Origin of the sequence: Bacillus sp. FSL K6-0138 (genome assembly GCF_037982765.1) — a bacterium.
GTDB classification, from domain to species: domain Bacteria; phylum Bacillota; class Bacilli; order Bacillales; family Bacillaceae; genus Bacillus; species Bacillus glycinifermentans.
Genome location: NZ_CP150286.1, coordinates 2,139,351 through 2,370,036, shown reverse-complemented (window position 1 = coordinate 2,370,036; position 230,686 = coordinate 2,139,351). Strand labels below are relative to the sequence as shown.

The window sequence follows — 230,686 nt, the reverse complement described above, 5'->3', positions numbered from 1 at the left end:
TCGTTTGGTCAAACTTATGCATCACTTCTTCGTAGTCCAGAACGTCTGATGTGACAGGCGGCATTTCCGGTCCGACTTGAATCTTATGCTTTTCGTCTTTTCCGCCGTTAATTGCGTATAGAAGCGCTTTCGCCAAGTTGGCGCGTGCTCCGAAAAACTGCATTTGTTTGCCGATTTCCATCGCCGATACGCAGCATGCGATACCGTAATCATCACCGTATTCGGGACGCATAATGTCATCGTTTTCATACTGGATCGAGCTCGTTTTAATGGACATGCTTGCACAATATTGTTTAAACCGTTCAGGCAGTCTGACAGACCAAAGCACGGTTAGGTTAGGTTCGGGTGCAGGCCCCAGATTATCAAGCGTGTGAAGAAAACGGAAAGAGTTCTTCGTAACAAGAGGACGTCCGTCATGAGCCATTCCGCCGATCGATTCGGTTACCCACGTCGGGTCGCCGCTGAACAATTCGTTGTAATCCGGGGTCCGGGCGAATTTGACTAAGCGCAGCTTCATGACGAAATGGTCGACAAGTTCTTGAGCTTCCTGCTCTGTCAGTACCCCGTTCTGCAAATCCCTGTCAATGTATATATCCAGGAAAGTCGAGACGCGGCCAAGGCTCATCGCCGCTCCGTTTTGTTCTTTGATGGCAGCTAAATATGCAAAGTACAGCCATTGAAACGCTTCCTTTGCGTTTGAAGCCGGCTCTGAAATATCGAAGCCGTAGCGGGCTGCCATATCTTTTAATTCGTGCAGGGCCCGAATCTGCTCGGTCAGCTCTTCACGCAGCCTGATGTTTTCTTCAGTCATCAGCTTGGAAGTGGCGGCTGCATCTTTTTTCTTTTCATTGATTAAGAAATCGACGCCGTAAAGTGCGACCCGCCGGTAGTCTCCGATGATCCGGCCGCGCCCGTATGCATCCGGAAGCCCGGTAATGATGCCGACTTTACGGGCAAGCTTCATTTCATCTGTGTACGCGTCAAATACACCCTGGTTGTGAGTTTTCCGGTAATCCGTAAAAATTCGTTCTACTTCCTGATCTAATTCAAAACCGTAAGACTCACATGCCTGCTTTGCCATGCGGATTCCGCCGAAAGGCTGAAGAGAACGCTTAAACGGCGCATCTGTCTGAACGCCGACGACTTTCTCCAGATCTTGATTCAGATACCCCGGTCCGTGCGAGGTAATCGTTGATACGATTTCCGTATCCATATCGAGAACCCCGCCGTTTTCGCGCTCTTTTTTCGACAATTCCATCACTTGATCCCACAATGCGGTTGTTGCTTCGGTTGGAGGCTGCAGAAACGATTCGTCACCTTCATAAGGCTGAAAGTTGTTCAAAATGAAATCCCGCACGTTTACTTCTTTTTGCCATACATTTGTGGTGAAGCCTTTCCATTGTTCCATGTTATCCACCTCTTTTATCATTCGATTTGTATAACAGATGCTACATTTTTATCTTATGTTGGGTAGAACAGTTTTGAATGTGAAAAAAGTCACACATTATGTGAAGTTATGAACAAAGTTCTTAGAACATACACAAATTGAAGATGGCAAGCTGAGGGCAAGAAATTCAACATTTCATCTGTATTATAATAATAGTTAGATAACGACTATCTGTTATACAAGAGAATTCTTCCGGTGGAAAACAAAAAACCCTCCGACTCTAAAGCGGCGGGCTTATCTCACATTATTCATAAAACGTCACATTCACATATTTTCCAGAGTGGTCTACTACATGACATTCATCGGGAGAAAAGTAGTCACCGACGTATTCGTCTTCATTGCTCCCCGGATCATCTTCATGAAAAAGCCGGCGCTTGACCATAGGCAGACTAAAATCTCCCCCCGGGGGAATAGACCGGCTTGCTGCAGTAAATATACGTATACGTGCCAAACTTTTCGCATTCGCCGGCTCCTTCCTCCTTTTAAATCTATTGGTGTTAAATCATATGAATGTTAATGGTATCTGCCCGGGGACGAAGAAAAATAATGATATCTTTCACTTTTCGTTTTGCGATTCAAAAGGAGGCACGGAATCTTATAAAATGCGAAGATGTTGGCTTTTGAAAAAAATCGGGCCGTCCCGGAACAGCCCGGGAGCAAGGGAAGGTGATGTCATTGGCCGGCCAACCGTTCGGCGATCTTGTCTTCGATCTCTTTTCCTTTTTCTTCGTCCAACAGCTGGTTTAAGATAATTGAGAAAATCAACGTTTTCCCGCTTTTCGTTTCAACATAGCCGGATAAAGAACTGACGGTCGAAAGAGAGCCCGTTTTCGCTTTGACTTTGCCTTTGAGCTCTGGGTTTTTCATCCGGTTGCGCAATGTTCCGCCAACCATTCTGTCGCTTTCGCCGGAAACCGGCAGTGAACGAAGATAAGAGGAAAACCATGGTTCATCCTGTACGGAATACAGCAGGTTTGTAATCTGATGTGCGGTGATGAGATTGATATGGGAGATGCCTGAACCGTCTCTCAGAAGGACGTTGTCCGGATCAATTGAAAAACCGGGAAGCTTTTCATGTAAAACCTCAAGCCCTTTCTCCCAGCTTCCTTCTTTTTTGACCGCCCTCCCCATTTCCTTGACCAGCGTTTCGGCATGGCCGTTGTTGCTGAGCTTCATAAAAGGCACGATCAGTTCCGAAAGCGGCATCGATCGGCGGACTGCGATGCGCCGCGCATTTTTCGGGGTGGTTGCGGTTTTTGCTTTTCCAAGCACTTGAATGCCTTTCCGGTCGAGCGCCTGTTTAAACAAATCAAGCGCATAGCCCGCAGGCTCCCAAACCGAAACCCATTCCCTTGCTCTTGATGCTTCCTTTGGAATCGTTCCTTTGATTTGGATCGTATTTGTGCCGTGTTCCCGTTCGATTGTGATGTCTTTTTCCCCGTTTGCCGGTACGGTTTTTGCATGATTGACGATCTTCACATACCCCGTTTTCGGGGAGACCGTCACCGCCGGTTTGTCGCCGCTTTTTCGGCCGGGTGTGACATCGACGATGACCGTGCCGGCATCATAGTCTTCATTCGGTGACGCGGTAAGAGCGGAAACCTGTGCGCCGTAATATGTATGTTCATCGCTCCAGGATACGTCCGTCGAATAGCGGACATCGTCATACCAGGAATCATCCCCGATCAGATTTCCCCGAATCCGCTTAATGCCTTTTTGGCTGAGAGCTTCGGCCATCTGATCAAAATCGGCCGGGAGCAGCGTAGGGTCGCCTTTCCCTTTTAAATAAAGGTTTCCTTTTAAGGTTCTCCCTTTCACCGCACCGTCAGCCAGCACCTCTGTTGCAAACGTATGATCCCCGCCTAGCACAGAAAGCGCAGCTGCAGCTGTCAGAAGCTTGAGACTCGATGCGGGTCTCAGCCGGACGTCCCCCATATGGCTGTAGACGACTTCTCCGGTTTCGGCGGATCTGACGCTGATTCCGGCAAGCGCCCCCTGCAAGGCGGGCTCTTCTTTTAAAAGCCGGTCAAGCTCAGCGGACAGCCCGTCTTTATTTTCTGCAGCAACGGCGGCGGGCTCTTCCGGATTGAGGCGGGAGAAGAGCGCCAATACGGCAATCATCATGATGCACAAGCTGATCTTAATGGTCTTGTTCATGTATTTTCTCCCCTTTAGGCATGTTTTAATACTTTATTTCAAAAAGGGGCCGGATATACCCTTTTCAAGGGCCTAATTTCAAAATATTTCATTTTCCCGTCAAATTTAGGGCATAAAAAAACGCTACTTATAGTTTACACTATAAGTAGCGCTGGAATTTTATCAGTATGCCAGGCTGAACAGACCTTTAATGTGGCTTAGGTAGCGGACATTGCTCGCTTCTTTCATCAGGGAAGCAGGCAGACCTTTCAAGGCTGTTGAGTTGGCGCCGATGATGGCAACCGCGTCTTTGCGGCCAAGGCTTGCAAGCGTGCCTGAGTTAACAGGGCTGAACGTTTCCAATGATTTGTTTTCTAAGTATGCATACAGGTTGTATCCGATCAGTTCGCCCATTTGCCATGCAATTTGCGCTGTCGGCGGGTATGGACGGCCGTCTGGACCAAAGACAACGGCGCTGTCTCCGGCAACGAACACGTCTTCATGTGATGTAGACTGAAGGAATTCGTTTACAGTCGCGCGTCCGCGGTTGACTTCAAGACCTGATTCGCCGACAAGCGGGTTTCCTTGTACGCCGCCGGTCCAAACAAATGTGTTGGCAACCACTTTTGATCCGTCTTTCAGATCAATGACATTACCTTCTACATTTGTAACAGGTAGACCTGTTAAGAATTCAACGCCGCGTTTTTCAAGGCTTGCAGTAGCGCGTTCGATAAGATCGTCCGGAAGAACAGGAAGGATTTTCGGACCTGCTTCAACCAGTTTCAATTTGATTTCTTTAGGGTCTACGCCGTATTTTCTCGCAAGGTTCGGCATGATGTCAGCAAGCTCGCCTACAAGCTCAACGCCTGTTAAACCGCCGCCGCCGATCAGGATCGTTGCATCAGCTTCATTTTTTGTTTTGGAGTACTCACGCACGCGTTCTTCAACATGCTTAAAGATTTTGTTCGCGTCGTTTGCCGATTTCAGTACCATGCTGTTTTCTTCAAGGCCAGGAATGCCGAAGTAAGCCGTTACAGAACCAAGGCCGACAACGAGTGCATCGTATGTTAACGTTGTGCCGTCTGATAGAGCCACTTCTTTTTTATCAACGGAAAAAGAGTTTACTTTTGCAATTTTAAGGTCGATGTCTTTTCCTTTGAAAAGCTTTGCAAGCGGCATTGCGATCGCTTGTTCTGATACGTTTCCTGCCGCAAGACGATGCAGTTCCGTAATGATTTGGTGAGTCGGGTATTGGTTGACCACCGTAACTTTTGCTTCTTCTTTAGTGTAATGTTTGCGCACTGTTAAAGCAGAAAGTAAACCGCCGTAACCAGCGCCTAGAATGACAATATGTTTTGACATCATGAATCCTCCGTCCTTATTCTAAATATATTCTGAAGGTGGTTATTTTTGTTTTTCGCGTTCTGACATGATTTGCAGGTAGCTTTGGACAAAGCGGAACAGTTTTTGAGCCTGCGGATCTTTCAGCATTCTCAAGAGGCCGAACAGTCCGATCACTTCGTTGCTTTCGTCGGCGCGGTCTTTAGCTTCAATCGCTGTCGCCGCTACTTCTTTCACCGTATCTTTTACCGGCTCAAGAATTTCTGTAATGGCTCCTACAGTATCGCTTTTTAATACTTCATCAGTTGCTACGGATTGTGCGAAATCATAAGACTTCGTCAAAATGTTCACCAGTTCAGTCAGCTTTGGAAGCTGGTCGACTAGGACAGTCAAAGACTCCTGCACTTCAGGCTTTAACAGCTGATCAATAAGATCACGTTGGCTTTGACTAACAGATTCGTTTGTTTGATCGATTGTTTCCGGCATAACCAATTCTCCTTTACAATAAGCAATGTGCTATTTTTTGAAGGCAGTTTTTTGGTTTCGGTTTGTGAATTTATGCACAAACAAATCCGCAAAGAAGAACTGCCAAGTGTGTTTGTCTTGCTTTTTCAGCAATGGAACTGAAAAACTTGCAATCTCAAAACACGATGTATATTTTACTATTAAATAATAACATTTTTTGAACAAAAAATGAACGCGATTGTTTAGGAAATGAGATAAAATCGTCTAAAACTTGTTTTAAGTGACTTTTTTCATCCCTTTCATTTCCTGAATTGTGACTTATTCATCAGTTTTAGTTTACATAATGTTTTTATGGTATGCTAATCCTCGTCCTTTACATCGGGATCTTCCGGGATCGGTTCATTGAGAATCGCTTCGACGAGTTCTTTATATTTTTCCATCTGTTCCAAATGTGTGCTGAATTGTTCTTTGTTGATTAAAAATTGCCGTCCGTCGTGAACGGCTCTGATCTTCTTTTCCCTGATGAGCTGTTCAATATACGCCTCTGACAGCGACAAGTATTCTGCTGTTTCTTTTATCGTTACATACATCTTCCTCTGCTCCTTTTCCGTCCAAATTAGGCGAACAATGAGATTTCTGCCTTCATAAAATAAGGTACATAAGTTTAGATGATGGAGGCACATTTACTATGTATTCAAAATGGAATTCTGAAACGCCTTACCCGCCCGCTGCCTCACAGCTGCCGCCGGGTCAAAGCCCGCAGCAGATGACTGAAAGACTGAAAAACCTGGAGGATCAAATGGCATTGCTGATCAAGCTGATGGAAAGCAACAATCAGCTGCTGCGTTCCATTGAGGAACAGCAAAACCGCGTCTGTACATCGGGCGGCGGCGGATCGGTCATTGTCCGTATGTAGACCTTATCTGTGATCAAAATAAAAGAGGAAGGAATTGATCCTTCTTCTTTTTGTCCTTTTGAAGTATACTACATTTTAAAGACCGGAAAGCCGGGCGATTTCATGGTAGGCTTCAGGGTTTTCAAGCGTCGATAAATCGCCTGAAGGTTCGTTTAAATAAGCCGCCCGAATGAGCCTTCTCATCACTTTTGCATTTCTTGTCTTCGGCAGGTCGCTGACGAAATACACCGCTTTTGGCTTAACCGCCTTACCCAGCGTTTTTCCTGCAAATGTCAATAAATCGGCTTTCAATTTTTCCGAAGGGCGCACATCTCCTCTTAAAACGGCGAAGCAGACGACAGCCTGGCCTTTCAGATTATCAGGAACACCGATCACCCCGGCTTCGGCCACAGCCGGATGGCTGACGAAAACAGTTTCGATTTCCGCCGGTCCGATCCTTTTGCCGGCAACATTGATGACATCATCCGAACGGCCGCTGATCGTCCAGTACCCTTCCCCATCCTTCATTGCCCAGTCGCCGTGCACCCACACATCAGGCCAGCGGCTCCAGTAAGCTTTTTCATATCGGTCAGGCTCCTTCCAAAAGCCGTTTGTCATTCCGACCCAAGGCTTTGTCAGGACAAGCTCCCCGACTTCTCCGACGGTTTCGGCCCCATGTTCATTGTAGACGTTGGCGGCCATCCCCGGAAGAGGCGAGTTAAAGGTCATCGGCGTGATCGGCAAAATCGGTACATTGCCCAAGATCCCGCCGGCGATTTCCGTTCCGCCCGAATAATTAAAAATCGGCAGCTTCCCTTTTCCGGCATGGCGGAAAAGCCACATCCACGGTTCATAGTTCCACGGCTCGCCCGTTGAACCGATGGCTTTCAGGCTGTCCAGATTATACGCTTTCCGAAAATCTTCGCCATATAGCATCATGGTGCGGATCAGGGTCGGGGAGATGCCGAGGTGCGTGACGCGGTGCCGGCTGACGAGCTCCCACAGTCTGTCAGGCTCAGGGAAATCCGGGGCTCCGTCGTATAATAAAACGGCAGCTCCGTTGATGAGACCGCCGAATATTAAAAACGGCCCCATCATCCACCCCATATCCGTATACCAGAAAAAGCGGTCACCATGCTTGACATCCATGCCGAATCCGGCATCAAACGCTGCTTTAATCGGAAAACCGGAATGGGTATGAACGGCGCCTTTCGGCTGCCCTGTCGTACCTGATGTGTAAAGGACCATCAGCGTTTCAGAACTCTCCATCTGTTCTGTCTTTTCATAAGGTTCCTGTTTCATTAATTCGTCCCAATCCACGTCCCTTGTTTCGTTCCAAGGCGAAGCAGTATCGTGGAGACGGCAGACGACGACTTTTTCGACGGAAGGAGAACGGTCTGCGGCCTCATCCGCTTCTTTTTTCATATCGATCACGTTTCCCCTTCTTTTAAACGAGTTGGCGGTGACGAGCATTTTTGCTTCTGCGGCGCGCAATCTCGCAGCTGCGGCATGGGCTCCGTAGCCTGAAAAAATCGGCGAAAATATCGCTCCGATTTTAGCGGCAGCCATCATGGCGATGACAGCCTCGGGGGTCATCGGCATGTAAATTGCGATCACATCCCCTTTCGAGATGCCCTGATGTTTAAAGCCTTGGGCCGCACGCGCGATTTTTTCATGTAATGAGGAAAATGAGAGATGCCCCGTTCTCCCGTCTTCTCTTTCCCAAATGATGGCCGTTTTTTCGGCTGTTTCCTTTTGGCCGGCCCATTTTTCGACTGCATTGTATACGGCATTTAAGCGGCCGCCGGAAAACCATTTCGGCCACTTGATGCCTCCTTCCGTGTTTAATGCCTGATCGTACCTGTGAAACCAGGAGATGCCGAGGGCTTTTTCGGCTTCCTCCCAAAACCAGGCGATATCGTCTGTGCTCGCTTTCAAAAAATCGGCATAGTCTGAAAAACCGAGCGACTTCATCCATTGAAACAGCCGGGTTGATTTGATATATTCCGGATCAGGATGCCAAACCGCTTTTTCAGTCATCATCGTTCTCCTTTCTTCTCCTCAATCAGACAGGATAGACCGGGTGCTTCCGTTGGGTAAACGTCATATATTTTGACATGTAGGCGCTGAGCCGTTTGCCGAGTTCTTCCCGTAAAGATCCGGCAGGCACAATTCCGTCAACGATCATTTCTGAAGCCAAACGGTAAATATCGATGTCTTTTTGATACTCTTCGCGCTTTTTGGCAATGAATGCGGCCCGCTCCTCTTCAGGAAGCGCTGCTATTTTATTGGCATATACTGCATTTACCGCGGCTTCCGGACCCATGACGGCAATTTGCGCCGTCGGCATCGCAAGGCAGCAGTCAGGCTCAAAGGCCGGGCCGGCCATCGCGTATAATCCTGCACCATACGCCTTTCTGACGATGACAGATAACTTCGGAACGGTTGCTTCTGACATCGCCGAAATCATTTTCGCTCCATGCCGGATAATCCCCGCCCGCTCGACTTTTGTTCCGATCATAAATCCCGGTATGTCGGCCAGAAACAGCAGCGGGATGTTAAAGGCGTCGCATAAATTGATAAACTTTGCCGCTTTGTCTGCCGAATCGTGGAAAAGAACGCCGCCTTTCATGCGTGGCTGGTTGGCAATGATGCCGACGGGAAGTCCGTCAAGCCTTGCCAGTCCGGTGATCAGCTCGGATGCAAACCGTTTTTTTATTTCAAAAAACGAATCCTCGTCAACCACCCGGAGAATGAGATCCATCATGTCAAACGGGGAGTTTTGGTTTTGCGGAATGATGTCTTCTAAAGGTTTCTCAAATCGTTTGGCCGGCCTTGCATCGGTAACTGGCGCTTTTTCTGCGTAGTTCGCCGGAAAGTAGGACAGGTAGCGGCGCGCTGAGAGAATCGCTTCTTCTTCCGATTCGGCCAGAATATCACCGCATCCCGATACAGTGCAATGCATTCTCGCTCCGCCCATTTCTTCAAGCGTCACGTTTTCGCCGATCACCATTTCCGCCATTCGGGGCGATCCTAAATACATCGAGGCGTTTCCGTCGACCATGATGACGATATCGCAGAAGGCCGGAATGTAGGCGCCTCCTGCAGCAGAAGGCCCGAACAACAGACAGATTTGCGGAACGCGGCCGGATAATTTGACCTGGTTGTAAAAAATCCGCCCCGCTCCCCTTCTGCCGGGAAACATGTCGACTTGGTCGGTGATCCTCGCTCCGGCGGAGTCGACCAAATAAAAGAGCGGACAATGCAATTTTTCGGCCGTTTCCTGAATGCGGATGATTTTTTCGACGGTTCGGGCTCCCCACGATCCGGCTTTGACGGTCGAATCGTTAGCCATGACGCAAACGGTTTGTCCGCCGATTTTGCCGATTCCTGTGACAACTCCATCCGCAGGAAGCCCTTCAGACAGACAATTGGCGAAAAAAGCGTCCTCGACATCAAGCCCTTCGTCAAGAAGCAGCTTCAGGCGGTCCCTGACAAACATTTTGCCTTTTTTAACGTTTGCGTCATGGTATTTTTGCGCTCCGCCTTCCATGATCTTTTCGATTCGGTCATTCAGTTTTTCATTCGCCATCGGCTTTAATCCCCCGTTTCGTTTATTCTCCCGTGTATTCCGGTCTCCGTTTTTCTGCAAATGCTTTGAGCCCTTCCGTCCGGTCGTTCGTCGGAATCGTCACATCGTACGCCTGTTGCTCGATGGCAAGCCCTGTCTCGATGTCCGTCTCAAGCCCTTTATTAATGGCTAGCTTTGCCTGCCTGACGGCGACGGGACCGTTTGCCGCGATCGTTTGCGCGATGTCTTCGGTTCTTTCTTTCAGCTCTGACAATGGAACGACGTGTTCGACAAGGCCGATGTCACGGGCGGTCTGAGCGCTGATGCGGCGTCCCGTGTAGATCAGTTCTTTCGCTTTTCCCCGGCCGATTAAACGGGGAAGCCGCTGGGTCCCGCCCGCTCCGGGGATAATCGCCAGCGTCGTTTCGGGCAAGCCGGCTTCGATGTGGTCTGCGGCGACTCTAATGTCGCACGCTAAGGCGAGTTCAAGCCCGCCGCCTAAGGCGCTGCCGTTTAGAGAGGCGATGACCGGCTGAGGCAAGGCTTCTATTTCATGGATCACGCTTTGGATCAGGGATACAGCCTGTTTCGCTTCAGTGCGGTTCATTCGCGCCCGTTCCTTTAAATCAGCGCCCGCGCAAAACGTCCTGCCCCCTTTTCCCGTGATGATGACGCAGCGGATGGCCGGATCGGATTTGATATCTTTAAGAAGGCCGCGCAGCTCGCCGAGCAGTGCAAGCGACAGTGAATTTGCGGCATGCGGCCTGTTCAGCGTTAAAACGGCGATCTTGCCTTGCTGAACGGAGGATAAAATATTAGGCTCCACGATCGTCTCCCTCTTTCCTTTATGAAATAACGCCGGTTGATTTGGCAGCCTGCAAATTCCGGCTCGGCAGCTTCGTTTCCGTTTTTTCTTCGATCCATCTCGCTGCCGCAAGGAGCTTACCCAAATCAACCCCGGTCTCGATCCCCATTTGGGCGCACATATAAATGAGGTCGTCTGTTGCCGCATTTCCGGAGGAACCCGGGGCATAGGGACAGCCGCCCAATCCGCCGCACGCCCCGTCAAAGGCTGTAATCCCCATGTTCATGGCAGTCAGCATGTTGGCGAGCGCCATCCCGCGTGTATCATGAAAGTGGAGGGCGATTTTTTCTTTCGGAAAGCGTTTCAGCAGCGCTTCCAGCATGAGCTCCACCTGGACGGGATTGGCGGCGCCGATCGTGTCCCCGAGAGAAAGCTCGCAAATCTCCATGTCGAACAGCGTATCAACGATGCGGATGATTCGGTCGAGCGGAACCGTTTTCTCATAAGGACAGCCAAAGGCAACGGACAGGTAGGCCCTTGCAGTACGCTTGGCTTTGGCGGCTTCCGTTGTGACCTCTTTCAGGACGGGAAGCGTCTCATCGATTGATTTGTTGATATTTTTCATGTTGTGGGTTTCGCTTGCCGACATGAATACGGCCGCTTCGTCGATGTCCCCTTCCAGCGCCCGTTCAAGCCCTTTCGCATTCGGAACGAGCGCCGCATACGTGACGCCCGCCTTCCGTTTAATTCCTTTTGCAACCTCCAGCGCGTCGGCAAGTGAGGGAATCCATTTGGGGTGAACGAACGATGTAATTTCAATATAGGAAAGTCCTGTCTCGGAGAGCATGTCGATCCAGGCGATTTTATCTCCGGCTGAAAGCATGACCTGTTCATTTTGCAGACCGTCCCGCGGTCCGACTTCTTTGATGCGGATGTTTTGCGGAATGTTCATGTCTTTTCCCCCAAACGCTATTGAAGTTCCAATAATACTTCACCTTCATCAGCAAAATCGCCTTCGCTCATTTTGATCTCTTTTACGGTGCCGTCCGTTTCTGCAACAATCGGGATTTCCATTTTCATCGACTCTAAAATGGCGACTTCCTGTCCTTTTTCGACTGCATCGCCCGGCTTGACTAAAATCTTCCATATATTACCCGCCATATTGATGACAACTGTGTTCATAAAAGCGCCTCCTTTTTATTTCAATAGATGCTGCTGGATAAAATCGGTGTGCACCCCGCCTTTTTGAAACGCGGAAGAGCGTACGATGTCCTCAAGCAGCGGAATGTTTGTTTTGATTCCTTTTACTTTGTATTGCGAGAGCGCCCCGGTTAAGATGCGGATGGCTTCGTCCCGGTTTTTTCCTTTCACAATCATCTTCGCGATCATCGGATCGTAATACGGGGTAACCGCAGTGCCTGATGAAACAGCACACTCGTGGCGTACGTTCGGATGCTCCGGCAGTTGAAGGTCTGTAATGCGGCCCGGCGACGGAAAAAACGTTTGCGGGTCTTCCGCGTAAATTCTGACTTCGATGGCGTGGCCGTTCCGTTTAACATCTTCCTGTGAAAACGAAAGAGGGTTGCCTCTCGCGATATGAAGCTGCTCCCTGACAAGGTCGAGCCCGGTAATTTCTTCTGTAACCGGATGTTCAACCTGGAGGCGCGTATTCATTTCCAGAAAATAAAAATCATTCTTTTCATCTACTAAAAACTCGATTGTTCCAGCATTTGCATAGCCGATCGAAAGCGCTGCCTTGACGGCGGCTTCACCGAGCTTCGCCCTCATGCTTTCATCCAATAGCGGGGCCGGGGCTTCTTCGATGATCTTTTGCTGCCGCCTTTGAATCGAACAGTCCCTCTCCCAGAGGTACACGGCATTTCCGTATTCGTCTGTTAAGACTTGAATTTCGATATGGCGGGCGCGTTCGATAAACCTTTCGATATACAAGGTGCCGTCCCCGAAAAAATCGGCTGCCCTCTTTTTGTTTCCTTCATATGCTTTTTTCAAATCGTCTTCATTTCGGATGAGCTGCATTCCGATGCCGCCTCCGCCGAATGAGGCTTTCAGCATGACGGGATAGCCGATCTCCTCCGCTGTGCAGATGGCTTCTTTAAGGCCTGACAGGCTGTTTGTTGTTCCGGGCACGACCGGAACGCGAGCTTTTTCCATCGCTTTCCGCGCCTCGATTTTGTCTCCCATTTTGGCGATGACTTCCGGGGAAGGGCCGATAAACGTGATGTTCTCTTCCCTGCACCTTTCGGCAAACCGGCTGTTTTCCGAAAGCAGGCCGTATCCCGGATGGATGGCGTCCGCTCCTGCCTTCTTTGCCGTTTCGATGATTTTGTCGATATTTAAATAGCTTTCGCTGACCCGCGGTTTGCCGATCAGCCACGCTTCATCGGCGGCTTTCACATGCAAAGACTCCCTATCGGCTTCAGAGTACACGGCAGCCGTTTGGATGCCGAGCCGTTTGCATGTGCGGATGATCCTAAGTGCAATTTCCCCGCGGTTGGCGATCAGCAGTTTTTTAAACAAAAAACCTCCCCCTTTCACGACAATTTAAAAGCTTTCAGCGCCTGTTCTCTCAATCTGAATTTTTGCACCTTCCCCGACGCCGTCATCGGAAATTCATCTACGAACGCAATATAGCGGGGAATTTTATAGCGGGCGATTTTTCCTTTGCAATATTCCCGCAGCTCTTCAGCTGTTGCATGTTCTCCGCTTTTTAGCCTGACCCATGCTGACACTTCTTCACCGAACGTTTCGTCAGGCACCCCGACAACCTGGACGTCGAGAATCTTCGGGTGCCTGTATAAAAACTCTTCGATTTCTCTCGGATAAATGTTTTCGCCGCCTCTGATGATCATATCTTTTAACCGGCCCGTAATCCTGCAGTAGCCGTCATCATCCATGACAGCCAAATCGCCGGTATGGAGAAATCCGTCATCATCGATGACTGCAGCAGTTGCCTGCGGATTTTTATAATAGCCTTTCATGACATGATACCCGCGCGTGCACAGCTCTCCCTGTCTCCCCCTTTCCACCTCTTGCAATGTGTCAGGATCGATGATTTTCACTTCGATGTCCGGAAGGGCTCTGCCTACTGTTTCCACCCTGCGTTGAAGCGAATCATTGACCCTCGTCTGGGTAATGACGGGTGACGATTCTGTCTGACCATAAGCGATCGTGATCTCCGTAATCCCCATGTTATCCATGACCACTTTCATGACTTCAGTCGGACAGTTTGATCCCGCCATGATCCCCGTTCTTAAGGAAGATAGATCATACGATGCAAAATCCTCATCGTTTATCTCGGCTATAAACATCGTCGGAACGCCGTGAAGCGCGGTGCATTTCTCGGCTTGAACAGCCTGAAGCACTTCTTTCGGGCGGAATTCCTGAACGGGAACCATCGTGGCACCGGCGGCAACGCAGGCCAAATTCCCGAGCACACAGCCAAAGCAGTGAAAAAAAGGAACGGGGATGCACATCCGGTCTTGAGCCGTTAAATTCATGCATTCCGCAATATTGGCCGCATTGTTTACCAGGTTGTAATGGGTCAGCATGACTCCTTTCGGAAAACCGGTCGTGCCTGATGTGTACTGCATGTTGATTACATCGTGTTCATCAAGGCTATCCATTCTTTCTTCAAGCTCTTTTTCGCCGACCGATTCCGCTTTTTCTAACATGTCATCCCAAAGGTGCATGCCTGGATGCCTCGCGTTCCCGAGAACGATAATATGTTTTAAAAAAGGCAGTCTGCCAGATGCGAGTCTTCCGGGCTCTGAATCTTTTAATTCAGGAAGCAGTTCGTAAAGAATATCAATATAAGAGGTGTCCCGGTAAGACTCCATTAAAATAAGCGTCGTCGCATCCGATTGTTTGAGCACATATTCGATCTCTGCTGATTGATAATTCGTATTGACTGTGACAAGCACGGCCCCGATTTTTGCGGCGGCAAATTGTGCGGTCAGCCATTCCGGTGTATTCGAAGCCCAGATCGCAATGTGTTCGCCTTTTTGAATGCCGAGAGCCATCAGTCCTTTTGCAGTATGCCGGCACAACCTGTCAAATTCCAGATACGTATAGCGGAGGCCGCGGTCGGGATAGACGACGGCTTCGTGTTCAGGCGCATTTTCCGCCGTTTTCTCCAACAGCTTACCGATCGTCAAATGAATCCGCTCTGCCAATCGATTCCCTCCCCTCCAGTAAGCGTTTTCACTTTAGGCGTTTTTTTGCATGCCGAGCTGTCTGGCGATGACCAGCCGCTGAATCTCTGATGTTCCTTCACCGATTTCCATCAGTTTTGCATCCCGCAGCATGCGCTCCACACCGTACTCTCTCATATAGCCGTATCCGCCGTGGATTTGAATCGCCTGATTGCACACCCTCATCGCCATTTCTGAAGCAAACAGCTTGGCGAAAGCGGCCTCTTTCGTAAACGGACGGCCTTGATCTTTCAGCCACGCAGCCTTCAGCACCATGTTGCGGGCGAGCTCGATTTCCAGCGCCATATCTGCAAGCTTGAACTGAATCGCCTGAAAGGAAGAAAGCGGCCGCCCGAATTGCTTTCGATCGTTGACATATCCCATTGAGGCGTCAAATGCGCCTTGGGCGATTCCGACTGCAAGAGCGCCGATCGAAATCCTTCCTCCGTCAAGCGTTGTGAGGAATTGTTTAAAACCTTTCTCAGGACTGCCCAGCAGGTTTTCCTTCGGAACGCGGACATTTTCTAATATAAGCTGTGACGTATTGGAGCCGCGCACGCCCATTTTGTCGTATTCGCTTTTAATGGTGAGCCCTTCTGTGTCCGTCGGGACAATAATGGCTGAAATGATATTCTTCCCGTTTTTATCTTTGCCTGTCACCGCTGTGACGATGACTGTGCGGGCATATCCCGCATTTGTAATCCAGCATTTTTCGCCGTTGATCACATAGTCGCTGCCGTCCTCGCGCGCTCTTGTCTGTGTGCCTCCGGCATCAGAGCCGGCATTTGGCTCTGTCAGCCCGAACGCTCCAAGCGCTTTGCCTGAGGCAAGCGGTACAAGATATGTTTTCTTTTGTTTCTCCGTGCCGAAGTAATAGATCGGCGAAGCGCCGAGCGACACGGCCGCCGCATAGCTGAGCCCAGTGCTGCCGCAAGCCCTGCCGATTTCTTCGACAGCGAGTGCGTATGAAATCGTATCCCCTCCCGATCCGCCGTATTGTTCCGGAAACGGAATCCCGAAAAGGCCGAGCTCCCCCATTTTCTTGAAGGTTTTAAGCGGGAATTCCCCCGTTTTGTCAACGTGTTCAGCATTCGGCGCAATTTCCTGTTTTGCAAAGTCTCTGACAAGTTCGCGAACCATTTTCTGTTCTCTGGTCAATTCAAAATCCATCAGATGCCCCCCTTTTTTGGATCGTCAAAATCCTTGAACAGCAAAACTTTGTTAACATTATATTAAAAAAGTGCGTCCTTCATGCCAGCTGTTTTCGGACAAGCAAGATTGTCCCTTGAACATTGAGCTTAAAGCCCATTGTACAGGCAATGACTGCTCCTTGATATAAAAGATTCGCGTGGGAACAGGTGCAGCTGGAACCGCTTGATACTTACCTCTATGAAAGTACCTGTACTAAAAGTGCATACTTACACAGTTTCAGTTTGCATTTTATACTCAGGATGAAATCATCCTTTTAGGAGGGAAAGTCTTTGAAAACTCTTATTATCGTTACACACGCAAACATAGAAACATCAGTCATTAATAAGCGCTGGGTAAACGAACTCCAAAAATATCCGGAAAAGTATACAGTCCGAATTGTACAAGGTTTACCCGGATGGAAACATAGACGTGGAAACAGAACAAAAATTGGTTGAATCTCATGGCAACCTTGTTCTGCAGTTCCCTATACATTGGTTTAATTGTCCGCCTCTTCTTAAAAAATGGCTTGATGATGTTTTGGCTTATGGATGGGCTTACGGTTCAAATGGAGGGGATAAATTCAAGAATCGAAAAGTTGCTCTAGGGGTAACTGCCGGAATCAAAAAAGAAGATTATCGTGAAACCGGGAGGTACCGGTATACACTTGGACAAATATTGGTTCCGTTTGAAACGACATTCCTGTATTGCAATGCAGATTATCGTTCGTTCTTTGCATTTTACGGCAAAGAAAATAGTCCAGGCGGAAACGAAGAAGAAGAAAATGAACCGGGTGCAAGCGAATTGGACAAAAGCGCGCAAGATTATTTAGCTTTTATTGACAATCTATAAAAAGTAAACAAGAGGTGTTTCCTTGTTCAGGAAATGCTTCTTTTGGTTTACATAAAAGAAGCACTAAAGATCCGGCTGCCTGTTTTTCTCTCCCCAATCGCACATCATATTCAACAAAGGAACAAGAGAAAGACCGCGTTCAGATAATGAATACTCAACCCTCGGAGGTATTTGGGGAAATTCCTTCCGTATGATAAGGCCGTCTGCCTCCAGCTCTTTTAACATGATGCTCAGCGTTTTGAAGGAAATGGTGCCTATGCTTCGCTTCAGCTCATTATGGCGCATCATCTTATTTTCAGACAGCCAATAAAGAATGATCATTTTATATTTGCCGCTTATTAAGGACAACGTATACCCAAAGCCGGTGCCCTTGAGGTTCACGCCGGTCGGAACACACGTTTTTCCGGTTTCGATTCTCATAACATACACTCTCCTTCGAAAAAACTTCATACATCATTATCTAATCTGAATGAAAGGGTGTAAAGAAAGACCGCTTTTCATCGCGGCTGCTTCCGTAAAAATGAAGTTTGAAGTGCACCTGGCGCTTCCCGCAATCGTTTAATTTGGGAATTTAGCCAGAAGAAAACTGCACCGCCGATTGTTAGATCGGGATGCAGTTCAAATACGCGGGGGCTTCTTCGTTTATGTTCTGATATGGCCGTTGCCTGTCATGATATATTTGAATGTCGTCAGGTCTTTCAGCCCCATCGGGCCGCGGGCATGGAGCTTTTGCGTCGAAATTCCGATTTCAGCGCCGAAGCCGAGGGCTCCGCCGTCAGTGAAGCGGGTCGATGCATTGTGGTACAGCGCCGCGGCATCCACGGCGCCGAAAAAGGCTTTTGCCGTTTCCGGGTTTTCCGTCACGATCGCTTCTGAATGCTTTGTCCCGTATGTCTCAATATGATCGCAGGCTTCATCAAATGTACTTACGACTTTGACAGCGAGATCAAGACTTAAATATTCGTCTCGCCAATCGGCTTCACCGGCGGGTTTGGCGTCCGGTATGAACCGGACGGCTTTTTCGTCCCCGTGAACCCGGATGCCGTGTTCGCTGAAGGCTGTGATCAGCGCATTGCTGTTTTCCTTAAGCCATTTTTCATGAACGATCAATGTTTCGAGTGCATTGCATACAGCCGGCCGGTCTGTTTTCGCATTGATAAGAATGCTGACGGCTTTTGCCGTGTCGGCTTCCCGATCGATATAAAGGTGGCAGTTGCCGACGCCTGTTTCAAGAACCGGAACCGTTGCGTGTTCCAGCGTATCCCGAATTAAAGCGCCGCCTCCCCGGGGAATGAGCACATCGATATGTTCTTTCATCTTAAAAAGCTCTTTTGCGGCGCTCCGGTCCGTGCTCTCGATAAATTGAACGGCATCCTGAGGAATGGCTGTAGAAGCGAGGGTTTCATGCATAACAGAGACGATCGCTTTATTCGAATGGATCGCAGATGAGCCGCCTTTTAAAATGACAGCATTTCCAGATTTGAGAGCAAGGCCCGCCGCATCGACGGTAACGTTGGGCCTTGCCTCGTAGATCATGCCGATGACGCCTAAAGGAACGCGGATTTTCTCCGCTTTTAATCCGTTCTCAAGCAGCCGGCTGGACAGCGTTTCGCCTACGGGATCTTCCAGTTCCGCCACCTCTCTTAGACTTTTCGCAAAGTCCGCCACTCTGTCTTCATCGAGTGACAGCCGGTCGATGTATGCCGCATCATAGCCTTTCTTTTGTCCGGCATCCGTATCCTTCTTATTCTCAACAAGGATCAGATCCATGTTTTTCTCGAGATTCCCGGCTAATGCGTACAGCGCGTCATTTTTTTCTGTTTCCGTGATCACTCTCATGCGTTTTGCCGCTTTCTTTGCTTTGATCGCTTGTTTTTCGATGCGTGATGCAGCGCCTTCATTAATTGCAGCCATGGTCGGGTTCCTCCTTTTCTCATCCTTAAAGCGGAACGGATAGTTCCAAATGGCAGACAAATGCTTCTCTGTCTACGACAGCCTGTGAGGCAGCGGCTGATTCCTCATTTTTCTCCTTCTTCCATTTACGAAGCTGGGATGAAGAAAAGTTGACGACGCCGAGGCCGATTTCTTCCCTTTCCTGGTCAAGGATGCGGACGACGGAGCCGTTATTGAAACGGCCGTTTATTTCGTAAATACTAGAAGGATACAGGCTTTTCTTTCGGTCGATGATCGATTCTTTGCTTTCATTGCTGACGATGATGTCTCCTTCTGGGCCCGAGTTAAAAGCGATCCATTGCTTTTTATGATTGAGGATGCGCGAATCTGCGTTCGGCTTAAAATATGTCCCCCGTGCGGTTCCTTTGAGGGCTTCATGCAGAATATCAGGGCAACCGGCGCTCCCCAAAAACCCTTTTATACCTGAAGCCATTGTGATCTTAAATGCGTCCAGCTTTGACTTCATACCGCCCGTTCCGACATCGCTTCCGGCATCACCGGCCGACGCTTCGATCCCCGGAGTGATTTCATGCACTTCTTTTATGAGGCCGGCATCCGGCGTGTTGCGAGGATTTGCATCATACAGTCCATCAATATCTGACAAAATCGTCAGCAAATCTGCGTCTATCAGTCCGGCGACTTTCGCTGAGAGCGTATCGTTGTCACCGAATTTGAGCCGGTTTACGGTGACTGTGTCATTTTCGTTGATGATCGGGATGATTCCCCGCTTCAATAGGACGTTCATTGTGTTTCTTACATTGTTGTAGCGATGTTCATCAGAGAAATCGCCTCTTGTGATTAAAATTTGCGAGGCGATGTAGCCGTGCGATAAAAAGAGCTTGGAATAGGCTTCTATTAACAATCCTTGGCCGACAGATGCAGACGCCTGCTTTTCGGAGAGAGACACCGGCCTGTTCATCAATCCGAGCTTCCGGTATCCGGCTGCGACTGCTCCCGATGAGACGAGAAGCACTTCATGTCCTTCATCTTTCAGGCGGACGATCTGTTCAACGAGCTTTTCAAGTTTTTTGCTGCTGATTTCGCCGTGAAGGCTTGTTAATGAACTGCTCCCCACTTTGACAACTACCCTCATTTGCTGAGAGGTCATTTTATCACTCCTATAATGGATCCCTATTTTGCTGCGGCGAACTGTTTCAATTCCTGACTGATCGTTTTCGAGCGTTTGGCTGCATGCCTGATCGCCTGCTCGATCGCTTCGCCGCCTCCGTTTTCCTCCAAAGCCTTCAATCCGGCGGCGGTCGTTCCGTTAGGAGAGGTGATGTTGTCTTTGAGAACAGCGGTATCCAGTGGGCTTTCCAACAGCATTTTTGCTGCGCCCAAAAGCGTCTGCGCCCCGATCTCTCTCGTTAATTTGCCGCTTAAACCGGCCTCTGCACCTGCTTTTTCGATATGTTCCATTAAATAATAAAAGTAGGCGGGCCCGCTTCCGGCGATTCCTGTGAAAATGTCCATTTTGCTTTCCTCAATGCAATAGACTTCTCCCATGCATTGCAGCAATTGTTTTGCGGTTTTTGAATGATCGGCAGTCGCTGCCCTTCCTACGGACATCGCGGTTGCCGAGGCGCCGACCGCACTTGACGTATTCGGCATCATTCTGATGACAGGCTGCTTGTCGTACAGCGCTTCTTCAATAAATGAAATCGGAATGCCAGCTAAAACTGACAATATGAGCTGATGGGGTTGAATATGCGGTTTTATGGAATGAAGAGCAGCTTCGGCATCCTTCGGCTTCATCGCCAAAATGAAGCAGTCAATTTTTCCGTAATCGAGCTCTTCTTTTTTGATGCCTTTTATTCCATATTTGTTCTGGAGTTCTTTTAAACGGCGGTGATTCGTATGATTGGTCACATAGATTTGGCCGGCGGGCAGCTTTTTTGACTGGATGATGCCTGAAATCATCCCTTCTGCCATGGAACCGGCACCGATAAAAGCTACGTTTTTTTGCTCAATATTGATCTTTAACATCTCCCTTTGTTCGCATTTTGTTCGTATTTTCCGAACACGGTTAGTATATTAACACGTTAGATATTTATGTCAAGTTTACGCGTTTTGACTGGACGGCAAGCAAATATGCGGAACACGCAAAAATCGTTCTTTCGCTAGTCGCCGATTTTGTCCGTTTGAAGGCCTTTCATCTCAGACAGCGGAAAACCGCGAGTCTTTCTGCACGGTGCAAAAGAATCAATTTATTAAGAAAAAACCGCGGATCTGATCGCTTCTTAGGTCCGCGGTTTTCCTTGCTCAATATTCGGTAATGTAGAGCTTTTCCTCATCGCCCCGCCATTCTGCGTATAACACGTCGCTGTAATTTTGAATGTTGCGGCTCGATAATTGCTGCTTGAGCCAGCTTTTATCAAACCCGGCCTCTTTCAGGTTTTCCTCTTTCAGCTGGCCGTCAAGGATGAACGCAATCGGAAGCAGAACGGATTGGTGCGGGATGTTTAAATCCGATTTTGTCGGCGTCTCATATTTATGTTTCCGAAGAACGCTGATCGAGCCGTCTGTTTCCAATATCGCATATTCGATTTCATGAAGGGAAAAACAGCCTTTTTCACGCGCTAATGTTTGCAGCTGGTTTAAATCGAGTTTGTTTTTTTTCAAGGCGCTGTAATTGATTTTTCCCTTATCGATAATGATATTCGGCTGTCCTTCGAGGAAGCCTCTCATGCTTTGTGCTTTTTGCGATAGAATCTCGATCGAATAGATGAGGATCCCCCACACCATGATGGCAAAGAGAACTTTCGAAATGGTGACGTCATCGTCAAAAATCGCGTTCCCCACCATCTCACCGAGTATAAGAGCGGAAATGAAATCGAACGGGGTGATTTGGGCGAATTGGGTTTTCCCCAGTATTTTCGTCATGATAAATAAAGCGGCAAATCCGATGATCAGTTCAACCGCCAAGTGTAAATAATCCATCAAGGTTCCCTCCCGACTCTCTCTTCATTGTTAACAATCGGGTTGGGGTTTAAACCCGGCGCGTTTGATCATCTGGCATAAAGAATGTGAAAAAAAGCTGATCTGCTTTTTGAGCGGTAAGCTTTTCCGCAATCATTATTCTTTTCAAAAGGAGATGACGATGTCTGCCGATTCGTAGAACGGCCGATTATCAGCTTTGACGCGCGTATTTTGCATGTTCGATCAATTTCAGAGGACAGCGCCTTTATTTAGCCGTCCCCTGGTCCGGCCCTGCTTGACAGCCGCAAACAGCGCCATTGTTCCTACCGGGACTGGTGCAGCCCGCATTCTGTTTTATCGAGATGGGCCCATCTCCCCGCTCTTATATCATCTCCCTCTGTCACAGGAAGTGTGCATACTTCGCATCCGATGCTCGGATAATGCTCGTCATGCAGCTTGTGGTATGTCAGATGATTGAGTTTGATGTAGCTCCACACATCGTCCCAGGTCCAGTGAATAAGGGGACAAATTTTAATCAGTTTGAACTTGTCATCCTTGTTGATGTAGCGGACGTGCCGCCTCGTTTCCGACTGTTCCCGCCTCAGTCCGGTAATCCAGGCATCCGCGCCTGAGAGGTGCTTTTTTAACGGCTCGATTTTGCGGAGGGCGCAGCACATATCGGGCTGACGCTTCCAAAGCTCGCCGCCGTACCTGTCCTCCTGCTCCTCAAGCGTGATATCCGGCTTCAAGAAGCTGATCACAAGGCCCGGATACTTGTCTTTAATCCTCTTGATCAGATCATAGGTTTCCTGAAAATGAAGGCCTGTATCTAAAAAAACGATATTTGCGTCTTTTTTTATTTTCGATATCAAATCGATTAAAACGACTCCCTCGGCTCCAAAGCTGCACGCATAAACGATGTTGTCATACGTGCGGTACGCCCATTTCAAAACATCCATATCACCGCAAAAGCGATCCATGACCTCTTTTGCGGCGTCTTCATTCCATGTGTGATATGTTAAAACGCCGTTCATCTATTCTCCCCCACTTTTCCAGCTTAAGACACATAGGCAGATTATTCAGTTCCTAAAGCAAATGTGCCAGGAAGAAAAACTTCGGCCCATTCCTGTCCATCTTGACGTCTTCATGAAGTATGGAACCTTATAAAAGGAGGGCGAATATAATGCTTTGACTTCGCAAATGGGGAAATACCCATCCTAAAACATATGACCAGTCCTGATTTTTTAACACGCTGCCTACAAGGGGGTGGAAAACGAGATCGCTCCTTGCCGGATAAGCAAAACATCTCCGCTTGAAAAGATGCAAAACCTGTATCCGCACCTTTTTTCGAGACGCTTTAAACATACAGCGGCAAATCCATGAAAGTCAAAGATTGTGAGGGGTAATAGCATGATTTCATCTGAATTGAAACTGCCCGAGAGGCAGCTTAAACCGAGAACAAACGGGATCACCATCCTGATTGATAACGGAGTTCCCGAAAACTTGTTTAAAGACACCATCAGCGGGGCGGCCGACTATATAGATTTTGTGAAATTCGGCTGGGGGACGTCACTGATCACGAAACGCCTTGAAGAGAAGATCGATTGCCTAAAGCAGCATGACGTGCAATATTTTTTCGGGGGAACCTTATTTGAAAAGTTTTTAAGTCAGGATAAGATTGAAGATTATTACCGCTATTGCAAACGGTACGGCTGTAAGTATGTCGAAATATCCAACGGGACGATTCGCCTGTCCAATAGAGAAAAAGCGAGCTTTATCTCCGATTTTTCAAAGGAATTCCGCGTTTTCAGCGAGGTAGGCTCGAAGAACTGCGCGATCAGCAATGAACAGCAGTCATCAGAATGGATCGATTATATTCTTGAAGATCTTGAAGCGGGGGCCGGGAAGGTCATCACAGAAACAAGAGAAGGCGGAACGAGCGGTTTATGCAAAAGCGACGGAGAAATGCGCTCCCAGCTGATTGAAGAAATCCTTGCGTCCGGAGTGCACCCGGACAATCTGATTTTTGAGGCGCCGACAAAAAAATTACAGACGTGTTTTATCGGAAAAATCGGTCCAAATGTGAATTTGGCAAACATTTCGTTTCAAGATGCGATTCCGTTGGAAACGCTGAGGCTTGGACTTCGTTCAGATACATTTTATTTATTCGAATAGGTTCGCCCCTGGGGCGGGTCTATTTTTTGTTGCGATAGCCTGCAATGGGCATAAAAAGCGGGCGCAGGCGAATCTGATAGATCGCATCGATGATCTTTGTTGAAATCCATTGGCAGACGAGCGCTTGAATGACGATCCCCCAGGCGATAACCGATGCTGTCAGCAGAAAGATGAAGGCGTTCATCAAAAACAAAGCGGTTCCCGGCTTTCCCCCGCGGTATATAGAAATCATCAAAGCCAGGGCGCCGAATCCCCCGTTTGAAATGTTGTATTTATATAAAATGCCGACGCCGGTTCCTAACAGAACAGCACCGTAAAATAAATCCAGCCAAATGTTACTGGTCGTCATCGCAGGAAAAAGAGATTCAAAGATCTGCACCGACACGGACGTCATCGTAATCGATGCCATCGTTCCGACGACCGTTACCGGTTCAAGCCATTTGACGGCTGTCAGGAGCAGAGAAAAGTTGACGGCCCAAACCGTTAAACCGTGCGGGACCTGAAACCAAAAATTGAGCAAAACGGCTATTCCCGCCGCCCCTCCCGACGGAATGTGGTTTGGAAACAAAAACATTGCCATGCCCAGCCCCTGCAGAACGCTGCCCAAAAAAATAGCTTGTGCGATTTTAAATTTTCTTCCCATACGGATGTAATCCCCTTTACCTGAACTTGTCCTCTATTCACTATATGAAAGGGGAAAACAAAAATATAACAGATTTTAAGGCTAGCCGTAAGCAGTCCCGTCCCAGAGGTATGCTTTGACTAACTCTGTATCTACCTCAATTCGGTCAGGCACATGAACATAACCGTTCACTGTTCCGTAATGGACGAGCTGTGAAAATGGGTTTTCCATCATGTCCCACTCAACCGGTTCGATGTCTGCTCCGGCCATTTTCGTCCACGGCGATAAACAGGCCTGAGCGAAAACCGCATATAATCTCGAAAGCGCTCCGTCATAACAGTGCGGGGATATACGTCTGCCAAACGTGCGGGCAATCTGCAAGGTGCACCGAAAATCGTCTATTCCCTCACAGTGCATAACATCGGGTTGGATGATATCGACGGCATGTTCCAGCAGCAGCGGCAAAAACTGCCCGGCTCCTTTCATATTCTCCCCTCCGGCAACCGGTACGGAAAGAGCTGAGCGCAGCAGTTTGTACTCCTTTATATCAGCGAACGGCAACGGCTCTTCAAACCATAGAAGATTTGGCCATATCGAAAAGTAACGCTCCCATTTGCGAGCGGCGGCCAAATCGTAGCTTTGGTTGGCATCCATAATAAAGCGGATCTTTTGCTCTGTCATGACTTGGAAATCCTGAATATGTTTCAGGTCCTCGGCAAATGTCCTGCCTCCCGTTTTGATTTTGACTTGTTGAAACCCCTGGCTGACGGCTTGTTCGATCAGACGAAGGGAATGTTCGCGCCAGTCGGTTCTGTCAGAATAGGATTGAAAGGAGGCGTAAACCGGAACCTGTTCTCTCAGCTTTCCTCCCCATACATCACATATCGAAAGACCGGCTTTTTTTGCCGCAATGTCTGTCAAAGCCATGCTGACGGCCGCTGCCGCCCGCTGATGCCATTTCTTGATGACGCTGACAATCTGCATGCGGTCAGTGGCTTGTTTTCCGATTAAAAAAGGGATGATCCGTTTTTGAAATCCGGTTTCCAATAAGGGCAGCCAGTCTGCGCACTCCCCCCAGCCGGTGAGCCCTGACGCCGTTGTGATTCGGATTAAATAGAGTGTTCTGTAATGTTTATAACCGTTCGCGTCCCCATAAGGAGAGGAAAGCTTGTGAAATAGCGGGTACGTTTCAACTTTTTCAATGCGCATATCTTCTCCCATCCTTCGCGTCAAGCCGGCTGCAGTCCTTCAGGCCCCTTTTTTTTCGAGTCTTCTTTTTTGACGTGGATCATTGTGAGAACGAGAATGCCGATGACAAGGGTCAGCCCTGCGATGGACATGAACATTCCGATTTTTGACCATTCCATCAGCCGTCCGAAAATCGGCGGTCCGATGGCCACCCCCAAAAATCGGACCGAACTGTAAAGCGATGTCACAAATCCCCGTCTTTCTTTGCCGACAGCGCCCGTTATGAAGCTGTTGACGCAAGGCAGGACAAAGCCTGTGCCGATACTGCTGACGACGAGAATCGAGATAAACGGAACGAGAGCGGAGAAAAATGACAGCGCCCCGTAGGAAGCCGTTATAAATGCGAGTCCGATCAACATCAACCTTTTCATCAGCCGCTGATTTTGTCCGATTTTACTTCCGGTAATGTATGAAGTCGTACACATGACGAGAAGCGGAATCGCCAAAATCAGCCCTTTTTTCACGCCATCTGTTTGGAATTCTTTCTCAAGCACATCAGATAAATAAAACAAAATGCCAAACAGAGTAAACAGGCAGACCGCACCTGCCAAATAGGCTGTAAAAAGCCATCTGCCCTCATGTTTAAACACGCTCACAAGTCCCTTCACATATTTCCCAAAGGCCGGCGGCTCTTTCTTTTTGTCGTTTTCTTTAATAAAAATCCAGGTGAGCAAGATTGGAGCAATACAAAAAGCCGGAAAGGCAAAAAACACCCAATACCAGGCGATCAATGCGATGAGCGAGCCCAATATCGGCGACAGCACCTTTCCGAAGCCGTTGGAAGCCTCGACAATGCCAAGCACCCTGCTTTCTTCAGAGCCTTTGAACAGGTCTCCCGTCAGCGCCATGGCGAGCGATGCTGTACCTGCTGCTCCGAGTCCCTGCAGCCCCCGGCCGATCAGCACCCATGAATAAGCATTCTCAAATGTCGTGGAGGCGAATCCCGCGAGAATCCCTCCTATACCATAAAGAAACAAACACGGTATAATAATGACTTTTCGCGAAAATCTGTCAGCCAGGTAGCCGAGCAATGGAATAAAAACGGCTGCCGTTATCGAAAAGACAGTAATGATTAGACTGACCTGGAACTGAGACAGATGGAGCTCGGATTTCATTTTGGGCAGAATCGGAATCAGCATTGAATTTCCCAATGTCATAATGACGGGGATCGATCCGATGGCAACAATGGTCAGCCCAGAGGTTTGTTTTTCTTCCATAAGCTTGTACATCCTTCCTTCTGCAAAATAAACTTGACATCCCAATTAGATTTCCCGCAAGCGTCAGTTGCTATTCTCTGCCAACCGCTGTCGTCCCTTGAATGTTCTCGCGGCTGCGCTGTGTTAATCGCTCTGTATACAAATCGATGTCAACCGTATACTTCGGCCGGTTTTTCACCTCGGTAAAAATCGTTCCGATATATTCGCCGATGATGCCGATTCCCATTAATTGCAGGCCTCCCAAAAGCCATATCGAAATGATCAGGGATGTCCAGCCCGCATTCGTATAGCCGAGCATCTTTTGAATGACCGCATAGATGCCGGCAATGCCGCTCAGAAAAAATAAGAAAAAGCCGATAAGCGTAAAAAAGCGGATGGGGGCCACACTGAATGAGGTAATCCCGTGAAAAGCAAAGGACAGCATCTTTTTAAGCGGATATTTCGTCTCTCCTGCAAGCCTTTCCTTTCTGTCATAGAACACCTTTGCCGAACGCAGTCCGATAAGCGGCACGATCCCGCGCAGAAAAACGTTGGCTTCATGGTAGCGCGAAAGCTCTTCAAGCGCTCTTTTGCCGAGCAGGCGGAAATCAGCGTGGTTGTCGACGAGACGGATGCCGAGTTGGTTCATTAGCCTGTAGAACCACTCCGCGGTCGTGCGCTTAAAAAAGGTGTCGGTTTTCCGGCTGCGGCGGACGCCGTAAACAATTTCATATCCTTCATGATACTTTTTTATAAACTCGCGAATCGCGGAGACGTCGTCCTGAAGGTCGGCATCGATCGAAATTACGCAGTCAGATTTTTGCTTCGCTTTATCAAGCCCTGCCAAAAGCGCCTTTTGATGTCCCGTATTCCGGGCCAATTTCAAGCCTGTTACATAATGGTTTTTGGTACTTTCCATGGCGATCAATGACCATGTCCGGTCTTTTGATCCGTCATCAACGAAGAGCAGCTTGCTGTCGGCTGAAATCAATTTTTCCTCCGCCAAATCGCATAACACGGCGGTCAGCCGCCTCGCTGTTTCTGAAAACACTTCCTCTTCGTTATAACACGGAATGACGATCGTTAGTAAAGGCTGCGGTACATTCAATGTGCTTCCTCCTCACTTGGCTTCATATAAATAAATGTTCCAGGCCGATTCGGGATGGCTGAACCGTTTTAAAAACGTCAGTTTGTTTTGCTCGGCATTCATAATCGGTACCGATGAAAAGATATAGCGCCCTCCTATTTCTTTAAAGGCTTCTGCGTTTAACTCCAGGTTGGTGATTTTCTTTTTGGAGTTCTTTTTAAAAGCATAGTGTTTCCCGAGCTCCGCGACGAACAGGTAGCAGCGGCTCCCCCATTCATCAAAGTAGCGCTTTAAGGCGGCGTTTTTATCAAGCTCCTTAGCGATGATTTTCCGGAATTGATATTTGTATTTCAGCGGATAAATATTGGCATACGTATCAAGCGTGTAAAAACCGTTGTACTGGGCAATCGCCGGATGGAGGCCGATGCTTGCCACCCGGTATGAACGCTCTGGCTTCCCGATATATTGTTTGATCTGTTTAAATTGTTCGGATGCGTAAAACTCCCGGAATGACGGGGCATGCCGGTATGCCCCGTACGTCAGCTCCTCATGAAAAGGAACGAGAACGATAAGCTGTGCGGCAAGCGCCGCATACACAAACCGCCGCCACCTTTTTCCGAGCCGCCACAAAATATAGCATGCCGCCGCAAAGCTTACATAGATGATGAGCGGCCGCAAAAAATGAAAGCGGGCGAAGTTAAACGCCGCCAAAAGGCTGAACTTTTCTTTAGGCAATGCCCATAGCTTGTTAAACCATAACGCATACCATAATGAAAGCGCGTAATTGAAGAAGAACAGAAATATAAAGAGTTTTTCTTCGCGGCTGCGCCGTCCCTGTTTTCCGATGGTGATCACCAGAGTAAGCAGGATGACCGGAAGAATGACTGCCGTATGAACCGTCATTACGTGATTGTGGCCAAGGACGAAATTTTTAACCGACAGGCGGAAAGAGTGCCAAAGATCGTGCCTTGATGAGATAAATTCAACGCGGTGCATCGTCTCGCCTGAAGAAAACATCGAATACACAAGGCGGTATTCCACGGCAAGGAAAATCCCCGTCATAAAAGCGATGCTTCCTAAAAACGGAAGGTTCACATCGCGTTTGATGAAGAGGTCATACAGCCAAAGCAGCGATACGGCTGCAAGGAAAAAGAAAAAGCCGAGGACAAAGCTTGAGTAGAGCGGCAAGAGTGCTAGTGTCAGCCACTCTTTCACAGAATAATCGCGCCCCCGAATATTTAAAAAGGCCCAGAGTGCCAGCGGGTGCCCCAGCGTGCTCAGCATTCCGGAGGGCCAAAACGGCGTAAGTGCAAAAGCGAGGGAGACGCCGATTCTGATCAAATAGGCTTTGTCAGCCCGAATGATATGTTTTTTCAAAAGCAGGTACATGCCGATGAAGGCAAACACGCGCGTTATCGTTTGACTAAGCGCATACGCGGTCATCGACGGAAACAAGGCGTGCAGCCAGACAATCCCGCTCCATTCCGTACCGTAGGCGTCGCGGGGCAGCCCGTTGATGATCTGCGGAATGACGGCTTTTACACCCCCGAGCAACTGCCCGCTTTCCGCCAGCACTTTATACCAGGCGATATTCGAGTCCAGGTTGTCGTGAACGCGGATATGGGCGTCTTCGTTAAGTATGTAAAGCGGCAATACATAAAGCAAAATTGCGGTAAAGGCAAGCATGAGACACTTGTTCTCACGGCTGATCTTTTTTGCAAATGACGACATAAAAACAACACATCCATACAGAAATTTGTGGGGCGGCTGTCACTTCTTTGTTATTATTTCTGCAGGTGTTCTGAAAAATTCATCAAAATAAAAAAGGGGCTTTCCGGCAATACGGAAAGCCCCTTTCTTACCGCGGATAGTATGGGTATGGCGGGTAGTATGGGTAATATGGAAAAGGATACGGGTAATAGAAGTACGGGTAAGGATAAAACGGACGAGGCCTTGGGCGCGGACGAGGCCGCGGGTAAGGATACGGATAATATGAATAGGGCTGCTGCCTTTCATCAGTCATATCTTCCAAGTCATCCATGAAATAACCGTTTGCTTCCAACTCAGGTAGCCCTCCTTGTATAGTTTGAATACTTTAGGCTATGATGCTGACTAGAAAATGGAGTACGTACAAATTATTATGTTCTGTAATCCCCCGCGGCAAGCAAAAAGCCCGGCTCACCGACCCGAAAAAACAGGTCATGCTGCCAGGCTGTCATCTATTCATAATCCCCTTTGCTTTACGGTAAAACAGAACTCCCCATTAAATACCGGTCTACTTCGCGGGCTACCTCGCGTCCTTCATGAATGGCCCAAACGATTAAGCTTTGGCCTCTTCTCGCATCCCCGGCTGCGAAGACTCCTTCGACATTTGTTTTAAACTCCCCGTATGGTGCGTCGATTTTATTTCTGACCGCTTTGACCCCGAATTGCTCGAGAAGCGGCTGTTCAGTGCCTTCAAAGCCGATGGCGATGAAAACGAACTGGGCCGGCCAGACTTTTTCCGTTCCCGGAATTTCGTGAAATTCAAACTTCCCTTGCTCGTTTCTCACTTTTTTCATTTGAATCGTGTGCAATTCCTTTAGATTCCCGTTTTTATCTGCGACAAGTTTTTTTGTTTGAATGCAGTACTCTCTCGGGTCTTTTCCGAATTTCGCCTGCGCTTCTTCATAGGCATAATCGAGTGTATAAACGTGCGGCAGTTCCGGCCACATGTTTTCGGCGGTTCTTGTGTCAGGAAGCTTTGGATGTTTGCCGAACTGGACGACGCTCCGCGCCTTTTGGCGCAAAGCCGTGGCAACGCAGTCAGCTCCCGTGTCACCGCCGCCGATGACGATAACGTCTTTGTTTTTCGTATTAATACATTTTTTGTCTTTGAAATTTGAATCGAGCATGCTTTTGATTGTGCCTGTTAAATAGTCCATCGCAAAGTGAACGCCTTTTGCTTCACGTCCTTCAATCTGCAGGTCGCGCTGCTTTTGCGCCCCTGTGCAAAGAATGACCGCATCGTATCGGCTTTTCAGCTCATCTGCCGTAATGTCTTTGCCAATTTCTGTATTGGTGATGAAATCAATGCCTTCCTGTGTCAATAATTTGATGCGGCGCTCTACGACGCTTTTTTCCAGCTTCATATTCGGAATCCCGTATGTCAATAGACCGCCCGGGCGATCGGCACGCTCATAAACGGTGACGGAGTGCCCCGCCTGATTGAGTTGATCGGCGCTTGCAAGGCCTGCCGGACCGGAGCCGACAATCGCAATTTTCTTGCCGGTCCGTTTTTTCGGTATCCGCGGCTTGATCCATCCGTTTTCAAACCCTTTATCAATGATCGTCCGTTCGATGCCTTTGATCGAAACGGCAGGATCGGAAATCGCCACTGTGCAAGAACCTTCACAAGGCGCAGGACAGACTCGCCCCGTAAATTCCGGGAAGTTGTTCGTTTTCAGCAGGCGCTCGAGCGCTTCTTTCCACCTTCCGCGGTAGACAAGATCATTCCATTCCGGAATCAGGTTATGAATCGGACATCCTGACGTATAGCCGCCGATGTCCATGCCGATTTGGCAGAAAGGCGTGCCGCAGTCCATGCAGCGCGCTCCCTGTCTTTTTGAAGCTTCCTCAGAAAATGGAGACGAATATTCGTTCCAGTCGTTTATCCGCGTGAGAGGATCGCGTTCAGCAGGCTTTTCCCGCTTGAACTCCATAAATCCTGTTGCTTTGCCCATTTTCCCCTCCCCTTTCTTACTGTGCCACCGCTTCTTTTGCTGAGGCAGAAGTTTGAATCTTTTGCTTTGTACCGGCTTCAAACGCGTACATCATCGCTTCTTCGTCAGATAAGCCGGCAGCTTTTTGCTCTTTTATCCGCTCTATCATTTGTTTGAAGTCTTTCGGAATCACTTTAATAAACCGGGTGACGGCTGATTCCCAATCTTCAAGAATCGAAGCCGCTTTAGAGCTGCCTGTATAGCGGTAATGGTTATCAATCATCGCTCTCAGCTCCGACATTTCCTCAGGCGCTTCAAGCGTCTCGAATTCGATCATTTCCATGTTGCATTTCCGTTTGAACGCCTTTTTGTCTTCGGCGTACACATAGGCGATTCCGCCTGACATCCCGGCTGCGAAGTTTTTGCCGACATCCCCTAATACAACGACGCGTCCTCCGGTCATATACTCGCAGCCATGGTCTCCGATTCCTTCGACCACAACATTTACCCCGCTGTTTCTGACGGCAAACCGTTCACCGGCGAGCCCGTTAATATAAGCTTCACCGCTTGTTGCCCCGTAAAATGCGACGTTTCCAACGATGACATTGTCGCGGAAAGCCGGATTGAAATCGTCCGGCGCCTTGACGGCGATTTTTCCGCCTGACAAGCCTTTTCCGATATAATCATTGGCATCCCCCGTCAAATAAAGCGACATGCCCTTCGGCACAAATGCCCCGAAGCTTTGCCCGGCAGAGCCCGTAAAGCGCAGCGTGATCGTGTCATCAGGCAGGCCTTCTTCCCCGTACCGTTTTGAGATTTCGCTTCCGGTGACCGCTCCTGTCACACGGTTGATGTTGCGGATCGCAAACGACGCTTCCGCCGGAAGCCCGTTTTCGATCGCAGTGCCTACCGCAGGCAGTATCTCGGTCATGTCAAGCGACTCATCGATTTTATGATTCTGCGGCGTACGGAATGTACGTGCGCCTTCGGGCTGGTGCAGCAGATTTGATAAATCGAGCTGACCGGCTTTCCAATGCGCTTTTGCGCGTTCGCTGACGCGAAGGACATCTGTGCGGCCCACCATTTCGTCAACGGTTCTGAAGCCGAGCTGCGCCATCAGTTCGCGCACTTCCTCTGCGACAAAGCGCATGTAATTTACGATGTGATCCGGGTCACCCATGAACTTTTTGCGAAGCTCAGGGTTTTGCGTCGCGACCCCGACAGGACATGTATCCAAATGGCAGGCTCTCATCATCACACAGCCGAGCACGACGAGCGGGGCTGTGGCGAAGCCGAATTCTTCCGCACCTAAAAGCGCGGCCATCACGACGTCTCTGCCTGTCATTAATTTTCCGTCCGTTTCTAATACAACCCGTTCGCGCAGGCCGTTGAGCATCAATGTTTGGTGCGCTTCTGCAAGGCCAAGTTCCCACGGCAGGCCGGTATGCTTAATGCTCGTTTTCGGAGATGCGCCTGTACCGCCGTCATAGCCGCTGATGACGATGACGTCTGCCGTAGCCTTTGCGACACCGGCCGCAATCGTGCCGACGCCGGCTTTTGCGACGAGCTTCACGCTGATCCGCGCATCGCGGTTGGCGTTTTTCAAATCGTGGATCAATTGCGCCAAGTCTTCGATTGAGTAGATGTCATGGTGCGGCGGCGGTGAAATCAAGCCGACCCCCGGCGTTGATCCCCTGACATTGGCAACCCACGGATAGACTTTATTTCCCGGAAGCTGTCCGCCCTCTCCGGGTTTTGCGCCTTGGGCCATTTTGATCTGCAGTTCGTCAGCGTTGACGAGATAGTGGCTTTTAACGCCAAAGCGGCCTGATGCGATCTGCTTGATGGCGCTGCGGCGGTTGTCGCCGCTTTCGTCCGGAATAAAGCGCGCCGGATCTTCCCCGCCTTCCCCGCTGTTGCTTTTTCCGCCTAAACGGTTCATCGCAATCGCCAGTGCTTCATGAGCTTCCTTGCTCAACGAACCGAATGACATAGCCCCGGTTTTAAAGCGGCGCACGATCGATTCAACAGATTCGACCTCTTCGAGAGGCAGCGGATTCCGCGTGTTGTCAAAGGTAAAGAGATTGCGCAAAAAGCCGATTCTTTCTTCGTCCGCAGCCTTGGAATACTGCTTAAAGAGACTGTAATCTCCTTTGCGGCAGGCCCATTGCAGCGTATGGATCGTTTTTGGGTTAAAGGCGTGATGTTCGCCGCCTTTTCTCCATTGAAAATCGCTGCCTGCATCAAGCGTCTCATTTAACGTATCTGCATATGCTTCCCTGTGGCGGCGCTTCGCTTCTTCAGCGATCGTATCAAGCCCGATGCCGCCGAGCTGTGACGCCGTACCTGTAAAGTAACAGTCGATAACATCCTTGCCGATGCCGACCGCTTCGAAAATTTGCGCCCCCCGATAGCTTTGAACAGTGGAGATTCCCATTTTCGACATTACTTTGACGACGCCTTCGGTTACGCTTTTGCTGTATTTTGTGACAGCTTCCTCGTAGCTGATTGAAAGGGCACCTTCTTCAATCGCTTTTTTATACGTAGCGTACGTGAGATACGGATGGATGGCATCCGCTCCGTAGCCGATCAATGCGGCAAAGTGGTGAACTTCCCTTGCTTCACCCGATTGGGCGATGATGCTGACCTTCGTGCGTTTCCCGGCGCGGACCAAATATTGATGCAGAGCGCTGACGGCAAGAAGTGCAGGAATCGGTGTTTTTTGTCCGTCCATTTTGCGGTCGGATAAGATGAGCAGCGTAACCCCTTCTGCAATTGCTTTGTCCGCTTCCTTGCACATGTCTTCAAGTCCGCTTTTCAAATCGCCGGTAAACAGCGTGTCGATCGTCTTGCTTTTAAAATCCTGATGCACAAGCCCTTTCAGCGAGTTGAACTGTGCGTTCGTTAAAACAGGCGTATACAGTTTGATCCTGCGGCAGCTGTTTTCGTTCGGATGAAGAACGTCTCCTTCGGCTCCGAGCCATGTCAAAGTCGATGTGACGATCTGTTCGCGGATCGCATCAATCGGCGGATTGGTGACTTGGGCAAACAGCTGTTTAAAGTAATTGAACAGCGATTGCGGCCGGTCTGATAAAACGGCAAGCGGAACGTCATTTCCCATCGACCCGAGCGGATCTTTTCCTTCCGTAATAATCGGAATCAAATATTTTTGAATATCCTCATACGTATAGCCGAACGCTTTTTGGCGGGTCAAAAGGTCAGGCACAGGTTTTTCCTCTGTTTCCTCGATGTCATTGCTGACATGAACCAAGCCTTTCTTCAGCCATTCCTGGTATGGAAACTCGCCGGCGATTTCTGATTTCACCTCTTCGTCCGAGATGATCCGCCCTTCTTCGAGATCAACCAGCAGCATTTTTCCAGGATCAAGCCGGTCTTTGTACAAAACATTTTCCTGTTCAACGTCAATGACGCCGACCTCAGAGGAAAAAATAATGTAGTCGTCTTTTGTGACATAATAGCGTGCCGGTCTGAGTCCGTTACGGTCGAGAATCGCACCGATCTGCTTTCCGTTTGTAAACGAAATCGCCGTCGGGCCGTCCCACGGCTCCATTAATGAGCTGTGGTATTCATAGAAGGCTTTCTTTTCCTTTGACATGTATGGATTCTCGTTCCACGGTTCAGGAATCAGCATCATTGCCGCATGCGCCGGCGTTCTTCCTGCGAGCACGAAGAATTCAAAAGCGTTGTCCAGTATGGAGGAATCACTTCCGTTTTCATCCAGGACCGGAAGGACTTTCTTCAGGTCGTCCCCGAACGCTTCGGAAACAAACTGCTGCTCTCTAGCTTTCATCCAGTTCATATTGCCGCGAAGCGTGTTGATCTCCCCGTTATGGATAAGATAGCGGTTCGGGTGCGCCCTTTCCCAGCTCGGAAACGTGTTTGTGCTGAAGCGTGAATGAACAAGCGCAAAAGCCGAAACAAAATCTTCATCCTGCAGGTCTTCATAAAAAGCATCAACCTGCTCAGGCGTAAGCAGCCCTTTGTAGACAATCGTGTTGCTCGAGAGGCTGACGACATAAAACGATTTTTCCCGTTCGCGCGCCCAGTTTTCCGCCTGCTTGCGGATGATGTATAATTTGCGTTCAAACGCCAAGTTGTCTTTAAGCTGTCCGTTCGCCCCGATAAATACCTGCCGGACGACAGGGGCGCTTTTTTGTGCCACTGTTCCGATTTTTCCGACATTAGTCGGTACAGTTCTCCATCCGAGCACAGCCTGACCTTCTTCTTCGATCAGATGATTAATGTGCGCTTCAATTTGCTCGCGTTCGCTGTCAACTTTTGAAAAGAAAATCATGCCGACCCCATATCGCCCTTTTTCAGGCAATTGAAAGCCGGAACAGACTTTTCTGAAAAAAGCATCAGGAATCTGCATCATAATGCCCGCTCCGTCTCCGGTATGCGGGTCACTGCCCTGACCGCCCCGGTGGTCCAATTGACAAAGCATTTGCAATCCTTTTTTGACGATATCATGGGTAGGAAGGCCTTTTAAGTGAGCGTAAAGACCGATTCCGCATGCATCATGTTCAAATTCAGGACGGTAGAGACCTTGCGCTTTCGGTAATTGGTTATAAGTCATAGTTCCTCTCCCCCGTTCATTTTTCCCGTTAATCCCCGGTCATAAAATCTTACAAATTCTAATCCTATTGTAGGTTTTCAAATCTATACAAACAATATATAATTTAGATTAAAACAATCTCATTTTGAGATGAGCAGGTGAAACACGATGGAATTACGCCAGTTGCACTACTTTATGGAAGTAGCAGAAAGGGAACACGTATCAGAGGCCGCCATGCATCTCCACGTCGCCCAGTCGGCGATCAGCAGGCAGATTGCCAACCTCGAAGAAGAGCTCGGCGTTGACCTTTTCGAACGCGAAGGCCGAAATGTTAAACTCACACCGATCGGAAGGCAGTTTTTGGATCACATTAAAACCGCGATGAAAGCGATCGATTTTGCGAAAGAACAAATCGATGAGTATTTGGACCCTCACAGAGGAACCGTCAAAATCGGCTTTCCGACAAGCCTTGCGAGCCAGTTTCTTCCGACCGTCATTTCCGCGTTTAAAGAGGAGTATCCGAACGTCGCTTTTCATTTGAGACAGGGTTCATATAAATTTTTAATTGAAGCGGTGAAAAACAGGGACATCGATTTGGCTTTTCTCGGTCCTGTTCCGACGAACAATGCCGATATTAAAGGAGACATTTTATTTACGGAAAGCATTTTTGCCCTCGTTCCGGTCAACCATCCGCTCGCTGAACAGAAAAGCCTTCATTTAGGCGATCTCAGAAACGACAATTACGTGCTGTTTCCGGACGGGTTCATCTTTCGGAAAATGGCGGTAGACGCTTGTAAACAGGTGGGATATACCCCGAAAATATCGTCGGAGGGCGAAGATTTGGATGCGGTAAAAGGGCTCGTTTCCGCCGGGATAGGAGTAACGCTTTTGCCGGAAAGCGCCTTTAATGAAACAACCCCCCGTTTTACGAAGAGAATCCCGATTGATTATCCTCAGGTCAAACGGACCGTGGGGATTATCACGCCGAAAAACAGGGAGCTTTCCCCATCTGCAAAAGACTTTTACCAGTTTGTGAAGAAGTTTTTCTCGCGCCTTCAGCAATATCAATAAAACCGATCAGTCAGCCGGGTGCTTTCGCCCGGCTGGTTTAATTATTTTATCATAAAAAGAAAATTAATGTCTGAATTTTTAGTCTTTTGTTCTCCGGATGAGTTTCTTCTTTATTAAAATGGCCGCCTTCAAAAAAGGCGGCCGCAGACCGTTGACAAAACAGGTCGGATTTTTAAAATCCGACCTGTTTTTGTCCATTTTATTCTATTATTTCGATCAGAAGGCTGGCGGTTAGGACCTTTCCAGGTCCAATTCGCCAGCTTTTTCAGATTCATGGCAGCGAAAACAAGCATCGCCTGCATGGACAATTTTTTCTTTCCCCGTAGGGTTGTCCAGCGCAGGCCATGCTTATGTTTTAAATCGGCAAAAACTCGTTCGATCGTCTCTTTACGTTTGGCATAGATTTGTTTATTCTCTTCCGTATGCCGAAGATGATCAGCTTCGTCTAAATGATCCTGCCAGATATGTCTGTGAATCATCTTTCGATGATCTCTACTTTCTGTACATGTATGTAGTAATGGACATGGTTTACATCGTTTTGGATCTGAAGCATACTCTCGATAACCTTGCCGATTGGTTGTGCGATAGGAGAGAATATGGTCTTGCGGGCAGATATAGACATCATAAAATTCATCGTAAACATACTCGTGTTTTCTCATGAATCCTTTTTTGGTTTGCGGACGCGTGTAAGGCATAACAGGGCGAACGTTTTCTTCATGAAGAAATTTTGCGATAACCGGTGTTTTGTATCCGGCATCAACTGCGACCGTATGAGGCTTGGCAACGCGCTCTTTTACTTGTTGAAACAGCGACGCGAACACTTGGCTGTCATGGATATTGGCAGGCTCAACAACCGTTCCCAGCACAAATCCGTTCCGATCACAAGCTGTATGAAATCCATAGGCAAAAAGACGTTCTCGTTCGCCTTTGACAAAATATCCGCTCTCAGGATCAGTTGTACTTTCCTTTACTTCTCGTTCCTCTAAGCATCGCCTGGGCTTTAAGGGCTTTTTTCCGTTCGCTTCGCGATCGGCATTAATTTCTTGATCTAGCTGCTCCTGATAAGCTCTTGTTTCTTTTCTTACGATCTTTTTCACAAACTTTTTCTTATTGGCATTCGCTTTGACATGTGTGCTGTCGATGAAGGCGACCGAAGGATCGACGAGGCCGAGATCCATGGCTTGACGTAAAATCTTATAGAAGATTGTTTCAAATAGGTCTGTGTCATGAAAGCGACGTTCATAGTTTTTACTGAAGGTTGAAAAATGAGGGATTTTTTCAGAGAATCCATATCCAATAAACCAGCGATAGGCTACATCAGTTTCGATTCGCTTAATGGTTTCGCGCATGGAGCGATGACCAAACACGTATTGAATGAGCACCATTTTAATCAGTACAACAGGATCAATACTTGGACGCCCTTTTGAAGAATAAAGAGGGGCAACTTTTTCATAAATAAATGAAAAATCAATGGCTTCTTCCATCTTCCTGACCAAATGGTCTTCAGGTACAAGCTCACTTAAGGCAAAGACTTCAAGCTGTTCACGCTGATCTTTAGAGTGTTTGGTCAACATGGTAAAACCTCCAAAAATTAGATTCCACACACATTTTAACAAAAAAAGCTTGTCGATCAAGCCACTTTTTTTGTGACTTTGTCGACAAGCTGTGGCCGCCTTCAAAAAAGGCGGCCGTTCCCTCATTCCTTCGGCATTTGAAGGCTCATTAAATAGTCGATGACTGCTTTTTGTTCCTTTTTAGAAAAACCGCTTTTCGGGTCGATCCAAAATTCGTGTCCCTTCCCCGTGATTCTGACGGCTTTTACATCTGGCGAAGCCGCATTGCTCTTGATCACGCGAGTCCTGAGATCCCTGTCGATCAAAGCGAGCAGGCTGTTATAAGGGTCGGCCGGTTTGCCTTTTGCCAATGTTTCCGTGATGCCTGTTTCCTTGAGTGAGCTTCCGACCGCGGCGCCGCCGTCGTGCAAGTATGGGGCGCTCCAATAAAGACCGATAAGGCTTGGGACTTTATAGCCGCCCGGCGAGCCGTTTTTCGCCCATGCCAGTTCGACTTGCTTTGGATCAAAATGGTTTGTCGGCACCTTGAGCACCTTTGCGCCGCTTTTAACCGGAACCGTCGTACTCGGCGCGTACATCGTGCTTTCGCCAAAGATCTTTTCCGTTTTTTTGAAAGACTGGGCCCTTGTCGGCTCAGTGCCGATTTCTTTCGCTGATATGACCTTGTTATTCGTGAAATAACGGCCGGAATGGCAGGATATGCACCCCGCTTTTGCGAAAACGGCTTTTCCTTGTTCGATTGACTCCCTGGCCGCTTTTTGCGGCGGCTTCGGAGGTTCAAGCGTGTTTTGCCAAGCGGATACGGCGTTGTTTTCTTCGTTTACCTTTTTGTCCGGAGAACCGACGTGAACACCGTCCGGCGCAGCCAGCGTAATCTTCGGAAAGCTTGGCGGCCTGACCATCTGATTGACGCCCGGAACACCCGGGGTCGGATCAGCTTTTGCAAAAAACGCTGAAGGGCTCTCCCCTTTTTCAGGATGATAGCGGTACGACCGATCTGCCGCACGCTGGAGAATCGTTCCGATGTACACGTCAGGACTTATTCCGAAAAGAGCCCTGCTCCCGGGGGCTTGTGAGAGGCTGTCAGAGTTTTGTGCATGAACGTTGTTGCTGAACACGCTTAAGCCTTTAAACGGACCGGCCATGGCGGCTCCGCTCCAGCTGTATGGATGGTCGCCCAATGTATAAGCATCCGGAATTTGCGTCGGATTGCTTTTCATATCGATCGTCGAGTCGAAAAAGCCCCTCGGCCATTTTAGAAAAACTTGATCGACTGCGGTTTCAAGCTTATCCGGATCGGGAAGGCGCTCTTTCTTGCCGTTTGCCGCAGTAATCACAGGGCTGTTGTCGTTGATGAACCGTTTGATGCTTTTGATTTCTGAATGTGTAAAATAAGCGGCCGAATTTGTCGCAAGGGCCAGCAACAATCCGGTGTTCAAATCCGGATTTGTCACCCCTTCCATCACCTGCATCGTCTTCGGATGTGTCGTCGCGTGGCAGGCCGCGCAGCTGATGCCGGCTTTGATTTTACCGTCCGAATATTTAAACGGCATTCCGAGGGGAGCGAAGGCTCCTTTCGGCACATCGATTCCGGTATCGATCACCTCCCCTTTTTTAAACGTCTTTCCGCCAATGTTCGCCGTTTTGGCGAGCTCGACCCGTAAATTTGTCGTTCCTTTCCCTTTGAGCGCGGCAATCGCTTTTGTCATATTCGTAACCGTGATCGGTCCGTCAAGGAGTCCCAGGATATCGGTCAAAAAAACTTCGTTGCCGAATGTCTCCTTATAAAATACGTCCCTTCCCAACTGATGGAGCCGATCATCGACTTTTACCGCACCCTTTTGGCTTGAAACCCGCAGGCGGTCAGCATCTTTGTTTGAAACGAATGTTCCCCACATGTCATATCCGTTCGTCCTGTTTTCTTTTGAGATGACTTTTTCTTTGGGCGGCATATAAGCATATTCGGGTTCAAGACATCTCAGCGTCAAAAAGACGGCGGCGATTAAAACCGCGGCAATTGCAAGGATCGCCGTGAATTTATGTTTTCTCACGTCGTTTTACACTCCTTTCTAAATGATTAGATTTCCCCGTTTTACCAGCTATATATGTCAGACATCCATGGCAAAATATGCTTATCATCCGCCCGATTTGTAAAGGAATGAAGCCATATGAAAAAACTGACCATCATTGCAATCATCCTCTTATGCGCGCTGTTCTCATTTATCATATGGATCAATGCCGGGGAGGAAAGACAGACGCCGGCGGCTGAAAACATTGAAGCGGTCAAAACGGCAGATAAACCCGTCATCGTGCTGATCGTGGATTCTTTAATGGACCGGCCTTTGAAAAAGGCCATCAACGAAGGACGCGCTCCGGCCCTTCGATTCTTTTTGGAAAAGGGCCGCTATCATCCGGGAGTCGTCAACGCGTATCCGACCATGTCTGTTTCGATTGACAGCACCATCATGACGGGAGCTTATCCTGACCGTCACCGCGTAGCAGGACTTGTCTGGTATAACCAGGACGAACATCGGATCGTCAACTACGGGAGCGGCAAAAGCGACATTGCCGCACTCGGGGTGAAACAGCCGATTAAAGACGCCATGTATGCTTTAAATCAAAAACATTTAAGCCCGCAAGTGAAAACGGTTCACGAAGAACTGGAAAAACGGGGAAAGCATTCCGCTTCCATCAACGGCCTCGTGTACCGCGGCGGATATGATCATGACCTGAACATTCCGCCTCCTGTCAAACGCCTTGGCCTGATGCCTGAAAAGATGGCCGTAAAAGGCCCGGCTATCTTTTCATTCGGCCGTTTTGCCCAAGCAGATCCTCATAACCGCTATCAGCGGATTTGGAACGGGTACGGGCTGAATAACAAATTCACTGCACAGGAACTGTCTTATTTGATTAAGAAACACAAGCTTCCTTCCCTGACCGTAGCCTATTTTCCCGATAATGATCACAGCACTCATCATAAAGGACCGGCGGATACAAGCGGATTGGAAAAAACGGATCAGCAGCTTCAGCGCATTCTAAACGCCTACGATTCCTGGGATGCCGCCGCCGAACAAGCGGTATGGATCGTTATGGGAGACAGCGGCCAGACGTCCATCGGCCGCGACAGGCAAAAATCGGTGATTCGGCTCCGCTCTCTTTTTGGCGATTACCGGATTCCGAAAATTGATAAAAGACCCAGTGAGAAAGATCAACTGATGTTTGGCGTAAACGACAGGATGGCATTTATATACATGCTTGATCAAAGCATATCTGTAAATGACGCCGTAAAGCCGCTCAAGCGCGATGAAAGGGTCGGCTTTGCAGCCTGGAAAGACGGCGGCTGGGTATATGCTACCTCAAAACAAGCGGTAAAACCGCTTCGCTTCCGCCCCGGCGGAGGATTTGCCGATCAGTACGGACAAACCTGGACGCTCGACGGGGATTTTTCCGTATTGGATTTGTCGGCTGACGGAACGTCTCTTTTCTACGGCGATTATCCCGATGCCCTCGCCCGGCTTTTCAGCGCCTTTCACTCCCATCCCGGCCGGTATATCATCGCTGATGCGAAGCCCGGTTTCCAATTTGCCGATCACACATCGCCGATACACCCCGGTGGAGGCGGACACGGCTCTCTTTATAAAACGGACAGCCTCGCTCCGATGATCATCACAGGCTCCGAAGAAACGCCCGAACATTTCCGCCATGTCGAATTAAAAGATTTTTTCCTCAAACTCGCCGAGTAGCCTGACACAGTCAGGCTTTTTTATTCAAAGGTTTTTCGTTGACACGATTTTGCTGTTGTATGTAATATAATGATAGCTATTTAGTTTACTTACTTAATTAAATTTGAAGCAGGTGCCATTATGAAACAAAACCAAATCAACCGTGATGCGGCGGTTGAGCAATTAATCTGCGCTTTTAAGCGGCTCCGACGCTCGGAAATGAGCCGGTCGTTCCCTGAGATGGAGTGGAAAAAAAGCGAAGCCAAAGCGTTGATGTTCTTAAATGAAACAACGGGGCGAGAAGGCAAAAAGGTATCGGAGATCAGCCACTTCCTGAATGTCACGTCCCCTTTTGTGACACAGCTTTTAAACAGGCTCGAGCAAAAAGGGCTGATTTTCCGCCGCATGGATCAAGCAGACCGGCGGATCGTCCGCATTTTTTTAACAGAAGTGGGAAGAAGCGCGGCGGACGAAGTGCACAAAAAGCTGAATCAGTGGTTCGGCCAGCTCGTCTCGTATCTTGGCGAGACAGAGAGCAGGCAGTTTGCCGATCTGATTCATAAAATGTCCGACTTTATTGAATGCAAAAAAACTGAAAAGAAGGTTGAAACATGATTTCTCTTTTAAAATACTTAAAACCTTACAGATTGCAAGTTGTCTTTGTAGCGCTTTTTACGCTGCTCGGCAGCATGCTGGAGCTTTATTTGCCGACGTTAATGGCGGATGTCGTCGATATCGGCATTGTGAACTCGGATATTACATATATCCTCAAAATCGGCGTGTGGATGGTGGTTTGCTCGCTCCTCGCGATTTTGTTGACGATGGGAAAAGCATTCTTCGCCTCGAGAACGTCTCTTGCTTTCGGCAGAGACATCCGCAGAGAGCTGTTTGTCAAAGTTGAACATTATTCGCTTGAGGAGTTTGGAAAAGTCGGCGCCTCTTCCCTCATCACCCGGACGACGAACGATGTCAAGCAAGTTCAGGATGTTCTGAATATGATGCTGTCATTGATGACGAGAGCGCCGCTCATGCTGATCGGCGGCATCGTTTTGGCCGTATACAGGGATGCGAAGCTGTCCTTGATCTTTGTGGCGTCACTGCCGATTTTGGCTGGACTGATTTTTCTGATCACAAGAAAAGCCGTTCCCCTTTTCGGCGTCCTGCAAAAAAAGACGGACGGCCTCAATCTTGTCCTCCGTGAAGGGCTGACAGGCGTCCGCGTCATCCGCGCGTTTAACCGCGCAGATCAAGAAAAGGAAAAATTCCGGAAGGCCAATCAGGAATTCCGCGATACCGGCATCGCTGTCAACAGAATTATGGCGTTTTTATTTCCTGTGATGATGATCATGATGAACTTTACCAATATCGCGATCATCTGGTTTGGCGGAATCCGCATTGATCAAGGCGATATGCAGGTCGGAAACTTAATGGCCTTCCTCCAGTATGCATCGATGATTTTGTTCGCTTTGATCATGCTTGCGATGACGTTCGTAATGATCCCGAGGGCTCAGGCTTCCGCCGACCGGATTAACGAAGTGCTGTTGATCAAGCCGAATATCACAGATCCTAAGCAGCCTTCAGAACATACCGGCCTCCGCGGTCATGTTGAATTTAAAGGCGTCACATTCCGCTATGCCGGAGCCGAAAAACCCGTCCTCGAAGATATTTCATTTCATGCAAAACCTGGTGAAATGACCGCGATCATCGGAAGCACGGGTGCGGGGAAAACGACGATTCTGCAACTGATTCCAAGATTTTTCGACGTTGAAAAAGGTTCGGTTCTCGTAGACGGAACGGACGTCAGAAAGATCCCGCAGAAAGAGCTTCGCGAAAAGATCGGTTACGTTCCGCAAAAGGCTTCTTTATTCAGCGGAACAATCAAAGAAAATGTCCTATTCGGCAAAGAAGATGCAACAGACGAGGAAGTGACAGAAGCGCTCGAAACCGCTCAGGCTTCAGAGTTCGTCAAGGAAAAGGAAAACGGCATCGACTCGTATATCGAGCAAGCGGGCGCCAACCTCTCAGGCGGACAGAAGCAGCGCCTTTCGATCGCCCGCGCCCTCGTCAGGAAACCGGAAATCTACCTTTTTGACGACAGCTTTTCAGCGCTTGATTACAAAACAGACCAAAAGCTGAGAAAGGCGCTGAAAGAAACAACTGCTGATGCGGCCGTCATTATCGTCGCCCAAAGGGTAAGCACGATCACTGAAGCAGACCAAATCATCGTGTTAAATGAAGGAAAAATAGCCGGAATCGGCACACACCAACAACTGCTGGAAGAAAACAGCATCTATCAGGAGATCGTCGCATCCCAGCAGACTGAGGAGGAGAGCGCATGAGTAAAAAAGAACATCGGCATCCAGGCTCTATGACTCCTGTTATGCAGCAGCAAAGACCGAAAGAATTTAAGAAAACGATTTTAAGGCTTGCCGGCTATTTGAAGCCGCGGACGTTTCAGCTTGTGCTGGTCATCATTGCGGCGATTTTATCGACATTGTTCAATGTCATCAGTCCAAAGCTTCTTGGAGACGCCACCTCTTCCCTATTCGAAAGCTTTACGAAGGGAACGGGCGTACAGTTTGGATTTCTCGGCCGGATTACGCTGATCCTTGCAGGGCTGTATTTACTTTCTGCTCTATTTACATTTTTGCAGCAGTACTTGATGGCCGGAGTCGCCCAAAAAACCATTTTTGAAATGCGCCAGGAAGTCAATGAAAAACTCTCGCGGCTTCCTTTAAAATATTTTGACAAACATTCGCACGGTGATACGCTGAGCCGCGCGGTCAACGATATTGACAACATCAATACATCGCTTCAGCAGGCGCTCACGCAAATGATCACATCGGTGATCACCATCTTGGGAATCATCATCATGATGCTGTTGATCAGTCCGGTGCTGACGCTTGTCGTGTGCATCACGATTCCGCTCAGCATGCTTGCCGTGAGACTGATTGCCTCTTTCTCGCAAAAGCACTTTGCCGCACAGCAGAAGGAAATCGGCTCCATTAACGGGCATGTTGAGGAAATGTTCACTGGCCATCAGGAAGTGAAAGCGTTCGGCCATGAAGACAAAGCGATTCAGCAGTTTGACGAAATAAATGAGCGTCTGTACCAATCCGGCTGGAAATCGCAGTTTATTTCCGGATTAATGATGCCGATGATGACATTCATCGGAAACCTCGGCTATGTTTTCGTCAGCATTACAGGAGGCATTTTTGTTTTAAACGGAACGATTCTTGTCGGAGGCGTTCAAGCTTTTATTCAATATACCCAGCAGTTTTCCCAGCCGCTTGTCCAAGTCGCCGGCATCGCCAACACGATCCAATCGGCGATCGCTTCCGCGGAACGGGTGTTCAGCATTTTGGATGAGGAAGAGGAAATGAGGGAAACGCCTGCCGATCTCGATCTTGCGACATTAAAAGGCGATGTATCATTTGAACACGTCGCGTTCGGCTATGATGAAAGCGTTCCGGTGATCCGCGATTTAAACATTGATGTCAAAGAAGGCCGGACGATCGCGATTGTCGGACCGACCGGCGCCGGCAAAACGACGATTATCAACCTGCTGATGAGGTTTTATGAAGTAAACAGCGGCAAAATCAAAGTCGGCGGCACGGATCTCACCGATCTGTCGCGCGAACAGGCAAGAAGCATGTTTGCGATGGTTCTTCAGGACACATGGCTGTTTAACGGAACGATCCGCGACAATATCGCATACGGACGCGAAGGCGCGACAGAAGAGGAAATCATTCAGGCGGCCAAAAGCGCCTATGCCGACGATTTTATCCGCACCCTCCCCGACGGCTATGACACGGTATTGACGGAAGATGCGCAAAACATCTCCCAGGGGCAGCGGCAATTGCTGACGATTGCAAGAGCGATTTTGGCAGATCCAAAGATTTTGATTTTGGATGAAGCGACAAGCAGCGTCGACACCCGGACGGAAATGAACATCCAAAAAGCGATGAACAGGCTGATGGAAAACCGCACGAGTTTTGTCATTGCCCATCGTCTTTCTACAATTAAAGATGCGGATCTCATTCTCGTAATGAAAAACGGAGATATTATCGAAAAAGGAAGCCATGAAGAGCTTCTGCGCCTAAAAGGCTTTTATGCAGATTTGTACAACAGCCAGTTTTCACAGGAGGAAGCTGTCAGCTAAAAAGAAAAGACTGTGCCCAAAAGCGCCGACACGCTTTTTAAGGCACAGCCTTTTTTATTTACATATTTTCATAGACGCGGCGGACACCGGGCCGTCCATTCTCGCAAATGAATGAAGCAACGGTTTCGATCGGTGCACCAGGTCTTGATACATACTCGAGAAGCCGGTAATCGGTTCGCCACTGCTGCGGCGTCACCGTGCAGCGTACATAGCCGCGCTGATCGTTAAAAAATTTCAAATGGGGATTTTCTGCATAAAGGATGTCAGGATTTTTGATTGTATTCGCACGATCTCCCCCAGACGTCACGGAGGTTCCGGCAAATTCAGCGCCGACCGTTGTCGAATTTGGGTTATCAAAATCGCTTTTGATGTCAAAAACCCAGTTCGTATGAACGTCCCCTGTCAAAACGATAGGGTTTGAAATATGCTGCTTTTGCAAAAATTCGACAACCTCGTTTCGTTCGGCCGAGTATCCGTCCCACCCATCCATCGGCAATACTTTAACATCACCGTCCTGGTGATCGACCTGCGAAAAAAAGACTTGCTGGGCGAGGACGTTCCAGATCGATTGTGAACGGCGAAGTCCGTCATACAGCCATTTTTTCTGTTCATGTCCTAAGATCGTCCTTGAGGGGTCGGTCGATTCAAAGCTCGGAGGCTTATTGCCGTCTTGATTGGCCTGATCGTCCCGATATTGCCGGGTATCAAGGATATGAAACTCCGCCAAGTCGCCGTATGTGACTTTCCGGTACATCTGCATATCCTCGGCCCTTGGCAGCGACGACCGTCTGAGCGGCATATGTTCATAAAAGGCCTGATATGCGCTTGCCCGCCTGAGGATAAAAGGTTCAGGAGGCTGATTTTTTTCTGGAGTCAGCCCGGCGTAGTTGTTTTCCACGTCATGGTCGTCCCATGTCACGATCCACGGAAAAAGCGAGCGGGCAAGCTTATAGTCGCGATCATACAAGTACTGGGCGTGACGCGTTCTGTAGTCGTCGATGGTCAAGGTTTCCGCACCTTTATGAAGGCGGACATTTTTAGCGTTTGTGCCTGGGCCGTACTCATAAATCGTATCTCCTAAATGCAAAACAAAGTCGAGTTCTTCTTCGGCAATCCGGCGGTATGCGGTGTAATATCCTTCTTCAAAATGCTGGCAAGAGACAAAAGCGAATACAAGCTGATCAACAGAGGCGGTTTGGAGGGGAAGCGTTTTCGTGCGGCCTGTCTGGCTGGTTTCATACCCCGCATGGAAGCGATAATAATAAACGGTGTCAGGTTCAAGCCCCTCGACTTCGGCATGAACAGAATGGGCATACTCCCGTTTGGCTGTCTCTTCTCCTTGCTTGACGATCTCCCGGAATTCAGGATCGCGGGCGACTTCCCATTTCACGGTCACGTCTTCTGGAGGCATCCCTCCCCCATTAAGCGGCTCTGGAGCGAGCCGGGTCCACAGCACTACTCCGCCGGGAAGAGGTTCTCCTGAGGAAACTCCTAACGTAAACGGGTATGCGGTAAACTTCGGCACTTTTTCCGCCGATGTCCTCCCATCTGATTCTGCTGTCAGCAAACGACCGTCTGCGGTTTTCTCGTGAAAAGACTCTGAAACGTTTGTTTTCATATCAAGTCTCCTTTACGATTAAATTGAAAACAGCCAAGAGCTTTCCGGCAGGTTCACTTTTTTGTAAGCGCAATCATTCCTTTCATCTATTAAAATATACTGCTATTTAAAATGTAACAGACAAGCCCTGATATGTAAATGAATCCCATCTGAGAACCGCATATTTTGTCCCTTTTCAAAGCGCAACTTTTGTCCGGTTGACAAATTTTTCAAAATATGTCCGTTGAAACAAATGCAAAAAGGGTGCTAACGTAATGGTATGAACCGGTTCATGGACATCTATTTCGACTGATTCAAAAAAGGAGAGTTACCATGACAAATTCGATTCAAACCAGCAACCGTTACGCGAATTGGATTCCGATGAAAGAAATCAGCTCAAGCAAAGACCGGCTCTTCCCGTTTCCTATTTATAACCGGCTTCGGCAGACAAGCCCTGTGCGCTTCGATGACGATCGAAAGTGCTGGGATATTTTCGCTTATGAAGATGTTCAATATGTATTGAAATCGCCAAAGCTCTTTTCTTCAAAACGCGGCGGGGACATGCAGGGAAAAACCATGCTGACGATGGATCCGCCGCGGCATACAAGCATGAGGGCGATCGTCAATAAGGCTTTTACACCGAAGGCGGTGAAGCAGCTTGAATCGCACATCGGCGAAGTGACAGCCTTTCTGCTTGATGAAACAAGAGACAGGCGGTCGTTTGATTTGGTAGACGATTTGGCAGCTCCCCTCCCTGTGATTATCATTGCTGAGCTGCTCGGTGTTCCGCCTGAAGACCGCAGCATGTTCAAGCACTACTCTGATATATTGGTTTCGGGTGCTTCAGACAGCTCGGATGAAGCCGTCAAACTGATGAGCAAACGGCGCAAAGAAGGCAATGACTATTTAAAAGACTACTTTAAAAGGATTATCAAGGAACGCAAGAAGTCGCCCAAAGAAGATTTGATTTCGCTTTTGATTCAGGCTGAGGTAGAAGGAGAGAAATTAACTGAAGAGGAACTGCTCGGTTTTTGTACGCTTCTTTTGGTGGCCGGCAATGAAACGACAACCAATTTGATCGCGAATGCCGTCCGCTATCTAACAGAGGACGCACACACACAGGAGGCCGTCAGACATGATTTGTCCCTCGTGCCTCATCTCGTTGAAGAAACGCTGCGCTACTATCCGCCCGTGCAGGCGATTGGCCGCGTCGCAGCCCAAGATACCGAGATCAGGGGCGTTTCGATTCCAAAGGGCTCTTCCGTCATCAGCTGGGTGGCATCGGCCAATCGGGATGAAACCAAGTTTGACGATCCTGAATCCTTTAGGCTTGACCGCAAGTCAAATCCACATATGAGTTTCGGCTTTGGCATCCATTTTTGCCTTGGGGCTCCCCTCGCCCGCCTTGAAGCGAACATTGCCCTGTCGCATTTGCTTCGGCATGCATCGGTGGAAAGGGATGACCGGGTGAAGCTTGAAGCGATTCAAAGTCCGTTTGTTTTCGGCGTCCGCCGGCTTCCGGTGCGGCTTTTATATTAAATGACAGAAAAAGGACAAGCCCCCATGGGCGCTCGTCCTTTTTTCTTTTATGGATTTGTTGACCACATACCTGCAGATTTAATGAAAATGCGCGGGTGCAGTTTAAGCTGCGCCACCATGAATTCCGCAAGGTCTTCCGGCTGCATGACGCGCTCAGGGTTTCCGTCGGTCAATTTTGATTCGATTGCCAAATCTGTGGCGACTGTGCTTGGCGTAAGTGCGCTCACCCGGATGTTGTGCTTTCTGACTTCCTGCATTAACGATTCTGTCAGGCCGAGGACCGCAAATTTAGATGCGCTGTAAGCGCTCGTGCCTGCTGCGCCTCTTTGACCCGCTGTTGAAGAAATATTAATAATATCTCCTGCTTTTCTTTCGATCATATCAGGCAGAACAGCGCGGGTTACGTTGTATACGCCCATCAGGTTGACTTGGATGATATTCTCCCATTCCTCCGGAGTCTGTTCAAGAAAACCTGCAAAACCGCCGATTCCGGCATTATTAATGAGAATATCGATGCTGCCGAGCTCTTTTTTTACAGATTCAACTGCGTTTTCCACGGCTTTTAAATCCTTCACATCCGCTTCTGCAATCGACACGTTCACGCCGAAAGCCTTCAGCTCTGCCGCCGTTTTTTCAAGGTTGGCCATCGTACGGCCGACAAGGCCGATATGAACGCCCTCTTTCGCCAGGGCGAATGCGGCTGCACGGCCGATTCCTCTGGCTCCGCCTGTAATCAGGGCCGTTTTGTTTTGTAGAGATTGCATAGCAAAACTTCCTTTCAATATGTATGTACATGAAAAGTATAAAGAAATCCTAAATCGTTAACAAATAAAATGCTCGGGCCGGCGTTTCATCAAAATATCCGACAAGTGTCTTACAACGCAGGCTTTTAAGAAACAACCTAACAAATTTATTGTAAAAATGGCAAAGACCAAGTATACTCATATAGTTGCCAATCGTAAGAAAAAAGTCTATAAAATGGCGGTGGAGACACGTAAACAGATAAAACGAAAATACAGATGATACACGAGAGGATTTGACTCCGGGTCAAGTCTTCATTTTATATGACAGCTAGCTGTCTGAAGCGGAACATGCCCCGGCTTCGGCAAGATGGTTTTTACAGGAGGAATGGTATGGAACAAAAACTAAATTCCAAAGCAATACTGATTACATTTATGATTGGCGCTTTCTTCGCAATATTAAACGAAACATTGCTCAATATTGCCTTAACCGAATTAATGGATGCCTTCAGCATAGATGCTGCGACCGTTCAATGGCTGGCGACCGGCTTCATGCTAGTAATGGGCGTTTTAATGCCCGTTTCGGCCCTTTTCATTCAGTGGTTTACAACAAGGCAGATGTTTATCGGCGTGATGACCGTATTTTTGGTTGGAACGGTTATTGCAGCCTGTTCGGTGAATTTTCCGATGCTGCTGGCCGGACGGATGATTCAGGCTGTCGGCACCGGATTGTTAATTCCCATTATCATGAACGCTTTGCTTTTAATGTACCGCCCGGAAGTCCGCGGAAAGATTATGGGGACGTTCGGCCTGGTCATTATGTTTGCTCCAGCAATCGGTCCTACATTATCGGGGGTTATCGTTGATTTATTAGGCTGGCGCTGGCTGTTTATCATCGTGATTCCGTTTGCTGTTTTTTCGATTCTATTCGCCGCGAAGTATTTGCAGAACGTCGGTGAAGTAACACGCCCCCGTGCAGATGTTTTATCGATCATTTTGTCAACGATCGGTATCGGAGGCATGGTTTACGGCTTCAGCAGCGCCGGTGAGGCTTCGCATGGATTTGCGTCTGCGACAGTCATTACAGTGATCGCTGTCAGCCTGATCAGCCTTGTGCTGTTCGTGCTCCGTCAATTGAAGCTGGAAGAGCCGTTATTGGATATGCGGGTGTTTGCCTATCAAAATTATTCGCGCGGTCTGATTCTTTTTGTGATCGTCATTATGGCGATGTTTGCATCGGAAATTGTGATGCCGATGTATTTGCAGGGCCCTCTCGGCTTATCTGCAAAGACCGCCGGGCTGTTGCTGCTTCCCGGTGCGCTGCTGAACGGCCTTATGTCCCCTGCGATGGGCGGCTTATTCGATAAGCTCGGACCGAGAAAGCTCATCATACCGGGCACCGTCGTATTGGTCGGCGTCATGGTTTTCTTCAGCAACATCGGTCCTTCCATTCCGATATGGTCGTTTATCTTGGTATATATCGTCTTAATGCTGTCGATCTCCGCGATCATGATGCCTGCGCAGACGAATGCGCTCAATGAGCTGCCGAAGAAGCTGTATCCGCATGGAACAGCCGTTGCCAACACTCTCCAGCCTGTAGCAGGGGCTCTTGGTGTTTCGGTTTTTGTAAGCATTATGAGCCAGGGGAAACAAAGCTTCCTGGAAAAACAACAGGCGCCGGCCAGCGAGCAAATCATGAATGAAGCGATGACGCACGGCATCCATCATGCCTACTGGTTTGCGCTGGCATTGACCTGCATCGCTTTTCTGATCTCATTATTCATTAAAAAGGCGGTTGCGCCGGATTTTGACGAAAACTAGGATCCTTCAGGGCCCCCGGCTTTTCCATCAGGAGAATGCCGGGGGTTTTTTATGAAACGTGAAATGCCGGCAAATTCTTAGCCGCTCTTTCCTTCGCCGGTGATTTTGTACAGACAACAGGCAAAATGTCCTGTTGGCGGATTTTTCAGAATTGACGGGATGTTGTGACATGATATAATGCTAGAATCATATTCATTTTTTCATCGGAAAGGAACGGAGTCCATGGAATCTTATGTTCATCAAAAGAACGGCATTTTCAAATCCGTATGTTCACTTGACTGTCCTGATCAATGCGGTCTTCTCGTTCATAAAAAAGACGGCAAGATCGTTAAAATTCAGGGCGACCCGGATCATCCGGTCACACAGGGCAACATATGCAATAAAGTCCGCAACATGACGGAGCGGATTTACGATCCGAAACGGCTGAAAACGCCGCTGAAACGGACGGGCCCGAAAGGATCCGGGACATTCGAACCGATCAGCTGGGATGAAGCGATCGACACCATTCGCACCCGCTGGACGGAGCTGATCGAAAAAGAAGGCCCGGAAAGCATTTTGCCCTATAGTTTTTACGGAAATATGGGGAATTTGACAGCCGAAGGAATGGACAGGCGCTTCTTCCACCGTCTCGGATCAAGCCAGCTTGAACGGGCCATCTGCACCCCTGCAGGCTCAGTTGGATATCAATATACGATGGGCGGAAGCATCGGAACAGATCCCGAAGATACAACAGAGACGAAGCTGTTTATATTCTGGGGAATCAACGCGGTCTCAACGAACATGCACCAAATAACAATCGCCCAAAAGGCGAGAAAAAACGGCGCAAAAATCGTTGTCATCGACGTTCATAAAAATCAGACCGGCAGAATGGCTGACTGGTTTATCCCGATCCTGCCGGGTACAGACAGCGCCCTTGCTCTCGGCATCATGCACGTTTTATTTGCCGAAGGCATGGCCGATGAAGCGTTTCTTAAAAAATATACGGTCGGCCATGAAGAGCTGCGCCGGCATGTTTTGCAGTACGATCCTGATACGGTTGCGGAGATTACCGGCGTTCCCCGTGAGGATATCGTCGAGCTTGCCCGTCTGTACGGAAAGACCTCCCCTTCCCTCATCCGCATCGGGAACGGGCTTCAGCATCATGACAACGGAGGCATGATCGTCCGGACGATCGCCTGTCTGCCTGCCATTACAGGACAATGGACGGTAAAAGGAGGCGGCGCGATTAAAGGCAATACCGCTTTTTTGGCCTATAATACAAAAGCGCTGCAGCGCCCTGACTTGCTGAACGGCAGAACGCCGAGGGTCATCAACATGAATCAGCTCGGCAAGGCCCTCCTGGAAATCGATCCGCCGATCCGCTCTTTATTTGTATACAGCAGCAATCCGGCCGTTGTCGCTCCTGAAGCGAACAAGGTCAGAAAAGGACTCGAGCGCGAAGACCTGTTTACGGTCGTCCACGATTTATTTTTAACGGAAACCGCCCGGTATGCCGATATCGTGCTGCCCGCCTCTTCCGCTTTTGAAAATATGGATTTTTACACATCGTACTGGCACCACTACACGCAATTGCAAAGACCCGTCATCGAAAAGTACGGCATGAGCAAATCCAATACAGAAGTGTTTCGCCTTCTCGCAGAGGCGATGGGCTTTGATGATGAGCCGCTGAAAGATTCGGATGAAGAGATGATCAGGCAGGCCCTTGATTATCCTGCCAATCCGTGGCTTGACGGAATCGATTTTGACAGCCTGTCTGAAAAGCATTTTGTCAAAGCGAAAAGAGAGACCATTTTTCCCGAGCGGCTCCCGACGCCAAGCGGAAAAATCGAATTGTATTCGAAAAAGATGGAACAGGACGGCTATCCCGCCCTGCCGACTCATACTCCCCTTTTGGAGACTGGAGAATACCCGTTTTTATTCGTGCCCGGGCCGAACCATAATTTCTTGAATACGACGTTTTCAAATAACGAAAAACATATCAAATTGGAAAAGGAACCAAAGCTCCATATCAACATAAAAGATGCGGAAGAAAAAGGCATCGAAAACGGCGACTCCGTAAAAATCCGAAATGACCGAGGAGAGTGCATCCTGACCGCCGCAGTCGGAGAAAACGTCCTTCCCGGCGTCGTCGTCAGCCAAGGACTGTGGGCCGACAAAGACGGAAAGAATTATCTCGTCAATGCGCTAACCCCGGACCGCTTATCCGACATGGGAGGAGGAGCAACCTTTTTTTCAGGAAGAGTGCAAATTGAAAAAATGGATTGAAAAGACTGGTGAATATTCACCAGTCTTTTCAGGCTGTCGAGAAAATCGACAGCCTTTTTCATTTTTCCCTTAAATTATCCATTTCACCATTTTATAATAAAGAAAAGCCTTCTAAAAGGACGGTGTCTGTTCATGTTCTACACAAGGAATTCTTCCCAGAACGAAGCTGAATTTGTATTGCTTGATCAGCTTGTTGAAGAGGATCACCTGCTTCGTAAAATTGACAAGTACATCGATTTCTCTTTTATCATTGAAAAGGTTAAACCTTACTACAGCGAAAATAAAGGCCGCCCCTCACTTGATCCGTTGATTTTATTCAAAATGATGTTTATCGGATACCTTTACGGTATCCGTTCAGAAAGACAGCTCGAAAAAGAAATTTACTATAATATGGCTTACCGATGGTTTTTAGGGTTAAACATCAACGATCCAGTTCCTCACCATTCAACCATCAGTTGGAATAGACGTACACGCTTTAAAGATACGACCATTTTTCAAGACATTTTCGATGAGATCGTTCTTCAGGCCATTAATCATGATATGGTAGGAGGCCGTGTCCTTTTCACAGATTCAACTCACCTCAAAGCCAATGCCAATAAGCATAAATATACGCGAAAAACGATTGAGCAGGATACACAAAACTATATAAAGGACTTGGATAAAGCCGTCCAAGAAGATCGGGAAGCACGCGGAAAAAAGCCTTTAAAAGCCAAAGAGGAGGTGAAAACTAAAAAGGAAATTCGTCATAGTACAACTGATCCCGAAAGCGGCTATCTTTACCGTGAAAACAAACCTGAAGGTTTTTTCTATTTAGATCACCGAACAACGGATATGAAATTCAATATCATCACCGATGCCTATGTAACGCCCGGTAATGTCCATGATTCTGCGCCTTATCTCGATCGATTAGACCACCAAATCGCACGATTTGGTTTTCAAGTTGAAGCCGTCGCTCTTGATTCTGGCTATCTGACAACTCCAATCTGTAAAGGACTGTCCGACCGTCGAATTTTTGGCGTTATTGCTCATAGACGCTTTCATCCTACAAAAGGTTTGTTTCCGAAGTGGAAGTTTCATTATGACCGTGAAAAAAATCAGTACATTTGTCCGAACGGACAAACACTCTTATACTCAACAACAGATCGAAAAGGCAACAGATTTTATAAGTCCAACCCTGAAAAGTGTGTCTCATGCCCTCTGCTTGAAAACTGTACAAGATCGAAAAACCACCAGAAGGTCGTCTCAAGACACATATGGGAGGACCATAAAGAAAAGGTCAGGCAAAATCGTTTGTCCGACTCCGGAAAAATCCTCTACAAAAAAAGAAAAGAAAAAATAGAGCGGAGCTTTGCAGATTCAAAACAGCTGCATGGGCTTCGCTACTGCCGGTTGAGGGGAAAACAAAATGTGAGCGAACAAGTTCTCCTCACCGCCGCTTGCCAGAATATGAAGAAGATTGCCACACACTTAGCCAAGCTTGGCTAAGTGTGTGGGAGGGCTTTTTCCTTTTATAAAGATTAAAAAATGAACAAGAAATTTTATGAAATAAAAAAGCTTGTAGGAAAAAACATGTTTTTCTCTACAAGCTGAAAAGACTGGTGAATATTCACCAGTCTTTTTCGTGTTTGCGATCCCCTCTTAAATATGTCCTTTTTTTGAAATATAAGGTTATTTTATTGAATATAGTAACTGGATGCCGATGCAAAATATGTCAGGGCCCGACGGAGATCTTTTTTAGAAGGTCTCAATCTACTTACACGGAGGTAAAGGAACATGAGAATTAACCACAACATTGCAGCGCTTAACACGCTGAACCGGTTGTCTGCAAACAGCAATGCAAGCCAAAAGAACATGGAAAAGCTTTCTTCAGGACTCCGCATCAACCGCGCCGGAGACGATGCAGCAGGACTTGCGATTTCGGAAAAAATGAGAGGACAGATCAGAGGTCTTGAAATGGCTTCTAAAAACGCTCAAGACGGGATATCTCTTATTCAAACGGCTGAAGGGGCGTTAACCGAAACCCACTCCATTCTTCAGCGCATCCGCGAGCTGACCGTTCAGGCCAACAACACCGGCACGCAAGATACGACCGATCTCAGCGCGATCCAGGACGAAATCAGCTCTTTGCTTGAAGAGATCGGCGGGACAGAAGGCGAAAATGCGAGCAAAGGGATTTCCGACCGGACGCAATTCAACGGAAAGAACCTCCTGGACGGCACGTTCAAATCTGACGGAGGAGAAAAACTGCAATTCCAAATCGGAGCGAACAGCGGGCAAACGATCAGCGTCAACATCGAGAACATGTCCGTCACTGCTTTAGGACTTGCAGACGGCACATCAAAGGATGAAGACGGGAAAACGGTGACGACTGCCGGGTTTAAAATCGCCGAAATCGATGTCACGAAATTAACCGGAAAAAATAAGGACGGTACGGATTTAAGCGAAGATGACAAGAAGAAGTACTCTTTTGAAAACCAGCTTGCAGCCATTGACGCTGCGACGAAACAAGTATCTGCACAGCGTTCGAAGCTCGGAGCCGTTCAAAACCGCCTCGAACACACGATTAACAATCTCAGTGCTTCATCTGAGAACTTAACGGCTGCCGAATCCCGGATCCGCGACGTAGACATGGCGAAAGAAATGAGCGAGTTTACAAAAAACAACATTCTTTCTCAAGCATCCCAAGCGATGCTTGCCCAAGCCAATCAGCAGCCGCAAAACGTGCTTCAGCTTCTTCGCTGAATATGAAATAAAGGCTCCGGCTCAGACGCCGGGGCCTTTTTCATTTGTTATGTCCCGATTCCCTCAGCCGTTTTGCATAGTTCGCAGCAAATTCGGCGCTGTTTTTCACAAAATCGGTGATAATGCTCAGCTCTTCATCTGTATATCGCTTGAAGAACTTGACGGAAGCTTCAGTCAGGTTTTCAAATAAATTGTAAATGTCTGTCATGTTTTCCGGGATGAGCTCGATCAAAAGCCGCCTTCTGTCTGCTGAATCTCTCATCCTTTTGACATAGCCCGCCCTTTCAAGACGATCGATGACTCCCGTGATCGCCCCGGTCGTCAAGTTGCTTTTTTCCGCCAGCTCACCGGCTGTTAACTTCCCGCTCCGTGCGATGATTTCCAAGCATTTGTGATCCGTTTCGTTCAGTTCGAATTTTTCGGCGATCGCCTGATGCATGAAAACGGTTGCCGTACTGTTGAATCTCAGCTGCCGGATCAGCTCTTTGATCAGTTCCTCTCTTTTCGTTTGATTTTTTCTTGACATCTGAAACACCCTTCATTAAAATCATAATATCTTAGCAGCTAAGATATTTACCTCCTAATATAAATTAATTATAACAGGATTGATTTTCTTATGCCAAACCTATGCTAAGGCCGAATATTTATTAAAGGAGAAAGATGATTTTGTCACATACACAGCATCAGCGATTAGGGTTCATTATAGCAGGATTGCTGCTGGCCATTCTCATGGCATCGATGGATAACACGATTGTCGTTACCGCAATGGGTACGATTGTCGGCGACCTCGGCGGACTCGACAGCTTTGTCTGGGTCGTATCTGCTTTTATGGTCGCCGAAATGGCAGGTATGCCGATTTTCGGGAAATTGTCGGATATGTACGGCCGAAAACGCTTTTTTCTCTTCGGCAGCCTCTTATTCATGGCCGGCTCTGCGCTCTGCGGTACGGCTGCGAGCATTGAACAGCTCAGCATCTACCGCGCCATTCAGGGAATAGGCGGCGGGGCTCTCATACCGATTGCCTTTACGATTATTTTTGATATCTTTCCGCCTGAAAAACGCGGCAAGATATCGGGCCTGTTCGGTGCCGTCTTCGGGCTGTCAAGCATTTTCGGGCCGCTGATCGGCGCTTATATTACAGATTACATCAGCTGGCATTGGGTGTTTTACATTAACTTGCCGCTCGGCTTTATTTCTTTCATTTTGATACTCTTATTTTATCAAGAAGCAAAGCAGCGCAAAAAGCAAAAGATCGACTGGTTCGGTGCTATTACGCTTGTGGGTGCAGTTGTATGCCTCATGTTCGCGCTTGAGCTCGGCGGTGAAACATACGATTGGAATTCAAACGTCATTCTTCTGCTCTTTGGAAGTTCAGCTTGTTTTTTCATTTGTTTCTTCCTGATTGAACGAAAGGCGGCTGAACCGATCATTTCTCTTGACATGTTTAAAAATCGTTTGTTTGCGGCGAGCACCCTTGTCGCATTATTTTACGGCGCGACCTTCATTTCGGCGACCGTCCAGATTCCGATATTTGTTCAGGGCGTATACGGAGATTCGGCCACAAATTCTGGGCTCATCCTTCTGCCGATGATGCTCGGCTCAGTCATTTCCGCGCAGATCGGCGGTTTTTTAACGACGAAAATGAGCTACAGGAACATCATGCTCATTTCAGGCTTGTTTTTAGTTGCAGGTTTTTCTTTGCTGAGCACGATGAATACCGATACTCCCCGCCTCTTGTTGACGGGGTATATGATCGTCGTCGGCCTGGGGGTTGGTTTTTCCTTCTCCGTCTTAAGCATGGCGGCCATTCACCATTTCGGTCCAAATCAGCGTGGTTCTGCGACTTCAACAAGCAACTTTCTGCGCTCGCTCGGGATGACGGTCGGCGCCAGCATTTTCGGCATGCTGCAGAAAAACAGCTTTTCAGAACAAATGTCAGATCTTTCTCAAGGTGGAGAAGTGCCGGGGGCTGCTGCCCAGCATGACGCAAATCAAATTTTATCAAGCGCGAGAGCTTCGATTCCGCCTGATGTTCTAAAGCAGATAACAGAAGCGCTGTCTAACTCTATTGTCCATACGTTTTCATGGGCGATTTTATCAGCGGCCATCGCCTTGTTTCTGGTGCTCCTTATGCCGAAGGATCGGATGAACATAAGCGCGAAAAGCAAGTAAACAAAGCCGGAGAGTATGATATGCTCCCCTAAAGGTAGACAGATGAAATAAAAAAATCTGTTTGCCTTGGGGGAGTTTTTTCATGGCTGGAAAATGGTTTTCAAAAGAAGAAAAATTGAATATTCTATCAGAATGTGATCAGGGCAATAATTCGGTGAAGGAGATCGCAGAAAAATATGGCATTCATGCCGAAACGATTCGTGAATGGAGAACATCGCATGATATGGCGGGTGTGGAGAGTTTGGAACGTTCAAAGCGCCATAAGTTCTATCCCGCAGAATTAAAATACAATGCCGTGAAAGACTTCTTATCCGGACGCTACTCTCAAAGAGAAATCTCGAGAAAATATAAGATTTCCAGTAAATCCGTACTCATGAAGTGGGTTGAGCTTTATAATGGTCATAAAACGTTAAAAGACAGCGGGAGAGGAAGGAATCGTTTGATGACCAAACGGAAGAACGTTTCATTGGAAGAACGGATTGAGATTGCGAAGGATTGTCTAGCTCATGGAAAGGACTACGCCAGATCAATGGAGATTCATCAAGTCTCCTACCAACAGGTGTATCAATGGGTGAAAAAGTATCAAGAAGGCGGAGAAGAGGCCTTAAAAGACAACCGAGGGAAACGCAAAACCGAAGAAGAATTGACACCTGAAGAAAAAATTCAACGGGAAAACAAACGGCTGGAACAGGAAAATGAGCGTTTGCGCGCAGAGAATGCGTTCTTAAAAAAGTTGGAAGAGATCAAAAGGAGGCGGTTCTAAGTCAGGTTCGGTACGAAGATCGATATCTCGCCATTTTAGAGCTGAATCGAAAAGAAGGCTTTTCTGTCCAAATGTTATGTGAGATTGCCGAAGTTTCGCGCCAGGGGTATTACAAATGGAGGAGCCGAGTACCTTCAGCGAGAGAAAAACAGAATGAAAAGATTATCGCCAAAATGGCGCTACTTCACGAACAAATTGGCGGTATCTACGGATACCGCAGAATGACCTTAAACATGAACCGCCGCTTTAAAGAGCGCCTCAATCATAAGCGCATCTATCGGCTGATGAAAATTGCCAAGCTGGAGTGTGTCATTCGGCGGAAGAAAAAACGTTACGGCAAAGCGACGTCTCAACATGTGTCCGAAAATATCCTGAATCGAGAGTTTAAAGCGGACAAACCAAATCAAAAATGGGTGACCGATGTGACGGAGCTAAAATACGGCCATCGGAAAGCGTACCTCAGTGCCATTCTAGATCTTCATGAGGGAATGGTCGTGTCTTATGTGCTGGGGAAGTCCAATAATAACGCCCTTGTTTTTAAAACCTTTAACCAAGCGCTTGAGGCAGCCCCAAACGCACGTCCTCTTCTCCACAGCGACAGGGGTTTTCAATACACGTCCCACCAGTTTAGAAGGATGATTAAAAACGCAAATATGACACAGAGTATGTCCCGCGTCGGCCTCTGTATTGATAACGGCCCCATCGAGTCGTTTTGGGGGAAATTCAAATGCGAGAAATACAGACGGAATTCATACGAGACGTTCGAGGAGCTTCAACATGATATTGACGAATATATCCACTTTTACAACCACGATCGTCTACAAGAAAAACTAAACGGCCTCAGCCCGGTGGAATACAGGGCTAAAGCCGTCTAGTGTGTTTGAGTTATTTCCACTGTCTACTTGACAGGGTGCAGTTCATTTTCTCCGGCTTTTCTATGTCTTCTATTAAGGTGTGGCAGAGGATTTAGCTCTTTTTTTTCTTATTTTTGAGATCATAAGGAGCGGAATCGGCACCAAGACAAATAAGATAACGGCCAGCCGGCTGATGAAGTCTCCAAATTGAAATATGCCATTCAAATTCTTGGGTGTCATCGCTATTACATACATGACCGGAAGCAAGGCATACATCACCGTGTGGATATTTTTATGAAACAGCTGGGACAGGCCCAGCGATGCCGCGTAATATGAAATGGCAAACGTTGCGAACAGCTGCATAATCCAGATGGTGAGCAGCAAAGATTCAAATCTTTCAAATACCAAACCGGGAATTTCAAAGCTTCGCATCAGATCAAGCGTCGGCCAGGTCCTTGTAACGACACCGTCAACAGAAAGCGCACCGATAACAAATATGACGGTAACCAAGTAAAAAATCAGGGAAATGCTTATCCCCACCACAACGACCTTTACGCCTTTCTGAGGCTTTTTCATAAACGCCAAAAGGAACAGCATCACTTCCGCACTGGTTAAAGAAAGAACGGTTGCTTTGGTTCCTTGCAGCACCGGCATCACTCCTTTTCCTAGCACAGGCCGCAAATTATCCAGTTCAAATATTCCGCTGCTCATCAAAACAACCGTCAAAAAAATAATCACCGTTATAGGAAATATGATTTCAAACAGACGCGCAATCGCTCCCATGCCGGCTTTCACTGAATAAAGGCCGACCCACATCATCGTGATCGTGATCGCCCAGAGCGGGGTTCCTTCAAGCAAAAAAAAGCTGGTAATTTCGTCCATTATCCTTGCTTCAAATGCCGCAATCGTAATGAAATGCTCGATAAAAAACAAGCCGATCAGAATGCCCATCCATTTTCCAACAATATCGCCGCCGTATTCAAAAAATGTTTTTCCAGGGTAGCCCTGGCTTAATTTCGTCATGACTACCCCGGCTGCCATCGTAATCATCCCGCCGAATATGACAGCCAGCCAGACGTCCGGTGTTCCCATCTCTTGCACGGCTGTCCGAGGCAGACTAAGTATACCCGCCGCCAAAATATAATTCACAAAAACAACGATAGCCTGAGAAGTCGTAATTTTGTCAAATGCACTGCTCATTGAGATCAACCGCCTTGTTATCTCTTTTTTTGCGACTAATGCTGTCCAAGGGTGCCGTAGTCCTTTATCGTAAACTGAACATGGATTGTAATCGGAATCTCTGTAAATGTCTCATCCCAGTTATTCTTCAGCTTATCCCAAAGCCGGGGATGTTTGATTCTCAGTTCATTTCCGAATCCTGCAAGGTCTGCTTTGTATACTGTCTGCATTTTTCGAGTCGCTTTCTCCACCAGCTTTTCAACGGTTTGGGCTGACTTTCTTTCTGTTCGCTCCAAAAATTTGTTGTCAAAAGCTTTATCAGCTGCGCTCCATTTTTCGGCAAGGTGCCCTTCAGATGTAATATGAACTTGAAATGAAATACGATTTCCTTTCACAATCGGCTTGATCTCGCTTTTGATCGATTCCACCGAAAAAGCCAGCAGCTTTTTTGTTTTTGGATCATAGCTTTTGACAGTGCCGCCTCTTCCCTGTCCGATAATCCACATCACCCCGTCTAAATCCTGTTCATTCAAAAAACCGATCAGTTTATTCGTTTTTCCGTTGATCGCAGCGGCTCCCGCGTATTTAACTTCTCCTTCTGCACTCGCCACATTTTGGATCATATAGCTTGTTCCCGCCCTCATTTTCCCCATCATTTTGGCAAGTGTCACAGGAGGCAGAATTTTTTTCGCCCGATAGGCATTTTCAACGACTTTGCGCAGATGAAACGCCGGCATTTCGCCTGTCTCCTTTAGTTCAAGCGTATCTCTCGCCCTTCCTCTTGTAACGAGGACAATGCTGCTTGGTCTTATTTCATCATCACGGAGAGGCTGATCAAGCAGTTCATCGAAGGAATAAGTGCGCAGGAGATCAGCGGCGATGACAATTACCTTTAAATGCGAGCCGTATACGGGCCCCTTTCTTAAGGCTATTTCAGTCGTGATTTGCTGGACCGAGTCTCCTGTTTCGTATACATTAATGTAAGATTTTTGTCCCGTACCTCCGCTTCCTCCAGCTGCCTGCTCGTTTACATACTGGTAGGTTATCGTAATCCGGTCTTTTTTCGGATAGTATCCCCCTACTTTATCAAACTTCTTTTCCAGGGAGGTTTCCTTGCCTTTATCAAACCCCATTCCAAATGTTAAACCGCGCTCTTCAATTTCATGGTTGCTCCAGCATCCGGTTAAAAATAGAAGCAAAATAGCGGATAGGAAACGGATTTTTTTAATGATTTGTTTCAACTTTCCTCCTCCTCGCTTTCGAAATCAAAAGAAGCAGCAACGGGACTGTGCCGCATAATGGCGCTGTTGCCGATCACGTCTCCGATTTGAAAGACTTGGTTGACGTTTTTCGGCGCCATCGCGATCAAATAGACAATTGGGAGCAAACCGAACATAATTGGTTTAATGTCTTTTTTAAAGAGCTGTGACAGTCCTAAGGCAGCAGCATAGTAGCTGATAACCAAATTAGAGTAGATCTGCATGATCCAGATGACAAGCAGCAGAGACTCAAACCGTTCAAATATAAGGCCGGGAATTTCAAAGCTTCTCATCAGGTCGATTGTCGGCCATGTCCTTGTCACAACACCGTCGATGGATAGCGCTCCGACCACCATGATGACCGTGATCATGTAAAACATAATCGGGAAAACCGTCCCGATGAGGACTGCTTTAAACGCCTTTTCGGGCTGTGACATAAAAGGGACGATGATCAGCATGATTTCAATACCCGTGTAAGCGAAAGTCGTGGTTTTTATCCCCTGCATAGCAGGGATAATTCCCTTCCCCAGCACAGGGCGGAGATTGTCAATTTCAAATAGCCCTATGCTCATAAAAGCGACAAGCAAAAAAATAATAACCGTAATCGGAAGTATGATTTCAAACAGACGGGCAATCGGGTTGATGCCGCCCAGCAGCAAATAGAAGCCGCACCATAAAAACACCATCGCAGACGCCCAGATCGGGGTGCCTTCAAGCAAAAAGTACTGACTCACCTCTGTTACTGAGCGAATCTGAAATCCCGATATAGTAAGAAAGTAGCAAATCAGCAGCAGACTGATCAACCCGCCCGCCCATTTGCCGACGATTTCCCGGTTGTATTCATAAAACGTCTTATCCGGGTATTCCCTGCTCAATTTCACCATAATATACGACACGAGGATTGCGACCAATCCACCAAACAATACAGTGATCCAAACATCAGGCGTTTTCACTTTTTCCACCGATGTTCGCGGCAATGTCAGAATTCCTGTCCCGAGAAGAAAATTGGTGACAATAATGGCGGTTTGAGCAACGGTAATTCGGTCTTTCGCGTCGACCTTCATAATTGAACACTTCCTTCCAGCCATCTTCCTCTTTCTTTAACCCGTCCGTCTTTTCATTTTCCTCCTGATCTTTGAAATCGCGAGAAGCAGAAGCGGCAGCAAGCCGCCGAAAAAAAATCCGCTATTCCCGATAAAATCTCCGAACTCAAACAGGCCGTTGATATTGTGGGGGGCAGCCGAAATCAAATAGATCACCGGCAGCAAACCGAACATGACAGGCTGAATATTTTTCTGAAAGAGCTGTGATAACCCTAATGCAGCGCCATAATAAGAAATCACAAACGTCGTAAAAAGCTGCATGATCCAGATGACAAGCATCATGGATTCAAAGCGTTCAAAAATCAGCCCCGGCATTTCAAAGCTTCGCATCAGATCGATCGTCGGCCAAGTACGGGCTACCACTCCGTCAATCGATAATCCGCCGATGACCATGACGACGGTTATCATATAGAAGAACAAAGGAATCACGGTTCCCATTGCGACAGCTTTTATCGCCCGATCAGGATGTTTCATAAAGGGCAGCAGGAAGAGCATCACTTCAATTCCCGAAAAAGAAAGAGCCGTTACTTTCACTCCTTTCAATACCGGTAAAATCCCTTTTCCTAAAACAGGCCGCAAATTGTCCGCATCAAATATCCCGATGCTCATAAAAGTCACCAGCAAAAACAGCAACACCGTTATGGGAAGAATGATTTCGAACAAGCGCGCAATCGGATTTAAACCGCCGATGATCAAATACAGTCCCACCCACAAAAAAATCATGGTGATCGCCCAGTCCGGCGTCCCTTGCAGCAAAAAAAACTGCGTAATTTCAAGCATCGAACGAACCTGAAAGCCCGCATGCGCCAAGAAATATAAACTGACAAACAGGCTGAGCAATCCGCCGATCGGTTTTCCCACTATCTCCCCGCAATATTGATAAAACGTTTTTTCAGGAAACTGACAAACAGGCTGAGCAATCCGCCGATCGGTTTTCCCACTATCTCCCCGCAATATTGATAAAACGTTTTTTCAGGAAACTGGCGGCTTAACGCCACGATGATGATTCCCGCCGTGAGCGCAATGAGTCCCCCTAATAAAAGAGCGATCCAAACATCAGGCGTCTTCACTTCAGCCACCGATGTTCTCGGAAGCGTCAAAATTCCGGTTGCAAGCAGGAAGCTGGTGACGATAACGGCTGTTTGTGAAGTGGTTATGCGGTCTTTCGGCCTGATCATCTTAAAGATTCACTCCTTTCCAAGCTAGCTTTTGCGCGACGAATCGTTTGTTTTTATCATCTTTGGCCTGCGCCTCATCATCGAAATCGGCATTCGAATAATGAAATCCTTCCAGTCGTTTAAACGATAGGGCACAGCCGGACTGGCATAAGGAACGCCGAAGCTTTTCAGTTTCACGGCATGGCAGGAAAGCAACAGGAAAAACATGATAACCCCGTATAATCCAAACACAGCTGCGCAGAACATCGCCGTAAACCTCAGCATACGGAGTGAAATTCCGGCACCGTATTGCGGAATCGCAAATGAAGAAATTGCCGTTACCGCAACAACGATGACCATGATGGGACTGACGATCCCGGCCTGCACGGCAGCCTCGCCGATAATGAGACCGCCGACAATCCCTATCGTCTGCCCGATCGGTTTAGGCAGGCGCAGACCGGCTTCCCGCAAAATTTCAATGGCCACTTCCATAATGAGAGCTTCGATCAGGGAAGGAAACGGCACCCCTATCCTCGTCCCTGTTATGGATATCACAAGCTCGCTCGGAATCAGCCCCGGATGAAACGAAATAAAGGAAATATATAAAGCCGGCCCCAACAGTGAAATCATAGCTGCCCCAAACCTCAAGATCCGGATAAATGAACCCGGTATCCAGCGTTCATAATAATCTTCGGGTGATTGCAGCATCATGCTGAATGTAACAGGCACGATTAAAACAAAGGGCGTCCCATCCAGCAAAATCGCCACCCTTCCTTCCATCAAAGCGCTCATCACCCGGTCAGGGCGTTCAGTGCTTTGCACCTGCGGAAAAGGGCTGAGATAATTGTCTTCGATCAGCTGTTCAACATAACCTGACTCAGGGACAAGGTCGATATCAATCTTTAGGATTCTTTTTTTGACCTCTTCCACCAGATCCGGTTCAGCCACCTCTTTGATATAGGCAACAATAAGCTTTTTTGTCGCCCGTTTTCCTACCTCAAATTCAATCAGCGACAGGTTTTCATTTTTCCCCTGCTGTCTTAAAAGTGCGGTGTTTGTACCTATCGTTTCGGTAAAGCCCACCCTGGCTCCCCTGACCAAGGCCTCTGATAAAGGCTCTTCAATATTCCTCGTATTTCCCTTTGTCGTACCCAAAACGAATACTCCAGCAAAACCGTCGATAAAAAGCGCGGTTGAACCCATTAAGACTTCCGGAACCGTTTTGCCGATATGATTTGCTTCTTTTACTTCGCTTATGGGCAAAATTTGAGACTTAATCAGTCCTGGCAGATTGTTTTTTAATGAAGAAAGCTCTATTTTATATTCTTCGGAAAAATCAGCCATCAGCGATTTCATGATGTGCTTATCAATCAAGTCTTTGTCTGACATCACATCGATGAAAACAACCGCTCCTCTGACACCTGTGCGCCCGATGTCAAATTCCCGAAAATGCACATCTGAGTTATGCCCTATTTCTTCCTTGACCATTTTCAGGTCATGATCCAAATCGCCGGTGAAATATCCCGTTGATTCCTGGGACGGTTTTTCAGGGAGCTCATGCTGAACGGGCTGCTTTCGTATCCTCCGTGTTTTTGATTTCCACCATCTCATGTACTTATTCACCCTCTATTGTTGTACGAACCCAAACAAAAAACTTTGAAATGGCGTACGGGATTAAAAAGACAAAAAATGCTTGCATGATTGTCTGCCAGTCCGGAAAAAAAGAAAAGATCGTTTCCCACATGTTGATCACCTTCATTTTTACGTTTTGCTAAGTCCATCTTTTTTATCCTATTATTGCCTTGGATGACTTCTAACAATATGGTAATTTAAACCACGATTGACACAGGCTAACGAAAAAAACAGCCATCTGCGTGAGAAAACACAGATGGCTGTTTGCCTTTTCATTGTTCACTTTTTCGACAGCGATTGTTTCTTTTTCAAAAGCTTGATAAATTCCTGATCCAACTCTTGATATCTCGGGTTCTCCTCTGTGAGCTCTGACAGCTCTCCAAGAATTGCGGTCATGCGCGTTTCGATGCGCAGCCGCTCTGCCTCGTCATGATCGATTTGGGGATCTTCCTTTTTGCTCTGATAGTCCTTCAGCCCCGTTTCGATGCGCCGGATTCGTCCCTTTTCAAATACAAGAAGCTTGTCGCACAATTTTTCCATGAAATACCGGTCGTGCGAAACGATGATAATCGTCCCCTGAAAGTCGAGCAATGTGTCCTCAAGCTGTTCTCTAGTCGGCAAATCAAGGTGATTGGTCGGTTCGTCCAACACGAGGACATCGTAATCCTTGATGATCATGCCCGCCAGCTTAATCCGTGTGCGCTCACCCAGACTGAACGTCCCGATTTTCCGGTCAAACCGGTCTTCCTTTATCCCCATATTGGCCAAAATCGTGCGCGCGTGTGCCATATCGCGCCTGTCAAACAGCTGCAGCGCTTCTGCCGCGGTTTGATTTTCGTTAACATCATTGACATCCTGGCTTAAATAAGCGGTCTTGATTGACCGGCTTTTCCAAAGGGTTCCGTTTGTCGCCGGTTCTTCTTCCAGCATCATTCTGATCAAGGTCGTTTTGCCGCAGCCGTTGCTTCCGACCAGACCGATCCGCTCTCCGTGCTTGATGAAAAAGCTGCTGTCTTCAAAAAGCTTGCGGCCGCCAAACGCCTTCGTGACATTTTTCGCTTCAATAATCCGCTTTCCCCTTTTTTCGCCTGAAGAAAATTGAAACTTGATCGTCTCTTCGCCTTTCGGTTTTTCGGCTTTATTTTTTTCCAGCTCCTGTTCGAGACGCTTCAATTTGGATTTGACCTGGTTGTCGAGCTTTTTTGCTTTTACCCGGTAATATTCCTTATAGCCTTCTTTTTTGGTTGAATCCCGGTGGGCTTTCTGAGACCAATTTTGCAGATTTGCGATTTGCGATTCGATTCTTTCTTTCTGCTTCTGCTGTACTTCATATTGGTGCAGCTGTGCTTCGTATCGCCGTTTTTTCTCGCTGCGGTAAGCGGAGTAGTTTCCTTCATATGCATGCAATAGCCCATCTTCCAGCTCGAAGATTTTTGAAACGGACTGATCCAAAAAGTAGCGGTCGTGCGAAATGATCAAGACAGCCCCCTGAAACGTTTGAAGCTCTTCAATGAGCCAGCTGATTCCGTTTGCATCCAGATGGTTTGTCGGTTCATCCAAGATGAGAACATCAGGCATCGTTTGCCAGACAAAGGCAAGCGCAAGCTTCAGTTTTTCTCCGCCGCTCATATGGTGAAGCCTTTCTGTATTCCAGCTTTGAACCTTTGTGAGCCCCAATTGGCTCGCCAGCTGATACAAACCGCCGCTCTCATCACCGCCTAACATATCGCTGAAATCATTGACCGAATACGCGACAGATTGCTGCAGGTAGCCTATTTTAAGCGCGTGTTCCGTTTGAATGGAGCCCTTGTCAGCTTCCATGCGACCGGCAAGGATGTTGGCAAGCGTCGTTTTTCCAGTTCCGTTATATCCAACCAACCCGATTCGTTCATTGCGTGTCATATCAAATTCGATGTTCTGTAAAACCGTTTGGTCTCCAAAGCTCTTTTTCAAGCCTCTCACTTTCATTAAAAACGTCATAAAAAAACCTCCCGCGGGAAACCCGGAGAGGATAGCATGCCGAATGATGCATTGCCAAAACAGCATCGTCATCAGTACGACAAATAGACATACGGATGCTGAAGGCAATGCAAAAAAGGTATAAAAGGGCAGACTCATCCTATTCTCCAAGTTTCCGTTTTTTCGTATTAAAAAAACGATGGAAAATAAGATTACTGCTTCATGTCCCCTATACCTTTTCCTTTCACTGTATTTACTCAACAGTATATAAATGAAGGGAAACATTGTCAATAGGAAACATTCTTAGATTCGCCATTGTTGAACTCGCAGCGGTTTCTCATGATGAACAACCTTTCCAAATTTTATGCAGCCGGGTTAACCCGATCCTGTCAGATCCGGCAGACCCCCAAGGTCTCCTTTTTTTGTTTTTTTACAGCAACAATAAAAACTCAGAAAAACATCGTTAAGAGGGATTTCATTCTGAATATCGTATATGTATCATAAATTGTTTTGCCAAGTACGAGCTTTTTGTGAAAATCCAATGCAGGAAAGGTGAGATTCTTTTGAAAATAAGCACGGGTATGATAGGAAAAGTTGTGTTCAGTTTGCTACTTGCAGTATCCGTTGTGATGACATCGCTTAATTCTCAAATCATTGCTCAATCTAAAACATCGTCACCAACTCAGATTACCAATCCGGAAAAGACGGTTGTATTAACAAAATTGAATAACAACGTATGGGCGCATACTTCATTCAATGATTGGAATGGAACAACCTATGACCACAATGGGTTAGTTATTTCTACTTCAAAAGGGTTAGTCCTGATTGATACAGCATGGGGGGACGACCAAAAAACTGAAGAATTATTAAGATTAAGCGAAAAGCACTTAAAGAAAAAAGTTGTTCTGGCGCTGATTACTCATGCGCATGATGATAGCATTTCAGGCATCCGGGCGCTGTTGAATCAGGGAATCGATGTTCGCAGTACCCGATTGACTGCAAAGCTTGCTAAAGAATATGGGTATCCTTCGCCCAATCCGGCACTCGATGCAAGGCCCGTGATGAAAGTAGGCAACACCGTAATCGAGGCCTTTTATCCCGGGGAAGGGCATTCGAAAGACAACATTACCGTTTGGCTTCCCCAATCTCAATTATTATTCGGCGGATGCTTCATTAAGTCATTAGAGGCAAAAGATCTGGGGAATCTTTCTGATGCAAATGTAGAACAATGGGATGACTCTGTTCAACAGGTAATCGACAAATATCCGAACGTCAAAACGGTCGTACCCGGGCACGGGAACTGGGGAGATCGGAGCCTGCTCTTCCACACACTTGATCTGATCAAACAACATACCTAATAAAAGCCGAACAAAGCAGCTTGCAGATCATACATTTTCAACCCAATTGATTCTTCTTCCACTTCCTTATTTTAGTCCGGAAGCTTTTGAACGGAGCAACAGAGTTGATGTGAATATACCTTATGGCAGGCCATTTCGGGTTAGTGCCTGTCCATTTTAATGTACCTTGAGTATATAACTCTTCATTCGTAAGCGTATCAATCCAAGACTGAAACTGCGCCTCTGCTTTTTTGAATTCTTGGCGCAGTTCAGTTAACGAAAGGTGGGAATACGTTTTGTAAAAAGATTGATAGAGCGCCCCCAATTGGTTCCATTTATAATGAGGTGAAGGCGTTATCACCGTTTTCCCTAAGCGCTCATCCTTGTCCCAGCTCATCAGAAGGTTTAACCATCCAAGTTGGTAAGCAATGATTTCTCCCGGAGTCCGGTCTATATCGTTGTCGCGCACATCTCTATATTCATCAGGGATACCGTCGAACTCACCGTCTAATAACAAATAACGCTTATGAATTTCCTCTTTTAAATGTTTTTTGGACTCGTACATACTAACCACCCCGATTACGTGATTTAAACTCTATTGTACCCGATTTCAACTATACAAAAGAGGAATGTTAAACGAAAACAGCCTTCTCATTTTTAAGGAGCAAGGATGGATAATTAGCTTCGTTATTTTTCCTGAAGCTTCAGAAGGTACTTCTTAATTCTCACCCATTCGAATACAGAAAAAATGCAAACATGAGAGGACCTGGCCCTTTTCTTTTATTGCGCACTTTTTTTATATTCAATCAACCAGCAATCTTGATATCTGCCTTCATGAAATTCGTGTTTCGGAAGCATTCTCACCTTTTTAAAGCCGCATTTTTCATAGCACCTTAAAGCCCTTTCATTGGTGGCGTGAGGGTCCATCACTACCCGGTCTGCTTGATGATGCTCAATTAAATAGTGAACCATGGAAGTCACAAGCAGTGTTCCAATTCCTTTATTCCAATAATCTGTCTCGCCTATAAACTGGTCTAATCCGTAAACGGTCTCATCACGGTATCCGTATGTTTTTTTCTCTTCCTCATCCAACTGATAAAATTGGATATATCCAATTTCTCTTCCTTTGAACTCTACAATGCATTTTGTTTCATCATCTTCATCATCATAAAACACCTGCTGGACCTTGTTTACGTCAAAGGGATTGTCTCTTCCCTCATAAAATTCAAGAACTGCCGGATCAGAAAGCCATTTGGCTAGAAGGCGCTGATCACCATTTTTTAATTGACGAACCTTTACATCACCATTTTGGAACAGCATCGTATTCTCCGCTCCATTCCCTGTAAATTATTCCATCAATTCACTATACCACAAAATGCTTGCGTTAGAATGAATGACTTCATTCAGCGAGATGCACTTTTGGCTCAAAAAATATAGAGTGTTCGGATTATTTTGTGGAAGAGGGTTAAAAAACCCCCTCTTTCATATCCTTAATCAGTGTGGAAAAATCAGCTCCATAAATTCGTAACCATCTGGAAATTGAGCAGCATTTTCCCGAACAGCCTTGAGTGAACAAAATTTTCGTTAACATAGTTCATTGACTTAATTAATTGGTACAGTTTATAGGCTTTATTGATTGTTTCAGTTTCATAGATGATTAAGAATTGCTCTTTAACCCGGATGCTTGACGAAGTAGCGGAAACTTATCGGTCCATATTTGCAACTTTATTTGCTTATCGAAGAGCTTCCCGCCAATCTAATTTTTCCAGAATTCACTCTGTAAAGGATAACATTCATATACAATTACGCTGATTTTTAAATATATAAATTTGGATCATATCCCTGTCTGCCAAATGCTGAAAAAGCTTGATGCGGGATAAAAGCAAAATGCTTGCGATAATGCAATAAAGCCCCGCTTTTCCTCTCGTCAAAAAACTCAATTTTTTCGTTAATTACTTGTAATCTTTGTATAATTTTTTTATTTCGTCTAAACACTTCATAAACTTTAGAATTAACTCTCTAGGATAGATAATGCGAACTTGATTTCCAAAACTTATAATTTGTGATATAGCTTTATCAATGGTGTAATAATTTTTTTTTACAATAATTGTTCCATCAGGATTATTCGCTATTTCATCTTCCTGAAAGTTATCTAATACTTGTGCCCACATCTCTCGGTTGAATTGGAGGCAAACCTCGAATGGCTTTATGCTGCTTCCCGATTTTTCTTCTTTTATATATAGATCTTGAATGGTATATGGACGCCTGGTAAAAAAGCGATTTGTGTTACATATTTCAATGATCCTTGTTAATTTAAATACTCTGAGTTCATTTCGCAATAAACAATAAGCCCATGTATACCAGTGGTAATCTTTTAAAAAAATGCCCATCGGTTCAATGTCTCGCTCTGTTTCATTTCCTTTTTGATCTACATAGCGAATCTTAATCACACTACAATTTTGAATTGATTTGTATATTGTTTGTATATATTGAGAACTGTTATTCGAATGTGAAATTTGTAATGGAATGTTTTTATCTTGCGTGGGCGAGTCAATTAATTGATTAATTTTCGAAATCAATTCATTGATATCTTCAAACCCGGTAGCCTTTTCAATGCTTTTCAACGCCCACTGTATAGAGAGTAATTCATCTAAAGTTAGATATTTTTTATCCAATTTGAACCCATCCATTAATTCATAACCGCCCTCTTGCCCTGGAAGCGATACGATAGGAATCCCGGCACGATTAAGAGAATCGATATCTCTATATATCGTTCTCTCCGATACTTCAAAGTACCTCGATAAGTCCACAGCTTTCATTCTTTTCCTATGAATCAATAACACAATGATTCCTAATAACCGTTCGATTTTCAAGGTTAGACCCCCTGTATATCATTTCTTAGATATTGTGCGGTTAGGGAGTTACCTCTTGTTACCAAATCACGTGGCGTACCTGCGAACATGATTTCCCCCCCTCTTTTTCCGCCGCTTGGTCCAAGATCAATAATCCAGTCTGCTTGTTTCATCATATCCAGATTGTGTTCAATCACAATAACGGTACTCCCGTTATCAACTAAACGGTTTAGAATCGTTACTAGGCGTCTAACATCAGACATATGCAATCCAGTCGTCGGCTCGTCCAGAACGTAAATGTTGCCAGATCTGTGCAGCTCGCCGGCTAATTTAATTCTTTGACATTCTCCACCCGATAATGTGTTCAGCGGCTGGCCCAGTGTCATATAGTCTAGTCCTACTTCTGATAATGATTTTAAAGTGGAAACCACTTCTTTCTCCTGAAAAAATTGAACTGCCTCAAGTACCGTCATGTCTAATACGTCTGAAATAGATTTCCCGTTTAACTTATATTGAAGAACTTCATCTTTGAATCGTTTCCCATTACATGCTTCACAAGTCGTTCTAATACTCTCAAGAAATGCAAGATCCGTATTAATAAATCCGTTCCCTTGGCATTCTGGGCAAGCACCTTTGGAGTTAAAACTAAAAAGTGACTTACTTACTTTGTTAGCAGATGCAAAGGAATCTCGAATTGCATCCATAATGCCCGTATATGTAGCCGGGGTTGACCGAATCGAGGTGCTCACTGGCTTTTGGTCGATAACAATGGCATCTGGATGCTGTTCTAAAAACTCATCAAAAATCAATGTGCTTTTCCCCGAACCAGCTACGCCGGTAATTACAGTGAGAACACCGCAAGGAATGTAAGCAGTAACGTTCTTTAGGTTGTGTTTTGCGGCTTCGACAATGGAAAGATATCCGTTACATTTACGGGTTTCCTTTTTTAATGATTGTTTAGTCCTCATATATCTTCCTGTTAGTGTATCAGCGTCGTATAATCCAGGAAGATTTCCTTCATAGACAATGCCGCCACCGTTTGTACCTGCCCCCGGTCCAACATCCACAACATGATCGGCGATTTTAATAACATCCTTGATGTTCAACCACTATCACAGTGTTTCCTTTGTCACGGAGTTTTTGCAACATCCGATTGAGTCTTTTCACGTCATGGGGGTGCAGTCCGGTACTCGGTTCGTCAAAAATATACATCATATCCGTCAGGCTGCTATTAAGATGCCGTATCATCTTTACACGCTGCGATTCGCCTCCGGACAAAGTCGATGTTTCACGGTTCAGCGTGAGATAATTTAGCCCCATGTTCACGAGTGATTGCAATCGATTCGCAAGATTTGAAACGATCGGTTTTGCGATTGGATCCTTAATCATTTCTATAAATTTTATCAACTCCGTTACTTCCATAGCAGCCAACTGAGCAATGTTATAACCATTGATTTTACAATTTAATACTTCTTTACATAATCGAGTTCCGTTGCATGCAGAACAATGTTTTAAGGTTATAAAGTTCTTCACGTTGCTTGGTATTTGGCTGATTTCTTTTTTTAAGTATAGACGTTTAAACCGATCGACAACTCCTTCAAAATACTTGACAGGTTCATTTTTCAAGGGCAGTACGATTTTCTTGTTCTTTCCGTATAATAACGTTTCCCACTCTTCATCCGTAAAATTTTTTAAGATTTTATCCGGATCAAAAATGCCTGAAACTAAATGCTTATGCCAATACCAAGTTCCCACACCGAAAGTGGAAAACAAAACGGCTCCTTCATTAAGCGTCTATATTCGGCTCTATTTTTCGTCCAATTCCCTGACACTTCGGACACATTCCTTTCGGATTGTTGAAAGAAAAAACATCAGATTCGCCAATAAAGGGCTTTCCAATACGAGAAAATAGCAATCGTAATAATGAATAAATATCTGTGACCGTACCAAGCGTTGAACGTACATTTCCTCCTAAGCGTCTTTGATCAATCACCACTGCGGGGGAAAGGTTCTCGACGGATAATGCGTCTGGTTGACTGTATGTTGGCAATCGGTTTTGAATATACGCCGTAAAAGTCTGGTTCAACTGGCGTTGAGCTTCCTTACTTATTGTGTCAAATACGATTGATGATTTGCCGGATCCAGAAACACCCGTAAATACAGTGATTTTCCTTTTTGGAATATGTAAGGTTACATTTTTTAAGTTATTTTCCTTTAAGCCAACAAGTTTAATAAATTGATTTTCAATCATATTAATCACTCCTGAAACGCTGACATAATCTAAAGATCATTATACAGAAGTGTCCTGACAACATGATGTCAGGGATGCAAAAAAAAAACATATGAACTCTTATGTGTAAACACGGTTCAATAAATTGGGGCTTGAAGAACAGAGAATGTAAATATTATTGATATTTTCCACACAATAATCCGAATGCCTAAACATAAAAACAAAATTTGGTTGTTTTCAAAATTGATTCAAAATTAAGAAATTTAACCGATATAAATGTCGAAACTAGAACAAAGGAGCTATGACTATGGGAAAAATATGGGGATGGATCAAGCGTCCGTCTATTTCAAAAAGGTTAATCATTTCATTTTTATGTATATTGACAATCCCTGTTTCAGCGCTCGCGTTTAGCTCATACAGCACCGCTGGACATTCGCTTGAAGGCGAAATCATGAGGAGCGCGAACAACAGCGTTGATCAATTAAATAAAATGATCAGCCAAAATGTCGAAAAAAAGGCGGATGCGATCGCTTATTTCAGTGAAACGATTCGCAAAAAAGCATATGAGGAAAAAGGACAGACTTCCCTCAGAGAAAAATTTGAACAATACGCAAAACAAAACAAGGATGTCGAGGCTGTTTTTACCGGTTCAAAAGACAGCGTTTATGTCCAGTATCCTTATACAAAAATGCCGGATGATTATGATCCCGTTAAAAGGGGCTGGTATCAAGAAGCCGTTGAGAAAAAAGGCGAAGTGATTGTAACTGAGCCCTATCAGTCGGCCGCCACAGGCAATACCGTCATCACCATCGCCAAACAAAATGAAGATGGATCAGGAGTTGCCGCGCTCAGCTTAAATATCGACGAGCTGATTAAAGCGACGAAGGCCGTCAAAATCGGAAAAAACGGTTTTGCATTTATTTTAAGCTCGGAAAAGACATACATCGCCCATCCGAAGATCGCCGCAGGCACTGAAGGTGAAGGAGGCTGGGTGAAAGAAGCGTACGGCAAGGAAAAAGGCAAACTGCACTACGTCTCCGAAGGCAAAGACGGACAGATGGTCTTTGCAACAAACAAATTAACCGGTTGGAAAATCGCCGGTACGATCTTTGGGGATGAAATTACAGATGCTTCAAAGCCGGTCCTTCATATGGCCGTCGTCATTCTCGCCGGCGCGATGATTCTCGGAGGCATTGCCGTCTTTTTTATCATACGGGCGATCAGCAAGCCTTTGAGACAGCTTGTTTCATCTGCAAAAAGCATCAGCAGCGGCGATCTGACGCAAACCATCGACGTCCGTTCCAAAGACGAATTCGGGCAGCTCGGCACAAGCTTTAACGAAATGGCTGAATCGCTCCGCACATTGATCGGCACCATCCAAGAATCTGTGGATAATGTCGCTTCCTCCTCCGAGCAGCTGACAGCAAGCGCCGATCAGACGAGCAAGGCGACGGAACACATCACTCTGGCCATCGAGCAGTTCTCAAACGGGGCGGAAAACCAAAATGAAAAAGTGGAAACAAGCTCGAAACAGCTCGGTCAAATGAACAGCAAATTGCTTGAAATGGCGAAAGTGACGGAATCGATTACAGACTCGTCAAGCAAATCAACGAAGATTGCCGAATCTGGAGGAGAGCTCGTTCAAAAGACGGTCGGCCAGATGAATTCAATCGATCGCTCAGTCAAACAGGCTGAAGGCGTCGTCAAAGGGCTTGAAGCCAAATCAAAGGATATTACGGCAATCCTGCGCGTCATCAACGGCATCGCCGATCAGACGAATTTGCTGGCGCTGAACGCAGCGATCGAAGCCGCGCGTGCCGGGGAGTCGGGCCGCGGATTTTCCGTCGTTGCCGAGGAGGTGCGGAAGCTCGCCGCCCAATCGGCAGGCTCGGCAAAGGAGATTGAAGACTTGATTCAGGACATCGTTAAAGAAATCGACAATTCGCTGAAAATGTTTCAGTCGGTCAATGATGAGGTAATGTCAGGGCTGAAAATCACCGAAGAAACCGAGGCCAGCTTCAAACATATTTATGGCATGACAAATGAGATTGCCGGCAAGCTGCAAACGATGAATACAGCGGTCGAACAGCTGTCAAAAGGGTCGCAGGACGTCTCGGAAGCAGTCGGGGATATTGCCGAAGTCTCAAGAGAAAGCACAGCCGGCATTCAGGACATCGCCGCATCTGCGGAGGAACAGCTGGCATCGATGGAAGAAATCAGCTCGTCTGCCGCAACGCTTGAACAAATGGCTGAGGAGCTAAGGGATTTAACGAAAAAATTCAAGCTCTAATCATGCAAAGAGGCTCTCTGGGTATCCCTGAGAGCCTCTTTTTCACCCGATTCTTGTTCCGTTCGGCGCTTCTTCATCAGGCGTTAATAGGATCACATCGCCTTTTTCAGGCACGCCCCCCAGGACGAGCACCTCTGATTTAAACCCGGCAATCCGCCGCGGCGGAAAATTGACAACTGCTACGACCTGCCTCCCCTCCAGCATTTCCGGTGCGTAGCGTTTCGTAATTTGCGCGCTCGACTGCTTGATGCCGACCTCTTCTCCAAAATCGACCTCGAGCTTGATCGCCGGCACCCTCGCCTCCGGAAAATGTTCCGCTTTTACAATCGTTCCGATCCGGATATCAAGCTTTAAAAAGTCTTCGATCACTGCCATTTAGATCACCCCTTGTTTTACCAAATACAAGAACAGAATAGCATGTATTTTGTTCGAATGAAACTTGTAACCGTAGCCGGGCCGTTCCGATCCAAAGGATGCAGAAAGATCATCAATAGTGAACCGGCCCCTTTTCCCTTTCATGTGGACAGCCATCTTTACGGATTCAGCCTCTGATTCATAGATTATAAGAAAGAATAATTGATAATGAGGTGGATGCTGATGTTCGGTTCCTACATGGTTCAAATGGTTCGCAACAACGCCCACAAATTGGACCGGCCGCTGAGAGAAAAGGTGTTAAGGCTCTATAAACCTTTTAAATGGACGCCTTGTTTTTTGCACGGCCTGTTTGAAAAAATGTTGATGAAACGAAAAAAGATGTCGGTGATTATCGAATTTGAAGGAGATTGTCATCATCGTGGCTACCAATTTGTAAACGAGATGACAGGCAAGGAAAGACGAAATAAAATGAAGCATAATTTTCCGAAAATCAATTGCTGCAGCGCCGAAGTCACGCCTGCTGTCCTGAACTCCCTTCTTACAGAGTGCGGAGACATCCGCAAAATTTATTTAAACCGGAAAGTCACAGCTTTGCTTGATGTCGCCGTCGAGTCAAGCCATGCCAAGGAAGTCGTCAGAAACAACCGGACGCTGACGGGAAAAGGCGTCACAGTGGCTGTCGTGGACACAGGAATTTATCCGCATTCTGATCTTGAAGGAAGGATCAGGGCGTTTACCGACTTTGTCAACCAAAGAACAGAACCTTATGATGACAATGGACACGGGACACACTGCGCCGGCGATGTAGCAGGAAACGGACTGGCTTCTTCCGGAAAATACAGCGGCCCGGCGCCCGAGGCTGAGCTGATCGGAGTAAAAGTATTGGACAAAATGGGGGCTGGATCGCTGGAAACCGTGATTCGCGGGATCGACTGGTGCATACAATTTAATGAAGAGAATCCCGATCGCCCGATTGATATCATCTCAATGTCTCTCGGTTCAGATGCGCTTCCATACGAAAATGAACAGGAAGATCCGGTCGTCAAAGCCGTAGATGCAGCGTGGGACGCGGGGATTGTCGTCTGTGTTGCAGCCGGCAACTCTGGACCTGATGCCAAAACGATAGCAAGCCCCGGCGTCAGCGGAAAAGTCATTACCGTCGGCGCGCTCGATGACCGCGATACGGTAAGCAGAGACGATGACGATGTGGCTTCTTTTTCGAGCAGAGGACCGACGATATACGGCAAGGTAAAGCCGGATATTTTAGCGCCGGGAACCAATATCGTTTCGCTTCGTTCACCGGGTTCTTTTCTGGATAAGCTGCAAAAATCAAGCCGCGTCGGCACAGACTATATGACGATGTCCGGTACATCGATGGCCACTCCGATTTGCGCGGGAATCGCCGCACTCGTTCTCCAGCAAACACCGGGTGCCGCACCGGATGAAGTCAAAAGGCTCTTGATGGAAGGTGCCGATCTGTGGAAGGATAGAGACGCCAACATCTACGGCGCAGGCTATATCAATGCCGAAAATTCAATCCCCTCCGCCTAAAAATGAAACATTCGCCCGTTTCGAATATTGAAAACGGGCGAACGCTACATAACACCGACTATGGCGAGTCTTGCTTTTCCTTCCTTGTCAGGATGAGCGGGATCATAAGATACATTGCATAGGCACATACCATCCAAATCGCGAAGGCAATCACCTGGCCTTGTGACAGCTTTGGGAAGATCAGAGAATGGTTCCACAATGAAAACGTGTCAATGAACAATCCGGCCGCCGAACCCCAAATTCCGAGCTTGACCGCCGCATAGCGTGATCTGTCAAGCTTTTGATACAAAGACAAGACCGCGTATAGAATGACAAACGTTCCCGCTTCAAGAAGCAGAAAATTAACGAAAAAACGCTGTTCGCCGGGGTCTGCGAGAACCTGTTCCCCAAACAGTACAAAAAACATCGTCGCCCCCAGCCAGACGAGAAACGAAAAAAGAAGCGCGAGGCCTATTCTTTCCGTAAACATATGTCCCCTCCTATTCCTTTCTATCAGGTTGGCCGGCTTTTTCGGTCAAATGCTGTAAAACAAGCTCAAGTTCCCCATATATTTCTTCAGATGAAAAGCCGGGAGAAATCACTGACTGCAGCGCAAGACCGTCAATCAATGCGTTTAAAAGAATCCCCCATGTCTTGAAAGAAACCCCTTCTACCGGGGAACGCTTCCATATCTCAGAAAGCTGCTCCGTCAGAAACGTATTTTCATCGTCTGTCAGTTTGCTTATTTGGCTGTTCACCTTTTCATTGCGAAACCCAGAAACGACCAGCTCCAAAAATAGCCGATGATAATACGAATCCTCACCCGTTCTTGACTTGGCAGAAAGCAGGCCTTCCTTGACCTTTTCCTCCGCCGGCTTCCGCCCTGTCTTTAACTGTTCCCACGACGTGTAGCACACGTCCTGCACCACCTCGAATACAAGCTGCTCTTTCGTGCGGAAGTGATAATAGACGGTACCCTGCGTCACCTTCGCTTTTTCGGCGACCGCTTTGAGCGTCAAATGTTCCAGCCCTTCATCCGCAATGCACCTTTTGGCAGCATCAATCAGCATTTTTTTTGATGTGACATTAGGTCTTGCCATATCCTCACCTTCTTAGTTATTTAAATAACTAACTCTTATAAGAAAAATATAATATAGAAAGGAATATTTGTCAATTCAAATTGAAGATACTCCCTTTCAGTTTACATAATATTTTTATGGTTTCTTAATTTTATTTGAGCGCCCGGACAGCGGTTTTATCCGAGCGCTTGAACGTCAGTTTACACCTTTTGCAGGATCCCAGCTTTTCTGCTGCTTTCTTATCGTCACGATCTGCCCCAAATGATAGGTGTTATGGAGAATGAGAAGGGATAGAATTTCCGACCAGGTGTGTTTCGGATCATGTTCTGCCGGCTTGGTCAGCTTCGTTTCGTCGCAAGAGGCAAGCGCTTCTATCCATTCGGAATAAATGCGGTCCAGATCCTTTCTGCTCTCTTCCCACCCAAGTCCGCTTTTGTTGATGAACGTATCATCGATGGTATAGTCAAACGCCGGGACGGGAATTCCTTTAAACCGCTTTAAATACCGTTCATTATAAAAAATTAAATGATTGGTGATTTCCATAATCGAATTTTCTGTGCCTTCGCCTTTTTGCTTTGCCTGACTCTCGGTCAGGCCTTCAGCGGCCGTTTGAAAACAAACAAACCAAGTCGTTTCGTTATAGCATGCTTTCAATTGATTCAGAAAAACATTTTTCAGCATAACAACCCTCCTGCCCGTTTTCAGAGCCTTTTTCGCCTTTTCCATCTGCCTGTTGCACCAAGGCTGCTCTGTTTTTTTATTTTCTCTGTCCAAGCCCCGTAATCCTTTTTTTAAAAATTGACGGTTCGGTTACGGCAAAAAAATCCTTGGCTTTCGCCAAGGCAGGAAGGTGGCTGGTTAAGCCATATAATACCTACGACTCAGAAATGCTTCTTGAGTCTTAATCCCATGATACTAAACTTTCAGGAAAAAGTAAACAATTTGGAATTTTCTAAATCCATTTTCTCAGGATGCCTTTCCCCTCATTTGATCCGGCTGGCGTCAAGACCCGCCAAAAAAGCCCGGACCGTCATCTTCAGACTGTCTTCAATATCGTACGGAAGCCCGAAAGCGCGAATTTGCATAAGTGTTGCAAATCCATGCATAATGCTCCTCAAGCCCCTCACTGCATGAATGGCTGACACGTCGTCTAATTGGTAATCCTTTAATACCGAGAGGGCCAGGTTGACGATTCTCTCGCCGGCCTCTTCGATCCGTTTGTCTTCATCCGCCGGTTTCAACAGAGTCGCTTCATACAGCCCGGGGCGGTTTCTGGCGAATGCAACATAAGCTCTGGCCATATTGCAGACAGCCTCGCCTTTTTCGGCATCCTGAACCGCTGTAGCCATTTCCTCATAAAGGCTCCTCAGTCCCAACACAGCCAGCTCTTTACGGATGCCGGCAAGACCTTCAACATGATTATATAAAGACGGCGGTCGCACATTCAGTTTTTTTGAAAGTGATGCCAATGTTACCGCGTGAATCCCTTCCTGGTCTGCCAATGACGCGGCTGTTTCCAATATTGTCTGCATGTTCAGCCCTATTCTCGGAGACATCTTTTTCACCCTTTCCTTTTCAGCGAAGCTTCAGCTTCCCCGATCGCCTTTTTCATGCCTTCCAGTGGATCTATTGCCATGTTGCCGTGGCCTGTGGCAAGCACTTTAGGCTTGATGTCTAATAATTTCTTCGCGCTTTTTAAAGCTTCTTCCTTATTCCAAGTGGCAAGCGCGGGAAAAGGAAAAGAAAGCTTCAAACGTCCCGATACCGTGATCCCGCTTCTTGTGTGGTAAGCATCGCCTGCGATCAGAACCCCGTTTTTTTCATCAAAAAAAGACAGGCTTCCCGGCGTATGCCCCGGTGTTGCAATCACAAGCAATGATCCGACGTGGTCGCTGTCATACAAAAACTGATCCGGCTTTGTCCGGATGTTTTTCGGGACATCTCCCTTTATCGGTGTTTGTGCTTCGCCTTCCAAGAGCGATTTGTCCCCTCTCAACAAGCGCGAATCGCGTTCAGAAATCAAGACCTTTACACCGGGGATCGCTTGTTTGAGCGTATCAAGCGATCCAACATGATCGCCGTGTGCATGAGTCAGCACAATTCTTTTGATCGGTTTGCCAAGACCTTCAGCGGCCTCCATTATTCCTTTTTTGCTTACGGGAAGTCCGGCATCGACAAGCGTTAAACCGTCTTCTTCCTCGGCCAAATAGCAATTGACGGGAAATATAGACGGAAAAAATGTCAGCTGGTAAATCGAATCATAGCGGGTCAGTCTCAAAAGCTCCACCTCTTTAAATAAAATAAAAAACTAATGACGTTAGTTTCATTATAAAACTAATATCATTAGTTTTTCAAGATATTTATTTTTTAACGGCCACATATATGGTAACCTGAGCATTTCCTATATCGGCGGCCCTTTCATCGTAAACCTCGAAATCCCCGGTATACGTACGCAATCCTTTCTCTTTCCATGACCAAATCTCTTGCCACGTTTCAAAAACGACCTCTTCAAACCTTCCCCGCTGCGATGTGAAGACGGCGTATAAGGAAGCCGGGAGAGTGATGACGTCCTGACCGTCCCTGCATTGTTCAGCAAACGTTCCGATGGAATACGAATATGTTCCGTGCTCGTCTGTTTCATACTGTGAATAAAGCGCGATGACCTCAGACTTTGGCGGAATGGCATTTTGCTTGCTGAACAATTCCCACATTGCCGCAATTTTGCCCTTCCCTGACGCTTCCTCCGCGTTGCTCGTTACAGTCGATATCCCGGTGAACCGTTTTTTGTCCAAATATTCAAAATGCGAAAAGCTCATGACCGCCTCTCCTTCCTGTTTATCAATGTTGATTTCCAGCGCTTCAGATGCGGCAATGTGCTTTCTAAGAGCCTCCTCGCTTCCTCCTCTGTCCTGCCTCCCTCTATTAAATGCGGCACGCATATCTTAATCATATCTTCAAGGGTTGCATCAGGCTGTTTAAACTCGCCATTCTTATAGCAATACATACAATAATCGCGGCTTTTACCGCCATCCTTTTCCGTGCCGCCCAGAGCCTCCCCTGCCATCGGCATAGAGCAGCTTTGACATACCAAAGTTTCCATGTTCATTCCTCCTTTACCTAGATCATATAAAATGTAATATGACAGCATTGTGTCAAGTTTTCAGAAATTGAGGTTACATTTTGTTCGATTCCAGCCGCTTAATCAATCGCGGTCTTTTCCCCCTTCTCATTCCTTCAAAATCTCAATTTTAAAAATAGTATTATTCGTAAAACAAACGATTTCATTCCAGACTTCCTGTTTTTGATAAGCTTCCAAATAGCTGATTTACATATTCAAGATACAATTTCTATTACTTGGTTATGAAAGGGCAAGACACTGCAGATGATGGCAACGTTTTTCCTCATGTAAAAATAATGCTTTTTGGAGGATGTAGAGAGATGAAGAAATTAGCAGAATTGATATTGATGGCAGGCTTTCTACCGCAAATGCTTCAGCCGCCGGAAAGAATCATACATATAACGGAAAATCTAAGCATTTCAAGGCTGGTTCGGAAATTGGAGACGGCATCAAAGAGAAGACCAAAAACTGCTGTTTAAGGAGGAAGACGGGGCCGCGTCGTACTTGACGCACCGGCTGCTGACGGTTTACACATTTACGGAAATGTGAATATTAAAACTGTCGTTTGGAATGTGCAGGCGAAAATGGACTGACGGCGGATGTACGCATCTTAAATCAGATAAAATTTTTCAAATCCATCACCCGAGTCCATTTCGGTAAAACACTTCACCGCTGATCAGGGAGGCAAGTTCAGTCGCCCCATCATAAACATGAAAGAAGTCATTTTCAAAACGGGCAGCTTTTCAAGTTCAGTGACGATGACAGACACGAAAATGATGTCGGAAAAAGTGAATGCGAATGCACCCCCGGCTTCTGTGCGGGGTGCTTCACGTCTTATATACATCTACAACCTGCTTCGCCAACTCTTTTACCTTTTGGCGGATGTGAGGAGGATGCAGGACTTCGATATGGGTGCCAAAGTGAAGCAAAAATCGAAATAGCCAGTCATCCTCCGGATATGTTACAGAGACGATGCACGTCCCATTTTTATATGCAAGGGATTCAGCGCCGAACCATTCCCTTGCCAAAGGCTCTCCGGACGGGTTGACGAGAAGCGTGATCTCCGTCATGTTGTCAGGCTGATGCCACGTTCTCTCCCATGGGAGCTCAGAGAGGTTGATTTCCCTTCTTTTATATGAATCAGAAAGAACGGTCACGTCTTTCATTCGAATCAGCTTAAAGAAACGGAACGCTTGCTTTTCCAGGCAAAAAGCATACAAATACCAATGGCCTGCCTTTAACACAAGGGTGTGGGGTTCTGTGAGCCGTTTGCCCGTTTGTCCTTTCTTGTTTGCATATATAAAAGATACGATATTTGAGCTGTCGATCGCTTGATTCAACAGCTGCATCTTTTCCTTTATGATCCTCTTTTCTCCCCATGGAGAAATATCGAAAAACCATTTTTCCGTTTTTTCCCGAAACTCATGCAGTTCTTCCTCTGATACGAGCTGGCGGATCTTCTGCAGGGCCGCCCCTTGATGAAACGATTCATAGGTCGATGAGACGCTTTCGAGCGCCGTCGAGATGGCAAAGAAGCTTGTTTTCCAGACGGAACCGCTCCATTATGCTGATCCCGCCTCCTGCTCCCTGAGACGTAACGATCGGGATGCCGGCCTGATTGATCGTTTCAATATCCCGGTAAATCGTTCTGACAGACACCTCGAACATGTCGGCAAGCTCCTTCGCCTGAACCTGCCTTTTGCCGACGAGCAGAACGACAATCGCCAGAAGGCGGTCAATTTTCATAAGTACATCCTCCCGTTAGCCTCTCTTATTCTTCTACTATAGCACAGAAGCATTTTAGCATTAAATAACAAAAACAAGAACTCATGGCCTATTTTGAACTTGAAAATCGGATTTCACGGTACGATTTTTCAAGTTTGTACATATACTCGGTTAGAAGGGAGGTTGAAAGCATCGCCGTATATTTTGCGCAGTTTTTTGCCATTTGTCTGATCGTTTATATAAAAGTAAAGCGCTCCATCGGTTTTCAGCCATTAAAAAAAGCGCGGATGATATTCAGAATCGTTCTTTTTTCGGGAGTATTCATTACACTGTTGACGATGAGCTCCCTGCATCCGCTGTCATACCTTTACGATTTGATCGGCATTCTGCTCGGGCTATTGCTTACGATCTATGCGCTCAAGCATCTATCTATCGAGAACCGCGAGGGGGTGATCTATTTTCGGACTCATTTATGGGTTGAACTGATTGTCCTTTGCTTATTTTTATACCGTTTTCTATCGCGCCTTATCGAAATCAATCGCCTGCAAACGATTCAAAGCGGAGGATCTGCGTACGGAACGTTTTTCGCGCAGGATCCGGCCACAATGATCGGCTTTTTTGTACTTGCCGTTTATTATGTCGGCTTCTCTTTTTTTATTTTGAAAAAAGGAAAAGTTGCAGAAAACCGTTCAATATAAAAGGCAAACTCTAAAAGATTAGGGTTTGCCTTTTATCCTGTCAGTCATGCTGCGTATGATCGATCATTTGCTGAAGAACATCAAGCACGTGCTGATCCTCAGGCGAATAAAAAATAGAGGTTCCCGCCCTTCTCGATTTCACGAGGCGAAGATTTTTTAAAAATCTCAGCTGATGGGATACGGTTGACTGAAGAAGGCTCAGCTTTTCTGCAATTTCATTCACCGAATGCTCCCCCTGTGACAGCAGATGGAGAATTTTAATTCTCGTAGGATCTGAGAGCGCTTTAAACGTCTGTGAGACGAGAAATAAAGTTTCTTCATCTAATGCAAACAGATCTTGTTCTTCTTGTATATCTTGATTTTGCTCTTTCATATTTTCACCTTTTCCGCACGTCATTTTCCCTTATTTATCATATACCAAAACACAGCGGATTGAAAAGTTTTCAGAACGATTCAGGTTACAGTCTAGCGCTGTATTTAACAGTATCACTTCAGCAGACTCACCGACAGCGGTCGATGGCACTTGCGTCCCGTCCAACATGACGCACTGCTGCAGGTAACCCTCCAGTTAGCAGCGCTCCACCCTCCGAACGGTTTTCTGCGGCAGGATCGCCTCCGTGCCGCCTAAAAAACTCCTTTGTGAAAAGGTCAACCCTAATCCGCTGCCTCCGGTTAAACGACTTCTTGATCCTTCACCGCGATATAAAAGTTCGAAAACGCGTTACAGTTCTTCCGCGGAGAAGCCCGGCCCCGTATCGAGCATTGCCAACTTTTATTGCAGCGATCCGTAATGTTACCTTGGGAGGATGGGTGTCTGGCAGCGTTATCCAATAAATTGTTCATGGTGCGCTCCAATAAGTGCGATTCGCCATTCAGGATGCAATCGTATGCCGGGCCGGCGGGATTGATATACTGTCATTCCCGCCGGCGGCGCCATGGTTTTTATATTGAATACCGCAAGTTGTCCATATATATTTTTTCCAATGGCATAAAAAGAACATCCAGGAAGCCCCGGATGCTAGATGCTTTTCTCCTCATAGACATGTTCCAGCTGTGAAAAAGGAATGTCTCCCGCCGCATAATCAACGGCGGCGCTCACGATTCGGTCAAATGCCTCGGCTGATATGCTCTGCTCTTTCAACAGCCGTTCATACCTTTCGATTTCTTCCTGCTGTCTTCTCAAATCGTCTTCTTTCCCGTCATAATCGGCTGCATTCATCGTTTCCATATTCCTCTTAACGGCTTCTACATATCCTTTTAATTCTTCCATATGTTACATTCTCCTCGCTTTTTGAAGATCAGTCAAAAGCATTTGCCTAACCGTGAGTTTTTATACGAAAAAAAGGCGTTTTATACGGTTGCTAGCATGGCAAAAAACATTTAAAATATGTCTTAATTTACAATTAACATCATAAGGAGTTTTATAAGTCATTGAAAAACGAAACTGCGCTTAAACGAAGCCTTACCCTCCTCCCGCTTGTCGTCATTGGGCTGGCATATATGGACCCGCTCGTCGTATTTGATTCATACGGGGTAGTTGCCCAAATGACAAAGGGACATGTTCCGGCGGCATATATTTTCACGGTTGCCGCTTTACTATTGACCGCATTAAGCTATGGCAAAATGGTCAAAGCCTATCCGAAAGCCGGATCGGCTTATACGTATGCGTTTGAAAGCATCCATCCCCGCGCGGGATTTATCGCGGGCTGGACGATTATGCTCGATTATCTGTTTTTGCCAATGGTTAACTTCGCGATCGGCAGCGCCTATTTGTCAGCAGCCTTTCCAGAGGTTCCCCACGGCTTTTGGGTGATTCTGCTCGCTTCGGCGATCACGGCCGTCAATATTTTGGGCATCAAATTGACAGCGAGCATTACAGCCTTGTTTGTCACCTTCCAAGTGATCGTCGCTTTAACATTTGCGGGTTTTATGATCACAGGGCTTTCAAGCGGCCTCGGTTCAGGCGAACTTGTATCAGCGGCCCCGTTTTATCAGCCGGATATGGAGCCTTCTCTTATCGTCTCGGGGGCGACGATTTTATGTTTTTCCTTTTTGGGATTTGACGCAATTTCGACGATGTCAGAAGAGACGATTCAGCCGAAAAAGAATATTCCTCTGGCTATCTTCTTAACGGTAGCGATCGGAGGAATGCTGTTTACCGCCATCAGTTATTTGATGCAGCAAATCTATCCGCATTATGAAAGGTTCCGCCATGCCGATTCGGCATCGCTGGAAATTGCTTATTATGCGGGAGGCGCTTTTTTGCGTTCTTTCTTTTTGGCGGGCACTATGGTAGCGGTCATTTCTTCCTCCCTTTCGTCGCATGCGAGCGCTTCAAGGCTTTTGTACGCGATGGGCCGCGACAGCTCTTTGCCGAAGCGTTTCTTCGGATATATTCATCCGACACTGAAAACCCCGGTTTTTAATATCGTCTTTATCGGGCTGATTTCGCTGACGGCCATGATAGGAGAATTGGAGGTTATTTATTCGTTCATCAGTTTTGGCGCTTTGATCGGCTTTATATTTGTTCACCTGTCTGTCATTGCCCATTACTATATCCGCCGGAGGCAAAAAGGCGTTTTAAACACGCTGCGCTATTTGATCCTCCCTTTTTTAGGCGCCGCCTTTTGCGGCTGGCTGCTTTTGAGCATCAGCAAGAACGCGTTGATCATCGGCGCTGTCTGGCTGATTGCCGGATTTTTGTATTTCTGGTTCAGGGTTCGGTCACTTCCGGACATCACGTTTGGATTTGACAGAGATTATCATCAGAAGCGCTGATAAAATCGCTTGGTCTTAAGATCAAGATGTGTCATAATAAAAAGGCTGTGTACTGATTAGGGCTTTACAGAGGTGAAACCGTTGAAAAGAAAGAAATCAGGGTGTTTTGCCGGAGCTGGCTGTTTGTGTTTTTTTGTGCTCGTTCCCTTGATCCTGTTCTTGGCCCTCAACGGTCAGGAACAGCTGAAATGGCTTCCTCTTGACACTGAGACCAATATTATGGAGAGATTAACAGATTACAAGCCTCTTGTACAAAAAGAGCTTGAGAAAGAGGGACTGGAACAATACACCTCTCTCTTGTTAGGAATGATCTATCAAGAGTCGAAAGGCAGAGGCAAAGATCCGATGCAATCGTCAGAATCTCTCGGCTTGAAAAGAAATGAAATTAACGACCCGGAGACAAGCATCAAACAAGGTGTGCACCATTTTTCCGTTATGTACAAAACGGGACAGAAAAAAGGAGTCGATTTAGCAACGATCATCCAAAGCTATAATATGGGATCAGGCTACATTGATTACGTCTCAAAACACGGCGGAAAACACACTGAGAAACTGGCAAAGGAATTTTCCGAAAAGCAAGTAAAACAGAACCCCGATCTGTATAACTGCGGCGGAAATAAAAACAACTTCCGCTACCCATACTGCTACGGGGATTACTCTTATACGGAAAAAGTAATGGAACGAACGAAAAAAGTAGAAGAAAAAATCGAAGGTTTAACACTTAGACAGTAAAACAATTACGGACTGGGCGTTTTTTAAAGCGGCGCCCGGTTCGCCATTTATGAACCAGCGAACATAAGCATCGCCTGCAAAATGCATGCCATGCTTTTTAAAGTCCGCACATGATGAATGACTTACTCACCCGTCATCATGATAAAAATCCGCCCTCTTTTAACATCTCTTTTACTTCATCTTTTGAGATTAAAAAGTCTTTCGAGCTTAATTTTTCCGTTTGCAGAGATCTGCAGCCGGCGTAATGTGTACTTAATTCCGGAATTTGGATCGAAGGCAGCACGACTGAAAGATCATCTGTCAGCGAAACGGCATGCTGGTGTTCGTGCCCGGAAATCAGCAGTTCATGAAGCTTTTCCCCAGGTCTTGCGCCGCTTTCGACGATTGACGTATTTTTATCTCCGTATGTCTCGATCAATACTTCCGCCATATCCAAAATTCTGCACGCAGGCGAATTCATGATGAAAATCTCTCCGCCTTTTCCTTGAACTGCAGCCTGTAATAAAAGCTGGATCGTTTTTTCTTTTGTTAAGAAGAAGCGGGTCATTCTTTTATCCGTGATGCTCACTTCGTTCTTTTGCTTAATTTGGTCTTTAAAAAGCTGAAGGACGCTTCCGCTGCTTCCGAGCACATTCCCTCCCCTGACGCAGATAAAGGCCGTGTCTGAATGCAAATGGTTGGCATAAATAATGAGCTTTTCGCCGATCGCTTTCGTCATGCCGTAGAAATTAACGGGATCTGCCGCTTTGTCAGTTGAAACATTGATTACTTTTTTCACGCCGTTTTCAATTGCTGCTTCAATGACGTTTTCGGTTCCCGTCACATTCGTTTTCAATGCTTCAAGCGGCTGTTCCTCGCAGACGGGCACATGCTTCAGCGCCGCTAAATGAAAGACGTAATCGACTCCTTTAAGTCCGGCGACCAGCGCTTTTCGATCGCGGATGTCCCCGATGAAAAACGAAAGCCTCGGATCTTCGATCAGCCTTCTCATCTGTACTTGTCTCTCTTCATTTCTAGAAAATACAATGATTTTTTTCGGATTTAAAGATAATAATTGAAGGATAAGCTCATGGCCCCATGAGCCTGTTCCCCCGGTAATGAAAACGACTTTATTCTCAAACATCCCTTTTCCTCCTTGAGTATACTTGAATGAAACATAGCTGGTTAAACGAGTGTGATTCCTTCAAACAGCTCTGACCATAAAGCATTATTGCCCTCCCATATTTCCGTATCAGGCAATTCTACAGCGCAAATTTTCTCAAGCGGCCAATCAATTTCGACAATGCCGGTGACGTCTGTATGCCGCACGAAAAGGACGCTAAAGTCATGCTGAACCAATTCCGATAAAACGAGTTCAAGCTCCTGCGCCTCTTCAAGGCTTCCTTCCGTTCTGACGAAAAGAATGCGATTGCTCTCCGACATTTGTTCCATAAAGCGGTTGATCCTTCTGTTGTACTTTTCCATCACCTCAGGATACGTCATTAAATCATCGAGTGTATTTTGATCTGCAGCAAAATCGTGAACGAATTCAACACCATAATAGTCATCTCTTACATAGATCGTAGAACCTTCTTCTTTTTCACCGGTGTTATAGCCTAACACCCTTAGATTTACTGGTCTCATAAAATCGGAAAACCGATTTCGAAGAAGGCGGTTGACGTCTGCCAAGGAATGAGACGTCATCCAGTCAATAGGACCTGCAAACGGCCTCAAATTATTTTTTCTAAGCTGGATGGCCGACAGACAAAGGTGCCCTATGCTAAAAACGGCATCATATTGACCCTTCATTTCTTGCAAATTCATATTTCCAACTCCCCTTTCCTCCTGTTACACGGCTGCTTGTAATAGGAAATCGCGAAGCTGTCTCATATGGTCACTTTTTAGTATTGTATGCTTCATGATAGAGAAAGGTAAAAGACAACCACCTACTTTAGGAAGGTTTGGGATAAGGGGATTGAAAGCCGGAAAAATAAAAAGCCTCCGTTTTCCGAAGGCTGATTATTTTACGATTCGTCGCCGTTTCTCTGAGCTTCTTTAAGAACATTAACCGTTTCAGGACTTGGTAGAGTATGATCTTCCGGCAGCGATTCTTTTAGCGTTTCCGCTATGTTGCGGTCGATATTTTTCATGGCATTTACCGTTTCAGAAACGTTTGGCTGCGATTCAATGCTCTCTTCGACATTTTCTTGATTTATATTTTGTAAAGCGTCTGCCGCTTTGGAAACATTCGGCAACGATCCAGTGTTATTTCCCAATGTGTTCCCGTTCGCTCCGTTAGGAGAGTTTGCCGGAATAGAACCTTTTGTCAATGATCCAATGCTATTACTTAAAGTATTTCCGTTTCCCCCGATAAAAGAGTTCGACGGCTGAGAATTTATCGGCGATGATTCGGTGTTATTTCCTAAAGAATTCCCCTTCGCTCCATTAAAAGAGTTTACCGGACTAGACACCGATGCAGGGTACAAAGATCCGCGATTTATACTAAGAGTGTCTGCCATACCAGGAACTTGCGGCAATGAACGAATGACCTGTTCTAACGCTGCACGATCCATCCCTTGGACAGCCGCCGTTTGAATGTCTTGTAAAATCCTATTATTATTTTCTAAAATCTGATTGTTCATATGATCAAAGATGGAATGCAAATCTTGGATCAACGGTCTAAGGTTTTCATCAACCAAATCTAATTCTGATTCTTCTGTTGAAGCCTCTTCACTTTCCTGTGCACGCTGTTCAGCTAATTGAAACAGCAGATCCAAATACGTCGCCCACCACTCACCATCCAGCTCTTTATTGATGCTGTCGAGCAAATGATTAATAATTAACGTTTTCATTCAACATCACTCCTTGTATCTGTAATCGTTTGATAAATATTGATAATCCTGTCTACGGCTTGATCCATATCCCAATGTTCTTTTGCAAACTCCCTTACGTTTACTCCCAATGTGCGTCTGAATTCGTCATCTCCCAACAACCGATCCAGATAGCTGCACAATGTGTCCGAATCCCCTTTAGGCGCTACAAGTCCCGTCACTTCATGTTCCACCATTTCCGGCAGCCCCCCGGCATCGGTGACAATCGCAGGCACCCCGGCTATTTGAGATTCAATTAATGATAAAGGCTGATTCTCCAACAGGCTCGGTAAAACATAAATGTCGGCGAGTGAAAGCAAATAAGGAATATCTTCGCGCTTTTTCAAAAAGACTACATCATCTTCCAGACCAAGCTCCCTGCTTTGAAGTCTGAGCGGGGCAAGCTTCTCTCCTTCACCTGCGATCCAGCATACCCAGTCTTCGCGGATATTCTTTAGTTCAGCAAGTGCAGCGATTAAATGGTGAACACCTTTAATTTCGGTAAGCCTTCCGGTGAACAGGATGACTTTTTTGTCTGTCACAGGAGTTTTGCTTCCTTCTGTTTCAAGCCTGTTTAAGAAACCATTGACGTCATAACCGTACTGGTAGACTTCGATTTGCTCTGCCGGCACTTGAAATTCGTCCGTCAGAATGTTCTTCAGCCAGTTGTTGGCAACGATCGTCTTCTGGGCGGACGTTGCACCCGTTTGTTCAAGATGATCATAGTAAGCTCTCGCCAGATAAGAAGTTGAAGATCTGTGAATCGTATTGAGCTGCTGCCTGATTTCGTGTGCGACACAGCCGTGAAGGGTCGTAACAAGCGGAATATCGTTTGGAAGCACTCTTTTCAGGCTCGTGCTTGACACAATATCCTGGGCGTGAACAATATCATACTTATCGAGCCCTAAATAAGCTGCACCAAGCTCATACGCATAACGCTGCTGTTCGGTATAACCGACCAGCTGATTTGCATAGATTTCCGGAAACAGGTCTTTGTTCACGACTGTTTTAATGAAAGGAAGCAGCTTTTCTTTGTCAATGCTTCGATTTTCATTTGCAACATGAACGATTTTGCTCTCTTTCCCATACCCAAGCAAATCTACTTCATGACCTAAAGACTCAAGTTTCTCTTTCAATTGGACCATGTATGTCCATACACCACCAACATGGGGAATATCCCAATAAGTAGCCAGAAGTATTTTCATAAGCATCTCCCTTTTTCTTTTCTATCCAATGCTCTAATTATTTATATTGGTCATGTTCACTTCTTGTGTAGTACGTTTATCTAATTTGGACGGATTAATTTCGAAAAAGGAATAGTTGGGGATAAAACAAAAAAAGCCGGTTGTCCGGCTTTTTTAATAGTAAGGGGAAATCAAGATATAAACGAGAACGCCCGTCAGGCTGACATACAGCCAAAGCGGCATCGTCCATCGTGCGATTTTGCGGTGGCGTTCAACCTGCATGCTGAGCCCCCTGAACAATGTAAACAAGGCAAGAGGAACGATAACGGCTGACAACACAATGTGCGTGATCAAGATAAAAAAGTAGATGGGCCGTATGATGCCTTGTCCTCCAAAATGGGTATCAGGCATCAGCGAATGATAGGTCAGATAAGACACAAGAAAGATTGCCGTCGTTGTAAAAGCGGCAAAAACAAACTGTTTATGGGCTTTAATATTTTTCTGCTTGATCATGATAAGCGCCGCAACCAGAAAAATAAAAGTAAAACTATTACAGACGGCGTTAAGCAGCGGCAAGAACGTCAGATCCAAATGGCTGAACTTGTCGCCTTTCGGGAGGAAAAACAGCAATGCGATGACACCGTTGATGATGATCGTCAGCGCAACAACGATGCCTGTAAAATTTTTATTCTTTTCTTTATGAGTCATATGCAATAATCTCTCCTATTTGTCCAAGCTATCAAAATCGTATTCAATCTCACGGGTATTGTCAACGTTTTCGCATCGTTCGTCAGAAATTAGACATAGAAAACGCAAAAATTCCCTCCGGTCGAAACCCGGGGGGGATTTGTCGGACTTAGAAATTCAGTGCATCGTTTGCCATTAGGTTTTGCGCTTCTTCTTCTGTCACGATATCAGATTTTTTCGGTTTATGGCTGAATGTCACTTCACCGTCAATTTCTTTAAAAGAAGAATCAGTCGTAATGGCGATTGATTTAGGGAAATCCTTTATGTCAAAGTCGATGGATACATCGGCTTTTTGAGAAAGGATATTTTTCTTGTCATCAAGGGTTGTTGTCACATTGTACTTTTTGAAAGTCAAATCTTTCAAGCCGTCTTTTACATTGTTCAAATCATCTTTAGACAACGTTTTTTCTGAAGCATCGCCGATGATTTTGATGACGTTCATCACGACTTGTTTCACTTCTTCGTCTTTCAGGCTGAATGTGATTTTTTCTGATGCGCCTTTTTCTTTTTCTTTATCAGTCAAATCTTCTGTTTTAAACTGGTCTGCGGACAGGTTATCCGCACCTTTTTGGATGGAATCCATCAGTTTCTTTTGAATGTCTTCCGCCTCTTTTGATGATGACTGATCGTCTTCAAGCGGGAATTCCAAATACTTTCCTTTCAGACTGTCAAAGTTCATTCCCGTTGTTCCAAGGAACAATCCGAAATTGTCTAAGACGCTGTCAAGCTTGATGTACCCAACTTGTTTTTTCTCATCCATAAACACCGGAACATCGAAATTCATCGTCATGTTTTGGACTTTCATTTGGCCTTTTAGCACGACTTCAGACTGTTTTGTCTTCGAATCTGTTTTTCCGCTGACCGTTAATTTTAGATTGTTCAACACTTCGGCAATCTGCTTATCTTCCGCACCCATATTGGACGCATCAACTTTCAGGCCGATATCAGCTGAAAAATCGTACTTTTCTGCTTCGGCTAACTTTTTGTAAGCGACCGCGTACGATCCTTTTGGATCAGCTTGCTGGCATGCAGCTAATGCAAGTACAAAAGCCGAAATAATCAAAAATAAAAACCAGTTTCTCTTCTTCAAATCGAACGCTCCTTTTGTCATGGTTTTTTCTGGGCTCAGACAAAATATGTACCAGATGACATAAGCATTCTATCACAAAAAAGGGAAAGGAAGTTGAAAAATTTGCTTAACATTACATTAAAACTTATTTTGGAAATAGATTCACGAATTGAATTTTTTTACAATATTGGATTTCAGGGATGAATATTATAAAAAACATTTCAACACTGCTGATGATATGGTTAAATGGAATGAAACCAAGCAAAAGGATGTTGTATATGTTTCCTTCAAAATTAAAAGCCGGAGACCTCTTAAGAATCGTTGCTCCTTCCAGGAGTATGTCCCTTTTAGAAAAAGAGCAAGCGGAAAGGGCAACGCGCGTGTTAGAACAGATCGGGTTTCGAATTTCGGTTTCGGCCCATGCCGATGAACTCGATGCATGTTCTTCATCAAGCATTGAATCAAGAGTCAGCGACCTTCACGAAGCCTTCTTAGACCCGGACGTAAAAGGGATTCTGACAGTGCTCGGAGGCTACAACAGCAATCAGCTTCTTTCCTATTTGGACTATGAATTGATCAAGTCCCATCCAAAGATGTTCTGCGGTTTTTCGGACATTACGGCTCTCGCCTCCGCAATTTATAAAAAGACGGGCATTGTGACCTATTCCGGCCCTCATTTTTCTAGCTTTTCTATGAAACAGGGGTTAGAGTATACAAAAGATTATTTTGTGAAATGCTGTCTGTCGGAAGAACCGTACGAAATCGAACCGTCTAACTTCTGGTGCGAGGAGATTGGGGAAGAGCGTCCCTATCCAAATCGCGGTCCGGTCATCTTAAACGAAGGAACTGCGGAAGGCAGGATGCTCGGGGGAAACTTAAGTACGCTGAATCTTCTTCAGGGAACGGAATATTTCCCTGACATAAAAGATGCCGTATTATTTTTGGAAGATGATTTTGAATCTTCGGCCGCTTTTTTCGACCGCGATTTGCAATCGTTGCTCCACCTTCCGGATTTCTCATTTGTCAAAGCTGTTGTTATCGGCCGCTTTCAGAAAAAATCAGGCGTACCGATCGACCTTCTCAAAACGATCATTCAAACAAAAAAAGAGCTTTCGTCGATTCCGGTCATCGCCAATATGGATTTCGGCCATACGACTCCATTTTTTACGTTTCCCATAGGAGGAAGGTGCCGGATAAAAGCGCTAAACGGCAAGGTCCGTCTCACCATCACGGAGCATTAACAGGCAGAGGAACTGCGATTTCCTCTGCCTGATTACGGGTGAGCTGACTTGCAGGCCGCTGCCGCAGGAAGACATTGTGTTAAAATTCAGGAAGTTCAGCAACCCGCAGCGCCTAAAATAGAGTATACATATGTATCATGCAAAACGCCGTTTTGATACATATAATTTCTTAATACTCCTTCTTTTTGAAAACCCAATTTTGTTAATACCTGATTAGACCCTTCATTTTGAATAAAAACAACCGCACCAATACGAGTTAATCCCATATCTCCAAATCCATACTCTACAATTCTAGCAATCGCTTCTGTTGCATAGCCTTTTCTCCAATATTCGGGATTCAATTCATATCCTATTTCCGCCCGTTTATGTTTAGGCGACCAAGCATTAAATCAAATTGTGCCGATTAGTTTTTCTTCTCCTTTTATTTGAATGCCCCATCTAATTCCCCTGTTTTCAACATAATTCTGCTTAAAAAGAGCAATTAAATGTCTTGCTTGCTCTTTGGTTTCGAATGTATCTTGTCCATAATAGCGGGTAACTTTTTCATTGGAAAAACAATCGAATATGTTTTCTGTATCCAGATCAGTTATTTCTCTTAATACAAGCCTATCTGTTTCAATCTCCGGAAACATATTTGCCCTCCTTACCAACATTCTTTTGTAAGTATTCTATAAGGAAAAACTATTTTCCTTGTCATGCTTCTTCATTATATTCCAGAAAGCTGGATGAGCGGGGATGCCGCTTTTCAACCATTTTTATGCACAGTTGAATTTCGGGCGCAGAGATCGGTTAAACTATTTCCGGATTTGGAGGTGATTCGATTGAACAGAATGTTAAAAAGTTTGCTGCCGCTTCTAGTCCTGCTCTTGCCTCATGCGGTAACAGCTAAGGCCCAGACTACGGCCCAGATATCCTATCCATGCAGCGTCGTTCTTCATCCGGTCAGGGATATACCCAATGCTCTAGGAACCGCTTTAATTGCAAAAGTTAAAAAACCGTATACAGATATGCCGACGAGTCCTGTGAGAGAACGACAGAGCATTGGCATCTATGCTGATTGGATGCCCCCTCCTTCTTCATTCGGAGATTACGACCGATACGAAGGGTTGGCCCAAATACCCGGGGAAATCAGTTGGCGGTTTAAGATGTATTCCGTTAATGAAGATATGCCAAGCTGGGCCGGGGGAGCTCCCCAGGCAGGAAAATTTGACCAAATATCTTCAGAGCTTCCTGTGAATACACGGGTCGAGATACGCCTTTCCAACTCGAAAATGAATAGATTAGGTCCTGCTATTTTGCAAAACACCTTATCCGGATGCCGTAAATAGCAGGTTGATTCCCGCGAACGGTGAAACAACTTTGCGTTCGCCGAACCGCTGCCTCCAGATACATTGCAGCTGTCGGCCATCCGGGCGGCTATAATTATAAAAACAGCACAACGCCAGCTTCCGGTGTTTTTCTCCCGACGCGTTGCTAAGATGGACCGGAATGTCTGGCGTTTTCGCATGAATCAGCAGCTGAACGTTTGTTCCCCCGGGGCCTATATTGCTTTCAGGAAAAGCTTACACAATACTTTCGGCCGCTTATTCCTGGTGGATAAACAGATATTTTTCAGGGCTGGACAGAACAGAAAACATCACCGTGAAAACCTTCCATCCCCGGATCGGACTTCCGCATCTAAACTTCGACACTTCTCCTTTATGTAAAGCAATAATTGGCTTATGCACCAATCAGCTTTCACTTGAATAAAATGTTCGCCAGGCTGCAAATCAATTCGCAGCTTCCTCCACCTTTGATTTTTCCCGTCTCAGCACCGTCAATCAACACCGAAAAATTTCTCATTTTATTGATATACTGCGATGTTCTGCTAATTTCAATGCAGGCCGCCCCACCATGCGTGCCTGCCGCGGACCTCTACGGCTCGATGGATTTGCATCACTTCTCGTTTACACATATTGACTCAGTTTGTTAAAGAGAATAGTGACAGTTCGGCTGTTGATGTATCCTTTTTCTCAAGCTTCAAGATTCAACGTATTTGTTCAATTTTCCTAATGCACCTTTACTTGTTATTTCGATAAAAGCAAGTAGCGGCTACTTGCTTTTGAGGTAATACATATAGCAAGCCAATAGGAAATGACATTCCCTCCTTTAGTCCGCCGCTTAAACCCGTATCAATCGTCTGGCTAACAATTGATAGATTGCACTCTAAGCTAATCAGGGGGCTGTAATTTGTTAAATATGGTGCAATGAAATGATCGATATCACTTTAGTGAGGACCTGTGCTGCTTGTTCATGAACATAAAAAAAGACACTGACCATCAACTATGTTCAGTGTCAAGGCGAAAATCGCTCTTTATTTTAATACTTTTACTTTAACGGTTTTGACGCCCCAATTTCTTGCGTCAGATTTGCTTGGAACAAATACGTCAATTTTGTTTCCTTTAATGGCTCCGCCGGTATCTCCCGCAGTCGCTACACCATAGCCTTCAACGTGAACTTTTGAACCCAGAGGAATCACGTTAGGATCGACGGCGATGACTTTGGCGTTCTTGTTGGCTTTCAAATTGATTCCTGTAGCTGTGATACCGGACATTCCGCCGTCATTAGCAGTATAAGCCGTTGCAGTAACTGTCAGCTCTTTTACCGCGTTTTGAGATGTATTTGATTGAGAAACTGTTTCTTTTTTAGCGGCCGGTTTTTGAACTGGTTCAGCCGGTTTTTGAGCTGGCTCAGCCTGTTCGGTTTTCGGTTTATGTTGAACCGCAGTTTTGGTTTCCGCAGCTTTTACTTCAGTCTGAACAGTTGCCTGCCCATCGACAGCAATTGTTGTATTCGGATAAATTATATCTGATTTGATGTCGTTCCAATTTTTGAGATCATTCACTGTAACGCCGAATTTTTGGGCGATTTTCCAGAGTGTGTCTCCCGCTTTAATTGTATATTGTTTCTTTTCTGTTGTTTTTTCTGAAACGTTCAGCTTCTGGCCTGGAATAATAACATCAGAAGCAAGCTGGTTCCAATCTTTTAGATCCTTCAGGCTGACACCTTGTTTCTGCGAGATTCCCCAAAGTGTATCACCTTTTTGGACTGTTACTTCTTTTGCAGAGGCACTCGCTCCGAATGCAGTTGACGACAGCGCCGCAACCGCAACAAAGGACATAAACGTCTTCTTCATAAGTAAATCCTCCCTTGTTAGCTTTTTATTGTCCGGCTAACAGGAGCAATCGTAACATATGAAAATGTCAATTCAATAACAAAACAATTTGTTTTTGATTACAGTTCTTTTACAAGAAACATTTTCCACGCCTGTCTAAGTCGTTATAAACCCAGTCATATCAACGGTTCTCCCGATCTTTCACTTTTCTAATAAAGAGATTTACCAAATACATTTTTATCATTCATTTTCGGCTTTATAGGCTTTTAGCTCCTGTAAAAATAAAGCGCCGTATTTTTGTCTTTTCTGCTCCCCTACTCCTTTGACATCCATTAATTCATCCTCGGTCAACGGCATTTTGCCGCTCATCTCCTTCAATGTTTCATCAGAAAAAACGACGAATGGAGGCACTCCCTGCTCCTGTGCAAGCTTGCGGCGCAGCGTTCTTAAACGCTCGAACAACCGGTCATCCTGAACAATTTGGGCGGTTTTCATCTTTTCTTTTCGGGTGACCTCTTCCCTTCCAAGCAATACGTTCCGCCCCTTATTTGTCACAAAAAGAACGGGGTATGTTCCGTCAGACATCCCTATGTATTCATCGGCAATCAAAAATTCTATAAAATCGCTGATCTCAAGAATGGTCTGATGCTTTAAAATACCGTACGTCGATAAATGCTGAAAGCCGTTTTCGATGACTTTTTTATTTTTAGACCCAGAAAGAACCTGTGCGACCATAGTTTTCCCGAACCTTTCGCCCATTCTCATCATGCAGGATAATACCATCTGCGCTTCTTTTGTGACGTCTGCTGCGTTTCTCGTATCAAGGCAGCTGCCGCACCTCCCGCAGTCTTCGGTCTGTTTTTCGCCGAAGTAACCGAGAATGAACCGTTCAAGACAGCCTTCTGTATGGCAAAAATCAACCATCTGTCTCAGCTTTTTCATTTCCTGCGCCTGCATGTCTTCATCGTCTGTAGACTGCTCGATTAAATCCTGAGGTGAAAACAACAGAATGCACTCACTGTCAAGACCGTCGCGTCCGGCGCGTCCCGCTTCCTGATAATAGCTCTCCATGTTCTTTGGGATCTGATAGTGGATTACATACCTGATATTTGTTTTATTGATGCCCATTCCGAATGCGGAAGTGGCTGCCATTACGCTGATGCTGTCATTTAAAAAAAGGTCCTGCTGGCGCTCCCGCTCTTCATCATTCATTCCTCCGTGGTAGCACCCGGCGGCTATCCCTTTTTTCAAGAGATTTCCGGAAATTCTTTCAGCCTCGCGTCTAGTCGCAGTATAAATAATCCCCGCTTCAGAGCGGTTTTTTTCGATATAGGATTCGATGAACCGGTCCCTGTTTTCACCTTTTACGATTTTAAACGTCAGATTGTCTCTGGAAAATCCGGTGTAAACGGTGTTTTCTTTTTGGATGCCGAGCTGTTCGCAAATATCTTCATGAACTTCAGGCGTTGCGGTCGCCGTTAGTGCAAGCACGACGGGACGGCTTACGAGCGAGCCTAAAAAGCTTTCAATATTCCTGTAGCTCGGCCTGAAATCGTGCCCCCACTGCGAGATACAGTGGGCTTCATCTATCGCCGCAAGCGGAATATGAAGATTGGAAATCACACGGATGAATTCCGGGGAAGTTAAGCGCTCCGGTGTGACGTAAAACAGCTTGTACCCGCCCTCTCTTAAGATGGAAAGACGTTCCTCAACCTTGCGGGTATCGAGTGAGCTGTTGACGTATGAAGCTTTGATCCCAAGCTCGTTTAAGGCATCCACCTGGTCTTTCATCAGTGAAATTAAAGGGGAGATCACCAGTGTCGTACCTTCCAAAAGCAGAGCGGGAATCTGATAGCAAATCGATTTGCCTCCCCCTGTCGGTATAATGCACGCCGTATCCCGCTCTTCTAAAACGGATTGAATGGCTTCCCGCTGTCCCGGCCGCAATGACGGATAGCCAAAATAACGCTGTAATAATGATTCGGCTTTCTCTAACATTCAACTGAAAACCTCTCTTTTGCTAGTCTTCTTCATGTGCCTCCATCATATCATATTTGTGACGGCAGATAATCATCCTGGGAAAAATCGCAAAATGAAGAACGAAAAAGATATTTTAAAAGGTTGAAGCCATTTTACTCGCTGATCTGAGGGTTTCAGCCGCTTCGCTGCAAAGGCTTCTGTATTCTAAAGCACTGTCGGAACTGATCTCGCCTGTAGCCATAAATCTCAAATTCCACAGCTCTCTTAATTCCGACACCGCTTCTTTCGTGATCCCTCCTTGTTCATAAAGCGTATCGATGACATGCAGCACACCCTGACTGCCGGAATCCGATTCCAGTCTTTTGGCGGCCTCACGCAGCGCCTCCTCAACCTCGGCCCATGCGCTTTCGACCACGGCTTGCGGCGGATTATCGGCCTTTATCGACACCAGAGCACGGTTTCTTTTGCCGCGTGCCGAAGCCAGCGCCTGAACACGCATGCCGAATTCCAATTCGAAATCTTTATATTTTAATTTGATAAGTTCCTTCAGCCGTTCGGATACAGGTTCCTTTAAGAGCCATACGATCGTTGCCAATGTAACGGGCCACGCTAACGACTGGACCATCGAAGATACAAACTCAAGCCAATCCATGAATCAGCCTCCCATATCGTTTTTTTTTAAAAACAGACGAAATTTTGCGAAAGAAGAAAAAGAATACGGAGTGTTTTGCATGTGGATCTTCATTGTACTGCTCATCATGTTGACCGGATTCTCCGGAACGATGATCACGATACTGAGAACAATGGTGAAACAAAACAATAGAATCATTGAGTTGTTGGAGGAAAAAATGAAACGGCCGGATGAGAAAAGGCGCTAGACGGTACATTTGCGAGATCTGACTGCTGTTTCAGCAAGTCCGCCAGCGCTTTTCCAAATCTATACTATCATGCCGCATCAAAAAATTGAATATTCAAACGATTAAATGTGAATTAAGACCTCCCTTCATTCAACCGATATTACATGGTAAGGAGGTGGTTTTGTTGGATATCGCAGCTTTATCGGTGGCTATGAGTCAATCCTCGCTGGCCCAAAACGTGAATATTTCACTAACGAAAACAGCTATGGATACCGCCAAGCAAAATGCGGAACAATTGATCGACGCAATACAAGCGCCCCACCCTGTTTCAGGACATCATATTGATCTGAAAGGCTAAGGTGGAAAAGCATGCATTCAGTCAGGCTGGATGCACGCTTTCTTCTGAAAAACGAAAAAAATTGAATTTTCCCCCTTTATTTTTTCATTGCTTTATACTATAATATTGTTCTGTGTCCCAGTAGCTCAGGTGGATAGAGCAACAGCCTCCTAAGCTGTGTGTCGGGAGTTCGAATCTCTCCTGGGACGTATTCAAAGATGAGAGTCAAATCCTTGGTATTTAAGGGTTTGGCTTTTTTTATTTGTGATTTCGGTCGGGTTATCATGGATCTTTGATCATTTTGGCAGCGGATTTATTTCAGAAAGTAAATAAATTACTCGTTTTAAACAACATTTTTCGAGAACAATTGTTTCCATTCGATTTTTTATCCCCATAAGTTTTTTATAAGCGCTGCTTCTTTTTTTTTCATTTTTTAACGAACGCTACCCTGTCAAAGTAGTTAATGCTTCTAAACAAATATATTCGATTCCGATAACCTCCTTTACTTCAAGGAACTTTGAATTGTACATCTGAATGACTGAGTTGGACGGCAATTCGCCAACAATGCTCCATTTTATTACATCGATTCAGCACCTGGATTGAAGGTTTCCAAACAAACTCGAACCAATGATCTCTTCCTTACCATCGAAGTCGTCATTAAAAATTTTAAAACCTTGCCATCTACTATTTGATTAGCCATTTTTAACATGGTTTTTGTTCCTATTCTTTAAGGAGATGAAAAGCATGAGAGACGATAACCATAAGGATCACAATCAAATGAACAGTTATGATGCTGCCGGAATTAGAAACCAATCATAGCCGTGTAAAAAGGCAAGCTTGATCTGTCTCAGATCGAATATATATAAACTGATCATAAGTGAGGCTATGGAGTTTAACAACACGGTGTAGTTCGCCGAGCAGAAATCAGGGAAATCATTTATATAGAGAAGGAAAAATCGATTATATAAATCAGATTCGGAAGGTTTTTCATATCGTGGATTGAAAAGGAGACACCAATCTCATTAAATTTGGGGATGTTGTCGATGTGGAAATGAAATAGACACTTTCCTGAACTAAAGATGCAACAAATGTCTCCTTTTCAATTATAAACATTTTTTTGTAAAATCAAGTTGTTGGTTAAGGAATTTAAAATGTGGGAGTGACCAGCGGGATGTATATTCCACCATTCATGTTCTCCGCAAAAGTTATTTCAATTACAATTATATGATGTGCATCATACTTATCACCTTTTCTTCTAACTGGGCATTCTAAATTTATAAAAAGCCCTCTGTTTAGAGGGCGAATTTCAATTTTTGATATTATACTTTTCTTTAATTTTCGATAAGTAATGATGTACTTTATTTGTTTGTTCAGGGTGTTTGAAGCTATAAAATTCACATGATACTTTTAAATATTCATACAACTCATCATAATTAACAATATCACAAGCGTCGTCTTCGTCGCCGGAATAAAATAAAACTTTGTTTTCTCCAAAATAACCTTCATCATCTTGTTCATATTCATCTGAATAAATTACTCCATGGTAATCATGACGTTCTCCATCTTTACTTATGAAATCTTCTAAGTGTTTCAGAAATGATCCTCCATTGACGTATATATTCAATACGTCAATGACTGCTCCTTTACTTAAATTATTTTCTTGCATTTTATCGATAAATTCTTCATATTTACTCATATTAATTCCTCCATTCTAATACCGGAAAAGCATTTTCTATTTCGTCAGTTTCTACATTCTTTATCCCTTCAAATTTTAATTTTTTACCATGGTAGTCTGCTTCTCCTTGTATTATTAACTTATTTTGCTTTACTAATCTAATTATCCTTTCATTTTTTATACCGTCTTCCATAGCTTTTTTACTTAAATCAATGATTTCATCGTTTGAAATAATTTTTGGATCATACACTGTTTTTTTATAAACTCTATTTTTATTAGGTAATATCTTATGCTCGCCAGTTCCATTTTTACCCGTGTAATCCATTTTTTCGCATTTTACTTTATATTCTATATCAAAAATCCCTTCTATATCTGGATGTTTCTTTTTAACAACAGATTCCAACTCATATTTGTTAGAATTACTATTAAAATATTTCTTGAACTCATCATAATTATGCCCACCGCTAATCCCGTTACGTTCAGTAAACTTGTTAATTATTCCTGTTGTATGTTCAACGTAGTAACCTTTTTTATATTTAAGTTCGCTTACCTTTTTAGCTGCCGGTTCATGCTTCTCAACCTTAAGAATCGGCTCATTTGTCTCTGGGTTTGAAGGTCTATTTGGATTTTTAGCTTCTCCGCCAGACGCACTCTTAGGCGTCTTTTGGATGCTGTCCTCCCCAGAAGCTTTTCCAATGCCTTTAACGCCTTTCTGGTGATCAACAGACTTCTTGATCTGCTGAATCAAATCATGTCCATTCTTTTGTAATTGAAGCACATTTATAGGGACATTGCCAGCTAAAAGAAGCTCACGGGCAAGCGGATTGGGGATTTGTCCTAGCTTTGACGCCCCTTTTTTGATCAGTTCTCCAACTTCCTTGGCGTCCTTTACGACTTTTCTACCTGCTGCCTGTCCAACTTTTCCAGCGCCGTTTATTCCTTTTTTGATTCCGGATACCGCCGACTTGCTTATTCCTTTCCCTGCGGTTTTTCCAACTTTTCCAACCTTTGATGCGACAGATCCGCTTTTTGCTACAGCACCGCCGCCGCCTGATACGAATAAACTGGCGACATTTAAAGTAAAGTAAGTTACATAGTGCGACCGTGAATATGTATCTCCATGTATAAAGTTTTTATCCCAGCTCTCTTTTACCTCGTTCCAGGTAGAATCCCAAGCCTTTTTGTAGTCGAATTCAAAAACGGTATTTATCGTTTCTTTTGGATCCAAAAGAAGGTCTGCTCCAAATTTTCCTATTGCCAGAAGTCCTTCTCCCGTTTCCTTCAAAAAATCATATTTTGCTACTTCTTGACCTTTGAAGTGGTCATATACAGGACCTAAATATTTTTCCCCTGCCTCATCAACAGGGGCTAAAAATTCTCCGACTGCCTTCTCTGCATCATCTACACCGGATAAAAAACCTTCATAAGCACCGTCAATCGTATCCTTCAGATTATTTACGGTCGCTTGGAGAGGATTCTTCCAAAATTCAATGGTTTTCACATGCTCCAGTTGTTCAGCTGTAAGGTTGTTATAACCAATCTCTTTAGCGATTTTAAGATATACATCATCATCTAATGTTTTATCAAGTTTTTCCTTCAACTTAGAAATTTTGATATCATGTTCACTAACTTCGCTAATCTCTTTTTCAAGCTTTGATCTCTTATCAAGTTTATCTAACATGACTCCCATCGCTGTCTCTTGATTCCCGCTCAAAGTATCCATCTTATCCGGCTTTAAAATCGAGCCTTTTTGATAGCTGGTGATTTCAATTTTAGGACCTGTATACATTTTTTCAAGCCTGGTTATGTACCTCTGCATCGTCTCAAGGTCATTTTCAGCTGTTTTGAGGGCGTTTGTCTGTTCTCTGTCAAACGTATGTAGCTTCTCAATTGTTTGATTGATGTCTTTCAATGCTCTTCTATTCTGTCCGTGAAAATCATTGTCATTCAAATCCGGTAAATCAACAATATGGCTGACTTTTGAAATCGCGGCATTGGCTTTGGACACCAAATGTTTCGTTGTTCGATCAGCCGCGTTCAAACCTTGCTCCAATTCGTGATCGAGAAAGGATTGCGAAATATATCCGTTGTGATTCGGCTCCAAGGAATTCAATGCATTTTTAATTTTTTCAATGCCGATTCGTATTCGTCAATGAAAGTTTCGTAGAACTGAAGAAACGGAGTGTGGCATTCTTCGTAGAAAGCACGAATCACGTCTCCCCCTTTTCCTTTTAAAGCATCGTCAAGGGATGTGATGGCTTCAACGCTTTTTTTGATTTTAGCCATTTCATCTGATTGCTTTTTTAACTGTTCCAGCGTATGGTCAATTGCTTTGTGCAACGCCTGAACGTCTAAAGTTTTCATGACATTCTCCTCTAATACTAAAGTTACAATCAGTATAGAGTTTACCACTTTATAGAAGGGAATTGGTGGATAAATCCTGCTTATCCATGAAAATGAATCTTAGTGATTAGGCCTTTAAACCCACAAGAAGGAAGGGAAATAGCCCGGCTTGCATAAGTAAATCCAAGAAGATTCCGCCCTTAGGCTTTAAAATATTGTATCAATTACTGTATCCCAAGCTGTTGAAGTAGGATCAATGATTTTAAAATGTTCCACATCTGGCAGCACAACTAAGCTTATATTGCTGCCCATTTCTATTGCCTTTGAATAGTAATTTTCACTTAACTCTACTGGAACATGCCGATCTAATACACCATGAATTAAAACATGATCTATTTTCATTGGTAACAACTCAATTGGAGAAGCAACTTTATATCGTTCAGCCACCTCATGCGGAGCCCCACCCATTAGTGCGGATACATGACTTTTCATCCCTTTTTCTTTGTGAAATTCCCACATTTTTTTTAAGTCAGTTACTCCAGCCAAACTTATTACTTTCTTAATGGACACAACTAATTCATTAAATGTTTGGTCTGATTTTGCTGCAGATCGAGAGGCTAACCAAAGCGCTAAATGACCTCCTGCCGAATGGCCGACAATCATTATATTTGATAGGTCTAAACGATAAGGTTCCTTTAATTGTAATAAATGATTTATAGCGTCAATTACATCATTAAATGTCCCTGTCCAACCTCCTCCTTCTTCCCCAACTCTACGATATTCAATATTCCAAGTGGCATACCCCCTGCTAGTTAAATCCTCAGCAATAGGATTGTTTTCTTCTAAATCATATCTGGATTTCCAAAACCCTCCATGAATCATAACGACTACCGGGCATCGTTCTTTCCTTTCCGGCAACCGTAATACCCCATATTGTGAGCGGTGTTGACCATAAGAAATATTAACTTTATTAGACATCGTTTTCCCCCCTTCAAATTGAAACTTGAACTTTGTTTACCTGAGCAACTTTCAATTCAATTATTGGAAACTGTAAATTTATTTCATTTTAAAGTTTTTATGCAAAAAAAGACATGTTTTTCATTTTATTAATGCTATGATTTTTCAAGCCTATTGAAAAATGGGGAAATCCAGCAAGGGAGTGGTGTTATGTTTAAGACAAAGCTCAAAAAAACAGTGGGAATGGGTATCGTTGCAGCAGCCTGTTTCATTTCTGCATTGCCGGCCAGCACTGTGTCGGCAAAAGAAAGGAACGATTATACGATAGAATCGTTTCACTATGTAACAGTGGATGGAAAAGACGTGGATTCCCAGATCAACATGAGTAATAAAGCCGACAAAGACATAAAAGTAACCATGGTTCTGCCTGAACAGAATCAAGCTGGCGATTGGCTTGCATATGGCTTTACGAGCAGGAAAAGTTTGCAGGCATTTATCGAAAAAGACAAACAGAGGCTTCAGGACAAATTCAAGATCACAGGCTCCGGTCCTTGCTGTACTGATTTCTATGAATATAAAAATAAAGGCGGACAGTATATTTATTGGAGAGACGGGTTTAAAAACCTGCCTTCCAGCTGGAACGACAGAATTTCCTCTTTGAGTACGGCGTCACCTTCTTCAAGCTATTCGACGACGCTGTGGGAGCATACTTCAACTCAAGGGTATGGAAAAGGAGTCTTGTTTAGACATTCCGATTGGTACGGGAAAACGGCTAATATGGCTTCGGATTGGGATAACAAGGCTTCGGCGATCGAAATCAAGTAACTGGAGAATCCCGGAAGTCTCAAAAATAAAGCCGGCCTCTGTCGACATGAACAAAGGCCGGTTTTTCAACTACTCTGTTATTCCGTCTACGATTTGAGTCAGCGCCTCGCTGATCGGCGTAAGTGGACGTCCGAGAAGTTTTTCAAAATCGCTGCTCTCGACATCCAAAGCCCCGCCCCGGATGCCTTTTTGAATATTCACGAGCATCGGGATGAGAAAATCCGGTACGCCGGCACTTTTCATGATATCGGCATATTGAGCGTCATCAACCTGCTGAACCGGTACGTCTTTGCCCAATACGCCGCCAAGGGCAGACGCCAGTTCCTCCTGAGTCAATAGCCTGCCTTGCCGCTTCCTGCAGATGTCACCCAGGGAGCTCCCGCCATCACACCCTGAATGCTTGACGCCTCATTTTCCAAATACCAATTGTTTCGTAAAAATGAGTAAGGAATCCCTGTTTTTAATATCGCTTCTTCCGCGGCAACGTGCGGAGGAGCAAGGAACATCGCGCTCTCGCTGGCATTGGCTATACTGGTATAGGCGATGAAGCCTACTTTTGCCCGTTCTGCTGCCTTTACCGCATTTGTATGCTGGCGAATCCTCGTTTCATTATCTCCGTCTGCAGAAATGATCAGCAAGCGGTCGACCCCTGCAAAAGCGGAATCCAATGTTTCCGGACGATCAAAATCTCCTTGGCGGATTTCCACTCCGCGCTCCTGCAATCCTTCCGCTTTCTCCGGATTGCGGACGCTAACGGCCAACTGGCTTGCCGGCACAGTTTTTAACAGCGTCTTTACCACCTTTGACCCGAGTTTTCCTGTTGCTCCGGTAACTAACATTTTCATTGCAGATTCCTCCATTTTCCATTGTAATTAAATGATTGAGCACATATGTATATCATCATGAGCTTTTATTGACTTGTATTAAAAATCCCTCTTCTTTAGCAGCCCGATTAACCTGTTGACCTGTTACACGCCTTTGTAACCATTATAGTTACAAAATGATTTCATATCAATAGCCAAAAGGATAAAATCGTTTTCCTCATTATGATGAAGAGTTGTGAAGCATCTGTTGTGGTCGTCATCGCCCCAAACTGAAATTTTATTCACCTTTTGCCATTTAGCAGAATAAAATATTGTGAGTCTCTGGCATGGCATATTTTATAAATTGAGGTGTCTTATACAGCATCTTTTTGATGAGGATTGGTTCACAATATGAAAAAAGAATAAAAACAACATTTGTGAATATGCTAAAGTAAGAACCTCTTGGCACCCTCTAACACCGATTACAGCGATCGGTGTTTTTTTAAGCTGGAAATAAGGTTTCCCCTGTTCATTACCGCTTAACAGCATCATCAGAGGCAACCATATCGTACTCTCATATGACCCAGCTCTTGCCGCACCCTTTGCAATATCACTTTTACATTCTCTTTTCAGCTTCGTAAACTTTGAACCCGGCCCTTACTTGATGCCGGTTGCATCTCCCTTATTCCATCATTCATTTACCTTAAATGCGCTTTTTATTTTTTCGTTGTTTGAAACCTTTTTTTTTAAGATAATGGGGAATCACCTGTACAATAAGGAATGAAACTTCAACTTAAAAAAAGCATCCGCTTGAAGTGACCCCCAAAAGTTAGACAGCTTATTTTCTCAAGTAACATGACTGGCATGAATCCGGTATTGTACTGGGCTCATGCCTTTTAATTTTGCCTTGATCCGTTTGTGATTATAGTAATCGATATATGTTACGAGCTCTTGTTTAAAATGCTCGATGCTTTGAAATTCGTTGAAATGGATAAACTCTGATTTTAAAATACCAAAGAAACTTTCAATGACCGCGTTATCGTAACAGTTTCCCTTACGAGACATACTTTGAATAATATTTCGTTCCTTTAGGGCGTGGCGATACTGTTTCATTTGATAGTGCCAGCCCTGATCGGAGTGAATCAACAGATTTTCTTTATCTGTCAGCTGTTCAAATGATTTTTCCAACATCTCGGATACCAATGAATACGTTGGCCTGGATCCAATTGTATAAGCAATGATTTCGCCATTAAATAAATCAAGCATTGGCGATAAATAGAGCTTCTCCCCAAATAATTTAAATTCCGTGATATCTGTTACCCATTTCATCTTCGGCTTTTCCGCCTTGAAATTCCGCTCTAGCCTGTTTGGTGCCACCGTGCCGGTTTCTCCTTTATACGAACGGTATTTTTTCATCCGTACGAGACATTTCAACCCCAGTTCCTTCATGAGGCGATATATTTTTTTATGATTCATTTGATATCCCCGGTTTTTAAGCTCGTCGCGTATCCGGCGGTACCCGTAACGGCCTTTATGTTCATGATAAATCGATTGAATCAGTGTTTTTAATTTGGCATCTTTGTCTGGAAGACCGAAGGTTTTGACCCAGTAATAATACGTACTGCGCGGAATTCCAGCCAGTTTAAGCAGGGCTTTTACCGGAAATTCAGTCCTTAGTTCAAATACTACTTGGGCCTTTTCTTGTTTTGTAATTTTTCCTTGTTTTGAACTAAGGTATTCAACTTTTTTAAGTAGGCATTCTCCATTCGCAGACGTTCAATTTCAGCCTGCATGGCTTCCACTGATCCTTCTTGCGGTGTTTGTTTCTTCGTTCTTTTTTGATTTTTCTTTGTCATTGACGGCCGCCCCTTTTTCATCGGTTTTAGGGCATCGATTCCTCCGGTTTCGAACAGTTTCTGCCATTGAGCCACCGTAGAAGGTGCTTGAATATTGAAGATGGCGGCTGTTTCACGGATCGACGTCCCATTTTCGATCATATAGTGAAGTACCTTCAGTTTATCTTCTACAGAATAGGTTGTATAGAGTTTTTGAAACGCACTTTCTCCATGGTAATGGTATTTGCGAATCCATACCTGAAACACACCTGACGAAACACCGATCTCTCTGGCGATTGTTTTATGCCCTTCCCTACCCGCAAGATACCTTTTGACCGCTTGTATTTTTTCCTCAGCTGTAAATTTAGCCATAAAAAACTGCACCTCCGATTGTTAGATGGTGTCTAACAATTGGGGTGCAGTTCACTTAGATGCTTTTTTGGATGAGACTTCATACAATTTCATTCCCTTTACTAGCAGCAAGGCGCTCCGCAATGTGTATGATGGTGTGTGACCGGATCAAAACTGGAGTATGTGTGCGGATAGTAATGAACATGCTCGAAATGGTGATGGTTCACATTCGTAGTGTGCTGGGGATGAATATGAGGAACCATCGTTTCAGAAAATGTATGATGTTCGCAGCAATGAGTAGGATGAATGATCGGCGGTAAGACATTGCAATGATACATGAATCACATTCTCCCTTCTTTTTTCTGTTTGTTTTCACTATTAAGCTATGTTCATATGTATGTATATGTACTATTACAAACACCTAAAATCCCAATGGTCACCGCCCATCCTGCTGCCTTTTTGCATGACGAAAACTTGTTTTATCAAGCAAAGTTATCTCATATCCATTTTCCGTGTCCGTTAGTTAGCTTCCTTCTCCCCAATCGACAATGACGTCATTCGAATGAATATGCAGCTCTGCTTTTGTATCAAAATGAACGACAAAACCTCTAATCAGCCCGAAAAACTTGTTTTTTTCGGTAATCTTCACCACGACAGCACCGTCTTTAAATCCCGGGGGATGGCATCCTTTCCCTACAACATATGTATTTGAATGAACGGTGATCGATTTTATTGACTTCATATCATTCCCTCTCAAGTCGAGAGGACAAAGCCTCTCCTTTTTCTGTAATCAAACGTTTAACAGCAAGCTGCTCCTTACATAGGTGTAATGAAAATGTAAGCTAAATCAATAGTTCCGCGCGCCAGTTTTAACGTATGATGGCTCCTGAGGTGATAAATAATGAAATTTTTTCTTGGAATGATCGCCGCAATATTAATCATTTTCGGAGGCGGGTATTTGTTTTACTCGACGTATTATTCAACGGAAGATTATTATGTGAAAATTACGGCAGATCCTGAAATCGCGAAAGAAAAAGCTGATGATGGATATACAGACATTACGTATACTTATTATACTACCGGTTATGATAAAACTGGAAAAGCAAAAAAACTGAAACTTTCTTCCGGAGATCAAATGAAGAAAGGTCAATATTATCTCATTCGTTGGGAAAACAGAAGAGAGATCGTATCAAGCAAGGAAAGAGTAAACGAAAGAGAAATCGATCAAGGCATTGTAAAGAAATTGAATCAGCAGCCGTAATCCCCCTCCAGGTTTTGCCGCCCTCCAGGAGGGCTTTTTGATGTCAGGTACAAAAAAGTGCCTATGGAACAAAAAAGTGCGTACTACCGCAGATTGCTGTTCTGTATCATAATGGTGGCAGTATGATCCGCTGAATTTTTGTTTATAAATAAGAGGAACGGAGGAATGTATGATGGAACTGAATCTGCAGGGAAAAAAGGCGTTGGTCACAGGTTCTACGTCAGGAATCGGTCAAGCGATTGCCGCTTCCTTAACGAAAGAAGGCGCGTCTGTCATCATCAACGGGCGGCGGGAAGCAACCGTCAAACAAACGATAGACGGGTTGAAACAACGCTATACAGGAGCCGTCCTTTATCCGGCCGCTTTTGACCTCGGCACGGAAAAAGGATGCAATGAACTATTTGAGGCGTATCCTGAGATCGATATTTTAGTCAATAATTTAGGGATTTTTGAACCTGCTGATTACTTTGATATTCCGGATGATGAATGGTTTCGCTTTTTCGAAGTGAATATTATGAGCGGTGTAAGGCTTTCGCGTAAGTATTTGCAGAACATGATAGAGAAAAAGGAAGGCCGGGTCATTTTTATTGCGAGTGAGGCGGCTGTGATGCCTTCGCAGGAAATGGCGCATTACAGTGCAACGAAGACAATGCAGCTTTCCATTTCCCGAAGCCTGGCAGAGCTTACAACAGGCACAAATGTAACAGTAAATACTGTGATGCCGGGGTCAACCTTAACCGAGGGAGTCGAAACGATGCTGAACTCTCTCTATCCAGGGGAACATCTTACGGTCGAAGAAGCGGAAAAGCGCTTTATGAAAGAAAATCGTCCGACTTCGATTATTCAAAGGCTGATCCGGCCGGAAGAAATTGCACACTTTGTCACGTTTTTAAGCAGCCCGCTTTCCTCCGCGATCAACGGCGCGGCGTTGCGGGCAGACGGCGGACTGGTCCGCAGCGTCTTTTAAAAACCTCTCCCTTCGCGGGAAGAGGTTTTTTTACTCAATCAGCCGCTTTCCAATGATCAGGAACCCTTAATGCCGGCGGCAATTTTGTATGCCGGTCACCCTTCGCCGCATTGACCTGGGCCTGCGTAAGAAACATGCTTTCGGATAGGTCGGCGCCGCTTAAGTCGGCATCCCGAAAGTCAGCCCCGATCAGATCAGCCATTCCCAGATCGGAATTCTGTAGATCGGCGGCTATCAGGACGGCGCCTCTCAAGTTTGCTCCCCTTAGGTCAGAACCTCTTAGTTTAGCACCTATGAGGATGCTTCCACGGCCGATTTTTTTCAGATGTTTTTTGTTCGGTGATTTGGCACGTACGATTTCACTCGTCCGCAAAAGAACATCGTTCACCTTCGCTCTATGTGCAGACACATCGATTTGCAAAATGAATTCCTTGCTCTGTTTCGTCAAACGTTCCGTCTCATCAAGGATCGCAAGCGCATCCCGGTGAATTGATTGCGCTCTTTCTATTGAAAGGACTTCATGCAAATACCAAAGCATTTCGTGAAGCTGCTGCATAATGGGAAATACGTTAAACATTTCTTCCGCCAGCTCAGGGTTGTTTCGCCAGTCCTTACCTTCATATGTGACTTGTGACACCTTTTGGCCGGCGCCGAAACAGTCATAAGCGGTACAGCCGCGAAATCCTTTATTTCTAAGATCTTCGTGTATCGCACACCGGAAATTCGATTGTAAATGACGGCAAGGTGCACCGCCGTCTTTATCAAACGCAAAATCAGCGGATTTCGCATACGGCAGCGCTACGCAGCACAGTCCGAAACAATTCATGCAATCTGTCCTTACCTCATTCGGCATCGTGTCGATCATGATGTTATACTTCCCCCTTTCACGGGAACCTTCAATCGTTCTCTCTTATTATATATGAAGGTTTTCTATTTACCTATTATCTTTTAAAGCAGTAATGCATTCGACTGAAAATATTCGGAGGGCAGATGGTTGACACTGCACTCTCAAAACCAGTTACCAGCCTGTTTTTCCAATATATTTAAAACGCACAATCTCTTTCATATAAAGGGCATAGAATATACAGACAAATGAGAAAGGAGGGAATGGCTGATGAGCGAATACGAATACGATAAGAAGAAGCACGAGGACTATTACTGGTTCAAATGTAAGAAGGTTTATTATAAACCTGAACATGATAAGAAATACTGTGATTATGACTATGATCACAAGAAGAAGTATGACTATGATTATGACTACGATCATAAGAAGAAGTATGACTATGATTATGACTATGATCATAAGAAAAAGTATGACTATGATTATGACTATGATCATAAGAAAAAGTATGACTATGATTATGACTATGATCATGACAAAAAGTACGATTATGATTACGGTTACGAATATGACAAAAAACACCATTATAAAAAATATTATTTTAAGTGTGAACCGTATAAGAAATATTATTACTAAAAAATTAATTACAGTTTTATTCAAGTTCGGTCTCCCCTGTTTGCATCGTAAGAGACGTAATCTTCGGCGGCTGTTCTTGAGGAGGGTGCACAAAGCACCCTCCTTTTTAAGTTTGGCCATCTTTTGCACAGCATTTCTACGAACTTGTCTAACTTTATATCCCAGTGAAAAGCACCCCGAAGGGGTGCTTTCCTCTGAAATGATATTCAGATCTGTTTAGACATTCTTTTTTAAGAAAGTCCAAAAAGTTAATACCGCTCTTCTTTGTGTTTGCGGTTGCAGGGCTTTCCGTGATGTGAATGGTAATGTGACTCAGGCTCGTATTTGGAATAAGTGGTCGGATAGTAATGAACATGCTCATATTTGTGATGCTTTACTTTGGAAATATGCTGCGGATGAATATGAGGAATAATTGTTTTGGAATACTCATGATACTCACATTTCCTTGTAGGATAGACGATAGGACGCGCTACATACGGTTTGCAGTAATCGTGATCATACATGGACATTCTCCCTTTCTTTCATTTAATGCTTTCTCACTATTAAACTATGAGAATGAGAGACAACATGTACTAATAAAAAGAACCAAAATATTGGATAAAAAGGCTGTTATCCTTATTTTTTAATAAACATTTACCTATATTTAAAAGGGATTTTAGGCGTCTGCATGAAATCTAGTAATATGCCCGCCGCAATATAAATGGAAGCCGCACCTTCCGATACGTTCTGCATGTTATAATGGCACAAAGCAACGTTGCATCGAAATGGAGTGGGACATATGGACTTTTTATCAGCAGCATCTTTTTTAGGCGCAGCCATATTGCTGACCCTCATGCCCGGACCGGACAATTTATTCGTGCTGGCACAGAGCATATCGAATGGCAAAAGCGCCGGAATATCAACGGCCTTCGGGCTTTGCACCGGACTCGTTTTTCACATTTCCGCTGCAGCGGTCGGAATTTCAGCGGTCATTTACAAATCGGCTCTTGCCTTCACCTTCTTGAAATACGCCGGAGCAGCGTATTTGTTATATTTGGCGTACCAGTCTTTCCGGGACAAAAGCTCAGGCTTTCATATATCCGATCAGCATTTGGTGAGTTTAACATCTTTGTATCGAAAAGGCATCATTATGAATCTCTTAAACCCAAAGGTTTCGTTATTCTTCCTGGCTTTTCTGCCGCAGTTTGTCAACAATGAAGCCGGCAATGTGACGATACAAATGCTCATGTACGGCATCATCTTTTTGCTTCAGGCTTTGGCCGTTTTCACCATCATCAGCATATTCGCAGGGAAAGCCGGAGAATTTTTGCTAAGGCGCCCTGCCATAGCAAAAAAAATCAACTTGATCCAAGGTTCATTGTTTGCCATCATCGGTCTAAAAATGGCGTTTACGCAAAAATAAAGGCTTTTTCGATGATTTGCGAAAGATGGAATGTTACATGATTCCCGTACTTCAGTTTACAAATCCTATTTAATTTGTTATAATTAGTTGTTTACAGAAATCATACACACTTATGTTTATATACAACCATGATCTTGAAAGGGGGAAAAATATTGGCCAAAAAATCAATGATCGTCAAACAAAAGCGCGAACAAAAATTTAAAGTCCGGGAATACACGCGCTGTGAACGCTGCGGCAGACCGCACTCTGTGATTCGCAAATTTAAGCTTTGCCGGATTTGCTTCCGCGAGCTTGCCTATAAAGGACAAATTCCGGGTATCAAAAAAGCGAGCTGGTAGGGCTCGCTTTTCGAACAGCCTTATTCGCAAGGCTGTTTTTTTATTGAAATTATGGCGGCCAGGCCCCCATCGACTACAAAAAGGAATCTTTATCAAGATAGACAATCGGCGTCGGGCCGAAAGTAAAAGTCCGGCGTCTTTTCTTGAGTGTTCTAAAAATTCACGTCCCACCTCAAAATGTAATGCCGTTTTTCATTGAATGGAATAAGTAAAATCATAATTGCTCGTTGTACTATAATCACCATCATGTGTCTTCAGTCTTAAATAAACCTTTTCCCCAGGCTGAACTGCATTGACGCGGAGCGAATCCGTTTTCCCGGAACCGTGATCCTCTGCCTGTACAACAACCGTTTTTTGCGACGTTACATGGTGCGCTTCCAAATCGAAATTCTTCCCGCTTGGAGACGTTAATGAAGCTGATAAATCATGCTTGTCTTCCGTATTATTTTGCCAAAGAAACCAATCTTCATCTGAAGCTGTCTGCAGTTTCCATTGAAAATGGTACCCCGGCAAAACTTCAAGCGCTGATTCTTTATTATCAGCCAAACCGGTAATCGCAGATGCGGATTGTGAAGTTACTAGTAAACCCGATAAAACAGCAGCGATCGGCAAAATCTTTACGAGCCTGGTTTTCATAAGCGTCACTCCCCGTCAAATTTTGTTATGAAGCACCTAACAACCATAATACTACCTCGTTTGGATAGTGTTGTAAACAAAACAATTCCATTATTATGAAATTTAAAATGTTTTTTGAAAATTTCCAACAATAACAACCTGAAAATGAAACAATAAACTTCTATCATGATGATGAAAAGAGGATTTTACAGACTTTTGGGGAATACTGATGATGAAACTTTCTCATCGAACTTGCCGGGCCTGTTTTTCAAACGTTAAAGCGACTGCTCTTGGTTAAGGATTTTTTCTGGGAATCAACGAATAAATCATTCACCATGTTGTTTCCCAAGCTTTACTTCACCCCTGATCATATGCGAGGAGGAACTTTTTATGCCTGTAGAACATTATGGCGTTTTAAAAGGAACCGTCGTGAGAACCGAAAGAGATCCGGTCAATGACCGAACACCGCATCTTGACATTTATGTAGCCGGTGAGAATGGCAGACATTATCGATGTGCCGTCAACGTAAAATCGTCGGATCAATCAAAAGTTCTCTACTATGCCGATGACGATTTCGATGCTTCCCAAATCACGATCCTGCCATGACGCCTTTGCCGCATACCTTGCCCGGTGAAAAAAATGACTTATACGAATTTCTTGAAGAGTACGCAAATAAAGCAAAAAATGATCAACATGCAGCAATTTACGTATACGGTTCTAAATTTGACACGGGTCTGGGAATGCACAACATTCACATGAATCAAGGCAATCCCCGAGGCAGCCGCTGGGAAAACGACAATGGCACATGGAAAGACGGAGGAATATTGATTCAGTTTAAAGACTCCTGGGCTGCGGTGTTTCTCGCCTTTCAAACTCAATCGTGGTGCACGGACCGGGATGGACAGCCAATCAAGTTTTGCGATCATACAGAACCTGATAAGGAATATGTATAAAGCGTAACACTTCCTCCTTGACGGCATTGTTTCCGGTGCAGAAAAAAAACGAATAGGCCTCTCCGGTTTAGAGGAAGAGGCCTGTCATCAAGAAGCCTTTGCCCAGGCCCCTTGATCAGTTAGGACTCGACTGTTCCCAGCAGCCGGGTCTTTTTTAGTTTCTGTATTTCTAAAAGAAAAAATACATTTTTAGTTCGTTTGTATAAACTGTGCCGGCCGGTGAACATTTTGAAATCCTTTAGAAAGAGTATTGCATCGATCAGGCCAATCCTGTTTTCTATATTATTTGGCACGGCTTGACGTCCCGCAAAACCGGAAGAATGGGTCCAGGAAGGTTTTTAAAAAAATAATGAGGCTGAACGGAAAGCATGAATAAGAAATCAAAATCGATCCAAAATATAGTGAAAAAGGTGGTGAGATCATGGAGAAGAAAGGCATCAAAAACGGCAGCATCGAACAGATTAACAATGATCATGAGACAGAAAGCGCGTTTCAGCAGGAGCAAAAAAGCAATAAACAGCAAAAAAGCGGCGGCACTTTAAAATAAAAGCGGAAGGTGATGAAACTTATGAAACATGTATGGGCACTGTGTTTAAAGTTCATTGCAAGCCTGGTTCTATTATATGTGATTTTAACTCTGTTTTTCGGCGTCCCATTTGGAGACGTATTTGTCCTTACCTTGATTTTAGGGATCGTATCCTACCTGGTAGGAGATCTTTGGCTCCTTCCAAGAACGAATAATACGACGGCGACTATGGCGGATTTCGGTCTTGCCCTGATTTTGATCTGGGCCATTCTCGCGATGCAGGATAATCCTCCGTATGGGTCTCTTGCAATGGCTTCAATCATTTCAGCGATCGGCGTGACCGTATTTGAATATTTCTTTCATCGCTATATGGCGGCTAACGTTTTAGAAGAGACAGGAGGCGAAAGGCGGAAAAACACGGGTTCGTTACAGTATCAACACGAAGCGTCAGACGAGCTTTTTCCGGTGTCCCCGTCGGAAAAACGTGACAAAAAATAACTGCCAGAGCGGATGTTCAGGAGTTCTACCAAGAGGCAATGCTCCAGTCTGTTCTCGTTTCTGTTTGCCCGCCAAAACGCCGTTTTCATGGCGGAGGGTGATCCTGAATCAAGCGCTCATTCGATTTGATGCCCCTTTTCTGACAGGGCCTGTGCTATGTGCTGCGGAACAGACGTTTCCAGCAGCACTTTTTTTCCGCCCTTCCATTGCCAGCGCGGGGCATCAAGGTCCGTTTGCGGGATGGAGATTCATGACCGTTTGACCGTGTCCCTGAGGCTGCATATACCCTCCCATCACACTACCGGATTACCGTCTTTTGTGATAAATCCGGGAATGATCGTATGGAACGTCCTTTTTCCGGGTCGGGTGATTCGGGTCCAGCTTAAATTCATAGTCTCTGTTTTGGAGAGCGACTCCCGTCTTCGGGACGCCAGACCTTAACCGAATCCCGTATAGCTGCTTTGAATACCATGTTTCCTTCTTCATCGGCAGACGCCAAATATACAGTTCCCCCTTCAGGTAGCTTCCCCGGGCAGGAGTCAAGCGCCGTATCCCCTATCAGTGCCCTTTTTTTGGCATATTCTTCTGACAATAATTCATCTGTTTGAGCAGGCATCTGATCGTTTTCGGTTATATATTCGAGACCGTCGGCAAATGCAAGCTTAACCGCTTCGGTCTGCATGTGCCGCTAGCGGCTGAGACGCCGCCATCATACCTTTTCCCTCCTGACATATCAGCTTCGGGATGGAAACAAATAAATCCTCCCTGCGGAAGGAAACAGAAGCCGTTTTGTCGAATTCTATTCCTTTAAAAGCGAGGAGGACATAATATGAAGCATGACACAGCAAAACGTTTTGACTACCACGTTTGGGCAAACCAAAAGGTGTTTGAGCACCTGCAAAGCCTTCCTGAAGAGCTTTTCACGAAAGAAATCAAGAGCGTGTTCCCTTCTGTTTCGGCAGTTGTTGTCCATATGTGCGTCTCAGACGCGCTCTGGCTGAACATCATATCGGGGGGCGGATATGATGAAGCAAAAGCTCTGGCGATGAGGCTTAATGAAGAATTAAAGGAAGCAGACATCAAAAAGCTGAGCGCTTTTTTTGATGAAACCGCACATCAATACCAAGCATTTTTTGAAGATGCTGAGAATCTCGATGCGCCTCTTACAGTAAGGCACCCGGTGCTGGGTGAGAGGGAAACGAACGCTGCCGAGATGACGAATCACGTCATCAACCACGGCACATATCACAGAGGCAACATCTCGGCGATGCTGAGGCAAATGGGACACGCGAGCGTCCCGACGGATTATGCTTATTTTCTGTGGATGTAGCTTTTACTAAAAATGCACAATATAGAGGGGGATTTTTTCTAAGCCCCCCTTTGACTTTAAAACTTATTTTTGTCAAACAGCATTCTGAGAATTCCTGATCGTCATCCTGTTAAAATCGGACTGATGGATATCTGCACGAGATGGATATTCCCCTTCATTTCTTCGCGGTTTTGCCACTGTTTGCACTTTATTTGGACGCAATTTCGCATTGCTCTGCCGCTCCCGTAAACACCCGGTAAATAAATGCCATGGTGATCGTTGGCGTCTATTACCGATTCGTCATTTTTTATATCATTTGAATATTTTTGTACGGAATAGGGTCTTTATAACCAGCCTCTTTAAAACCTTTTAGCCTTAATGTGCAACTGTCGCATTCACCGCAGGCATACTCTTCCCCATTGTAGCAGGAGGTAGTAAGTTCGTAAGGCACATTCAACTTAAGTCCCAGAGTTATCGTATCTGCTTTGCTTAAATTGATAAGAGGAGTAAAAATGTTTGTTTTTTCCCCTTCGATATTTCTTTTGGTCGCAAGGCGGACCGTATTGTTTAAGCTTTCAATAAACTCTGGACGGCAATCTGGATACCCGCTGTAGTCGACTCGACTTACTCCAGTGTAAATCGCTTCTGCTTTAATCACTTCCGCATAAGCTGATGCACAGGAGAGAAAAATTAAATTCCTAGCCGGTACATATGTCACCGGGATGTTATCTTGATTCATTTTTTTCGGCACATCTATATTTTCATCAGTTAAGGCGCTGCCTCCTAATTCTTTTAAAAAATCGATATTCACAATTTTATGCTCTTGTACTTGATAATGCTCTGCTATTTTTTTTGCTTGTTCCACTTCTCTGGAATGTCTCTGCCCATAGTAAAACGTGAGGGCATGCAGCTTGTAGCCTTCATTCTCAGCAATCCCCATGCAGGTGGCACTGTCTAATCCCCCGCTTAAAACAACGACGGCTTTCTTATTATTCTTTTTAATATTAAACACCCCTTTTTTCCGGATCCCAAATGATTTTGTGAATCTGAAGATTAACTTGAATATCTTTACGCCGGCTGTTTAAAACTTTTTTGACTAGATTCGCCGGCTTCATCGTCTCCCATACCGGACTCATTAATAGACGGCCTTTTTTATGATGCTTGTCAATAATCTCCATAGCGATTTGAAAATCGTTTTCAGATCCTATAACAAATTTGATTTCATCATTTTCGTCTAATAAATCGAAATTTTCATAGATCATTTTTTTCATTTCTCCACTGTCTGGAAGTTTAAAATCCATGATAAAGCGAACTTTATTGGCCATTTTAGCGGATAGACGCCTCATGTTTATAAAAGGCTTTAAATGAATAGCACCATTTGTTTCTATATGAATATCTTTAATTACATCGATTTTAGCCAACCGCTCAATTAAAGCTAAAGATTTTTCTCCATGGATTAATGGCTCTCCCCCGGTCAAACAAACATAATGGTTTGCTAAACGGGAAACCTTATGTGCGATTTCTTCTATTGTAGCTTCAAACTCGGGTTTGCTGGGGGCATAGCTGTACTTTGTATCGCACCACACACAACGCAGATTACAATGAAACAGCCTTATAAAAGTCGTCTGTTTTCCCGCAGCAGATCCTTCGCCCTCTATTGTTTCGAAAATTTCGACCATTGGTAAAACAGTTGTGTCAGCATTCATCTTACACTCATCACCCTCCCGCGCTCTGATAATGTTTCAGAGAGAATTTCCAAAACATCGCGCTGCATACTAGAAAACCAACAACATATAAGAAATACTGATAAACGTTTGTTCCATTAGACACATCCAGAAGGCGTTCCACCGGTACATTTGCGACGATCACTATAGGAAAAATAAAAACAAAAATAATCCTGCCGATCCCTTTAAAAAAAGACGTCGGATATCTAAATAGCGTCATTGCGCCTAAAAACAATTCGTGCAGACCGTCAACTTTCGTGATCCAAATCGATAATGTCATAGTGATAAACCAGAGCGCGTAAGCCAGCACCACTCCGGTTACAATAAAACACAAGTATTCCAATATTTGAGAAATTTGCAAAGTGGCGTTTAGATTGATCAATGCATATATAACAAGCACAATGGCCGGAAATAAATTCCCGAAATTCCCCATGTCTAATTTCCGCAAAGATACAATGAACTGGCTGTTTACGGGCTTTAATAAAAGAAGATCCAAGGTTCCTTTATTAACCAATGATGGGATATACGGAAGGTTATTGATAAATAATACAAAAATTAAGGATTTTAATATCTCGCTCGTTCCGAGCAGTAAATAAATGTCATATATACTCCATCCATTGACGTTTTCCACATAACCAAAGAGTGTATTGAAAAAAATCAGTGTAATGACAAACCATATGAGACTGTCAATAATATTCATAAAGAAGTTGGTTCTGTACATCATCAAATTAATGCTATTGATTTTAACAATGTGGAAAAAAAGAGTGATGTATCTCATATCATGCACCAACCGATTCATATTTTGACATCGCGCGTTTCCACGCATACTTCGAAAAAGCGGAAAGTATGCCGATCCATATAAGTTGAATAAATAAACCGTACAAGATTTCGCCCACTCCCAAACGGCCAAGATATATGTTTGCAGGAAAATCAATCAAATAGGCAAATGGGAGGTTTTTAACGATATGAAAAAATGGTTCCGGCAAAAGCTTTAATGGAAACAGCGTGCCTGAAAGCAGTTCAAGCAAAATATCTACTGTAAAAAAGAAAGAAGCTATCTCAACAAAATAAAAAGAAAACAGAGAAACAAGAAAATACAAACTATAATACAGAATCATCGCCAATATGACAGCTGCAATCAGACCGGCTATATCATGAAAATCAGGGAATAAAAAATATTCTCTAATGCACAAAGCAACAATTCCCATCGGAATACTGACGAGCATCAATTGGACCAGCTTGTTTCCGGTATTTTTTGAAAACCAGAATCCCCAGTATGAAATAGGTTTTGTTAAATATTTTGAAAGTTCGCCGCTGCTCACCTCATCTTGAATCGACCAGTGAAAAGCAGGAAGCAATAAGATCTCGAGAATCTTTGCAATAATTAAATATGTAATCATTGAGTCAATTGTATACCCCTCAATGATTTGTTTTTGATCATAGACATTTTGCCATAAATAAATGACGGCAATAAGTGGAAGCAGGCTAAATGCCATATACAGCAGGGTGTTGAAACGGTACTGAAAAGCCGTCTGTATGGCCATGAGCCCCGGCTTAATATATTTTCTCAATTTTTTCAACTCCGACATGCTCTGATAGTTTATAAATTTCCTCTAATAAAGATTGGATTTCTGTATGCTTCTCCTCAAAATGAATAATATCGTAATGATTGATAATATCCCTCAAAGCCTGGCTGAATGTATTTCTGCTAATTTTCAAAAGAACAGTATGATCCTGTTCTTCGATGATTTCACCGTATTGCTTCAAAAGCGAAAGGTTGTCCATTTCTGAAAGGGTGATTGACAACAACTTGTATTCATCATCGTTTAAACCGGGCAAACCTTTAAAGCTCCCATTATAATAAAGCTCTCCATCCCGCAAAATCATAATATGCTCACAAAGCTCCTCAATATCCTGTAAATAATGGCTCGTTAAGATAACTGTCACTTCCTGTTCCCGGCAGTATGACTTCAAGAATCGTCTAATATTTTTTTGAGCAATAAAATCCAAGCCGATTGTTGGCTCATCTAAAAATAAAATCTCAGGAGAGTGAAGCAGCGCGGCTACCAATTCGCATTTCATTCTTTCGCCAAGAGAAAGATTTCGAACGGGAGATTTCACGACATGCTTCACATGCAAAGCGGTTGTCAGCCGCTCTATATTACGCTCAAACTCAGCTTGGGCAATCTGATATATTTCTTTATGGAGCAAAAATGTTTCGTACGGGGTAAGATCCCACCACAATTGATTTTTTTGTCCTAATACAACCCCTATTTTCCTTAAAAACGCCGGTTCTTTTTTATGCGGTGTAAATGAATCGACCGTTATCCTGCCTGAAGTCGGTGTAATCAAACCCGTCATCAGCTTTATTAAAGTCGACTTGCCTGCTCCATTTGCACCGATAAGACCAATGATTTTTCCTTTTGGAATTGAAAACGAAACATTGTTTACAGCATGAATGACTTCTTTTTTTCGATGAAATAGACTCTTAACTGAATTCCAAAATCCTTCATCCATTGAAGCTCTGCTGAATGAACGTGATACATTTTCAACCTGTATGAACATAACCGAATCCTTCCGTTGTTAGATTTTAAAATTTGAAAATTTCTGCGAAATCAGTGCCGACCTGCATACCCCTATATGCATTTAACCCTTTTACCCCATTTTCCAATTGAAGAATAGCTCCTTGAGATTTATATGCGTTTAAGGCTTCCATTTTTTGATCGATCACACTGCTGATATCACTGACTAATTGATAAGCGGTTAACGGAGTCCAAATTTCGTACTGCAAGCACCTTTTGATCCTGTTTTTGTTTCGCAGAAAATTAGAGCGGCTTAAAAATAATGCCTCACTGGTAATTTCATGAACAATTCGATGGTCACGGTCTGCTTCTTCCGAGTGGGGGTAATATACATAATCAGGCCGATAATCATCTATATGCATCAGCACTTTTTCAACAAGATCTCTTCTATAGGTGAGCGCCCGGTCTTTTTCTTTTAAAAAGTGAATATCTTGTGTGCCGATGATTTCGCAAGCCCTTTTGCATTCGTTTTCGCGTATTTGAACATTTTGTTCAATGCTGCCATCGATTCCGGAAAGTTCACCCCTTGTGACGATAATGATTCTTGCTTGATCCCCGCTTTTAATCGCTTTGGCAATTGTTCCCCCGCATCCGATGATTTCATCGTCATGATGCGGCGCGATTACTAAATGTTTTCTGTTATTTGCGTGCATTCACATTCTCCTTGCTTTAAGAAAGCTTTGTGATGTAAATCATAAACTCGCTGCCTCGCTTAAAAGGTTCTCTATTGTAATCTCCATAAAAACCTAAAACAGTAAAACCCCTGGACTTCAGAAGATAAAACAGTTCTGTCGGCAGTGAATATCTAGTTAAAAATTTGAATTCGTATTTCTCCGTTACTTTATCATCTTGATGTATTTCAAATAAACAACGGGTTGATACAATTTGTTTGTAATGATCTATGCGAAATATATTTTGGGATTTAATATACTGATGATCTTTGGAGGGATTAGCTGTGTTTCCAAAATCCTTTTGCCTTTTGTCATAAGCACAAACTTGCGGCGGCGATATGATGTCAAAAATAAATTTGCCTTCCGGTTTTAGCAGCTGCTTAATTTTTTGAAGCGCTTCAACCTGGTCTTTTGGGGTTAACAGATACTCAAAGACGCCACCGCTCATAAAAATATAATCAAATCGGCTTTCACAATGGAAATTTTTTATATCGGCCTTCTCAAAATGTATACGTTCTAATGTTTTCCGGTCAAATTGAGCAAGCTTCCTTTTAGCATTTTCAACCATCCCTGCCGAAATATCGATAGCATGAACGGTTGCACCGTTTTGGGCTAATTGAAAGGCCAGACGGCCAGATCCGCATCCGATGTCAAGAATTGTGACGCCTTCCTTTACAAAGCCGTTGTAGAAATCAAATAGTCCGTCCGGTTCAGGAATTAATTTATCATAAACGCTTGAGATATTGTCATACTGTTGTATTTGCCGAACCACTCTTTTTTACACCCCTTTCGGTTGCTTTGCTTTCCTTTTTAAATCCCATGAAAAATGCAATCTGCCATAAAGAAAGATACACAGCCACACCCGTTCCAAACCTATTTTTCAAAGGAGTCCAACTTTTTATCATGCTTTTCAACAGCCTGCTAGGAGGCGAATACCATTCTTTGTTCGATTGAACCCCTCTTGCTTGTCCTCTCCCATAGTTGTAAGAGCTTTTCAAATCGCCTAACAGCGTCAGGGCGGGATGTATGACTTGTGCGCTATCATCGTATCCGATACTGAGATCAGCCCTCCTCACTCTTGCATCAAAATCATAATCTTCCGTCCAGTTTATTTGTTCGTCAAAATAATAGCCGTCTATTTGATCTACAATATTCTTTCTAAATGCTAAAGGCGGGGAATACGCATTTTTTTTAGCGGTATGAATATGTCTTGAAGTTGCAATTATTTTTTCTGTTTTTGACCGGTAGGCAAAAAGCACCCTTCCTTTAGCTAACGGATGTTCATACAACATGTTGTATAACTTATCTATACAGCCTTTTCTAAAAATACAATCTGAATCCATCAGCAGCACATTGTTCTTGCTTGAAGATTTGATTCCTTCGTTATAAGCCTTTGCAAGATTGGGAGCCGGCAGATGGACCATTGTCGTATTGTGCTTTTTGGCTATGTCTTCAACCTGTTTGGTTGCGCCGTTGAGTACGACTATAATTTCCGCCTCTATATCTATGCTTTTTAAACACTCGTCAAGTCTGGGATCATTATAAGCCGGTATTACGATTGACAGATCTATCAATGCTGCTCACCTTTTTTAAAGTATTTTCCAAATCATTCAAAACAGGATCTAAAATATAAAATTCTCCCAAATCCTTCAAGTTAGTCAAGACGCCTTTTGAATTTCTGAATGTCTCCAAACCAGGTGTATGAAAATATGGGAGGTCTATTGTTTTGCAAAAATCATGAATGTCCGTCACAATTGAATCCTTTATCGGCATGCAATAGTGAACAACCGCTTTATAATGCTGCTGCTTAGAGGTTAAATAATTCTTTATTCGATTTAAAAGCGAATCTTGATATAATTTTTTCAATCTTAAAGCTTCTTCTCCGGATATATCCTCCGTCTGTATCCAATCGTATGCGCAAAATGCCGGATTCATTTGATATTCATAAGGGATAACGCCTGCATTAGACAATATGATGGGGTGTATCCTTTCAAATTTATTTGTAACCTCCCTTATTTTTTTTCCAATATAGGAAAAGTCATATGGTTTTGCCCATGTGCAGACATGGAATAAAGCGATGTCTTTTCCGGCTGGCGGAAGGTACTCGCCACTACAAAAGAATTTTTGCCATTCTTCAAATTCTTCGTGAAAGATATGGTCGCGGGTCGCCCCTCTTTTAAAGAAGGTTTCCCCCTTATAGACGCTCTTCAGTTTGTATTCCGGAAAGTTTGGATAGGTAGCACTCATGATCATTCACCTCATCCTATTTTTTGATTAAAAAATGATTTAAGAATAGAAAATCTAGCTCAGAACAAAAAAATGAACGAATTGCATCCTTCGGTGAACAAACGATCGGCTCATTTCCAATATTAAAAGACGTATTCAAAACAGCTGGTATTCCGGTTTCTTCATAAAAACATTGAATAAGCTCCCAATAAGATGAATTTACCCCTTTATCTACGATTTGCGGCCTTGTGGAACCATCGATATGAGTTACTGCCTGAAGCACCTCAAGCGAGGATTCATGTATTGTTGCGTTTAACAGCATATAAGGAGATGCCGTTTCCTCGTTTATCGCCATCGTCTGATTCTCTGCATTAATGCTAGGTGCAAGGGGGCGCCATTGTTCCCTTTCTTTTATATAATTTACCCTTTGAAGCATTGTTTTGCTTTGCGGATTGGCCAGAATGCTTCGGTTTCCTAAAGCTCTCGGTCCAAATTCCATTCTTCCGGCAAATCTGGCTCCGACACTTCCTTTTTTTAAAAGCTGGACTGCAGCTTCGTTTATGCCATTCTCAAAAAACTCATATTTAATTTTGTATCGTTCCAGCAAATCTTTAATTTCTCCATCACTAAAGGCCGGCCCTGAGTAGACATGGTCTTTCGAAAGCTTTACATCAAAACCCAATTCTTTAGACAGCAATGCTCCTGCCCCTAATGATACTCCTGCATCAGATGCAGCGGGCTGTATAAAAATATCTTTGACTTCTTCTAAGTCAAGCAGTTTCCTATTGCCTACACAGTTAAGCCCGACGCCGCCGGAAATGCATAATCGAGAGCAGCCGGTAAGCTCTATCGCCCTCTTGGCCAGGTAAATCAGATTCTCTTCCAATGCTTTTTGCCCAAAAGCTGCCACATGTTTATAAGATAATGCATCAAGTTGATCGTATAGTTTAGCCTCTTTGTGGTCGTAGACATAATGTGCTGAATTTACCTTTTCGCCGAACTTTTTATAAAAGTAAAGTACCCAATCTTTTAAAATTTGATTATAAGTTCTTCTATATCCATCATGTTTGTTGACAATTAACGGGACGTCCCCTTCCCATACCCCATAAGAAGACAAGCCCATTGTTTTTCCTTCTCTAAATCTGCCCAGACCAATATATTTTGACAACCCCTCATAAAAGATTCCCAAGGAACATTCCAAAGGGTACACTTCAAGATAATCGATTTTCCCTTTTTCACCTTTTGCGATTGTGACGGACTCTTCCTCGCCCGAACCGTCTACTACAAGTATTCCTGCATCATCAAATCCGGAACTATAGTATGCTCCAGCCGCGTGGGCTTGATGATGGGGATACATTTGTAGTGCGGGGTCTTTTTTCCGCGGAAACATATTTTTAGGAAAAACACAATGCATGATATCTTTAGATGTCAGCCCTTGTTTGCCGCCATACTCCATTTCAAGTTTTTCCACATCCCAGCCTAATGCTATGTAGTCGACTTCATCTGCAGTAATACCTGCTTCGTGCAAGCAATAAGAAATAGAATGAACGGGTACTGTGTCAAAAGCTTTTTTTCTTCTTACAAATCGCTCTTCTTCAGCGGCAGCGAGCAATTTTCCTTGATAAAATAAACTTGCACTCGTATCATGCACACCTTTATCCCAGCCGTTTATACCTAGCACGTACATTAAAACACCTCATTATATTTTCCTTCTAATCTCCATAAATTCCTGCGGAAGAAAAATTGGTCTAACCGCTTTTCTGATGAAAACATATAGATCTGTATGGATATATAAATCTTTTATTGCGCTGTACTCAATGTTTATTTTTTCTATTTCCTCATTTAATTTTTCCGTATTTAAAAAAGGTTCTTCTTCCACTTGATAGCTGCTAAAATTTTTATGTTTTTCCTCCAAGTAAAAACCCATCTCGTGCAGATGCTTGAATAAAAGATACTCTCTTTGTCCGAGACGGTCCGCACTAATATTCAGATAAATCAAATCCCCCGGTTTGCCTTTTAATACTTCTTGCGCCCTCTGCAGCCATAAATCTATGCCTTGCCCATGATCGAGGGGATCGCAATGGAAAACGTCGTATTTCTTTTTAAGCCTGTCAGGGGCTTCATATGTGACATCAAATTCGAATGTTTCAATTTGCAGCCCCTCCCGCCTGCTGCTGGATTCGATAAAGGACACGAGATCGCTGTCTATATCACCTACAGATATGTTAAATGCGTTGCCGCTGATTTGAGCAAGAGCAAGGCTTGTTAAATCATCATCGCCGCAAAAAAATACATCTTTCCACGGAGGCACCTGCTCAAAAATTATATTTGCACGCTTAACCGAAGTGGTCCATGTTGCTTGAAACTGTCCATGTTCTTTTTTGTTTCTTATCCGTTCCGGAAAAACCGCATTTGCCAGATCAGCAGCAACCTCAAAGTTCATCAGTTTATTTGAAAATTCGATTTCGCCATTTTTGCTCACTTTACATAGTTGGTGATTCCTTAAAACGTAGAGGAGATTTATGGCGATGTGCACCGTTCCGGTTATATTGATGACGTCTTGAACTTTTTTTGCTTTATTTATGCAACGCCACACATACTTTTCAAACTGTGAGAAGCTGATGCTGCTCCATAAGTTCCATATGCCAACTATTTTTTCAGCCTGCTTATGTTTAAGAAGATGTCCGATTTCTGTTTCCATATCTATCTTTAAAAAATCTTCATAGCATTTTTTTAAAATGTCTATAAGATCACACCCTATCATTATCAGGATCTACAAAACGATTTGTTTTGCAGATCCCATTTTTTGTTACATCGTCTTAGCGTTGGTTAAAAAAAGTTCTTTTTCTTCAAGTTCCAATTCGTCAGTCAAGAGCAAATCTTCAGAAATTTGATCTTCTTCTTTTTTCACGATTTCTTTTTCCACATGATCACCTCCTTTCAAGTTTTTCGTATCTCGCACTGGCTTCATTGGTTTCTTGAACTTCAACCCATTTAACATGCGGTTGATTCCTCTTTGCGTTGCATAGTGACTCTATTATCTCAAAAAAAACTTGAGCGACCCTTTCGGTGCTCGGCTCATATCCTCCTTTTACTTTGTTAAATTCGTCAAAATCATTTAGCACATAATGGTCATACTTTTTCTCTAAATGGTGCTTCACTTCACGGAAATCTATTAACATATCTTTTTCGTCTAATGCTGAACCGGTAATGCAAAAGATCACCTTGTAGTTATGGCCGTGAAGCCTTTCACATTTTCCTGCACCGGCGACTTTATGGGCGCAAGAAATCCAGAAATGTTTAGTTAACGTATAGATATATTGATTACTCATAGATTTATCCCCTTCTTTATACTATGTTTATACATTTTGATTTTCGGAATTAAAAAGCAATGAATAGGTGAATTTTTCATTTCTACAAATTATCACCGGAAAATTCCGATATTTAATTGTGGTTTTTACGTAAAATGGTTGTTAAGGAAACAATAAAGTGTTTATCATGATGAAAAATAAACTGTGCATTTCAAAGAGGATAGAATTTATTGATTTTAGTTTAAAATTCTAGGCTTGAAGGATGTAAGCGTCGTTTGAAGACAAATACATTTGTTGAAGAATGTTGTTTTAAAAACTGGTTTTGCTGCATGGATTGCAAATAAAGATATATCTGTTTGCTGACGTTTCATTTGTTTTGAAACGAATTGACACTTGTACAAAGCGAGGCGTATCAAAAGTGTCTTTTCACTTTGCAATTCAAAGAATTTTCCATTGTTATCATAAAATGTATCTAATTGCAATATAACACCGTCGTTTTGTCGAAGTAAGGTAAAAATTGTCGTTTTTCCTTAAAAATCAAAGCATTTGAAATCCTGCTGCTTTTGAGAGCAATTCTGCTCATAAAAAATACATCCCTTAGAAAATCATTGGATCCTGTAAAGAGATATCCAATATCTAAGGGATGTACTAGATTAAAAGATTTCCGGATTAAAACGCAGCCGCAACTTTTTTAGCTTCAGCGAGGCCGTCTTCGATGATTTTTTGCGCTTGGTCAGGAACAGCGTTGTGTCCTTCGATGACAACTGTATGAAGGTCTTCTACACCGAAGAATCCCATAACGGTTTTCATGTAGTTCAATGACATTTCCATTGCTGCCATCGGGCCTTCAGAATAGAATCCGCCTCTTGCATTTAAAAGGGCAACCTTCTTGTCTCCCATTAATCCTTTAGGTCCTTCAGGAGTGTATGTAAACGTAACTCCTGCGCGGGACAGATAGTCGATGTAAGTGTGAAGCACTGCTGGAACCGCAAAGTTCCACAGCGGGAAGGCAAATACGACTTTATCGGCTTTAACGAACTGATCAAGATAACGGTCCGCAACAGCCGCAGCCGCTTTTTCTTCCTCAGTCAATTCCATGCCTTTTCCTGCCTTGAACGTTCCGTTGATCGCGTTTCGGCCAAGGTACGGAGGGTTTTCCTTATAAAGGTCGAGCTCAGTGACCTCATCGTTTGGATGAGCTTCTTTATAGCTGTTAAGGAATGCTTCGTAAAGTTTTACAGATACCGCTTCATCAACTGTGCGGTCGTTTGCTTTGACAAATAATACTTTAGACATATTGTTAACCTCCTGTGCTAACGTTTCATTATTTACTTACAAATAGTATGTTACTTTCTTTTAAACAGAAAGTCAACTGATTTATTTTTATTTCAAAATATGTTTCTATCAAAAAAATACACCCGCCTTCTGCGGGTGCGCTATTTTGAATCCTGCTCTTGATCAAGCCGTTCATAGGTGTAGGAATGTTTTTGATCCATCGTTTCTTTGTTGGTCAGGTCTCTCATTTGCCGGCTGAACTCCCTGTCATCTGCTGCCCCTGATTCGTTTATTTTTTCTGCTTCTCTCTGGGCTTCAATCACATATCTTGCATATGGAACGGCTTTAAGGCGTTCGTAAGGTATTTCCCTGCCTGTTTTTTCGCATATTCCGTATGTTCCGTCTTCCATCCGCTCTAAAGCGTCTTCTACTTCCTGCAATACGTTTCTGTCCGTTTGCTCGAAGGTTTGCTCCCTCATTCGTTCAAAATAGACTCCGGCGTGGTCGGCAAGATGATTATCCACTCCGTTTGATAATTCACCCGTTTCTTCTGTCATCGACTGATCAGGAGCCTCTCTGTCTGAAAGACTTTTTTTCAAATCCATTAATCTATGGTAGAGCTGTTCCTTTTGCTCATTTGTCAGCGGCATCCTTCATCCCCTCCTTTGTTTTTTATTTCCCGGTATGTGAGACTTGAAACACCGCTGTGTGTTAAGGATTTGATATATTTTCGACAGCCGCATCATAAACTTCTGTTATGATATAAGACCAGCGAAGGGAGCATTTTCTATGAAAAAAACACCCGGAACTCAGGTGCCCCATCCGATCAGGGAAGACGGCGCCGGGGCGACCGATTTTGGCCCCCGTGACGTCATGCGGGATCTTGAGAATCCCGACATGTTCGTTCCTCCGGCTACAGATGCCGGGTCGATCCCCAATTTAAAATTTTCTTTTTCGGACACCCACATGCAGTTAAAACACGGCGGCTGGTCGCGCGAAATAACGGTTAAAGAGCTGCCGGTCTCAACGACGATCGCCGGGGTTAATATGCGGCTGACTCCAGGCGGTGTACGCGAGCTGCATTGGCATAAGCAATCGGAATGGGCTTACATGATTTTGGGCCATGCACGCATTACCGCTGTCGACCAGAATGGCCGGAACTTTATCGCAGATGTCGGCCCTGGAGATTTATGGTTCTTCCCCGCCGGAATCCCGCACTCGATTCAAGGACTTGAAGATGGCTGCGAATTCCTCCTCGTCTTTGACGACGGGACATTCTCCGAATTCGACACATTCACGATTACCGATTGGTTCGCACACACACCAAAGGATGTCTTAGCCGCGAATTTCGGTGTAAGCGAAAGCGCCTTTGCCCGCATCCCTGACAAACAGCGCTACATTTTTCAAACAAAGGTGCCGGGTCCGCTTGAAAGCCAAAAGGTGCCTGATCCCTATGGAACTGTGCCGAAAAGCTTTGCATACCGGCTTCTGAAACAGAAGCCGATCGTCACGCCGGGCGGGACGGTAAGAATCGTTGATTCCTCCAACTTTCCGATTTCGAAAACAATCGCTGCCGCGCTCGTCGAAATCAAGCCTGGCGGAATGAGAGAAATGCATTGGCATCCGAATAATGATGAATGGCAGTATTATCTCACAGGTACCGGACGGATGACCGTATTCGCGGCGAACGGCACAGCACGGACGTTTAATTATCGGGCTGGTGATGTGGGGTATGTACCTTTTGCCATGGGCCATTATATTCAAAACACGGGCACAGACAGCCTGTGGTTTTTAGAAATATTCAAGAGCAGCCGCTTTGCAGATATCTCATTGAACCAATGGATGGCGCTGACGCCAAAAGAACTTGTGGAGGAACACCTGCACGTTGGACCTGAGCTGATGAACGCATTGCGGAAAGAGAAATGGCCTGTCGTTAAATATGGAACAGACGGACAGGCGTGAAGCTCTCAAACACGCAGGTGCAAGAAGAACGGCGGCTTATCGAATGAGAGCCCCGTTTTTTTATGGATCGAACACATTTTGCAGGAAAAAATAAAACGAACCGGGAGGATGTCCTTCTCCCGTCTTTGTCAATGCTTGTCTCCTTTGAATGTCCGCGGACGGAGCGAGATCTCGGGCTGGGGGCGTTCGTTTTTTGCGTCGCGTTTTTTTGCCGGCTCTTTTTGAATCCGCGCATCTTCCAGCCATTTTGCTGACAGCGGATAGTTGGCGCCGATATTCAGTTTTCCGCTGAGACTTTCGATTTCAAGCTCTCCGAATTCGATATTGTATTCATTCTTATCGACACGCATGTTTTCTATCCGAATATCCCTTGTGCAGCAGTGTTCATCTTGTTTGTTATGGTGTACCTTTTCCAAGGCCAGCACTTTCTCTTTCAATTCCTTCATTTCTTCCTGGCAGATTTTTTTGATCAGCGGTTTGAATAATGTTTTTAGCATTGTGAACTGGCTCCTTTTCATTGTTCTATCGCTAAAGAGATATTGATATACATTACCTAACAATATAGAAAGAGGTGATCCGACTGTTTCTGCCTACTCAAATTCATCTGCATGCCGTCAAAATAAACAGCTTGAACGCGAGCTCGTTTCATACAGGCTCGGCCGAAATCATAAGAAGGGCTGTTGTTGTCAACAAGAATCAAGGGTTTGGACAAAACAATTCCTGCGGCTCGGTTTTTGCCGTCCCGGTCAGTTCAGTCAATGACTGTGATGTCTCTGATGCGAACTCGATAAAGATTAATCCCGGATCGTAATCGAGCGTGCTTCTGTTTGATCTTTAGGAATGGTGACATATAAAATTCCGTCTTTAAAAACGGCATGTATGCGGCCATTTCCGTCTATCGGTATATCGAGATCGATTTTCCTTTCGAACTCGCCATACTTTCCTTCCCTTTGTTTAAATTTGTCTTCGGGAAAATAAGACTTTCTGCTCCCTCTGACAATAAAGTAAGTTTCATATGACAGGAGTTCGACATCCTGCTTTCGAAAACCGGGAAGATATATTAAAAAGCGTATTTCATCAAACGTATCAACTATATCAATGAGTGGAAAATCAGATTTGCGCTCTTTTTCCTGCTGAACGCCCGTCTGAAAAGGAAAATTGGGATTACCGTTTGTAAAGCCCTTTCCCTGTTCATCATCGAAAACCGTTTTCCAAAATTCTCCTCCGTATAATGTCTGTGCAAGATCAAGCCACTGCTTCATTTTATCTGCATCCAATAGATGGCCCCCCTTTCCTCGAATACTGTGAACAGGTTCGGCATAAAACTGTAAAAAGGAGGTTTGCTTGTGTTGCAACCAGCTCCATATATCAATATTAATATTTTCATGTTGAAAATTAATTCCTTTGAAAATGCTTCAGCAGTGAATGTCGGACAAAATTTATTGGCGGAGTGGCAAAACTCGGATAAGAAAAACCAAGGCTACGGACAAAATTTCGGGGATGAAAGCGGGTTCTTGGGAACGAAAAGCCATGTGGATGACAGAGATCAGCTCGATTCACCGGCCCTTTTTGAGTCCCGTTCCAATCTGCCTTCGGGAAAGGGATGATGGTTTGATGTTTTCACCGGCAATGATTAATTTGGGAGCTTTTAAAATCAATTCAGTCGACAGAGGCGCTTCTGTCACGGTAGGCCCTTATCAGCAGATCGATTACTTTTTGTCAGCCAAATTAAACTACGGTTTTGGAGAAGAAAACGGAGATCTTACTCAGCTTATCGTCCCTGTCGGTTCTGTGCTGGATTCCGATCTCATCGATTCCAATGCCGGCAAATCGAGCGTCATATAAAGGGCGATTAATAACTACCCGTAATAACGGGTGGCCATTTTGTATAGAAAAATGGAGCCGAAGGTGGACCCGGCTCCATTTTTCCATTAAGCGTTAATTTCTGTTAATTCCTCATGTTCCGTATCTATTAAAAAACCGCGGACTTTGACATGCGAAGGGATAAAAGGGTGCCGCCGAATCAGGTCGACGCTTTGTTGTATTCCTTGAGCAACGTTTTTTTCCCCATTCAGCCATTCATCCAGGCTGCTGAATGGAAATTCCGGGGTGTTGAAAAAGGTAATCGATGGTCTGTAATTTATCCTTTAATTGCGGATTTTTAAACAAGAAATTCTCAAGGTCGATATCAGCCGCCTGTTCATTTTTGGATCGAACAATTAAGATTTCCCCGATTTTTTTTTGGAAGACAAGAGTGATAATATCTCTCATGAAATCGCTGTATGGCTGGGAAATGTGAGGGAATACGCTTTTTAAAACGAGCACTTTCTCCGGCTGAATCGCTGCCGCACGGCAGATTGATTGTTCAAGCGTATCCTCCATTCCGGTAATTAACAACACATTTTCATTTCCTGTTATCCCCATTATATTCACCTCATTCATCATTTTGTTTTTGTCCAGTTCACCCAGTTCCCGTGCGAATCGATCGAAGCAAGGATAATCCAGCCGTTTTCCACTTTTCGACGGAAGCTGTGATCCTCTTCAAGAAGCCGCTCGATATGTTCACGTGGCGCTTCAATGACAACAAGCAGCCGGAGAGGCGCATGATAAATCTCTTGATCTGACAGCATGACAGACTGCCAAGGGAGGCCTGCCAGCAAATCGCTTGCATTTCCCTGCATAACGCCAAGGCCGGAAGTGACGGTTTGGGTCGCTTTATTTCCGCTTCCATAATAATGCGGTGCAACGGTTGACGCGTAATATTGCAGATTGATCCACTGGGCCACCGTCCCCGGACCTGAAATGATATTGCCGAGGATGGAACCGTCCCGGTCATTCCGCCAGTCATAGCTGTGCAGAAAAGCCCTTCCCTCAAGGTTGGCTTCTCGCGTAAGCCGGCGTGTGCCGATGATGAATGAAGCGTTTCGGGCCAGTCCCCATTCTGGGCGGACTTCGCTCCAATCCTCAGCAAATCGTTCAACTTCATTCCGGGGATTTTTATATCCGAATTGAGGCAAATCGGCTAAGCGTTCCGCTCCGACTGTGCGGCTCACATCGGGAAGTGCCGAGTCGATGAGGTCGAACGCTTGTTTGGCTTTAGGCGGAAGCTCAGGTACATAAAGCCAATGCAATTCATCCAATGTTGTAATATGCTCTGCGGCAGCAAATACTGTATCATCCGGAATCAATATGCCGTCGGAACGGAGCCTTTGTCTGACGCTTGGAAGATTGCATAAAGCGGCAAGGACTCGTGCGTTGAAAGCGCCTGATGCCCCCCCGCAGGCACCGCAGTCCAATGACGAGGCATAAGGGTTATTTGTGCTTCTGCTCCCGTGTCCGCAAATGACAACCAGCGGAGCGAACCGGTCTGTGATCCCCATCATTTGCAATGCCTGTCTTGCATACGAGTGTTTTTCATCTTCCGTAAAACCGAGCGGAATGCCGGCTTCAGGCGTTTCTATACGATCAAGCGAGAGCTTTGACTGAGGCTTCTTCAGCCATGACTTCCGCGCTTTTCGGAAAGCTTTTCCCGCTTTGCGGGGAGCCAGGCTGCGCGCTGCCATTTGCAGGCTCAGCCAGGGGCCGCTCACTTCGGGAAGCAGCATACCCGCCAATAGATTCTGTTTCATTGTTTTAAAGGCAGAGCTTAGCGAAGCTGCGGCTTTTCTATGCTCTTGATACGATTTGAAACTGGATTCTTCCGCTGTTTCTTTTACTCGATGCTGCGGTTTGAGAATGACCGGCAAGGAGCTGTGGCAGTGTTTGCTGCCAAGTTCGCACGTTTCGATTGTCAGACCGAAAAAGCCGGCCGTTCCATACGTTTCAAAAGGCCCCGACTTTTCCAATGCCCGGCGAAACGGCTCTGAACGGACATCAATACAAAATGCCAGCTGGGCCATCACCGGTTCACTTTTTTCGGCGGCTGCAGGTTTGTTAGCCGTGAGCTTCCTTATCTCATCGGCGTATGTTTGCTCCCACGCTTCCAGCCAAAGGCGACGGCGCGTGATGTCATCAAAACGGCGGGCGAGTGTGAAACGGGCTTGCTGCTCTGCTGCGGAAAGATTGAGCCATTCTTCAGAAGTGAGACCGCCCCAATGCAGCCATGCCGCAATCAGAGGAACCAACTGCATCTCCTTGTCAGGCTTTGGCACAGAGAATGGCAAATAAGGCTCAACAAGCATCCATTCCATTGAAAGCCGGACAGCCAGATACTCGAGCAACAGCCCTTCTTCGTCCCGCGATTGCCGGGAACGCCAGAGCATCATCCCACCCCAGCCCCGCAGAGAAAGCAAATGGGCTTCAAAGTAGTCCTGGACGTCTCCATTAGAAATATCAAGCGCCCGGAGTGCTCTTTTCAAAGCTTCCCGCGGCTCTTCCGGCCACCCATTCAGCCGCAGGCGTTCAGCACGCGACAGGGCGGGATCATGTTCAATAAGCCGCCTCCATGCGCTGTAAAACCCTTTCTCACGATTAGGAAGCCGCCATGCCGATTGTGACTCATCAAGGTACAGTTTTGACCATTTAATCATATGACGGTCGAGGAGGTGAGCTGTTTTTTGCCCGGCTAAAACGCTTAGCGGTTTGACGAATCGTGTTTCCTGTTCTTCGATCATCCAGCCTGCCGCTTGTTTGGCGAGCTTTTTGACTTGACTGGATGACAATAGCTGTTCGGGTATTTCATCGAGCTTGAGCGCGGCTTTGCAAAACGCTGCCGCTGTTTCCCTCGTCATGCCGGACTGGTGTGAATCGAGCCAATCCATCAGCTTTTCTTTAAGAATCGCCTTATCTATTTCTCCACGCTGTTTTGCGGAATGGAACATGGAGGGCTTTGGGTAGATATCGACAAGAAGCTGTTGTTTAAGCCGCCGCGCCGTCTGTTCGAATGTTTGTTGTTCCAGCCCCATCCATGGATGGCGCGCAGCAAAGGTTTCAATAGGCCACAGCGGCGCAATAACCCGTGCAGCTGATTGAACCAATTCATCAATATTAATGTCAGCGGTCTGATGTTCATATTTGAAGATCGATTGTTTAGACAATGTAGATGCGGCTGCTTTCATGATTGACGACCTCCTTGAGTAAGATATTGGTCAAGATAACCCGGCCGTTCTTCGACCGAATCGAAATGAGGCTCACTCATTTTTACAAGACGCAGATAAAGTGCGCCGGACCATGCAAAGCGCTGCCGAACGATCAAAGCGCCGGCTGCACTGCCGGATAACAAAACGACTGCCGTTAAAACGGTTGCCATTGCGGACGGATGCGCCCCCTGAACAACAGCTTCCTTCAGGAGCCCGTGCAAAACAAAATGAATGATGGCAAACGCGAGCGAGGCCCCCGTTAAAATGAACAGTCCGGCAATTCGCGCGACTCGTCCGTAACTGGCTGTGACAAGCTGTCTCCAAGCAACAAACAGTGACCAGCCTAAAACAAGGGCGCTGATCAATTGATAGCCATCATCCGCATTTGTAACCCAGATTCCGATTCCGAGGGCAAGAGCCAAGGCGCCTCCTGTCATGCTCCAAGGAAGAGCCAGCCTTCCCGGTTTAGATGCGAAATGTTCATAACGGCGAACCGCTGATCCGGCTTGCAGGAAAAGGGCGGCTTTGAACAGCCCGTGCAAGATGAGGTGAATAACAGCTGCGATATAGGCGCCTAATGCGCATTGAATAAGCATAAACCCCATCTGCGCGACCGTTGAAGATGCGAGCTGCCGCTTGTAGTCTGCCTGGACGATCATCATGCCTGTTCCGAGTAAGACTGAAAGGACGGCCGGAACGAGCAGAATCAGCTGCAATCCATCACCGCTGAACATTGGTGCAAAACGAGTCAGCATGACGCCCCCGACATTAACGAGTCCAGCGTGCATGACCGCGGAAACCGGAGTCGGCGCAATCGCCGAATCGAGCAGCCAGCGATGAAACGGCCACTGCGCTGCAGGAATCATCACCGTTAAGATGACGAGGAGGCCGATTCCGATTTTCTCCCATGAGCTGATCTGTGCAAGGCTTTTTTCCGCTATGGCGGATGATAACTGCCAGTGCCCCGTCGCCAAGGACAGCCAAAGAGCCGCTGCCGCTATAGCCAGCCAGCTGAGCGAAAAGATCCTGCCCGCATACATAGAGGCATTTTTCGCGGCCTTCCATGCGCTGTTTAAACCGATCAGCGCCGTCAAGCCGAGCAGAGTGATTCCCCAGCATAAGAGAAGCCAGCGAAGATCATCGTTAAGCCAAGCGGATGAAGCCACGCCTGTCGTTAGCGTCAACAGCAAAAAGAATTTACGGTAGGACCGGTCCCCGAACAAATACCGGACGGAGAAGCGCTGGACGATGAAACCGATGGTTAAGACAAACAAGGCGATCAGCCAGGCCAGCGAATCCAAGCGCCAAGGAGCTGAAGCGTGGCCGGGATTTGCCGTCAATAAGGCCGCCAGCGCGGTGAGCGGAGGCAGAGCGATGACCTTGGCATGAATCCGCACAAATGGCAATGGAACCTTGGGATTCAGCACGAGCAATGCGCTGATGAAACAAAGCGCAAGCGACGCGAAAAATATTTTCAGCCAAAATAAAGAATCCAGCACATCAAACACCCGGTATCCCTCCGTCGGCATGATGAAAAAGAACATATTGTTTCATGTCTTGCCTTCCTTTCTACAAACGCAAAAAAGCCGGTATATTCAAGATCGGCCCACTTCAGCCATCTTCCTGAATAATACCGGCTTATCTTTAACTCATATACATGTTTTAAAGATCTTCCGTTTTTTATGAGAATTTTTTTTGCAGGTCATTTGCCAATTTAAACACCATGATCCGCTCGCCTGTGCGCGTGCTGATATCCGTATGAAAGCTGATCGTATCTTCACCGGTCAGCTCTTTCATAATGCGGTTCAATTGTTCCCGGCCCGATTCCACCAAGCCAGAGCGGGTTCTTTTGACCGATAACAGCCCTTCTTTTGTACTGCAAAGTTCGTACTCGGCGGGCGTTAAAATGCCGTTCAATGAAACGATGACCATATTTCTGAGAATATCTGTTTTGACAGACACGGACCCCCGTCCCAAATAGTCTTTTTCCCATTGGGTTAAGGCTTTGCTGATTTCAGCTTCCAAAGACCCTTTCGTCAATTTCTGTTTTTCCAATGTTATATCCTCCTAAAAAAACGGTATATTTCTTTTCCTCATACATAAATATAGGGAAAATGAAATATACCGTCCTATCAAAATCTTTATGCCATGCATGGTAAAGAACACTTTTTCACGCGGTCATAATGGCATTATAACCGAATGCTAAAGCTCTTTTTGCATGAGATTGCGATTATTGATTTTACGGATTACTTTTTTTAATATCATAGCTTTTAAGATTTGTAATGTCAATACCATATTGTTTTTGGATGGAAAAGGCATATTTTAGGTCAAGGGAAAGAGACAATATCCTCGGCCGTTATGAAGCTGATACGAAAGCAATAAATTTTACAACGCAAAAAGTGTGTCCTGGAATCCTGGCACAGGAATTTTTTCATGCCATTGACAGCGACCTCTTTTGATAGCATCAACACGATTTCGGAAATCGGTATGAATAGAGCTATATAAGTGAACAATCCTGTTAAAGAAATCGTTTCATGTTATCAATGCTGCAATTCATCAGCCTCTGAAACAGAAAAAAGAAAAGCAAAACATCAAAATACTGCACTTGCTGTGGATCAGTCGGCTAAATTAAACTGCGGTGTCGGAGAAGCTTATCAGCTCATCGTCCCTGTCGGTTCTCGGCTTGATTCCGATTTATTGATTCCACGCCGGCATTGTAAAAGGCAAATCAAAAAGGCCGTTCTTTTGAACAAGCCTTTCATCGCTTTATGCGCATAAGTATTTTGACAAAAGCGCTTGAATTTCAAGCATGTCGGTATCCTTTGTAAACTCCAGGTCAAAGACTTTGCTGCTTGTCATGAGCGAAAGAGAGGAATCAGGATTGAACATGCTGACTTCCCTGATTGCAAAGCCTTCAATTGACTTGTAAGGAAGAAAAACACGGACTTTCTTTTTGGAAAATAATTTGTTGTCAAAAAAAATAATCCGCTTGTTGGTAAAACAAATTTGATCAATTCTTAGTCTGCAGACAGATTCAATCTTTTCTCCTTCAATAAGCAGCGGTTCAAATTTTTTGCCGTCTGCTGTTTTGCTAGCTGAAAAAACGCCCAATCAAAACCCCTCTTTCTGTATATCTAATTTATGTTAATGCACAAGGCAAAAGGATCTCTTCGTTACTATTTAGAATACGATAACACCGTTTTATAAACAATTACGAGCAGATTACATTTCTTTAACTCTCTATGTATGTTTTTTATCTACCAGTTAATACGCGTAACAAGAACTAAAGGTTTCAACTTTTTTCAGATTTTTTAGTTCGCCATCCCGTGCCTGACAAAAGACGCACAAAACCGCAGGAAATGATTATCCTGCGGTTTTGTTCAGCGATCTCCGCCTTCTATCGTGCTTTCCATATGCGTATCGGACACTTGCTCTTCTGTTACAGCCATGCCTTCCGCTCCTGCTTTATCGCTGCGGCCGGCTTCTTTCTGAAGGAGCTCCCGAATTTCCTGGTCGCGGTTTTGTTTCACCAGATTCACCCTTTCAATCGTGATCATCTTTTAGTATTGATGATCGTTGGGAGAATCATTCAGCCCTCAGACCTCTTTAAAGTATTCTTTGTAATAGCCGCCCACTTTGCCGGTGTTGTCGATAATAAATAAAAATTCTTCCGTTTCATTTTTGACTTCATACGTTTTCCCTACGGTCAAAGCTCTGTCGACAATGTATTTTTTTGCGTCGGTGTGAATGCATGTTACTTTTTTCAACGTTTTGTTGTTGTGCCATTTTTCGTGGATCATACTGATGTCTCCTTTTAAAAAACGATGTATAAATTCCATTGTAGCGTTTTTTTGCCGAATTGCAACGATGCACCGTCCAGGGCGGCTCCTTCTCTAAACTGCAAATGAATATTGATTTCAATTCATTTTCTGTTATAGAATAGTGGTGTGCGATTCCAAAATCAGCAATATATCCCACCTTCGGCATCTCATTGATCCAACCACCAATCACACCAGCACCAGGAATAACTCACAAGAAGACAGACCAAAATTTTAAGGGAGGTTTGTTTCACAAACATGAGTTCTTTAACGATGCAGGTCAGTAAAAGGCTGGAGTCATTTTTGCAGGGAACGAAAAAGCTTTACATTAACGGAGAATTTGTAGCGAGCGCTTCAAACAAAACGTTTGAAACCCCAAACCCGGCCACGGGAGAAACACTCGCTACATTGTATGAAGCGGGCCCTGAAGATGTCGACAAAGCGGTAAAAGCCGCCAGGGAGGCTTTTGATCACGGGGAATGGCGGACAATGCTCCCGGCCGAGAGAAGCCGGCTCATGTACAGACTCGCCGATCTGATGGAGGAACACAAGAACGAATTGGCCCAGCTTGAAACGCTTGACAACGGAAAGCCGATCAGCGAAACATCCGCAGGGGATATTCCGATGTCAATTGAACACATGCGCTATTACGCCGGCTGGGCGACGAAAATAACCGGACAAACGATTCCTGTAAACGGACCTTATTTTAACTATACACGCCATGAGCCTGTCGGTGTGGTCGGGCAGATCATCCCTTGGAACTTCCCGCTCCTGATGGCGATGTGGAAAATGGGTGCAGCTCTGGCAGCCGGCTGTACAATCGTCTTAAAGCCTGCTGAGCAGACTCCCCTTTCCGCCCTGTATCTGGCCGAGCTCGTCGATCAGGCCGGATTTCCAAAGGGCGTGATCAACATCATCCCGGGCTTCGGAGAAACAGCCGGGGAAGCGCTTACAGACCACAAGCTGGTCGACAAGCTGGCATTCACGGGCTCGACCGAAATCGGCAAAAAAATCATGGAAAAAGCGGCAAAAACCGTCAAGCGCGTCACCCTCGAGCTCGGCGGAAAATCGCCGAACATCATCCTGCCTGATGCAGACTTGAAAAAAGCGATTCCGGGAGCGCTGACCGGCGTCATGTTCAACCAGGGCCAGGTGTGCTGTGCAGGTTCGCGCGTATTCATCCATAAAGACCAATACGATAAAGTCATCGATGAAATGGCCGCATATGCAAAATCCATTCGTCAGGGTGCTGGGCTTCACGAAGATACGCAAATGGGACCGCTTGTCAGCAAAGAACAGCATGAACGGGTTCTTTCATATATTGAAAAAGGCCGCCAGGAAGGCGCGAAAATTGCCGCCGGCGGAACATGCCCTTATGAGGAAGGATATTTCGTCTCTCCGACCGTGTTTACGAATGTTGAGGATGACATGACGATCGCAAAAGAGGAAATATTCGGCCCTGTCCTGGCCGCGATCCCTTATGAAACGGTCGACGAAGTCATCGAACGCGCCAACCGGACGGAATACGGGCTTGCCGCCGGTGTTTGGACGGAAAACGTGAAAAACGCCCATTATATAGCAGACCGCCTGCAAGCAGGCACCGTTTGGGTCAACTGCTACAATGCGTTTGACGCGGCATCGCCGTTCGGCGGCTATAAACAGTCCGGCCTCGGCCGGGAAATGGGATCATACGCTTTGGATAATTATACTGAAGTGAAAAGCGTATGGATCAGTATGGAGTAGCATCTTTTTTCCACCAAGGCAAAACACCGTCCACATTGTGGACGGTGTTTTTTGTTCGGAATTATCCTTTGTTTCGGCTCATTTCAAGCTGTTGCTGCCGCGCCCCAGCCTCTGCTGTTTAAAAACAGGGAGAAGTCAATCGCTTTTTCGCCTGTCATATTCTTTTTTCAGGATCCCCATGATGATTTCGTCTGAATATCGACCGTTCATATAAAGGGCCTCCCTCAACGTTCCTTCCTTTTTGAACCCGGCTTTTTCGTATGCTTTCACACCCCGGATATTATGAGAAAACACCTCGAGCTGAAGCCGGTTTAATTGAAACTTCTCAAAAGCAAACTGCTGCGCCAGTTTAACGGCTTCAGTGCCGTACCCTTTGTTGAAATGGTCCCGGCCGTGGAGCGCAATTCTGAATCCGGCTTTCCGGTTGACCCGGTCGATGTCCAAAATCGACAAATCGCCGATCGTCTCATCGCCGTCCTGTAAACAAATCGCAAAATCATAACGTGTACCATCATTTGTGATCCGTTCGTAATGATCATATAATTCGTCCATTGTAAAGACGCGTCTTGTTCCGGTCATATACCTGATGTCATCATCCTGGACGGCTCTGTAGAAGCTCTCCATATCTTCTTTCCTGACGGGTCTTAAGTAAACGGTTCGGCCTCTTTCCATTTAGACTCTCCTCCCCTTGATTACGCATCAGTTTCTTGATATGCAGCAGACCAGTGAAACGGCTGAATCTCCTTTAATGCTTTAAAGACAAGGCCGCCGTCAGGGACGGTAACAGCCGCTTTCACCTCAGACCCCCAATAAAAGAGCCTTTCCTGGCATACCCCGCAAGGCGTGAGCACTTTATATCCGGAATGTTCATCATCTCTGACGACGCAAATGGAATGCGTGATCTTCGCGCCCAGCTTGTGCGCTTCTAAAATGGCGCCTGTTTCAATGCATAATTCTGTAGAAGCGTTGATGACCTCCGGTGCAACGCTCGTGAGGATTTTACCTTCTTCCGTATACATCGCGGCCGCTCCGCCCCATCCGGAAGGGTACCTTGCGTTAATGAGCTCAACAGCGGCTTCATACAGCGTTTGTTCTACCTTCATTTTTTTGACCTCCATTATTTGTGTGTCCGGTGCAGCTTGTATATGTATCCCTTTAAACGATACCTGATTTTTCCCACGGGGTAAACAAGTTTTACAGGCTTCGTTTAATGGCGATGGCCGCCCCCTTCCTCTTTTGGATCCGATCCGAACGATTTCAGGTTCCTGAGCAGAAACACCGCCGACAATCGCCTGTTTAATCGGTCCTCCGCTTTCCGCGTATGAAAGACAAAACGGCGGCTTGAAACTCCAGTGTTCAAAGCCGCCGTTTCTGTTTTTTATGAAACTTTTAACCTGACAAATTTTCGTTTTCCGACTTGTACGATTAAATCGTCTTTAACGATAACCGTTTGCTGCAGATCATCGACCCTTTCTCCGGCAATTTTCACCCCGCCGTTTTGGATCATCTTCCGGGCTTCGCTTTTAGAAGGCTGCAGCTTTAATTCAACGAGCAAATCGATGACCGGGATGTGTTTTACGCCTTGCCAGCGAACTTCAGGCATTTCATCAGGGAGGCTTCCTTTTTGAAAAACTGCGGTAAAGTGCTGTTCGGCTCGTTTTGCTGCTTCAGCGCCATGGTACATTCTGACAAGCGTTCCCGCCAAAAACATTTTGGCGTCTTTCGGATGGTCTGCCTGAAGTTGTTTGATTTGTTCAGCCGAAAGGTCTGTTGCAAGTTCAGCATACTTTGTGATCAATTGATCAGGGATGGACATCGTCTTTCCGTACATGTCATTCGGGCTTTCATCAATGCCGATGTAATTGTTCTTCGATTTAGACATCTTTTCGATCCCGTCAAGCCCCTCCAATAAAGGCATCAGTATGGCAGTCTGTTTCTCTTTTCCGAATTTTTCTTGAAAATGCCGGCCCATTAAGACGTTGAAATGCTGATCCGTTCCGCCAAGTTCAACATCCGACTCCAGTACAACAGAATCGTATCCCTGCATGAGCGGATAAAAAAATTCGTGCAGCGAAATCGGTTTTCCAAGCGCCAGCCGCTCTTCAAAATCGTCTCTTTCCAAAAGCCGTGCCACCGTTATTTTTCCGGCGAGCTTTATAACGTCTTCAAAATGTAACCTGGACAGCCATTTTGAGTTGTAGTGGAGTTCTGCTTTTTCCATATCGATGATTTTCCCAAATTGCTCAAAATACGTTCGGGCATTATGCTTTACTTCTTCATCTGTCAGCTGCTTTCTGGCGGCCGATTTGCCTGTAGGGTCGCCGATTTTCCCTGTGAAGTCACCGATAATCAACTGGATGTTATGACCGTTTTCCTGAAATTGCCTGATCTTATTTAAAACGACGGTATGGCCGAGGTGTACGTCCGGAGCTGAGGGGTCAAGACCAAGCTTAATGTTCAACGGCCTGCCGGAAACGACCGATTTGGCAACCTTAAGCTCAAGATCTTCGGCCGGTATGATGTCCTCTGCTCCTTGCGTGTAGATCTCCATTTGCCTCCTTACTTCTTTGATTTGGCTTTCTGAAAGCTGTTCCAAAACATGACTCACGTTAATTTCCTCCTTTTTAAAAATAAAAAAAACACATCCCTTCTGTGAAAAGGGACGTGATTTTTGCCGATTGCACGCGGTACCACCCTAATTGAAGAACATGATCGTTCTTCCGCTCATTCGGTATAACGGTCCGCCCGTTCTTTGTTCACAAAGAAAGCTCAAAGGGCGGTAATTCATGATGATCTTTGTGCCGGTTCACACCGTCCACCGGCTCTCTTGATACAGGGAAACCATCACTACTAAGACCCCATCATCGCTATTCATTATTTCTGATGATTTTTCGGAGCAGGCCGACCATAACCTTTTGCTCTTCTTTTTCAAGACTTCCGGCGAGTTCGGTTTCGCCTTGATGAAAGCGGGGATACAGATTTTCCATTACCTCTCTCCCCTTTTCGGTAATGGCGACGTAAACGATTCTCCTGTCCCTTGGATCGGTTTTCCGAGAACAGAGCTCTTTCCGCTCCAAGGTTTTCGTGATATTTGAGACTGTCGCTTTGCTGACCCCCGATGTTTCCGCCAGCCTTTTCGTCTCCATTGACCGCCATACCCATAAATCATAAAGGATCGAAAACGCCGTCCATGACAATCGATGCTCTGAGAGAACCTCCTGCTCCATTTTATTCTTCAGGAGCTGTGCTGTGCGGTATAAATTGGCACAAACGGCAACCGCCTCTAAATTGAGCTCCTTTAATGGCAATTTGGTTAATGCATTGATGGCATCCTTTTCTTCCGGAAGCAATGTTCCGTCTTCATCAAATACGTGGATCACACATCCCTCCTTTAATTTTCAAAATCGTTAGCTATGAAACGATGTTAACAGAAATGCCTCTGACATGCAACAGCTTCTTTATCATGATGCATGACGAATCATGCAGGCGAATAGATTAATATGAAGGGGATGAGAAGAATGCATTCTTTACTGGAAGAGGTAAAAGCGTTCAGGCAAAAGACTCTTGAACAACTTTTAAACAAACAGAAGCCGGACGGATCGTGGAGGTTTTGTTTTGAAGGGTCTGTCATGACGAACAGTTTTTTGATTCTTCTGCTGACTTCTCTCGGGGATCATGACCCTTCTCTAACCTCCGCTCTTGCCAGACGAATCAGGTCGAAGCAAGATGGTGACGGGACGTTCCGAAATTATCCGGATGAGACAGCCGGAAATTTGACGGCGACTGTGCAGGGATATACCGGCATGCTGGCTTCAGGATTGTACAACCGCTATGAACCGCATATGCAGAAAGCGGAGGCGTTTATTAAATCCAAAGGCGGATTAAAACGCGTCCACTTCATGACGAAATGGATGCTTGCAGCAAACGGATTGTATCCGTGGCCGAGACTGTATTTGCCGCTGTCTTTTTTGCTGATCCCTCCGGTTTTCCCGCTGCATTTCTATCATTTGAGCACATATGCGAGAATTCATTTCGTTCCGATGGCCATCACGCTAAATAAAAAATACTCGCTGAAGAACGAGCAGATCGGCTCGCTGCGCCACCTAGATGAAAACATGTCAAAAAATCCGCTGGAGTGGCTCAGCATCCGCTCTTTTCATGAACGGCGCTATTACCCCTTCAACCTGCAATGGAAAGAACTTTTAAAGGGGCCGGTTTACGTTCACAACCTTGGGTATGAAGCAGGAAAAAAATACATGCTGGACAGAATCGAACAAGATGGTACGCTGTACAGCTATGCGAGCGCGACGATATTTATGATTTACAGTCTGCTTTCACTCGGGATCTCAAAACACGCACCCGTAATCAAAAGAGCGATCAGCGGGGTGAAGGGGCTGATTTCTCCGTGCGGAGGAGGCGATGGCCTTTATTTGGAAAATTCCACATCAACCGTCTGGGATACAGCATTATTAAGCTTTGCGATGCAGGAAGCCGGAATGCCCGGAAAAAGCTCTGCCGTCTCCTCTGCGGCGGACTATCTGGAAAAAAGGCAGCATGCCAAAAAAGCGGATTGGGCCGTTTTCAATCCGCATGCAACGCCGGGCGGCTGGGGATTTTCGAATATCAACACGAACAATCCGGATTTGGACGATACAGCAGCGGCGTTAAAAGCGATACCTTTTAACAGACGAACGGCCGACTGGAACCGGGGACTCGCCTGGCTCTTGTCGATGCAAAACAGGGACGGCGGTTTTGCGGCCTTTGAAAAAAACGTCAACCATCCTTTGATCGGAAGTCTGCCGATCGAGTCGGCGAATGAGGCTGCAGTCGATCCGTCAACCGCCGATCTGACGGGCCGCGTTCTGCATTTGCTCGGCCTTAAGGCGGGTTACAGGGAGGACCATCCCGTCATCAGGCGGGCGCTCCATTGGCTTTACCACAATCAGGAGGAAAACGGTTCATGGTACGGCCGCTGGGGCGTCTGCTATATTTACGGAACATGGGCGGCAGTGACCGGGATGAAAGCAGTCGGCGTCCGGGCGGACGATCCGGCTGTCCAAAAAGCTTTGCGCTGGCTTGCGTCTATTCAGCTTCGTGACGGAGGCTGGGGCGAATCGTGCAAAAGCTGTGTAATCAAAACGTTTGCACCCCTTCCCCACAGCACGATCGTTCAAAGTGCATGGGCGCTCGACGCGTTGCTGCAATATACGGACCCGCTCGAACCGCATATTCAAAAAGGAATCCGTTTTCTCATCGATCAAAGCCGGCATCAGCCTAAGCACATCGTTTATCCGACGGGCATCGGGCTTCCGAAGCAATTTTACATTCGCTATCACAGCTATCCCTTCGTGTTTTCTCTGCTGGCTGTAAGCGCGTTTATTAAACAAATGGAAATGGGGGAGAAACATTGAACAGAGACGTATACAAAGAGGAGCTGGCGTCTTGGGCCAACCGTCTGAAGGAACAGGTGAAGCATGATCCTTCTTTGGAAAGCCGGTTAGATGGGTTGTTTCGATCGCTGGATGATGCCGATGCGACTGAGCAGGAATGGTATGAACAGGCTGAAGCCGTTTATGAGACAATCAGCCGCAGCAGCGCTCAAGAGAACCGCCAGCCGTACAGGATGGTTCCGATCGGCGGCCATCGTCTGCCAAGGCTTCCTTATTCGTATTCGGCACTTGAGCCTTATATTTCGAGAGAGATCATGTTTCTTCATCATACAAAGCATCACCAAAGTTATGTCGACGGTCTCAACAAAGCGGAACGGGAACTGCAAAAGGCGCGGCAGACGAAACAGTACCAGCTTGTAAACCATTGGGAAAGAGAGCTCGCATTTCACGGAGCCGGACACTATTTGCATACGATTTTCTGGTATGCGATGAATCCGAAAGGCAAAAGAAGGCCGTCCGGCGAACTGCTGGAGATGATCAACAGATCGTTCGGCGGTTATTCTGCCTTTAAGGAGCATTTTACAGAAGCCGCCAAACATGTCGAAGGAGTCGGCTGGGCAATACTCGTATGGGCGCCGCGCTCGCATCGCCTCGAGATTCTGATTGCAGAAAAACATCAGATGATGAGCCAATGGGACGTCATCCCGCTCCTTCCGCTTGATGTATGGGAACACGCATACTATCTCCAGTATCAAAATGAAAAAGCGAAATATGTGGACAATTGGTGGAACGTCGTAGACTGGCGGGAGCCGGAAAGGCGCTTTGTGCAGGCGAAACGCGTCCTGTGGGAACCTTACTGACCGGAACAAAAAAATCCCTAAACTCAAAAGTTTAGGGATTTGAAGACTCCGATTACATCTAAAAAGACAATAATGATGACGACTGGCGCCACGTAGCGGATTAATAGAAGCCAGACGGCGAACCATTTTCGCTTGAGATTAGAGCCTTCTTTTAATTCGGCAAACAGCTCGTCTTTCGGTATTTTCAGCGGAACGAAAACGGCGATTAAAAAGGCGCCGATCGGCATTAATATGTTGCTGACGAGATAATCTGACGCATCAAAGATTGACAGGTTGAAAATCGTGACATGCTGAAGCACTCCGTACGATAATGCTGCAGGAATTCCGAACAGAAATATCGCGATGCCGCCAGCCCAGGCAAAGATCCGCCTTTTTCTCGCATCCCCTTTTGACAAAACGGAGACCAAAATTTCAAGCATCGAAAAGGCTGAAGTGAGCGTCGCAAATAAAAACAGGATAAGAAACGCCAATAAAAAGACAATTCCAAACGGCATCTGATGGAATACGGACGGAAGCACGTTGAATAAAAGCATCGGCCCCGCATCAGGAGATAAACCGAATGAAAACACTGCAGGGAAAATCGCAAATCCCGCAAGAATCGCCACTGACACGTTTAACAATGTGACCGAAACGGCCGACTGCACCATATTTTCTTTTTTGGACAAATAAGCGCTGTATGTCACCATGACAGACACCCCGACGCTCAAAGAGAAGAAGGATTGCCCCATGGCAAACAGCACCGTCTCGGCTTTTATGCGGGAAAGGTCAGGCTTTAAGAAAAACTCGATTCCTTCCATTGCCCCCGGCAGCGTGACCGAGCGGACAATCAAGATCAGAAAAATGATAAAAAGGGCCGGCATCATAAACCTGCTCGCTTTTTCAATTCCGCTGCTGACTCCTTTTGCCACAACAATGATTGTAATGATGATAAAGATAAGCTGGCTGACAAGGACGAGAAACGGATCTGCAATCGTTTGTCCAAAAAGGTTCGCATAATCCGTATTTTTTGAAAGTTCTCCCGTCAGTCCTTTAAAGATATAAATGATAATCCAGCCGCCGACGACGCTGTAAAAAGACAGCAGAATAAAGCACGTGACGATGCCGAGCCGCCCGATCAAATGCCACAGCGAGCCGGGCGCAAGCTCCTTGTATGATTCAACGGCGTCTTTTTGCGTCTTTCTGCCAATGATAAATTCAGCCAATAATAACGGAAGCCCGACCAATAAGGTAAAAAGGATAAAAATAAGTAAAAACGCCCCGCCGCCGCTTGTTCCGGCAACGTAAGGAAACTTCCATATCGCGCCGAGCCCGATTGCCGAGCCGGCTGAAGCTAAAATAAAGCCAAGCTTTGATGACCATGAATTTTGATTATTTTCCACTAAAGCACCTCTTCTTCTCAGGACAACCCTGCAAATCATGCTACAAAGTATCATTTTAAAAACGATTTCTGAATCCGTCAAGTTTTCGAATAATTCTTTTAGTTTACATAATAAAATTATTGGCCGTGTATTTTTTCGGTGTTGAATTATTCAGAATATTAATTATAATAATAGGACACGAATTTTGTTAGATTTTCTGCACAGTAAGGAGCTGGACAAATGAATTATTTAGTCAAAATCAGTCAATTTACAGGAAAGACCTTTGCCATATGGGTGATCCTCTTTGCGGTGCTCGGGTTTGCATTTCCTTCGCAGTTTACATGGATCAGCCCTTATATTACGATTCTGCTCGGCGTCATCATGTTTGGGATGGGGCTGACCCTGTCAGCGGACGATTTTAAAGAACTGCTGCGAAAACCCCTTCACGTGGTAATCGGCGTGATCGTCCAATTTACTGTCATGCCCCTCACTGCTGTTGCGCTGGCTTACGGACTCAACCTTCCGCCTGACATTGCCGTCGGCGTCATTTTAGTCGGCTGCTGCCCCGGCGGGACCGCCTCAAATGTCATGACCTATTTGGCAAAGGGAAATACGGCGCTGTCTGTCGCGATCACGACGATTTCAACATTGCTGGCGCCTGTTTTGACACCGTTTCTCATTATGCTCTTCGCAAAAGAATGGCTGCCGGTATCCTTCGCATCGTTATTTGTCTCGATTTTACAGGCTGTACTGCTCCCGATCATTCTCGGACTGATCGTCCAGTTTATCTTTAAAAAACAAGTGGAACAAGCGGTGCAGGTGCTTCCGCTCGTGTCGGTCATCGGGATTGTCGCGATCGTTGCGGCCGTCGTCGGCGGCAATCGGGACAATATCATTCAATCCGGGCTGCTGATTTTTGCGGTTGTCGTCCTTCAAAATGGGCTCGGACTGCTGCTCGGCTTTTTGCTGGCAAAATGCTTCAGGATGGATTATGCTTCGCAAAAAGCCGTCTCAATCGAAGTAGGCATGCAAAATTCGGGTCTTGGGGCGGCGCTGGCAACCGCTCATTTTTCACCGCTGTCTGCCGTGCCGAGCGCGGTGTTCAGCGTCTGGCACAACCTTTCAGGTTCATGGCTTGCGACTTACTGGGCCACAAAAGCAAAGAAGCAGAAGAATGCGTCCGAAACCTCGCAATCTTCCGCCGTTTCATAAACAAAAAAGCTTTGGCCGCTCATGCGGCCAAAGCTTTTTTTTGATTTTATCCCTCTAACAGAAGCTGCTCAGGATCTTCGAGCAGGTTTTTCACGGTGACTAAAAAGCCGACCGCTTCTTTTCCATCAACGATCCGATGGTCATAAGATAAAGCGATGTACATCATCGGACGGTTTTCAAAGCGCTCTTCATCGATGGCTACAGGGCGCAGCTGGATTTTGTGCATACCCAAAATTCCGACCTGCGGGCTGTTCAAAATCGGAGTCGACAGCAGCGATCCGAACGTTCCCCCGTTTGTAATCGTGAAGGATCCGCCTTGAAGTTCGCCGAGAGACAGCTTGTTGCTTCTCGCTTTTTTCGCCAGCTCAGCGATGTCTCTTTCGATATCTGCAAAGGTTTTTCGATCCGCATCGCGAACGACTGGGACGACAAGACCTTCAGGAGCGGCGACCGCGATTCCGATATCGTAAAACTTTTTGATAACAAGCTCGTCGCCTTGAATTTCCGCGTTGAGAAGCGGGTATTTTTTCAGGGCAGCCACGACGGCTTTCGTAAAGAAGGACATGAATCCAAGCTTGACATCGTGCTGCTCCAGGAATTGGTCTTTGCGGCGTTTTCTGAGATCCATGACTGCCGTCAAATCCACTTCGTTAAAAGTCGTCAGCATAGCGGCGGTGTGCTGAACTTCAACGAGGCGTTTGGCAATCGTTTGTCTCCGGCGGGACATTTTCTGCCGTTCAACCGGTTTTTCAGAATTTTCGGCATTTGCGGCCTTTCCTTGAGGTTTAGGCGCGGCCGGAGCTTTTGGCGGCTGCTCGTTCTTTTGATAGGATTCAACATCTTGTTTTCTGACCCTTCCGAGCGGATCGCCAGTCGGAATTTCCGATAAATCAATGCCTTTTTCCCGGGCCAGTTTTCTGGCAGCAGGAGAAGCGATCGTTCTTGTTTTCGCAGCCTCTTCCCGGCTTTTCGCTTGATCCGTCGTTTCGGCTTTCTCTTGCGCCGGCGCGGGCTTTTCTCCGGAAGCCTCTGCGTTCTTCTTGGCATCAGCCTGTGGTGCGGAATCACCGCCTCCTTTTGCTTCGCCCTCTGCAATCGTTCCGATTACTTCACCGACCTGAACCGTGTCACCGGAGTCTTTCAGCACTTCCTGAAGCACTCCGGACTGTTCTGCCGTCAATTCAACGTTGACTTTGTCGGTTTCCAGCTCGAGCAGGAATTCCCCTTGTTCCACGTAATCTCCCGGTTGTTTCAGCCATTGGGCTATCGTTCCTTCTGAAATTGATTCCGCTAATTCAGGTACTTTAATTTCCGCCATTTTTACAGTTCCCCCTTAGTTTTTGCGAGTCAAGCTCTCAGATACAATGCGTTCCTGTTCCTTCTTATGAACCGTCGGATCCCCTTCTGCCGGACTTGAACGTCTTCTTCTTCCAATATAGCGCACTTTAACGTCTTTAGGGGCAATTTCCCTTAAATAAGGCTCAATGTAATTCCAAGCCCCCATATTTTGCGGTTCTTCCTGAACCCAAACGATTTCTTCCAAGTTCGGCAGTTTGCCAAAGACCTCCTTAATATGCTTTGCAGGGAATGGATAAAGTTCTTCGACCCTGGCAATATGGATCCAGTCTTTGTCGCCTTCCATCTTGTTAAAGAAATCGCTGATGTCGATTGAGACTTTGCCGCTTGAAAGGACGAGGCGTGTCACTTTTTCATACTGATGAGAAAGACCGGACATTTCGTAAACAGGCTTAAAGCTGCTGTTTGTCAGCTCTTGTACTTCTGAAACGGTGTTCGGATTTCTCAGCAGGCTTTTCGGCGTCATGATAATGAGCGGGCGGATCTCCTCACGCAGCAGCATTTTCGCCTGCCTTCTTAAAATATGGAAGTATTGCGCCGCGCTTGTCAGATTGGCGACAGTCCAGTTATTTTCCGCTGCAAGCTGGAGGAATCGCTCCGTTCTGCCGCTCGAATGCTCAGGTCCCTGCCCTTCATATCCGTGAGGGAGCAGGACGACAAGCCCGGATTTTTGCCCCCATTTGGCCCTGCCTGCAGAAATAAACTGATCAAAATATACTTGAGCTGCGTTCGCGAAATCTCCGAACTGCGCTTCCCAGATCACCATCGTTTCCGGCGAAGAAACGTTATAACCGTATTCAAAGCCAAGGACAGACCCTTCAGAAAGCGGGCTGTTGTGAACCGCAAATGCCGCTTTTGTATCTGCAAGGTGATGCAGGGCGATGAATTCGTCCCCTGTCTTGCTGTCATGAAGAACAAGGTTCCGATGTGCAAATGTGCCGCGTTCTGAATCCTGGCCGGTCAGCCTTACAGGCGTGCCGTCTTTCAAAATGGACGCAAACGCCATCGCCTCGGCCAAAGACCAATCGACTTTCCGGTCATTTTCAAACGCTTTGGCGCGCCTTTCGAGGATTCGCTTTAACTTGTCGAACACGTTGAAGCTTTCCGGCCATGCGATCAGCTCTTCGTTAATTTTGCGCAGAATGTCAAATTCAACGGATGTGTCGACAAACGGGAACCCGTTTGAAACCGGCTCCGGCGGAACGATTTCATGCGCCATGTCTTCCTTTTTCGCCGGCACTTTTCGGTACGCATCTTCCAAACGCTTCATGACCGAGTCTTGAATGTGTTGAACGGCCTCTTTTTCAATAACTCCCCTATCGATGAGCTTTTCTGCAAAAATATTTTTGACCGTCGGATGCTTTCTGACCGCATCGTACAGCATCGGCTGCGTCGCCGACGGTTCATCCATCTCATTGTGTCCGAAGCGGCGGTAGCCGATCAGATCGATCAAAAAGTCCTTGTTGAAAGTCATACGGTACTCGACTGCAAGCTGAACCGCTGAAAGGCAGGCTTCAGGATCGTCGGCGTTGACGTGGACAATCGGAATTTCGAAACCTTTGGCCAGGTCGCTCGCGTATTTCGTCGATCTCGACTCATTGCTTTCGGTTGTAAATCCGATCATGTTGTTGGCGATGATGTGGATCGCTCCGCCGACCTGATAGCCCTTCAGCTGACTGAGGTTCAAGGTTTCAGCGACGATGCCTTCTCCCGGGAACGCAGCATCGCCGTGGATCAGAATCGCCAGCGATTTTTTGACGTCTTGAACCGGATACCCGCTCTCCGTTCTCGTTTCCTGTGCTGCCCTTGTAGAGCCCTCTACAATCGGATCGATGAATTCAAGGTGGCTCGGATTGTTCGCCAAGGTGATCCGCGCCGTCTTTGTCTCTTCATCCTGAATCTGGCGGTTTGCACCGAGATGGTATTTTACATCCCCCGTCCAGCCGTAGCTGATTCCGATCGATCCCTCAGAAGGGACGAGATCTTTGTTCGGAGCATGCTGAAATTCGGAAAAAATGATTTCGTACGGTTTTCCGAGCACATGGGCCAATACGTTCAGGCGTCCCCTATGCGCCATTCCGATATTGATGTTCGTCGTACCGAGGGAAACCGACTTGGCGATCATATCATCCAGCATAGGCACGAGCGCATCAAGCCCTTCGATCGAGAAGCGCTTTTGCCCGACAAACGTTTTGTGCAAAAACTGTTCAAGCCCCTCAACCTCTGTCAGCCTTCTTAAGACGTCTACTAATTTCTCTTTCGCTTTCGGTGCGAATAATTCCCCCGATTCGATCTTCTTCATCAGCCAATTGCGCTCTTCAAAAATATGCACATGGTCGAATTCAAAAGAGATCGATTTTTTGTATGTGTTCCTTAAGTACTGGATGGCTTCTAAACCGTTCGTTACTTCTTTTGGGGCATCTTTGCAAATCACCGATGCCGGGATTTTTTCCACATCCTGCTCGGTCAGACCGTATTCAGCAAGCGGAAAAAGCTCTTGTTTTTCTTGCGTTTTTCTCAAAGGATTGACGGAAGCGTTTAAATGGCCATAGGTTCGAATATCTTCTGCGAGTTTTACCGCGGATGCGATTTTTTCGATAGATTCTGCCGTGAAATGCGCCCCTTCATTGCTTTCAGAGGCGGCCCTTAAGTCACCCGGGGGAGCTCCGAGACCGTCAAACATCTCTTTCACGTCAGGATCGACGCTCTCCGGATCCTTGACATACTGATCATAGAGCTCCAGCACATAGCCGAGGTTCGGACCGTGAAATTCTTCCCAAGTCATTCTTTGTTTCATACTATTTTGAAACATTTGAACATTACCCCCAACCTAATAATCAAGTGAATGATTCACTATCTTAATATATCTTCTGAACCCTTTGCCCAGAAATATGTAATAAAAACGCTTCCACGTTCATTTTACCACTGTTTCTCCTTTGTTTCTACACAGATTGTTCAAATAAAATTAAAAAATCGTCTTGAAAAATAAAGAATTTTATAATTTAGAACATTCAGACCGCGTCTGTTTTGCACTTTATCCATATTTCACCTTTCCGTCTGTATGTGATGACGTTTGTTCCAGGAAAATAAATTTCAAAAATTATAGTTGATGAAGATAATAAAAATTGGATGATTTATCGATCATGCCGGCAATAAAAACAGATGGCCGCGAACAATGCAGCCATCTGTCATGCCTATCTTATACTTTTGTTCAACAGCTTTTTTAAGAGCGGATACAGCACGTCAGGAAGCTGATCGACATCAGGGACGAACAGGCTGTACTTTCCGTACATATCCTGAATCGTTTTGATTTGCGATTCTTCGATTTCGCTGTTCGATAAAAATACGTTGATCACTTCGATCTTTCTTTTTCTCGCTTCCATTACCGCTTCGTGCGTATCGACAATTCCGTTCTGTTCGTAATTGAAGGCGGCCGGCTCCCCGTCTGAAAAGACGATCAGGAATTTTTGCTCTTCGCTTCTTTGAACGAGCATTTTCGTCATTTGCCTGATCGCGTAGCCGTCCCTGTTGTCTTCTTCGGGTTCGAGCTGCATGATGCGGGGCCCTGCGTCTTCTTTTAACGAATCCCTAAAAGGGACAACTGTATGGAAGTAGTTCGGCTGACTTGTTTCTGTCGCATCATTCGTATCCTCCCAAAACCCGACGATCTGATGGGGGACGGATACGGATTTAAGCGCTTCGTGAAACAGCACGATGCCCCGTTTTGTCTCGGCCATTTTGTCATGCATGCTGGCGGAGCAATCCACCAGCAATGTAAAGACGGCATCGATTTCTGTCGAGTTTTCTTGCTTTTTGTAAAAAAGACGCGGATTCCGTTCCGTAAAGTAGCGAAGCAGCTTGTTGTTCAGGCGGCCGGCGTGCAAATCGGTTCTCGGCAGCGTTTTTTTGTGCTCCAGCGTTTTTTGAATCATTTGCTTCAGACGCTTTTGGTACGATTCGACCGTCTTTGCCTGCTCCTGATAGTCCAAGACTTCTTCGTTTGTCGGTTTTTCAGGCGTTTTAAAAATCGGGAAGGCGTAGCGGTTTTCCTTTCCTTCCGGTGTTCCGCCCGCATTCGGCTCGTCCTGGACAGATTCAAGGGATTCAAGCTTTGAGTAATCTTTTCTTTTCGTCTGTTTCGCCGTTCCCTGAACTGCGCCGAGCGCTTGATCGCCGTCTTCGCCTTCCCTCAATGCGCCTCCCGCAATATCGGTTTTCGCGCCGTGCTCCAAGTCGAATTGAAGGAAGCTTTTGGCCGGCGCTTCCGTTTCTCTGTGCCATGTCGGCATTTCCTCATCTAGGACTTCTTCGTCCCCTTCGCTATTCTCATCCAGCGTCAAATCTTCGCTTAGTTTCGGCTTCGCTTTCAAATCGTTAAACAGGAATTCTTCATCAACCTGTTCGTACCCGAGCTCCGGGAAAAAGAAGTAGGTGTTCAGCATATCCTTTTCAAGAACTTCTTCAAAGCCTTCCATCAACAGGCTGACGATTGATACGATATCCCCGGTTGACCGCGCTTCATATACGCGGCTCAGCTGCTGTTCGATGAACCCTTTCAGCGGATCAATCGATTCATGGATATGCGGGATGCCCTCAAGCGGCGACTCCGCCGTAAGCTTCAGATAAATGGCGCAAAACAGAGCATCGGTAAAAATGCTCCGCTCCAGATTCAGCGTCAGCTGTGTCGCAAAATGCTTCCGGTACATATTTCTCCGCTTGAAAAACACGCTTTTTGTTCCTGGACGTTCTTTTTTGATGCATTCTTCAATTCTGACATCCTCAAAAAGCATAAACAATTGTTTTGCAAAACTCTTAAACTGAAAATGACGGATGTCACCGAGCATCTTTGCGAAGTCCTTCATCGAGCTGTAGCGGGTACCGACAGAACGCAGGTACACATCGCTCTTCAGCCCGGCGACCATGTCCGCGTGAGCGCGGTCCTTCCAGAAATGACTCATATAGACTTTTTTCTCAAACGGGTTGTAATAGGACTGAACGCCGTATTCAACTTCGACCTGATCGCTTTTAGCAAGCGTCTTCGCCAGATCCGTCAGCTCCATAAACAAGAGTGAGTCGATCTTGCTGTCGTTAAATTTAATAAACTTCATGAAAGAACCCTCATTCAAATAAAGTTTGGGCAATATTGCGGACAGCCGCTTTTTCGCGTTCATCGTCAAGCTTTTCCACGATGCCCCGTTCGATCGCGCGCAGCGGCGGAATGTAAGTTGAAAGATCGCAAGTATCCAAAAGAGCCCTGATCGATGCAGCTTCTTCGGACACCTGACCGTTGTGCGCCTGTGTCATTAAGTCCGAAGACAAAGTGACAAACCGGCTGAGCAGCTTCTCATCCTTTAATTCAGACTGTGTTTCAAGCACGTGCTTTAGCAGGTCGCCTTTAATATACGGAACGTCAATAATGACAAACCTGTTTTTTAATGCCTCGTTTAAAGGGACTGTTCCGACATAGCCTTCATTAATCGCCGCGATGACGCCGAAACCGTCTTTTGCCTTGACGACCTCGCCGGTGAACGGGTTTGTCATCGTTTTCCTGTAATCAAGCACACCGTTTAAGATCGGCAGGGTTTCCGGCTTTGCCATGTTGATTTCGTCAATATATAAAAAGTGCCCGTGTTTCATCGCCTTTGTCACAGGCCCCTCGATAAATTCGATGGATGCGCGTCCCTCTGTGTTTTCAATCGTTTTATAGCCGACAAGCGCCTCGGCATCAAGGTCAACAGAACAGTTGACGCTGTGCATCGGCTTCTGGAAATAGGCGGACAACGTTTCCGCAAGCTTTGTTTTCCCGGAGCCTGTAGGTCCTTTCAGCAGCACATTTTTTCCGAGGGACAGCGCGATCAGCCCATCATTTAGGACGGCGTTATCCTCAGCTTGATAGCCGGGCTTTCCGATCAATGACTGAAATTCCTGTCCGGCAGGCCGGCTGGCGGACTCTCTCAGCCGCTCCTTTATTTTTTCAGGCAGCTCTAGTTCGTGTAGGTCGTATTTCATTCGTGGTATGTTCCTTTCTAAAAAGCGTCTTCTATATCAAGTATACTAAACACTCTTCTGTTTCCTCAATAGATATACTTTCTGCCTGATGAACGGAACATTATGATTTGCCGTCATTTGACAGGGCGCCGCAAACCATTCGGTCGCCTGAGTTTCCGGACGGGTTCGTTAAATCATCATCCTGTTTCTCATGAATGATAAATGCGCTTCCGTCCTGGTCAAGCAGACTGAACTTGCTGTTTTTATGCAACGTAACGTCAGGTGCATTGACAATGACATCGACTTTGCCGTCAGCCCCGACTTCAATATTCGGCAAATCCCCGGCATGATGCCCTTTCGGATTGTTGAAGCCGTGCTCCTTTTGCGCGGGATTGAAGTGAGCGCCGGCGCTTTCAAAATCAGGCCTTTTGCACCGGCCTGTTTCATGGATATGAAAAGCAAGCAGCCCAGGCGGCAGATCATGGGCGCTAACTCTTATATCAACGCCCTCTGATGCAGATTCAGAAACTTCTATAAAACCGGTCTCTTTTCCGTCCCGTTTCATCAGCTGCACCTTAATCGGCTGTGTGAGCGGTTCAAATGTTTCCGCATGCTCGTGTTCGCTTTTCTCCTGAGCAGGCTCTTTTTGCTGTGCGCATGCCGATGTCACGCATACAAAAACGCATGCAAGCAGCACTTTGGACAATCGATGCATCGCAAGGTCCCCCTTTGGCTTTTTTCATCTAGTGTAGACAACGGCAGGATCTGATAAACCTTCAACACTGAGGGGACCGATGCACAAAAAAAAGCCATAAAAATGGCTTTTTTAGAAGGGATAGCGTTTGGCTCCGAGATAGCGCTGCTTCCAATATGAATTGTTCATATCGCTGATGGTGACGCCCGAATCATTGGCGTTGATGAACTTATTGTTTCCTAAATAAATTCCGACATGGGAAGGGCCTGCTTTATATGTCGTAAAGAAAACGAAATCCCCTCTTGAAGGCGTGCTGACAGGCGTCATGATATTCCAATATCCGGCCGCGCTCAATCTGGAAACGGATGTGACTTTGTTGAGCACATAATAGATGTAGCCGCTGCAGTCAAAACCGGAAGGATTGTTTCCGCCCCATCTGTAAGGAACGCCAAGCTGTTTTTCAGCCTCGTCAATCATCCGTTCCACCTTCGCGCTTGACGAAGTGCCCGTTTTTGAAGAGCTTGAAGATTTAGATGGAGAGCTTGACGGCGTTGATTTCGTTCCGCCTGAGATTTTCAGCTTTTGGCCGACTTGTAACACGTCTGTCTTTAAATTGTTGGCTTCCCTGATGCTTTGAACCGTCACACCCATCGAGTTGGCAATCTTCCATAAAGAGTCGCCGGCCTTAACTGTATAAGTTGTCGTTTTTGAGCTGTTGTTTGAGCTCTTTTTGCCCGATGAAGAACTTGAAGACGACGTTTTGCTTCCGCTTGTAGAAGTCCCTTTTACTTTGAGGACTTGATTTGGGTAAATCGTATCCGACTTCAAGTTGTTCAGCGTTTTAATCTCGGCAACCGTCATGTTCAAGTTATTGGCAATTTTCCATAAAGAATCGCCCAGCTTGACTGTGTACGTGCTGCTTGATTTACTTGAACTGCTTGAGCTTGATGATGAGCCCGAGCTTGACGATGAAGACTTTTTGTTCGTGCTGGAACTTGTGTTTTTGGCTGCTCCTTTAATCACAAGCTTCTGGCCCGGATAAATCATGTCATTGCTCAAACCGTTTAACGTTTTAATCTCCTGAACGGTCGTTTTGTAGTCTTTGGCGATCAGCCAGAGAGAGTCTCCTGATTTAACCGTGTAAGTGGTCTTTGCAGAATTTTTGCTTGAGCTCGTAGAACCCGATTTTTTGCTGCTGCTTTCCGACTTTCCATTTGGAATCTCCAAGGTTTGTCCAACATAGATCACCGTTGATGACAGATTGTTGGCTGATTTCAGTGCGGAAACGCTCGTGTTGTATTGAGCTGAAAGCTTCCACAGCGAGTCCCCGCTCTTCACCTTGATCGTCTGGGCCTCCGCCGGTGACGCAGCAAGCGAAGTTCCAACGACTGCAGAGGCCGCCAAACCTACTGCTATCTTCTTCTTCATACCTTTTAACCTCCCGCCTCATTTTTCGCTTTTCTCTCTATGTATCCATTACATTTTGTCATTGCTTAAAACGCCGTCCGGTAAAGACAAGTGGTTCGATCACTTAAGTCTGCTTAGCGGACGAGACCCCCGTTTTCGCTCTTAAGCAAAAATGCAATTCACGATTTGTATCGGCTGATTCTGATATTTTTTAATAGTTTTTCAATGCAAAAGCAAAGAATCATTGACAAAAATCAATGTTCTTCTTTTTTGAATTCAATTCAGTGCCGAAAATCGGTGTTCGTGCTGAAAACATGTTCAAAGAAGGAAGTGCCGCCTGTGAAACACAGTTTGCAAGGGTTGACAGAAACACGTATGGGACAGACAGGCTGAATAAGCGCCTATGCTATTCGGGTTGCTGTGCAGATGTTTTTAGGGCGATGATTTTTTGACTTTGGCAAAAGATTCGTGGATCGTCACATGAGGGCGATGATTTTCATGTCGTATGCATTCATCGGAACATCAACCGGTCATTGGGATCTATGATCCGGCAGAAAGGCTCCGGATGATGTTGTTCCTCCATACATTTCTATTTTTCCTCATAAAATTCCTTCTTGAAACTATAAATTGACTTTATCATACAAATTTTTTGCCTTCATCCGGAATTCGGCGTATCTTTTTTTAGACCATCCGGCTTTTTACAATCTTCGATTCCAGTCCCTTGTATCCAGCAAGAGCGAATAAAAAATGGGTTTGCACAACTAAAAACCTTACATATTCCCTTTTAAAATAGATAAAAAGATCTACATATCTTATTTTTTCCATTTTATATGTATTTTTCCGGTCTTCTTTCACATCCTAATAAAGAGGAGGTAATGATATGGCAATCCAAAAAATTTTCCAATATTTATGTTCTTTTCTCGGAGTGATTTCCCTTTCCTTTATTTATGTGCAAATGTTTAAAAAAACAAAGAAGACGAAGGATTGAATAGGCATTTGTTGCATTATCTACATAACGTGTTATAATTTCTCTCGTTATCCAAAAGAAACGGGGAGCAAATATGAGGGAAACAAAGGATTTAAGGGAAAAAGCAAAGCAGTTTATTACGATTTTAATTCCGATTTTGATCACACAGGCCGGACTTTCTTTGATCACGTTTCTCGATACGGTGATGTCCGGCAAGGTCAGCGCTGCGGATCTTGCCGGCGTTGCGATCGGGTCGAGCTTGTGGACGCCTGTGTATACGGGACTGGCCGGCATTTTGACGGCGGTGACTCCAACCGTCGCTCAGTTGATGGGGGCCAAACAGCAAAAGAAAGTCCCCTACACTGTGATTCAAGCGATTTACGTGGCAATTATCATCAGTCTCATCGTTATGATTTCAGGTTTTTTCCTGATTGATCCGATCCTGGAACGGCTTCAGCTCGATGAGAAGGTATCGCTCATCGCGAAACACTTCTTGTCATATCTTGGACTCGGCATTTTGCCGCTGTTTGTGTATAACGTGATGCGTTCGTTCATTGATTCGCTCGGCAAAACGAGGGTGACGATGCTGATCACCTTGTGCGCTCTTCCGATTAATTTTGTATTAAATGCTCTATTTATCTTCGGAAAGCTCGGATTCCCAAAAATGGGGGGAGCCGGCGCCGGTTTGGCATCCGCATTGACGTATTGGTGCATCTGTCTCATATCTTTATTGATCGTTCATAAAAAAACGCCTTTTTACCAGTTTAAGATTTTCGGGACGTTCTATTCATTTTCCCTTTCAGAATGTTTGAACCTCTTGAAGATCGGGCTTCCGATCGGATTTGCCATCTTCTTTGAAACGAGTATTTTTGCGGCAGTTACGTTGCTGATGAGCCACTTTGATACCGTGACGATCGCCTCCCACCAGGCGGCGATGAATTTCGCTTCGCTTCTTTATATGCTGCCGCTGAGCGTGTCGATGGCATTGACGATCGTCGTCGGCTTTGAAGCCGGGGCAAAGCGCTTTCAGGATTCAAAAGCCTACAGCTACCTGGGCATCTCGATGGCAGTCGGATTTTCGCTGTTCACCGCTCTTGTGATTTTGTTGTTCAGACAGCAAATCGCCGGTATGTATACTGGAGATCCCGCGGTCTTGTCCCTAACGAAGCACTTTTTGTTGTACGCCCTGTTTTTTCAGCTTTCAGACGCAATCGCAGCACCCATTCAAGGAGCGCTCAGAGGATACAAAGACGTCAACTACACGCTTGTCACAGCCCTGGTTTCCTATTGGATCATAGGGCTTCCCGTCGGCTTTGTCATCGGCACCTATACTTCCTTCGGAGCATACGGATATTGGATCGGCTTGATCACAGGCCTTGCCGCTGGAGCCGTCGGACTTTTCCTCAGACTCAGGATCATTCAAAACCGTTTGATCATGAAGCTCAGTGCATAAAGCCAAAAAAGGTATAGAGCATGTTTAAGCTCTATACCTTTTTCTCATTAATCGTCCCATTGATATGTCCAGAACGATTCTTTTTCAAACCATGTTTCAACGACAGGCTCACCGTTTGCTATTTTTTTCTCAATCTCTTTCAGCATGCCGCCAGTTTGTGACTTGTGCGCTTTTAGCGCATTCATTTTAATATCAGCCACTTCTTTGATATCGAGAACGACATCAGGCTTGCCAAGTGCTTCTTCTCTGTGGTGTGTGATCGCCATGCATAACACCCGCGGCCTGTCTTCTTTCTTTTTCCTGGACAGCGCGCGGATGACCGCCGCTCCGCAGGCGTCATGATCCGGATGGACGCCGTGGCCGGGATAGAACGTCACGATCAGGCTCGGTTTTACATCATCGATTACGGCCTCCACTTTGTACGCCAGCTGGTCTTCATCTTCAAATTCGAGCGTTTTGTCGCGGAGCCCGAGCATACGTAAATCTTGTATGTCCATTTCCTTGCAGGCATCCATCAATTCCTGCTTTCTGAGCAGAGGAAGCGTTTCGCGATTGGCAAACAGCGGATCTCCCATATTTCTGCCCATTTCTCCAAGCGTCAGGCAAGCGTAAGTCACGGGGATCCCTTCTTTTCGGTTTAAAGCGATTAGACCCGCCACTCCGAACGATTCATCATCAGGGTGCGGCAGGATGACAAGTAAATGTTTTTTCATTTATAACACCTTCTTTTTAGACTGCAAATGGCTTTTTGCTGATTTGAAGTGAAATGGCAAGCTTGCCTCCTGGTAAATGGCCGGCGAGGAGCAGCCTTCCTTCGTCATCAATCGTATAATCTGTAAGGCCCTCTGCGTAAATCCAGCCTTCTTCTGTTTTCAAGCCCGCCCGGTAAGGCCCGCTTCCCGTGATTTTCGCCCGGGAGCAGACGACTTTTGCATTCCGGATAAATGCAACGACCGTCATGTTCTGTTCATTTTTATGAGCCGAATATGATCCGGTGGTTGTTTCCAAATGAATATAGACCGGCTCATCTAAAAATGTCTGTAAAGAAGCTTGGACATCTTCTTTATTGATTGCTTTCATGTTACTCCCTGCTTTCTTTATTTGTTAATAATTGCAAACGTTCTGTATGGCGTGCAATCAGCTCAAGCTTTATATCCGCTTCCAAGGGGGATGAGATAATCCGCTGAACGGCCTGAGCATATTTTTCAAATCTCGTTTTTCTGAGCCTTGGATGGGTTCTGAGGTCATTCAGTTCATCATCGATGGCCTGATCGAGCGCTCTCTTCCGGTCCCCATGCACCGTCCGGTTTTTCCAGAGGGTCAGATATGAGTGAAACAGTTCGGTTTCGTTTTCCATGACGGACCGCCTCCGAATCCATTCAATAATGTTTTATTATACATGATCAGCGGTTATTGAAAAGAAAAAGGGCTTATGAATGATACGATTTTTTTCTTTTGAGAAATACCTTTGATTGCTTTTTCCATTTGAACTGGGACATGGTAAACAAAACAAGCGCCGCCCATATGCATGAAAACGTAAACGCTTTTTCGCTGCTGAACGGTTCATGGTAAACAAAAATGCCTAAGAATAGCGTAATCGTCGGCGCAATATACTGCAAAATTCCGACCTGGTACAGCGGGAGCTTTTTCGCTCCTTCTGCAAATAAAAGAAGCGGTATGGCAGTCAGCACGCCGGCCAAAAACAGCAAAATCACCGTTCCGATATCCGCTGATGCTGCATGTGTTTGACCCGAAGCGCTAAAGAACAACAAATAGACAAGTGCTGCGGGTGCGATAACCATCGTTTCCAGTGTCAGCCCGACGGCGCTCGAAAGCTGCGTTCTTTTCTTGGCCAGACCGTAAAGGCCGAAACTGAAAGCCAGTGCAAGCGCGATGTACGGCACAGAACCGTATTGAAAAGCAGAAATCAATACGCCGCCAGCCGCAATGAGAACTGCTACAGTCTGCATTCGCGACAGTTTTTCCTTCAAAAAGACGATCCCGAGCAAAATGGAAACGAGCGGATTGATATAATAGCCGAGACTCGCTTCAAGAATATAGCCGTGATTTACCGCCCATATGTAGACATACCAATTGGCTGTGATCAACACGGCAGAAAATATCAGCGTCACAAGGGCTTTTCTGTTTCCGAGAAGCGCCCGGAAAGCGGTGATGCCGTCTTTCCACTGCCGCAAAAACAGCAGAACGCCGCACATAAAGACGAACGACCAGATGATGCGGTGAGCCAGTATGTCAAGGGCTGCTGTCTGTTCGAGAACTTTCCAGTACAAAGGGAGCAGCCCCCATAGCAAATAAGAACATGCCGTATACATAATCCCTTTCGTTTGAGTTGAATGATTCATAATACATCCTCTTCCTTTCTTCCTTCATCACGTCGCACGCTTTTTATCTCAGAGGCATATACTGTACCGTCTATGAGAAAGGAAGTGTGACCTGTGTTTGATTGGCAGCGCTTTTTTCCTTTTCAGCAGCCATTTTCCAAAGACGGCTTAAAAAACGCCGACCCGAAAGATGTTGAACACTATATTAACCAAGTAATGAAAAGCGTTTTTGGACCGGGGTACTCGGCTCAGTTTCCTTTTCGTGACCCTCTTGCAAAAGAAACGCCGGCAGCAGACGAAACCGAACAGATTGACGTCTTTGAAACGACCAGCCACGTATTCGTTAAAATTCCGCTTACAAGAGAACAGCTTAACCCCCTGAAAATTAAACATACTTCACAAACCCTGATCATAGAAAACTACCCTGAAACAGGGCAGCACAAAAAAGTCATTCTCCCCTCTCTTGTACGCAGAAAAGGTACAAAAGCCGTATTTAAGGACGGCATTTTAGAGGTGATGTTTTTGAAAAATGAAGACTTCAACCTGTCTGAAGTCGAGATTACGTATTGAAAACGGCCGGTTTGGAAAAAGCGGGCCGTTTTTCTTTGCCGTCATCCTTTACCGCTGTCCACTAAATCATATTAACACTAGCGCTTCCAGTCTATCATCTCTTTTGCCTGGCCATTTCAAACCATGCCCTTTGATTTGTATATTGTAGTCTATCCGTCTTAAAAAATCTATGTATCTATTTCCTCTTTCGATCCGTACCGGCCGGCCGTTATAATGATAAAGATTCTCAATTAAAGGAGGATGTATATGAAGAAAAAGATCATCACTTTTATCAGCACTATCGTTTTGACAATCCTTTGTTTTTCACCGCAGGCTTCGGCTGCATACAACGACCTTCACAAAGGCTATGCAACCTATACGGGATCAGGCTATTCGGGAGGAGCTTTGCTTCTTGACCCCATCCCTTCCAATATGAAGATCACTGCGTTAAACCCGACCGATCTTAACTATAAGGGCGTAAAAGCCGCTCTGGCCGGCGCCTACCTGCAAGTGGAAGGGCCGAAAGGAAAAACGACCGTCTACGTCACCGACCTGTACCCTGAAGGAGCACCCGGCGCCCTCGACCTGTCGCCTAACGCCTTCCGGGAAATCGGCGATATGAAAGACGGAAAAATCAACATTAAATGGCGTGTCGTCAAAGCGCCAATCAAAGGCAACTTCACATATCGGATCAAAGAAGGCAGCAGCCGGTGGTGGGCGGCGATCCAAGTGAGAAACCACAAGTATCCTGTCATGAAAATGGAATACTACAAAGGCGGAAAGTGGATCAACATGGAGAAGACGGACTACAACCATTTCGTCAGCACCAATTTAGGGACAGGCTCTCTGAAAGTGAGAATCACCGATATCCGCGGAAAAGTCGTGAAAGACACGATACCAAAGCTTCCCGAAAACGGTACATCAGAAGCATACATGGTTTCCGGCAAGGTCCAGTTTCCCGACTAAATAGACAGCAAGACGGCGGCCTGAGGGCGGAACATCCCGCGCTTAGGCCGCCGTTTGGCTTTAACAACTTGGGAACATTCATTTTTTATCGATAATATGGAACAACTCCGCCTGGAACGCCTTGGTAAGGCTGCGCTGCGTATGGTGCGGCGCCGTAGGAAGACGCGGGTGCAATGGCACCTCCGTAGGGCTGTGCTCCTCCATAGCCCGCGTACGGCACTGGCCCTCCATAGCCTGCATAAGGCGGATATGCGTACGGCCTTGGAAAGTTAAAAAGCGCGCTTCCGAGAAATCCGCCGATTAATCCGCCGATCAGCGGCGCTCCGATCCAGAAAAACGGAGACCGCGCCGGATATGCGGCAGGGTAAGATCTCGAATATCCATAAAGCATATGAGGGTACATCGGCATTTATCCTCCTTTATGTCTGCCTATAGCCAAGGTATTCATAAAGCTGGGAAACGCTTGGGCGCCGGCTATTCTTCATAGATCATTTTTTTGGTCATTCCGCCGTCAACCGTTACGTTCGTACCGGTGACAAACCGGTTGTCCGGATCGGTTAAATAAAAGCATGCTTTGACGATATCAAGCGGATGGCCGACCCGGTTGGAAAAATGCTGCTCGTGATCAATGTCTCGCAGCCCGCCATAATGCTCTGTTTCGATCCATCCCGGGGAAATGCTGTTGACCACGATCGAATCCTTGCTTAACGACGCAGCGAGAGCATGGGTTAAAGCAATGATCCCGCCTTTTGACGCAGCATAGGCTTCGCTGTCCGGTTCAGACATAAAAGCTCTCGTCGAAGACATGTTGACAATGGCGCCCCCGTTTTCGTTCTCCCTCATTTTTTTTGCCGCTTCCCTAGAGCAGAGAAACACGCTTTTCAAGTTGGCGTTCAAGACATCGTCCCATTCTTCAGATGTCAGATGATACGGTGATTTCCAGACCGATTTTCCGGCGTTATTAATCAGAACGGAAAGCGTGCGGCCGTTTTTGACAGCCTCATCCATCAGGTGTCTGACGTCCTCTTCTTCCGCTGCATCTGCTGGTACAAACTGAACCTGCAATCCGGATACAGACAGCTCGTGTTCCAATTGCCTGCCCTGTTCTTCCAGAACATCGGCAAACAGCACGTCATAGCCTTTTTTTGCGTATGCTGCAACAAGCTCTTTTCCGATTCCTCCTGCGCCTCCGGTGATAACCGCAGCTTGTTTTCCGGTCACTTCTCGCGTCCCCCTTCTGCATCACAATGATGTTCAGCCCAATTTTGTATCTCTTTTAAAACAGGTTCGAGCGCATTGCCTTTTTCCGTCAATTGATAAATCACTTTAACAGGCGTTTCAGGCAGAACCTGTCTTTCGACAATTTCGCCATGCTCCAGTTCTTTCAAACGTTCAGCCAGCATTTTTTGGCTGATCATCGGTATCATCTCGGTTAAATCCTTAAACCGTTTCGGTCCATCCAGCAACACATGAATGATCAGTCCATTCCATCTTTTGCCGAGCAAAGAAAAGGCGGCTTCCATTTTAGGACACATTGTAAACCCCAATTCTCTCACCCCTCCATATCCTGTTGACAAATATAAGTTGAAACATTAGAATACTCTTTGAAGTTACAAAAAGTAAGTTTCTAACTTTTTATCTGATTCTATCATAACACGTTTATCCCAAAGGAGGAAGTCACATGTCTGCATCAGAAAACAGCACGATTAAAGTATTGACAGAACGTACTTCGATTAAAGAATATGACACAAATGTCTCCATTTCAAAAGAGGAACTGACAGATCTGCTTTCCGTCACGACGAAAGCTCCGTCAGCCTGGAACCTTCAGCATTGGCATTTTACCGTATTCCACAGCCAGGAAGCAAAAGACAGACTGCTTCCGATCGCCTACAATCAAAAGCAAGTCTCCCAGGCATCCGCAGTCGTCGCCGTATTGGGAGACCTAAAGGCGAATTTGAACGGTGAAGCCGTTTACGGTCCTTTAACAGAAGCTGGATTTATGACAGAGGACATTAAAAACACATTGCTTTCCCAAATTAACGGGGCCTACCAAAGCAGCGCTTTTGCCAGAGACGCCGCCTTTACAAACGCATCGCTCGCAGCTATGCAGCTGATGATCGCCGCGAAAGCAAAAGGCTATGACACATGCGCAATGGGAGGCTTTGACAAAGAGGCATTTGTTAAAGAATTTCAAATTGATGATCGCTATGTACCGGTCATGCTGATTTCGATCGGAAAACCGGTCAAGCCGGCTCACAAGAGCACCCGCTTCGAAGTTTCAGAAGTTTCAACATGGCTGTAACATAGAGAAAACCTTAGTCCTTGAAGGACTAAGGTTTATTTTTTTGCTTTTATATGTGTTTCATACCAGCTTTTTGCCTGTTCGATTTCCCGATGTGTAAGCTGATGTCCGCCGTCTTCCCAATAAAGCGAAACATCCGCCCCGGCCTTTTTGAATAAGCTCTCAAGCTCTTTTGTTTCATCCGGCGGGCAGAGGGGGTCCATCTTTCCTGCGCCGATGTATATCGGCACCCCCGTCATATCGGGGAGCGCGGTGTTTCTGAACGGAACCATCGGATGATGCAAGATGGCACCTTTTAGCGCCTGCCCGTGGCGGAACAGCAGACTTCCGGCGATATTGGCGCCGTTTGAATATCCGATCGCCACCACTTTATCCCTGGCAAATTCAAGCTCTTTGGCAGCCTGATCAAGAAAGGCTTTCAGCTCCTCCGTCCTTTCGAACAAGTCCTCCAGATCAAAAACGCCTTCTCTCAGACGCTTAAAAAAGCGCGGCATGCCGTTTTCCAGGACATTTCCTCTGACGCCGAGCAAATTGGCATCAGGATCGACCATGCGGCCGATCGGCAAAAGGTCGTGTTCGTTCCCTCCTGTTCCGTGCAAAAGCAGCAGTGTAACATCTGATTGCCCTCTTTCAAATATGTGGTTCATTCGTACTCCCCCCTATTCCCATTTTGGAAGAACGCCTTCGATTTGGCGGCGGTGCTGTTCAAGCCAGTCCGGCAGCTTTAACGATGTCCCGAGATCCGCGAGGCCTTCGTCAACGAGAAAGCCCGGCTCATCTGTCGCCATTTCAAATAATATGCCGCCTTGTTCCCTGAAGTATATCGACGTGAAGTATTGGCGGTCGAGAATCTCCGAGGCAGAAAATCCGCTTTCTTGAAGCAGCTTTTTCCATTCTTGTTGTTCTTCTCGGGTCGTTCTGAAAGCAACGTGGTGAATCGTGCCGTAACCGCCGATGCCCCTCGTTTGCCCATTGACTTTGACATCCAGGCGGTTTCCGATCGTTCCGCCGATCTCCAGCCGGACGTAATCCCCGTCTTCGCCTGCTTTCCGATAGCCGAATTGCTCCTCCAAAAAACGGATCGTCGCCTCCGGCCGGTAGCTGTTCAATGTCACACCTTTTGTGCCGGTGATCGCATAATGCGTCGGGATGCCTGCCGCTTCCCGCGTGTTTTGCCCGCTTTCGCCGTCTTCTGTGATGGAAAGCTGAAGATCTTCAGCATCTTGAAAAAGAAGCACATTCTCCTTAAAAAGCACGGTTTCCCGAACATCTATGCCGAGATCTGCGAGCCGCTTCTTCCAGAAGGGAAGAGCGCCCTTCGGAACCGCTAAATCAATCCTTCCCGCCTGTCCGTTTCCAACCGTACCCTTCATGCTTCCCTGGAACGGAAAGAACGTTAAAATCGTGCCTGGATCTCCGGTCTCATTTCCGAAGTAAAAATGGTAGGTGCCGGGATCATCAAAATTAACCGTTTTTTTGACGAGGCGCAGACCCAATACCTCCGTATAAAATGACAGGTTCACTTTAGGGTCTCTCGCAAATGCCGTGACATGGTGCAGTCCTTTTGTTTTCATCGTGATTCTCCTTTTATCTCGAATTCAAGATATTAATTATTGTAATGTTATTTTTCCGCTTCTGCAAGGCAGATGAATTGTTTTAATAATTTAAAAAATCACTTTTTTCTAATAATTATCTTGTGATTGAATCTGACAACTGCTATGATAATGAACATTAAAATCGTTCAAGGAGGAAAAAAGGTGAATAAACGGTTTTTCATTTTCATTCTATTCATCATCCCTTTTATCGGCCAGCTTGCTTTGCTTCCCTTCGTAAACAGGATCCAGCCGATATTGTTCGGGCTTCCGTTTTTCCATTTTTGGCTCGCATTATGGATCGTTGTGACGCCAGTGATTACGGTTACCGTTTATAAATTGGAAAAGAAAAACGGAGGTTATGAATAATGCAAGGAAATGTAACAGCGCTTTTGATAACGGCCGGCATTATCCTGACCGTTGTCTGTATCGGATTTCTTGCCGGCAGCAACAAGCAGTCGCGCAAATCGGTTGAAGAATGGTCTGTCGGAGGCAGGCGTTTCGGAGGGCTTCTCGTTTGGTTCCTCGTCGGTGCCGACTTATACACGGCCTACACATTTTTAGGATTGACAAGCACCGCTTTTACGGGCGGAAGCGTAGCTTTCTTTGCGATCCCTTATTCGGTTTTGGCGTATTTTATCGCATACTTCTTTCTGCCGAAACTGTGGCATGTCGCAAAGGAGCATAAATTAACGACGCTCGCCGATTACGCGAGAGAACGCTTCAGCAGCAAATTGCTGTCATCGCTTGTCGCGATTGTCGGCGTCCTGATGCTGATTCCGTACATTTGCCTGCAGCTCAGCGGAATTCAGGATACGCTTCAGGTCGCGGGAACAGGTTATATCAACGTCAAAGCCGTCGTTATCATTTCTTTTATTCTTGTCGCGCTTTATACGTTTTTCAGCGGCATCAAAGGGCCTACATATACCGCTATTATAAAAGATATTTTAGTTTGGGTGATGATGCTGTTTATGGTCGTCTCATTGCCGCTCATCCATTTCAACGGCTGGACGCCTATGATTGAAAAGCTCGCAAGTGAAGCGCCGCACATGCTGACGATTCCTGCAGACGGTCCGAAAGGGATTTCCTGGTTCATCACCGCTTCCATCGTGTCCGCCCTCGCTTTATTTATGTGGGCGCATGCGGCAACAGGGGTATTCACGGCGAACAGCGCCGATGCCCTCAGGAAAAACAGCATGTTTCTGCCGCTTTACAACATCGTGCTGATTTTGGTGATCTTTCTCGGCTTCATCGCGTTTCTCGTACTTCCGGACAGCATCAATCCGAGACTTGCGCTGCTTTATTTGATTCAAAGCTCTTACGGAGGTGTCACCCAAGGCCTTGCTTATTCAACCATCGCCCTGGCGAGTCTCATTCCGTGTTCGATTATGGCGATCGGCGCTTCCAATTTGTTTGCCAACAATTTATACCGTGATTTGATCAATCCCGGTGTGTCAGGGAGCAAATTGACATTGGTCACCCGCTCCATGGTATTCGTCGTCATCGGCCTTGCGCTTATATTCGGCATGCTGTTCCCGGCGGCGCTTGTGACGCTTCAGCTCCTCGGCGTATCCGGCATGGTGCAGATTTTCCCGGCGATCGTCATCAGCTTATTCTGGAGAAATCAGACAAAAGAAGCGACCATCATCGGACTTTTGATCGGCCTTGCCGTTACATTTACGGTGTATTCGACCAAGGCATCCTTCGGGATTTACGAAGGCTTCTGCGACTTGCGGCCAACCTCCTGTCCGTCGTGATCCTTAATCCGCTGTTCGTAAAACGCGTAAAATCGAATTCCGTCATCAGCTATCTGTTTGACAAGAAGAACAATGTACAAAAAAGCGCCTAATGAAAAAACCCTTACGCCTTTAAAAGCGTAAGGGTTTTGTTTATTTTTCCTTTTTGACGATCTCGATCGCTTTTTCGAGCTGTGTATCGTGTTTTGAAAGCTTATCCTGAAGCTTTACCGTCATTCCGCTCGTCGTTTCTCCGGTTATGATTCCTGTCGTTTTGAGCTTTTGATCGCTCTGGAACGCTTTAACGGCTTGAACCGTCTGATCGTCGAACGAGCCCGTTGGTTTTACATTATATCCGAGAGCCTTCAGCATTTTTTGGGCAACTTTTACTTCGTCACCCGTGCTGCCTGACTGATACTTTTTCTTTGGATCGAGATACGGCAGTTTGGCATAGCTAGGAAGCTCGGCTTTGTATTGCGGTTCGATCCCTTTCTCATGAATCCAGTTTCCGTTCGGCGTCAGCCATTTGGCGATCGTCAGCTTCACGGTAGATCCGTCAGAGAAGTTTTCCGCATTTTGGACGGTTCCTTTTCCGAACGTTTTTTCGCCGACAATCGGGATGCCTGAAGCCTGGTGAAGTGCTGCCGCCATAATTTCCGCCGCGCTCGCCGTTCCGCCGTTTACAAGGACAACGGTCGGCTTGGTCACTTTGCGTTCATTTTCGGCTTTGTATACTTCTTTCGTTCCGTTTTTCGGTTCCACCTGCATAATCGTCTTGCCTTTGTCGACAAACAGATTGCTCATCGTAATCGCCTGATCCATTAAACCGCCAGGGTTTCCTCTAAGATCTAAAACGAACCTTTTCGCTCCTTTTTCGGTCAAATCGTCAATCGCTTTTGTCAGTTCTTTTGCCGTATTTTCAGAGAATGACGTGATTTGGATTTCACCGATATTGCCGTCGATCATTTTTGAATAAACCGTTTCGACCGGTATCGTATCCCGCTTAATGGTGACATCGATTTCACCGACGCCTTCCCTTTTCAGCACAAGCTTGACATCCGTGCCTTTTTTGCCGCGAATCATCGCAACTGCTTCATTGACGGTCTTTCCTTTGACGCTTTTGCCGTCGACTTTCTGAATTTCGTCATGCGGCTTTAAGCCCGCTTTTTCTGCGGGGGAGCCTTTTATCGGCGCGACGATTAAGATTTGTCCATTTTTTTCTTCCACTTGGGCGCCGATTCCTTCAAAAGAAGAAGTAATGCTTTCCTCGAAAGACTGCGCTTCTTTTTTATCCATGTATGTAGAATATGGATCACCCAAAGCCTCAAGCATTCCTTTTATCGCCCCGTCTGTGAGCTTTTCATCGTCGGCTTTTTTGTAATAATCGCTCTTGATCTTGTCGTAAGCGGCCATCAGCTTCTCAAATTTTTCGCTGTCCGCCGAGGAATAAGCGGATCCGCCGTTCCCTTTGCCCACTATAAAAAGCGTGAGCGCCGATGCGGCGACAGCCGTAACGAGTACGATCAAAAATAGTTTTAACTGCTGTTTCAAACGAACACCACCTTTTCTTCTTACCATATTATCACGGACGATTCTTTATTCGTCAACTCGGATTACTTGAAATTGGGCGATTTCCGGCCCTCCGGCGTTAAACCGATATGTTTATGTCGCATATGCATACAAAAAGGAGGGATTTAATTTTGAGCGATTATTTAGACATGCTGGCTTATTTCGGCGTTTCCGGCGCTCATCCGGGCGGCATGGCGCTGACGAAGGCCGTCCTCGCCAAAGCCGATATCGATCCTGAACTCCCGATTCTTGACGCCGGCTGCGGTACGGGCCAGACCGCAGCATACTTGGGACATCTTCTGTTTCCTGTGACCGCTCTTGATTCAGACGCGGTCATGATCTGTAAAGCGAAAAAAAGATTTGCGGATGAAGACTTGTCCATCCCTGTCGTACATTCTCAAATTGAAAAAACGCCGTTTGAATCTGACAGCTTTGCCTGTGTATTGTCGGAATCCGTATTAAGCTTTACAGACATTGCTTCATCACTCGCGGAAATCCGCCGGATTTTGAAGCCTGACGGAAAGCTCGTCTGTATTGAAGTGTCTCTCGCCGATGACAGTCTTTCAAAGGAAGAGAAAAAAGAAATCAGCGATTTTTACGGATTTACCGCATTGTACACGGAAGACGATTGGCTGCGCGTACTCCGCGGTTCCGGTTTTTCGCAGATCGAGACGATCGGCGCTGCCTTGGAGGCAGCCGATCCTGAAGATAGCGTGACAGAGATGAACCTGTCGCCTGACATTCCGGAAAAAACCTATAAAACAATGGAAAAACATCAGCAACTGCTGGCAACATATCAGGGGGCTCTCAATCCTATTATTTTTGTGTGCCGTCCATAAACCAGCGTTTGTCTTGCTTCTTTCGTCCAACCTTTTCTATCAATTGCGCCATATGCTGAAATAGAGAGCATACTAGATGAAAGGAGCATGTAAATGGAGCGTTACTATAGAATTTGCAATCAGAATGTCGGCAAAGTGGCCAGAATCACTGATAGAAGGGGCCGCTTCCATGTCGGCAGAATCGTCCGCGTCACGCCGCAAAAAGTATTTATCTCCCCGATGATCAGAAGAGGTGCTCCCGGTTACGGCTACGGCTGGTGGGGAGGCTGGGGATGGGGCTGGGGTGCTGCCTACGGCATCGGTCTCGGCTTGATCACCGGCATTGCGCTTGGAGGCTTATTTTTCTGGTAAGTCAAAAAGGCCGGTATTACTCGGCCTTTTTGGTTTTCGCCGCGCTGTCTCACAAAAAAGAGCTTTCGCGCCAAGCGCGAAAGCCTTTTTTTATATTTTCTTCACTTTTTTAAAGTACTCTTCAAGCGTCAGATTATGCTCTTTTATGACTTTGGCAGCCTTTTTGCCGACATAGCGGAGATGCCATGGTTCATATTCATATTTCGTGATGCTTTCCTTCCCTTTAGGATAACGGATGATATAACCGTATTTATAGGCGTTTTCATCCACCCATTTGCCGTCTTTTGTGTTGATGAAATCTTGAGAGAGGGCATAGCCCATGCTCTTTGAGGAAATATCCATCGCAAGCCCGGTTTGGTGTTCGCTCTCTCCCGGATACGCCACGGCTTCTTTCGCCTTCTTCTCGCCCTTTAAGCTCACTTCGTTGTCATAGATCGTTTTTTGTCTGTCGTATGACCTGTATCCGGAAACGGCTGCAAGCTCATAGCCTTGTTTTTTTGCAGCGTTAAACAAGTCTTCCAGCGCATCTGCCGCTTCTTTCCTAATATAGCGTTTTTCGATATCCTCCTTAAAGGAGAACTGAACGTTCGGCACCGTTAAATCCGCAGGTTTGTAATCTCCCGGGAGCGCGTATTCTTTATTGACAAGCGCCAGTATGTTTTCCGGATTTTGAATGGTCGGCAGACCGTTGACTTCTTTGAGTTGATTGAAATATTTGCTTTCAAGCACAAATTCCTGATCGCTGAGATCGCTTTTCGGGCTGTCCGTCTTTTGCTCTTTGTTCACGTTAGATACGTTTTTCGTATTCGTTGTATCCGGCTGCTTCTGTTCTGTCATCGAGCATCCTGTGCCCAGCAAAACCGCTGCGCTTAATAGAGATGCAATCGATGCGTATTTGTACTTTCTGTTCATTTCATATCCTTCCTTTTTCTCGCTGAAAATTATAAGGCGGTGTCCAATGCAAGCAGAATCATGTCATTAAATGTCGTCTGCCTTTCTTCAGCCGTCGTTTCTTCTCCTGTAATGACATGGTCGCTGACCGTTAAAATCGACAGGGCTTTCCGGCCGAATTTTGCCGCCAATGTGTAAAGCGCCGTCGTTTCCATTTCGACCGCCAGCACCCCGTGTCTGGCAAGCTTTTCGATTTGGCTGTCCTCATTATAAAATTGATCAGCCGTAAAAACGCTTCCCGCCGTCACCGGAATGTTCCGTTTTGTCGCAGCATCATAGGCCGCTTTTAAAAGTCCGAAATCAGCGCACGGAGCAAAGTCGATTTGTCCGAACGCCACCCTGTTGATTTGCGAATCAGTGGAAGAAGTCATCGCAAGGATCACGTCTCTTACATTGACATCTTTTCTGATTGCGCCGCATGATCCGACGCGAATTAAGTTTTTCACATCATAGCTGTTGATCAATTCATTTACATAAATCGAGATGGACGGAACACCCATGCCCGTTCCCTGCACGGAAACGCGCTTTCCTTTATAAGTTCCCGTAAATCCGTACATGCCGCGCACTTCATTGTAGCACTCGACATTCTCTAAGTATGTATCTGCAATGTATTTTGCACGAAGCGGATCTCCGGGCAGCAGCACCGTTTCCGCGATTTGCCCTTTTTCCGCGCCAATATGTACGCTCATGATTATTCCTCCTGCCTTTTAAAGCTGACTGATAACTTATGGTGGAGCATCTGCTCGCATTATGTATTATAAACCAATACAACGGAAAAAGAAAATAAAGGCATGTGTCATGCTCTCTCCAATAACTGTCATGTTTAAAAAAGACAAGCATATCTTAAACAAGAATCATTCCGATTAAATTAAAGGGTGGGGAAAACCATGTTTCGGACAATCAACGGTTATATCATCGATTTTACCGGGATACTGGCAATCGGGGTATTCGTATGTCTTGCGGCAATCGGAGAATCGCTGGCGGAGAACCTTCCTTTTGAAGTGTCTTCGTCCATCGTGCAGCTGAACACGATCTTTATCAGCGTTTTAATTGAGGCGCTTCCTTTTGTTTTAATCGGGGTATTCATTGCCGGCTTTATTCAGATTTTTGTAACGGAAGACCACCTACGCGCCCTTATGCCGAAAAACAGGTTTTCAGCCGTCTTTGTCAGCTGTTTGTTAGGGGCGTGCTTTCCGGCTTGTGAATGCGGCATCGTACCGATCGTCCGGAGGCTTGTCGCCAAAGGCGTACCGATTTATGCCGGGGTCGGCTTTCTGTTGACAGGGCCGCTGATCAATCCGATCGTTATTTTATCGACCTATATGGCGTTTGGCAATGATGTGCGAATGGCGGTCTTAAGAGTTGCCGCCGGTTTCGCCGCTGCGTTCTTGATCGCTCTTGTCATCAGTCTGATATTTCGATCCAGCCAGTTAAAGGAGAAAAGCAGCAAAGATGATCATGAACATGCCCTTCATCCCTCTCCTTTTTTGGAACGGCTTTATCATGTGCTGACACATGCGATTGACGAATTTTTTGATATGGGCAGATATTTGGTTGCCGGTGCTCTAGTCGCCGCTCTCGTTCAAACGTATCTGCCTTTAAAATCGCTGTTCATACACGGAGGCGGGGTGCTTGATGCGAGCCTCATCATGATGGCGCTGGCATACTTTTTGTCTCTCTGTTCGGAAGCTGACGCCTTTATCGGCGCATCTTTCAGGAGCCTGTTCCCCGAAACGGCCATCCTCGGGTTTTTGGTATACGGACCGATGCTTGATTTAAAAAACACGATCATGATGCTCAGCGTATTTAAACCAAAATTTGTATTGTGCTTAGCGGCGCTGATCACCCTGATTGTCTATATTTGTGTGAAGATCGCTGTCTTTTTATAGAAAAAAGGGGGGATTTGACATGGTTTTTCAGGCGCAGCAATTTTTGCGCGCCGTCATTTTGGCGGCCTTTTCAGGATATATTTTTAAAATCCATCATACAGGAGAGATCAGAAGGTTCATCAATCCGAAATACGAATATATGAGCCTGATTGCAGCCGGTGTATTTACTTTGCTGTTTCTCTTTCAACTGACACGGGTTTGGACGGTTCACAAGGAAAAGTGCGGGCTGTCCTCATGCGGGCATGACCACGGCAGATCGAAGCCTTTTTTGGTCAAAATGGTTCACTTCGGAGTGATTTCCCTGCCGCTCATCACCGGTTTTGCGTTTGCTCCTGCAGTTTTGAACTCATCTGTCGCAGCAAATAAAGGAACGATGCTCGCCAAAACAGATGCCTCAAACAGCGGGCATGTGACAACGCCCGGAATCGAAAAAGGCCTGGAGGAATCCGCCATTTCACAAACGGCATATGACCGGAAAATGGCCAGGTTCAAGCACTCGAATCCGCTTGTGATGAAAGGCGATATGTTCGCCGAATATTACGGCGACATCAGTGAAAACCTTGATGATTACGAGGGAAAAGAGATCATCGTCCAAGGCTTTGTCCATAAAGAAGGCTCCTTGAAAAAACAGCAGATCGTCTTATCCCGCTTTCTGATTACCCACTGTATCGCTGATGCAAGCCTGATCGGCTTTCTTGCCGAATGGGACGGAGCGCATCTTGCAGCACCGGATACATGGCTTGAAATAAAAGGAACGATCGGCAAGGCTTCGTTTCAAGGAAGCACCGTCCCGGTCATCAAGGTTCGAAAACAGACCGCCATAAAAGAACCGGCACATCCGTACGTATATCCCGCGACAATTCAGATGACAGAATAACCCGGGATAAAACCGGCGCTGTTTAGTCATCCTATTGGTTAGGAAGGAGGTAATCGAGCAATGGGCAAAAAACAGCGCAACAGAGTAACCGGCCAGAAAAAAAACAACCACATCCCGACCAAGGATGTGATTGCAGCGGAGGAAGCGCACGAAAAAGACTTCAGCGCCAGAAAGCGAAAAAATACTACGTAAAAAAACTGCGGTTAACGCTTCCGCAGTTTTTGCTTTTTCAGGATGATTGCAGCAGAATGCGGTTGATTTTGCTCCAACCCGTTGGCAGCAGTTTATAATAGGTTTTTCCCTTTCTTCCCTCATCAATTAAAACGATATCGCCCGTTGCGAGAAACCTTGCCTTATAATCGTTCGGCACCGTGTCATATACATTAAAGGTCGAAAACGTACGCTCCAATACATCCTCATGGGTTCTGCCGTTTATTTCAGTCCTGTACACCATCTCATATCCCTTCTCTTCACCAAAGCGTGGCGTCTGAAAAATCGTCACATCGTAAGCTGTCAGCTTCTTTTTAAACAGTTGGAAATTTAACGGCAACACGATCCCTCCCTTTTTTTATTATATTGGCGTTTCGCTTTTCGATCCCTTTGACTACTTTTGTCGAACGAGCGGGAAGTTTTCGGCAATTTTCCCGAAGATGACAAACAGCGCAAAACCGAGGGAAACTCCGCCTATTACATCGGTTGTATAGTGGACGCCGAGATACATGCGGCTGAATCCGACCAGTGTGATCAGCACCCCTGTCCACACCATGACAGACGTTCGTCGCTTTTTGAAAAACGGCACATGCGTCAACAGGAGATAGGCGATGAATGGATACATGGCCGCTGCATTCATTGAATGACCGCTCGGAAAGCTGAAGGATGTCTCGGAAATCAGCGGGCTGAGTGACGGGCGCTCTCTTGAAATCCAATCTTTCAAGCCTTCATTGGCCATTCTTTCCGCAAAAAATAAAAGATACACATACAATGAAGCCCCCGCTTTCTTATAAACGGCAAGAATGGCCGTCAAAAGCAAAAGCAGAGGCAGGATGATCTTGCCTGATCCCAAATGGGTCACCATGTTGAACAGCTGTGTAAGAAACGGCTGCCTGATGATTTCGACAGCCTGAAGAATGATGACATCGACTGATTGAACGGCAGGAAAGCGGATGATGACGGCTGCTATGATAAATAGAACAGCCGAGATGATTGCTTTGTACATAAAACAGCTGCTGCCTCCTTGACCATTTTGTTAACATTGTATATCGGGCCTTGGTCAGCGGGCAACAAAGAAAGACCGCAGCCTGCGAGGCTGCGGTCTTTTCGTCTTAATCCTCTATATGCTCATCTATCATGCATTTTTCAAGCAAATAATCAAAAGTGATATCGGCAATTTCGAACAGTTCGTCCTCGCTCGGTATGTAGCCTCTTCTCGTCAGCTTAAGATAAAAAAAATCAGCGATTTCTTCTGTATCTATCATAAGCTCAATTTCTTTCACTTTGATCGCCTCCTTATTCTGATGTATGAGCTGTCTTCCGGTTTTATAACCGGTTTGTCATAATGTTTGTCCCCTGTCATATACATGTTGTAACAAAAACAAAGCCAAGAGGGGGAAAGAAAAATGATACGGAAAGCCGTTGAAGCGCTTGACGGAGAGCATTTTGATCAAATCCTGGGGAAAGTCTTGCGCGTAATGTCCGGATTGATTTTGTTCGGCTGTTTTCCTTATTTTTTATTTTTGGTGTTTTTCAGCTGAAATATTCCTTCAGGCTTCCCAACACAAAATCCATCATATCTTTATATTCCTCATCCTGAAACATTTCATACAATACTTTATAGTCGTTGTAGATATCGAGCAGCTCATCCACTACAACAGAGGCTATTTTCCGCTCTTTTTCCTGCTCCTCGCTATCGCCCGCAAAAGGCAGGAACACCTTTTCTGTCAGCGGTTCATCGAGTTCCTGTCCCACTTCCCCCACATAATGGACAAAAAGAAGCTGATGAACAAACTGGTCCATTTCGTATGTTCTGAGAACAAGGGTCAAATCCTCTTCCTCCGTCTCAAGCCATTCGCCGTCTTTCAGACGGATCAGTTCATATATAATGTCTTCCCAGCCGTCCTCTACATATCTCCATATTTCGGTTCTGTGGCCGGTGATCTTAAACAATTCTTTGCCGTAGTTTTTCACATACACGACATCCCCGATTAAAAATTCATATTCGATATCAAGCTTTTCCGTCTCGACGATGACTCCGTCGTAGTCTTTATAAAGCTGTAAAGAAGTCTCAAAATAAAGAACTTCATTATGATTAACTTCATACAGAAAGTGTTTGTCGATTTTATGAACCTTTGTAATCGTGCCGACGGTACCGTACATAACCACCACTACAACATCCCCGATTTTATATTTAGGCGCGTTTGACTTCATGCTGATTCCCCCCTGCCTGAAAGCTTCCGTCTTACGCTTATCGTATGCGCCAGGCTGTCAATTCGCATGGGCAGGGATACAGAGCGGCGACGAGTTTTCCAAAAAGCCCTCGCGGCGGCCTGAAACGACAAAAATGCCGCATGACTCTTGTCTGCGGCATTTTTATTGCTTTGTTTCCGTTATATATTTTTCCCAAGCTTCATCAAAGATCGTCATTGATGATAAATAATCCACATTGAGCTCAAGATACGAACTGATTTCATCGTACCGATTTGATGCCTTGGGAAACCCGTGATCAAGGTAGGCGTGATTGGCGAAATCGCTGATATCGTCTTTCGGCTTTGGATGGCGGTATTTCATTAAATAATGGTAAAAAGATTTCACGGTTTCCCCTCCTGTCTCTTCTGTTGTTGTTCTATTATACAGCTCAAATGAAAAAATACAAACGATAAACCGTTCTCCGATATGTAAAAACCGGCTCAGAAAGCCGGCTTTACGAAGAAAAATCAAAGTAGTTCCGCTTTAAAATGCGCTCGGTTTTCATAAGCCCTTCAAACGACACCGTTGAAGGCAAAGTTTTTGTATCGATGAGAAACAGCTGGTTTTCGATATCTTTTATAATATCATCTTCCTGATACACCATCCCGCAGCTTTGGCATTTGACCGCGGGCGTCTCCGTAATTTCAACCGCTTTAGTTCCGTCAGGAAGTTCCCAGTAAACGGTCGTTTGACCATGTTCGGCCTTCGGTTCGCCGCACCAGTCGCAGCGCTTCATTGGGCATGCCCCTCAGCTTCCGCTTCTTTCTTTTGCTGGGCGAGAAATTTCTTTTCTTTTAATTCGTCCCGTTTCGCTCTGCGGCTTTTCAATGTTTCGTGGTCAGGCCTTTCCGCATAGCTTTCCCTTCTTTTTAAACGGTTCAATCCTTCAGGTGTATAGGAAAGGGTGCGATCCTCAAATATGGCGGAAATTCCGATGCGTTCTTTTTCCTTCAGCACTTCAGGATAAATTTCGCCGAAATATTCGTCCGCTCTTCCCGGCACATAGTTTTCAGGCTCCGGATATGAAGTGATGACCCCTTCAAAATTGCGGAGCACCACTTTATCAGGGCTTTGCGAAATGAGGTAGTTCGGCTGGATGGAGATCTTTCCGCCCCCGCCAGGTGCATCAATCACAAAGGTTGGAACGGCGTAGCCGCTCGTGTGTCCCCGCAACCCTTCGATGATCTCAAGCCCTTTTGAGACCGGCGCCCTGAAGTGGCCGATTCCTTCAGACAAATCGCACTGATAAATATAATACGGACGGACCCTGATTTTCACCAGATCATGCATCAGTTTTTTCATAATGGAAACGCTGTCATTTATGCCCGCCAAAATAACGGCCTGGTTGCCGACCGGCACGCCGGAATTGACAAGCTTTTCGCATGCTTCCTTTGCTTCCTCCGTAATTTCGATGCTGGTATTAAAATGCGTATTCAACCACACGGGATGATACTTTTTTAAAATGTCGCATAGCTTGTCGGTTATCCGCTGGGGAAACACGACAGGCGCCCGCGTCCCGATCCGGATAATTTCAACGTGCGGTATGGCGCGAAGGTTTTTCAAAATGTATTCCAGAATCTGATCGTTGATCAGCAGTCCGTCGCCGCCTGAAATGAGAACGTCCCTGACTTCAGGCGTGTCGCGGATATATCCGATCGCCTGGTCAAGCTGCTTTTTTGGCACGCCCATTCCGATTTGGCCCGAAAACCGCCGCCTTGTACAGTATCTGCAATACATCGAGCATTGATTTGTGACGAGAAACAGGACACGGTCAGGGTAGCGGTGGGTTAAACCGGGGACTGGCGAATCTTCGTCCTCCTCAAGGGGATCTTCAAGGTCGTATTTTGTTTTATGCATTTCTTCGGAAAGCGGAACGGACTGCATCCTGATCGGACAGCGGGGGTCATCCGGATTCATGAGCGAGGCGTAATAAGGCGTAATGTTTAAGGGAATCGTTTTCGTGGACAGCCGCACCCCCTCCTCTTCTTCTTTTATCAGGTTGACGACTTTTTTTAAATCGTCGAGGGTTCTGACCGTATTTGTCAGCTGCCATATCCAATCATTCCACTTTTCCTCCGGCACATCCTTCCAAAGTTCAATCTCCTTCCAGTGCCTTTTCGGCTTGAACAGACCGTTTGTCATCTTTCATCCCCCTATCAGCATTTTTCCTTTTACTTTCCAAGTTATGTGAACGGCAGGGAAAGTGACTCTTCATTTTGAAAAATAATCCCGGCCGAATCTGAGCTTTCCGCCCGGATTTGTCATTTCAGGCGGACGGCTTAAATTTTTGCACCAGATGTTCATGTTCTCCAAGCTTTTATAAATGAAGCAATTGTTCGCCAGCCGGCCTCTGTATCGGTAGGATAAATGGCAAAGCGTGGCGTTCATCCCCAAAGAAGCGGCTCTTGCAATCGAAAAAACATAAAAGACGCCCGCCTGCTTCAATTCGGCTTCAAGCGCTGTAATCAGGCGCTTTGTCAAAGAAAAACCGCGGTGTGAAGGAAGAACTGCACAGTCAGTCATTTCCGCATTCCTGAGCGTTTGGTTGACGTCAGCACAGGCCGCTGCGACAAGCTTCATCTGATCAAAGGCGAGGTAGTATACGGCTCCTTGCGCCATCGTCTTTTTGATATATGCAAGGTCTGTAACCGGCGCCGGATAGACGGGGAATACGTCTTGATAAAGCTTTGCCAAAAGGGGGGCATCGCCGCTTTCGGCAGGCCGGATGAAAAACGGCGTCTGCTTTTTTTCCAGCGGAGCCGGGGAAAGAAACAGCTTCCTGAGCATATCATCCTGAGCGAGCCAATCGGCTGTGTTTCGCCTGTTTTGATTCAAATATTGGACAAGCACGGCTGCATCATGGCCGTTATAATATCCGTCAATCTGTCCTTCCGGCTCAAACAAATGCTCCAGCAAACCGGCCGTGTCGTTTTTTTTCGCAAAAATAATGATTTTCTCAATATCATGTTCTGTTGCCGTCTCCATCATATCGAGGAAAAAAGAACAGACATCCCCCTCATAATTGATGATTCTGATTCTTTTATTGAAAAGATCGAGATCAAGCTCAAGCCGGCAGGTTTCATTTTCCCATTTTTTGATCATGTTTTCCCTCCGAAACATCCGGTCATATTCTTTCAATGCCGCACCACTTCATAATAAAAAGACTGATAATCTTCGCCGCTTTGATAAGGGCGTCTTTTTCGATATATTCATTGGCTTGGTGAGCCAGTTTCGTTTCACCGGGGCCGAATACGATGACGGGGGTGTTCCCCGCATGCGACAATACGCCGCCGTCTGTCGCCCATGGGGACGCTTCGACGACGGGCTGTTCGCCGGTGATTGTTTCATAGGCTGATTTGAGCGTCTTGGCCAGTTCGTCATCCTCGGTCAAATCGTTTGGAAGCCACATTGCGCCAAACCATTCAAGTTCGGCCGGATAATGTTTAAACCATTCGTCTTGATATTCCAGATCCTTCAGCCAGCTCTCCAGTTCAGATTGAACATCTTCGGGGGATTCGTTCGGGGCGATGCCGCACCTTCCCTCTATCATTACGGTGTCGGCTACCGATGAAGGCCATGTGCCTCCTTTGATCGTTCCGATGTTGATCGGAACCGGAATCGGAATATTTTCATATAATGGATCTGTTATTCTTTTATTCCTCACCTTTTCAAGCTGGCGGATGGATTCGATGACAATCATGCTCTTTTCGATTGCGCTGACCCCTTCATACCTTGTACCTCCGTGTGCTGAAAGCCCCTTTACCGTGATTCTGAACCACATCGATCCCTGCTGTTTGATAAACAATTTCATGTTCGTCGGCTCCGGAATCAGCGCACCGTCCGCGCGGTAGCCCCTCGTAACGGCGGCCAGCGTTCCCGCTCCTCCGCATTCCTCGTCAACGACGCTTTGGAAGATGAGGTCTCCCTTCAGCCTGATGCCGCACTTTTCGAGTGCTTCCATCGCCATTAACAGAGCGGTGGTCCCCCCTTTCATATCTGTTGTTCCCCTGCCGTAGATCCTTCCTTGTTTGACAACAGGCTGAAACGGCTCGGTATCCCAATCCTTCTTGCTTCCTTCAGGCACAACATCGATGTGGCCGTTTAAAATGAGTGATTTTCCGCCTCCTGTGCCCCGTTTTCTGGCCGCGATGTTCGGGCTTTCTTTAAAGCTCGTTCTGTCGGACTTAAAAAGCGGATGCTGGCGCAACTGCTTAATGCTCGGTTCCCAGACGTCGATTTCGGCGTCAAACTGCCTCAGTTTTTCCAAAACGACAGCTTGCGCGTGAAATTCCTGCCCCATCGTGCTTTTTTCCCCGACGAGCTTTTTTAACAGACGAACCGCTTTGATTTCATGCGTATCAATCCAGTCGCACACTTTTTTCTCTATGTTCTCCATCCAATTCCTCCTCCCTGCGAAAACGGCAGATCGGTCTGGACGCGTCCATCCGTCAGCCGCAGCACGTCATCAAGAGACGCTTCATTCATCAGTTCCTTCAATACAAAGTGATTGTTTTCAATCGCAAATATCGCTTTATCAGTGATCACCATGTCAACGCAAGCCTTCGCCGTGAGCGGAAGGGTGCAGGCTTCGAGAAGCTTGGGCTCCCCGTTTTTATCCGTATGGCTCATGACGACGATCACTTTTTTTGCTTTTTGCGCAAGCTCCATCGCCCCTCCCATCCCCGGAACTTTTTTTCCCGGCACAATCCAGTTGGCAAGATCTCCGGATTGGCTGACCTGAAGGGAGCCAAGGATCGTCAAATCAATACAGCCCTTTCTGATCATTCCGAACGACACGGCGGAGTCAAAATAAGAGGCGCCTTTTACGACAGTGACCGGGTAGCCCGCCGCATTGCAAAGATTCTCATCCTCCATCCCTTTTTCAGGTGTCTCCCCGATGCCGAGCACACCGTTTTCGGATTGAATCATGACGGAAATCCCCGGACGCAGGAAGTTCGGGACGAGCGACGGGATGCCGATTCCCAAGTTGACGATCATTCCGTTTTTCACTTCTTGAGCCGCTCTTCTAGCGATCTCTTCCCTCTCTAATGCTCCCAAACCCATTTCCACATCACCCCCTTTGATTCGGCCACCCCATCGACGAAAATGCCGGGTGTCACGATTTCCTCTTCATGCAGTCCGCCTGCCGGGACGATTTGTTCAACCTCTGCATACGTTTTGTCTGCAGCCATCGCCATGAGCGGATTCATGTTGCGGGCTGTTTTGTCATAAGTGAGGTTGCCGAATTCATCAGCCGTTTTTCCGTAAATAAAGGCAATTTCCGCAGTCAGCGCTGTTTCTGCGATGAGCGTGCGGCCGTTTAGAGAGACGGTTTTCTTTTCTTCCAGCACCATCTCATTGTCGATTCCGACGTCTGTTAAAATGCCGCCAAGTCCGACGCCGCCCGCACGGATCCGTTCGGCCAGCGTTCCCTGAGGCGAAAATTTGACTTCGAGAAGGCCGTCGGTCATTTGTTTGCCGGCGACGGGGTTGGAGCCGATATGGGAGGCGATCAGCGTTTTGACGCGGTTGTTGACGATCAGAGGTCCGATGCCGATCCCGGGAAATCCTGCATCATTACAAATTACGGTTAAGTTTTTCACGCCTTTTTCCAAAATCGCCCTGATGAGCGACGGCGGTGAGCCGACGCCGCCAAACCCTCCAAACATCAGGGTCGATCCATCCTTTACATCTGCTACCGCATCCTCGATTGACATCCGTTTATTCAAAAGGGCCATCTGCCTGTATCCCCTTTTCTACTTGTTTTTCAACTTCATGGACAGACTCTCTGAATATGTGAACGAGCTCCTCCATCTCCGCTTCTGATACCGTAAGCGGCGGCGCGACGATGACGGCGTCGCCGCCCCCTCCGTCGATGCCGGCTTGCGCCGGGTACAGGAGGAGTCCCCTCTTTTTCGCTTCCGCAATGATCCGCCCTGATACCGATAAGGAGTCGGGAAACGTCTTTTTGCTTTTTTGATCGGAGACGAACTCGACGCCCAAGAGCAGCCCTTTGCCGCGGATTTCGCCGATGATACCGGTTTGTTCCATGACGCTCATTAATTTCTCCTTCAGCATATCACCCTTTACCGCGGCTTTTCGGGGGAGATCGTTCTTGATGATATAGCGGAGAACCGCAAGTGCCGCAGCGGCTGAAAAAGGATTGGCGCTGTAGGTATGTCCGCTCATGATGACTCCTGATCCATTTTTGATCGTCTCCATCATGTCATCGGTTATAACGGCAGCAGCAATCGGAGAATAGCCTGCGCTCATTCCCTTGCCGAGAACGGCAATGTCCGGTGTGACGCCCCAATGTTCGATGGCAAGCATCCTTCCCGTCCTTCCCAAGCCGCTCATCACTTCATCCGCAATAAACAGAATATCGTTCGCTTCACAAATGTCCTTTATTTTTTTGTAATAGTCGCCGGGAGCCGTAATCGCGGCACCGGCCGCTCCGATCACAGGCTCCGCTACAAAGCCGGCGATAAACCGTTTGCCGATTCGTTTGATCGAAAGCTCCACTTCATTCGCGCATGCCGCACCGCAAGCAGAAGAATCAAGCTCATACGGACATCTGTAGCAGTTCGGTGCGGATGCGGCTGGGTACCTGTGAAGAAGATGGGTAAAACGGTAACGTCGCTCATAGAATCCCGACAGCGAAAGGGCTCCGTTCGTAATGCCGTGATAGCTGTTCCACCTGGAAAGAAACACCGTTTTATCGTGTTGTCCTTTCTCCTGCCAATATTGAACGGCAATCTTCATCGCGGTTTCCACCGCCTCAGACCCGCTGTTTACAAAAAAAGACCAATTCAAATCGCCCGGAAGCGCGTCTGCCAATAGCTCGGCAAGCTGTTCGGCCGGCTCGCTGGTAAACTGCGAACGATAGACAAAAGAAACTGCATCAAGCTGTTCTTTGAGCCGGGCGATAACCTCTGCTGCGCCATGGCCGAGATTGCAGGTAACGGCACCTGAGCAGCCATCGAGATATCGTTTTCCCGACTGGTCATAAATATAGCTTCCTTTTGCATGGTGAACGACCGGATAACTTCCGTGAAGATCCGGTTTAATCAAAAATGACATGCGGCATATCCCCCCTCCCAAGGAACAGGACTTTCTTTACATTGTATGAAACGGGAAATGGCCGCATTCTTTTTTCGAAAGCGTAAATGAAGACAGACATGCGGGCTGCATTTCGGATGCGAGAAACAGGCGACACACTGGCGCCTGCGGAAACCGAAACTTTCCGCGAGAAGCGGATGCCGGGAATCTACATGGGGATAAAAAAGAAACGGCAGACAAAAACGTTCCAGACCATCATTCCGGAAAGACCTCCTTTTACGTCCAAATCATGCTTCAATATGATTCTTCCTGTTGTGAAACTCACAACAGGTGCCCAAAACGCAGGATAAAAGCAATATCTTGTGCAGGTTGATGTTACATATTAAGGGGATATTTGACGATTCATTTTTGCAAAACAAAAACCTCCCGACGGATGGAAGGTTTTGTGAAGATGTTATAAACCGGTTTGATTCTATATTTTTTTAGTGGATAAAAGCAGCTCCGACGATAATCAGCAAAATAAAAAGTACGACGATTAATACGAACGTGCTTCTTCCGTAAAATCCATGGCCGTATCCATAGCCGCCGTAATCACAGCAATGATGGGGGTAATACACGGGACATTCATCCTTTCCTAAAAATTCGTTACACCCCAGCCTATGCGGGCCAAGTCACCATTGGTTTGTGCTTCTGCCTACATCGAGGAAAACAAATATTTAAAAATGGTTGTCAGACGATGCTCTCTCCGAAATCCGAGCTTTTCATAAAACCGTTTCGCCTGATCGCTTCCAGACGTGACCAGATAGCTCAGCTCCAGCCCTGACCGTTTCGATTCGGCAAGCATTTCATGGAGCAGTTCTGTTCCATAGCCTTTGCGCTGATACGGCTCTAAAATGGCGACTTCCTCGATTTTGGACACGTTTTCCCGGTAATCTGCGTAAAGCTCCGCACAGCCGATCGGCGTCCCATCGTCAGAGTAGCAGACAAACAGCTGAATAATGCCTTTTTCATAAAACGGATACTTGCGGCGCAGCTTCTCTTTGGCAAATGTCTCATTCACGCTCAGCGCATCATAGGTCTGCATCACATCACAGCCGTCCTGAAGCGATGTTGCCGTTCCCCATCTGATCCGGCCTGACGCGGAATTCCCCTGCCATTCCGCCAGGTCGATGCTGTAAAAAAGCTCCTCATCAAGAACATACCCGAGATCAAACAATGCTTTTTTCATAGAAAGCGGAACACTCTTGCCAAATGAACTTTTCACATGAATGTAATTTCGTTTTAAAATCCCCGGAACGCGAACGAGCAGCGAATATAAATCTTCCATCGGAAAATCGTCCCGCAGCTGTATAAAATGGTTGGCAAACATTTGCGGAATCTGATCATCTATAAAAACGTCATAAGACGCTTCGCTTTTTTTGCTGCATGTCAGCAGTAAATAGTTTTCTTCAGCTTGTGCAATTGATTTCATGACGGAAGCCTCTTTTCGGTTCGTATAAATGATATAAAAAAATGACCCTTTCATAAAAAGGATCATCTTTTGACGGGAGAATGTCAATTCTTTTCAGAGTCTTTTTTTCCTTTCTCAAATAAGCCGGCATACTTTCCGTAGCCATCCTTCTCAAGATCGCCCTTCGGAATAAAACGGAGCGCGGCTGAATTGATACAGTAGCGTAGACCGTTTGGACCCGGGCCGTCGGGAAACACGTGACCGAGATGCGAGTCAGCGGTCTTGCTTCTGACTTCCGTCCTGATCATGCCGTGGGACGTATCAAGGTTTTCCTCTATCTCACCTTCATCAATCGGCTTCGTAAAGCTCGGCCAGCCGCAGTGGGCATCAAATTTGTCGAGCGAGGAAAACAGCGGCTTCCCGGAAACGATATCAACATAGATTCCCTCTTCCCGGTGGTCCCAATATTCGTTTTGGAAAGGGGGTTCTGTCCCGTTGTTCTGCGTCACCTCGTACTGCATCCGATTGAGCTGTTTCAGCCGTTCTTCTTTATTATTGACGCCCATGTCCCAAGCCTCCCCAATGCTCTTTTAAAAATCCCTCTCGCCCGCTTCCAACACGGTACCTTTTATAGCGCTCAGGATGTTTTTTATAGTAATCCTGATGGTATTCCTCAGCAGGATAAAACGGGCCGGCTTCAAGAATCTCGGTTGCGATCGGATCTTTGAAGACGCCGCTTTCTTCCAGTTTTTTCTTTGATTCCAGAGCGAGCTTCCGCTGTCGGTCATGATGATAAAAAATCGCCGTCCGGTAGGATTCGCCGCGATCCGCAAACTGTCCCCCGCTGTCTGTGGGATCGATCTGCTGCCAATAAAGTTCAAGCAATTTTTCATATGGAAAGATATCGGGATCAAACGTGATCTGCACCGCTTCTCGATGTCCGGTCGTATCGCTGCAGACCTCTTCATATGTCGGGTTTTCTTTATGACCGCCCGTATAGCCTGAGACGACTTTCATAATGCCGGGCTGTTCGTCAAAAGGTTTGACCATGCACCAAAAACAGCCTCCCGCAAACGTAGCGAGTTCCCGTTTTTCAGCCATATGCGCTGCCTCCTTATCATAAAACGTGATGTGAACTATTATATCATAGCCTTTTGCTTTTCCATCTTCTTCTGCTCACGCTCATACATTATTCTAAAAAAACCCCAGGCATCCGACTTTCTCCTCTTGCAGAGAGATTTGTGACAATTATTTGTCTTTTCCATCACTCGCTTACTGCATAAACGGTCAATCCTCCCGCTGTTGCCGCTTTTGCCTTTGTCAATTGGCGGTCACATGAACTAAAAATCTGCTTAAACATTTACTTATCAGTCAAAAATTATGGTATCATAGTGATATCATGTTCATGAAAAGGAAAATTCATGCTGATTCGGTTATTCCTTTCTAAAGAAAGCGGAAATTTGCTAATTGTATGGAGGGGCGAAATTTGAAAGCTAGAGAACAAATGATGTACGATATGGAAGCCTTGCTTCGCACAGTATTTAAACAAATGCGCGATGAAATAAATGAGCTGCTCGAAAAAGAGATGTCTCGGAATGAATTTATGATCCTGCGCCTGCTGAGCGAGCAGGGGCCGAAAAAGGTGACGGAGTTCGCAACGATTTTGGGCGTTTCCGCCAGCCATATTACCGCGGTAACCGATGCATTGGTCGAAAAAGGATGGATCACGAGAGTCCGTTCAAAAGAAGACAGAAGGATCATCAAAATCCACCTGACAGATGCCGGCAAAGAAATTATCAGATATTTCGAAGAAAAGAAAACGGAATATTATTTTAAACGATTCAGCTGCTACACCGATGATGAGCTGAAAACGCTGATCGAACTGTTCAGCAAGCTTGACAAAAAAGGACAGCACTAAACCGGTGAACTTACATATATCTGCACGCTCATGAGCACATTAAGATCAAAAAGAGGTGCACACATATGGCAGCTCCCTACCTATGTCCAAACTGCAAAACGAACCGGACACGCTTCAATTTGATTGAACAGTCGCCGATCTCCGTCAAGCTTGACCCTTCAACAGGGGAAATTTTAGAAACGTATTCAACGGACGAACGCTCCCTTTTTCATCTTCCATACAACGGCCCCGTAATGAAAGTACAGTGCGGCGTCTGCGGGTTAATCGAAGATGAAAAAACGTTTATCAAGCTCGCCGAATATGATAAACGCTGAAGCGGTAATACAGAAACGCGGTCAGGCTGCTTAACATAAAGCTCGTGCCGATGCCGAGCGCGATGCCGTTTTCGCCGGTCCATTCAGAAAACATATATGAAAACGGGAAACGCAATACCCAAAAGGAGACCGCGTTCAGCACCAAAATCTGAAACATCGCGCCAGAAGCCCTTACCACACCGTTTAACACAAAATTAATACCGATAAACGGATAAAAGAAGGCAATCGTTTTCAAATATTGTTCTCCAAAGCCGTCCGCCTCAGGCTCTGAAATGAACAGCTTCACCGCATGGTATCCGGCGAAGAAAACGGCGGCGCTGATCGACAGCATGAACATGACCACGTAAAAAACGCCATAGTTTGCGATTTTCTTCGTTCGCTCCATGTCCCCGCCTCCGATCGTCTGACCGGCCATACTGTTGACGGCCGTTCCGATGGCCATCGCCGGCAGGATGAGAAGGCTGTCAATTCTCTGGACGGCTCCAAATCCGGAAACAACGCTTTCTCCAAATGAGTTGACAACGCTCATAATCGCCATCGAACCGCCTGAAATCACGACCATTTGCAAGCCGGCGGGAATCCCGAGCTTTAAAATAACAGAAGTCTCTTCAAGCGAAGGCAGCTTTGGAAGCGTAAAAGGCACGAGCCCTTTTTTCACCGTATGGACGATGCCGTAAATAAACGCGATCCCCTGGGAAAGAACGGTGGCGTAAGCCGCTCCTGAAATCCCCAAATCAAACCCCGATATAAACAGCGGATCCAAAAAGAGATTTAACATAACAGCAATCAGCACAAACTTGAGCGGTGTTTGACTGTCGCCGACAGCCCTCAATACGGTGCTGATAAAATTGTAGCCGAACAAAAATATAATTCCGATAAAATGAATTCTTAAATAGCCGGATGCTAAATCCATCATTTGATTCGGCGTTTGCAGAAGGGAAAGCAAAGGATTTGTAAACATATAGCCGATTATGCCGAGCAAAAGGCTCATCACCGTCATGATCACAATAAATGCATTGACGTACGATGCAAGTCCCTCTTTGTCGCCCTTCCCTTTTTGCTGGGATAAAATCGTAAGCGCAGCATTATTGATCCCCAATACAAACGACAGGACCGTAAAGAAAACCGTTCCGGAGACAGCCGTCGCTCCAAGCGCTTTGGCGCCGAGCAAATTTCCGACCCACAAGCTGTCGATGAACTGGAAGGAAATCTGCAAAAGGTTGGCGAGAATAATGGGCCCGGAGAAAAAAATCAGCTGTGTCAAAACATTTCCGTATGTAAAATCCGTATTCATTTCCTTCTCCTTTTTTGCTTTGTCCCCGGCTGTGGCAGATGCCGGGAAAACCTCATATCATGAAAGAAAAACTAGAAAGGGGCGTGTGCAGATGGACAGCACAATATATGACGGCCGGCGGACTGAGTCGGTCTTTTATGCTCCGTATACAGAGAAGCAGGCGCTCGCTGCTTTTCGGGCCGGCAACGCCCAGGCGATGCTCAGGCTGCTTCACGCCGCTCCCGGCACGGACGATATCAACGTGCTCGTCAACGGATTTCCGCTGTTTCAAAACGCACCTTATAGAGAACTGTCCTCTTATGTGCCGATTATCGCCGGCATCTGCCGAATCGACGTTTTAAAGGCAGGGGCACTGCGCCCTCCGCTTCTTACCGTATATTATGACATCATGCCGGCTACCCATTATACAATCGCCATTACCGGCACCCTGTCAAAGCCGTTTCCTTTCGCGATGTCAGACCGGGTATCTATTCAAGATAGCAAACGCAGTATGAGGTTCGTTCATCTCTCCCCCGACGCCCCGGCTCTTGATCTTGCCGTCAGAAAGGGGCCCGTTCTTTTTGCAAACGTGTCCTTTGCAAACGCAAGCCACTATATCGCATGTCCCTTTGAAAAAACCGACTTGGAAATACGTGCAGCAGGAACAGAAACCGTCTTGCTGAATGTTCCGAAGGCCGAGCTTTCAAACGGCCAGCCGGTCACCTTCTATTGCCTCGGGTTTGTCAATGGATATCCGTCTCTTGAAATGAAAAAACATCCTGACGGTGCCGATTGAAAAAAAGAGACGTGATGTCTCTTTTTTTACCGGTCCGTTTTTTTTCGTTTTTTCACATCAAGCGTAAATACCATAATGCTCAAAAATAAGGCGCAATAGCCGATGTTTAAATACATTTTGTCCATATCATCGTCGAAAAAGCTGAGGGCTGCGAGCGCCGCAAAATACAGTCCAAATAATGACGCCAATAAGCTGAAATATTTATTGATACGCTCCATACGGTCACCTCTACTATTCAAAAAGAAAATTCTTCCTTACCTATTAATATTTTATATTGTCCTGTATTTTAAACGTTTCGTCAACTTTCGGTTATGATGCCGGCTGATAATAGACAAATTCGATTTGGTCTTTTTTCAAATCGATGGTTTTCGCTTTTACGTACATTCCGTTTTTAAGCGGCATTTCCGATAAGCGGATTTGAATTTCTTTCGCATGTGCGCGGACATGGACAAAATCCGGGAGATCATAAAACTGATCCATGTAGTTTAAAACAAACGATATCGGGATGTTCAGCCTTCCTAAAGAAAATTTTGTTACATGAAGAACGACATCCCCGCTTTTTTCGACTGACGGCCGGAAGGACACCGCGCAATCGACCGTCGATGAAAAGGCGCGGATGGCGCCGATGACGTGAACTTCATCATCGATCTCAACCTTGTAGTCAAGGTCTGACGATGTTTCTTTTTGCAAATACGAATTGATGAATGCCGACAATGATTCCTTCGTGGCGGTCACATTCAGTTCATACTCGCTCGCTGGAGGCCCGGCCTGTTCCCTTTCGCCGCCGGGAAGGATCAGGAGAGTCAAAACGCCGGCCAAAATGATGATATTCACTGCTAATAACGTTAAAAATAAACTTTTCCATTTCTTCATGTTTTTCACCTTATTCTTGCGGAAAGTCTTCTTTTGTCATTTGATCGTAAACACGCTCTGCTATTAGTGAATACCCGTAATGATTGGGATGAAACTCATCATCTGCAATCTTTTTTTCATCGCTGTATTCTTCAAAGATGTCAGCGATATCGGCCATTTTTGCATTGGGGATGTTTTTGAGCTCCCCCTTCGCTCCTTCATTCCATTCGCCGACAACCTGACCGACTTCCCTCAGTTCTGAAAGCGTAAATGTAAACGGGTTGTACATGCCGACATAAACGATCTCCGCACTGCCGTTTTGCTCTCTGATGTCCGTTAAAATGTCCCCAAGCCTTTCTTCAAATGCCTTTTGCCCGACTCTAAACGGCTGAAGCGTCAAATGTGCAAAGTTTTGGCGGACCACCTTCATCAGATCGTTCCCGCCGATTGTCAGCAAGATATAGTCGGCGTCCCTCAGCCCCTCCTGCACCTGTCGTTCTTCCAGCTTTTTCTTCAGCTGATCAGTCCGGTAGCCTTTCACCGCATAATTTTTGACCGTAACCGATTTTACATCGCTGCGGCTCTTCAGTTTTTCGGCCACCATTCCGACATAACCTTTTCCTTCCTGGTCGCCAACTCCCTTTGTCAGAGAGTCTCCTACTGCGGCGATGACGATGTTCCGCTTAGGAGTAACCGCCGTTTTTTCGGCTCCCGCATTGCCAATTGTACATGCTGAGAGCAGACAGACAAGAACGATCATGACTGGAAAAAACCGTTTGCTCAAATAGCGATGCCCCTTCCTTCTTTATCACCTAAAAGAAAGTGTAACACGTTTTGTTTCTTTTGAAAATCGCACGGCAAAAAGCCCGTTTTCCGGCGGGGAAAAACAGGCTTTAGCATACTATGTTCAGCGTTTTTCAAGAGTTTTAATATCTGCGATGATATCTTCATACGGCGTATCTTTAACACCGTCATAATCTTTGACGACTTTCCCTTCCTGGTCGATTAAATAAAATGAGGTTTGATGAATGACCTGATCATCGTCTTCCGGCTTTTTGACGATTGCCTTAAAGCTTTTCAGCGCAAACTTTTCGATGTCAGCCTGCGAGTATCCAGTCAAAAAATCCCAATTGTCCAAAGACAGCGGATAGTTCGCCGCGAATTTTTTCAGCTTTTCCGGCGTATCGTTTTCGGGATCGACGCTGAACGAGACGATCCGGGCTTGTATGTTTTCTTCTTTCATTTGCTTTTGCAGTTCTGTCATGTGCGCGGTCATCGGCGGACAAACGGTCTCACAGTTCGTAAAAATAAAGTCCGCGACCCACACTTTTCCTTTTAAGCTGTCGAGCGATACCGTTTTATGATCTTGATTTTGAAAAGAAAAAGACTGTACATCATAATTCAGCGGGTCTTCAATTTTACTGGTGCCACAGGCGGATAACAAAGCGATGACAATACCGGCAAACAGTGCGCCGAAAACGTTTTTCAATCCTTCCCCATCCCCTTTGTCAGTCGGTATAAAAGGTGAAACCGATCGCTCCTTTTCCTGTATGAACCGATATGATCGGCGTGGTGCATAAAATGTCGATGTCCATCCCCGGAACATGCTCAAGCAATGAAGCTTTCAGTCTATGCGCCAGCTCCAGCGCATCTGCATGGGCGATGCCGATCGCCTGAACGGTTTTTCCTTTTACGGCCGAAAGGAATTGGCCTGTTAAATATTTAATGAGCTGAGCGCTGCTGCGGACGTTTTTTTCAGGCGTGTAAATCCCGTCTTCAAGCCTCGCGATCGGCTTTACTTTCAGCAAGGAACCGATCAGCGCTTTCCCTCTGCCTATGCGCCCCCCTTTGATCAAATTTTCAAGAGTGTCGATCGTCACATACAGAGAAGTGCGGTGTCTGAGCCGTTCAAGGTCCTCCGCTATGGCTGCAGCCGTCAATCCCTGCCCGGCAAGGACCGCTGCCCTCACTACCTGAAAACCTAAGCCTTTTGAAATATACATCGAGTCGATTACCGTAATCGATGCGTCAACCATTTTTGAAGCGCATACAGCCGTCTGATACGTTCCGCTTAGTTCACTTGAAAGGTGAATGCTGATCACTTCGCTCCCGTCTTCGGTCAGTTTTTCGTATAAGTCGATAAAAGCCCCCAAAGGCGGCTGGGAGCTTTTCGGAAGCTCAGCTGCTTTTCCCATCTTCTCAATAAATTCATCAGATTGTATATCAAGCTGATCCCTGTAAATCTTTCCGTCAATTGCTATGGAAAGCGGCAGTACGGAAATACCGTATTTGCGAAGCGTTTCCCTGCTCAGATCCGCAGTCGAATCCGTTACGATCTTAATGTTTGCCAATCCTTTTCACATCCTGTCGATTCCATGTGGCGCAAAAACCGCATGAAAAATTCTTTGCCGGCCATTGGCTTAGGCTGGCAAAGAATGTTTGCATGCTATGCATTATGTTTTAGTTCTTCCTGCTGATAAATCGCGAGGTAATCCCGCCATTTTAATGCCCGTTTTAAATATTCCCTGAAGGAGTAGACGCTTTTTGTCCGCCTCGAATCATACAGCTCTTTTAAATACGCTTCAAGCCTCAGCTTCGCCATAAAAAAGTGCGGGTCGTCCTCCTTTAACAATGGTATTTCCGTCACCTTCACCTGCTGTCCATCCGATCGTTTGAACTCTAGGCTTTTGAGTAACAAGGTATCAATCCTCTTTTATTGGATATTTTCTTTATTATATTATACATAATACCGGGAAGCTTTGTCCGGAAATGATGCGATGTATTCAAAAAAATGTCTTAAATCAGCAGGTTGAAGAGCCCTTCATCCTTGTTGACTTCAACGTAGCGGAATCCTTTTCGGTTCATTCTGTCGATGAGCGGTTCATAATCTTCGCGCTGTTTCAGCTCGATGCCGACGAGAGCCGGCCCGCTGCTTTTGTTGTTTTTCTTTGTATATTCAAACCGTGTAATGTCGTCGTTCGGCCCGAGTACTTCGTCCAAAAATTCGCGCAGCGCCCCGGCCCGCTGCGGAAAATTGACGATAAAATAATGCTGGAGGCCCTCGTACATCATCGACCTGTCCTTGATTTCCTGCATTCTGCCGATATCGTTATTTCCGCCGCTGACAATGCAGACGACATTTTTCCCTCTGATTTCATCCTTGTAAAGATCTAAAGCGGCAATCGGCAAAGCCCCGGCCGGTTCCGCGACAATCGCGCACTGGTTATACAAGTCGAGAATGGATGTGCAGACCTTGCCTTCCGGAACGAGCAAAATGTCATCGACGACGGCTTCGAGCGTTTTAAAGGTTTGGTCGCCGATTTTTTGTACGGCGGCTCCGTCTACGAATTTGTCGATTTTGGCGAGCATGACAACTTCGCCTTTTTTATTGGACTCAAACAGAGCAGGCGCTCCTTTTGGCTCGACCGCGATCAGCTTCGTCTCAGGGGACACATTTTTCATATAGGTTCCCACCCCTGAAAGAAGGCCACCTCCTCCGACGCTGGCAAACAAATAATGCGGCTCTGCTTCAATATCATTTAAGATTTCAACGGCAACCGTTCCCTGTCCGGCCATCACGTCAAGGTCGTCAAACGGATGGATGAATGCGCGTCCTTCTTCTTCACAGCATAATACAGCGCTTTGATAAGCATCATCGAATGTATCACCGGTCAGAATAATTTCGACATAATCTTTTCCAAAGAGCTCAACCTGGGATATTTTTTGTCTCGGCGTTGTAGACGGCATAAAAATTTTCCCGTGGATGCCGAGGTGCTTGCACGAAAATGCAACGCCCTGGGCATGGTTGCCGGCGCTTGCGCAGACGATGCCGTTTTTCGTCGTTTCTTTTGACAGCTGCTTCATTTTGTTATATGCGCCTCTCAGTTTGAATGAGCGGACAACCTGCAAATCCTCTCTTTTTAAATAAACGTTGCAATCGTACCTCTCAGACAGCCTCTCGTTTTTTTGAAGAGGGGTATGAATGACAACATCTTTTACGTTTTGGTGTGCTTTTAAAATGTCTTTGACTTGGATGAGAGAGTCTTCTTTAAGCAACGGTTTCATTTATAGGATCCTTTCTTTATAAAGCTTTATTTAATACGCCATTATATCATGAATATTCAAAATTTAAAGAGCAATTCTATTTTATTTGCAGACTTTTTTAACGATTCACCGCTTTATCCATATATACGACTGCAAGAACCGTTTCATTCAAAAAGATTGTTTTTGCAAAAAAAGTTTTATTTGTTTCAATTGGGTGTTATAATAGAACCAATTGAAACCAAAAGGAGTTTAACAATGATCCAATACACTTGTCCTTCGATCACTTTCGCTGACTTGATCGGTGAAGACGATTCTTTTGTACAGACAAAAAACAGAGCCAAACGATTTGCCGAATCCGTTCACCCGGTCTACATATCAGGGGAAACAGGGACGGGAAAAGGGCTGTTTGCAAAAGCCATCCACTATGAATCACCTTTTGCCGGCGGTCCGTTTCTGCAAGTGAACTGCAGCGCAGCATGTGAAGAAGAATTGGAAGACAAACTTTTTCACGATTCCGGGCTGGATCCCGGAACCCTGTTTCTCGATGAGGTGTGGGGCCTCTCTTTGTCCCTTCAGGGAAAGCTTTTGGCCGCCATTGAACAAGGGACCGGCCCGAGGATTATTTCATCCTCGAGCGTCCCGCTCAGAGAACGCGTTGAAAACGATGAGTTCCGCATGGATCTGTATTACAGACTAAACGTGCTGGACCTGCCGCTGCCTCCTCTTCGTGAGCGTAAAAGCGACATTCCCCTTCTCGTTCATCATTTCCTGAAGAGCGGAGACCATGACATCTATGTCGAACCTGTCGTTTGGAAGGCTTTGGAGCAATACGAGTTTCAAGGAAACGTAAGAGAGCTGAAAAATATGGCCGATTATATGAAAACCGTCTCAGACCAAACAACCGTTCAGCTTTATGACATTCCGCCCGCCTTGCGGGAGCAGGTTGATAAGAAGAAAACAAAAGACAAAAAAAACGCGCCGGCATCCTTGACGATGATGGAAAAAGAGGAATTTGCGTTTTTGCTCGAAACGATCAAACAACTGAATGAAAAAGGAGAGCCTGCAAGCAGGAGAATCCTTTCAGAAAAAAGCAAAAACGGAAAGTCTGAGCTTACTCCGCAGCAGGTCCGCAATAGACTCGACTACCTCGAAAAACGGGAATACGTCACAAAAGGCCGCGGAAGAGCCGGAACGAAAATAACGCTTGAGGGGCTGCGTTTTTTAAGCTCATTAAAAAATCATATCATTCAGGATTAGAAAGGGTGTATGTTGATGTACACAATTAAAGAAGAAATCGCCAATGCCGTAACACACGGACTCGGCGTCCTGCTGTCCATCCCTGCGATCGTATTTTTGGTGATTTTCGCGGTGCGCTACGGCAATCCGCTTGATGTCGTCAGCTTTTCGATTTTCGGAGCCTCCATGCTGTTTCTGTATCTAAGTTCAACCCTCTTGCACAGCATACAGCATCCGAAAACGAAAGATATATTGGAAATTATCGACCACTCAGCCATTTATGTATTGATCGCGGGCACTTACACACCGTTGGTTCTCGGCCCTCTAAAAGGCCCTCTCGGCTATACGATGCTTGCGGTCGTCTGGAGCCTTGCCGTATGCGGGATCGTTTTTAAAATCTTTTTCGTCAAGCGCTTTATCGTCGTAAGCACCTTGATGTATCTTTTGATGGGCTGGATGGCGATCATTGCGATCAAACCGCTTTATGAGGCATTAACCGGCAAAGGCTTTGCGCTCCTCCTTTTAGGAGGAATCCTGTACTCCGTCGGAACGATCTTTTATTTATGGCGGAAAATTCCTTACCACCATGCCATTTGGCATACGTTTGTCCTCGGGGGAAGCGCGTCTATGTTTTTCTGCGTGCTCTTCTACGTTGCAAATGTACCTTTTGTATAACATAAAAAAACACCGGGCTTATAATGTGCCCGGTGTTTTTGCGCTTCCTAAGCGTTATGCCCGAAGCTGCTTTTTTTCAGAAATAGCGTAAGCCTGATGAATCGTCAGATCGATATCCGCAGGTCTCAGCCGTTTAAAAAACGACCCTTTTTGCATGTCCCCGACACCTGCCGTCTCAACCGGTACAACAAGGATGCCGAGCCTGCCTGCCAAAGCTTCATAATCAATCCCGTCATCCTCGGAAAGGATGAAGCTTTGACCTTTGCGAACGATGTCTTCTATTTTTTCAGCGGCTTCGTTTGGGTCTCCGGTTTTTTTAATAGCGGCCATTTTGTTCAGCCATTGCCCGATAAGCGGGTATCGAAATGCACGAGGTTCCGCGAAAAAAGAAGGCGTTTTATCCAGGTGGCCGAGCAGAATAGCCAGATCTGCAAGCGTAAGCTTCGGATGAACATACAGCACAGGACCTGCCGGAGTCTTGCCGGACTGGTGAATGGAGACGGTTGATCCAGTTAACCCGACACACCCGCGCATGAAAGATTTCGGCTTGTCATACACAGCCCGCATCTGATTGGCATAAGAAATCCGCGGATCGAGCGTCTGAAGCTCATACAGCAATCTGATGTGCTTTAACAGCATATAGGTTACATAGATCGCCAAAAAACAAGAGCGAAACACCAAATTCCCTCCTCTCTATCCTTTTCTCTGATAAACGAGGAATTCGTAGTTATAAGGGTTTTCTTCATCTTTTACACCCTTTTGTCTCGAAACGATTTCCCACTCGTCTTCGCTGAATTCCGGGAAATAACGGTCTCCCTCAAACGCTTCATCAATTTTCGTCATATACAGCTTATCGGCATAAGGAAGCAGTTCTGTATACAGCGTTGAACCGCCGATCACAAAACATTCTTCTCCGCTTTCTTTGGCAAAACGCACAGCTTCGTCTGCCGAATGCAGCATTTCGCAGCCCGGCAGATCGAGCTCCCCATTTGTTGTCACGACAACGTTTCTTCGGTTCGGGAGCGGCTTTCCGATCGATTCAAACGTTTTTCTTCCCATGATGACGGTATGTCCGCTTGTTACGTCTTTAAAATATTTTAAGTCCCGCGGCAGATGCCAAGGTAGATCATTGTCTTTACCGATCAGACGGTTCCGGTCCATCGCAAAAATAAATGAAATCATGCGTATGACAGCCTCCTTTATGAATAATTCAGGTTTCTTTACGGATGATCAAGATTGCTATGTATAGCGGTTTTGGCGTAAAGAGGCATCTCTTTCCGGGGTTTAGCATCGTAGCAGGCGGCTGATGAAGCTTGTATTCCCCGTCCTTTCCGTTCCTAAACATATGACGGTATACATCTGATTTCGTTTCACTTTTTTCATCCTTTTGTAGTGTATCTTGTTTGGCCTTTGGCAACAAGACATTTTTCAGAAAAGGTGAACAAAATAAATAAACCGCCTTTCGGCGGTTTATCGACTCCCGTGCACGCTCGGATGTCCGGCTTTCTCTTCCTGCTCTTCGTCCTGGAGCTTTTGATGAGTGTGGGCGATCCGGCTTGCCGCCGCAGCCGCCAGCGCAGCCACGATATCGTCAAGAAATGTGTGGACCTCACCGTCCGGACAATCATCCAGCTCTTTAATGATCCCGAATTTTTCTTTGTCCAGATATCCAAAGTTGGTAAGTCCGATCGATCCGTAAACATTGACGATTGACAGAGGAATGATTTCGTCTATTCCGAAAAGCGGTTCATCCGTTTCCACTAAATATTGAAGCGGTTCTGGCAAAAGCTTCTTTTCCGCAAGCTGATCAAGCGCTATACCCGTTAAAACGGCATGGATGATTTCCCGTTTATTCAAAACCTTTTCGACATTTTCAATACAAACGCTCAAAGGCAGGTCAGGATGGTATTTTTCCTGCAGTTTTTGAACGATGAGCGCGATGTCTTCAATGGTGACGCCGCGTTCATTCAGCATGTTTTTTGTAAGGTGCACCATTTCATTCATCGTATATTTTTTCATCTGTCATGCATCTCCTTTAATGACTCATCCAATTTGGCGGCGTATTGCGGTCCCAGTAAATGCTTCCGAGGTCATGGTGTTTTTGAAAGCCGTCCTCTGCGCTGTGATAATGAAAATTAAACCAGTAGCCTTGCTGGGGCGGCTGATCCCTTCTGACGTGAAACCTTAAAACATCCTCCCCTGTTTTGCGGTTATACACGTGAAAGATTTTTTCCGATTTTCCCGGTGTCGGCTTTTTTGAAATCACAAGATCCTGGTATGCCTCATCGTCTTTCAGCGTCATCAGATGGCTGACGATCACTTCTTCGATCTTTGGAAGGACTTCTTCTCTGTACTCATCTTCAATCTTTTGCGATATCTTGTCCCCGAACTTCGCAAAAGATTGATCTTCGGCATCATTCAGCAGCCCAGTCATATAGGAGTCAAACGGAGGCTTTTGTTCCTGCTCCCCGTCAGACAGGGAACCTTCCCTGTTTTCATATACGGCCGTATATCCCGTCTGCTGCTTGATGTTCTGATGCTCTGACGGCTTGTCCGCCATCAGAGCGGCAGGAGGTGATACAAGGCCGAACGTCGCAATTGTAAATAAGGCTACAAGAGCTTTTCTCATCCACATCTTCATCGCCGATTAGTTCCCTTCTGACCACATTCGTTTTCTCTTATTCTATCATATGTTGAATTTTCAGTCAGCTAAAACGGTTATCCCGAAAGACCGTTTACCCGTACAATTTCTCCTTCCGCGAGCTTCAAAAACTCATCCGGCGTCAGGCTGAAGCAGGGCCTTCGATTGTCCAGATCTCCCCATATTAAAGGAGGTTTTCACCTGAAACACACAAGCCAAACGGCCGCTGCACCTCCGGTTGGCCTGCGTGTTTCTCGACTGCTCCTGCGTCTTTTCGGCCTTTTCCCGGCGGATTTCTCTTTTTAGCTTTATCAATCCGGTTTGTCCGCTTCCAATCACAAGCACTGCTTTATCGGCTTCCGTCCCGCATCCGACCGTGCTTCATCTCATTTAAAAACCCCAGTTCTAACAATTGCGCTGTACTTTTTCGATAACCTTCCCGTTGATTCATTTCACCTGAAGCAAGCGATCGACCACGATATGATTGATTGCATGAATGTAAGCTAAAGCGCTCGCTTTCATAATATCGGTATCCGTTGCTTTGGCTGAGTAAGTTTCCCCTTTATATTCAGCTTGAATGCTGACTTTCCCCAAGGCATCTTTTCCCCTTGATACGCTCGTGATCTTGTATTCAATCAATTTAATATCGAAATCCGCGATTTCTGTGATAGCGGCGTACAATGCCTCGATCGGGCCTGAACCGACAGCGCTCGATTGGAAGATTTGCTCATTCTGTTTTATTTTCACACTGGCAGACGGAAAATGAAAATTGCTGATGACCTGCAAATCGATAAGCTCATAAAAATGCCTGCTGTGCCCTGTTTTGTCTTGATCATGGGAATGATGTTTTGCGAAATAGTTCTCTGCGATGACATATAAATCGTGTTGGTAGACTTCTTTTTTTGTATCGGCCAGTTTGAGAAACGCTTCAAATATTTCTTCAAATTGCTGATCGGTTAACTGATGCAACCCCATTTTCCCGAGCGCGTTTTTCACCGCGTGGCGGCCGGAGCGGGCTGTTAATACGAGTTCCATATCATCGAGGCCGACCTCAACCGGGTTCATAATTTCATATGCATCCCTGGATTTCAGCAAACCGTCCTGGTGGATGCCTGACGAGTGAGCGAAAGCATTTTCCCCGGTTATGGCTTTATTCACTTGTACATCAAGCCCCATCAAGCTGCTGACAAGCCTGGATGTATTCATAATTTCTTTTGTGTTGATATTCGTGAACGCCTGATACAATGTCCGGCGTATGTTCACCGCCATCACAACTTCTTCCAAAGCAGCGTTTCCGGCCCGTTCGCCAATTCCATTGATCGTGCACTCCACTTTATCTGCACCGTTTTTAATGGCAGCTAACGTATTGGCAGTTGCCATGCCAAGATCATTGTGGCAATGGACGCTGAGAAGCACCCGGTCATTTACGTTTTTCAAGCGGTCGTTTATTTTGAAAATCAATTCGCCAAACTCTTCCGGATCTGCATAGCCGACCGTATCAGGGATATTGATCATCGTTGCTCCCGCCTTTACAACAGCCTCAATTGTCGACCATAAATATTCAAAGTCGGAGCGTGAAGCGTCTTCTGTCGAGTACTGCACATCCGGCATAAGCGTTTTGGCGTATTTTACTGCATCTACACCGATATTCATGATTTCGCTTTTTGATTTTCCGAATTTCTTTTCAATATGAATGTCAGAAGTGCCCAGCACGATGTGGATCAACGGATGTTCGGCGTATTTCACACTGTGATAAACCGCATCTATATCAGCTTTTACTGCCCTCGCCAGCCCTGTGATGATCACATCGTCAGCCTTCCCTACCTTTTTCGCGATTTCTTTCACAGCATTGAAATCGCCGGCCGATGATGAAGGAAAACCTGCTTCGATGATATCGACCCGGAGCTTTTTTAATTGATTGGCAACTTCCAGCTTTTCATAAAGGTTGAGCTTCGCACCAGGAACCTGCTCTCCGTCTCTAAGCGTTGTATCGAACACCCAAATTTTTCTTGTCATCTCAAAACCACTCCTTTGTCATATTGGTGTATAAAAAAAGCCCCGTCTCTATTTATAGAGACGAGGCTTTGCTCGCGGTACCACTCTAATTGATTAATCAATCCGTCATTAATCCACTCTGTTTCGGCGGCTATCACCGCCTATCTGTATAACGGCAGAATTCCGGCTCCCCCTACTTAGCCAATCGGTGTTCAGGGTGCAGCTCTTGGATGAGTTCAAAGGAAATAAGTGCCGATTCTCACCACCCATCAGCTCTCTGAAAGCTTATTGTCCTTCTACTATTTCCAATCTTCGCTTGTTATGATTGAATTTATATGCAATCATAAGCCAGCACATCTGCATTGTCAACATTAAAATCAGAATGTTTTATCAATTCTGTCGTTTAATAAGAGAAAAAGCACCTTTTCTTTTATCAATAAAACGTTTACAATCAAAGAAGAACATTCCAAAATTGGGAGTGATCCTTAATGGTTGAAGGACTTTTCATTACAGCTTCGCTTATTACCCTCGCTTATTTTATCGTCATGGAAATCGCGGACTAACAAACCCAAGGGCTTTTCCCCTTGGGTTTGTTCAAGTTCCAAAACGCCGTAATGAAAAAGCGCGGTTTTCCGCCTTTTTACGTCAAAGCCGCAAGCCTCAAAACGCGGGCTCTTCCAATGGTCTTTTAGGACAACTCTTTTTCTGGCAACGCGAAGAGCCTCCTCTACACATCCCGAAAGATTAAAATCGGCGTGTGCCAGCTTCCTTAAGGGAGCAATGCCGTCAGATGCCGCTATACCTTCATCGAACATGGGATCAAAGTAAACGACATCTGCTGAATCATCAGCGAGCCGGCGAAGGTATTCCAGGTTGTCGCCCGATGTAACGCGGATTCTTTTCATCGCCTGATTCAAAGCGGAAAGGTCGGTCTCCCATGTCTGAAGTCCGCTCTCTACAAGAAATGCAAGAAGCGGGCTTTTTTCCACTCCGAAAACCGTACCTTCTTTCCCGACGGCCAAGCTTGCGATGATCGCGTCAGAAGCAAGGCCGAGCGTGCAATCGATCACCTTGTCACCGGGCGTAAGTTGAGTGGCTTCGACAAACGGATCCGTCTCCCCTTTCAAAAGCCGCTTGGCGCGAAACATGGCCGAGTTTGGATGGAAGAAAAACTTTTCACCGTCTGAGTGATAAAGCTCAAAGCGCTCTTTTCCAACCACAAGGACGTCATCCTGCTCCGTTTCCCTGATTTGATAGATCGGCCGTTTTCTCCGCTCGGAAAATCGGGCATTGAGCGTTCCGCTGATTTTTTTTGCCGTTAATATCGTGTCTTCTGCCGGTCTGTAGCTTGTCGTAACAATCATCTTTTTCTCCGTAAAAAATCCCCTTGAAAAAAGGGCATTCTAGCAATGTTTTTCAAAAGCATCTGTAATGTTTTTCATAATCTCTGTCATCTCGCGGCCTTCGATTTCTTCACGCGGAATAAAGTGAACGACCTCTTTTCCTTTTAAAAGCGCCATGGAAGGGGAAGAAGGCTCAAACCCTTTAAAATACTCCCTCATTTTTGCAGTTGCTTCACGATCCTGACCGGCAAACACGGTTACGGTCTGATCGGGCCCGCGGTCGCTTCCGGAAACGGCTTGAACGGCTGCTGGTCTTGCCAGTCCGGCGGCGCATCCGCAAACCGAATTGACGACGACAAACGTTGTGCCCTCGGCAGCTTCCATGAAATTCTCGACTTCCTCTTCGTTCGTTAACTCTTTAAAGCCGGCCTGCACCAGTTCCTGACGCATCGGAGCAACGAGCTGGCGCATGTATTCTTCGTATGCTGTTGACATATAAAAGCCCCCTCTATTTACCTTACACTACTGATGTAAAGGATACTACAGAGGGGGATGAATTTCAAACTTCCGAACGAAAAACCGCTAGATCTTCATGATGCCGCCCGTATTTGCAGACGTCACAAGCTTCGAATAACGGGCCAGGTAGCCTGTTTTGACCTTCGGCTCAAAGCCCGGCCAATTCGCTTTTCTTCTCTCCCATTCTTCATCGGAAATCTCGATGTTCAATATCCGTTTTTCGATATCAACGACAATATGGTCGCCGTTTTCTACAAATGCAAGCGGTCCGCCCTCGGCAGCTTCCGGTGACACATGGCCGATTGAAAGCCCGCGCGACGCTCCGGAAAAACGGCCGTCTGTGATCAGCGCGACCTTCGGGCCGAGACCCATTCCGACGATCTGGGAAGTCGGCGCAAGCATTTCAGGCATTCCAGGTCCGCCTTTAGGACCTTCATAGCGGATGATGACGACGTCTCCCGCTTTTACTTTTCTGTTTATGATGCCGTCAAGCGCTTCTTCCTGCGAATCAAAGACGACCGCCGGGCCTTCGTGGCGGGTAATGCCGTTCTGAACGCCTCCGGTTTTGATAATTGCCCCGTCAGGCGCCAGGTTGCCGAACAGCACGGCAAGCCCGCCCTGTTCTGAAAACGGCTGATCGATCGGATGAATGACTTCGTAGTCCTTGACCTCGCATCCTTCAATATTATCGCCGAGCGTTTCTCCCGTTACCGTCATCGTATCCAGGTGAAGGGCGCCTTCTTTTTTGGACAGCTCGTTTAAGACCGCGGAGACGCCTCCTGCTTCATGCAAATCTTCAATGAACACATCAGATGCGGGAGCAAGCTTTGATAAATGAGGAACTCTTGCTGCAACCTCATTAATCCGTTCAAGCGAATATTCAATGCCTGCTTCGTTTGCGATCGCCAGCGTATGAAGGATCGTATTGGTCGACCCGCCGAGCGCCATGTCTAAGGCAAACGCATTGTCGATCGCTTTTTCGGTGACGATGTCACGCGGTTTTAAATCTTTTTTGATCAGCTCCATCAGCTGGCGCGCTGATTGCTTCGCAAATTCTTTCCTTTCCGGTGCCGTTGCCAAAATGGTGCCGTTTCCTGGCAGCGCGAGTCCAAGGGCTTCCGACAGGCAGTTCATCGAGTTGGCCGTGAACATGCCTGAACACGATCCGCAAGTCGGACAGCCGAACTGTTCGAGCTCCTCCAGGCCCTTTTCGTCTATTTTGCCGGATTGATAAGCCCCTACGCCTTCAAATACAGAAGAAAGCGAGATTTTCCGTCCGTCGCTCGTTCTTCCGGCAGCCATCGGCCCTCCGCTGACAAAAACGGTCGGAATATTGATCCGCATCGCCGCCATAAGCATGCCCGGCGTAATTTTGTCACAGTTCGGAATACAAATCATCCCGTCAAACCAGTGGGCCGAAACGACCGTTTCGACGGAGTCGGCGATGATTTCGCGGCTAGGAAGGGAATACCTCATTCCGATATGCCCCATCGCGATGCCGTCATCGACGCCGATCGTATTAAATTCAAACGGAACACCGCCCGCTTCCCTGATCGCCTCTTTGACGATTTTTCCAAACTCCTGCAAATGGACATGACCGGGCACGATGTCAATATATGAGTTGCAAACGGCAATAAACGGTTTGCCGAAGTCCTCTTCCTTTACCCCGGCCGCTCTCAGCAGACTGCGATGCGGCGCTCTGTCGATCCCTTTTTTAATCATGTCACTGCGTAAACCTGTCATGATGATCCTCCTAAACTTTCTTTGTATATTCCGAATATTCAGTTTTATCAGTCTGTCTAAAGCTTCTTTTTATGGATTTTCAAGCTGATGGCTGATTTTGTTTTTCAATCTGATAACCGCTCCCCATTTATCAGACCTCAAACATTCGGATATGATTGCTACCTACTATATATATTTTCAGGTTTTTTTTCAACAATATTCGAAATATTTTTATAGAAAAAGTGATATTTTCTAACAGGACGCTTGTCTTTATCATAGTTCTGCACCGGCCGGAATAAGCGCCTTTTTTCGGTCAAAATAAAAAGACGCTGCTCTCAGCGCCTTTTTACCGGTTTTCTTTTTTGCGGCTTTCCGTCATTTGCTTCCAGACGGAACCTTTTGCCTCTTCTCCGTGCTCGATCCGTTCGATCGCCATTTTAATTTGCAGGCTGACTTCGAATTCCGGATCGTTTTCAGCCTCTTTGAGCGCAGCAAGCGCGCTTTCGTCGCCGACCTCGTACAAAAACATCGCTGCCCTCCAGCGGACGAGCTTGCTCGGGTCTTTCAGCGCCTTTACCATCGCCGGAATGGCATCCGGGTTTCCGATATCTGAGAGGCAGTCGCCGGCAGTTCTTCTCACCGTGATCGTTTTATCCTCAAGCGCTTGATATAACAGCGGGAGAACGTCCGGCGTTTCGATCATGCCTAAATACACGACGGCAAGCCTTCTGATGGATGTTTTCGGGTCATTGAGCGCTTTCTCAAGCACCGGGATGTCCTCTTCCTTCGGATCCATCTGCTCCAGATGCGCATAGCGCTTTTGCCAATCTTCATCATCCAGCATGTCAAGCGTCACCTTGTACGATTTTCTTTGCACGGCTTGCTTTTCGGTTTCTTTATTGTGTGATGCGGCCGCTTCCGTTAATTTCTGAAGACGCTCTTCATCATAAGCCGCTTGAAGCTCTTCCGTCACGTCACGGCCGATTTCTGAAAAATCTCCGAACCTGACGCCCTGCTCCTTCCACGACCGCTCAAGGACGACATTGGAAGACGCGGTTTTCAGCTTAAAGATCGCTTCCTGAAACCGTTCAGGAAGGCCAAACCGTTCTTCGCGTTCACCGTCCGTCAGTTTGACCTGCATCGGGATGCCGCTGAACATCTGCACAAATACTTTGACCTCGCCAAACGACTCTTTTTCCTCCGAAGCTCCGCCGTTTTCATCCGTTTCAGCCATTCCAAAGGCTGAACGGACAGCCGGGAGAATATCTTTCCAGTCAAACCTGGCATTCCGTTCAACCGCTAAAAAGTCTGCCACATGGTAGACTCCCTTTACCCCGTCTATGTTTAAAACCTTCTGAATAACAGGCGGAGCGCCTTCTGCCTGGCCTTTTTTATAATTGTTGCTTTTCCCGCCCGGCAGCTCTTCGGTTAATATAACCTTCATTGTATTCGGACTCGGTGTCGGTTCTATCGATTTAATCTTCATGGTTGTCCCCCTCTGTATCAAGATCCGGGTCTTATTCTACCATAACCGTGATTCCTGATCTATCAAGGCGGTTTCTTCGCCGTATCCGCACTCGTTTTTAAGTTCATGAAGGAAACCGGCCATCACCTCATGCCGATGCTCGGCCAGCTTTCTTCCTGTTTCGGTGTTCATCAGATCCTTCAGAAGAAGAAGCTTTTCATAAAAATGCCCCACAGCCGACGGAACGCCTTTGTCCCGGGCGCCTTCCCTGTACATCGCATGCCCCTTTGCACCGGCATACATGAAGGTTCGGGCGATTCCGACGGCGCCTATTGCATCAAGGCGGTCGGCATCCTGTACGGCCATCCCTTCTGCCGAAAGCTTTTCACCTTTATATGTTTCCCTGTCTCTGAAAGACATTTTCGTAATAATACCGATGATTTCTTCTGCTGTTTTATTGTCGATTCCCCAGCCTGAAAATTGGCGGCGCAGTTCCCGAAGCGGTATTTTGTACTGCGGGGATAATTTTTCGTCGATCAGGTCGTGCACAAGGGCGGCCGCTTCTGTGATAAACAGGTCAGCGCCTTCTGCTTCCGCGATCAAAAGGCTCAGGCGCCGCACCCTTGTGATATGCAGCCAGTCATGGCCTGTCCCTTCATCTTCGAGCTTTTCTTTCACCCAATCGGCAATCATTTTGAGCTGCTCTTTTTTTCGCTGTTTCATCCGAGCCATTTTTGAATCGTCTCTTCTATTTCTTTTGGGTTTGTCTGCGGCGAAAACCGCTGGACGGTTTCACCTGTTTGATCGACGAGAAATTTTGTGAAATTCCACTTGACCGCTTTTGTGCCGAGCATCCCTTTTGCCTGGCTCGTCAGGTGCATATACAGCGGATGGATATGCTCACCCTTCACGTCCACTTTGGCAAACATCGGGAACGTCACCCCGTAATTCAGACTGCAGAATTCCTCGATGCTTTTTTCATCGCCGGGTTCCTGATTCATGAACTGATTGCACGGAAACCCAAGAACGACAAACCCCTTGTCCTTATATGCATCATAAAGCTCCTGAAGCTGTTTATACTGCGGGGTAAATCCGCATTTGCTGGCTGTATTGACGATGAGAAGCACCTTTCCTTCATACGGCTTCAATGTCGTTTCCTCGCCCTTAATCGTTTTTACGCTGATATCATAAATGGACATGTTCATCGCTCCTTTTAGAATAGCCCTTTTGCCCGGCCGTTCTCATCAACGTCCATGGAAAGCGCGGCTGGACGCTTCGGCAAGCCCGGCATCGTTAAAATGCTGCCGGTCAGAGCGACGAGGAAGCCGGCGCCTGCTGACGGCTTCAGTTCGCGGACTGTAATGAAAAATCCTTCCGGCCTTCCGCTCTTCTCCGGATCGTCTGAAAGGGAATACTGGGTTTTCGCTACGCAAACGGGCAAATGACCTAAACCGTTCTTTTCCAATTCGGCAAGCTGTTTTTTCGCCTTATCCGTGAATTTTACGCCTTTTGCTCCGTAGACGACCCGCGAGATTTTTGACAGCTTTTCCTCAATCGAATCAGATAATTCGTACAGATAAGAAAATCGGTTTTCTTTTTCATGCAGCACACTGACGACCTTACGGGCCAGCTCAATACCGCCTTTGCCCCCCTCTTCCCACACATTGCACACCGAAGCAGGATGGCCCTCTTCCCGGCACCAGTCAAGCACCGTTTCGAGCTCGGCTTCCGAATCCTGAACAAACCGGTTCACGCCAACGACATACGGAAGGCCGAAGGCCCTGATCGTTTCAATGTGTTTGGCAAGGTTTGCAATTCCCCTTTTGACGGCTCCTGGATCGCTGGTCTTCAAGTCTTGTAGCGCGACGCCTCCGTGCATCTTCAGCGCCCTTACCGTGGCGACGATTACGACTGCACCAGGAGTAAACCGGCCCGCTCTCGTTTTAATATGCAGAAACTTTTCGGCCCCTAAATCAGCGCCGAATCCTGCTTCTGTCACGACGTAATCAGCAAGCTTCATTGCCATCTTAGTCGCAATCAGACTGTTTGAGCCATGGGCGATGTTGGCGAACGGCCCCCCGTGGACAAGCGCAGGCGTCCCCTCGACGGTTTGCACGAGGTTCGGCTTCAATGCGTCTTTCAGGAGAAGGGTGAGCGCTCCTTCCACTCCGAGCATTTTGACTGTCACCGGTTTTTGGTCAGCGGTGTAGGCGACGATCATTGATGCAAGCCTTCTCTTCAAATCTTGCAAATCTGTTGCAAGGCATAAAACGGCCATGATTTCAGATGCGACCGTAATGTCAAAACCGTCTTCCCGCGGAAAACCGTTCGCTTTGCCTCCCAGCCCGACCACGGTTTCCCTCAGGGCTCTGTCATTGAGATCGAGCGCCCGTTTCCAAACCACTCTTCTGATATCAATGTTTAATTCATTTCCATGATGAATATGATTGTCTATAAAGGCTGCCAATGCATTATTTGCGCTTGTTATCGCATGCATGTCCCCGGTAAAATGCAGATTAATGTCTTCCATCGGGAGAACCTGCGAGTATCCGCCTCCTGCGGCGCCGCCTTTTAAGCCCATTGTCGGTCCGAGAGACGGCTCTCTGAGCGCAACGATCGAACGTTTCCCATCCTGCCAGAGCGCCTGGCTCAAGCCCACGGTGACCGTTGACTTGCCTTCGCCGGCCGGCGTCGGGTTGATGGAAGTTACCAAAATCACCTTTCCGTCGGGTTTATCCGCTAATCGATCAAAAATATTTAAGGAAATTTTCGCTTTAGTGAAACCAAAGCACTCTATTTCTTCGTCATCTATACTGAGTTTCCGTGCAATTTCCGTTATCGGTTTTAATTTGGTGCTTTGAGCGATTTCAATGTCTGTTAAATGGGTTTTCATAAGCGAGAGGAGCCTCCTTCTGGTTCATCAGATGATGGTTTCCATATTTTTCACACACTTCTTTCATTGTAACACAATTCACGCATTGAAATATCGCCAAAAAGTTCCTATAATGAAGAAAAATCAGCGGAGAAAACCGGAGGTGGCGTGTTGCCTATCAACATTCCTATCGATTTACCAGCAAAGCAGATTCTTGAAAGTGAAAATATTTTCGTCATGGATGAAAATCGGGCGTTCCATCAGGATATCCGGCCTTTAAACATTGTGATTCTCAATTTGATGCCGCAGAAAATCAAAACGGAGACACAGCTGCTGAGGATGCTCGGAAATTCTCCTTTACAGGTATATTTCACTTTTTTAATACCGTCTACCCATACACCAAAAAATACAGCAAGGCAGCATTTAGAGCAATTTTATACAACCTTTTCTTCGATAAGGGACAGAAAATTTGACGGCATGATCATTACGGGGGCGCCGATCGAACATCTGGCATTTGAAGATGTCTCGTATTGGAACGAGCTCCGGGAGATATTCGACTGGAGCAGAACGAACGTCACGTCAACGCTCCACATCTGCTGGGGGGCTCAAGCCGGGCTGTATCACCATTACGGCATACGCAAAATAATGCTGCCGAAAAAGACGTTCGGCGTGTTTGAACACAGAATATTAGAGAAAACTGAAAGATTGGTCAGGGGATTTGAAGAATTCTACTATGTCCCGCATTCCAGGCATACAGATATAAACATGGACGATCTAAAATCGGTCCCAGATTTAAAGGTGCTCAGCGTATCGGATGAAGCAGGCGTCTGTTTAATTGCTTCAAAAGATGAAAAACAGGTTTTTTTAACTGGACATCCTGAGTATGATACCGATACTCTTAAAGAGGAGTATGAAAGAGATTTGGCCAAAAATATGGAAATTGATCCCCCGGTGAACTATTTTAAAGATGGACCGGACGGCTCGGTTCCTGTAAACCGCTGGAAAGCCCATGCCACTCTATTGTTTATGAATTGGCTGAATTATTACGTTTACCAGGAAACGCCATATGAATGGAAATGAAATTCTCATGCTCTGGTCTGATGCAAGACGCGTAAAATATGATAAAATACAGTTGGGTTTGTCTTCCATAAAAAAAGAAGTTTGGTCCGGTGTTTTCAGCTGTCAGGAAAGCGCAGGAAACCAACGCTTTCCTGCGAATCCAAACTTTAAAAATACCTTAATTTTTGTTCTTCATTTATAATTAAACTAATATTTTATGGTATGGTATGTGTGGACATTAACTCCTGTTTTTATTATCATTTAGCTCTTGTTGTTTGAATTAATTGAGGTGAATATGTTTGAATACCAACAAAAATATATTAATTTTGACTGCAAATTATGGAAATGGCCATGTTCAAGTAGCCAAAACGCTTCATCAAGAATGTGAAAGACTAGGCTTTAAGAATGTAACTGTTTCGAATTTGTATCAAGAATCGAATCCGATTGTATCTGAAATCACGCAATATCTTTATCTGAAAAGCTTTTCAATCGGCAAACAGTTTTATCGCCTTTTTTACTATGGGGTCGATAAAATTTACAATAAAAGAAAGTTTAATATTTATTTTAAGATGGGAAACAAACGGCTTGATCAGCTTGTTAAAAAGCATGAGCCTGATATTATCATCAATACGTTTCCGATGATCGTCGTGCCTGAATACAGGCGGAGAATGGGAAAAGTGATCCCGACATTTAACGTGATGACGGATTTCTGCCTTCACAAAATCTGGGTTCACGAACACATTGATAAATATTATGTAGCGACCGATTATGTGAAGGAAAAGCTGCTCGAAATCGGCACTCATCCAAACAATGTCAAAATTACAGGCATTCCGATCCGCCGTCAATTTGAAGAAGAAATGGACAAAGATCAAATTTACGCCAAGTATCAGCTGTCTCCCGATAAAAAGATTCTGCTGATCATGGCCGGCGCCCACGGGGTTCTCAAAAACGTGAAAGAGCTGTGCGAATCCCTGATGGTGAAAGAAGACGTCCAAGTTGTCGTCGTTTGCGGGAAAAACACGTTATTGAAAAGCTCGCTCGAAGAAATTGAAGCACTGTATCCGGATAAGCTGAAAACGTTCGGCTATATCGAAAGAATTGACGAGCTGTTCCGCGTGGCTGACTGCATGATCACGAAACCGGGCGGAATCACCCTCACGGAAGCCACCGCCATCGGCGTTCCGGTTATCCTCTACAAACCGGTGCCTGGACAGGAAAAAGAGAATGCTCTGTTCTTCGAAGACAAAGGCGCTGCCATCGTCGTAAACCGGCATGAGGAAATTCTCGAATCCGTGTCTTCCCTTTTGGCGGATGAACAAAAATTAAACGAAATGAAACGCAACATCAAAGCTTTGCACTTATCCAATTCTTCAGAAGTCATTCTGACCGACATCGTGAAGCAGTCAGAGATCATCATGAATAAACAGCAAGCTGTCAGAGCCCTGTCATAGCAGGACACAGGCAGCCCTAAAAAAACACTTGTGAAAACAAGTGTTTTTTTCTTATGATTCGGTATAGTATGCTTCTTCAAACGGCTGAACGACGACAAACCCGTGTCCGGCAAATTTCATTTGAATGGATTCCCCGCTCCCTCTGCCGATAAACGTTTTAAAAGAGACGTCTGTGACAAATTCAGGCTCAAGATTCCCTGACCAGGCTACGGTCGCATTCGGATCGGTGTATACGGGGCTTTCCGGAGAAACGAGCAGGGTAAGCGGTTCATAGTGACTCGTGATCGCCGCCATTCCGGTCCCTTCGAGCTTTACGTTGAAAAGCCCGCCTGCAAGCATCCCCGAAATTCTTTTCATGAGCTTAATATCCCACTTCATGCCGGACTCAAACGCCAGCAGGTCATTTCCGTTTACAAAAATGGAATCATCGTCCAAATTTAAAATCGATATCTTTTTCCCCTGATCGGCAAGATACAGCTTTCCCTTTCCTTCGGCTTTCATGAGTGAAGTGCCTTCACCGCTCAATACCTTTTTCATCATCCGCCCGAGTCCGTGTTCAAACACACCTTCCCGCTCAAACTTGATTTGTCCTCTGTAAGAAATCATCGAGCCGGCCTTTGCCCATACTTTCCCGTCCAGATTCACTTCAAGGAGACGCGAAGTCTCAAGCTCAAACATCCCCTCCCCTTTATCCTCCTGCTGCGTTTTTTCCACAAATTCATCAATCGAATAACGATTCATCTTAGCAACACTCCTCATCTATGTATGGTTTCCTTATATACGTAGCTCCCGGTGAAACGTTTCAATTTCTTTGCTCCGTCAAAGCTTAAAAAACCATAATTTGAAAGCGATTGCAATGAAATTCCTTAAAAAAGCATAAAAGTTCATTTTTTTCTCTTGACAGCTTGACGAAGCCTCTAGAGATGGTGTATAGTGAAACCATCATTTAGCAGAACATCGTTAGATGATGAAAATTTTTTTAGCACACTGTGCTACAGTACTAGGAGGATTAAGCAATATGCAAAACGGTAAAGTAAAATGGTTTAACAATGAAAAAGGCTTCGGCTTCATCGAAGTTGAAGGCGGAGACGATGTATTCGTTCATTTCACTGCAATCGAAGGTGAAGGATACAAGTCTCTAGAAGAAGGACAAGAAGTTTCTTTCGAAATCGTTGAAGGTAATCGTGGACCTCAAGCATCTAACGTTGTGAAGCTGTAACTTTAACAGAATGAAGAACAAATGAAACTTCAAATAGAGGAGAGGCATCTTTGCCTCTCCTATTTAATTTTCAGCTGAATTTCGATGGCTAAAATGTTTTGTTTCAGCCTTTGTTCGATTTCCTCAATATTTTTCTCCAAGGACGGCCGTCCTTTTTTTGCGATATCCACCAGCTGTTCCAAATCTTTATATACCTCGACAAATGTCTTGTGCAGAACGGTTTGCAATTCATTGCTTTCCACTGTCACAGGCCCCTTTTCTATAAGATACCCAAATTAGTAATATAGACTTATATTTTTTAGGCTCAATAGTTATATCGGATTAATTTTATTATATTTTTTCTTTTTTTGCACATAAATATCATTGTTTTAAGGAAAAAATAAATCGCGGAGGTGTTGATCATGAATCAGGAACATCATGATGCGATCGAAACGGGGTACAATCAGCGGAAGCAGCTTGAATTAGCCGTAGAAACCGCTCAAAAAACGACAGGGATGGCCACGAGGCAAAAAAGTTCAACATTAATGAAATCGGCGTACCGGTCGATCGAAGATGCGAGACAGCTGTCGCAAACCGAAGAATTATCCGTTTTGGACGGAGATTTTTTAAGGCAGCAGCTCGACATCTTGAACGAATGCGAACATCAGCTTGATGAGGCACAGCGCTAACAAAAAAACCGCTTCATGCGGTTTTTTCAATGATGCCCGACACCCGGGGCGGCGCGGGCGTCAGTTTTTGTTTGTGAGCACTTCTCCATAGGCGCGGAGCTTTTCCCCGACCGTGCATTTTGTAATGCAAAATGCATGGGCATACGTTTTTCCGTATTCCTTTCTGAAATGTTTTTTGATAAAACACCCTTCGCAGTAGGTGTCCTGCAGATCTGTCAGTTCTTTTAAGATCTCCTTCTTATCCAAGGCTTTCATCTCCGTTATTTGTCTAGTTTCGTGCGGCTTTCAACAATGGTATGCTCAAGCATTTTTTTCGCAAGCTGATCCGCTTCTTTATTGTCTTTGCGGCTGATTTGAACGTAGGTCGGCGAGAGCTTTAATTTTTTAAGCTGCTTTTCGATTTTATCGAGCCATTTCGAATGGACCGGATCATAGCACGGCCAGTTTCCATCAAGCTGGTTTAGCACGACAAGCGAGTCTCCTTTAATGACGACGGAATTCCGGCTTGCCCCGAGATCCCTGAGCTCGTTTACGGCTTCATAGAGGGCGGCATATTCCGCTTCATTATTCGTCGTCAGCCGGAAGCTTTTGTTTTTTCTCAACCGGTATCTTTCCCCTCCGAGGGAATAATAAATCACGATTCCGAGGCCTGCCAGCTGGCTGACCTTGTCATAGCTTCCGTCAAAAAACACCGTGATTTCATCCGGTTCATGCGCCAGTTCTTCCTTTAATTTTTCAAGCTCCTTCAGCGTCCAAAAAGCTCCCTTTTCATCCTCAAATTCAAGGCTACCTACATACGGATTCTGCGCGAGCCGGCGGCCGATTGCCACCGCATCTTTGACTTCAATCCAGTCGTCGGCGGTAAACGGGACGGAAAAAAATCCGTTCAGTTGAATGTCCATGCTTGCTCTTAGTTTCACAAAATCACCTTTATTCAAATGATGTCTTGTTATGCTATAATCAAAACGGTCTTATTACAGCTTATTTAGAAAGGAAGTACCTGTTCTTGTTTAACGAGATTTTGTGGATCGGTTTTGCGATCATTAGCTTTATCATTGTTCTTTTCTTTTACAAACGGTTTGGCAAAACCGGCTTGTTTGTCTGGATCGGATTTGCCACAGTCGCCGCCAATATCGAGGTCGCCAAAACAGTCGAGCTTTTCGGGCTGACCTCGACGCTCGGCAATATCATGTACGGCAGCGTTTTTTTTGCGACGGATGTCATCAATGAAAGATACGGCAAGGATGAAGCGAAGAAAGCCGTATCGCTCGGCTTTGCCGTCCTCGTGAGCCTGACCGCCGTTATGCAGGGCGCCCTGCTTTTTAAGCCGCACCCTGAGGATATCGCGCAGCCGGCGCTTGAGACGATTTTTGGCTTTCTGCCGCGCGTTGCGCTTGGAAGCCTGCTTGCCTATATCATCAGCCAAACGCTTGATGTTTATGTATATTCGTGGATCAGAAGGTTATTTCCTTCCGACCGCGCATTATGGCTTCGCAACAGCGGCAGCACGGCCGTCAGCCAGCTACTCGACACGTTCATTTTTACAAGCGTCGCGTTTATCGGCAAATATCCCTTTGACGTATGGGTGCAGATTTTTATCACCACGTATGTCTTAAAATTTGTCGTTGCCCTTTTCGCGGCTCCTTACGCCTATGCTGCCAAAAGGATCACCCCGATGGATGAAGGAGGCGAAAAAGATGCCGGTTGAAGTATATATCGACGGGGCTAGTGCCGGTGATCCCGGACCTTCCGGGCTCGGCATTTTTATTAAAAACGGAAGGGAATCGGAGTCCTTTTCCATCCCTGCCGGGCGCTTAAGCAACCATGAAGCCGAATTTACGGCGCTCATTGAAGGCATGAAGCTCAGTGCCGAAAGAGGCTATTCGATCGTTTCGTTCCGCACGGATTCCCAGATCGTAGAGCGCGCCGCAGATTCAGAATATGTGAAAAACGATGCATTCAAGCCGTATCTTAGCGAGATTGTCCGCTTAAAAGCATCCTTTGATCTATTCTTCATTAAGTGGATACCCTCAAAGGAAAACCAAACGGCCGACAGGCTTGCCAAAAATGCAATTTTACTGAATCATCCAGATTAAAAATCGGACTGCTTGCGCATAATAAGCTCCTGAGGTGGTTCATGTGGATAAGCAAAAACCGGCCGGAAAAGGCCGCCTGACCGGCGGTGTGACGCCGCAGGGCGATATTGAAATGAACCGGCACACCGATCCGAAAACCGAGCTTGAAAATCGGGCGAAAAAAAGCAATACAAAACATTAGAGAGATCGATGGTTAACCGATCTCTCTTTTTTCCATTTTCATCAACAGCGGTTCAATTCCCCTGATCTGATGAACTTTCAGCATCTCCCTCGCCCTTTCGTGCAAGAGCGTAAAATCAGCGTCTTCCAATGAGCAGGAAAGCGGGACATCGCACTTGATTTCCGCGAGCACTCTCGAAAGCTTCAGATCTTCAAGGCTTTCGTTTATTTTCGTCTGCTGGCCTTTTGTCAGCCGATCGATATTTTCAAGCAGCCTGTCAACCGTCGAATATTCCCTTATCAGCTTGTACGCCGTTTTTTCGCCGATTCCTTTCACGCCCGGATAATTATCGCTTGAGTCCCCCATCAAAGCTTTGATATCGATCAAGGCCTGCGGCTCGATTCCGGTTTCTTCGATGAATGATTCTTTCGTATACACTTTATAATTGCCGATGCCTTTTTGCATCAAAGCGACTTGGACGGAATCCTCCAGCACCTGAAGCAGATCCTTGTCCCCCGTTACGATTGTAACGTCCGCTTCATGCCGGAACAATGCCGCCAGCGTGCCGATGCAGTCATCCGCTTCATATCCGGCAAGGCCGATATTCAAAACGCCAAGCTCTCGTGCAGCTTCCTTTGCAAGATCGAATTGCGGAATTAATTCGAGCGGCGGCTCCCCTCGGTTTGCTTTATAATCCTTGAATAAATCATTGCGGTACGTTTTGCTGCCCATATCCCAGCAGCAGACGACATGGCTCGGTTCAAAAGCCGTCACGGCTGTCAGCAGATGCTTTAAAAACCCGTGAACCCCGTTTGTCGGAACGCCTTTGTCATTCATCATAAAATTGCGGTGCACCGCCGTCGCAAAAAAAGACCGGAATAATAAAGCCATTCCGTCAACAAGCAGCAACTTCTTTTTCATCCTTTAGAAACTCCCTTTCATACATACAATGCACCTATTGTACCACATGAGCAAAAATGATGAAAACAGCGCCAAAGACGCTGTTTTATTTTTCATGCTTTTTTTTGCTTGAAATCATTTTCGCTGCTTCCATTTGCGCGTAAGATTCAGTAGAAAATTCGGTATTAAAACCGTTTTTCTTTTTTGCGTTATTGTTCTGCTGGGCATTTTTGTTGCCGAGCTTTGTTCTTCCCATCGTGTTTCACCTCCAGCGGACATCTATCTTATGTTTTGCATGGAGGCCTGAAACGACTCCCGGAAGGATCAACCATGTCTATTCGCGCGCATTTTTTCGGCTGACGTATTCTTCGACCATTTCCTTTGTGACAAACCGTCTCTGCGGAACGATGCCTTTTTTGGCCAGGTCGTTCATTTTCGCTGTCACCTGATTGATGCGGTCGGTAGAAAACGGCTCGTGCCGCTCGCATTTTGCGACAGCCTCTTCGATCGCCCGTTCTCTTTCGTCTTCAAGAAGGACGAACTCCTTCACGATCTGATGCTGTTTTTTGGAATGTGCTGTAATCGCTTCGTGTACGTTTGTCATCGTGTGCATCCCTTCTTTTTTTATTCAGTCTACCATGCCTGACGGAATTAGGCTATTGCCGGATCGCCTGAAGCCATTCAGTCGCTAGAGCATATGCGGTTTCGATTCTTTCTTCGTCTGCTTTAGTAAATGGCTCGTGGAAATATGTTTCCTTTTGACCGGAAATTTGGCCCATAGCCTCCTTGAACAAACATTCCCCGAGGAGATCTGCCTGTTTTCGGATGCGGCTTAAAAATGTTTGTTTTTCATGCTCAATCCAGCCGTCCGTTATGGCAGAAAGCTTTGACGTAAGGGCCTCGATCAGCCTCGCCTTTCCGTTTTGCTGAAAAAATGCTTTCGGCGACTTGAATGCTTTCAGCTCTTCCTTAAATGCGCCTTCATCTGCCTCTGCCTCCCGGGGGTCATAGCAGTCAGATTCCGGCGGCTCCTCTTTGACATGGACCGAAAAATAGCGATTGCCGTCAAGTTTTTGCTGAAGCGCGCCTCCCCACTCTTCATCCGCATATTTGACCATCATGCCTGCGATCCTGATGTCGAGCGCTTTTAATTCCTGCAAGTATTCGAATGCGTACTCTTTCAGAGCCGTTTTCAAGGCTTTTTGCAGGTTGGCCTGCCAATCTCCGTTTTGCAGCCCCGGATGAATGGCCGATTTCAAGAGATCGTACGCATAAAAAGAAAGGCGCTGTCCGATATAATAAAACTGCTCTTCTATATCCTTTTCCGTCATTTGAAGCATAAAAGACCCGTCTCTTGTCTCTTCGATCGCCGAGCAAGCTGCCTTGTACGCTCCCGCGATTTCCTCTCTCTCCGCCTCCGCCTCTTTTGCAGATCGGTGCAGCGAACGGCGGAGCTGAAAAACCGCTTCGCAAAGCGCTTCGCCTTCAGATGCCAGCTGATCGACGGCAGATTTGGCCAATCCGTTTTCAATAAAGTCGCCGAGGTCTTTTCGTAAGCGGCTGAAATCGTTGAAGCCGGCGGGTGTTCCATCGAGCTCCTGTTTGCTTGAGACATGGTAAAGATGCGGATTTTGAATCCCTTCCTTTAACAGCTCTCCCTTTACATAGGATTCGACCGTTTCCAATTCTTCAGCGCTTCCCGCCAGATCTGCCGCGTTTAGAATAAAAAACATTTTATCCATGCCAAACGCGTCTTTGATCAGCCCGAGCTTCCGCAAGAATGACCGGTCCGCTTTTGAAAAGGAATGCTGATAATATGTTAAATAAAGGAGCGCATCCGCGTCTTTCATATACTGAAAAGCGAGTTCTGTATGCCGTTTATTCATGCTGCTCGCACCAGGCGTGTCAACAATCGTAATCCCCTTGTTCGTGACAGGCGTATGCAAATAAACGGTGACTTCGCGGACAGCGCAAGCCGTTTCTTCATCGGCGACATACGGTTTTAGCTCATCGGCGGATATCATGAATTCACCTTGATCGATGATATAGTGCTGAAAACGCCTGTACGCCTTCTGAAAATGTTCAACGATGATGCGCTCATCCTGCTGAAGATTTCCTTTTTTTAAGAGATGTTCCAGCTTTTCTGAAAAAGTTCGGCCTTTTGCACCAGACATCTTCCCGTCTAAAAGCTGGTCTAGTTCAGCGGCCATCTCCGTTTCTGTTTTAAAGGCCACTTCCGCCGTCCCGTCTTGTTTTGCGCCCGTCGGTTCGGTGATCTTGTTGATCGTCGCCGTCGTCGGCGTAGGGGAGGACGGAAGCACCTTCCTTCCGCAGAGGGCGTTTGCAAACGAAGACTTTCCGGCGCTGAACGCGCCAAACAGGGCCAATGTGAACCGTCTGGATTCGAGCCGTTTCGTTTTGGCGGCGAAAGCCTTCCTTTGCTTTTCCAAACTCGGAATATCCTCTAAATGACGGACAAGCCGCAAAAAGTAATCGATATAATCAGAAACGCTTCTTTCGGCTGTACTTGAAGGCCCTTGGGCCGCTTCTTGCCGAGGCGCCGGCTTGTTATCAGACCGCTTCATTTCGATCGGTTTTTGCAATTCTTTCTTTTCCTGTACATGCCAGTTTGCTTCCGGTTCTTCGCCCTTACCTCCGGTTTCCCAAAGATCCAAGAGGCGATTCGCTTTTTCACAGGCATTCTGCTGGGCGCTAAGCCGTTGATGCAATTCCGAAAGCTTCATTTTTTCCTCTTCATATTCGCGTTTCATCACCGTCAGCCGGCTCTCTTCCTTCTCAGCCAGGAGAGCCGTCAATTCTTCCGTGAGAGCCCGGGCGGCCGCCTTCGCTTTTCTCCTGATGCTTTCGGCGAGTTCTTTTGTATAGTTCAGCACATATTCCGGGGAAAGCGCCGCCCCTTTTTTCAGCGCTTTGACCAAAAGGGTCTCATCGACCTCTGCGAATTCGAGAACGCGGGAGAGAAAGTCGTCGCTGTTAAGGTCGAATCGATTTGAGAATGTTTTGAACGCTTCAATCATATGCCAGTCAATCTCTGCCTGAACCCTTTTTCTGACGTCCGCCAGAAAAGCTTCTTTTCTCCTTTCCTTTTCCTCAAGCGTTTTTGCTTTCGTGAAGAGAAAACCTTTTTTAAAGCTTTTTTCGTTTGATTCGAGGTACAGTTTGGCAAGTTCCCTCATGTCAAACGGTGTGAGATTTGCATTTTGGATGATCGTTTGGATTTCCTTTTTGACCTCTTCTTCCGCCCGCTTCCGGAGCGCTGCGGCTTCAGAAAGCCCTCTCTCAAGATCACGAACTTTTGCTTCCAGGGCAGCCGTTTCATCCGGGAGGGACGATTCTGTATCGCTGATCAGCATCTCTGTGTGCTCGTTGATCAGGCTGATGACTTTTTGTTCCGTATATGTCCGCAATTGCTGTTCCGTTCGGTGCTGAAGCCCGGACAGCTTATCGCGAAGCCGTTTGAATTCATTGAGCGGATGTTCGGCCTCTGTAACGGACGTAAAAAAGAGGTGATCTTCCCTGATCCCTTCTTTCAGAAGCATGTCAAGAACCTGGTTTTTATACGTCAGAAAAGGCGTTTCCGATTCATCGTGCCTGTCGATTTGATTGACGATGAAATATAAATTCGCTATTTTTCCCCGAATTGAGCGGAGAAAGTTCACGTTTTCTTCAGAATGGACATGGTTGTAATGCACGACATAAAACAGTGCGTCAGCCTGATGCAGAATGGATGATGCCGAAAGGAAGTGGGCATCGTCCGTAGAATCGATTCCAGGTGTATCGATTAAAACGGCATGAGGCGCAATCCCCGGAAAATCCCCTTCAATTTCTACCATTGCAATTTGGCTGCCGTCCTTGCAATACGCCTGCAATTTTTGTTTATCATAAGCGCCCTTGAACGATGCGTATCTTCCATCTGTCGTATGAAGCGCCGTATTCGCCTCTCCCCTCCTGACAAGGACAAGGTTGGCGCTTGTCGGAATCGGGCTTGTCGGTAAAACATCTTCTTGAAGCAGCGCGTTGAGCAAAGACGATTTCCCTGCTGAATAATGGCCGCATAAAGCGATATACACTTCCTTGCGGGCCCATTTTTGAATGACGGACGCAAGCTGTGCTGCCCGTTTCTCATCCCCGTTTTTCTTCAGCTCTTTGAAAACAGCGCCTGCCTTTCTCATCAGGTCGTCTTTCGTATTAAGTTGTGCCATTATTCCTACCCCTTTTTGCATGTTGTTTAACTTTAGCCCCTTTTCCCATTTTACACGACAATTCTGTATTTTTCTTCACAACGTAAAGAAAAACGAAAAAAGCCGCCAAAAATGAAGTGACCCCCAAAAGTTAGACAGCTTATTTTCTCAAGTAACATGACTGGCATGAATCCGGTATTGTACTGGGCTCATGCCTTTTAATTTTGCCTTGATCCGTTTGTGATTATAGTAATCGATATATGTTACGAGCTCTTGTTTAAAATGCTCGATGCTTTGAAATTCGTTGAAATGGATAAACTCTGATTTTAAAATACCAAAGAAACTTTCAATGACCGCGTTATCGTAACAGTTTCCCTTACGAGACATACTTTGAATAATATTTCGTTCCTTTAGGGCGTGGCGATACTGTTTCATTTGATAGTGCCAGCCCTGATCGGAGTGAATCAACAGATTTTCTTTATCTGTCAGCTGTTCAAATGATTTTTCCAACATCTCGGATACCAATGAATACGTTGGCCTGGATCCAATTGTATAAGCAATGATTTCGCCATTAAATAAATCAAGCATTGGCGATAAATAGAGCTTCTCCCCAAATAATTTAAATTCCGTGATATCTGTTACCCATTTCATCTTCGGCTTTTCCGCCTTGAAATTCCGCTCTAGCCTGTTTGGTGCCACCGTGCCGGTTTCTCCTTTATACGAACGGTATTTTTTCATCCGTACGAGACATTTCAACCCCAGTTCCTTCATGAGGCGATATATTTTTTTATGATTCATTTGATATCCCCGGTTTTTAAGCTCGTCGCGTATCCGGCGGTACCCGTAACGGCCTTTATGTTCATGATAAATCGATTGAATCAGTGTTTTTAATTTGGCATCTTTGTCTGGAAGACCGAAGGTTTTGACCCAGTAATAATACGTACTGCGCGGAATTCCAGCCAGTTTAAGCAGGGCTTTTACCGGAAATTCAGTCCTTAGTTCAAATACTACTTGGGCCTTTTCTTGTTTTGTAATTTTTCCTTGTTTTGAACTAAGGTATTCAACTTTTTTAAGTAGGCATTCTCCATTCGCAGACGTTCAATTTCAGCCTGCATGGCTTCCACTGATCCTTCTTGCGGTGTTTGTTTCTTCGTTCTTTTTTGATTTTTCTTTGTCATTGACGGCCGCCCCTTTTTCATCGGTTTTAGGGCATCGATTCCTCCGGTTTCGAACAGTTTCTGCCATTGAGCCACCGTAGAAGGT

223 protein-coding genes, 1 tRNA gene, 13 pseudogenes and 2 other annotated features (2 of these 239 only partly in view) are annotated in these 230,686 nt (G+C 45.9%); of the genes and pseudogenes, 69 read left to right on the top strand and 168 right to left on the bottom strand.

The genetic code is table 11. From position 1 onward, the window contains the following. The 6 genes from pflB to MHB78_RS12485 form a co-directional block, all read right to left on the bottom strand. A protein-coding gene (pflB, locus tag MHB78_RS12510; protein ID WP_301207959.1) for a formate C-acetyltransferase crosses the window boundary here: on the bottom strand, positions 1-1,429 show its 5' portion. It extends 818 nt beyond the left edge of the window; 1,429 of the gene's 2,247 nt are visible here — the first part of the coding sequence; it begins with the start codon at positions 1,427-1,429; its stop codon lies off the left edge, out of view. A 262-nt stretch (positions 1,430-1,691) separates the two neighbouring features. Next, positions 1,692-1,829: a hypothetical protein gene (locus tag MHB78_RS12505; RefSeq protein WP_164918160.1), complete on the bottom strand. Its 138-nt coding sequence runs from the start codon at positions 1,827-1,829 to the stop codon at positions 1,692-1,694. A gap of 290 nt (positions 1,830-2,119) precedes the next feature. After that, the gene (gene dacB / locus MHB78_RS12500) at positions 2,120-3,604 is read right to left on the bottom strand and encodes a D-alanyl-D-alanine carboxypeptidase/D-alanyl-D-alanine-endopeptidase (protein ID WP_046131450.1); all 1,485 of its coding nucleotides are present in this window, start codon (positions 3,602-3,604) and stop codon (positions 2,120-2,122) included. Positions 3,605-3,766: 162 nt separating this feature from the next. Continuing rightward, positions 3,767-4,945, bottom strand: a complete 1,179-nt coding sequence (locus MHB78_RS12495; protein ID WP_046131451.1) for an NAD(P)/FAD-dependent oxidoreductase — start codon at positions 4,943-4,945, stop codon at positions 3,767-3,769. A gap of 42 nt (positions 4,946-4,987) precedes the next feature. After that, the gene (locus MHB78_RS12490; RefSeq protein WP_046131452.1) at positions 4,988-5,410 is read right to left on the bottom strand and encodes a DUF1641 domain-containing protein; all 423 of its coding nucleotides are present in this window, start codon (positions 5,408-5,410) and stop codon (positions 4,988-4,990) included. Between the two features lie 338 nt (positions 5,411-5,748). Then, positions 5,749-5,979, bottom strand: coding sequence for an excisionase family DNA-binding protein (locus MHB78_RS12485; protein WP_046131453.1), 231 nt, complete (start codon positions 5,977-5,979; stop codon positions 5,749-5,751). A 98-nt stretch (positions 5,980-6,077) separates the two neighbouring features. On the opposite strand from MHB78_RS12485, the gene MHB78_RS12480 reads away from it, so the two are divergent. Beyond that, the gene (locus MHB78_RS12480) at positions 6,078-6,305 is read left to right on the top strand and encodes a hypothetical protein (protein WP_046131454.1); all 228 of its coding nucleotides are present in this window, start codon (positions 6,078-6,080) and stop codon (positions 6,303-6,305) included. A 75-nt stretch (positions 6,306-6,380) separates the two neighbouring features. Here MHB78_RS12480 and MHB78_RS12475 read toward each other — a convergent pair whose 3' ends face one another. The 8 genes from MHB78_RS12475 to MHB78_RS12440 are packed head-to-tail and all read right to left on the bottom strand — an operon-like array spanning position 6,381 to position 16,041. After that, positions 6,381-8,324 (bottom strand): AMP-binding protein, encoded by a 1,944-nt coding sequence (locus tag MHB78_RS12475; RefSeq protein WP_046131455.1) that lies wholly within the window; start codon positions 8,322-8,324, stop codon positions 6,381-6,383. Between the two features lie 25 nt (positions 8,325-8,349). After that, positions 8,350-9,876, bottom strand: a complete 1,527-nt coding sequence (locus tag MHB78_RS12470; protein WP_046131456.1) for an acyl-CoA carboxylase subunit beta — start codon at positions 9,874-9,876, stop codon at positions 8,350-8,352. A 22-nt stretch (positions 9,877-9,898) separates the two neighbouring features. Then, positions 9,899-10,681, bottom strand: a complete 783-nt coding sequence (locus tag MHB78_RS12465) for an enoyl-CoA hydratase (RefSeq protein ID WP_046131457.1) — start codon at positions 10,679-10,681, stop codon at positions 9,899-9,901. A 19-nt stretch (positions 10,682-10,700) separates the two neighbouring features. Continuing rightward, positions 10,701-11,612: a hydroxymethylglutaryl-CoA lyase gene (locus MHB78_RS12460; protein WP_046131458.1), complete on the bottom strand. Its 912-nt coding sequence runs from the start codon at positions 11,610-11,612 to the stop codon at positions 10,701-10,703. 17 nt (positions 11,613-11,629) lie between these two features. Further along, positions 11,630-11,842, bottom strand: a complete 213-nt coding sequence (locus MHB78_RS12455; RefSeq protein WP_046131459.1) for an acetyl-CoA carboxylase biotin carboxyl carrier protein subunit — start codon at positions 11,840-11,842, stop codon at positions 11,630-11,632. A gap of 15 nt (positions 11,843-11,857) precedes the next feature. Continuing rightward, positions 11,858-13,198 carry an acetyl-CoA carboxylase biotin carboxylase subunit gene (locus tag MHB78_RS12450; RefSeq protein ID WP_046131460.1) on the bottom strand — a complete coding sequence of 447 codons (1,341 nt, stop codon included), beginning with the start codon at positions 13,196-13,198 and terminating at the stop codon, positions 11,858-11,860. A 14-nt stretch (positions 13,199-13,212) separates the two neighbouring features. Continuing rightward, the gene (locus MHB78_RS12445; RefSeq protein ID WP_046131461.1) at positions 13,213-14,853 is read right to left on the bottom strand and encodes an AMP-binding protein; all 1,641 of its coding nucleotides are present in this window, start codon (positions 14,851-14,853) and stop codon (positions 13,213-13,215) included. 33 nt (positions 14,854-14,886) lie between these two features. After that, positions 14,887-16,041, bottom strand: coding sequence for an acyl-CoA dehydrogenase (locus MHB78_RS12440; protein ID WP_046131462.1), 1,155 nt, complete (start codon positions 16,039-16,041; stop codon positions 14,887-14,889). Positions 16,042-16,352: 311 nt separating this feature from the next. Between MHB78_RS12440 and MHB78_RS12435 the strand changes: the two are divergent. After that, positions 16,353-16,911: pseudogene (locus MHB78_RS12435) on the top strand (NAD(P)H-dependent oxidoreductase). 63 nt (positions 16,912-16,974) lie between these two features. Here the strand turns inward: MHB78_RS12435 and MHB78_RS12430 are convergent. The 6 genes from MHB78_RS12430 to MHB78_RS12405 all read right to left on the bottom strand — a co-directional run bounded on the left by MHB78_RS12430 (position 16,975) and on the right by MHB78_RS12405 (position 22,817). After that, positions 16,975-17,331, bottom strand: a complete 357-nt coding sequence (locus tag MHB78_RS12430; RefSeq protein ID WP_046131464.1) for a helix-turn-helix domain-containing protein — start codon at positions 17,329-17,331, stop codon at positions 16,975-16,977. A gap of 222 nt (positions 17,332-17,553) precedes the next feature. Then, a complete protein-coding gene (locus MHB78_RS12425; protein WP_046131465.1) occupies positions 17,554-18,825 on the bottom strand; it encodes a glutamate-5-semialdehyde dehydrogenase in 1,272 nt (423 codons plus the stop codon). A 25-nt stretch (positions 18,826-18,850) separates the two neighbouring features. Beyond that, positions 18,851-19,972, bottom strand: a complete 1,122-nt coding sequence (gene proB, locus MHB78_RS12420) for a glutamate 5-kinase (RefSeq protein WP_046131466.1) — start codon at positions 19,970-19,972, stop codon at positions 18,851-18,853. Between the two features lie 23 nt (positions 19,973-19,995). Then, a complete protein-coding gene (gene proC, locus MHB78_RS12415) occupies positions 19,996-20,850 on the bottom strand; it encodes a pyrroline-5-carboxylate reductase (RefSeq protein ID WP_046131467.1) in 855 nt (284 codons plus the stop codon). A gap of 276 nt (positions 20,851-21,126) precedes the next feature. Beyond that, complete coding sequence (locus tag MHB78_RS12410; RefSeq protein WP_046131468.1) at positions 21,127-21,804, bottom strand: DUF421 domain-containing protein; 678 nt, start codon at positions 21,802-21,804, stop codon at positions 21,127-21,129. Between the two features lie 302 nt (positions 21,805-22,106). Next, positions 22,107-22,817, bottom strand: a complete 711-nt coding sequence (locus tag MHB78_RS12405; protein ID WP_046131469.1) for a phosphoadenylyl-sulfate reductase — start codon at positions 22,815-22,817, stop codon at positions 22,107-22,109. 376 nt (positions 22,818-23,193) lie between these two features. On the opposite strand from MHB78_RS12405, the gene MHB78_RS12400 reads away from it, so the two are divergent. Beyond that, a complete protein-coding gene (locus tag MHB78_RS12400) occupies positions 23,194-23,958 on the top strand; it encodes a phosphosulfolactate synthase (RefSeq protein WP_046131470.1) in 765 nt (254 codons plus the stop codon). Between the two features lie 19 nt (positions 23,959-23,977). Here the strand turns inward: MHB78_RS12400 and MHB78_RS12395 are convergent, their stop codons facing one another. The 8 genes from MHB78_RS12395 to gltB all read right to left on the bottom strand — a co-directional run bounded on the left by MHB78_RS12395 (position 23,978) and on the right by gltB (position 36,409). Then, on the bottom strand, positions 23,978-24,601 hold the full coding sequence (locus MHB78_RS12395) for a YitT family protein (protein WP_046131471.1): 624 nt from the start codon (positions 24,599-24,601) through the stop codon (positions 23,978-23,980). Positions 24,602-24,682: 81 nt separating this feature from the next. Beyond that, a complete protein-coding gene (locus MHB78_RS12390; RefSeq protein WP_046131472.1) occupies positions 24,683-25,789 on the bottom strand; it encodes a mandelate racemase/muconate lactonizing enzyme family protein in 1,107 nt (368 codons plus the stop codon). Positions 25,790-25,809: 20 nt separating this feature from the next. Continuing rightward, positions 25,810-27,057 (bottom strand): MFS transporter, encoded by a 1,248-nt coding sequence (locus MHB78_RS12385; RefSeq protein ID WP_173427502.1) that lies wholly within the window; start codon positions 27,055-27,057, stop codon positions 25,810-25,812. A 58-nt stretch (positions 27,058-27,115) separates the two neighbouring features. Then, positions 27,116-28,132 carry a glycosyltransferase family 2 protein gene (locus MHB78_RS12380; protein ID WP_046131474.1) on the bottom strand — a complete coding sequence of 339 codons (1,017 nt, stop codon included), beginning with the start codon at positions 28,130-28,132 and terminating at the stop codon, positions 27,116-27,118. Between the two features lie 12 nt (positions 28,133-28,144). Continuing rightward, the gene (locus MHB78_RS12375) at positions 28,145-29,842 is read right to left on the bottom strand and encodes a DUF6044 family protein (protein WP_046131475.1); all 1,698 of its coding nucleotides are present in this window, start codon (positions 29,840-29,842) and stop codon (positions 28,145-28,147) included. A gap of 39 nt (positions 29,843-29,881) precedes the next feature. Then, positions 29,882-30,127 carry a hypothetical protein gene (locus MHB78_RS12370; protein WP_157759337.1) on the bottom strand — a complete coding sequence of 82 codons (246 nt, stop codon included), beginning with the start codon at positions 30,125-30,127 and terminating at the stop codon, positions 29,882-29,884. Positions 30,128-30,351: 224 nt separating this feature from the next. Further along, the gene (gene gltD / locus MHB78_RS12365) at positions 30,352-31,833 is read right to left on the bottom strand and encodes a glutamate synthase small subunit (protein WP_046131476.1); all 1,482 of its coding nucleotides are present in this window, start codon (positions 31,831-31,833) and stop codon (positions 30,352-30,354) included. Between the two features lie 16 nt (positions 31,834-31,849). Beyond that, complete coding sequence (gene gltB / locus MHB78_RS12360; RefSeq protein WP_046131477.1) at positions 31,850-36,409, bottom strand: glutamate synthase large subunit; 4,560 nt, start codon at positions 36,407-36,409, stop codon at positions 31,850-31,852. A gap of 147 nt (positions 36,410-36,556) precedes the next feature. Here gltB and MHB78_RS12355 point away from each other — a divergent pair, with 147 nt between their 5' ends. Then, on the top strand, positions 36,557-37,459 hold the full coding sequence (locus tag MHB78_RS12355) for a LysR family transcriptional regulator (protein WP_046131478.1): 903 nt from the start codon (positions 36,557-36,559) through the stop codon (positions 37,457-37,459). 128 nt (positions 37,460-37,587) lie between these two features. Here MHB78_RS12355 and MHB78_RS12350 read toward each other — a convergent pair whose 3' ends face one another. Both MHB78_RS12350 and MHB78_RS12345 read right to left on the bottom strand, forming a co-directional pair. After that, on the bottom strand, positions 37,588-39,033 hold the full coding sequence (locus tag MHB78_RS12350; protein ID WP_065894542.1) for an IS1182 family transposase: 1,446 nt from the start codon (positions 39,031-39,033) through the stop codon (positions 37,588-37,590). Between the two features lie 122 nt (positions 39,034-39,155). Beyond that, complete coding sequence (locus MHB78_RS12345; protein ID WP_052948524.1) at positions 39,156-41,084, bottom strand: hypothetical protein; 1,929 nt, start codon at positions 41,082-41,084, stop codon at positions 39,156-39,158. Positions 41,085-41,201: 117 nt separating this feature from the next. On the opposite strand from MHB78_RS12345, the gene MHB78_RS12340 reads away from it, so the two are divergent. The 4 genes from MHB78_RS12340 to MHB78_RS12325 all read left to right on the top strand — a co-directional run bounded on the left by MHB78_RS12340 (position 41,202) and on the right by MHB78_RS12325 (position 46,917). After that, positions 41,202-42,776 (top strand): alkaline phosphatase family protein, encoded by a 1,575-nt coding sequence (locus tag MHB78_RS12340; protein WP_046130930.1) that lies wholly within the window; start codon positions 41,202-41,204, stop codon positions 42,774-42,776. 120 nt (positions 42,777-42,896) lie between these two features. Beyond that, positions 42,897-43,370: a MarR family transcriptional regulator gene (locus tag MHB78_RS12335; protein ID WP_046130929.1), complete on the top strand. Its 474-nt coding sequence runs from the start codon at positions 42,897-42,899 to the stop codon at positions 43,368-43,370. After that, complete coding sequence (locus MHB78_RS12330) at positions 43,367-45,094, top strand: ABC transporter ATP-binding protein (RefSeq protein ID WP_046130928.1); 1,728 nt, start codon at positions 43,367-43,369, stop codon at positions 45,092-45,094. The genes MHB78_RS12335 and MHB78_RS12330 overlap by 4 nt, the downstream gene beginning before the upstream one ends. Then, on the top strand, positions 45,091-46,917 hold the full coding sequence (locus MHB78_RS12325; protein WP_046130927.1) for an ABC transporter ATP-binding protein: 1,827 nt from the start codon (positions 45,091-45,093) through the stop codon (positions 46,915-46,917). The genes MHB78_RS12330 and MHB78_RS12325 overlap by 4 nt, the downstream gene beginning before the upstream one ends. A 58-nt stretch (positions 46,918-46,975) precedes the next feature. Here MHB78_RS12325 and MHB78_RS12320 read toward each other — a convergent pair whose 3' ends face one another. Continuing rightward, on the bottom strand, positions 46,976-48,535 hold the full coding sequence (locus tag MHB78_RS12320) for an alkaline phosphatase D family protein (RefSeq protein WP_046130926.1): 1,560 nt from the start codon (positions 48,533-48,535) through the stop codon (positions 46,976-46,978). A gap of 312 nt (positions 48,536-48,847) precedes the next feature. On the opposite strand from MHB78_RS12320, the gene MHB78_RS12315 reads away from it, so the two are divergent. Continuing rightward, entirely contained in the window at positions 48,848-50,053 is a 1,206-nt protein-coding gene (locus tag MHB78_RS12315; RefSeq protein ID WP_046130925.1) for a cytochrome P450, read from the top strand. Positions 50,054-50,100: 47 nt separating this feature from the next. On the opposite strand, the gene MHB78_RS12310 is transcribed toward MHB78_RS12315, so the two are convergent. Continuing rightward, positions 50,101-50,817 (bottom strand): 3-ketoacyl-ACP reductase, encoded by a 717-nt coding sequence (locus MHB78_RS12310; protein WP_046130924.1) that lies wholly within the window; start codon positions 50,815-50,817, stop codon positions 50,101-50,103. A 369-nt stretch (positions 50,818-51,186) separates the two neighbouring features. Between MHB78_RS12310 and MHB78_RS12305 the strand changes: the two genes are divergently transcribed. From MHB78_RS12305 to hag, 4 genes are all read left to right on the top strand, one after another. Then, positions 51,187-52,614, top strand: a complete 1,428-nt coding sequence (locus tag MHB78_RS12305; protein ID WP_046130923.1) for an MDR family MFS transporter — start codon at positions 51,187-51,189, stop codon at positions 52,612-52,614. 222 nt (positions 52,615-52,836) lie between these two features. Then, positions 52,837-54,879 carry a molybdopterin oxidoreductase family protein gene (locus MHB78_RS12300; protein WP_046130922.1) on the top strand — a complete coding sequence of 681 codons (2,043 nt, stop codon included), beginning with the start codon at positions 52,837-52,839 and terminating at the stop codon, positions 54,877-54,879. A gap of 132 nt (positions 54,880-55,011) precedes the next feature. Then, positions 55,012-56,364 (top strand): IS1182 family transposase, encoded by a 1,353-nt coding sequence (locus tag MHB78_RS12295; protein WP_046131917.1) that lies wholly within the window; start codon positions 55,012-55,014, stop codon positions 56,362-56,364. A gap of 288 nt (positions 56,365-56,652) precedes the next feature. After that, on the top strand, positions 56,653-57,621 hold the full coding sequence (hag, locus tag MHB78_RS12290) for a flagellin Hag (protein ID WP_046132757.1): 969 nt from the start codon (positions 56,653-56,655) through the stop codon (positions 57,619-57,621). Positions 57,622-57,661: 40 nt separating this feature from the next. Here hag and MHB78_RS12285 read toward each other — a convergent pair whose 3' ends face one another. Then, entirely contained in the window at positions 57,662-58,147 is a 486-nt protein-coding gene (locus MHB78_RS12285; protein ID WP_046132756.1) for a MarR family transcriptional regulator, read from the bottom strand. 140 nt (positions 58,148-58,287) lie between these two features. Between MHB78_RS12285 and MHB78_RS12280 the strand changes: the two genes are divergently transcribed. Both MHB78_RS12280 and MHB78_RS12275 read left to right on the top strand, forming a co-directional pair. Beyond that, positions 58,288-59,793: an MDR family MFS transporter gene (locus MHB78_RS12280; RefSeq protein WP_269082064.1), complete on the top strand. Its 1,506-nt coding sequence runs from the start codon at positions 58,288-58,290 to the stop codon at positions 59,791-59,793. Positions 59,794-59,875: 82 nt separating this feature from the next. Then, positions 59,876-61,431 (top strand): IS3 family transposase gene (locus MHB78_RS12275; protein WP_231947349.1). Its coding sequence is split into 2 segments (ribosomal slippage): positions 59,876-60,533 and positions 60,533-61,431, totalling 1,557 coding nucleotides; the frame shifts between segments, so codons are not numbered across the junction. 72 nt (positions 61,432-61,503) lie between these two features. On the opposite strand, the gene MHB78_RS12270 is transcribed toward MHB78_RS12275, so the two are convergent. From MHB78_RS12270 to abc-f, 6 genes and pseudogenes are all read right to left on the bottom strand, one after another. Beyond that, positions 61,504-62,610, bottom strand: coding sequence for a spore germination protein (locus MHB78_RS12270; protein WP_046132232.1), 1,107 nt, complete (start codon positions 62,608-62,610; stop codon positions 61,504-61,506). 35 nt (positions 62,611-62,645) lie between these two features. Next, positions 62,646-63,818 carry a Ger(x)C family spore germination protein gene (locus MHB78_RS12265; RefSeq protein ID WP_046132233.1) on the bottom strand — a complete coding sequence of 391 codons (1,173 nt, stop codon included), beginning with the start codon at positions 63,816-63,818 and terminating at the stop codon, positions 62,646-62,648. Then, positions 63,814-64,912: pseudogene (locus MHB78_RS12260) on the bottom strand (spore germination protein). Before MHB78_RS12260 ends, MHB78_RS12265 begins: the two are co-directional and overlap by 5 nt. A gap of 36 nt (positions 64,913-64,948) precedes the next feature. Next, a pseudogene (locus MHB78_RS12255) lies at positions 64,949-66,129 on the bottom strand (spore germination protein). 24 nt (positions 66,130-66,153) lie between these two features. Continuing rightward, on the bottom strand, positions 66,154-67,719 hold the full coding sequence (locus tag MHB78_RS12250) for a spore germination protein (RefSeq protein ID WP_046132901.1): 1,566 nt from the start codon (positions 67,717-67,719) through the stop codon (positions 66,154-66,156). Between the two features lie 300 nt (positions 67,720-68,019). Continuing rightward, on the bottom strand, positions 68,020-69,720 hold the full coding sequence (gene abc-f / locus MHB78_RS12245; RefSeq protein ID WP_046132900.1) for an ABC-F type ribosomal protection protein: 1,701 nt from the start codon (positions 69,718-69,720) through the stop codon (positions 68,020-68,022). A 542-nt stretch (positions 69,721-70,262) separates the two neighbouring features. On the opposite strand from abc-f, the gene bla reads away from it, so the two are divergent. Further along, positions 70,263-71,057: a subclass B1 metallo-beta-lactamase gene (gene bla, locus MHB78_RS12240; protein WP_052948585.1), complete on the top strand. Its 795-nt coding sequence runs from the start codon at positions 70,263-70,265 to the stop codon at positions 71,055-71,057. Between the two features lie 37 nt (positions 71,058-71,094). Here the strand turns inward: bla and MHB78_RS12235 are convergent, their stop codons facing one another. From MHB78_RS12235 to MHB78_RS12220, 4 genes and pseudogenes are all read right to left on the bottom strand, one after another. Then, on the bottom strand, positions 71,095-71,601 hold the full coding sequence (locus tag MHB78_RS12235) for a ClbS/DfsB family four-helix bundle protein (RefSeq protein ID WP_046132899.1): 507 nt from the start codon (positions 71,599-71,601) through the stop codon (positions 71,095-71,097). Positions 71,602-71,816: 215 nt separating this feature from the next. Continuing rightward, positions 71,817-72,356: a GNAT family N-acetyltransferase gene (locus MHB78_RS12230; RefSeq protein ID WP_046132898.1), complete on the bottom strand. Its 540-nt coding sequence runs from the start codon at positions 72,354-72,356 to the stop codon at positions 71,817-71,819. A gap of 632 nt (positions 72,357-72,988) precedes the next feature. Beyond that, the gene (locus MHB78_RS12225) at positions 72,989-73,909 is read right to left on the bottom strand and encodes a YafY family protein (RefSeq protein WP_046132897.1); all 921 of its coding nucleotides are present in this window, start codon (positions 73,907-73,909) and stop codon (positions 72,989-72,991) included. A gap of 2 nt (positions 73,910-73,911) precedes the next feature. Further along, positions 73,912-76,136: pseudogene (locus MHB78_RS12220) on the bottom strand (excinuclease ABC subunit UvrA). 289 nt (positions 76,137-76,425) lie between these two features. On the opposite strand from MHB78_RS12220, the gene MHB78_RS12215 reads away from it, so the two are divergent. Then, a complete protein-coding gene (locus MHB78_RS12215) occupies positions 76,426-78,408 on the top strand; it encodes a methyl-accepting chemotaxis protein (protein WP_046132896.1) in 1,983 nt (660 codons plus the stop codon). A 42-nt stretch (positions 78,409-78,450) separates the two neighbouring features. On the opposite strand, the gene csaA is transcribed toward MHB78_RS12215, so the two are convergent. Next, on the bottom strand, positions 78,451-78,783 hold the full coding sequence (gene csaA, locus MHB78_RS12210; RefSeq protein WP_046132895.1) for a chaperone CsaA: 333 nt from the start codon (positions 78,781-78,783) through the stop codon (positions 78,451-78,453). A 222-nt stretch (positions 78,784-79,005) separates the two neighbouring features. On the opposite strand from csaA, the gene MHB78_RS12205 reads away from it, so the two are divergent. Then, positions 79,006-80,334 (top strand): S8 family peptidase, encoded by a 1,329-nt coding sequence (locus MHB78_RS12205; RefSeq protein WP_046132894.1) that lies wholly within the window; start codon positions 79,006-79,008, stop codon positions 80,332-80,334. Positions 80,335-80,392: 58 nt separating this feature from the next. Here the strand turns inward: MHB78_RS12205 and MHB78_RS12200 are convergent, their stop codons facing one another. The 7 genes from MHB78_RS12200 to MHB78_RS12170 form a co-directional block, all read right to left on the bottom strand. After that, positions 80,393-80,803 carry a DUF5367 family protein gene (locus MHB78_RS12200; RefSeq protein WP_046132893.1) on the bottom strand — a complete coding sequence of 137 codons (411 nt, stop codon included), beginning with the start codon at positions 80,801-80,803 and terminating at the stop codon, positions 80,393-80,395. A gap of 10 nt (positions 80,804-80,813) precedes the next feature. Then, complete coding sequence (locus tag MHB78_RS12195) at positions 80,814-81,413, bottom strand: TetR/AcrR family transcriptional regulator (RefSeq protein ID WP_046132892.1); 600 nt, start codon at positions 81,411-81,413, stop codon at positions 80,814-80,816. Positions 81,414-81,587: 174 nt separating this feature from the next. Continuing rightward, a complete protein-coding gene (locus MHB78_RS12190) occupies positions 81,588-82,073 on the bottom strand; it encodes a DinB family protein (RefSeq protein ID WP_046132920.1) in 486 nt (161 codons plus the stop codon). A 302-nt stretch (positions 82,074-82,375) separates the two neighbouring features. Next, entirely contained in the window at positions 82,376-82,948 is a 573-nt protein-coding gene (locus MHB78_RS12185) for a TetR-like C-terminal domain-containing protein (protein ID WP_046132891.1), read from the bottom strand. A gap of 5 nt (positions 82,949-82,953) precedes the next feature. Further along, entirely contained in the window at positions 82,954-83,670 is a 717-nt protein-coding gene (locus MHB78_RS12180; protein ID WP_046132890.1) for an MBL fold metallo-hydrolase, read from the bottom strand. Positions 83,671-83,752: 82 nt separating this feature from the next. Next, entirely contained in the window at positions 83,753-84,208 is a 456-nt protein-coding gene (locus MHB78_RS12175) for a GyrI-like domain-containing protein (RefSeq protein WP_046132889.1), read from the bottom strand. Beyond that, the gene (locus MHB78_RS12170) at positions 84,205-84,492 is read right to left on the bottom strand and encodes a zinc ribbon domain-containing protein (RefSeq protein WP_046132888.1); all 288 of its coding nucleotides are present in this window, start codon (positions 84,490-84,492) and stop codon (positions 84,205-84,207) included. Before MHB78_RS12170 ends, MHB78_RS12175 begins: the two co-directional genes overlap by 4 nt. A gap of 338 nt (positions 84,493-84,830) precedes the next feature. Here MHB78_RS12170 and MHB78_RS12165 point away from each other — a divergent pair, with 338 nt between their 5' ends. Then, entirely contained in the window at positions 84,831-84,989 is a 159-nt protein-coding gene (locus MHB78_RS12165) for a hypothetical protein (protein ID WP_157759339.1), read from the top strand. Between the two features lie 348 nt (positions 84,990-85,337). Here the strand turns inward: MHB78_RS12165 and MHB78_RS12160 are convergent. Next, positions 85,338-86,256, bottom strand: a pseudogene (locus MHB78_RS12160) (YafY family protein). An 83-nt stretch (positions 86,257-86,339) separates the two neighbouring features. On the opposite strand from MHB78_RS12160, the gene MHB78_RS12155 reads away from it, so the two are divergent. Continuing rightward, positions 86,340-86,933, top strand: coding sequence for a sporulation protein (locus MHB78_RS12155; RefSeq protein ID WP_231947350.1), 594 nt, complete (start codon positions 86,340-86,342; stop codon positions 86,931-86,933). A gap of 40 nt (positions 86,934-86,973) precedes the next feature. On the opposite strand, the gene czrA is transcribed toward MHB78_RS12155, so the two are convergent. Together czrA and MHB78_RS12145 are read right to left on the bottom strand one after the other, a co-directional pair. Continuing rightward, the gene (czrA, locus tag MHB78_RS12150; RefSeq protein ID WP_046132918.1) at positions 86,974-87,306 is read right to left on the bottom strand and encodes a Zn(II)-responsive metalloregulatory transcriptional repressor CzrA; all 333 of its coding nucleotides are present in this window, start codon (positions 87,304-87,306) and stop codon (positions 86,974-86,976) included. A gap of 645 nt (positions 87,307-87,951) precedes the next feature. Further along, positions 87,952-88,203: a YnfE family protein gene (locus tag MHB78_RS12145; RefSeq protein WP_046132887.1), complete on the bottom strand. Its 252-nt coding sequence runs from the start codon at positions 88,201-88,203 to the stop codon at positions 87,952-87,954. Positions 88,204-88,364: 161 nt separating this feature from the next. Between MHB78_RS12145 and MHB78_RS12140 the strand changes: the two genes are divergently transcribed. Next, positions 88,365-89,711, top strand: coding sequence for an APC family permease (locus tag MHB78_RS12140; protein ID WP_046132886.1), 1,347 nt, complete (start codon positions 88,365-88,367; stop codon positions 89,709-89,711). Between the two features lie 81 nt (positions 89,712-89,792). After that, complete coding sequence (locus MHB78_RS12135) at positions 89,793-90,443, top strand: lysozyme family protein (protein ID WP_046132885.1); 651 nt, start codon at positions 89,793-89,795, stop codon at positions 90,441-90,443. A 136-nt stretch (positions 90,444-90,579) separates the two neighbouring features. Here MHB78_RS12135 and MHB78_RS12130 read toward each other — a convergent pair whose 3' ends face one another. From MHB78_RS12130 to MHB78_RS12105, 6 genes are all read right to left on the bottom strand, one after another. After that, positions 90,580-91,566 (bottom strand): polysaccharide biosynthesis protein, encoded by a 987-nt coding sequence (locus tag MHB78_RS12130; protein ID WP_046132884.1) that lies wholly within the window; start codon positions 91,564-91,566, stop codon positions 90,580-90,582. Between the two features lie 41 nt (positions 91,567-91,607). Then, positions 91,608-92,246 carry a DUF1796 family putative cysteine peptidase gene (locus tag MHB78_RS12125; RefSeq protein WP_046132883.1) on the bottom strand — a complete coding sequence of 213 codons (639 nt, stop codon included), beginning with the start codon at positions 92,244-92,246 and terminating at the stop codon, positions 91,608-91,610. 200 nt (positions 92,247-92,446) lie between these two features. Beyond that, positions 92,447-93,274: a hypothetical protein gene (locus MHB78_RS12120; RefSeq protein ID WP_046132882.1), complete on the bottom strand. Its 828-nt coding sequence runs from the start codon at positions 93,272-93,274 to the stop codon at positions 92,447-92,449. Continuing rightward, on the bottom strand, positions 93,271-94,497 hold the full coding sequence (locus MHB78_RS12115; RefSeq protein ID WP_046132881.1) for a glycosyltransferase family 4 protein: 1,227 nt from the start codon (positions 94,495-94,497) through the stop codon (positions 93,271-93,273). The genes MHB78_RS12120 and MHB78_RS12115 overlap by 4 nt, the downstream gene beginning before the upstream one ends. A gap of 153 nt (positions 94,498-94,650) precedes the next feature. Next, positions 94,651-95,190: a DUF420 domain-containing protein gene (locus MHB78_RS12110; protein WP_231947351.1), complete on the bottom strand. Its 540-nt coding sequence runs from the start codon at positions 95,188-95,190 to the stop codon at positions 94,651-94,653. A gap of 142 nt (positions 95,191-95,332) precedes the next feature. Next, positions 95,333-96,313: a hypothetical protein gene (locus MHB78_RS12105; RefSeq protein WP_046132879.1), complete on the bottom strand. Its 981-nt coding sequence runs from the start codon at positions 96,311-96,313 to the stop codon at positions 95,333-95,335. Between the two features lie 257 nt (positions 96,314-96,570). Between MHB78_RS12105 and MHB78_RS12100 the strand changes: the two genes are divergently transcribed. After that, positions 96,571-97,533 (top strand): S66 peptidase family protein, encoded by a 963-nt coding sequence (locus MHB78_RS12100; protein ID WP_046132878.1) that lies wholly within the window; start codon positions 96,571-96,573, stop codon positions 97,531-97,533. Positions 97,534-97,628: 95 nt separating this feature from the next. Here MHB78_RS12100 and MHB78_RS12095 read toward each other — a convergent pair. Beyond that, a pseudogene (locus MHB78_RS12095) lies at positions 97,629-98,165 on the bottom strand (GNAT family protein). 198 nt (positions 98,166-98,363) lie between these two features. Between MHB78_RS12095 and MHB78_RS12090 the strand changes: the two are divergent. Further along, positions 98,364-98,861, top strand: coding sequence for a hypothetical protein (locus MHB78_RS12090; protein WP_046132917.1), 498 nt, complete (start codon positions 98,364-98,366; stop codon positions 98,859-98,861). 1,025 nt (positions 98,862-99,886) lie between these two features. Here the strand turns inward: MHB78_RS12090 and MHB78_RS12085 are convergent. The 3 genes from MHB78_RS12085 to MHB78_RS12075 form a co-directional block, all read right to left on the bottom strand. After that, positions 99,887-100,708, bottom strand: coding sequence for a 3D domain-containing protein (locus MHB78_RS12085; protein ID WP_046132877.1), 822 nt, complete (start codon positions 100,706-100,708; stop codon positions 99,887-99,889). Between the two features lie 219 nt (positions 100,709-100,927). Further along, a complete protein-coding gene (recQ, locus tag MHB78_RS12080; protein WP_046132876.1) occupies positions 100,928-102,685 on the bottom strand; it encodes a DNA helicase RecQ in 1,758 nt (585 codons plus the stop codon). Between the two features lie 115 nt (positions 102,686-102,800). Beyond that, a complete protein-coding gene (locus tag MHB78_RS12075) occupies positions 102,801-103,319 on the bottom strand; it encodes a hypothetical protein (RefSeq protein WP_046132875.1) in 519 nt (172 codons plus the stop codon). 79 nt (positions 103,320-103,398) lie between these two features. Between MHB78_RS12075 and MHB78_RS12070 the strand changes: the two genes are divergently transcribed. The 3 genes from MHB78_RS12070 (at position 103,399) to MHB78_RS12060 (ending at position 104,070) form a co-directional block, all read left to right on the top strand. Further along, positions 103,399-103,545, top strand: a complete 147-nt coding sequence (locus MHB78_RS12070; RefSeq protein WP_164918161.1) for a hypothetical protein — start codon at positions 103,399-103,401, stop codon at positions 103,543-103,545. Between the two features lie 163 nt (positions 103,546-103,708). Next, complete coding sequence (locus MHB78_RS12065) at positions 103,709-103,882, top strand: YjfB family protein (RefSeq protein ID WP_082094181.1); 174 nt, start codon at positions 103,709-103,711, stop codon at positions 103,880-103,882. A gap of 114 nt (positions 103,883-103,996) precedes the next feature. Beyond that, positions 103,997-104,070 (top strand) — tRNA-Arg (locus MHB78_RS12060). Positions 104,071-105,167: 1,097 nt separating this feature from the next. Here MHB78_RS12060 and cdiI read toward each other — a convergent pair. From cdiI to MHB78_RS12040, 4 genes and pseudogenes are all read right to left on the bottom strand, one after another. After that, positions 105,168-105,557: a ribonuclease toxin immunity protein CdiI gene (cdiI, locus tag MHB78_RS12055; protein WP_046132873.1), complete on the bottom strand. Its 390-nt coding sequence runs from the start codon at positions 105,555-105,557 to the stop codon at positions 105,168-105,170. Between the two features lies 1 nt (position 105,558). Further along, complete coding sequence (locus tag MHB78_RS12050; protein WP_082094184.1) at positions 105,559-107,217, bottom strand: EndoU domain-containing protein; 1,659 nt, start codon at positions 107,215-107,217, stop codon at positions 105,559-105,561. Further along, a pseudogene (locus MHB78_RS12045) lies at positions 107,203-107,900 on the bottom strand (LXG domain-containing protein); the annotation flags it as partial. The gene MHB78_RS12050 and the pseudogene MHB78_RS12045, both read right to left, overlap by 15 nt. 186 nt (positions 107,901-108,086) lie before the next feature. Further along, positions 108,087-108,857: an alpha/beta hydrolase gene (locus tag MHB78_RS12040; protein WP_046132872.1), complete on the bottom strand. Its 771-nt coding sequence runs from the start codon at positions 108,855-108,857 to the stop codon at positions 108,087-108,089. Positions 108,858-109,079: 222 nt separating this feature from the next. Between MHB78_RS12040 and MHB78_RS12035 the strand changes: the two genes are divergently transcribed. Continuing rightward, positions 109,080-109,661, top strand: a complete 582-nt coding sequence (locus tag MHB78_RS12035) for a hypothetical protein (protein ID WP_046132916.1) — start codon at positions 109,080-109,082, stop codon at positions 109,659-109,661. Positions 109,662-109,730: 69 nt separating this feature from the next. On the opposite strand, the pseudogene MHB78_RS12030 reads toward MHB78_RS12035, so the two are convergent. From MHB78_RS12030 to MHB78_RS12015, 4 genes and pseudogenes are all read right to left on the bottom strand, one after another. Beyond that, positions 109,731-110,506: pseudogene (locus tag MHB78_RS12030) on the bottom strand (NmrA family NAD(P)-binding protein). An 804-nt stretch (positions 110,507-111,310) separates the two neighbouring features. After that, positions 111,311-112,671, bottom strand: a protein-coding gene (locus tag MHB78_RS12025) for an IS3 family transposase (protein WP_099047013.1) whose coding sequence is annotated in 2 segments (ribosomal slippage) — positions 111,311-112,200 and positions 112,200-112,671 — 1,362 coding nt in all. Because the reading frame shifts where the segments join, the coding sequence is not laid out codon by codon here. Between the two features lie 101 nt (positions 112,672-112,772). Beyond that, positions 112,773-112,988: a CotD family spore coat protein gene (locus MHB78_RS12020; protein WP_082094036.1), complete on the bottom strand. Its 216-nt coding sequence runs from the start codon at positions 112,986-112,988 to the stop codon at positions 112,773-112,775. A gap of 185 nt (positions 112,989-113,173) precedes the next feature. Beyond that, positions 113,174-113,392 (bottom strand): hypothetical protein, encoded by a 219-nt coding sequence (locus MHB78_RS12015; protein WP_046129513.1) that lies wholly within the window; start codon positions 113,390-113,392, stop codon positions 113,174-113,176. Between the two features lie 159 nt (positions 113,393-113,551). Here MHB78_RS12015 and MHB78_RS12010 point away from each other — a divergent pair, with 159 nt between their 5' ends. Together MHB78_RS12010 and MHB78_RS12005 are read left to right on the top strand one after the other, a co-directional pair. Continuing rightward, positions 113,552-113,911, top strand: coding sequence for a YxeA family protein (locus MHB78_RS12010; protein WP_046129514.1), 360 nt, complete (start codon positions 113,552-113,554; stop codon positions 113,909-113,911). A gap of 172 nt (positions 113,912-114,083) precedes the next feature. Next, positions 114,084-114,878, top strand: coding sequence for an SDR family oxidoreductase (locus MHB78_RS12005; RefSeq protein ID WP_046129515.1), 795 nt, complete (start codon positions 114,084-114,086; stop codon positions 114,876-114,878). Positions 114,879-114,912: 34 nt separating this feature from the next. Here the strand turns inward: MHB78_RS12005 and MHB78_RS12000 are convergent, their stop codons facing one another. Next, complete coding sequence (locus MHB78_RS12000; protein ID WP_046129516.1) at positions 114,913-115,743, bottom strand: pentapeptide repeat-containing protein; 831 nt, start codon at positions 115,741-115,743, stop codon at positions 114,913-114,915. Between the two features lie 249 nt (positions 115,744-115,992). Between MHB78_RS12000 and MHB78_RS11995 the strand changes: the two genes are divergently transcribed. Beyond that, on the top strand, positions 115,993-116,355 hold the full coding sequence (locus MHB78_RS11995) for a hypothetical protein (RefSeq protein WP_046129517.1): 363 nt from the start codon (positions 115,993-115,995) through the stop codon (positions 116,353-116,355). 248 nt (positions 116,356-116,603) lie between these two features. Here the strand turns inward: MHB78_RS11995 and MHB78_RS11990 are convergent, their stop codons facing one another. After that, positions 116,604-116,858 carry a CotD family spore coat protein gene (locus tag MHB78_RS11990; protein WP_231947352.1) on the bottom strand — a complete coding sequence of 85 codons (255 nt, stop codon included), beginning with the start codon at positions 116,856-116,858 and terminating at the stop codon, positions 116,604-116,606. Between the two features lie 275 nt (positions 116,859-117,133). On the opposite strand from MHB78_RS11990, the gene MHB78_RS11985 reads away from it, so the two are divergent. Together MHB78_RS11985 and MHB78_RS11980 are read left to right on the top strand one after the other, a co-directional pair. Further along, positions 117,134-117,757: a LysE family translocator gene (locus tag MHB78_RS11985; protein WP_046129519.1), complete on the top strand. Its 624-nt coding sequence runs from the start codon at positions 117,134-117,136 to the stop codon at positions 117,755-117,757. Positions 117,758-117,909: 152 nt separating this feature from the next. Continuing rightward, the gene (locus tag MHB78_RS11980) at positions 117,910-118,095 is read left to right on the top strand and encodes a type Z 30S ribosomal protein S14 (protein ID WP_046129520.1); all 186 of its coding nucleotides are present in this window, start codon (positions 117,910-117,912) and stop codon (positions 118,093-118,095) included. A gap of 192 nt (positions 118,096-118,287) precedes the next feature. Here the strand turns inward: MHB78_RS11980 and MHB78_RS11975 are convergent, their stop codons facing one another. Continuing rightward, a complete protein-coding gene (locus tag MHB78_RS11975; RefSeq protein WP_046129521.1) occupies positions 118,288-118,731 on the bottom strand; it encodes a hypothetical protein in 444 nt (147 codons plus the stop codon). Between the two features lie 369 nt (positions 118,732-119,100). Here MHB78_RS11975 and MHB78_RS11970 point away from each other — a divergent pair. The 3 genes and pseudogenes from MHB78_RS11970 to MHB78_RS11960 all read left to right on the top strand — a co-directional run bounded on the left by MHB78_RS11970 (position 119,101) and on the right by MHB78_RS11960 (position 120,687). Then, positions 119,101-119,663 (top strand): annotated as a pseudogene (locus MHB78_RS11970) (YukJ family protein). A 421-nt stretch (positions 119,664-120,084) separates the two neighbouring features. Further along, a complete protein-coding gene (locus MHB78_RS11965; protein WP_046129522.1) occupies positions 120,085-120,210 on the top strand; it encodes a hypothetical protein in 126 nt (41 codons plus the stop codon). Positions 120,211-120,231: 21 nt separating this feature from the next. Next, a complete protein-coding gene (locus MHB78_RS11960; RefSeq protein ID WP_046129523.1) occupies positions 120,232-120,687 on the top strand; it encodes a YndM family protein in 456 nt (151 codons plus the stop codon). Positions 120,688-121,075: 388 nt separating this feature from the next. On the opposite strand, the gene MHB78_RS11955 is transcribed toward MHB78_RS11960, so the two are convergent. Further along, positions 121,076-121,369 carry a gamma-glutamyltransferase gene (locus tag MHB78_RS11955; RefSeq protein ID WP_052948497.1) on the bottom strand — a complete coding sequence of 98 codons (294 nt, stop codon included), beginning with the start codon at positions 121,367-121,369 and terminating at the stop codon, positions 121,076-121,078. A gap of 147 nt (positions 121,370-121,516) precedes the next feature. Between MHB78_RS11955 and MHB78_RS11950 the strand changes: the two genes are divergently transcribed. Beyond that, positions 121,517-122,017: a DinB family protein gene (locus tag MHB78_RS11950; RefSeq protein ID WP_046129524.1), complete on the top strand. Its 501-nt coding sequence runs from the start codon at positions 121,517-121,519 to the stop codon at positions 122,015-122,017. 286 nt (positions 122,018-122,303) lie between these two features. Here MHB78_RS11950 and queC read toward each other — a convergent pair whose 3' ends face one another. The 14 genes from queC to MHB78_RS11880 form a co-directional block, all read right to left on the bottom strand. Further along, positions 122,304-122,999, bottom strand: a complete 696-nt coding sequence (gene queC, locus MHB78_RS11945) for a 7-cyano-7-deazaguanine synthase QueC (protein WP_082094041.1) — start codon at positions 122,997-122,999, stop codon at positions 122,304-122,306. Between the two features lies 1 nt (position 123,000). After that, on the bottom strand, positions 123,001-123,702 hold the full coding sequence (locus MHB78_RS11940) for a radical SAM protein (protein ID WP_046129525.1): 702 nt from the start codon (positions 123,700-123,702) through the stop codon (positions 123,001-123,003). A 10-nt stretch (positions 123,703-123,712) separates the two neighbouring features. Then, the gene (locus tag MHB78_RS11935; protein ID WP_241657029.1) at positions 123,713-124,444 is read right to left on the bottom strand and encodes an ABC-2 family transporter protein; all 732 of its coding nucleotides are present in this window, start codon (positions 124,442-124,444) and stop codon (positions 123,713-123,715) included. Between the two features lie 55 nt (positions 124,445-124,499). Further along, positions 124,500-125,216 carry an ABC-2 family transporter protein gene (locus MHB78_RS11930; RefSeq protein ID WP_236689793.1) on the bottom strand — a complete coding sequence of 239 codons (717 nt, stop codon included), beginning with the start codon at positions 125,214-125,216 and terminating at the stop codon, positions 124,500-124,502. A 58-nt stretch (positions 125,217-125,274) separates the two neighbouring features. Continuing rightward, positions 125,275-126,285 (bottom strand): ATP-binding cassette domain-containing protein, encoded by a 1,011-nt coding sequence (locus tag MHB78_RS11925; protein WP_046129528.1) that lies wholly within the window; start codon positions 126,283-126,285, stop codon positions 125,275-125,277. 25 nt (positions 126,286-126,310) lie between these two features. Further along, positions 126,311-126,955, bottom strand: a complete 645-nt coding sequence (locus tag MHB78_RS11920) for a PIG-L family deacetylase (RefSeq protein WP_046129529.1) — start codon at positions 126,953-126,955, stop codon at positions 126,311-126,313. Positions 126,956-126,971: 16 nt separating this feature from the next. Then, positions 126,972-127,745 carry a class I SAM-dependent methyltransferase gene (locus MHB78_RS11915; protein WP_046129530.1) on the bottom strand — a complete coding sequence of 258 codons (774 nt, stop codon included), beginning with the start codon at positions 127,743-127,745 and terminating at the stop codon, positions 126,972-126,974. Then, positions 127,720-128,547, bottom strand: coding sequence for a glycosyltransferase (locus MHB78_RS11910; protein ID WP_046129531.1), 828 nt, complete (start codon positions 128,545-128,547; stop codon positions 127,720-127,722). Before MHB78_RS11910 ends, MHB78_RS11915 begins: the two co-directional genes overlap by 26 nt. Continuing rightward, positions 128,513-129,220, bottom strand: coding sequence for a DUF5591 domain-containing protein (locus MHB78_RS11905; protein WP_082094042.1), 708 nt, complete (start codon positions 129,218-129,220; stop codon positions 128,513-128,515). The genes MHB78_RS11910 and MHB78_RS11905 overlap by 35 nt, the downstream gene beginning before the upstream one ends. Positions 129,221-129,236: 16 nt before the next feature. Further along, entirely contained in the window at positions 129,237-130,886 is a 1,650-nt protein-coding gene (locus MHB78_RS11900; RefSeq protein WP_046129533.1) for a carbamoyltransferase C-terminal domain-containing protein, read from the bottom strand. A 12-nt stretch (positions 130,887-130,898) separates the two neighbouring features. Continuing rightward, complete coding sequence (locus MHB78_RS11895) at positions 130,899-131,900, bottom strand: bis-aminopropyl spermidine synthase family protein (protein ID WP_157759340.1); 1,002 nt, start codon at positions 131,898-131,900, stop codon at positions 130,899-130,901. 229 nt (positions 131,901-132,129) lie between these two features. Then, positions 132,130-132,531 carry a 6-carboxytetrahydropterin synthase gene (locus MHB78_RS11890; RefSeq protein WP_046129535.1) on the bottom strand — a complete coding sequence of 134 codons (402 nt, stop codon included), beginning with the start codon at positions 132,529-132,531 and terminating at the stop codon, positions 132,130-132,132. Positions 132,532-133,179: 648 nt separating this feature from the next. Further along, complete coding sequence (locus tag MHB78_RS11885) at positions 133,180-133,806, bottom strand: FMN-dependent NADH-azoreductase (RefSeq protein ID WP_046129536.1); 627 nt, start codon at positions 133,804-133,806, stop codon at positions 133,180-133,182. 140 nt (positions 133,807-133,946) lie between these two features. Next, the gene (locus tag MHB78_RS11880) at positions 133,947-134,435 is read right to left on the bottom strand and encodes a TraR/DksA C4-type zinc finger protein (RefSeq protein ID WP_046129537.1); all 489 of its coding nucleotides are present in this window, start codon (positions 134,433-134,435) and stop codon (positions 133,947-133,949) included. A 139-nt stretch (positions 134,436-134,574) separates the two neighbouring features. Between MHB78_RS11880 and MHB78_RS11875 the strand changes: the two genes are divergently transcribed. Continuing rightward, positions 134,575-135,747, top strand: a complete 1,173-nt coding sequence (locus tag MHB78_RS11875) for an oxalate decarboxylase family bicupin (RefSeq protein WP_046129538.1) — start codon at positions 134,575-134,577, stop codon at positions 135,745-135,747. Positions 135,748-135,875: 128 nt separating this feature from the next. Here the strand turns inward: MHB78_RS11875 and gerPC are convergent, their stop codons facing one another. Further along, positions 135,876-136,244, bottom strand: a complete 369-nt coding sequence (gerPC, locus tag MHB78_RS11870) for a spore germination protein GerPC (RefSeq protein WP_052948498.1) — start codon at positions 136,242-136,244, stop codon at positions 135,876-135,878. 297 nt (positions 136,245-136,541) lie between these two features. Beyond that, a complete protein-coding gene (locus MHB78_RS11865) occupies positions 136,542-137,024 on the bottom strand; it encodes an Hsp20/alpha crystallin family protein (RefSeq protein ID WP_046129539.1) in 483 nt (160 codons plus the stop codon). Between the two features lie 69 nt (positions 137,025-137,093). Here MHB78_RS11865 and MHB78_RS11860 point away from each other — a divergent pair, with 69 nt between their 5' ends. After that, positions 137,094-137,354, top strand: coding sequence for a hypothetical protein (locus MHB78_RS11860; protein WP_046129540.1), 261 nt, complete (start codon positions 137,094-137,096; stop codon positions 137,352-137,354). Positions 137,355-137,358: 4 nt separating this feature from the next. Then, positions 137,359-137,592 carry a hypothetical protein gene (locus tag MHB78_RS11855; RefSeq protein WP_046129541.1) on the top strand — a complete coding sequence of 78 codons (234 nt, stop codon included), beginning with the start codon at positions 137,359-137,361 and terminating at the stop codon, positions 137,590-137,592. A gap of 234 nt (positions 137,593-137,826) precedes the next feature. Here the strand turns inward: MHB78_RS11855 and MHB78_RS11850 are convergent, their stop codons facing one another. The 7 genes from MHB78_RS11850 to MHB78_RS11820 all read right to left on the bottom strand — a co-directional run bounded on the left by MHB78_RS11850 (position 137,827) and on the right by MHB78_RS11820 (position 144,625). Continuing rightward, positions 137,827-138,171, bottom strand: coding sequence for a hypothetical protein (locus MHB78_RS11850; RefSeq protein ID WP_231947356.1), 345 nt, complete (start codon positions 138,169-138,171; stop codon positions 137,827-137,829). A 17-nt stretch (positions 138,172-138,188) separates the two neighbouring features. Beyond that, complete coding sequence (locus tag MHB78_RS11845) at positions 138,189-140,804, bottom strand: putative inorganic carbon transporter subunit DabA (protein ID WP_046129542.1); 2,616 nt, start codon at positions 140,802-140,804, stop codon at positions 138,189-138,191. Continuing rightward, entirely contained in the window at positions 140,801-142,333 is a 1,533-nt protein-coding gene (locus tag MHB78_RS11840; RefSeq protein ID WP_052948500.1) for an NADH dehydrogenase subunit 5, read from the bottom strand. The genes MHB78_RS11845 and MHB78_RS11840 overlap by 4 nt, the downstream gene beginning before the upstream one ends. A 172-nt stretch (positions 142,334-142,505) precedes the next feature. Continuing rightward, on the bottom strand, positions 142,506-142,880 hold the full coding sequence (locus MHB78_RS11835; RefSeq protein WP_046129543.1) for a DUF2294 domain-containing protein: 375 nt from the start codon (positions 142,878-142,880) through the stop codon (positions 142,506-142,508). Positions 142,881-143,591: 711 nt separating this feature from the next. Beyond that, positions 143,592-143,936: a PH domain-containing protein gene (locus tag MHB78_RS11830; protein ID WP_046129545.1), complete on the bottom strand. Its 345-nt coding sequence runs from the start codon at positions 143,934-143,936 to the stop codon at positions 143,592-143,594. Positions 143,937-144,205: 269 nt separating this feature from the next. Next, a complete protein-coding gene (locus tag MHB78_RS11825; protein WP_157759341.1) occupies positions 144,206-144,355 on the bottom strand; it encodes a YozQ family protein in 150 nt (49 codons plus the stop codon). Between the two features lie 66 nt (positions 144,356-144,421). Further along, complete coding sequence (locus MHB78_RS11820; RefSeq protein ID WP_046129546.1) at positions 144,422-144,625, bottom strand: DUF6501 family protein; 204 nt, start codon at positions 144,623-144,625, stop codon at positions 144,422-144,424. A gap of 276 nt (positions 144,626-144,901) precedes the next feature. Here MHB78_RS11820 and MHB78_RS11815 point away from each other — a divergent pair, with 276 nt between their 5' ends. Then, positions 144,902-146,386 carry an aldehyde dehydrogenase family protein gene (locus tag MHB78_RS11815; RefSeq protein WP_046129547.1) on the top strand — a complete coding sequence of 495 codons (1,485 nt, stop codon included), beginning with the start codon at positions 144,902-144,904 and terminating at the stop codon, positions 146,384-146,386. Between the two features lie 135 nt (positions 146,387-146,521). On the opposite strand, the gene MHB78_RS11810 is transcribed toward MHB78_RS11815, so the two are convergent. From MHB78_RS11810 to MHB78_RS11795, 4 genes are all read right to left on the bottom strand, one after another. Further along, complete coding sequence (locus MHB78_RS11810; RefSeq protein ID WP_046129548.1) at positions 146,522-147,058, bottom strand: GNAT family protein; 537 nt, start codon at positions 147,056-147,058, stop codon at positions 146,522-146,524. Between the two features lie 20 nt (positions 147,059-147,078). Next, on the bottom strand, positions 147,079-147,489 hold the full coding sequence (locus MHB78_RS11805) for a cytidine deaminase (protein ID WP_046129549.1): 411 nt from the start codon (positions 147,487-147,489) through the stop codon (positions 147,079-147,081). Between the two features lie 275 nt (positions 147,490-147,764). Next, positions 147,765-148,937, bottom strand: a complete 1,173-nt coding sequence (gene tyrS / locus MHB78_RS11800) for a tyrosine--tRNA ligase (protein ID WP_099047107.1) — start codon at positions 148,935-148,937, stop codon at positions 147,765-147,767. A gap of 104 nt (positions 148,938-149,041) precedes the next feature. Then, positions 149,042-149,260: a binding site (T-box leader), on the bottom strand. Then, the gene (locus MHB78_RS11795) at positions 149,254-149,763 is read right to left on the bottom strand and encodes a MarR family transcriptional regulator (RefSeq protein ID WP_099047108.1); all 510 of its coding nucleotides are present in this window, start codon (positions 149,761-149,763) and stop codon (positions 149,254-149,256) included. Its footprint overlaps the feature before it by 7 nt. A gap of 141 nt (positions 149,764-149,904) precedes the next feature. On the opposite strand from MHB78_RS11795, the gene MHB78_RS11790 reads away from it, so the two are divergent. Next, the gene (locus tag MHB78_RS11790; RefSeq protein ID WP_046129551.1) at positions 149,905-151,797 is read left to right on the top strand and encodes a prenyltransferase/squalene oxidase repeat-containing protein; all 1,893 of its coding nucleotides are present in this window, start codon (positions 149,905-149,907) and stop codon (positions 151,795-151,797) included. Beyond that, on the top strand, positions 151,794-152,636 hold the full coding sequence (locus MHB78_RS11785) for a superoxide dismutase (protein WP_046129552.1): 843 nt from the start codon (positions 151,794-151,796) through the stop codon (positions 152,634-152,636). The genes MHB78_RS11790 and MHB78_RS11785 overlap by 4 nt, the downstream gene beginning before the upstream one ends. Before the next feature lie 23 nt (positions 152,637-152,659). Here the strand turns inward: MHB78_RS11785 and MHB78_RS11780 are convergent, their stop codons facing one another. Beyond that, positions 152,660-154,015: a sodium-dependent transporter gene (locus MHB78_RS11780; RefSeq protein WP_082094039.1), complete on the bottom strand. Its 1,356-nt coding sequence runs from the start codon at positions 154,013-154,015 to the stop codon at positions 152,660-152,662. Positions 154,016-154,234: 219 nt separating this feature from the next. Here MHB78_RS11780 and MHB78_RS11775 point away from each other — a divergent pair, with 219 nt between their 5' ends. After that, a complete protein-coding gene (locus tag MHB78_RS11775; protein WP_046129554.1) occupies positions 154,235-155,206 on the top strand; it encodes a bile acid:sodium symporter family protein in 972 nt (323 codons plus the stop codon). Between the two features lie 46 nt (positions 155,207-155,252). Here MHB78_RS11775 and odhB read toward each other — a convergent pair whose 3' ends face one another. From odhB to MHB78_RS11745, 6 genes are all read right to left on the bottom strand, one after another. Beyond that, positions 155,253-156,524: a 2-oxoglutarate dehydrogenase complex dihydrolipoyllysine-residue succinyltransferase gene (gene odhB, locus MHB78_RS11770; protein WP_046129555.1), complete on the bottom strand. Its 1,272-nt coding sequence runs from the start codon at positions 156,522-156,524 to the stop codon at positions 155,253-155,255. Positions 156,525-156,539: 15 nt separating this feature from the next. Continuing rightward, positions 156,540-159,374 carry a 2-oxoglutarate dehydrogenase E1 component gene (gene sucA / locus MHB78_RS11765; RefSeq protein ID WP_046129556.1) on the bottom strand — a complete coding sequence of 945 codons (2,835 nt, stop codon included), beginning with the start codon at positions 159,372-159,374 and terminating at the stop codon, positions 156,540-156,542. Positions 159,375-159,756: 382 nt separating this feature from the next. After that, positions 159,757-161,670 (bottom strand): VWA domain-containing protein, encoded by a 1,914-nt coding sequence (locus MHB78_RS11760; protein WP_046129557.1) that lies wholly within the window; start codon positions 161,668-161,670, stop codon positions 159,757-159,759. A 10-nt stretch (positions 161,671-161,680) separates the two neighbouring features. Further along, positions 161,681-162,571: a MoxR family ATPase gene (locus MHB78_RS11755; protein ID WP_046129558.1), complete on the bottom strand. Its 891-nt coding sequence runs from the start codon at positions 162,569-162,571 to the stop codon at positions 161,681-161,683. A gap of 100 nt (positions 162,572-162,671) precedes the next feature. Then, positions 162,672-163,265: a superoxide dismutase family protein gene (locus MHB78_RS11750; RefSeq protein WP_046129559.1), complete on the bottom strand. Its 594-nt coding sequence runs from the start codon at positions 163,263-163,265 to the stop codon at positions 162,672-162,674. 111 nt (positions 163,266-163,376) lie between these two features. After that, positions 163,377-164,672: a peptidoglycan endopeptidase gene (locus MHB78_RS11745; protein WP_046129560.1), complete on the bottom strand. Its 1,296-nt coding sequence runs from the start codon at positions 164,670-164,672 to the stop codon at positions 163,377-163,379. A 1,040-nt stretch (positions 164,673-165,712) separates the two neighbouring features. On the opposite strand from MHB78_RS11745, the gene MHB78_RS11740 reads away from it, so the two are divergent. Further along, positions 165,713-167,071, top strand: coding sequence for an MATE family efflux transporter (locus MHB78_RS11740; protein ID WP_046129561.1), 1,359 nt, complete (start codon positions 165,713-165,715; stop codon positions 167,069-167,071). 47 nt (positions 167,072-167,118) lie between these two features. On the opposite strand, the gene bshB2 is transcribed toward MHB78_RS11740, so the two are convergent. The 4 genes from bshB2 to rarD all read right to left on the bottom strand — a co-directional run bounded on the left by bshB2 (position 167,119) and on the right by rarD (position 169,434). Beyond that, complete coding sequence (gene bshB2, locus MHB78_RS11735) at positions 167,119-167,784, bottom strand: bacillithiol biosynthesis deacetylase BshB2 (protein ID WP_046129562.1); 666 nt, start codon at positions 167,782-167,784, stop codon at positions 167,119-167,121. 16 nt (positions 167,785-167,800) lie between these two features. Then, a complete protein-coding gene (locus MHB78_RS11730) occupies positions 167,801-168,151 on the bottom strand; it encodes a YojF family protein (RefSeq protein ID WP_046129563.1) in 351 nt (116 codons plus the stop codon). Position 168,152: 1 nt separating this feature from the next. Further along, positions 168,153-168,428, bottom strand: coding sequence for a hypothetical protein (locus MHB78_RS11725; protein WP_046129564.1), 276 nt, complete (start codon positions 168,426-168,428; stop codon positions 168,153-168,155). A 73-nt stretch (positions 168,429-168,501) separates the two neighbouring features. Next, positions 168,502-169,434: an EamA family transporter RarD gene (gene rarD / locus MHB78_RS11720; RefSeq protein ID WP_046129565.1), complete on the bottom strand. Its 933-nt coding sequence runs from the start codon at positions 169,432-169,434 to the stop codon at positions 168,502-168,504. A gap of 93 nt (positions 169,435-169,527) precedes the next feature. On the opposite strand from rarD, the gene MHB78_RS11715 reads away from it, so the two are divergent. Together MHB78_RS11715 and MHB78_RS11710 are read left to right on the top strand one after the other, a co-directional pair. Continuing rightward, positions 169,528-169,983 carry a hypothetical protein gene (locus tag MHB78_RS11715; RefSeq protein ID WP_046129566.1) on the top strand — a complete coding sequence of 152 codons (456 nt, stop codon included), beginning with the start codon at positions 169,528-169,530 and terminating at the stop codon, positions 169,981-169,983. Positions 169,984-170,229: 246 nt separating this feature from the next. Further along, positions 170,230-170,928, top strand: a complete 699-nt coding sequence (locus MHB78_RS11710; protein ID WP_046129567.1) for an expansin EXLX1 family cellulose-binding protein — start codon at positions 170,230-170,232, stop codon at positions 170,926-170,928. 178 nt (positions 170,929-171,106) lie between these two features. Here the strand turns inward: MHB78_RS11710 and MHB78_RS11705 are convergent. From MHB78_RS11705 to MHB78_RS11695, 3 genes and pseudogenes are all read right to left on the bottom strand, one after another. After that, positions 171,107-171,331: pseudogene (locus MHB78_RS11705) on the bottom strand (hypothetical protein); the annotation flags it as partial. Between the two features lie 71 nt (positions 171,332-171,402). Next, positions 171,403-172,149, bottom strand: a complete 747-nt coding sequence (locus MHB78_RS11700) for an SDR family oxidoreductase (protein WP_046129569.1) — start codon at positions 172,147-172,149, stop codon at positions 171,403-171,405. Continuing rightward, entirely contained in the window at positions 172,146-172,475 is a 330-nt protein-coding gene (locus MHB78_RS11695) for a winged helix-turn-helix transcriptional regulator (protein WP_046129570.1), read from the bottom strand. The genes MHB78_RS11700 and MHB78_RS11695 overlap by 4 nt, the downstream gene beginning before the upstream one ends. A 134-nt stretch (positions 172,476-172,609) precedes the next feature. Between MHB78_RS11695 and MHB78_RS11690 the strand changes: the two genes are divergently transcribed. Beyond that, a complete protein-coding gene (locus MHB78_RS11690) occupies positions 172,610-173,230 on the top strand; it encodes a nitroreductase family protein (RefSeq protein WP_046129571.1) in 621 nt (206 codons plus the stop codon). Positions 173,231-173,265: 35 nt separating this feature from the next. Here the strand turns inward: MHB78_RS11690 and MHB78_RS11685 are convergent, their stop codons facing one another. Both MHB78_RS11685 and MHB78_RS11680 read right to left on the bottom strand, forming a co-directional pair. Next, positions 173,266-173,877, bottom strand: a complete 612-nt coding sequence (locus MHB78_RS11685; protein ID WP_046129572.1) for an alpha/beta hydrolase — start codon at positions 173,875-173,877, stop codon at positions 173,266-173,268. Positions 173,878-173,889: 12 nt separating this feature from the next. After that, entirely contained in the window at positions 173,890-174,804 is a 915-nt protein-coding gene (locus MHB78_RS11680) for a ring-cleaving dioxygenase (RefSeq protein WP_046129573.1), read from the bottom strand. 183 nt (positions 174,805-174,987) lie between these two features. Between MHB78_RS11680 and MHB78_RS11675 the strand changes: the two genes are divergently transcribed. Continuing rightward, positions 174,988-175,191 carry a DUF3311 domain-containing protein gene (locus tag MHB78_RS11675; RefSeq protein ID WP_046129574.1) on the top strand — a complete coding sequence of 68 codons (204 nt, stop codon included), beginning with the start codon at positions 174,988-174,990 and terminating at the stop codon, positions 175,189-175,191. Continuing rightward, positions 175,191-176,671: pseudogene (locus MHB78_RS11670) on the top strand (sodium:solute symporter). The gene MHB78_RS11675 and the pseudogene MHB78_RS11670 overlap by 1 nt, the downstream one beginning before the upstream one ends. Before the next feature lie 40 nt (positions 176,672-176,711). Here the strand turns inward: MHB78_RS11670 and MHB78_RS11665 are convergent. Then, a complete protein-coding gene (locus MHB78_RS11665) occupies positions 176,712-178,109 on the bottom strand; it encodes a S41 family peptidase (RefSeq protein ID WP_046129575.1) in 1,398 nt (465 codons plus the stop codon). 149 nt (positions 178,110-178,258) lie between these two features. Between MHB78_RS11665 and MHB78_RS11660 the strand changes: the two genes are divergently transcribed. Next, complete coding sequence (locus MHB78_RS11660) at positions 178,259-178,966, top strand: methyltransferase domain-containing protein (protein WP_046129576.1); 708 nt, start codon at positions 178,259-178,261, stop codon at positions 178,964-178,966. 93 nt (positions 178,967-179,059) lie between these two features. Beyond that, positions 179,060-179,317, top strand: a complete 258-nt coding sequence (locus MHB78_RS11655) for a hypothetical protein (protein ID WP_046129577.1) — start codon at positions 179,060-179,062, stop codon at positions 179,315-179,317. Positions 179,318-179,407: 90 nt separating this feature from the next. Here MHB78_RS11655 and MHB78_RS11650 read toward each other — a convergent pair whose 3' ends face one another. Then, positions 179,408-180,229 carry a M15 family metallopeptidase gene (locus MHB78_RS11650; RefSeq protein WP_046129578.1) on the bottom strand — a complete coding sequence of 274 codons (822 nt, stop codon included), beginning with the start codon at positions 180,227-180,229 and terminating at the stop codon, positions 179,408-179,410. Between the two features lie 29 nt (positions 180,230-180,258). Further along, the gene (deoD, locus tag MHB78_RS11645) at positions 180,259-180,957 is read right to left on the bottom strand and encodes a purine-nucleoside phosphorylase (protein WP_046129579.1); all 699 of its coding nucleotides are present in this window, start codon (positions 180,955-180,957) and stop codon (positions 180,259-180,261) included. Between the two features lie 198 nt (positions 180,958-181,155). Between deoD and MHB78_RS11640 the strand changes: the two genes are divergently transcribed. The 3 genes from MHB78_RS11640 to MHB78_RS11630 are packed head-to-tail and all read left to right on the top strand — an operon-like array spanning position 181,156 to position 183,226. Further along, positions 181,156-182,157 (top strand): permease, encoded by a 1,002-nt coding sequence (locus MHB78_RS11640; protein WP_046129580.1) that lies wholly within the window; start codon positions 181,156-181,158, stop codon positions 182,155-182,157. 19 nt (positions 182,158-182,176) lie between these two features. Further along, positions 182,177-183,034, top strand: a complete 858-nt coding sequence (locus MHB78_RS11635) for a TIGR03943 family protein (RefSeq protein WP_046129581.1) — start codon at positions 182,177-182,179, stop codon at positions 183,032-183,034. 60 nt (positions 183,035-183,094) lie between these two features. Next, the gene (locus MHB78_RS11630; protein ID WP_096891842.1) at positions 183,095-183,226 is read left to right on the top strand and encodes a hypothetical protein; all 132 of its coding nucleotides are present in this window, start codon (positions 183,095-183,097) and stop codon (positions 183,224-183,226) included. A gap of 37 nt (positions 183,227-183,263) precedes the next feature. Here MHB78_RS11630 and MHB78_RS11625 read toward each other — a convergent pair whose 3' ends face one another. The 3 genes from MHB78_RS11625 to MHB78_RS11615 all read right to left on the bottom strand — a co-directional run bounded on the left by MHB78_RS11625 (position 183,264) and on the right by MHB78_RS11615 (position 184,527). Beyond that, entirely contained in the window at positions 183,264-183,584 is a 321-nt protein-coding gene (locus MHB78_RS11625) for a YodL domain-containing protein (RefSeq protein WP_046129582.1), read from the bottom strand. A 54-nt stretch (positions 183,585-183,638) separates the two neighbouring features. Further along, complete coding sequence (locus MHB78_RS11620) at positions 183,639-184,250, bottom strand: phosphatase PAP2 family protein (protein ID WP_046129583.1); 612 nt, start codon at positions 184,248-184,250, stop codon at positions 183,639-183,641. Positions 184,251-184,356: 106 nt separating this feature from the next. Further along, a complete protein-coding gene (locus MHB78_RS11615) occupies positions 184,357-184,527 on the bottom strand; it encodes a YozD family protein (protein WP_065894555.1) in 171 nt (56 codons plus the stop codon). Between the two features lie 123 nt (positions 184,528-184,650). Between MHB78_RS11615 and MHB78_RS11610 the strand changes: the two genes are divergently transcribed. After that, positions 184,651-184,785, top strand: coding sequence for a hypothetical protein (locus tag MHB78_RS11610; protein WP_046129584.1), 135 nt, complete (start codon positions 184,651-184,653; stop codon positions 184,783-184,785). Here MHB78_RS11610 and MHB78_RS11605 read toward each other — a convergent pair. The 13 genes from MHB78_RS11605 to msrA all read right to left on the bottom strand — a co-directional run bounded on the left by MHB78_RS11605 (position 184,778) and on the right by msrA (position 195,107). Next, positions 184,778-185,458, bottom strand: a complete 681-nt coding sequence (locus MHB78_RS11605; RefSeq protein ID WP_046129585.1) for a hypothetical protein — start codon at positions 185,456-185,458, stop codon at positions 184,778-184,780. The two genes, MHB78_RS11610 and MHB78_RS11605, sit on opposite strands and share 8 nt — an antisense overlap. Before the next feature lie 162 nt (positions 185,459-185,620). After that, a complete protein-coding gene (locus MHB78_RS11600; protein WP_046129637.1) occupies positions 185,621-185,842 on the bottom strand; it encodes a YozE family protein in 222 nt (73 codons plus the stop codon). 109 nt (positions 185,843-185,951) lie between these two features. Continuing rightward, positions 185,952-186,233: a YokU family protein gene (locus tag MHB78_RS11595; RefSeq protein WP_046129586.1), complete on the bottom strand. Its 282-nt coding sequence runs from the start codon at positions 186,231-186,233 to the stop codon at positions 185,952-185,954. Next, a complete protein-coding gene (gene ablA / locus MHB78_RS11590) occupies positions 186,230-187,639 on the bottom strand; it encodes a lysine 2,3-aminomutase (protein WP_046129587.1) in 1,410 nt (469 codons plus the stop codon). Before ablA ends, MHB78_RS11595 begins: the two co-directional genes overlap by 4 nt. A gap of 69 nt (positions 187,640-187,708) precedes the next feature. Further along, complete coding sequence (gene ablB / locus MHB78_RS11585) at positions 187,709-188,599, bottom strand: putative beta-lysine N-acetyltransferase (protein ID WP_082094044.1); 891 nt, start codon at positions 188,597-188,599, stop codon at positions 187,709-187,711. A 22-nt stretch (positions 188,600-188,621) separates the two neighbouring features. Then, positions 188,622-189,893: a peptidase gene (locus tag MHB78_RS11580; RefSeq protein WP_046129588.1), complete on the bottom strand. Its 1,272-nt coding sequence runs from the start codon at positions 189,891-189,893 to the stop codon at positions 188,622-188,624. After that, positions 189,881-190,561, bottom strand: a complete 681-nt coding sequence (locus MHB78_RS11575; protein WP_046129589.1) for a 3-oxoacid CoA-transferase subunit B — start codon at positions 190,559-190,561, stop codon at positions 189,881-189,883. Before MHB78_RS11575 ends, MHB78_RS11580 begins: the two co-directional genes overlap by 13 nt. Then, entirely contained in the window at positions 190,543-191,235 is a 693-nt protein-coding gene (locus MHB78_RS11570; protein WP_046129590.1) for a CoA transferase subunit A, read from the bottom strand. Before MHB78_RS11570 ends, MHB78_RS11575 begins: the two co-directional genes overlap by 19 nt. Continuing rightward, the gene (locus MHB78_RS11565; protein ID WP_046129591.1) at positions 191,219-192,577 is read right to left on the bottom strand and encodes an aspartate aminotransferase family protein; all 1,359 of its coding nucleotides are present in this window, start codon (positions 192,575-192,577) and stop codon (positions 191,219-191,221) included. The genes MHB78_RS11570 and MHB78_RS11565 overlap by 17 nt, the downstream gene beginning before the upstream one ends. Before the next feature lie 461 nt (positions 192,578-193,038). Beyond that, entirely contained in the window at positions 193,039-193,173 is a 135-nt protein-coding gene (locus tag MHB78_RS11560; protein WP_046129593.1) for a YjcZ family sporulation protein, read from the bottom strand. 77 nt (positions 193,174-193,250) lie between these two features. Continuing rightward, complete coding sequence (locus MHB78_RS11555; protein WP_046129639.1) at positions 193,251-194,027, bottom strand: GNAT family N-acetyltransferase; 777 nt, start codon at positions 194,025-194,027, stop codon at positions 193,251-193,253. Positions 194,028-194,110: 83 nt separating this feature from the next. Then, positions 194,111-194,572: a peptide-methionine (R)-S-oxide reductase MsrB gene (gene msrB, locus MHB78_RS11550; protein ID WP_046129594.1), complete on the bottom strand. Its 462-nt coding sequence runs from the start codon at positions 194,570-194,572 to the stop codon at positions 194,111-194,113. Further along, complete coding sequence (msrA, locus tag MHB78_RS11545; protein ID WP_046129595.1) at positions 194,559-195,107, bottom strand: peptide-methionine (S)-S-oxide reductase MsrA; 549 nt, start codon at positions 195,105-195,107, stop codon at positions 194,559-194,561. The genes msrB and msrA overlap by 14 nt, the downstream gene beginning before the upstream one ends. 385 nt (positions 195,108-195,492) lie before the next feature. Between msrA and MHB78_RS11540 the strand changes: the two genes are divergently transcribed. Then, the gene (locus MHB78_RS11540) at positions 195,493-195,924 is read left to right on the top strand and encodes a MarR family transcriptional regulator (protein WP_046129596.1); all 432 of its coding nucleotides are present in this window, start codon (positions 195,493-195,495) and stop codon (positions 195,922-195,924) included. Between the two features lie 65 nt (positions 195,925-195,989). After that, entirely contained in the window at positions 195,990-196,238 is a 249-nt protein-coding gene (locus MHB78_RS11535; protein WP_046129597.1) for a hypothetical protein, read from the top strand. Here the strand turns inward: MHB78_RS11535 and MHB78_RS11530 are convergent. Then, positions 196,210-197,532, bottom strand: a complete 1,323-nt coding sequence (locus MHB78_RS11530) for an MATE family efflux transporter (protein WP_046129598.1) — start codon at positions 197,530-197,532, stop codon at positions 196,210-196,212. The two genes, MHB78_RS11535 and MHB78_RS11530, sit on opposite strands and share 29 nt — an antisense overlap. A 91-nt stretch (positions 197,533-197,623) precedes the next feature. On the opposite strand from MHB78_RS11530, the gene MHB78_RS11525 reads away from it, so the two are divergent. Continuing rightward, positions 197,624-198,307 carry a DUF4397 domain-containing protein gene (locus MHB78_RS11525; protein WP_046129640.1) on the top strand — a complete coding sequence of 228 codons (684 nt, stop codon included), beginning with the start codon at positions 197,624-197,626 and terminating at the stop codon, positions 198,305-198,307. Between the two features lie 26 nt (positions 198,308-198,333). Here the strand turns inward: MHB78_RS11525 and ypmT are convergent, their stop codons facing one another. From ypmT to ilvA, 7 genes are all read right to left on the bottom strand, one after another. Continuing rightward, positions 198,334-198,525 (bottom strand): protein YpmT, encoded by a 192-nt coding sequence (gene ypmT, locus MHB78_RS11520; RefSeq protein WP_046129599.1) that lies wholly within the window; start codon positions 198,523-198,525, stop codon positions 198,334-198,336. A gap of 91 nt (positions 198,526-198,616) precedes the next feature. Further along, positions 198,617-199,180: a YpmS family protein gene (locus MHB78_RS11515; RefSeq protein WP_046129600.1), complete on the bottom strand. Its 564-nt coding sequence runs from the start codon at positions 199,178-199,180 to the stop codon at positions 198,617-198,619. A 10-nt stretch (positions 199,181-199,190) separates the two neighbouring features. Beyond that, positions 199,191-199,943, bottom strand: coding sequence for an SGNH/GDSL hydrolase family protein (locus tag MHB78_RS11510; RefSeq protein ID WP_065894557.1), 753 nt, complete (start codon positions 199,941-199,943; stop codon positions 199,191-199,193). Positions 199,944-200,066: 123 nt separating this feature from the next. After that, positions 200,067-200,648 (bottom strand): SCO family protein, encoded by a 582-nt coding sequence (locus MHB78_RS11505; protein ID WP_046129602.1) that lies wholly within the window; start codon positions 200,646-200,648, stop codon positions 200,067-200,069. 19 nt (positions 200,649-200,667) lie between these two features. Next, a complete protein-coding gene (locus MHB78_RS11500; protein ID WP_046129603.1) occupies positions 200,668-201,510 on the bottom strand; it encodes a DegV family protein in 843 nt (280 codons plus the stop codon). Positions 201,511-201,605: 95 nt separating this feature from the next. After that, complete coding sequence (locus tag MHB78_RS11495; protein WP_046129604.1) at positions 201,606-201,857, bottom strand: YpmP family protein; 252 nt, start codon at positions 201,855-201,857, stop codon at positions 201,606-201,608. Positions 201,858-201,955: 98 nt separating this feature from the next. Further along, positions 201,956-203,224: a threonine ammonia-lyase IlvA gene (gene ilvA / locus MHB78_RS11490; protein WP_046129605.1), complete on the bottom strand. Its 1,269-nt coding sequence runs from the start codon at positions 203,222-203,224 to the stop codon at positions 201,956-201,958. A gap of 234 nt (positions 203,225-203,458) precedes the next feature. On the opposite strand from ilvA, the gene MHB78_RS11485 reads away from it, so the two are divergent. Further along, a complete protein-coding gene (locus tag MHB78_RS11485) occupies positions 203,459-204,460 on the top strand; it encodes a sigma 54-interacting transcriptional regulator (protein WP_046129606.1) in 1,002 nt (333 codons plus the stop codon). A 15-nt stretch (positions 204,461-204,475) separates the two neighbouring features. After that, positions 204,476-205,114 (top strand): hemolysin III family protein, encoded by a 639-nt coding sequence (locus tag MHB78_RS11480; protein WP_046129607.1) that lies wholly within the window; start codon positions 204,476-204,478, stop codon positions 205,112-205,114. Positions 205,115-205,168: 54 nt separating this feature from the next. Here the strand turns inward: MHB78_RS11480 and MHB78_RS11475 are convergent, their stop codons facing one another. The 13 genes and pseudogenes from MHB78_RS11475 to MHB78_RS11415 all read right to left on the bottom strand — a co-directional run bounded on the left by MHB78_RS11475 (position 205,169) and on the right by MHB78_RS11415 (position 217,689). Beyond that, a complete protein-coding gene (locus MHB78_RS11475) occupies positions 205,169-205,792 on the bottom strand; it encodes a hypothetical protein (RefSeq protein WP_046129608.1) in 624 nt (207 codons plus the stop codon). Between the two features lie 15 nt (positions 205,793-205,807). After that, positions 205,808-206,296, bottom strand: a complete 489-nt coding sequence (locus MHB78_RS11470; protein WP_046129609.1) for a dihydrofolate reductase — start codon at positions 206,294-206,296, stop codon at positions 205,808-205,810. Between the two features lie 288 nt (positions 206,297-206,584). Then, positions 206,585-207,133: a phosphatidylglycerophosphatase A gene (locus MHB78_RS11465; protein WP_046129610.1), complete on the bottom strand. Its 549-nt coding sequence runs from the start codon at positions 207,131-207,133 to the stop codon at positions 206,585-206,587. 16 nt (positions 207,134-207,149) lie between these two features. Further along, a complete protein-coding gene (locus MHB78_RS11460; protein WP_046129611.1) occupies positions 207,150-207,755 on the bottom strand; it encodes a YpjP family protein in 606 nt (201 codons plus the stop codon). Between the two features lie 132 nt (positions 207,756-207,887). Continuing rightward, positions 207,888-208,100: a hypothetical protein gene (locus MHB78_RS11455; protein ID WP_046129612.1), complete on the bottom strand. Its 213-nt coding sequence runs from the start codon at positions 208,098-208,100 to the stop codon at positions 207,888-207,890. 102 nt (positions 208,101-208,202) lie between these two features. Further along, positions 208,203-209,771 carry a 2-isopropylmalate synthase gene (locus MHB78_RS11450; RefSeq protein WP_046129613.1) on the bottom strand — a complete coding sequence of 523 codons (1,569 nt, stop codon included), beginning with the start codon at positions 209,769-209,771 and terminating at the stop codon, positions 208,203-208,205. 53 nt (positions 209,772-209,824) lie between these two features. After that, positions 209,825-210,072: a binding site (T-box leader), on the bottom strand. Between the two features lie 277 nt (positions 210,073-210,349). Further along, positions 210,350-211,111, bottom strand: a pseudogene (locus MHB78_RS11445) (class I SAM-dependent methyltransferase); the annotation flags it as partial. A 42-nt stretch (positions 211,112-211,153) separates the two neighbouring features. Then, positions 211,154-211,588 (bottom strand): BrxA/BrxB family bacilliredoxin, encoded by a 435-nt coding sequence (locus MHB78_RS11440; protein WP_046129615.1) that lies wholly within the window; start codon positions 211,586-211,588, stop codon positions 211,154-211,156. Between the two features lie 87 nt (positions 211,589-211,675). Continuing rightward, positions 211,676-213,352 (bottom strand): dihydroxy-acid dehydratase, encoded by a 1,677-nt coding sequence (gene ilvD, locus MHB78_RS11435; RefSeq protein WP_046129616.1) that lies wholly within the window; start codon positions 213,350-213,352, stop codon positions 211,676-211,678. A 325-nt stretch (positions 213,353-213,677) separates the two neighbouring features. Beyond that, positions 213,678-214,817 carry a conserved virulence factor C family protein gene (locus MHB78_RS11430; protein ID WP_046129617.1) on the bottom strand — a complete coding sequence of 380 codons (1,140 nt, stop codon included), beginning with the start codon at positions 214,815-214,817 and terminating at the stop codon, positions 213,678-213,680. 36 nt (positions 214,818-214,853) lie between these two features. Continuing rightward, the gene (locus tag MHB78_RS11425) at positions 214,854-215,519 is read right to left on the bottom strand and encodes an HD domain-containing protein (protein ID WP_046129641.1); all 666 of its coding nucleotides are present in this window, start codon (positions 215,517-215,519) and stop codon (positions 214,854-214,856) included. Then, positions 215,516-215,995 (bottom strand): glutathione peroxidase, encoded by a 480-nt coding sequence (locus tag MHB78_RS11420; RefSeq protein WP_046129618.1) that lies wholly within the window; start codon positions 215,993-215,995, stop codon positions 215,516-215,518. Before MHB78_RS11420 ends, MHB78_RS11425 begins: the two co-directional genes overlap by 4 nt. Positions 215,996-216,009: 14 nt before the next feature. Continuing rightward, positions 216,010-217,689, bottom strand: coding sequence for a formate--tetrahydrofolate ligase (locus MHB78_RS11415; protein WP_046129619.1), 1,680 nt, complete (start codon positions 217,687-217,689; stop codon positions 216,010-216,012). Positions 217,690-217,839: 150 nt separating this feature from the next. Here MHB78_RS11415 and metA point away from each other — a divergent pair, with 150 nt between their 5' ends. From metA to MHB78_RS11400, 3 genes are all read left to right on the top strand, one after another. Further along, on the top strand, positions 217,840-218,748 hold the full coding sequence (metA, locus tag MHB78_RS11410) for a homoserine O-succinyltransferase (RefSeq protein WP_046129620.1): 909 nt from the start codon (positions 217,840-217,842) through the stop codon (positions 218,746-218,748). Next, on the top strand, positions 218,735-218,929 hold the full coding sequence (locus MHB78_RS11405) for a hypothetical protein (protein ID WP_046129621.1): 195 nt from the start codon (positions 218,735-218,737) through the stop codon (positions 218,927-218,929). Before metA ends, MHB78_RS11405 begins: the two co-directional genes overlap by 14 nt. A 97-nt stretch (positions 218,930-219,026) precedes the next feature. Then, positions 219,027-220,178: a diglucosyl diacylglycerol synthase gene (locus MHB78_RS11400; RefSeq protein WP_046129622.1), complete on the top strand. Its 1,152-nt coding sequence runs from the start codon at positions 219,027-219,029 to the stop codon at positions 220,176-220,178. Positions 220,179-220,229: 51 nt separating this feature from the next. On the opposite strand, the gene MHB78_RS11395 is transcribed toward MHB78_RS11400, so the two are convergent. Beyond that, a complete protein-coding gene (locus tag MHB78_RS11395; RefSeq protein WP_046129623.1) occupies positions 220,230-220,919 on the bottom strand; it encodes an AIM24 family protein in 690 nt (229 codons plus the stop codon). Between the two features lie 277 nt (positions 220,920-221,196). Between MHB78_RS11395 and cspD the strand changes: the two genes are divergently transcribed. Further along, a complete protein-coding gene (gene cspD / locus MHB78_RS11390) occupies positions 221,197-221,397 on the top strand; it encodes a cold-shock protein CspD (protein WP_003153604.1) in 201 nt (66 codons plus the stop codon). A 59-nt stretch (positions 221,398-221,456) separates the two neighbouring features. Here the strand turns inward: cspD and MHB78_RS11385 are convergent, their stop codons facing one another. Next, positions 221,457-221,639 carry a hypothetical protein gene (locus tag MHB78_RS11385; RefSeq protein ID WP_003182837.1) on the bottom strand — a complete coding sequence of 61 codons (183 nt, stop codon included), beginning with the start codon at positions 221,637-221,639 and terminating at the stop codon, positions 221,457-221,459. Positions 221,640-221,798: 159 nt separating this feature from the next. On the opposite strand from MHB78_RS11385, the gene MHB78_RS11380 reads away from it, so the two are divergent. Beyond that, on the top strand, positions 221,799-222,065 hold the full coding sequence (locus MHB78_RS11380; RefSeq protein WP_046129624.1) for a DUF2564 family protein: 267 nt from the start codon (positions 221,799-221,801) through the stop codon (positions 222,063-222,065). Positions 222,066-222,125: 60 nt separating this feature from the next. Here MHB78_RS11380 and MHB78_RS11375 read toward each other — a convergent pair whose 3' ends face one another. Further along, positions 222,126-222,311: a zinc-finger domain-containing protein gene (locus tag MHB78_RS11375; protein ID WP_046129625.1), complete on the bottom strand. Its 186-nt coding sequence runs from the start codon at positions 222,309-222,311 to the stop codon at positions 222,126-222,128. Then, positions 222,304-222,985: pseudogene (locus MHB78_RS11370) on the bottom strand (reverse transcriptase-like protein). The gene MHB78_RS11375 and the pseudogene MHB78_RS11370 overlap by 8 nt, the downstream one beginning before the upstream one ends. A gap of 86 nt (positions 222,986-223,071) precedes the next feature. On the opposite strand from MHB78_RS11370, the gene MHB78_RS11365 reads away from it, so the two are divergent. Genes MHB78_RS11365 through sspL form a run of 3 tightly spaced genes read left to right on the top strand, consistent with a single transcriptional unit; the run spans position 223,072 to position 224,342 of the window. Further along, positions 223,072-223,773, top strand: a complete 702-nt coding sequence (locus tag MHB78_RS11365) for a queuosine precursor transporter (protein ID WP_046129627.1) — start codon at positions 223,072-223,074, stop codon at positions 223,771-223,773. Then, positions 223,763-224,161 carry a reverse transcriptase-like protein gene (locus MHB78_RS11360; RefSeq protein ID WP_046129628.1) on the top strand — a complete coding sequence of 133 codons (399 nt, stop codon included), beginning with the start codon at positions 223,763-223,765 and terminating at the stop codon, positions 224,159-224,161. The genes MHB78_RS11365 and MHB78_RS11360 overlap by 11 nt, the downstream gene beginning before the upstream one ends. 43 nt (positions 224,162-224,204) lie before the next feature. Continuing rightward, on the top strand, positions 224,205-224,342 hold the full coding sequence (gene sspL, locus MHB78_RS11355; RefSeq protein WP_046129629.1) for a small, acid-soluble spore protein L: 138 nt from the start codon (positions 224,205-224,207) through the stop codon (positions 224,340-224,342). A 12-nt stretch (positions 224,343-224,354) separates the two neighbouring features. On the opposite strand, the gene MHB78_RS11350 is transcribed toward sspL, so the two are convergent. The 5 genes from MHB78_RS11350 to MHB78_RS11330 form a co-directional block, all read right to left on the bottom strand. Then, a complete protein-coding gene (locus tag MHB78_RS11350; protein ID WP_046129630.1) occupies positions 224,355-225,242 on the bottom strand; it encodes a 5'-3' exonuclease in 888 nt (295 codons plus the stop codon). Positions 225,243-225,327: 85 nt separating this feature from the next. Beyond that, the gene (locus MHB78_RS11345; protein WP_099047049.1) at positions 225,328-225,477 is read right to left on the bottom strand and encodes a hypothetical protein; all 150 of its coding nucleotides are present in this window, start codon (positions 225,475-225,477) and stop codon (positions 225,328-225,330) included. A gap of 78 nt (positions 225,478-225,555) precedes the next feature. After that, positions 225,556-225,825 (bottom strand): YpbS family protein, encoded by a 270-nt coding sequence (locus MHB78_RS11340; RefSeq protein WP_046129631.1) that lies wholly within the window; start codon positions 225,823-225,825, stop codon positions 225,556-225,558. Between the two features lie 52 nt (positions 225,826-225,877). Next, on the bottom strand, positions 225,878-229,444 hold the full coding sequence (locus MHB78_RS11335) for a dynamin family protein (RefSeq protein ID WP_046129632.1): 3,567 nt from the start codon (positions 229,442-229,444) through the stop codon (positions 225,878-225,880). Between the two features lie 147 nt (positions 229,445-229,591). Further along, positions 229,592-230,686 (bottom strand): IS3 family transposase gene (locus MHB78_RS11330; protein WP_099047013.1). Its coding sequence is split into 2 segments (ribosomal slippage): positions 229,592-230,481 and positions 230,481-230,686, totalling 1,362 coding nucleotides (it continues 266 nt past the right edge of the window); the frame shifts between segments, so codons are not numbered across the junction.

Excerpts from the sequence above, each read along its gene's own strand:
- MHB78_RS12505 (WP_164918160.1), bottom strand. The coding sequence starts at position 1,829 with ATGGTCAAGCGCCGGCTTTTTCATGAAGATGATCCGGGGAGCAATGAA.
- dacB (WP_046131450.1), bottom strand. The coding sequence starts at position 3,604 with ATGAACAAGACCATTAAGATCAGCTTGTGCATCATGATGATTGCCGTA.
- MHB78_RS12495 (WP_046131451.1), bottom strand. The coding sequence starts at position 4,945 with ATGTCAAAACATATTGTCATTCTAGGCGCTGGTTACGGCGGTTTACTT.
- MHB78_RS12490 (WP_046131452.1), bottom strand. The coding sequence starts at position 5,410 with ATGCCGGAAACAATCGATCAAACAAACGAATCTGTTAGTCAAAGCCAA.
- MHB78_RS12485 (WP_046131453.1), bottom strand. The coding sequence starts at position 5,979 with ATGTATGTAACGATAAAAGAAACAGCAGAATACTTGTCGCTGTCAGAG.
- MHB78_RS12480 (WP_046131454.1), top strand. The coding sequence starts at position 6,078 with ATGTATTCAAAATGGAATTCTGAAACGCCTTACCCGCCCGCTGCCTCA.
- MHB78_RS12475 (WP_046131455.1), bottom strand. The coding sequence starts at position 8,324 with ATGACTGAAAAAGCGGTTTGGCATCCTGATCCGGAATATATCAAATCA.
- MHB78_RS12470 (WP_046131456.1), bottom strand. The coding sequence starts at position 9,876 with ATGGCGAATGAAAAACTGAATGACCGAATCGAAAAGATCATGGAAGGC.
- MHB78_RS12460 (WP_046131458.1), bottom strand. The coding sequence starts at position 11,612 with ATGAACATTCCGCAAAACATCCGCATCAAAGAAGTCGGACCGCGGGAC.
- MHB78_RS12455 (WP_046131459.1), bottom strand. The coding sequence starts at position 11,842 with ATGAACACAGTTGTCATCAATATGGCGGGTAATATATGGAAGATTTTA.
- MHB78_RS12440 (WP_046131462.1), bottom strand. The coding sequence starts at position 16,041 with ATGGATTTTGAATTGACCAGAGAACAGAAAATGGTTCGCGAACTTGTC.
- MHB78_RS12430 (WP_046131464.1), bottom strand. The coding sequence starts at position 17,331 with ATGAGAATCGAAACCGGAAAAACGTGTGTTCCGACCGGCGTGAACCTC.
- MHB78_RS12425 (WP_046131465.1), bottom strand. The coding sequence starts at position 18,825 with ATGGCTGCAATTAATGAAGGCGCTGCATCACGCATCGAAAAACAAGCG.
- proB (WP_046131466.1), bottom strand. The coding sequence starts at position 19,972 with ATGACCTCTCAGCAAATGAGGGTAGTTGTCAAAGTGGGGAGCAGTTCA.
- proC (WP_046131467.1), bottom strand. The coding sequence starts at position 20,850 with ATGTTAAAGATCAATATTGAGCAAAAAAACGTAGCTTTTATCGGTGCC.
- MHB78_RS12410 (WP_046131468.1), bottom strand. The coding sequence starts at position 21,804 with ATGGATTATTTACACTTGGCGGTTGAACTGATCATCGGATTTGCCGCT.
- MHB78_RS12405 (WP_046131469.1), bottom strand. The coding sequence starts at position 22,817 with ATGAACGGCGTTTTAACATATCACACATGGAATGAAGACGCCGCAAAA.
- MHB78_RS12400 (WP_046131470.1), top strand. The coding sequence starts at position 23,194 with ATGATTTCATCTGAATTGAAACTGCCCGAGAGGCAGCTTAAACCGAGA.
- MHB78_RS12395 (WP_046131471.1), bottom strand. The coding sequence starts at position 24,601 with ATGGGAAGAAAATTTAAAATCGCACAAGCTATTTTTTTGGGCAGCGTT.
- MHB78_RS12390 (WP_046131472.1), bottom strand. The coding sequence starts at position 25,789 with ATGCGCATTGAAAAAGTTGAAACGTACCCGCTATTTCACAAGCTTTCC.
- MHB78_RS12385 (WP_173427502.1), bottom strand. The coding sequence starts at position 27,057 with ATGTACAAGCTTATGGAAGAAAAACAAACCTCTGGGCTGACCATTGTT.
- MHB78_RS12375 (WP_046131475.1), bottom strand. The coding sequence starts at position 29,842 with ATGTCGTCATTTGCAAAAAAGATCAGCCGTGAGAACAAGTGTCTCATG.
- MHB78_RS12370 (WP_157759337.1), bottom strand. The coding sequence starts at position 30,127 with ATGAAAGGCAGCAGCCCTATTCATATTATCCGTATCCTTACCCGCGGC.
- gltD (WP_046131476.1), bottom strand. The coding sequence starts at position 31,833 with ATGGGCAAAGCAACAGGATTTATGGAGTTCAAGCGGGAAAAGCCTGCT.
- gltB (WP_046131477.1), bottom strand. The coding sequence starts at position 36,409 with ATGACTTATAACCAATTACCGAAAGCGCAAGGTCTCTACCGTCCTGAA.
- MHB78_RS12355 (WP_046131478.1), top strand. The coding sequence starts at position 36,557 with ATGGAATTACGCCAGTTGCACTACTTTATGGAAGTAGCAGAAAGGGAA.
- MHB78_RS12350 (WP_065894542.1), bottom strand. The coding sequence starts at position 39,033 with ATGTTGACCAAACACTCTAAAGATCAGCGTGAACAGCTTGAAGTCTTT.
- MHB78_RS12340 (WP_046130930.1), top strand. The coding sequence starts at position 41,202 with ATGAAAAAACTGACCATCATTGCAATCATCCTCTTATGCGCGCTGTTC.
- MHB78_RS12335 (WP_046130929.1), top strand. The coding sequence starts at position 42,897 with ATGAAACAAAACCAAATCAACCGTGATGCGGCGGTTGAGCAATTAATC.
- MHB78_RS12330 (WP_046130928.1), top strand. The coding sequence starts at position 43,367 with ATGATTTCTCTTTTAAAATACTTAAAACCTTACAGATTGCAAGTTGTC.
- MHB78_RS12325 (WP_046130927.1), top strand. The coding sequence starts at position 45,091 with ATGAGTAAAAAAGAACATCGGCATCCAGGCTCTATGACTCCTGTTATG.
- MHB78_RS12320 (WP_046130926.1), bottom strand. The coding sequence starts at position 48,535 with ATGAAAACAAACGTTTCAGAGTCTTTTCACGAGAAAACCGCAGACGGT.
- MHB78_RS12315 (WP_046130925.1), top strand. The coding sequence starts at position 48,848 with ATGACAAATTCGATTCAAACCAGCAACCGTTACGCGAATTGGATTCCG.
- MHB78_RS12310 (WP_046130924.1), bottom strand. The coding sequence starts at position 50,817 with ATGCAATCTCTACAAAACAAAACGGCCCTGATTACAGGCGGAGCCAGA.
- MHB78_RS12305 (WP_046130923.1), top strand. The coding sequence starts at position 51,187 with ATGGAACAAAAACTAAATTCCAAAGCAATACTGATTACATTTATGATT.
- MHB78_RS12300 (WP_046130922.1), top strand. The coding sequence starts at position 52,837 with ATGGAATCTTATGTTCATCAAAAGAACGGCATTTTCAAATCCGTATGT.
- MHB78_RS12295 (WP_046131917.1), top strand. The coding sequence starts at position 55,012 with ATGTTCTACACAAGGAATTCTTCCCAGAACGAAGCTGAATTTGTATTG.
- hag (WP_046132757.1), top strand. The coding sequence starts at position 56,653 with ATGAGAATTAACCACAACATTGCAGCGCTTAACACGCTGAACCGGTTG.
- MHB78_RS12285 (WP_046132756.1), bottom strand. The coding sequence starts at position 58,147 with ATGTCAAGAAAAAATCAAACGAAAAGAGAGGAACTGATCAAAGAGCTG.
- MHB78_RS12270 (WP_046132232.1), bottom strand. The coding sequence starts at position 62,610 with ATGAGCAGTGCATTTGACAAAATTACGACTTCTCAGGCTATCGTTGTT.
- MHB78_RS12250 (WP_046132901.1), bottom strand. The coding sequence starts at position 67,719 with ATGAGATGGTGGAAATCAAAAACACGGAGGATACGAAAGCAGCCCGTT.
- abc-f (WP_046132900.1), bottom strand. The coding sequence starts at position 69,720 with ATGACGTTTTTAATGAAAGTGAGAGGCTTGAAAAAGAGCTTTGGAGAC.
- MHB78_RS12235 (WP_046132899.1), bottom strand. The coding sequence starts at position 71,601 with ATGTACGAGTCCAAAAAACATTTAAAAGAGGAAATTCATAAGCGTTAT.
- MHB78_RS12230 (WP_046132898.1), bottom strand. The coding sequence starts at position 72,356 with ATGCTGTTCCAAAATGGTGATGTAAAGGTTCGTCAATTAAAAAATGGT.
- MHB78_RS12215 (WP_046132896.1), top strand. The coding sequence starts at position 76,426 with ATGGGAAAAATATGGGGATGGATCAAGCGTCCGTCTATTTCAAAAAGG.
- csaA (WP_046132895.1), bottom strand. The coding sequence starts at position 78,783 with ATGGCAGTGATCGAAGACTTTTTAAAGCTTGATATCCGGATCGGAACG.
- MHB78_RS12205 (WP_046132894.1), top strand. The coding sequence starts at position 79,006 with ATGTTCGGTTCCTACATGGTTCAAATGGTTCGCAACAACGCCCACAAA.
- MHB78_RS12200 (WP_046132893.1), bottom strand. The coding sequence starts at position 80,803 with ATGTTTACGGAAAGAATAGGCCTCGCGCTTCTTTTTTCGTTTCTCGTC.
- MHB78_RS12195 (WP_046132892.1), bottom strand. The coding sequence starts at position 81,413 with ATGGCAAGACCTAATGTCACATCAAAAAAAATGCTGATTGATGCTGCC.
- MHB78_RS12190 (WP_046132920.1), bottom strand. The coding sequence starts at position 82,073 with ATGCTGAAAAATGTTTTTCTGAATCAATTGAAAGCATGCTATAACGAA.
- MHB78_RS12185 (WP_046132891.1), bottom strand. The coding sequence starts at position 82,948 with ATGTCTCCGAGAATAGGGCTGAACATGCAGACAATATTGGAAACAGCC.
- MHB78_RS12175 (WP_046132889.1), bottom strand. The coding sequence starts at position 84,208 with ATGAGCTTTTCGCATTTTGAATATTTGGACAAAAAACGGTTCACCGGG.
- MHB78_RS12170 (WP_046132888.1), bottom strand. The coding sequence starts at position 84,492 with ATGGAAACTTTGGTATGTCAAAGCTGCTCTATGCCGATGGCAGGGGAG.
- MHB78_RS12165 (WP_157759339.1), top strand. The coding sequence starts at position 84,831 with ATGAAGAAATTAGCAGAATTGATATTGATGGCAGGCTTTCTACCGCAA.
- MHB78_RS12155 (WP_231947350.1), top strand. The coding sequence starts at position 86,340 with ATGGCCTATTTTGAACTTGAAAATCGGATTTCACGGTACGATTTTTCA.
- czrA (WP_046132918.1), bottom strand. The coding sequence starts at position 87,306 with ATGAAAGAGCAAAATCAAGATATACAAGAAGAACAAGATCTGTTTGCA.
- MHB78_RS12145 (WP_046132887.1), bottom strand. The coding sequence starts at position 88,203 with ATGGAAGAATTAAAAGGATATGTAGAAGCCGTTAAGAGGAATATGGAA.
- MHB78_RS12130 (WP_046132884.1), bottom strand. The coding sequence starts at position 91,566 with ATGTTTGAGAATAAAGTCGTTTTCATTACCGGGGGAACAGGCTCATGG.
- MHB78_RS12125 (WP_046132883.1), bottom strand. The coding sequence starts at position 92,246 with ATGAATTTGCAAGAAATGAAGGGTCAATATGATGCCGTTTTTAGCATA.
- MHB78_RS12120 (WP_046132882.1), bottom strand. The coding sequence starts at position 93,274 with ATGAAAACGTTAATTATTAATCATTTGCTCGACAGCATCAATAAAGAG.
- MHB78_RS12115 (WP_046132881.1), bottom strand. The coding sequence starts at position 94,497 with ATGAAAATACTTCTGGCTACTTATTGGGATATTCCCCATGTTGGTGGT.
- MHB78_RS12100 (WP_046132878.1), top strand. The coding sequence starts at position 96,571 with ATGTTTCCTTCAAAATTAAAAGCCGGAGACCTCTTAAGAATCGTTGCT.
- MHB78_RS12090 (WP_046132917.1), top strand. The coding sequence starts at position 98,364 with ATGTTAAAAAGTTTGCTGCCGCTTCTAGTCCTGCTCTTGCCTCATGCG.
- MHB78_RS12085 (WP_046132877.1), bottom strand. The coding sequence starts at position 100,708 with ATGAAGAAGACGTTTATGTCCTTTGTTGCGGTTGCGGCGCTGTCGTCA.
- recQ (WP_046132876.1), bottom strand. The coding sequence starts at position 102,685 with ATGTTAGAGAAAGCCGAATCATTATTACAGCGTTATTTTGGCTATCCG.
- MHB78_RS12075 (WP_046132875.1), bottom strand. The coding sequence starts at position 103,319 with ATGGATTGGCTTGAGTTTGTATCTTCGATGGTCCAGTCGTTAGCGTGG.
- MHB78_RS12070 (WP_164918161.1), top strand. The coding sequence starts at position 103,399 with ATGTGGATCTTCATTGTACTGCTCATCATGTTGACCGGATTCTCCGGA.
- cdiI (WP_046132873.1), bottom strand. The coding sequence starts at position 105,557 with ATGAGTAAATATGAAGAATTTATCGATAAAATGCAAGAAAATAATTTA.
- MHB78_RS12050 (WP_082094184.1), bottom strand. The coding sequence starts at position 107,217 with ATGTTAGATAAACTTGATAAGAGATCAAAGCTTGAAAAAGAGATTAGC.
- MHB78_RS12040 (WP_046132872.1), bottom strand. The coding sequence starts at position 108,857 with ATGTCTAATAAAGTTAATATTTCTTATGGTCAACACCGCTCACAATAT.
- MHB78_RS12035 (WP_046132916.1), top strand. The coding sequence starts at position 109,080 with ATGGGTATCGTTGCAGCAGCCTGTTTCATTTCTGCATTGCCGGCCAGC.
- MHB78_RS12020 (WP_082094036.1), bottom strand. The coding sequence starts at position 112,988 with ATGTATCATTGCAATGTCTTACCGCCGATCATTCATCCTACTCATTGC.
- MHB78_RS12015 (WP_046129513.1), bottom strand. The coding sequence starts at position 113,392 with ATGAAGTCAATAAAATCGATCACCGTTCATTCAAATACATATGTTGTA.
- MHB78_RS12010 (WP_046129514.1), top strand. The coding sequence starts at position 113,552 with ATGAAATTTTTTCTTGGAATGATCGCCGCAATATTAATCATTTTCGGA.
- MHB78_RS12005 (WP_046129515.1), top strand. The coding sequence starts at position 114,084 with ATGGAACTGAATCTGCAGGGAAAAAAGGCGTTGGTCACAGGTTCTACG.
- MHB78_RS12000 (WP_046129516.1), bottom strand. The coding sequence starts at position 115,743 with ATGATCGACACGATGCCGAATGAGGTAAGGACAGATTGCATGAATTGT.
- MHB78_RS11995 (WP_046129517.1), top strand. The coding sequence starts at position 115,993 with ATGAGCGAATACGAATACGATAAGAAGAAGCACGAGGACTATTACTGG.
- MHB78_RS11990 (WP_231947352.1), bottom strand. The coding sequence starts at position 116,858 with ATGTATGATCACGATTACTGCAAACCGTATGTAGCGCGTCCTATCGTC.
- MHB78_RS11985 (WP_046129519.1), top strand. The coding sequence starts at position 117,134 with ATGGACTTTTTATCAGCAGCATCTTTTTTAGGCGCAGCCATATTGCTG.
- MHB78_RS11975 (WP_046129521.1), bottom strand. The coding sequence starts at position 118,731 with ATGAAAACCAGGCTCGTAAAGATTTTGCCGATCGCTGCTGTTTTATCG.
- MHB78_RS11965 (WP_046129522.1), top strand. The coding sequence starts at position 120,085 with ATGGAGAAGAAAGGCATCAAAAACGGCAGCATCGAACAGATTAACAAT.
- MHB78_RS11960 (WP_046129523.1), top strand. The coding sequence starts at position 120,232 with ATGAAACATGTATGGGCACTGTGTTTAAAGTTCATTGCAAGCCTGGTT.
- MHB78_RS11955 (WP_052948497.1), bottom strand. The coding sequence starts at position 121,369 with ATGCAGACCGAAGCGGTTAAGCTTGCATTTGCCGACGGTCTCGAATAT.
- MHB78_RS11950 (WP_046129524.1), top strand. The coding sequence starts at position 121,517 with ATGAAGCATGACACAGCAAAACGTTTTGACTACCACGTTTGGGCAAAC.
- MHB78_RS11940 (WP_046129525.1), bottom strand. The coding sequence starts at position 123,702 with ATGAATGCTGACACAACTGTTTTACCAATGGTCGAAATTTTCGAAACA.
- MHB78_RS11935 (WP_241657029.1), bottom strand. The coding sequence starts at position 124,444 with ATGATGTACAGAACCAACTTCTTTATGAATATTATTGACAGTCTCATA.
- MHB78_RS11930 (WP_236689793.1), bottom strand. The coding sequence starts at position 125,216 with ATGGCATTTAGCCTGCTTCCACTTATTGCCGTCATTTATTTATGGCAA.
- MHB78_RS11925 (WP_046129528.1), bottom strand. The coding sequence starts at position 126,285 with ATGTTCATACAGGTTGAAAATGTATCACGTTCATTCAGCAGAGCTTCA.
- MHB78_RS11920 (WP_046129529.1), bottom strand. The coding sequence starts at position 126,955 with ATGCACGCAAATAACAGAAAACATTTAGTAATCGCGCCGCATCATGAC.
- MHB78_RS11905 (WP_082094042.1), bottom strand. The coding sequence starts at position 129,220 with ATGAGTGCTACCTATCCAAACTTTCCGGAATACAAACTGAAGAGCGTC.
- MHB78_RS11900 (WP_046129533.1), bottom strand. The coding sequence starts at position 130,886 with ATGTACGTGCTAGGTATAAACGGCTGGGATAAAGGTGTGCATGATACG.
- MHB78_RS11895 (WP_157759340.1), bottom strand. The coding sequence starts at position 131,900 with ATGGAAACAGAAATCGGACATCTTCTTAAACATAAGCAGGCTGAAAAA.
- MHB78_RS11890 (WP_046129535.1), bottom strand. The coding sequence starts at position 132,531 with ATGAGTAATCAATATATCTATACGTTAACTAAACATTTCTGGATTTCT.
- MHB78_RS11885 (WP_046129536.1), bottom strand. The coding sequence starts at position 133,806 with ATGTCTAAAGTATTATTTGTCAAAGCAAACGACCGCACAGTTGATGAA.
- MHB78_RS11880 (WP_046129537.1), bottom strand. The coding sequence starts at position 134,435 with ATGCCGCTGACAAATGAGCAAAAGGAACAGCTCTACCATAGATTAATG.
- MHB78_RS11875 (WP_046129538.1), top strand. The coding sequence starts at position 134,575 with ATGAAAAAAACACCCGGAACTCAGGTGCCCCATCCGATCAGGGAAGAC.
- gerPC (WP_052948498.1), bottom strand. The coding sequence starts at position 136,244 with ATGCTAAAAACATTATTCAAACCGCTGATCAAAAAAATCTGCCAGGAA.
- MHB78_RS11850 (WP_231947356.1), bottom strand. The coding sequence starts at position 138,171 with ATGGGGATAACAGGAAATGAAAATGTGTTGTTAATTACCGGAATGGAG.
- MHB78_RS11845 (WP_046129542.1), bottom strand. The coding sequence starts at position 140,804 with ATGAAAGCAGCCGCATCTACATTGTCTAAACAATCGATCTTCAAATAT.
- MHB78_RS11820 (WP_046129546.1), bottom strand. The coding sequence starts at position 144,625 with ATGATCCACGAAAAATGGCACAACAACAAAACGTTGAAAAAAGTAACA.
- MHB78_RS11815 (WP_046129547.1), top strand. The coding sequence starts at position 144,902 with ATGAGTTCTTTAACGATGCAGGTCAGTAAAAGGCTGGAGTCATTTTTG.
- MHB78_RS11810 (WP_046129548.1), bottom strand. The coding sequence starts at position 147,058 with ATGGAAAGAGGCCGAACCGTTTACTTAAGACCCGTCAGGAAAGAAGAT.
- MHB78_RS11805 (WP_046129549.1), bottom strand. The coding sequence starts at position 147,489 with ATGAAGGTAGAACAAACGCTGTATGAAGCCGCTGTTGAGCTCATTAAC.
- tyrS (WP_099047107.1), bottom strand. The coding sequence starts at position 148,937 with ATGGAGATCTACACGCAAGGAGCAGAGGACATCATACCGGCCGAAGAT.
- MHB78_RS11790 (WP_046129551.1), top strand. The coding sequence starts at position 149,905 with ATGCATTCTTTACTGGAAGAGGTAAAAGCGTTCAGGCAAAAGACTCTT.
- MHB78_RS11775 (WP_046129554.1), top strand. The coding sequence starts at position 154,235 with ATGAATTATTTAGTCAAAATCAGTCAATTTACAGGAAAGACCTTTGCC.
- odhB (WP_046129555.1), bottom strand. The coding sequence starts at position 156,524 with ATGGCGGAAATTAAAGTACCTGAATTAGCGGAATCAATTTCAGAAGGA.
- sucA (WP_046129556.1), bottom strand. The coding sequence starts at position 159,374 with ATGTTTCAAAATAGTATGAAACAAAGAATGACTTGGGAAGAATTTCAC.
- MHB78_RS11760 (WP_046129557.1), bottom strand. The coding sequence starts at position 161,670 with ATGAAGTTTATTAAATTTAACGACAGCAAGATCGACTCACTCTTGTTT.
- MHB78_RS11755 (WP_046129558.1), bottom strand. The coding sequence starts at position 162,571 with ATGAAATACGACCTACACGAACTAGAGCTGCCTGAAAAAATAAAGGAG.
- MHB78_RS11750 (WP_046129559.1), bottom strand. The coding sequence starts at position 163,265 with ATGCATCGATTGTCCAAAGTGCTGCTTGCATGCGTTTTTGTATGCGTG.
- MHB78_RS11745 (WP_046129560.1), bottom strand. The coding sequence starts at position 164,672 with ATGAAGAAGAAGATAGCAGTAGGTTTGGCGGCCTCTGCAGTCGTTGGA.
- MHB78_RS11740 (WP_046129561.1), top strand. The coding sequence starts at position 165,713 with ATGAGGGAAACAAAGGATTTAAGGGAAAAAGCAAAGCAGTTTATTACG.
- bshB2 (WP_046129562.1), bottom strand. The coding sequence starts at position 167,784 with ATGAAAAAACATTTACTTGTCATCCTGCCGCACCCTGATGATGAATCG.
- MHB78_RS11730 (WP_046129563.1), bottom strand. The coding sequence starts at position 168,151 with ATGAAAGCAATCAATAAAGAAGATGTCCAAGCTTCTTTACAGACATTT.
- MHB78_RS11725 (WP_046129564.1), bottom strand. The coding sequence starts at position 168,428 with ATGGAAAACGAAACCGAACTGTTTCACTCATATCTGACCCTCTGGAAA.
- rarD (WP_046129565.1), bottom strand. The coding sequence starts at position 169,434 with ATGAATCATTCAACTCAAACGAAAGGGATTATGTATACGGCATGTTCT.
- MHB78_RS11710 (WP_046129567.1), top strand. The coding sequence starts at position 170,230 with ATGAAGAAAAAGATCATCACTTTTATCAGCACTATCGTTTTGACAATC.
- MHB78_RS11690 (WP_046129571.1), top strand. The coding sequence starts at position 172,610 with ATGTCTGCATCAGAAAACAGCACGATTAAAGTATTGACAGAACGTACT.
- MHB78_RS11685 (WP_046129572.1), bottom strand. The coding sequence starts at position 173,877 with ATGAACCACATATTTGAAAGAGGGCAATCAGATGTTACACTGCTGCTT.
- MHB78_RS11680 (WP_046129573.1), bottom strand. The coding sequence starts at position 174,804 with ATGAAAACAAAAGGACTGCACCATGTCACGGCATTTGCGAGAGACCCT.
- MHB78_RS11655 (WP_046129577.1), top strand. The coding sequence starts at position 179,060 with ATGGAGCGTTACTATAGAATTTGCAATCAGAATGTCGGCAAAGTGGCC.
- MHB78_RS11650 (WP_046129578.1), bottom strand. The coding sequence starts at position 180,229 with ATGAACAGAAAGTACAAATACGCATCGATTGCATCTCTATTAAGCGCA.
- deoD (WP_046129579.1), bottom strand. The coding sequence starts at position 180,957 with ATGAGCGTACATATTGGCGCGGAAAAAGGGCAAATCGCGGAAACGGTG.
- MHB78_RS11640 (WP_046129580.1), top strand. The coding sequence starts at position 181,156 with ATGTTTCGGACAATCAACGGTTATATCATCGATTTTACCGGGATACTG.
- MHB78_RS11635 (WP_046129581.1), top strand. The coding sequence starts at position 182,177 with ATGGTTTTTCAGGCGCAGCAATTTTTGCGCGCCGTCATTTTGGCGGCC.
- MHB78_RS11630 (WP_096891842.1), top strand. The coding sequence starts at position 183,095 with ATGGGCAAAAAACAGCGCAACAGAGTAACCGGCCAGAAAAAAAACAAC.
- MHB78_RS11620 (WP_046129583.1), bottom strand. The coding sequence starts at position 184,250 with ATGTACAAAGCAATCATCTCGGCTGTTCTATTTATCATAGCAGCCGTC.
- MHB78_RS11610 (WP_046129584.1), top strand. The coding sequence starts at position 184,651 with ATGATACGGAAAGCCGTTGAAGCGCTTGACGGAGAGCATTTTGATCAA.
- MHB78_RS11605 (WP_046129585.1), bottom strand. The coding sequence starts at position 185,458 with ATGAAGTCAAACGCGCCTAAATATAAAATCGGGGATGTTGTAGTGGTG.
- MHB78_RS11595 (WP_046129586.1), bottom strand. The coding sequence starts at position 186,233 with ATGAAGCGCTGCGACTGGTGCGGCGAACCGAAGGCCGAACATGGTCAA.
- ablA (WP_046129587.1), bottom strand. The coding sequence starts at position 187,639 with ATGACAAACGGTCTGTTCAAGCCGAAAAGGCACTGGAAGGAGATTGAA.
- ablB (WP_082094044.1), bottom strand. The coding sequence starts at position 188,599 with ATGATCAAAAAATGGGAAAATGAAACCTGCCGGCTTGAGCTTGATCTC.
- MHB78_RS11580 (WP_046129588.1), bottom strand. The coding sequence starts at position 189,893 with ATGGAGAACATAGAGAAAAAAGTGTGCGACTGGATTGATACGCATGAA.
- MHB78_RS11575 (WP_046129589.1), bottom strand. The coding sequence starts at position 190,561 with ATGGGTTTGGGAGCATTAGAGAGGGAAGAGATCGCTAGAAGAGCGGCT.
- MHB78_RS11570 (WP_046129590.1), bottom strand. The coding sequence starts at position 191,235 with ATGGCCCTTTTGAATAAACGGATGTCAATCGAGGATGCGGTAGCAGAT.
- MHB78_RS11565 (WP_046129591.1), bottom strand. The coding sequence starts at position 192,577 with ATGTCATTTTTGATTAAACCGGATCTTCACGGAAGTTATCCGGTCGTT.
- MHB78_RS11555 (WP_046129639.1), bottom strand. The coding sequence starts at position 194,027 with ATGAAATCAATTGCACAAGCTGAAGAAAACTATTTACTGCTGACATGC.
- msrB (WP_046129594.1), bottom strand. The coding sequence starts at position 194,572 with ATGGGCGTCAATAATAAAGAAGAACGGCTGAAACAGCTCAATCGGATG.
- msrA (WP_046129595.1), bottom strand. The coding sequence starts at position 195,107 with ATGGCTGAAAAACGGGAACTCGCTACGTTTGCGGGAGGCTGTTTTTGG.
- MHB78_RS11535 (WP_046129597.1), top strand. The coding sequence starts at position 195,990 with ATGGCAGCTCCCTACCTATGTCCAAACTGCAAAACGAACCGGACACGC.
- MHB78_RS11530 (WP_046129598.1), bottom strand. The coding sequence starts at position 197,532 with ATGAATACGGATTTTACATACGGAAATGTTTTGACACAGCTGATTTTT.
- MHB78_RS11525 (WP_046129640.1), top strand. The coding sequence starts at position 197,624 with ATGGACAGCACAATATATGACGGCCGGCGGACTGAGTCGGTCTTTTAT.
- ypmT (WP_046129599.1), bottom strand. The coding sequence starts at position 198,525 with ATGGAGCGTATCAATAAATATTTCAGCTTATTGGCGTCATTATTTGGA.
- MHB78_RS11515 (WP_046129600.1), bottom strand. The coding sequence starts at position 199,180 with ATGAAGAAATGGAAAAGTTTATTTTTAACGTTATTAGCAGTGAATATC.
- ilvA (WP_046129605.1), bottom strand. The coding sequence starts at position 203,224 with ATGAAACCGTTGCTTAAAGAAGACTCTCTCATCCAAGTCAAAGACATT.
- MHB78_RS11485 (WP_046129606.1), top strand. The coding sequence starts at position 203,459 with ATGATCCAATACACTTGTCCTTCGATCACTTTCGCTGACTTGATCGGT.
- MHB78_RS11480 (WP_046129607.1), top strand. The coding sequence starts at position 204,476 with ATGTACACAATTAAAGAAGAAATCGCCAATGCCGTAACACACGGACTC.
- MHB78_RS11470 (WP_046129609.1), bottom strand. The coding sequence starts at position 206,296 with ATGATTTCATTTATTTTTGCGATGGACCGGAACCGTCTGATCGGTAAA.
- MHB78_RS11465 (WP_046129610.1), bottom strand. The coding sequence starts at position 207,133 with ATGAAAAAATATACGATGAATGAAATGGTGCACCTTACAAAAAACATG.
- MHB78_RS11460 (WP_046129611.1), bottom strand. The coding sequence starts at position 207,755 with ATGAAGATGTGGATGAGAAAAGCTCTTGTAGCCTTATTTACAATTGCG.
- MHB78_RS11450 (WP_046129613.1), bottom strand. The coding sequence starts at position 209,771 with ATGACAAGAAAAATTTGGGTGTTCGATACAACGCTTAGAGACGGAGAG.
- MHB78_RS11440 (WP_046129615.1), bottom strand. The coding sequence starts at position 211,588 with ATGTCAACAGCATACGAAGAATACATGCGCCAGCTCGTTGCTCCGATG.
- ilvD (WP_046129616.1), bottom strand. The coding sequence starts at position 213,352 with ATGACAGGTTTACGCAGTGACATGATTAAAAAAGGGATCGACAGAGCG.
- MHB78_RS11430 (WP_046129617.1), bottom strand. The coding sequence starts at position 214,817 with ATGAAGATTAAATCGATAGAACCGACACCGAGTCCGAATACAATGAAG.
- MHB78_RS11425 (WP_046129641.1), bottom strand. The coding sequence starts at position 215,519 with ATGAAACAGCGAAAAAAAGAGCAGCTCAAAATGATTGCCGATTGGGTG.
- MHB78_RS11420 (WP_046129618.1), bottom strand. The coding sequence starts at position 215,995 with ATGTCCATTTATGATATCAGCGTAAAAACGATTAAGGGCGAGGAAACG.
- MHB78_RS11415 (WP_046129619.1), bottom strand. The coding sequence starts at position 217,689 with ATGAAAACCCATTTAACAGACATTGAAATCGCTCAAAGCACCAAATTA.
- MHB78_RS11405 (WP_046129621.1), top strand. The coding sequence starts at position 218,735 with ATGAATGGAAATGAAATTCTCATGCTCTGGTCTGATGCAAGACGCGTA.
- MHB78_RS11395 (WP_046129623.1), bottom strand. The coding sequence starts at position 220,919 with ATGAATCGTTATTCGATTGATGAATTTGTGGAAAAAACGCAGCAGGAG.
- cspD (WP_003153604.1), top strand. The coding sequence starts at position 221,197 with ATGCAAAACGGTAAAGTAAAATGGTTTAACAATGAAAAAGGCTTCGGC.
- MHB78_RS11380 (WP_046129624.1), top strand. The coding sequence starts at position 221,799 with ATGAATCAGGAACATCATGATGCGATCGAAACGGGGTACAATCAGCGG.
- MHB78_RS11360 (WP_046129628.1), top strand. The coding sequence starts at position 223,763 with ATGCCGGTTGAAGTATATATCGACGGGGCTAGTGCCGGTGATCCCGGA.
- MHB78_RS11350 (WP_046129630.1), bottom strand. The coding sequence starts at position 225,242 with ATGAAAAAGAAGTTGCTGCTTGTTGACGGAATGGCTTTATTATTCCGG.
- MHB78_RS11345 (WP_099047049.1), bottom strand. The coding sequence starts at position 225,477 with ATGGGAAGAACAAAGCTCGGCAACAAAAATGCCCAGCAGAACAATAAC.
- MHB78_RS11340 (WP_046129631.1), bottom strand. The coding sequence starts at position 225,825 with ATGACAAACGTACACGAAGCGATTACAGCACATTCCAAAAAACAGCAT.
- MHB78_RS11335 (WP_046129632.1), bottom strand. The coding sequence starts at position 229,444 with ATGGCACAACTTAATACGAAAGACGACCTGATGAGAAAGGCAGGCGCT.